The sequence below is a fragment of the Pseudomonas sp. DNDY-54 genome, from assembly GCF_019880365.1.
Lineage (GTDB): Bacteria > Pseudomonadota > Gammaproteobacteria > Pseudomonadales > Pseudomonadaceae > Stutzerimonas > Stutzerimonas stutzeri_P.
Map to the genome: position 1 here is coordinate 678,959 of NZ_CP082271.1, position 230,686 is coordinate 909,644.

General features: G+C 60.4%; 200 protein-coding genes and 10 pseudogenes (1 of these 210 only partly in view). 122 read left to right on the forward strand and 88 right to left on the reverse strand.

Annotated elements, in window-relative coordinates:
- Positions 1-163, forward strand: the 3' portion of a protein-coding gene (locus K4O48_RS03295; protein ID WP_003292677.1) for a hypothetical protein. It extends 14 nt beyond the left edge of the window; the window shows 163 of its 177 coding nt (coding positions 15-177); its start codon lies beyond the left edge, outside the window; it ends in the stop codon at positions 161-163.
- A complete protein-coding gene (tnpC, locus tag K4O48_RS03300) occupies positions 160-522 on the forward strand; it encodes a Tn3 family transposase post-transcriptional regulator TnpC (RefSeq protein WP_003292676.1) in 363 nt (120 codons plus the stop codon). Before K4O48_RS03295 ends, tnpC begins: the two co-directional genes overlap by 4 nt.
- Positions 523-547: 25 nt before the next feature.
- On the opposite strand, the gene K4O48_RS03305 is transcribed toward tnpC, so the two are convergent.
- Positions 548-1,507 carry an arsenic resistance protein gene (locus K4O48_RS03305; protein WP_003292675.1) on the reverse strand — a complete coding sequence of 320 codons (960 nt, stop codon included), beginning with the start codon at positions 1,505-1,507 and terminating at the stop codon, positions 548-550.
- Between the two features lie 209 nt (positions 1,508-1,716).
- Between K4O48_RS03305 and K4O48_RS03310 the strand changes: the two genes are divergently transcribed.
- From K4O48_RS03310 to K4O48_RS03320, 3 genes are read left to right on the forward strand one after another with little or no spacing between them, the layout of a single operon-like run.
- A complete protein-coding gene (locus tag K4O48_RS03310; RefSeq protein WP_003292674.1) occupies positions 1,717-2,151 on the forward strand; it encodes a disulfide bond formation protein B in 435 nt (144 codons plus the stop codon).
- A complete protein-coding gene (locus tag K4O48_RS03315; protein ID WP_008569955.1) occupies positions 2,148-2,828 on the forward strand; it encodes a DsbA family protein in 681 nt (226 codons plus the stop codon). The genes K4O48_RS03310 and K4O48_RS03315 overlap by 4 nt, the downstream gene beginning before the upstream one ends.
- Positions 2,829-2,832: 4 nt before the next feature.
- Positions 2,833-3,294, forward strand: coding sequence for a methyltransferase family protein (locus tag K4O48_RS03320; protein WP_003292672.1), 462 nt, complete (start codon positions 2,833-2,835; stop codon positions 3,292-3,294).
- Between the two features lie 214 nt (positions 3,295-3,508).
- Here K4O48_RS03320 and K4O48_RS03325 read toward each other — a convergent pair whose 3' ends face one another.
- The gene (locus K4O48_RS03325) at positions 3,509-4,429 is read right to left on the reverse strand and encodes a cation diffusion facilitator family transporter (protein ID WP_008569956.1); all 921 of its coding nucleotides are present in this window, start codon (positions 4,427-4,429) and stop codon (positions 3,509-3,511) included.
- 377 nt (positions 4,430-4,806) lie between these two features.
- Here K4O48_RS03325 and K4O48_RS03330 point away from each other — a divergent pair, with 377 nt between their 5' ends.
- Positions 4,807-5,136, forward strand: a complete 330-nt coding sequence (locus K4O48_RS03330; protein ID WP_023444715.1) for a hypothetical protein — start codon at positions 4,807-4,809, stop codon at positions 5,134-5,136.
- A gap of 279 nt (positions 5,137-5,415) precedes the next feature.
- Here K4O48_RS03330 and K4O48_RS03335 read toward each other — a convergent pair whose 3' ends face one another.
- The 4 genes from K4O48_RS03335 to K4O48_RS03350 all read right to left on the reverse strand — a co-directional run bounded on the left by K4O48_RS03335 (position 5,416) and on the right by K4O48_RS03350 (position 11,625).
- Positions 5,416-5,541 (reverse strand): hypothetical protein, encoded by a 126-nt coding sequence (locus tag K4O48_RS03335; protein WP_023444716.1) that lies wholly within the window; start codon positions 5,539-5,541, stop codon positions 5,416-5,418.
- A gap of 233 nt (positions 5,542-5,774) precedes the next feature.
- Entirely contained in the window at positions 5,775-8,945 is a 3,171-nt protein-coding gene (locus tag K4O48_RS03340) for a CusA/CzcA family heavy metal efflux RND transporter (RefSeq protein WP_015275576.1), read from the reverse strand.
- Positions 8,946-8,962: 17 nt separating this feature from the next.
- Positions 8,963-10,309 carry an efflux RND transporter periplasmic adaptor subunit gene (locus K4O48_RS03345; protein WP_015275575.1) on the reverse strand — a complete coding sequence of 449 codons (1,347 nt, stop codon included), beginning with the start codon at positions 10,307-10,309 and terminating at the stop codon, positions 8,963-8,965.
- Between the two features lie 8 nt (positions 10,310-10,317).
- Entirely contained in the window at positions 10,318-11,625 is a 1,308-nt protein-coding gene (locus K4O48_RS03350) for a TolC family protein (RefSeq protein ID WP_008569960.1), read from the reverse strand.
- Between the two features lie 839 nt (positions 11,626-12,464).
- On the opposite strand from K4O48_RS03350, the gene K4O48_RS03355 reads away from it, so the two are divergent.
- From K4O48_RS03355 to K4O48_RS03365, 3 genes are all read left to right on the forward strand, one after another.
- Positions 12,465-13,784, forward strand: a complete 1,320-nt coding sequence (locus tag K4O48_RS03355) for an OprD family porin (protein WP_014822255.1) — start codon at positions 12,465-12,467, stop codon at positions 13,782-13,784.
- A gap of 320 nt (positions 13,785-14,104) precedes the next feature.
- Positions 14,105-14,779, forward strand: a complete 675-nt coding sequence (locus K4O48_RS03360; RefSeq protein WP_008569962.1) for a heavy metal response regulator transcription factor — start codon at positions 14,105-14,107, stop codon at positions 14,777-14,779.
- A complete protein-coding gene (locus tag K4O48_RS03365) occupies positions 14,776-16,149 on the forward strand; it encodes a heavy metal sensor histidine kinase (protein ID WP_003292663.1) in 1,374 nt (457 codons plus the stop codon). The genes K4O48_RS03360 and K4O48_RS03365 overlap by 4 nt, the downstream gene beginning before the upstream one ends.
- 122 nt (positions 16,150-16,271) lie before the next feature.
- Here K4O48_RS03365 and cadR read toward each other — a convergent pair whose 3' ends face one another.
- Positions 16,272-16,676 carry a Cd(II)/Pb(II)-responsive transcriptional regulator gene (gene cadR, locus K4O48_RS03370; RefSeq protein WP_003292662.1) on the reverse strand — a complete coding sequence of 135 codons (405 nt, stop codon included), beginning with the start codon at positions 16,674-16,676 and terminating at the stop codon, positions 16,272-16,274.
- A gap of 92 nt (positions 16,677-16,768) precedes the next feature.
- On the opposite strand from cadR, the gene K4O48_RS03375 reads away from it, so the two are divergent.
- Positions 16,769-17,659 carry a cation transporter gene (locus K4O48_RS03375; RefSeq protein ID WP_003292661.1) on the forward strand — a complete coding sequence of 297 codons (891 nt, stop codon included), beginning with the start codon at positions 16,769-16,771 and terminating at the stop codon, positions 17,657-17,659.
- An 86-nt stretch (positions 17,660-17,745) separates the two neighbouring features.
- On the opposite strand, the gene K4O48_RS03380 is transcribed toward K4O48_RS03375, so the two are convergent.
- The gene (locus tag K4O48_RS03380; RefSeq protein ID WP_003292660.1) at positions 17,746-18,378 is read right to left on the reverse strand and encodes an HAD family hydrolase; all 633 of its coding nucleotides are present in this window, start codon (positions 18,376-18,378) and stop codon (positions 17,746-17,748) included.
- A gap of 57 nt (positions 18,379-18,435) precedes the next feature.
- Positions 18,436-19,239 (reverse strand): annotated as a pseudogene (tcmP, locus tag K4O48_RS03385) (three-Cys-motif partner protein TcmP); the annotation flags it as partial.
- On the opposite strand from tcmP, the pseudogene K4O48_RS03390 reads away from it, so the two are divergent.
- Positions 19,237-19,542, forward strand: a pseudogene (locus tag K4O48_RS03390) (tyrosine-type recombinase/integrase); the annotation flags it as partial. The pseudogenes tcmP and K4O48_RS03390 overlap by 3 nt on opposite strands.
- Before the next feature lie 826 nt (positions 19,543-20,368).
- Here the strand turns inward: K4O48_RS03390 and K4O48_RS03395 are convergent.
- The 8 genes and pseudogenes from K4O48_RS03395 to K4O48_RS03430 all read right to left on the reverse strand — a co-directional run bounded on the left by K4O48_RS03395 (position 20,369) and on the right by K4O48_RS03430 (position 27,456).
- Complete coding sequence (locus K4O48_RS03395; RefSeq protein ID WP_058078721.1) at positions 20,369-20,920, reverse strand: cytochrome b; 552 nt, start codon at positions 20,918-20,920, stop codon at positions 20,369-20,371.
- Between the two features lie 121 nt (positions 20,921-21,041).
- Entirely contained in the window at positions 21,042-22,463 is a 1,422-nt protein-coding gene (locus K4O48_RS03400) for an ATP-binding protein (protein WP_058078720.1), read from the reverse strand.
- The gene (locus K4O48_RS03405; RefSeq protein ID WP_058078785.1) at positions 22,457-23,116 is read right to left on the reverse strand and encodes a response regulator transcription factor; all 660 of its coding nucleotides are present in this window, start codon (positions 23,114-23,116) and stop codon (positions 22,457-22,459) included. Before K4O48_RS03405 ends, K4O48_RS03400 begins: the two co-directional genes overlap by 7 nt.
- A 61-nt stretch (positions 23,117-23,177) precedes the next feature.
- The gene (locus tag K4O48_RS03410) at positions 23,178-23,828 is read right to left on the reverse strand and encodes a tetratricopeptide repeat protein (RefSeq protein ID WP_058078719.1); all 651 of its coding nucleotides are present in this window, start codon (positions 23,826-23,828) and stop codon (positions 23,178-23,180) included.
- Positions 23,825-24,661 carry an SDR family oxidoreductase gene (locus K4O48_RS03415; RefSeq protein ID WP_058078718.1) on the reverse strand — a complete coding sequence of 279 codons (837 nt, stop codon included), beginning with the start codon at positions 24,659-24,661 and terminating at the stop codon, positions 23,825-23,827. The genes K4O48_RS03410 and K4O48_RS03415 overlap by 4 nt, the downstream gene beginning before the upstream one ends.
- Entirely contained in the window at positions 24,648-25,319 is a 672-nt protein-coding gene (locus K4O48_RS03420; protein ID WP_206542203.1) for an iron-containing redox enzyme family protein, read from the reverse strand. Before K4O48_RS03420 ends, K4O48_RS03415 begins: the two co-directional genes overlap by 14 nt.
- A 27-nt stretch (positions 25,320-25,346) precedes the next feature.
- Positions 25,347-26,783: pseudogene (locus K4O48_RS03425) on the reverse strand (AMP-binding protein); the annotation flags it as partial.
- Complete coding sequence (locus tag K4O48_RS03430) at positions 26,767-27,456, reverse strand: thermostable hemolysin (RefSeq protein ID WP_058078717.1); 690 nt, start codon at positions 27,454-27,456, stop codon at positions 26,767-26,769. The gene K4O48_RS03430 and the pseudogene K4O48_RS03425, both read right to left, overlap by 17 nt.
- A 191-nt stretch (positions 27,457-27,647) precedes the next feature.
- Here K4O48_RS03430 and K4O48_RS03435 point away from each other — a divergent pair, with 191 nt between their 5' ends.
- From K4O48_RS03435 to K4O48_RS03470, 8 genes and pseudogenes are all read left to right on the forward strand, one after another.
- A complete protein-coding gene (locus K4O48_RS03435) occupies positions 27,648-28,331 on the forward strand; it encodes a response regulator transcription factor (RefSeq protein ID WP_058078716.1) in 684 nt (227 codons plus the stop codon).
- The gene (locus K4O48_RS03440; RefSeq protein WP_058078715.1) at positions 28,321-29,598 is read left to right on the forward strand and encodes a sensor histidine kinase; all 1,278 of its coding nucleotides are present in this window, start codon (positions 28,321-28,323) and stop codon (positions 29,596-29,598) included. Before K4O48_RS03435 ends, K4O48_RS03440 begins: the two co-directional genes overlap by 11 nt.
- Positions 29,599-29,679: 81 nt before the next feature.
- Positions 29,680-30,357 carry a class I SAM-dependent methyltransferase gene (locus K4O48_RS03445; RefSeq protein ID WP_058078714.1) on the forward strand — a complete coding sequence of 226 codons (678 nt, stop codon included), beginning with the start codon at positions 29,680-29,682 and terminating at the stop codon, positions 30,355-30,357.
- 2 nt (positions 30,358-30,359) lie between these two features.
- Complete coding sequence (locus K4O48_RS03450; RefSeq protein ID WP_058078713.1) at positions 30,360-31,079, forward strand: lipopolysaccharide kinase InaA family protein; 720 nt, start codon at positions 30,360-30,362, stop codon at positions 31,077-31,079.
- Positions 31,080-31,092: 13 nt separating this feature from the next.
- Positions 31,093-31,367, forward strand: a pseudogene (locus tag K4O48_RS03455) (diacylglycerol kinase); the annotation flags it as partial.
- 437 nt (positions 31,368-31,804) lie between these two features.
- A complete protein-coding gene (locus K4O48_RS03460) occupies positions 31,805-32,953 on the forward strand; it encodes a sensor histidine kinase (protein WP_222910705.1) in 1,149 nt (382 codons plus the stop codon).
- 570 nt (positions 32,954-33,523) lie between these two features.
- Positions 33,524-36,655: a type ISP restriction/modification enzyme gene (locus K4O48_RS03465; RefSeq protein ID WP_222910706.1), complete on the forward strand. Its 3,132-nt coding sequence runs from the start codon at positions 33,524-33,526 to the stop codon at positions 36,653-36,655.
- A gap of 156 nt (positions 36,656-36,811) precedes the next feature.
- Positions 36,812-37,432 (forward strand): tyrosine-type recombinase/integrase, encoded by a 621-nt coding sequence (locus K4O48_RS03470; RefSeq protein WP_003152807.1) that lies wholly within the window; start codon positions 36,812-36,814, stop codon positions 37,430-37,432.
- A 409-nt stretch (positions 37,433-37,841) separates the two neighbouring features.
- Here the strand turns inward: K4O48_RS03470 and K4O48_RS03475 are convergent.
- From K4O48_RS03475 to K4O48_RS03480, 3 genes and pseudogenes are all read right to left on the reverse strand, one after another.
- Positions 37,842-38,012: pseudogene (locus K4O48_RS03475) on the reverse strand (cytochrome C oxidase Cbb3); the annotation flags it as partial.
- Positions 38,013-38,144: 132 nt separating this feature from the next.
- Positions 38,145-38,213 carry a BPSL0761 family protein gene (locus K4O48_RS20565; protein WP_312846502.1) on the reverse strand — a complete coding sequence of 23 codons (69 nt, stop codon included), beginning with the start codon at positions 38,211-38,213 and terminating at the stop codon, positions 38,145-38,147.
- 76 nt (positions 38,214-38,289) lie between these two features.
- Positions 38,290-38,709: a hypothetical protein gene (locus K4O48_RS03480; RefSeq protein WP_222910707.1), complete on the reverse strand. Its 420-nt coding sequence runs from the start codon at positions 38,707-38,709 to the stop codon at positions 38,290-38,292.
- A gap of 86 nt (positions 38,710-38,795) precedes the next feature.
- Between K4O48_RS03480 and K4O48_RS03485 the strand changes: the two genes are divergently transcribed.
- From K4O48_RS03485 to K4O48_RS03515, 7 genes and pseudogenes are all read left to right on the forward strand, one after another.
- Complete coding sequence (locus tag K4O48_RS03485; protein WP_222910708.1) at positions 38,796-39,095, forward strand: helix-turn-helix domain-containing protein; 300 nt, start codon at positions 38,796-38,798, stop codon at positions 39,093-39,095.
- Between the two features lie 802 nt (positions 39,096-39,897).
- Positions 39,898-42,714: pseudogene (locus K4O48_RS03490) on the forward strand (EAL domain-containing protein); the annotation flags it as partial.
- A gap of 127 nt (positions 42,715-42,841) precedes the next feature.
- Positions 42,842-44,095, forward strand: a complete 1,254-nt coding sequence (gene glyA, locus K4O48_RS03495) for a serine hydroxymethyltransferase (protein WP_222910709.1) — start codon at positions 42,842-42,844, stop codon at positions 44,093-44,095.
- Positions 44,096-44,258: 163 nt separating this feature from the next.
- Positions 44,259-45,611 carry a cache domain-containing protein gene (locus tag K4O48_RS03500; protein WP_222910710.1) on the forward strand — a complete coding sequence of 451 codons (1,353 nt, stop codon included), beginning with the start codon at positions 44,259-44,261 and terminating at the stop codon, positions 45,609-45,611.
- A gap of 299 nt (positions 45,612-45,910) precedes the next feature.
- Positions 45,911-46,549, forward strand: a complete 639-nt coding sequence (locus K4O48_RS03505; protein ID WP_222910711.1) for a response regulator — start codon at positions 45,911-45,913, stop codon at positions 46,547-46,549.
- Positions 46,550-46,666: 117 nt separating this feature from the next.
- Positions 46,667-47,128: a methyltransferase family protein gene (locus tag K4O48_RS03510; RefSeq protein WP_222910712.1), complete on the forward strand. Its 462-nt coding sequence runs from the start codon at positions 46,667-46,669 to the stop codon at positions 47,126-47,128.
- A 58-nt stretch (positions 47,129-47,186) separates the two neighbouring features.
- Positions 47,187-47,567, forward strand: a complete 381-nt coding sequence (locus tag K4O48_RS03515; protein WP_222910713.1) for a PilZ domain-containing protein — start codon at positions 47,187-47,189, stop codon at positions 47,565-47,567.
- A 123-nt stretch (positions 47,568-47,690) separates the two neighbouring features.
- Here the strand turns inward: K4O48_RS03515 and radA are convergent, their stop codons facing one another.
- On the reverse strand, positions 47,691-49,052 hold the full coding sequence (radA, locus tag K4O48_RS03520) for a DNA repair protein RadA (RefSeq protein WP_222910714.1): 1,362 nt from the start codon (positions 49,050-49,052) through the stop codon (positions 47,691-47,693).
- A gap of 116 nt (positions 49,053-49,168) precedes the next feature.
- On the opposite strand from radA, the gene K4O48_RS03525 reads away from it, so the two are divergent.
- Positions 49,169-49,603, forward strand: a complete 435-nt coding sequence (locus K4O48_RS03525; protein ID WP_222910715.1) for a CopD family protein — start codon at positions 49,169-49,171, stop codon at positions 49,601-49,603.
- Positions 49,604-49,781: 178 nt separating this feature from the next.
- On the opposite strand, the gene K4O48_RS03530 is transcribed toward K4O48_RS03525, so the two are convergent.
- Positions 49,782-50,051, reverse strand: a complete 270-nt coding sequence (locus tag K4O48_RS03530) for a YdcH family protein (protein WP_222910716.1) — start codon at positions 50,049-50,051, stop codon at positions 49,782-49,784.
- A gap of 209 nt (positions 50,052-50,260) precedes the next feature.
- Between K4O48_RS03530 and mscL the strand changes: the two genes are divergently transcribed.
- Positions 50,261-50,671: a large-conductance mechanosensitive channel protein MscL gene (mscL, locus tag K4O48_RS03535; protein WP_312846494.1), complete on the forward strand. Its 411-nt coding sequence runs from the start codon at positions 50,261-50,263 to the stop codon at positions 50,669-50,671.
- Positions 50,672-50,711: 40 nt separating this feature from the next.
- Here mscL and K4O48_RS03540 read toward each other — a convergent pair whose 3' ends face one another.
- From K4O48_RS03540 to K4O48_RS03565, 6 genes are all read right to left on the reverse strand, one after another.
- A complete protein-coding gene (locus tag K4O48_RS03540; RefSeq protein WP_222910717.1) occupies positions 50,712-52,745 on the reverse strand; it encodes a nitric oxide reductase activation protein NorD in 2,034 nt (677 codons plus the stop codon).
- A gap of 77 nt (positions 52,746-52,822) precedes the next feature.
- On the reverse strand, positions 52,823-53,644 hold the full coding sequence (locus tag K4O48_RS03545) for a CbbQ/NirQ/NorQ/GpvN family protein (protein WP_222911972.1): 822 nt from the start codon (positions 53,642-53,644) through the stop codon (positions 52,823-52,825).
- Position 53,645: 1 nt separating this feature from the next.
- Positions 53,646-55,016, reverse strand: coding sequence for a cbb3-type cytochrome c oxidase subunit I (locus K4O48_RS03550; protein ID WP_222910718.1), 1,371 nt, complete (start codon positions 55,014-55,016; stop codon positions 53,646-53,648).
- A 45-nt stretch (positions 55,017-55,061) separates the two neighbouring features.
- Positions 55,062-55,931, reverse strand: a complete 870-nt coding sequence (locus K4O48_RS03555; RefSeq protein WP_222910719.1) for a c-type cytochrome — start codon at positions 55,929-55,931, stop codon at positions 55,062-55,064.
- Between the two features lie 157 nt (positions 55,932-56,088).
- Complete coding sequence (locus tag K4O48_RS03560) at positions 56,089-56,454, reverse strand: hypothetical protein (RefSeq protein ID WP_222910720.1); 366 nt, start codon at positions 56,452-56,454, stop codon at positions 56,089-56,091.
- Positions 56,455-56,571: 117 nt separating this feature from the next.
- Positions 56,572-57,603 carry a cytochrome-c peroxidase gene (locus K4O48_RS03565; protein WP_222910721.1) on the reverse strand — a complete coding sequence of 344 codons (1,032 nt, stop codon included), beginning with the start codon at positions 57,601-57,603 and terminating at the stop codon, positions 56,572-56,574.
- A 338-nt stretch (positions 57,604-57,941) separates the two neighbouring features.
- Between K4O48_RS03565 and K4O48_RS03570 the strand changes: the two genes are divergently transcribed.
- The 4 genes from K4O48_RS03570 (at position 57,942) to K4O48_RS03585 (ending at position 62,305) form a co-directional block, all read left to right on the forward strand.
- Positions 57,942-60,392 (forward strand): Lon protease family protein, encoded by a 2,451-nt coding sequence (locus K4O48_RS03570; protein WP_222910722.1) that lies wholly within the window; start codon positions 57,942-57,944, stop codon positions 60,390-60,392.
- Positions 60,393-60,563: 171 nt separating this feature from the next.
- A complete protein-coding gene (locus tag K4O48_RS03575; RefSeq protein WP_222910723.1) occupies positions 60,564-60,899 on the forward strand; it encodes a hypothetical protein in 336 nt (111 codons plus the stop codon).
- A gap of 167 nt (positions 60,900-61,066) precedes the next feature.
- Entirely contained in the window at positions 61,067-61,555 is a 489-nt protein-coding gene (locus tag K4O48_RS03580) for a TIGR00645 family protein (protein ID WP_222910724.1), read from the forward strand.
- Between the two features lie 132 nt (positions 61,556-61,687).
- Positions 61,688-62,305, forward strand: coding sequence for an FKBP-type peptidyl-prolyl cis-trans isomerase (locus tag K4O48_RS03585; protein ID WP_222910725.1), 618 nt, complete (start codon positions 61,688-61,690; stop codon positions 62,303-62,305).
- An 8-nt stretch (positions 62,306-62,313) separates the two neighbouring features.
- Here K4O48_RS03585 and K4O48_RS03590 read toward each other — a convergent pair whose 3' ends face one another.
- Both K4O48_RS03590 and K4O48_RS03595 read right to left on the reverse strand, forming a co-directional pair.
- On the reverse strand, positions 62,314-62,541 hold the full coding sequence (locus K4O48_RS03590; protein ID WP_021209790.1) for a hypothetical protein: 228 nt from the start codon (positions 62,539-62,541) through the stop codon (positions 62,314-62,316).
- Between the two features lie 155 nt (positions 62,542-62,696).
- Positions 62,697-63,665: a polyprenyl synthetase family protein gene (locus tag K4O48_RS03595; RefSeq protein WP_222911974.1), complete on the reverse strand. Its 969-nt coding sequence runs from the start codon at positions 63,663-63,665 to the stop codon at positions 62,697-62,699.
- Positions 63,666-63,913: 248 nt separating this feature from the next.
- Between K4O48_RS03595 and rplU the strand changes: the two genes are divergently transcribed.
- The 5 genes from rplU (at position 63,914) to K4O48_RS03620 (ending at position 67,595) form a co-directional block, all read left to right on the forward strand.
- Positions 63,914-64,225, forward strand: coding sequence for a 50S ribosomal protein L21 (gene rplU / locus K4O48_RS03600; RefSeq protein ID WP_003302133.1), 312 nt, complete (start codon positions 63,914-63,916; stop codon positions 64,223-64,225).
- A gap of 35 nt (positions 64,226-64,260) precedes the next feature.
- A complete protein-coding gene (gene rpmA / locus K4O48_RS03605; RefSeq protein ID WP_025240448.1) occupies positions 64,261-64,518 on the forward strand; it encodes a 50S ribosomal protein L27 in 258 nt (85 codons plus the stop codon).
- Positions 64,519-64,681: 163 nt separating this feature from the next.
- Positions 64,682-65,905, forward strand: a complete 1,224-nt coding sequence (gene cgtA, locus K4O48_RS03610; protein WP_222910726.1) for an Obg family GTPase CgtA — start codon at positions 64,682-64,684, stop codon at positions 65,903-65,905.
- A gap of 104 nt (positions 65,906-66,009) precedes the next feature.
- Positions 66,010-67,128, forward strand: coding sequence for a glutamate 5-kinase (gene proB, locus K4O48_RS03615; protein ID WP_222910727.1), 1,119 nt, complete (start codon positions 66,010-66,012; stop codon positions 67,126-67,128).
- A gap of 8 nt (positions 67,129-67,136) precedes the next feature.
- Positions 67,137-67,595 (forward strand): CreA family protein, encoded by a 459-nt coding sequence (locus tag K4O48_RS03620; RefSeq protein WP_222910728.1) that lies wholly within the window; start codon positions 67,137-67,139, stop codon positions 67,593-67,595.
- A 109-nt stretch (positions 67,596-67,704) separates the two neighbouring features.
- On the opposite strand, the gene rpsT is transcribed toward K4O48_RS03620, so the two are convergent.
- On the reverse strand, positions 67,705-67,983 hold the full coding sequence (rpsT, locus tag K4O48_RS03625) for a 30S ribosomal protein S20 (protein ID WP_003281567.1): 279 nt from the start codon (positions 67,981-67,983) through the stop codon (positions 67,705-67,707).
- A 216-nt stretch (positions 67,984-68,199) separates the two neighbouring features.
- On the opposite strand from rpsT, the gene murJ reads away from it, so the two are divergent.
- The 6 genes from murJ (at position 68,200) to ispH (ending at position 75,835) form a co-directional block, all read left to right on the forward strand.
- Complete coding sequence (gene murJ / locus K4O48_RS03630; protein WP_222910729.1) at positions 68,200-69,747, forward strand: murein biosynthesis integral membrane protein MurJ; 1,548 nt, start codon at positions 68,200-68,202, stop codon at positions 69,745-69,747.
- 84 nt (positions 69,748-69,831) lie between these two features.
- Positions 69,832-70,782 (forward strand): bifunctional riboflavin kinase/FAD synthetase, encoded by a 951-nt coding sequence (gene ribF / locus K4O48_RS03635; protein WP_222910730.1) that lies wholly within the window; start codon positions 69,832-69,834, stop codon positions 70,780-70,782.
- Position 70,783: 1 nt separating this feature from the next.
- Positions 70,784-73,615: an isoleucine--tRNA ligase gene (gene ileS, locus K4O48_RS03640; RefSeq protein ID WP_222910731.1), complete on the forward strand. Its 2,832-nt coding sequence runs from the start codon at positions 70,784-70,786 to the stop codon at positions 73,613-73,615.
- Between the two features lie 177 nt (positions 73,616-73,792).
- Positions 73,793-74,296: a signal peptidase II gene (lspA, locus tag K4O48_RS03645; protein WP_222910732.1), complete on the forward strand. Its 504-nt coding sequence runs from the start codon at positions 73,793-73,795 to the stop codon at positions 74,294-74,296.
- Entirely contained in the window at positions 74,289-74,726 is a 438-nt protein-coding gene (gene fkpB, locus K4O48_RS03650) for an FKBP-type peptidyl-prolyl cis-trans isomerase (protein WP_222910733.1), read from the forward strand. The genes lspA and fkpB overlap by 8 nt, the downstream gene beginning before the upstream one ends.
- Positions 74,727-74,890: 164 nt before the next feature.
- Complete coding sequence (gene ispH / locus K4O48_RS03655; RefSeq protein WP_222910734.1) at positions 74,891-75,835, forward strand: 4-hydroxy-3-methylbut-2-enyl diphosphate reductase; 945 nt, start codon at positions 74,891-74,893, stop codon at positions 75,833-75,835.
- An 81-nt stretch (positions 75,836-75,916) separates the two neighbouring features.
- Here the strand turns inward: ispH and K4O48_RS03660 are convergent, their stop codons facing one another.
- The 7 genes from K4O48_RS03660 to K4O48_RS03690 all read right to left on the reverse strand — a co-directional run bounded on the left by K4O48_RS03660 (position 75,917) and on the right by K4O48_RS03690 (position 83,359).
- A complete protein-coding gene (locus tag K4O48_RS03660; RefSeq protein WP_222910735.1) occupies positions 75,917-76,366 on the reverse strand; it encodes a type IV pilin protein in 450 nt (149 codons plus the stop codon).
- On the reverse strand, positions 76,363-80,349 hold the full coding sequence (locus tag K4O48_RS03665; RefSeq protein WP_260523693.1) for a pilus assembly protein: 3,987 nt from the start codon (positions 80,347-80,349) through the stop codon (positions 76,363-76,365). Before K4O48_RS03665 ends, K4O48_RS03660 begins: the two co-directional genes overlap by 4 nt.
- A 31-nt stretch (positions 80,350-80,380) precedes the next feature.
- On the reverse strand, positions 80,381-80,935 hold the full coding sequence (locus tag K4O48_RS03670; protein WP_222910736.1) for a PilX N-terminal domain-containing pilus assembly protein: 555 nt from the start codon (positions 80,933-80,935) through the stop codon (positions 80,381-80,383).
- Positions 80,932-81,654, reverse strand: coding sequence for a PilW family protein (locus K4O48_RS03675; RefSeq protein ID WP_222910737.1), 723 nt, complete (start codon positions 81,652-81,654; stop codon positions 80,932-80,934). Before K4O48_RS03675 ends, K4O48_RS03670 begins: the two co-directional genes overlap by 4 nt.
- Positions 81,655-81,656: 2 nt before the next feature.
- Complete coding sequence (gene pilV / locus K4O48_RS03680) at positions 81,657-82,190, reverse strand: type IV pilus modification protein PilV (RefSeq protein ID WP_222910738.1); 534 nt, start codon at positions 82,188-82,190, stop codon at positions 81,657-81,659.
- Entirely contained in the window at positions 82,187-82,678 is a 492-nt protein-coding gene (locus K4O48_RS03685; protein ID WP_222910739.1) for a GspH/FimT family protein, read from the reverse strand. The genes pilV and K4O48_RS03685 overlap by 4 nt, the downstream gene beginning before the upstream one ends.
- A 174-nt stretch (positions 82,679-82,852) precedes the next feature.
- Entirely contained in the window at positions 82,853-83,359 is a 507-nt protein-coding gene (locus tag K4O48_RS03690) for a GspH/FimT family pseudopilin (RefSeq protein WP_222910740.1), read from the reverse strand.
- A 174-nt stretch (positions 83,360-83,533) separates the two neighbouring features.
- Here K4O48_RS03690 and thiO point away from each other — a divergent pair, with 174 nt between their 5' ends.
- The 3 genes from thiO (at position 83,534) to speA (ending at position 87,398) form a co-directional block, all read left to right on the forward strand.
- On the forward strand, positions 83,534-84,628 hold the full coding sequence (thiO, locus tag K4O48_RS03695; RefSeq protein ID WP_222910741.1) for a glycine oxidase ThiO: 1,095 nt from the start codon (positions 83,534-83,536) through the stop codon (positions 84,626-84,628).
- A 367-nt stretch (positions 84,629-84,995) separates the two neighbouring features.
- Positions 84,996-85,367 carry a translation initiation factor Sui1 gene (locus tag K4O48_RS03700; protein WP_222910742.1) on the forward strand — a complete coding sequence of 124 codons (372 nt, stop codon included), beginning with the start codon at positions 84,996-84,998 and terminating at the stop codon, positions 85,365-85,367.
- A gap of 117 nt (positions 85,368-85,484) precedes the next feature.
- The gene (speA, locus tag K4O48_RS03705; protein ID WP_222910743.1) at positions 85,485-87,398 is read left to right on the forward strand and encodes an arginine decarboxylase; all 1,914 of its coding nucleotides are present in this window, start codon (positions 85,485-85,487) and stop codon (positions 87,396-87,398) included.
- Between the two features lie 488 nt (positions 87,399-87,886).
- On the opposite strand, the gene K4O48_RS03710 is transcribed toward speA, so the two are convergent.
- Both K4O48_RS03710 and K4O48_RS03715 read right to left on the reverse strand, forming a co-directional pair.
- Positions 87,887-88,228 (reverse strand): zinc ribbon domain-containing protein YjdM, encoded by a 342-nt coding sequence (locus K4O48_RS03710; protein ID WP_222910744.1) that lies wholly within the window; start codon positions 88,226-88,228, stop codon positions 87,887-87,889.
- 150 nt (positions 88,229-88,378) lie between these two features.
- Complete coding sequence (locus K4O48_RS03715; RefSeq protein WP_222910745.1) at positions 88,379-88,861, reverse strand: acyl-CoA thioesterase; 483 nt, start codon at positions 88,859-88,861, stop codon at positions 88,379-88,381.
- 347 nt (positions 88,862-89,208) lie between these two features.
- Between K4O48_RS03715 and K4O48_RS03720 the strand changes: the two genes are divergently transcribed.
- From K4O48_RS03720 to K4O48_RS03730, 3 genes are all read left to right on the forward strand, one after another.
- Complete coding sequence (locus tag K4O48_RS03720; RefSeq protein WP_222910746.1) at positions 89,209-89,868, forward strand: c-type cytochrome; 660 nt, start codon at positions 89,209-89,211, stop codon at positions 89,866-89,868.
- A gap of 243 nt (positions 89,869-90,111) precedes the next feature.
- On the forward strand, positions 90,112-91,614 hold the full coding sequence (locus K4O48_RS03725) for a catalase (RefSeq protein WP_222911977.1): 1,503 nt from the start codon (positions 90,112-90,114) through the stop codon (positions 91,612-91,614).
- Between the two features lie 75 nt (positions 91,615-91,689).
- Complete coding sequence (locus K4O48_RS03730) at positions 91,690-92,241, forward strand: ankyrin repeat domain-containing protein (protein WP_222910747.1); 552 nt, start codon at positions 91,690-91,692, stop codon at positions 92,239-92,241.
- Here K4O48_RS03730 and cynS read toward each other — a convergent pair whose 3' ends face one another.
- Both cynS and K4O48_RS03740 read right to left on the reverse strand, forming a co-directional pair.
- A complete protein-coding gene (cynS, locus tag K4O48_RS03735) occupies positions 92,242-92,691 on the reverse strand; it encodes a cyanase (protein WP_222910748.1) in 450 nt (149 codons plus the stop codon).
- A gap of 159 nt (positions 92,692-92,850) precedes the next feature.
- Positions 92,851-93,612, reverse strand: coding sequence for a phytanoyl-CoA dioxygenase family protein (locus K4O48_RS03740; protein ID WP_222911979.1), 762 nt, complete (start codon positions 93,610-93,612; stop codon positions 92,851-92,853).
- Positions 93,613-93,915: 303 nt separating this feature from the next.
- On the opposite strand from K4O48_RS03740, the gene K4O48_RS03745 reads away from it, so the two are divergent.
- Positions 93,916-94,446, forward strand: coding sequence for a cytochrome b (locus K4O48_RS03745; RefSeq protein WP_222910749.1), 531 nt, complete (start codon positions 93,916-93,918; stop codon positions 94,444-94,446).
- Positions 94,447-94,504: 58 nt separating this feature from the next.
- Here the strand turns inward: K4O48_RS03745 and K4O48_RS03750 are convergent, their stop codons facing one another.
- The 3 genes from K4O48_RS03750 to K4O48_RS03760 form a co-directional block, all read right to left on the reverse strand.
- Entirely contained in the window at positions 94,505-98,158 is a 3,654-nt protein-coding gene (locus K4O48_RS03750) for an AAA family ATPase (protein ID WP_222910750.1), read from the reverse strand.
- Positions 98,155-99,390, reverse strand: a complete 1,236-nt coding sequence (locus K4O48_RS03755; protein WP_222910751.1) for an exonuclease SbcCD subunit D C-terminal domain-containing protein — start codon at positions 99,388-99,390, stop codon at positions 98,155-98,157. Before K4O48_RS03755 ends, K4O48_RS03750 begins: the two co-directional genes overlap by 4 nt.
- A gap of 1,258 nt (positions 99,391-100,648) precedes the next feature.
- A complete protein-coding gene (locus tag K4O48_RS03760) occupies positions 100,649-101,518 on the reverse strand; it encodes a WYL domain-containing protein (protein ID WP_222910752.1) in 870 nt (289 codons plus the stop codon).
- Positions 101,519-101,852: 334 nt separating this feature from the next.
- Between K4O48_RS03760 and K4O48_RS03765 the strand changes: the two genes are divergently transcribed.
- Positions 101,853-102,068 (forward strand): hypothetical protein, encoded by a 216-nt coding sequence (locus tag K4O48_RS03765; protein WP_222910753.1) that lies wholly within the window; start codon positions 101,853-101,855, stop codon positions 102,066-102,068.
- 10 nt (positions 102,069-102,078) lie between these two features.
- Here K4O48_RS03765 and K4O48_RS03770 read toward each other — a convergent pair whose 3' ends face one another.
- From K4O48_RS03770 to K4O48_RS03785, 4 genes are read right to left on the reverse strand one after another with little or no spacing between them, the layout of a single operon-like run.
- Positions 102,079-103,431: a sensor histidine kinase gene (locus K4O48_RS03770; protein WP_222910754.1), complete on the reverse strand. Its 1,353-nt coding sequence runs from the start codon at positions 103,429-103,431 to the stop codon at positions 102,079-102,081.
- Positions 103,428-104,093, reverse strand: a complete 666-nt coding sequence (locus K4O48_RS03775; protein WP_222910755.1) for a response regulator transcription factor — start codon at positions 104,091-104,093, stop codon at positions 103,428-103,430. Before K4O48_RS03775 ends, K4O48_RS03770 begins: the two co-directional genes overlap by 4 nt.
- Positions 104,093-104,398, reverse strand: a complete 306-nt coding sequence (locus K4O48_RS03780; protein ID WP_222910756.1) for a PepSY domain-containing protein — start codon at positions 104,396-104,398, stop codon at positions 104,093-104,095. The genes K4O48_RS03775 and K4O48_RS03780 overlap by 1 nt, the downstream gene beginning before the upstream one ends.
- Positions 104,398-104,706 (reverse strand): PepSY domain-containing protein, encoded by a 309-nt coding sequence (locus tag K4O48_RS03785; RefSeq protein WP_222910757.1) that lies wholly within the window; start codon positions 104,704-104,706, stop codon positions 104,398-104,400. Before K4O48_RS03785 ends, K4O48_RS03780 begins: the two co-directional genes overlap by 1 nt.
- Positions 104,707-104,866: 160 nt before the next feature.
- On the opposite strand from K4O48_RS03785, the gene K4O48_RS03790 reads away from it, so the two are divergent.
- Together K4O48_RS03790 and K4O48_RS03795 are read left to right on the forward strand one after the other, a co-directional pair.
- Entirely contained in the window at positions 104,867-105,226 is a 360-nt protein-coding gene (locus tag K4O48_RS03790; protein WP_073301189.1) for a copper-binding protein, read from the forward strand.
- 111 nt (positions 105,227-105,337) lie between these two features.
- On the forward strand, positions 105,338-105,604 hold the full coding sequence (locus tag K4O48_RS03795) for a PepSY domain-containing protein (RefSeq protein WP_073301190.1): 267 nt from the start codon (positions 105,338-105,340) through the stop codon (positions 105,602-105,604).
- A 97-nt stretch (positions 105,605-105,701) separates the two neighbouring features.
- Here K4O48_RS03795 and K4O48_RS03800 read toward each other — a convergent pair whose 3' ends face one another.
- Together K4O48_RS03800 and K4O48_RS03805 are read right to left on the reverse strand one after the other, a co-directional pair.
- Positions 105,702-107,507 carry a thiamine pyrophosphate-requiring protein gene (locus tag K4O48_RS03800; RefSeq protein ID WP_222910758.1) on the reverse strand — a complete coding sequence of 602 codons (1,806 nt, stop codon included), beginning with the start codon at positions 107,505-107,507 and terminating at the stop codon, positions 105,702-105,704.
- 100 nt (positions 107,508-107,607) lie between these two features.
- Positions 107,608-108,410: pseudogene (locus K4O48_RS03805) on the reverse strand (DUF899 domain-containing protein).
- Positions 108,411-108,551: 141 nt separating this feature from the next.
- On the opposite strand from K4O48_RS03805, the gene K4O48_RS03810 reads away from it, so the two are divergent.
- From K4O48_RS03810 to K4O48_RS03890, 17 genes are all read left to right on the forward strand, one after another.
- Positions 108,552-109,433 (forward strand): RluA family pseudouridine synthase, encoded by an 882-nt coding sequence (locus K4O48_RS03810; protein ID WP_222910759.1) that lies wholly within the window; start codon positions 108,552-108,554, stop codon positions 109,431-109,433.
- Positions 109,434-109,699: 266 nt separating this feature from the next.
- Complete coding sequence (locus tag K4O48_RS03815; protein ID WP_222910760.1) at positions 109,700-110,476, forward strand: DNA-formamidopyrimidine glycosylase family protein; 777 nt, start codon at positions 109,700-109,702, stop codon at positions 110,474-110,476.
- A gap of 69 nt (positions 110,477-110,545) precedes the next feature.
- A complete protein-coding gene (locus tag K4O48_RS03820) occupies positions 110,546-110,968 on the forward strand; it encodes a DUF192 domain-containing protein (protein ID WP_222910761.1) in 423 nt (140 codons plus the stop codon).
- A gap of 189 nt (positions 110,969-111,157) precedes the next feature.
- The gene (phnC, locus tag K4O48_RS03825; protein WP_222910762.1) at positions 111,158-112,003 is read left to right on the forward strand and encodes a phosphonate ABC transporter ATP-binding protein; all 846 of its coding nucleotides are present in this window, start codon (positions 111,158-111,160) and stop codon (positions 112,001-112,003) included.
- A 63-nt stretch (positions 112,004-112,066) separates the two neighbouring features.
- The gene (gene phnD, locus K4O48_RS03830; protein ID WP_222910763.1) at positions 112,067-113,074 is read left to right on the forward strand and encodes a phosphonate ABC transporter substrate-binding protein; all 1,008 of its coding nucleotides are present in this window, start codon (positions 112,067-112,069) and stop codon (positions 113,072-113,074) included.
- 52 nt (positions 113,075-113,126) lie between these two features.
- Entirely contained in the window at positions 113,127-113,921 is a 795-nt protein-coding gene (gene phnE / locus K4O48_RS03835; protein ID WP_222910764.1) for a phosphonate ABC transporter, permease protein PhnE, read from the forward strand.
- Positions 113,922-113,938: 17 nt separating this feature from the next.
- Positions 113,939-114,661: a phosphonate metabolism transcriptional regulator PhnF gene (gene phnF, locus K4O48_RS03840; protein WP_260523694.1), complete on the forward strand. Its 723-nt coding sequence runs from the start codon at positions 113,939-113,941 to the stop codon at positions 114,659-114,661.
- Positions 114,661-115,113 (forward strand): phosphonate C-P lyase system protein PhnG, encoded by a 453-nt coding sequence (gene phnG / locus K4O48_RS03845; RefSeq protein ID WP_222910765.1) that lies wholly within the window; start codon positions 114,661-114,663, stop codon positions 115,111-115,113. The genes phnF and phnG overlap by 1 nt, the downstream gene beginning before the upstream one ends.
- Positions 115,113-115,712 carry a phosphonate C-P lyase system protein PhnH gene (phnH, locus tag K4O48_RS03850; RefSeq protein ID WP_222910766.1) on the forward strand — a complete coding sequence of 200 codons (600 nt, stop codon included), beginning with the start codon at positions 115,113-115,115 and terminating at the stop codon, positions 115,710-115,712. Before phnG ends, phnH begins: the two co-directional genes overlap by 1 nt.
- Complete coding sequence (locus K4O48_RS03855; protein WP_222910767.1) at positions 115,712-116,824, forward strand: carbon-phosphorus lyase complex subunit PhnI; 1,113 nt, start codon at positions 115,712-115,714, stop codon at positions 116,822-116,824. The genes phnH and K4O48_RS03855 overlap by 1 nt, the downstream gene beginning before the upstream one ends.
- A 2-nt stretch (positions 116,825-116,826) precedes the next feature.
- On the forward strand, positions 116,827-117,702 hold the full coding sequence (locus K4O48_RS03860; protein ID WP_222911984.1) for an alpha-D-ribose 1-methylphosphonate 5-phosphate C-P-lyase PhnJ: 876 nt from the start codon (positions 116,827-116,829) through the stop codon (positions 117,700-117,702).
- Positions 117,699-118,511 (forward strand): phosphonate C-P lyase system protein PhnK, encoded by an 813-nt coding sequence (phnK, locus tag K4O48_RS03865; RefSeq protein ID WP_222910768.1) that lies wholly within the window; start codon positions 117,699-117,701, stop codon positions 118,509-118,511. Before K4O48_RS03860 ends, phnK begins: the two co-directional genes overlap by 4 nt.
- Positions 118,512-118,701: 190 nt before the next feature.
- Positions 118,702-119,403: a phosphonate C-P lyase system protein PhnL gene (gene phnL, locus K4O48_RS03870; RefSeq protein ID WP_222910769.1), complete on the forward strand. Its 702-nt coding sequence runs from the start codon at positions 118,702-118,704 to the stop codon at positions 119,401-119,403.
- Positions 119,393-120,538 (forward strand): alpha-D-ribose 1-methylphosphonate 5-triphosphate diphosphatase, encoded by a 1,146-nt coding sequence (locus tag K4O48_RS03875; protein WP_222910770.1) that lies wholly within the window; start codon positions 119,393-119,395, stop codon positions 120,536-120,538. The genes phnL and K4O48_RS03875 overlap by 11 nt, the downstream gene beginning before the upstream one ends.
- Positions 120,538-121,098, forward strand: coding sequence for a phosphonate metabolism protein/1,5-bisphosphokinase (PRPP-forming) PhnN (gene phnN, locus K4O48_RS03880; RefSeq protein WP_222910771.1), 561 nt, complete (start codon positions 120,538-120,540; stop codon positions 121,096-121,098). The genes K4O48_RS03875 and phnN overlap by 1 nt, the downstream gene beginning before the upstream one ends.
- A complete protein-coding gene (gene phnP, locus K4O48_RS03885) occupies positions 121,089-121,862 on the forward strand; it encodes a phosphonate metabolism protein PhnP (protein WP_222910772.1) in 774 nt (257 codons plus the stop codon). Before phnN ends, phnP begins: the two co-directional genes overlap by 10 nt.
- A complete protein-coding gene (locus K4O48_RS03890; RefSeq protein WP_222910773.1) occupies positions 121,859-123,112 on the forward strand; it encodes an MFS transporter in 1,254 nt (417 codons plus the stop codon). Before phnP ends, K4O48_RS03890 begins: the two co-directional genes overlap by 4 nt.
- Before the next feature lie 123 nt (positions 123,113-123,235).
- On the opposite strand, the gene K4O48_RS20630 is transcribed toward K4O48_RS03890, so the two are convergent.
- The 3 genes and pseudogenes from K4O48_RS20630 to K4O48_RS03900 all read right to left on the reverse strand — a co-directional run bounded on the left by K4O48_RS20630 (position 123,236) and on the right by K4O48_RS03900 (position 126,073).
- On the reverse strand, positions 123,236-124,024 hold the full coding sequence (locus K4O48_RS20630; protein ID WP_409518933.1) for a methyl-accepting chemotaxis protein: 789 nt from the start codon (positions 124,022-124,024) through the stop codon (positions 123,236-123,238).
- 117 nt (positions 124,025-124,141) lie between these two features.
- Positions 124,142-125,149 (reverse strand): annotated as a pseudogene (locus K4O48_RS20635) (cache domain-containing protein); the annotation flags it as partial.
- Between the two features lie 456 nt (positions 125,150-125,605).
- Positions 125,606-126,073: an Lrp/AsnC family transcriptional regulator gene (locus K4O48_RS03900; RefSeq protein ID WP_019340442.1), complete on the reverse strand. Its 468-nt coding sequence runs from the start codon at positions 126,071-126,073 to the stop codon at positions 125,606-125,608.
- Between the two features lie 239 nt (positions 126,074-126,312).
- Here K4O48_RS03900 and K4O48_RS03905 point away from each other — a divergent pair, with 239 nt between their 5' ends.
- The 8 genes and pseudogenes from K4O48_RS03905 to K4O48_RS03935 all read left to right on the forward strand — a co-directional run bounded on the left by K4O48_RS03905 (position 126,313) and on the right by K4O48_RS03935 (position 139,510).
- On the forward strand, positions 126,313-129,783 hold the full coding sequence (locus tag K4O48_RS03905) for an indolepyruvate ferredoxin oxidoreductase family protein (RefSeq protein WP_222910775.1): 3,471 nt from the start codon (positions 126,313-126,315) through the stop codon (positions 129,781-129,783).
- A gap of 253 nt (positions 129,784-130,036) precedes the next feature.
- On the forward strand, positions 130,037-131,131 hold the full coding sequence (locus K4O48_RS03910) for a Glu/Leu/Phe/Val dehydrogenase dimerization domain-containing protein (RefSeq protein ID WP_222910776.1): 1,095 nt from the start codon (positions 130,037-130,039) through the stop codon (positions 131,129-131,131).
- 175 nt (positions 131,132-131,306) lie between these two features.
- Positions 131,307-132,716, forward strand: a complete 1,410-nt coding sequence (locus tag K4O48_RS03915) for a sodium-dependent transporter (protein ID WP_222910777.1) — start codon at positions 131,307-131,309, stop codon at positions 132,714-132,716.
- A 995-nt stretch (positions 132,717-133,711) separates the two neighbouring features.
- A complete protein-coding gene (gene maiA / locus K4O48_RS03920; RefSeq protein ID WP_222911985.1) occupies positions 133,712-134,353 on the forward strand; it encodes a maleylacetoacetate isomerase in 642 nt (213 codons plus the stop codon).
- A gap of 76 nt (positions 134,354-134,429) precedes the next feature.
- A complete protein-coding gene (locus K4O48_RS03925; protein WP_222910778.1) occupies positions 134,430-135,896 on the forward strand; it encodes a sodium-dependent transporter in 1,467 nt (488 codons plus the stop codon).
- A 237-nt stretch (positions 135,897-136,133) separates the two neighbouring features.
- A pseudogene (locus tag K4O48_RS20640) lies at positions 136,134-137,165 on the forward strand (cache domain-containing protein); the annotation flags it as partial.
- A 93-nt stretch (positions 137,166-137,258) separates the two neighbouring features.
- Positions 137,259-138,023, forward strand: a complete 765-nt coding sequence (locus K4O48_RS20645) for a methyl-accepting chemotaxis protein (protein ID WP_409518935.1) — start codon at positions 137,259-137,261, stop codon at positions 138,021-138,023.
- An 803-nt stretch (positions 138,024-138,826) separates the two neighbouring features.
- Complete coding sequence (locus K4O48_RS03935) at positions 138,827-139,510, forward strand: type 1 glutamine amidotransferase domain-containing protein (protein ID WP_222910780.1); 684 nt, start codon at positions 138,827-138,829, stop codon at positions 139,508-139,510.
- A 6-nt stretch (positions 139,511-139,516) separates the two neighbouring features.
- Here K4O48_RS03935 and K4O48_RS03940 read toward each other — a convergent pair whose 3' ends face one another.
- The 4 genes from K4O48_RS03940 to phhA form a co-directional block, all read right to left on the reverse strand.
- Positions 139,517-140,329 (reverse strand): EAL domain-containing protein, encoded by an 813-nt coding sequence (locus K4O48_RS03940; RefSeq protein ID WP_222910781.1) that lies wholly within the window; start codon positions 140,327-140,329, stop codon positions 139,517-139,519.
- Positions 140,330-140,703: 374 nt separating this feature from the next.
- Positions 140,704-141,900 carry an amino acid aminotransferase gene (locus K4O48_RS03945; protein WP_222910782.1) on the reverse strand — a complete coding sequence of 399 codons (1,197 nt, stop codon included), beginning with the start codon at positions 141,898-141,900 and terminating at the stop codon, positions 140,704-140,706.
- Entirely contained in the window at positions 141,897-142,253 is a 357-nt protein-coding gene (locus tag K4O48_RS03950; protein ID WP_021207507.1) for a 4a-hydroxytetrahydrobiopterin dehydratase, read from the reverse strand. Before K4O48_RS03950 ends, K4O48_RS03945 begins: the two co-directional genes overlap by 4 nt.
- A gap of 236 nt (positions 142,254-142,489) precedes the next feature.
- Positions 142,490-143,275 carry a phenylalanine 4-monooxygenase gene (gene phhA / locus K4O48_RS03955; RefSeq protein ID WP_222910783.1) on the reverse strand — a complete coding sequence of 262 codons (786 nt, stop codon included), beginning with the start codon at positions 143,273-143,275 and terminating at the stop codon, positions 142,490-142,492.
- Between the two features lie 264 nt (positions 143,276-143,539).
- Here phhA and K4O48_RS03960 point away from each other — a divergent pair, with 264 nt between their 5' ends.
- Complete coding sequence (locus tag K4O48_RS03960; RefSeq protein WP_222910784.1) at positions 143,540-145,129, forward strand: sigma-54-dependent transcriptional regulator; 1,590 nt, start codon at positions 143,540-143,542, stop codon at positions 145,127-145,129.
- Between the two features lie 93 nt (positions 145,130-145,222).
- Here the strand turns inward: K4O48_RS03960 and K4O48_RS03965 are convergent, their stop codons facing one another.
- The 3 genes from K4O48_RS03965 to K4O48_RS03975 form a co-directional block, all read right to left on the reverse strand.
- Positions 145,223-149,395 carry a CheR family methyltransferase gene (locus tag K4O48_RS03965; protein WP_222910785.1) on the reverse strand — a complete coding sequence of 1,391 codons (4,173 nt, stop codon included), beginning with the start codon at positions 149,393-149,395 and terminating at the stop codon, positions 145,223-145,225.
- 159 nt (positions 149,396-149,554) lie between these two features.
- Positions 149,555-150,931, reverse strand: coding sequence for an L-serine ammonia-lyase (locus tag K4O48_RS03970; protein WP_222910786.1), 1,377 nt, complete (start codon positions 150,929-150,931; stop codon positions 149,555-149,557).
- Between the two features lie 83 nt (positions 150,932-151,014).
- Positions 151,015-151,953: an NAD(P)/FAD-dependent oxidoreductase gene (locus K4O48_RS03975; protein ID WP_222910787.1), complete on the reverse strand. Its 939-nt coding sequence runs from the start codon at positions 151,951-151,953 to the stop codon at positions 151,015-151,017.
- Positions 151,954-152,338: 385 nt separating this feature from the next.
- On the opposite strand from K4O48_RS03975, the gene K4O48_RS03980 reads away from it, so the two are divergent.
- The gene (locus tag K4O48_RS03980) at positions 152,339-153,337 is read left to right on the forward strand and encodes a TRAP transporter substrate-binding protein (RefSeq protein WP_312846495.1); all 999 of its coding nucleotides are present in this window, start codon (positions 152,339-152,341) and stop codon (positions 153,335-153,337) included.
- Positions 153,338-153,342: 5 nt separating this feature from the next.
- On the opposite strand, the gene K4O48_RS03985 is transcribed toward K4O48_RS03980, so the two are convergent.
- On the reverse strand, positions 153,343-153,744 hold the full coding sequence (locus K4O48_RS03985; RefSeq protein ID WP_222910788.1) for a DUF488 domain-containing protein: 402 nt from the start codon (positions 153,742-153,744) through the stop codon (positions 153,343-153,345).
- A gap of 183 nt (positions 153,745-153,927) precedes the next feature.
- Here K4O48_RS03985 and K4O48_RS03990 point away from each other — a divergent pair, with 183 nt between their 5' ends.
- The 16 genes and pseudogenes from K4O48_RS03990 to K4O48_RS04060 all read left to right on the forward strand — a co-directional run bounded on the left by K4O48_RS03990 (position 153,928) and on the right by K4O48_RS04060 (position 171,040).
- A complete protein-coding gene (locus tag K4O48_RS03990; protein ID WP_222910789.1) occupies positions 153,928-154,281 on the forward strand; it encodes a hypothetical protein in 354 nt (117 codons plus the stop codon).
- An 82-nt stretch (positions 154,282-154,363) separates the two neighbouring features.
- Positions 154,364-154,804 (forward strand): CopD family copper resistance protein, encoded by a 441-nt coding sequence (locus K4O48_RS03995; RefSeq protein ID WP_222910790.1) that lies wholly within the window; start codon positions 154,364-154,366, stop codon positions 154,802-154,804.
- A 177-nt stretch (positions 154,805-154,981) separates the two neighbouring features.
- Positions 154,982-156,235 carry an acyl-CoA dehydrogenase family protein gene (locus K4O48_RS04000; RefSeq protein WP_222910791.1) on the forward strand — a complete coding sequence of 418 codons (1,254 nt, stop codon included), beginning with the start codon at positions 154,982-154,984 and terminating at the stop codon, positions 156,233-156,235.
- 315 nt (positions 156,236-156,550) lie between these two features.
- Positions 156,551-158,728 (forward strand): transcriptional regulator NosR, encoded by a 2,178-nt coding sequence (gene nosR, locus K4O48_RS04005; RefSeq protein ID WP_222910792.1) that lies wholly within the window; start codon positions 156,551-156,553, stop codon positions 158,726-158,728.
- A gap of 71 nt (positions 158,729-158,799) precedes the next feature.
- Positions 158,800-160,701: a TAT-dependent nitrous-oxide reductase gene (nosZ, locus tag K4O48_RS04010; RefSeq protein ID WP_222910793.1), complete on the forward strand. Its 1,902-nt coding sequence runs from the start codon at positions 158,800-158,802 to the stop codon at positions 160,699-160,701.
- Positions 160,702-160,916: 215 nt separating this feature from the next.
- Positions 160,917-162,224 (forward strand): nitrous oxide reductase family maturation protein NosD, encoded by a 1,308-nt coding sequence (locus K4O48_RS04015; protein ID WP_222910794.1) that lies wholly within the window; start codon positions 160,917-160,919, stop codon positions 162,222-162,224.
- Positions 162,221-163,147 carry an ABC transporter ATP-binding protein gene (locus K4O48_RS04020; RefSeq protein ID WP_222910795.1) on the forward strand — a complete coding sequence of 309 codons (927 nt, stop codon included), beginning with the start codon at positions 162,221-162,223 and terminating at the stop codon, positions 163,145-163,147. The genes K4O48_RS04015 and K4O48_RS04020 overlap by 4 nt, the downstream gene beginning before the upstream one ends.
- Positions 163,144-163,971: an ABC transporter permease gene (locus K4O48_RS04025; RefSeq protein ID WP_222910796.1), complete on the forward strand. Its 828-nt coding sequence runs from the start codon at positions 163,144-163,146 to the stop codon at positions 163,969-163,971. The genes K4O48_RS04020 and K4O48_RS04025 overlap by 4 nt, the downstream gene beginning before the upstream one ends.
- 25 nt (positions 163,972-163,996) lie before the next feature.
- Positions 163,997-164,551, forward strand: coding sequence for a nitrous oxide reductase accessory protein NosL (locus tag K4O48_RS04030; RefSeq protein ID WP_222910797.1), 555 nt, complete (start codon positions 163,997-163,999; stop codon positions 164,549-164,551).
- Positions 164,552-164,583: 32 nt separating this feature from the next.
- The gene (gene tatA, locus K4O48_RS04035; protein ID WP_248497290.1) at positions 164,584-164,763 is read left to right on the forward strand and encodes a twin-arginine translocase TatA/TatE family subunit; all 180 of its coding nucleotides are present in this window, start codon (positions 164,584-164,586) and stop codon (positions 164,761-164,763) included.
- A gap of 405 nt (positions 164,764-165,168) precedes the next feature.
- On the forward strand, positions 165,169-166,359 hold the full coding sequence (locus K4O48_RS04040) for an NnrS family protein (RefSeq protein WP_222910799.1): 1,191 nt from the start codon (positions 165,169-165,171) through the stop codon (positions 166,357-166,359).
- A gap of 114 nt (positions 166,360-166,473) precedes the next feature.
- Positions 166,474-167,217 (forward strand): SDR family NAD(P)-dependent oxidoreductase, encoded by a 744-nt coding sequence (locus K4O48_RS04045; protein WP_222910800.1) that lies wholly within the window; start codon positions 166,474-166,476, stop codon positions 167,215-167,217.
- A 392-nt stretch (positions 167,218-167,609) separates the two neighbouring features.
- Positions 167,610-167,873: pseudogene (locus K4O48_RS20650) on the forward strand (methyl-accepting chemotaxis protein); the annotation flags it as partial.
- Positions 167,874-167,945: 72 nt separating this feature from the next.
- Positions 167,946-168,353: a CZB domain-containing protein gene (locus K4O48_RS20655; RefSeq protein WP_409518936.1), complete on the forward strand. Its 408-nt coding sequence runs from the start codon at positions 167,946-167,948 to the stop codon at positions 168,351-168,353.
- A gap of 292 nt (positions 168,354-168,645) precedes the next feature.
- Positions 168,646-169,785, forward strand: a complete 1,140-nt coding sequence (locus K4O48_RS04055; RefSeq protein WP_222910802.1) for an HPP family protein — start codon at positions 168,646-168,648, stop codon at positions 169,783-169,785.
- 121 nt (positions 169,786-169,906) lie between these two features.
- On the forward strand, positions 169,907-171,040 hold the full coding sequence (locus K4O48_RS04060) for an HPP family protein (protein WP_222910803.1): 1,134 nt from the start codon (positions 169,907-169,909) through the stop codon (positions 171,038-171,040).
- Between the two features lie 13 nt (positions 171,041-171,053).
- On the opposite strand, the gene K4O48_RS04065 is transcribed toward K4O48_RS04060, so the two are convergent.
- The 4 genes from K4O48_RS04065 to nirJ form a co-directional block, all read right to left on the reverse strand.
- Complete coding sequence (locus K4O48_RS04065; protein ID WP_222910804.1) at positions 171,054-171,914, reverse strand: LysR family transcriptional regulator; 861 nt, start codon at positions 171,912-171,914, stop codon at positions 171,054-171,056.
- Between the two features lie 187 nt (positions 171,915-172,101).
- Entirely contained in the window at positions 172,102-173,625 is a 1,524-nt protein-coding gene (locus tag K4O48_RS04070; protein WP_222910805.1) for a nitrite reductase, read from the reverse strand.
- Complete coding sequence (gene cobA, locus K4O48_RS04075) at positions 173,616-174,452, reverse strand: uroporphyrinogen-III C-methyltransferase (RefSeq protein WP_222910806.1); 837 nt, start codon at positions 174,450-174,452, stop codon at positions 173,616-173,618. The genes K4O48_RS04070 and cobA overlap by 10 nt, the downstream gene beginning before the upstream one ends.
- A 63-nt stretch (positions 174,453-174,515) precedes the next feature.
- Entirely contained in the window at positions 174,516-175,697 is a 1,182-nt protein-coding gene (gene nirJ / locus K4O48_RS04080) for a heme d1 biosynthesis radical SAM protein NirJ (RefSeq protein ID WP_222910807.1), read from the reverse strand.
- Positions 175,698-176,042: 345 nt separating this feature from the next.
- Between nirJ and K4O48_RS04085 the strand changes: the two genes are divergently transcribed.
- The 3 genes from K4O48_RS04085 (at position 176,043) to K4O48_RS04095 (ending at position 176,849) form a co-directional block, all read left to right on the forward strand.
- The gene (locus tag K4O48_RS04085) at positions 176,043-176,291 is read left to right on the forward strand and encodes a hypothetical protein (protein ID WP_222910808.1); all 249 of its coding nucleotides are present in this window, start codon (positions 176,043-176,045) and stop codon (positions 176,289-176,291) included.
- 74 nt (positions 176,292-176,365) lie between these two features.
- Positions 176,366-176,596, forward strand: a complete 231-nt coding sequence (locus K4O48_RS04090; RefSeq protein ID WP_222910809.1) for a hypothetical protein — start codon at positions 176,366-176,368, stop codon at positions 176,594-176,596.
- A gap of 25 nt (positions 176,597-176,621) precedes the next feature.
- Complete coding sequence (locus K4O48_RS04095) at positions 176,622-176,849, forward strand: hypothetical protein (protein WP_222910810.1); 228 nt, start codon at positions 176,622-176,624, stop codon at positions 176,847-176,849.
- Positions 176,850-176,936: 87 nt separating this feature from the next.
- Here the strand turns inward: K4O48_RS04095 and K4O48_RS04100 are convergent, their stop codons facing one another.
- From K4O48_RS04100 to K4O48_RS04135, 8 genes are read right to left on the reverse strand one after another with little or no spacing between them, the layout of a single operon-like run.
- Positions 176,937-177,473, reverse strand: a complete 537-nt coding sequence (locus tag K4O48_RS04100; RefSeq protein ID WP_222910811.1) for an Lrp/AsnC family transcriptional regulator — start codon at positions 177,471-177,473, stop codon at positions 176,937-176,939.
- On the reverse strand, positions 177,448-177,891 hold the full coding sequence (locus tag K4O48_RS04105; protein WP_222910812.1) for an Lrp/AsnC family transcriptional regulator: 444 nt from the start codon (positions 177,889-177,891) through the stop codon (positions 177,448-177,450). Before K4O48_RS04105 ends, K4O48_RS04100 begins: the two co-directional genes overlap by 26 nt.
- Positions 177,884-178,396: an Lrp/AsnC family transcriptional regulator gene (locus K4O48_RS04110; protein WP_222910813.1), complete on the reverse strand. Its 513-nt coding sequence runs from the start codon at positions 178,394-178,396 to the stop codon at positions 177,884-177,886. Before K4O48_RS04110 ends, K4O48_RS04105 begins: the two co-directional genes overlap by 8 nt.
- On the reverse strand, positions 178,393-178,851 hold the full coding sequence (locus tag K4O48_RS04115) for an Lrp/AsnC family transcriptional regulator (RefSeq protein ID WP_222910814.1): 459 nt from the start codon (positions 178,849-178,851) through the stop codon (positions 178,393-178,395). The genes K4O48_RS04110 and K4O48_RS04115 overlap by 4 nt, the downstream gene beginning before the upstream one ends.
- A gap of 1 nt (position 178,852) precedes the next feature.
- Positions 178,853-180,028, reverse strand: a complete 1,176-nt coding sequence (locus K4O48_RS04120) for a cytochrome D1 domain-containing protein (RefSeq protein WP_222910815.1) — start codon at positions 180,026-180,028, stop codon at positions 178,853-178,855.
- Positions 180,025-180,366: a c-type cytochrome gene (locus K4O48_RS04125; RefSeq protein WP_222910816.1), complete on the reverse strand. Its 342-nt coding sequence runs from the start codon at positions 180,364-180,366 to the stop codon at positions 180,025-180,027. Before K4O48_RS04125 ends, K4O48_RS04120 begins: the two co-directional genes overlap by 4 nt.
- 16 nt (positions 180,367-180,382) lie before the next feature.
- Complete coding sequence (locus K4O48_RS04130; RefSeq protein WP_222910817.1) at positions 180,383-180,697, reverse strand: c-type cytochrome; 315 nt, start codon at positions 180,695-180,697, stop codon at positions 180,383-180,385.
- 53 nt (positions 180,698-180,750) lie between these two features.
- Positions 180,751-182,460, reverse strand: coding sequence for a nitrite reductase (locus K4O48_RS04135; protein ID WP_222910818.1), 1,710 nt, complete (start codon positions 182,458-182,460; stop codon positions 180,751-180,753).
- Between the two features lie 386 nt (positions 182,461-182,846).
- Between K4O48_RS04135 and K4O48_RS04140 the strand changes: the two genes are divergently transcribed.
- From K4O48_RS04140 to K4O48_RS04165, 6 genes are all read left to right on the forward strand, one after another.
- Positions 182,847-183,626 carry a CbbQ/NirQ/NorQ/GpvN family protein gene (locus K4O48_RS04140; protein ID WP_222911987.1) on the forward strand — a complete coding sequence of 260 codons (780 nt, stop codon included), beginning with the start codon at positions 182,847-182,849 and terminating at the stop codon, positions 183,624-183,626.
- A complete protein-coding gene (locus tag K4O48_RS04145; RefSeq protein WP_222910819.1) occupies positions 183,610-184,197 on the forward strand; it encodes a cytochrome c oxidase subunit 3 family protein in 588 nt (195 codons plus the stop codon). Before K4O48_RS04140 ends, K4O48_RS04145 begins: the two co-directional genes overlap by 17 nt.
- A gap of 10 nt (positions 184,198-184,207) precedes the next feature.
- On the forward strand, positions 184,208-184,459 hold the full coding sequence (locus K4O48_RS04150; RefSeq protein ID WP_222910820.1) for a cytochrome C oxidase subunit IV family protein: 252 nt from the start codon (positions 184,208-184,210) through the stop codon (positions 184,457-184,459).
- Between the two features lie 587 nt (positions 184,460-185,046).
- Entirely contained in the window at positions 185,047-185,487 is a 441-nt protein-coding gene (locus K4O48_RS04155; protein ID WP_222910821.1) for a c-type cytochrome, read from the forward strand.
- 3 nt (positions 185,488-185,490) lie between these two features.
- Positions 185,491-186,918: a cbb3-type cytochrome c oxidase subunit I gene (locus tag K4O48_RS04160; protein WP_222910822.1), complete on the forward strand. Its 1,428-nt coding sequence runs from the start codon at positions 185,491-185,493 to the stop codon at positions 186,916-186,918.
- A gap of 259 nt (positions 186,919-187,177) precedes the next feature.
- Complete coding sequence (locus K4O48_RS04165; RefSeq protein ID WP_222910823.1) at positions 187,178-189,022, forward strand: nitric oxide reductase activation protein NorD; 1,845 nt, start codon at positions 187,178-187,180, stop codon at positions 189,020-189,022.
- A 579-nt stretch (positions 189,023-189,601) separates the two neighbouring features.
- On the opposite strand, the gene K4O48_RS04170 is transcribed toward K4O48_RS04165, so the two are convergent.
- The 4 genes from K4O48_RS04170 to ytfE all read right to left on the reverse strand — a co-directional run bounded on the left by K4O48_RS04170 (position 189,602) and on the right by ytfE (position 192,068).
- Positions 189,602-189,793: a DnrP protein gene (locus K4O48_RS04170; protein ID WP_222910824.1), complete on the reverse strand. Its 192-nt coding sequence runs from the start codon at positions 189,791-189,793 to the stop codon at positions 189,602-189,604.
- A 142-nt stretch (positions 189,794-189,935) separates the two neighbouring features.
- Complete coding sequence (locus K4O48_RS04175) at positions 189,936-190,619, reverse strand: Crp/Fnr family transcriptional regulator (protein ID WP_222910825.1); 684 nt, start codon at positions 190,617-190,619, stop codon at positions 189,936-189,938.
- Positions 190,620-190,825: 206 nt separating this feature from the next.
- Positions 190,826-191,338, reverse strand: coding sequence for a DnrO protein (locus tag K4O48_RS04180; protein ID WP_222910826.1), 513 nt, complete (start codon positions 191,336-191,338; stop codon positions 190,826-190,828).
- Positions 191,339-191,396: 58 nt separating this feature from the next.
- The gene (gene ytfE, locus K4O48_RS04185) at positions 191,397-192,068 is read right to left on the reverse strand and encodes an iron-sulfur cluster repair protein YtfE (protein WP_222910827.1); all 672 of its coding nucleotides are present in this window, start codon (positions 192,066-192,068) and stop codon (positions 191,397-191,399) included.
- A 148-nt stretch (positions 192,069-192,216) separates the two neighbouring features.
- Between ytfE and norR the strand changes: the two genes are divergently transcribed.
- The 5 genes from norR to K4O48_RS04210 all read left to right on the forward strand — a co-directional run bounded on the left by norR (position 192,217) and on the right by K4O48_RS04210 (position 196,908).
- Complete coding sequence (gene norR / locus K4O48_RS04190; RefSeq protein ID WP_222910828.1) at positions 192,217-193,746, forward strand: nitric oxide reductase transcriptional regulator NorR; 1,530 nt, start codon at positions 192,217-192,219, stop codon at positions 193,744-193,746.
- 101 nt (positions 193,747-193,847) lie between these two features.
- Positions 193,848-194,057 (forward strand): hypothetical protein, encoded by a 210-nt coding sequence (locus K4O48_RS04195; protein ID WP_222910829.1) that lies wholly within the window; start codon positions 193,848-193,850, stop codon positions 194,055-194,057.
- Between the two features lie 453 nt (positions 194,058-194,510).
- Entirely contained in the window at positions 194,511-195,506 is a 996-nt protein-coding gene (locus K4O48_RS04200; protein WP_222910830.1) for a peptidase U32 family protein, read from the forward strand.
- Positions 195,507-195,529: 23 nt separating this feature from the next.
- On the forward strand, positions 195,530-196,420 hold the full coding sequence (locus tag K4O48_RS04205; protein WP_222910831.1) for a U32 family peptidase: 891 nt from the start codon (positions 195,530-195,532) through the stop codon (positions 196,418-196,420).
- Complete coding sequence (locus tag K4O48_RS04210; RefSeq protein ID WP_222910832.1) at positions 196,414-196,908, forward strand: SCP2 domain-containing protein; 495 nt, start codon at positions 196,414-196,416, stop codon at positions 196,906-196,908. Before K4O48_RS04205 ends, K4O48_RS04210 begins: the two co-directional genes overlap by 7 nt.
- 68 nt (positions 196,909-196,976) lie before the next feature.
- Here the strand turns inward: K4O48_RS04210 and K4O48_RS04215 are convergent, their stop codons facing one another.
- A complete protein-coding gene (locus tag K4O48_RS04215; RefSeq protein ID WP_222910833.1) occupies positions 196,977-197,372 on the reverse strand; it encodes a putative zinc-binding protein in 396 nt (131 codons plus the stop codon).
- A 97-nt stretch (positions 197,373-197,469) separates the two neighbouring features.
- On the reverse strand, positions 197,470-198,147 hold the full coding sequence (locus K4O48_RS04220; RefSeq protein WP_222910834.1) for a Crp/Fnr family transcriptional regulator: 678 nt from the start codon (positions 198,145-198,147) through the stop codon (positions 197,470-197,472).
- A 242-nt stretch (positions 198,148-198,389) separates the two neighbouring features.
- Between K4O48_RS04220 and K4O48_RS04225 the strand changes: the two genes are divergently transcribed.
- From K4O48_RS04225 to K4O48_RS04235, 3 genes are all read left to right on the forward strand, one after another.
- A complete protein-coding gene (locus K4O48_RS04225; RefSeq protein ID WP_222911988.1) occupies positions 198,390-200,399 on the forward strand; it encodes a ribonucleoside triphosphate reductase in 2,010 nt (669 codons plus the stop codon).
- A gap of 162 nt (positions 200,400-200,561) precedes the next feature.
- Positions 200,562-200,729: an anaerobic ribonucleoside-triphosphate reductase gene (gene nrdD, locus K4O48_RS04230; RefSeq protein WP_222910835.1), complete on the forward strand. Its 168-nt coding sequence runs from the start codon at positions 200,562-200,564 to the stop codon at positions 200,727-200,729.
- Positions 200,726-201,421, forward strand: coding sequence for an anaerobic ribonucleoside-triphosphate reductase activating protein (locus tag K4O48_RS04235; protein WP_222910836.1), 696 nt, complete (start codon positions 200,726-200,728; stop codon positions 201,419-201,421). Before nrdD ends, K4O48_RS04235 begins: the two co-directional genes overlap by 4 nt.
- Positions 201,422-201,727: 306 nt before the next feature.
- On the opposite strand, the gene K4O48_RS04240 is transcribed toward K4O48_RS04235, so the two are convergent.
- Genes K4O48_RS04240 through K4O48_RS04255 form a run of 4 tightly spaced genes read right to left on the reverse strand, consistent with a single transcriptional unit; the run spans position 201,728 to position 204,859 of the window.
- The gene (locus K4O48_RS04240; protein ID WP_222910837.1) at positions 201,728-203,104 is read right to left on the reverse strand and encodes a 4Fe-4S binding protein; all 1,377 of its coding nucleotides are present in this window, start codon (positions 203,102-203,104) and stop codon (positions 201,728-201,730) included.
- Positions 203,101-203,958, reverse strand: a complete 858-nt coding sequence (locus K4O48_RS04245; protein ID WP_222910838.1) for an FTR1 family protein — start codon at positions 203,956-203,958, stop codon at positions 203,101-203,103. Before K4O48_RS04245 ends, K4O48_RS04240 begins: the two co-directional genes overlap by 4 nt.
- A 21-nt stretch (positions 203,959-203,979) precedes the next feature.
- The gene (locus tag K4O48_RS04250) at positions 203,980-204,312 is read right to left on the reverse strand and encodes a cupredoxin domain-containing protein (RefSeq protein WP_222910839.1); all 333 of its coding nucleotides are present in this window, start codon (positions 204,310-204,312) and stop codon (positions 203,980-203,982) included.
- A 13-nt stretch (positions 204,313-204,325) separates the two neighbouring features.
- Entirely contained in the window at positions 204,326-204,859 is a 534-nt protein-coding gene (locus tag K4O48_RS04255; protein WP_222910840.1) for an iron transporter, read from the reverse strand.
- Between the two features lie 327 nt (positions 204,860-205,186).
- On the opposite strand from K4O48_RS04255, the gene mdtD reads away from it, so the two are divergent.
- Positions 205,187-206,596, forward strand: coding sequence for a multidrug transporter subunit MdtD (gene mdtD / locus K4O48_RS04260; RefSeq protein WP_222910841.1), 1,410 nt, complete (start codon positions 205,187-205,189; stop codon positions 206,594-206,596).
- A gap of 11 nt (positions 206,597-206,607) precedes the next feature.
- Here the strand turns inward: mdtD and K4O48_RS04265 are convergent, their stop codons facing one another.
- The 3 genes from K4O48_RS04265 to K4O48_RS04275 form a co-directional block, all read right to left on the reverse strand.
- Positions 206,608-206,820 (reverse strand): hypothetical protein, encoded by a 213-nt coding sequence (locus K4O48_RS04265; protein ID WP_222910842.1) that lies wholly within the window; start codon positions 206,818-206,820, stop codon positions 206,608-206,610.
- 304 nt (positions 206,821-207,124) lie between these two features.
- Positions 207,125-208,138 carry an SDR family oxidoreductase gene (locus tag K4O48_RS04270; RefSeq protein ID WP_222910843.1) on the reverse strand — a complete coding sequence of 338 codons (1,014 nt, stop codon included), beginning with the start codon at positions 208,136-208,138 and terminating at the stop codon, positions 207,125-207,127.
- Positions 208,139-208,356: 218 nt separating this feature from the next.
- Positions 208,357-209,832: an FAD-dependent oxidoreductase gene (locus K4O48_RS04275; RefSeq protein ID WP_222910844.1), complete on the reverse strand. Its 1,476-nt coding sequence runs from the start codon at positions 209,830-209,832 to the stop codon at positions 208,357-208,359.
- Positions 209,833-210,130: 298 nt separating this feature from the next.
- Between K4O48_RS04275 and grxB the strand changes: the two genes are divergently transcribed.
- Together grxB and K4O48_RS04285 are read left to right on the forward strand one after the other, a co-directional pair.
- Positions 210,131-210,775 (forward strand): glutaredoxin 2, encoded by a 645-nt coding sequence (gene grxB / locus K4O48_RS04280; RefSeq protein ID WP_222910845.1) that lies wholly within the window; start codon positions 210,131-210,133, stop codon positions 210,773-210,775.
- Between the two features lie 348 nt (positions 210,776-211,123).
- A complete protein-coding gene (locus K4O48_RS04285; protein WP_222910846.1) occupies positions 211,124-213,349 on the forward strand; it encodes an FAD-dependent oxidoreductase in 2,226 nt (741 codons plus the stop codon).
- Between the two features lie 589 nt (positions 213,350-213,938).
- On the opposite strand, the gene K4O48_RS04290 is transcribed toward K4O48_RS04285, so the two are convergent.
- On the reverse strand, positions 213,939-214,220 hold the full coding sequence (locus K4O48_RS04290; protein WP_222910847.1) for a hypothetical protein: 282 nt from the start codon (positions 214,218-214,220) through the stop codon (positions 213,939-213,941).
- A 668-nt stretch (positions 214,221-214,888) separates the two neighbouring features.
- Here K4O48_RS04290 and K4O48_RS04295 point away from each other — a divergent pair.
- From K4O48_RS04295 to K4O48_RS04320, 6 genes are all read left to right on the forward strand, one after another.
- Positions 214,889-216,805, forward strand: a complete 1,917-nt coding sequence (locus K4O48_RS04295) for a type I restriction-modification system subunit M (RefSeq protein ID WP_222910848.1) — start codon at positions 214,889-214,891, stop codon at positions 216,803-216,805.
- Positions 216,795-218,108 carry a restriction endonuclease subunit S gene (locus K4O48_RS04300; protein WP_222910849.1) on the forward strand — a complete coding sequence of 438 codons (1,314 nt, stop codon included), beginning with the start codon at positions 216,795-216,797 and terminating at the stop codon, positions 218,106-218,108. Before K4O48_RS04295 ends, K4O48_RS04300 begins: the two co-directional genes overlap by 11 nt.
- 1,040 nt (positions 218,109-219,148) lie before the next feature.
- Positions 219,149-221,005, forward strand: a complete 1,857-nt coding sequence (locus K4O48_RS04305) for an AAA family ATPase (RefSeq protein ID WP_409518937.1) — start codon at positions 219,149-219,151, stop codon at positions 221,003-221,005.
- 6 nt (positions 221,006-221,011) lie between these two features.
- A complete protein-coding gene (locus K4O48_RS04310) occupies positions 221,012-222,313 on the forward strand; it encodes an McrC family protein (RefSeq protein WP_222910850.1) in 1,302 nt (433 codons plus the stop codon).
- A 28-nt stretch (positions 222,314-222,341) separates the two neighbouring features.
- Positions 222,342-227,114, forward strand: coding sequence for a DUF3320 domain-containing protein (locus K4O48_RS04315; RefSeq protein ID WP_222910851.1), 4,773 nt, complete (start codon positions 222,342-222,344; stop codon positions 227,112-227,114).
- 101 nt (positions 227,115-227,215) lie between these two features.
- Positions 227,216-230,335, forward strand: a complete 3,120-nt coding sequence (locus tag K4O48_RS04320) for a type I restriction endonuclease subunit R (protein WP_222910852.1) — start codon at positions 227,216-227,218, stop codon at positions 230,333-230,335.
- The last annotated feature ends 351 nt before the right edge of the window (positions 230,336-230,686 follow it).

The window sequence follows — 230,686 nt, forward strand, 5'->3', positions numbered from 1 at the left end:
CCAACCACTCTACCTGACCAGCAACCTCAAGCGCTTCGGCGAATTCAACCTCAAGCTAAACCGGCCACCGGAGCCCTGGATCAAGGACTCGGTGTTCCAACAAGCTGCCGGCTCGCTGCGGGTGATCAGACCTAGCCAGCTAGATACCGAGAAAACGCCATGATCAACATTCCTCCCGCATCCTTCCGCCTTACACCGTACGGCGAAGTGGACGCCGTGGCGTTGGAAAACCTGCGCGACAGCTTCGACACCTCTCAACTGCTCCGGCTGGTTGATCGCTTGGACGTCTGCTTGGTGGAACTGGGTGGAATCACCTCCATTCGCGACGAGCTACTGAGATTGCATGCGATGGCTCTGACGATAGTTGAGGGCATCGCTCTTACGGTGCCTGCCGAGAGTGCTTGTATCTGGACAGAAGCCCAATCTCTACAGATGGATCTTGAGGCACTGGTTTCTTGGGCGCGCTCCGCTCAGCTCATCATTGCGCCGCTGATCAATCTTGCTCCACAGCACGAGGCATGAGCGCTCTCGCCGATTTCGACGAGGCTCAACTGTTTCTGACCATGGCTGGAATCGCCCGTAAGTAGATCAATTCACCAATCAGTTCTACGAGTGTCTGAGTAATCACAGCCGCCGCGGCCAGCGCGCGAATGGACTCCGGGAGCGCTAGGGCCAGGGGAAGCACTACAAGCGAGTTGCGAGTGCCTGAGCTAAAGGCCACTGCCCGTGCGGCAGAAGCCTCCAAGCCAAATAGCCGGGAGCTGAGTACGCCGAGGGCCGGAGCGAGTAGTAGAAACGCTCCGTATACCGGAAGCAACGGCGCCAGGATGTCGAGTTGGTACACGACAGCCGCGATCTGCGAACCCACCACCACGATTAGAACCAGGGCCATTGCAGGCACTGGCAGCCAGGCCCAACCTGCGCTCCATGCGCGAAGCAGCAGAGATCGGCGTCCGCCAAATTCGGTGAGCACAGCCGCTACCAAGGGTAGGACGATCAGTAACAGGAAGGCTTCTGCGAAGGGCCACAGCTCGATCACTGTGCCGGCTTCGGGGCCAAGGATTAGCCGCAAGTAGAGGGGCAGCAGCAGAAGCTGGAGCAACAGCAGCAATGGCGTCGCCGCGAGCACCAGACGAGAGTCCCCTTTGCCCAGGTGGGTGAAGACCACCACGTAATCGATACAAGGCGTCAGCAGGACAAGCAGCGCGCCGACCAACAAGGCCTTGTTCGATGAGAGCGGCCACGTCACCAGCCACACCATCAATGGCACCAATAGGAAGTTGGCCAGCAACAAGGCACCGACGAAGCGGCGGTTGGCAAAAGCTTCTCGCAGCTCCAAAAAAGGAATCTGCAGAAACATGGCATACATCAGCACGGCAATCGCCGGTGTGATGGCCATGGCCGTCAGTCCGGTGAATTGCGCAGAGCTCAGGCCTGCAATGGCAGCGGCCACCACCGCCGCGAAATAAAATGCTATCTGGTGTTCTTCCAGCCAGTCCCGCGACATCTGATATCTTCCCTTGTTGCGCAAGGGCGACATTCTCCCACTGGCATCGGATTTAACCCAGCGTTGAGGCTGGTTGCTTTTCGCTTTGCCGTTGGGCGAAGTCCGCAACGGTCCTAACAAGTCCTGCCGATAAGAGGATGCATGATGTTTCGAAATAACTGGATGGCGGGTCTGAGGCAAGTGCTCGCCATCGCCAGGAGTTAACCGCAATGAATCCTCAACCTTCAGGCATGCCCTGGAACCTGCTGCTGCTAACCTGGCTGGTCGCACTGGTATCGACCCTGTCCGCGCTGTTCATTGGTGAGGTGATGGGCCAGGCACCCTGCGTGTTGTGCTGGTTCCAGCGTGCCTTCATGTTTCCGCTGGCGGTGATCCTGGCCATCGCCTGCTACCGCTCGGATTTCACCGTCTGGCACTATGCCCTGCCGCTGACCGCTATCGGTGCGGCACTGGCATTTGTTCACACGCTGCTCTATGCAGGGCTGATTCCACAGCCGATCCAGCCCTGCACGGCCACTGGTCCATCCTGCTCAGGCGCCGGAATGACCCTCTTCGGCGTGGTGCCCCTGCCGGCACTCGCCTTGTTCGCTTTTATCCTTATCGCCATCCTGCTCATAATCATCCGTCGGAGAACCACCCCATGAATCGCCGTTCCGTGGTCCTGATCGTCAGTGTCGTGATCCTGGCCGTCTTTGCTGCCGCCGCATTCTTCTATTCCCCCTCGCAATCGCCTCAACAGGCCCAGGCTCCCGGTTCGACAGCCCAAGAGACCGCGACACAACCCAAACAGAACGGCGGCCAGTTGGTTCGCTTCCACTCTCCAGTGTTCGGCCCGGCGCAAGCGCCAGTGACCATCGTCGAATTCTTTGACCCCTCCTGCGAGGCATGCCGCGCCTTCCACCCCTATGTGAAGCAGATCCTCGCCGAGAACCCGGAAGACGTGCGTTTGGTGCTGCGCTATGTACTGTTCCATCAAGGCTCCGAAGAGGTGGCGCGAATGCTGGAGGCGGCGCGTAAGCAAAATCTCCATGAACAAGTGTTGGGGGCTGTGCTGGAAGCCCAACCCGGTTGGCACGACGACCCCAAGGTAACGCAGGCATGGGCTGCTGCAGAGCGCGTCGGTTTGAACTTGGAACAGGCCCGCCAGGACATGCATACGCCTGGCGTCAACGCCGTGCTGGAAACGGACATGCAGGACGTTAAAGCCGTTGGGGTTCGTGGCACGCCGACTTTTTTTGTCAATGGTCGTGCGCTCAGCGAGTTTGGCCCGGAGCCGCTGCGCCAGTTGGTGAACAGCGAAGTGGCCAAGGCACGAGAATGACACTATGAGCGCGCTGGAAAACCGCGTGCCACCGCTGCTCGTGGCCGGCCTGATCGCTGTGCTGATGGGTTTGTCGGGAACCAAATTGCCGGGTTTCGAACTGGCATGGACCGCGCGCCTGACCTTCGCTTTGCCAATACTGCTCCTGGGGCTCGGCGTGTGCCTCGCCGGCGTCCTGTCGTTTCGCCGCGCGCGTACTACGGTTAATCCATTGCAGCCGCAGCAGGCTTCTGCATTAGTGGAGGCTGGCATCTACCGGTACAGCCGCAACCCCATGTACTTAGGCTTTGCCATTATCCTGGCGGCTTGGGCGCTGGTCTTGGCCTCGCCTCTAACCCTGCTTGGCGTAGTTGCTTTCGTGCTGTACATGAACCGTTTCCAGATCCCAGCCGAAGAGTGGGCGCTGGAAACATTGTTCGGCGAATCATTTGCCCGCTACCGTGCACGAGTCCGCCGCTGGCTCTGAGCGTCCGCGGCGGTAGCGACTGGCGGGGCTTGCTCGTCGCGGCAGCCTGCCGAAGGTGCCACGACCTAGCCTGATCTCCTCGTGACGAGCTGCTTTGGCCACATGCCGCTAGCATGTCTCTGGTCGAAGACATAGCGCCAACGAGTGATGTCGCAAGTTCACTCCGTTGATATCGAGATAACTGTCTAGCAACAGCGGTGAGCGCAAAGCAGGCTTATGCTTCGCTGCGATGACTGTCGGCCTGCCTGGTGTCGATACAAACACTGCCGTCTAGCTCCATTTCAAGTGTCGAGTGGCTGACTTTGAATCGCTCATGAAGTACACGTTTTAAATCAGTCTTCACTCGTTCAATTTCGGGCAGGCTAGCCTTCTTGATGACAACGTGAGCTTCCAATGCAGTTGAATGTTCGGCAATTTCCCAGACATGTACGTGGTGAACACTCACAACGTCGTCCACTTGCTCCATGACATTGATTATATCAGTGATGGAAACTCCTTCTGGTGCGCCCTCCATTAACAAGTGAATGGTTTTAGGTAGCATGCTAAAGCCCTGCCATAGCACGTAACCAGCAATCATCAGCGTCAGTACAGTATCTGTCCAATACCAGTCATACAGAAGGATTAATGTTCCGGCAATAATAACACCGACGGAGGCCAGCGCATCCGACACATTGTGCAAGAATGCCGCCTTTATATTCATGCTATTCTTAGACATTGTGTAGGTGAGCAAGGCCGTGACGACATCTACAATCAAGGCTATTCCCGCCACCACGACCACTGTCCATCCTTCAATGGGCTGTGGGGCAAAAAACCGACCTATAGCTTCGTAGATGAGGTAGAGACCAACGATAATCAGCGTGACCAAGTTAATCAAAGCCGCTATGGTTTCACTGCGTCGGTAGCCGAAGGTTTTAAAAGCATCTGGCGGTTTGCGACCGATTTTACGTGCGATGAGCGCAATAACCAGTGATGCGGCATCGCTCAAGTTATGTAGCGCGTCAGCTATGAGCGATAAACTGCCAGAAAGTATTCCTCCAACAACTTGTGCCAGAGTTAGCACAGTATTAACGCCAATGGCAGCGATTAAACGCTTATCGCCTATGGCTTCGGTGTTATGGTTATGTTCGTGAGCCATTGGTTTTTAACCGTCCTTAAATAACATAAGACAAGGATAGGGAGCCCAAAAAAGTAATAGATAATACTAGCACCAATACCATCTGGCCTTCCAAACCACACTGACAGAAATGCGACCACTCTCAAGCGAGTTCGTGCATTATCGTCTGAAACTTGCCGATAACTGGCCGATCCCTCTCAAACGTTAAACGACGTTGCTCGCTAATGATAGATGATGCGGCGTCAATCCGAAGATGACAAAATTGTAATCTTCCAATCATTCTTTTCGTAGGATAGGCCCTTGCAGATTGGTGCGCCTCGGTGCTGACATGACGAAGCAAGGCGCTCATGTCACCGCGCAATGGAAGCATTACATTTCAATAATGTAATGCTTGGCTCATGCTGCTGTTAACTTCAATCACGCAAAATTCATTCGAACCTGCAGGGCTCAGCGAGAAAGCTCAGCAAGCCACCTTTGAATTTAGCGAGGACTGCCCTATGAATCTGTTGAAAGCTATTGTTGTTGGTTTGGTAATCTGCGGCTCCGCATTGTCTTATGCAGAAGATGGTTACGACCGCTCAATTAAATTTAATGAAAAATTCCGAGCAGATCAAAAACGAATTCACGGAACCGAATCCGCCAAACGAAAAATAGACGAATTACAGATTAAGGATACCCGCCAAGATCAGAACAATACGGAAAGCAAGAAAGAAACCAAAGCTGACTAACCGCTTCATATCTGAACGATATTCGCCTCCGGCAGCTTCCAATCTCCTTTGGAAGCAGTTGCACTCTAAGCGCCCTTCGGGGCGCTTTTTTGTTTCCATAACTTGCCCGCAACATCGCTACCAGCGAATCGCCCGGAATTTATATAAGCCGTTTCGTTTAAGTCAGGCCGCCATTGCCTGATCTGTTGTTATTAGCCTTCGCAAGGATCATGTCCGAGTGAGCTGAACAGACGCTGTGGCGTACAGCGCACCCATGTCTGGGTCGCTATCTCAAAGGCCTCACGGTTCGCCCATGATTGACGGTGTCAGCTCGGCCTTGCACAGCCCGCTGATCGTTCCAGCCAGGGCTTTGTCGTAGCTATCGCCCTTTGCTGCCGACCGGGGCAGGTCAGTCGCTGTTTGCATAATCCTTCGTCAGCTCACCGTGGGTGAAAGCCATCAGGTCAAGGACGCGTATGTAGCGAAAGTCATACGCACTAAGCGCTGAGCAATTTTTTATTTACCGCTTAGATGCATCAGACTGCGCCACAAAGGCTGTGCTGTCCGCTGCGCCGCTAATGAAACTGCGCTCCGATAATTAACGCGCCCCGTTCTCGCTAGCTAGCAAGAACGGGGCGTTGTGTGCCGCCATCCAATCTCTAGCTTGTTCTGTCAGCGGCCAACGCGATTTCTTGCTCCTCCAATTCGTCTTCGCGTCGATGAGCCATCTGGTAGAGCAACGGCAAAACTAATAGCGTTAGCACCGTTGAGGAGAGAATCCCCCCGATCACCACCGTCGCAAGGGGACGTTGTACCTCTGCACCGGTACCCACATTCAAGGCCATTGGAACGAACCCGAGTGAAGCCACTAAGGCTGTCATCAATACCGGTCGTAGCCGGGTAAGGGCACCTTCGCGGATCGCAGTGTCCAGAGGTAAACCTTGCTCCCGTAGGCTACGGATGAAGGAGATCATTACCAGGCCATTTAGAACGGCGACGCCTGACAGAGCAATAAAGCCAACACCTGCTGAAATGGACAATGGGATATCTCTGAGCCACAGCGCAACAATGCCTCCGGTGAGCGCAAATGGAATCCCTGTAAAGACCAACAAACCGTCTTTGACATTGTTGAACATCATGAAAAGCAGAATGAAGACCAGGAGCAGCGCCACGGGGACGACAATCTGCAGCCGCTTCGTTGCCGATTCAAGCTGCTCAAAGGTACCGCCCCAGTCGATCCAATAACCTGCCGGGATATCTACCTGGGCCTGGATTTTCTGTTCTGCCTCAGATACGAATGATCCAATGTCACGACCACGGACGTTTGCACTGACGACAATTCGCCGTTTCCCTTCTTCTCTACTGATCTGATTCGGACCGGGGGCCAAATCCAGGGTGGCCACCTCGCCGAGGGGGATATAACTTATGGTGCTGTTTAATTCCCTTGGAAGGGCAATTGGAAGCCGCTCAATTGCGGCGAGATCGCTGCGTATCTCGTCCGGTAAACGAACCACGATATCGAAACGCCGATCTCCTTGAAACAAGGTGCCTGCCTCTCGGCCACCGATAGCTACTGCAACCGCTTGCTGGACGGTATCTAGACTCAGGCCGTATCGTGCGATCTGATCGCGATCGATATCAATCGTGAGCATGGGAAGGCCAGTCGTCTGCTCGACCGTAACCTCTGAAGCGCCTGGTACTTGTCCTAGCACCTCGGATACTTCCGCCGCCGTGCTGTTAAGAACGTCCATGTCATCACCATAGATTTTCACGGCTACCGCGGCACGAACTCCGGAAATCAGCTCGTTGAAACGCAGCTGAATCGGCTGGGAAAACTCGTAGTTATTGCCCGGCAACTCAGCGGCGGATGCTTGCACCTCGCTTAAGAGCTGATTACGCGACTTGCCTGGATCCGGCCACTGTTCTTGTGGCTTCAGCATGACGTACCCGTCAGAGATATTTGGAGGCATAGCATCCGATGCCACTTCCGCAGTGCCAGTTCGCGCAAATATGCGTTCAATCTCCGGAAACTCATCCATAAGCTTTCGCTCCAGCTGCTGCTGCATCTCTACAGACTGACTAAGACTGGTAGCTGGTACACGAAGGGCTTGGATAGCGAAGTCTCCCTCGTTGAGGCTAGGCACGAATTCACTGCCCATACGTGACCCTACGAGGCCAGAAAGTATGACTACAACTACCGCAAAGGTGAGCACTGCTGGCTTGTTGGCCATTACCGCATCGAGCGCAGGTGCGTAGGCCCGTTTAGCATTGCGGATTAGAAAGTTTTCCTTTTCCGTAACCCGCTTACCGATAAAGAGCGCAACGGCCGCCGGGACGAACGTCACCGAAAGGATTATCGCCCCGAATAGCGCTGTCACTACGGTAAACGCCATGGGCGTGAACATCTTACCTTCTACCCCTGTAAGGGCGAATATCGGCAGATACACGATCATAATGATCAGCTGCCCATACAATAGAGGCCGACGCACTTCCTTTGCCGCAGCGAATACTTCATGAAGCCGTTCGGACAGTGTTAATGCCCGTCCGTGATGGGACTGAGCGTGTGCAAGTCGACGCACGCAGTTCTCAACAATCACCACGGCTCCATCGATAATGATGCCGAAATCCAATGCGCCTAGGCTCATCAGGTTGGCGCTGACCTGATTGGCTACCATGCCGGTGAACGTGAAGAGCATAGAAAGCGGTATCACAAGCGCGGTTAGGATCGCCGCCCGGATATTGCCTAAGAAGAGAAAAAGTATAACCACAACAAGAATGGCACCCTCAGTGAGGTTCTTCTTAACGGTGGATATAGCTTTGTCTACGAGTACAGTTCGATCGTAGACAGTAATTGCCTTTACGCCTTCCGGAAGCGAAAGGTTTATCTCTTTCATCTTGTCGTCGACAGCCCTTGAAACTACTCGGCTATTTTCACCGATAAGCATGAAGGCCGTACCTAGTACCACTTCGCGGCCATTCTCGGTGGCTGCGCCAGTGCGGAGCTCCTTTCCAACCTCGACCGTCGCAACGTCGCGGATACGCACTGGGGTACCGTCAACGTTGCTAATAAGGGTATCGCGGATGTCCTCCACAGACTGCATTTGTCCTGGAGCGCGAACAAGATACTGCTCGCCGCGCTTTTCAATATATCCGGCACCTAGATTGTTATTGTTTTGCTCAACTGCCTCGATCAAATCTTGTAGTGTTAGTCCAAACGACCGCAAAGTGTCTGGGTTGGGGGCGATCTGATATTCCTTTGCATATCCTCCGATCGTATTGATCTCAGTAACACCAGGTACATTTCGGACTTGCGGTTTGATGATCCAATCTTGAATCTCACGCAAGTCAGCAGGGGTATACGGCGTACCGTCCGATTTGGTGGCACCTTCCTCAGCTTCAACCGTCCAAAAATAGATTTCGCCAAGCCCAGTGGAAATAGGGCCAAGTGTTGGAGTGACGCCATCTGGGAGCTGATCTTTGGCCCCTCCCAGGCGCTCGTTCACAAGTTGGCGGGCAAAATAGATGTCAGTGCCTTCCTCAAAAATAACTGTGATCTGAGAAAGTCCATATCGAGACAAGGATCGTGTCTGCTCGAGCTTGGGCAGCCCAGCCATTACCGTCTCGAGCGGGTAGGTAATACGCTGCTCCACTTCCAGCGGGGAATAACCTGGCGCCGCAGTGTTGATTTGCACCTGTACGTTGGTGATATCCGGGACAGCATCGATAGGCAGCTTTTGGTAGCTGTAAGCTCCTAACGCTGCCATGCCAAGCACGGCTAGCATAACCAACCAGCGATGCTCGATAGAAAAACGAATGATACGTTCGAACACGATTCTATAACTCCGTATCAGTGAGCATGCGAGGCGCTGGCTTTGCCAAGCTCGGACTTGATGATGAAGCTGTTATCCAAGGCATAGCGCGCTCCGGGCTGGAGGCCTTCCTTGATTTCGACCGCGTCACTATCGCTGCGGCCACTCACGATTGGCTGAGCAGCAAAGCCATGGTCGGTCCGTACAAACACCACCGGCTTTTCTTCCAATGTGTGGATCGCATCAGGACTTACTGCGACTGGCACGGATGCTTCGCCAGCGCCTACCTGCACTTTGACGAACAGGCCGGGGCGCCAAACCCCTTCAGGGTTGGGAAGTGTGACCCGGGCGGTAGCGGCGCGGCTTTGCTGACCAACAAGTGAGCCGACATAAGAAACGGTTCCATTGGCACTGGACTCGAATGCTGTGGCCTCGATAACGGCATTGCTGCCTACTCGTACCGCGCTGAGTGCATTGGCAGGAACGCTGATATCTGCCCACACGGTGGAGAGATCGGAAATGATGAATATCTGGTCATCGGTATTGACTGACTCACCGAGCGTGATGTCCTTCTCAACGATCATCCCATCGAACGGCGCCCTGAGTTCGTAGCGGCTCAATGCGTCTGGCTTGCCAGCATCACTGCCAAGCGCTTGTAGCTGTGCGTTTGCATTCGCAACAGTCAGCTCTGCTTCCCGTAAAGCCTGTTGTGCCTGTAAATAATCCTGTTCCGCAGAAATACGCTCTTCCCATAGCTCCTTTTCGCGTCGATAGGTTTTTTGAGCCAATGCAAGACGTTTTTGCGCCGCGTAGAACTCGCTTCTACGTTCCGACAGGTCTGTACTCGCGATCACAGCAAGTACTTGCCCCTGTTTCACCTGTTCGCCCAAATCGACTTTGACCGCTTCAACGACACCTGAGAGACGAGGCACAACTTGCGCTGTGCGGTCTTGGTTGAATGTAATTTCGCCAGGCAGCTCAATTGCGCTTTTTATCTTTGCGGGCTGAGCAGTTGCCAGTGAGATGCCGGCGGCTAGGATTTGTGTCTCTGAGAGTTCTACCTCTGCTGTTTCAGTATGCTCCGCTCCCTCGGGCTCATCTTCATGCTCATCTTTCTCTGCCGCACCGACCTCGTGATCGCTATCGGCGCCTCCTTCATCATGGCCATGATCTCCTTCGGCTTCTGCATCCTCATCCGAATGCCCTTCATCCTCATGCTCCGATTCGTCACCATGCTCGCTATGTGCGTCGCCCGCATCGGGCACAGCTGGACTACTGCGAAGAAGCAATCCGCCAAGCATAAGTGCCACGCTTAATATGACGACGATCCAAAAAATCTGCTTCTTGTGACCAGCCAAGGAAGATGTATTCGATTTACTTTTCATATGGATTCCTATGGCTGAGTGGCCGAGGTGATAACGGCCGACCCATCTCCGACAATTCGCGAGATTTCTGCCGCCGCCTGGTTAGCTTGTGATAGCGCAGACAGGTACTGAGATCGGGCTTGGAAAAGCGTGCGTTGAGCATCCAGTACGTCAAGGAACGTGAATTTTCCAAGTTCGAACCCCTTGCTGGCAGCTTCATAAGCGCTTTGGGCACTGGGGAGCATATCGTTGCGCAACAGTTCAAACTGCTGGCGAGCAGTGCGCAGCCGCATGTGCGCTTGGGAAAGTTCGCTTTTCAGGCGTATATGGACGGCGTTGAGCTCGTCCTGCGCCTGGTAGGCCCGTTCCTGCGCTGCTCCGATGTTGCCTTGGTTTCGATCAAACAACGGCAGGGGCATCGAGATACTCACCAATCCCAGCGTGCCGTTATATTCATCTGAGCGTTGGGCACCTACGCTAACCGTCACGTTAGAAAAGCGATTCGTCCTTTCCAGCTTTAACGCAGCCCGACGTCTTTCAGCCTCCCGACGCGCGCGGGTTAGTTGGGCGGAATCGTTCAAACGGCTATAAAGCTCAGCTAGCTCGGGAAGAGGAGGCACTGCCTCTGCCGGCTCTTTTACTCGCTCAAAGCGTGGCTGTGGATTTCCCCAGTTGGCCGCCAGCCGAGTGCGCGCAGCTTCGAGTTCAGCTGTGGCCTGGGCAAGCTCTACTTGCACTCCAGTAGCCGCAACCCGCGCCCGGGTTTCCTCTACGGGAGAAACCATGCCGGCCCTCACACGTCGATTGGCCACGTTCACTGCTTGCTTCGCAAGCTTTGAAGCAGCCTGAGCGAGGTCCAGCCGTTCTTGAGCAGTAAGCACATCGTAGTACGCGCCCATCACTGCCCCCCTCAGTCGAGCTTGGGCGTCCTGTAGGTCAGCAGCTGCTACGTCCAAGGCTCGTTGCGCCGCCTCAATACGAGCCGAACGTTTACCACCCAGCTCTATTTCTTGGCTCAGTTCAAGCGTGGTCTCCGGGGCATCGCCCCGGATTCCCTCCTGGCTAGCGGACAATATTGGATTCGGACGTGCTCCGGCTTGGCTAATTAATGCGCGAGAAGCAGCCAGCTCACGTCTTGCAACAGCCAGTTCAGGGCTTGCAGAGCTAGCGAGTTCCAAGGCGCGTAGAAAGCTTATGGATTCGACAGACTCAACGGGGAATGTATTTGACACACCGACAGGTAAGGTCTGTGTGAAGGTCGGCAACTCTAAGGGTTGCGCAAAGGCGAGATTGCACGACAACGTCGTCAACCCCAGCGAGAAAAGAGCTTTTCGCACCGAAATCTCCTAAAAAAAGGGAAGGTTCGGTGAGACGTCAGATACAGATAAATGGCGCTTACTGGTTACTTTGGCGTCCCACCGGTTTTGCACCGATGCGCCAATTAGGTTTCTCAGGACGCCCCGCTTCAGCCGATGCGTAGCTAGCAGAAGGAAACGGTTTCAAGCTCATTGATAATACCGAACCAGGACAGATCCCTTTCGTTATAAGCGGCTTGATATGGTCGCCATGAAAGACACAGTCTCCATCCAGACTGATTTTTTTTGCGGCTTTTGACGATCCTTCCTCGTCAGTACCCAGAGACTCGTGCGGATGTTCGTGATGTCCAAGATGATTTGCTGCCGAACCATCCTCATGACTGCAGCTCGTGCTAACAACTGCCCATGATGATTGCAATGGGAACAAGGCTAGCAACATCAGCAAAACTATTTTTCTCATCCAAGGCAAAACGATGACTTCCTGGTTTAGATGTCGAATCCAATCATAAGAACTACCCCCGCCAAGACGCGAAACACATGCGCCTCTACTGCGATAGTGATTCGCCCTGAATTTAGTAGACAAATACACGAAAGCGTTTTTATCAGCCTTGCCAAGCCGGCGAGATAGCTGATGGCTATGGGGTGGTGACTTTAAATAAGTGTGGATAACGACCTGGTGACCGCAACATTACAAATCTGTAATCGAAGGAGTGCGCGATTGGGCTTCCTCAGATTACAAAATAGTCATTTGCCGCTAATCCTGCCGTCATCTCTAGGGGAAGAACATGGCCAAGCGCTAAAAACAAAAAGGCGAAAGGCGTCATTCGAGCACTGACCTGCCGTACATAAGGAGCATCATCATGAGCAAAAAGGCCGTTTTTTCGCTGACAGCCCTTTCACTGGCATTGGGCAGCGCCCCGGTCTTTGCCCAATCGGAAACAGCCGAGGGCTTCATCGAAGGCAGCACGCTATCGCTGATAAATCGCAACTTCTATTTCAATCGGGATTTTCGCGACGGTGAGAGTGCCGCCGGCAATGGCTACTCCGAGGAATGGGCCCACGGATTGATGGCCTTCTTCGAGTCCGGATATACCCAAGGCTCGGTAGGGATTGGCTTCGACGCTTTCGCCATGCTCGGCCTCAAGCTCGACTCCGGTTCGGGGCGCTCCGGTGTGGGCGGCAGCATCGACCTGCTTCCCCACGACAGCGCTGGCGATCCTGAGGATGACTTCACACGGGTGGGGGGCGCGGTGAAAGCACGCTTGCTGGACACCGAGATCAAGGCCGGCGATGTATTTCCCACTACACCTGTCGTGCACTTCGGCGACTCTCGGCTGCTGCCGGAGTCTTTCAAGGGTGTCACCGTTGTGAACAACTCGCTGGACGACCTCACCCTTCAGGGAGGCCGCTTGCACGCGATGAGCCAGCCCAACACCAGTAACATGAACGAAGACTTCGTCACCTTCTACGGCGGGGGCGTAGACGCGCCTTGGCTCGGCTACGCAGGCGGTGACTACAGCGTGAATGAAAATATCAGTCTTAGCCTGTACACCAGCCGCCTCAAAGATGCCTGGAACCAGCATTACTTCGGTGCGTCGGCCACCTATCCGCTCTCCGATATCGTCGCGCTGCTGGCCAGCTTCAACTATTACAAGGCAACCGACGAAGGCCGTGAGTTGCTGGGCGAGTTCAACAACAACATCTGGAGCTCCAGCCTGGGTGTCGCCTTCGGCGCGCACACCGTCACGGCGTCGTATCAGCGAAACAACGGTAACAACGACTTTGACTACTTGCGCCAGGCGGACTCGATCTACCTGAACAACTCCATTCAGTACAGTGATTTCAACTCACCTAAAGAGCAGTCCTGGATGCTGCGCTACGACCTGAACATGGCGGAGTACGGCATACCCGGGCTTACTTTCATGACCCGCTACGCCCGCGGTTGGGGCGCCGATTACAGCAACGCGAACGAGGTGTACATGCGCCAAGACGATAACGGTGCGCCGCTGACGGGACAGAACCGCTGGGAACGCGACGTCGAAGCCCGCTACGTTGTACAGACTGGCTCTCTCAAGGATTTGTCTCTGCGGGTGCGCCAGGCTACCACGCGGGCGACTGCTTTCGAGTCCGACCTCGATGAGGTCCGATTCATCGCCGAGTACCCTCTCTCGATCTTGTGAAACACCATGAGCAACACCACATCTTCTTTAGTTTTGCTCCCTTGGTTTGAAGATGTGTTTCAGGCGCCCATCAGGGCGCCTTTTTTCGTTTGGTGCACCCGCTCGCGCTGCGGGTCAACCAAATGACCGGTAGATTACAAATTCGCAAGATAGCCCTCACAGGGCTTTTACCGCGTTAAAGTGCTTCCCGCTTCCCTGGGCAGATCTTTTCGCCTCTGCCTTTCACGCTAGAGCCAAGCCGCTTTCGTCTTGACCTAGTTACTACATGGATTTTTTTGGTTCCGCTTACCGCGCACCTCCTTGCCGAGTTACCTCAAAACATGCGCATCCTGGTTGTCGAAGACGAGATCAAAGCTGCGGAATACTTGCAGCAGGGTCTTATCGAATGTGGTTACTTGGTCGATTGCGTAAGTGATGGCCTCGATGGGTTTCACCTGGCACTGCAGAACGACTATGACATCGTGCTGCTAGATGTGAATCTGCCAACCATGGATGGGTGGGAGGTTCTCGAACTCATCAGGCGGCGTAAGCAGACACGCGTCATCATGCTGACTGCCAATGGCCGCTTAGAGCAAAAAGTCCGCGGCTTGGAATCGGGCGCCGACGACTATCTGGTCAAGCCGTTCCAGTTCCCCGAGCTGCTTGCCCGTATCCGGACACTGTTGCGGCGAGGCGAGGCAGTCACACTTCCGAGCAACCTGCGTGTAGCCGACCTCGAACTGGACCCGGCCCGGCATAGGGCTTACCGGAGCGGTCAGCGTATCGACCTCACCAGCAAAGAATTTGCGTTATTGCATCTGCTCATGCGCCGGACTGGCGAAGTCCTCACGCGTACGGAAATAACTGCCATGGTGTGGGACATCAATTTCGACTGCGATACCAATGTGGTGGATGTTGCGATTCGTCGCCTGCGGATGAAAGTGGACGAACCCTTCGGCGATCGCCTGATACACACCATCCGGGGTGTGGGCTACGTGCTGGAGGCGCGGCCTTGAAGCCACTCAGCCTCGCATCGCGTCTCGCGCTTCAAATCACACTGACCGGCGCCGCTTTGGTCGCGCTGCTGATTGCACTGAGCTACTGGGTACTGGTGCGCCAACTGGAACTGCGCGCCCAGGAGGAAGTGACGGCCAAGCTCTCTCAGATCGATCATGGACTCCTCGAAGACACCAAAGCCCGTATGGGCCGCTCCTGGCAACACGCATTGAGCGATACCGTACTCGGCCATGACAACCTTTCGATTACGGTCATCGGCGATACAGCGAAATCACCCATTTTCAGTATCGGCCGATTCGCCAATGCGCCGCAGCAGCTGGATCTCGTGAGCAGGGACGGCGACTATCTTGGCTGGACAACGAAAGATGGCGTGCAGATGCTAACCGGGCGCAAGCAAATCCAAGTCCCGGGACTGGCTCCAATGACGCTTTTACTTTCGCAAGATCGCAGTGCCGATCAACGGCTGGTGGCTGCATTCCTGCGCTCGGCCTTAGTGACCGTGCCGATGCTACTGATATTGATCGGATTGGCTGGATGGCTAATCGCCCAAAATGGCTTGCGGCCGCTTCGCAAGTTCCGGGCCTTGGCGACTAAGGTATCTACACAGGATCTATCACCTCGAATCCGCACCGATCGGCTTCCGCAAGAGCTCCAGGCATTGGCGCACAGCCTCAACGTAATGCTTCATCGACTCGATGACGGCGTTCAGCAACTGTCACAATTCTCGGACGATGTGGCTCATGAGTTAAAAACTCCGCTGAACAACCTGATAGGCAAGGCGCAGGTGACTTTGGTGCGTGAGCGAAGCAAGGAGCATTATCGGGAGGTGATCGAGTCGTCGGTTGAAGAACTCGAACGCATGGATCGAATCGTGTCAGACATGCTGTTTCTCGCCCAGGCCAGCCACGCCAGCCCAGCACTGAAGCTCGAACAATTATCTTTAGGAAGCGAGGCGAGGCGCGTATGTGAATACTTCGAAGTCCTTGCCGAAGAAGCGGGAGTCGCTACGACAGTAACGGGCGATGCCATGATTTTGGGAAATCGACTTATGGTCCAGCGGGCCATTTCCAACCTGCTATCCAACGCGCTGCGGCATTCAAATACTGGCAGTACGGTCGAACTTAAGATCCTTGAGGAGGACGTAGACATCGTCTCGCTGGCTGTCACCAATCATGGCGCGACTATCGAATCGGATCATCTCCCACATCTGTTCGACCGCTTTTACCGCGTTAACGGCATACAACCTCGCGGGGCAGGATTGGGGCTAGCGATTGTCCGCTCAGTGATGAACCTCCACAAAGGCCACGTGGCCGTCGCCAGCAAAGACGGTCGGACCACGTTTGAACTCACGTTTCCTCGGCAGGCCTGACTCAAAGTGATACCGCACGGAGACAGCCATCACTACGAAGGGGCAAAAACCACAGGGACAAACAACCATTTCGAGGGCATGCGCGTTGGCCGGGTAACCAGGCCCGCAAGCCCCAACGCCGTTCATTTAATGCATGCGTCCTCGCTAATTCCGGCGAGAATGCCGCAAGCCTCAACTTCCCGCCCATCGTTGCAATTAGCCCGCAGTGAAACGAGTTGTCGTTCGAGTGATTGCAGAGCGGTTATCTGGGATCTGACTTGAGAAATGTGATCATCGAGTAAGGCATTGACGGCCGTACAAGGCTGGCGAGGGTCATCCTGGTAGCTTTGGAGTGCGTGAATCTCTGGAAGTGACAGATTCAAGATTCGGCAGCGCCGGATGAAAGCTAGCCGCTCGCCATGCTTCTCGGTGTAGACACGATAGCCGTTCGCCTGGCGATCAGGCGGTGGCAACAAGCCCTGCTGCTCATAGAAGCGGATCGTCTGTGTATCAATCCCTATTAGCCTTGCTAACTGACCAATGCGCATCGTGTGAATCCTCATCGGCTCTGCGTTATTGACCTTATAGTAGCTATAAGGCTTTTAATGATCCCATCTTCGATTTCAAGTGGAGCCGTATCATGAGCAAGTCCGATGGTCCCTGCGGCTGCGATGCGACACCAGCCGCTGATGCCGATATGCAAAACCCTTCCGATACGACGGGGCAATGGGTCAGTGTTTACGCCGTGCCCAAGATGGATTGTCCATCAGAAGAGCGAATGATCCGCTTGGCGCTGAATGGTTTGGACGGAGTTCGGAAGCTGACTTTTGATCTGTCGGACCGTCGGTTAGATGTCATGCATGACAGTGCCGTTGAGCCCATAACCAAAAAGCTGGCGACGTTAGGGCTAGGCGCCACTCTTCAGAAAACTGTCGCGGCAGACCCTGAGATGATCAAAGCCGCCGAGAATCCGGCGAACTCTACACAGGAATCCCGCTCCCTACGTTTACTGTTAGGCATCAACGCCTTCATGTTCGTGGTAGAGATGACTGCTGGCCTGATTGCCAGGTCCGCGGGTCTGATTGCCGATTCGCTCGACATGTTCGCTGACGCGGCAGTGTACGGCCTGGCCCTTTATGCGGTTGGGCGCAGCGTCAATCTGCAGGTGCGTGCTGCACACCTTGCTGGTGTGCTCCAGCTGATTTTGGCCCTCGGCGTGCTCGTAGAGGTGATCAGACGCTTTATATTCGGCAGCGAGCCCGAGTCGCTGATAATGATGGCCGTCGCGTTCCTGGCATTGCTCGCCAACACGGGTTGTTTGCTGCTGATTTCCAAACACCGGGAAGGTGGTGCTCACATGAAAGCGAGCTGGATATTCTCCGCCAATGATGTGGTCATCAACATGGGCGTCATAGTCGCCGGAGCGCTCGTCGCTTGGACTGGGTCCAACTACCCAGACCTGATTATCGGTACCGTCGTGGGATTCATCGTTCTCAACGGCGCTCGGCGTATTCTGGCGCTCAAGGGTTGAAGGAGCTCCCGTTACAGAAAAAGGGTGTCTTCATGCCTGTAAGCCATCCGGGTCTAGCGGCGTCAGCTAAAACTGGCGACGCCGCTTTAGCCGTTGGCGGATGGTGGGTATTGCAGAACGTGGGCTGCAAAGTCCATCAGCGAGACGAAGCCGCACTGATCGGCTTTTCCTTCACGCTGTAGGTGGTAGCCCCGCATGCCTTGCCCAATTGGACCAAGCATATCGGCTTGCAACGTGTCACCGATCATTGCGATAGCGGAGGCTTCGCAGCCAAGCTGTTCGATCATCTGACGATAGATTGCGGGCTCAGGCTTTATTGTCCCAACCTCAAAGCTCCATCCGTAAACATCGAACGACGGCAGTAACAGTTTGGCCGGAATCGCATATGGGGCTGCGAGATTGGAGCACAACGCGAGATTCAGGCCGGCGTCCTTTAGCTGATTTAGCGACTCCAACGCATCATCGAAAAGGCGAACGCTGGCCAGCTCGGTGAAAAGGTCGCTTTCAAGGCTAGCTAACTCAGAGTTGCTCAACTGCGCACCGAAATAATCGGCAGCTCCAGCCAAGCCCAGATTTCGAGTCATCAGAGTCCGTGCGTCATCCGGCCTTGGTGTTTTGCCCTGAAGCCGCAGGTTCTGCATCAGTTGGCGGAAAGGATGGCGGCGCTCACCTATCTGGAGAAGCGTGCCAAACACATCGAAAACTACTGCTTGTATCATGCCGGTACCTCTACCGTTGGAGGCGAACCGCCCACCCGAAGAGCGATGCCGCCCCTCTCAGTTTTCTGAACTGGATTTCTTCAGAGGTGGCACGAAGAAGATGGGTCTTTGCGGGGGCGCTATCAGGATATCTGTCGACTTGATGCTTGTGCCTTTTCGACGCCTTGTTTTGCCGTTCTTGTCGACCGCCAGCAGATCACCGGTCGCGACAGCAATGTCGAGTGCCTGCTTTACGCGAAGCTCGTCAGCCATGGTGTAGTTGGTCAATCCGCTCATCAGGCCCAAAAAAGGTTGCCGTTCTACCTCGTAGACCTGTTTGGGCAAGAGCTCCGAAAGTTCTCCTCGGATGCGGTCATTGGTAGCATCGTCGAAATAATGCTCATCCAACAGCAAATCGTGCTGACCTGTCACGGCGATATCCCGATTGGCGTCGTAGCTGAAAAAGCTGGAAGGCGACAGCATATGGGAAAAGTTGTTGCCGTATTTCCAGTGGATCTTCTTCATCACATCGTTAGCGCGGTAGTTGTTCGCCAGATGGATAAACCAATAGGCCATCGGGTTGCTGCCGGCCGGACGAATGAAGAAGACGGTCATGTACTGGGCACCGCTTTCCTGCTTGATCCCCTCGGACAGATAGCGCTGGATCAGGTATTGCCAGCTCCGTGGCTGATGCGCCTTCAGCTGTTTAAGCATGTCCCATGGCACATGCTGATCCAAGCCGATATTTGCAATGGCTTTCCGGTTCGCTTGGCGGTCGGCTAGATACGTAACCAAAAAATCGACATTGAAGGTCAGCAGGACCTCGGCTTTGTTGAGATTCTGGAAAATCCATTTGATCTTAGGGAACGGCACATCGCCATACATCATGCCCAGCCCCGCAGCGAGGATTGCCTTTTTCCGAGCCGGCTGCATATCTCAGACCATCTATCCACTCGTCAATACGCTCGTATCGTCAAAGGTTGGGTGAAAGCCATTGGCCCTGATCCAGCCCTGTATGGCATTCACACAATAAGACGTACGAAGGCATCGCTGATCTATCGCAGGACGAAGAACCTGCGGGCAGTTCAACTGTTGCTCGGCCATACGAAGCTGGAGAGCACCGTTCGATATCTGGGGATTGAGGTCGATGATGCCCTAGAGATGGCGGAACAGACCGAGGTTTGACCATGCATAGCGACGGTCGAAGCCAGGCCGTCGCTAACCGGCCAAATGCTGCCCCACCGTACCAAGCGGATCTGTGCCTACTGCGTTCAGGGCGAATCTATGACTACTACATCTGAAAGCTGGCGAGTTGTATGCCAAGACCCAGGGGATGGCAGCGGAGACGTCATCGTTGAGCTTCCATCAGAGCTACTTAAGCACTCAGACGGAGTTTGGGTGATGAGCTGTCAGTTGAGGCGGGAGAGGAAAACATTTGCTTGAAACTCCAGCAACGAGCTGATGGCGCCTCGTCATAGCAATCCAAACAATGTCTGATTGTGGTTGACTGCTTTCGCTCCAAAACGGCGGCTAGCGGCCAGAAGCTGCCGATCCGCGCCATTACAGAGAGGTGGCTTTTCCCTCGATTGCTTTGCCTGCTCAGCTATTGTCATGGGCCTAAAGGGAAAAGGATGGGGATAGATGACGATTATGGCTTCCGACCACTCTGCGGGGCGGATTCGTTCAATTGAGTGTTGCAGGCCGAGGCGTTCATCAATGAAACATGCGGTTGGGTAAAGGCCGCACATTGTCGGACCAAGACACCTAGAGCGTATCGCCCGTTATGAACAGCAACGACGCAGGACCCGCGTCTGATGGACTGCTCGGCCGAGAAAATCCGCAATAAGCACCACGCAATGACGGCGCGAACCTTGCAATGGCATCTAACAAGCGCAACCGCACGCATGGCAAGGCGAGACGGTAGAGTATCTGCCGTTCAGCGAACTGCTCGGCTGACCCATGAAAACGCCCGGTCGATGGTGAGTCGACCGGGCGTTGTCGTGTTTGCGCGTCAGGCCTGGTGGCGCTGCGGCAGCATGCGCAACAGGGTGCCGTCGCGGCGCACGTATTGGTGGAACAAGGCCGCCGCCGCGTGCAGGCCGATCAGCCAGTAGCCGGCCACCGCCAGCGTTTCATGCAGCTCCTTGAACTCGCCGGCCAGCTCCTTGTTGGCGCCGATCAGCGCCGGCAGCTCAAGGCCGAAGAAGGGAATCGGCTTGTCCGCCGCGCTCAGGGTCAGCCAGCCGAGCAGCGGCAGGCCAATCATCAGTCCGTACAGCGCCAGATGCATCAGCTTGGCCAGCGCGCGTTCCCAGCCGGCCCCGGCGACCGCCTCGGGCGCGGGATGCAGCCAGCGGGCAATCAGACGCAGCCAGACCAGCGCGAACACCGTCAGCCCGAGCATGAAATGCCAGTGCTTGAGCAGTTCGCGCGGTTCACTGCCCTTGGCGAAATTGCCCTTGAGTTCGATGGTCGCGTAGACCGCTGCGATCAACAGCAGCATCAGCCAGTGCAGGGCAATGCTCAGGCGACCGTAGCGTGCCAGAGGGTTCGATGCAGTCATTTCACACACTCCGAGTAGGGGAATGTCGGCAGTCTAGGGCGCCAGCCTTAAGCGAACCTTAGCGAATGCCCGTTGCGCCTGCGGCGGGCGGTCGCGGCAGCTCGCCGCTGGTCGGTCTGGGCTAGTGGTGTGGCTGGCGGGGCAGGTGCACGGCGACCTGCAGCCCGCCGAGCGGTGAGTCCGCCAGTTCGATGGTCGCGCCGTGCAGTTCGGCGATGCGCGCGACGATGGCCAGGCCGAGCCCCGCGCCCTGGCCGTCGCCCTGACGATAGAAGCGCTCGAACAGTTTGTCGCGCTGCGCTGCCGGCACGCCCGGACCGCTGTCATCTACGCGCAGGCTGACGCCGTTTTCCATGGTCTGGAGGCTGACCTGAATCTGCCCTCCGTCGGGCGTGTACTGCAGGGCATTGCCGACCAGATTCTGCAGCAACGTGGCGAGCGCGGCGGCATCGCCGGGGAGGCTGTGATCGGCCACGTCGTCAGCCTCCAGCGTCAATTCCTGATCGCGCGCCAGCGCCAGCGGCGTCAGCTCGGCGAGGCATTCGCGGCACAGCGGCAGCAGGTCCAGCTGCTGTGGATGCAGCGGCTGCGCATTGGGTTCCAGGCGGGCAAGGGTGAGCAGTTGGGTGACCACACGCGTGGTGCGATCGACGCCGGTCAGCAGCTGTTGCAAGGCAGCCTCACGGTCTTCCGGCTGCTCGGCCTGTAATGCGTTCTGCGCATGGATGCGCAGTACGGCCAGCGGGGTGCGCAGCTCGTGGGCGCCGTCGGCGATGAAGCGTTTTTCCCGGTCGACCAGTTGGTTGACCTGTTGCAGCAAACGATTGAGCGAGGCGGCCACCGGCTCCAACTCCTGCGGCAGCGGTGCCAGCAGCAGCGGCGCTAGATTGTCCGGATCGCGACTCTTCAGCAGTTGCGCCATGTGTGCCAGCGGGCGCAGACCCCAGCCCACCGCCAGCCAGATCAGCAGCGCCAGTAGCGGCAGGCCGATAAGGTCGGGCAGCAGGCTGCGCCGGGCGATCTTGCCGACCAGTTCGCCGCGTACGTCGTCGCGCTCGCTGAGCAGAATCCACAGATCGTCCTCGCGGTCATGTAGCAGGAACAGGCGCCAGGCATGGCCGTCGAGTTGCACGTCGTGATAGCCGACGCTCACGCGGCTGAAGTGTGAGGTGGAGTCTGCGCCGGCCAATTGCTTCAGCGCGCCGTTCGGCGCGCCTGCGGACTGCAACAGGTTGCTGCCATCCGCGGTGTAGACCTGGAAACCGAGCTTGGTTTCGTAATCGTGCCCCGGCACGCCTTGGTCGCGCCGCGCATTCACCGCAGCGTTCAGCGCCTGCTGTAGCGCATCGTGGGCCTGAGGATTCATTTCGCGCATCACCAGCCCCTGCACCAGTCGCGCACTCTGCGCCAGCTGAGCATCGAACAGCTCTTCGATCTCGTGGCGGGCATCGCGATAACTGCGCCAGGAGATCAGGCTCAGCGACAGCAGCAGAATGCCAAGCACCAGCACCAGGGTGCGGTTGCGGATAGAGCGCCTCAGCATTTGTCCACCAGATAGCCGACCCCGCGCACGGTGCGGATCAGCTCGGGAAAAAACTTCTTGCGCAGGTGATGGATATGCACTTCCAGCGCGTTGCTCTCGACTTCTTCGTCCCAGCCGTAGAGCACCTGCTGCAAGCGATCGCGAGTCAGCACGCGGCCGGGCTGGGCGATCAGCTCGTGCAACAGGACGAACTCCTTGCGCGGCAGGTTGATCGGCGTGCCCTGATAACTGACCTGCTGGTTGACCGGATCGAGCAGGATGTCGCGGTACTCCAGTACCGGCTCAGGGCGATTGAAGCTGCGCCGGAGCAGAGCGCGCAGGCGGGCCTTGAGTTCGGCGACGTCGAACGGCTTGACCAGGTAGTCGTCGGCGCCGGCATCCAGCCCGGCGATGCGATCGCTGGTGGCATCGCGCGCGGTCAGTACCAGCACCGGGATCGGGTTGGCGCAGGCGCGCAGGCGCTTGAGTACTTCCAGACCGTCCATACGCGGCAGACCGAGGTCGAGGATGGCCAGCTCGAAGCTCTCGTGGCTCAGCGCATGCAGCGCGCTGGCGCCGTCCTGCAGCCAGTCGACCGTGTAGCCCTCGGGTTTGAGTGCGGTGCGGATGCCCTCGCCGAGGGCGCGATCGTCTTCCACCAGCAGAATGCGCATGTCGTTCCTGTCGTCTTTGGTGCTCGCGGCGTTGTTGTGCATTCAACGCCGCCGCAACCGGTTATTCCAGCTTTTCCTTGACCTGCGCGAGCAGCGCCTGGGCTTCCTCGCGGCGGCCGGTGTCGGCGAGTTCGCGGCCGGGGCGTGCCGGCGCGGCGAGCGCTTTTTCCAGCGCCGTGCGCGCTTCGCCATAGCGCTTCTGGCGCAGCAGAAAGTCACCGTGGAAATAGTTCGGGTCGATGCCGTTCGGATTCAGCGCCAGTGCCTGCTGGAACAGCGCCTCGGCCTTGTCCTCGTCACCGAAGCCGATCGGCCAGCCGGGCACCTGGTAGTAGAGGCTGGCCAGACTGGTATAGGCCGAGCCGTCGAGTGCCTGCGCGTCGAGCTCGATGGCTTTTTCCAGTTCCGTTTTGGCCTGCTTGACCAGGCCCAGCGCGCCGAGCCCGCCCTTGGCACCAGCCCAGGTGCTGAGCACGATGCCGTGCCAGATGTGTAACTCGGCGGCCTGCGGTTCGCCGACGACCGCGCTTTCGGCCTCCGAGGCAAGACGGGCGAAGGCCGCCTGGCGCTGTGCCGCCGGCAGCTGGTAGTTGATCTCCGCCCAGCGCGTCTGGATCTGGCGCAGCGACGATTCGCCGGCCGGGCTGAGAGCGAAGGAGGGTTGGCTGGCCAGCGCCAGCAGGACGCTGCAAAGAGTAAGCAGACGCTTCATGGGTGTTCTCCGGTTGAGTTGGGCTGGGGTGCGGGCGGCCGCGGCTGGTCGGCACGGGCGAAGCGCTTGATCACCGGCAACTGCTTGCGCAGCGCCTGGTCGACCAGGCGCGGCAAGAGGCCGTTAAGGCGCACGAAGAGCTTTTCCGGCCAGCCGAGGTAGAGCTCCTCTCGCTCGGTGGCGATGGCATGGACGATCTGCCGTGCGACTTCTTGCGGATCGTCCATCTCTACCTTCAGCTCGTTGTTCATCGCCACCACGTCGGCGCTGTTCATCGCCGTGCGGGTGGCGCGCGGCGCGATGTAGAGCACCTTAATCTGGCTGTCGGCCAATTCGCGCCGCAGCGCTTCGGAGAAGCCGCGCAGGGCGAACTTGCTCGCGCAGTAGGCGGTGAAGCCCGGGTAACCGATGGAGCCGAAGGTCGATCCGAGGTTGACCAGCAGCGCCCGCGGTTGCTGGCGCAGCAGCGGTAGCAGCAGATGGGTCAGCTGCAGCGTGGCGGTGACGTTGACGCTGATCAGTCGGGCGATGGCGTCCTCGTCCTGCTGTTCGAGCAGGCTGAACTGGTTGATCCCGGCGGCATTGATCACGCAGTTGAGGCCGCCGAAACGCCGCGCGGCATCGAGCACCGTATGCCGGCTACTGCGCTGGGTGAGGTCGGCGCAGACCAGGCTGACCTGCCCCGGATAGCGGCGCGTCAGCGCTTCCAGAGCAAGACTGTCGCGTCCCACCAGTAACAGCCGTGCGCCGTTCGCGCAGAGCCGCTCGACCAGCACCTGGCCGATGCCGCCGCTGGCACCGGTCAGCAGGATTCGCGCGTCACGCAGTTGCATGGTCGTGCTCCGGTGCGCTCAGGCTGCGGAAGATGTCGCCGTAGAGGCGGTAGACGACGCGCGCGGTGTGCACCACGGCGGCCTTGTCGTCCTCGTCGTTGAGGCGGTTCATCAGCTTCTTGAAGAACTCGATGTGCTCCAGGTCCAGGCTGCCATGGGATGTCAGGTAGCTGAACGCCTTGGCCGGCAGCTGAAGTTTGTCCTGCAGCACGCCGGCGGCCTGGGTCGCCAGCGCGATGCTGGTGCCTTCCAGCACGTTGACCATGCCGAAGAAACTCGCCGGGTTGTGCCGCGCGATGCGGTCGTAGACGTAGGCGACCATCAGCTCAGTGGGCAGTGCCGGCAGGCCATGGCGCACCGCCTCGGCATCGCCGCCACAGGCGCGGATGTCGTTGAGGATCCATTCCTGATGGCCGATTTCTTCCTCGATGTATTCGGCGATCGCCTCGCGCAGCCATTCCAGGCGCTCCGGCAGGCGTGCGCCGCAGGCCATCAACAGCGGCACGGTGTGCTTGACGTGGTGGTAGGCCTGACTCAGGAAGGCGATGTACTGCGCGCGGGTCGAAGTGCCGGCGAGCGCGGCGTGGATGATCGGTGTGCGGAGCAGGTATTCGCGTGCATCGCTGGTCTGGTGTTGCAGTTGGTCGAAAAAGTCCATGCCGCGTACCTCGAAGTCAGGGAAAAGAAGGGCGTGAATGGTCGGTTGGTAGTGACTGAACAGGGCGTTGCGGCGCAGGCGGCCGTTGGCAGTGGCCAGGCCGTTGTCGGGGCAAAAGGCTTCGGCGGCGCGCAGCCAGTGGTGTACACGGGCGTAGTCCGGCAGGCCGGCATTGACCCGCTCGACCGCCGCCTGCAGCTCGGCATCGCTCAGCTCGGGGCGGCGAGGTACGAGCACGGCGACGTTCTGCGCCAGCGCCTCCCCATGCAGCCAGGCCTGGGCGATGGACGCCTGCTGTACCAGCTCGGCCTCCACCCACTCGGGATTGACGTTGCGTCCGTACGCGGTAACGAACTGATGCTTCTTGCGCCCGTGCAGGATCAGGAAGCCATCCTCGAAATGGCCTAGGTCGCCGGTGGCCAGCCACTCGCCGGTCAGTGGCGGTTCGCCGAGGTAACCGAGCATGTGCGGGCCGCGCACCAGTACCTCGCCATCGTCGGCCAAGCGCAGCTCGACGTGTGGCAGCGGCCGGCCGACCGTGCCGATGCGCCGCGCCTCGGGTGTGTTCAGGCAGACCACCGAGGCGCATTCGGACAAGCCGTAGCCCTCGAACAGCGGCAGCCCGAGGCGCTCGGCGCGCTCCAGCAGCTGCGGTGCCACGCGACCGCCACCCACAGCGATAAAGCGCAGCGATGCGGGTAATGGCACGCCTTGCTCAGCGGCGCTGACCAGCGCCAGCAATAGCTGCGGCAGAAGGATCAGGCTGTGCGGCTGGCTGGCCTGCAGCGTGGCCCGCAAACGTTGCAGCTCGAAGCCCGCCGCACCGCTGAAGCCGATCTCGGCCAGCGGCCGCAGTTCGACCCGCGCACCCGCCAGCAGCGGCGCATAGAGCCCGGCGATGTTCTCCAGCAGCGTCGCCAGCGGCAGCACGCACAGGTGCTGTCGCACGTCGCACGGCAGGCTGGCCTGCCGCAGGCTCTCGGCCACCGCCAGCTGCGCTTCGGCATCCATGCAGACGCCCTTGGGCTGGCCAGTGGTGCCGGAGGTATAGGTGATCTTCAGGGTGCCGTCGGGCACCGGCGTGACGGTATCCGGTTGGCGCTGTAACAGGTCGCCGGCGGTCGGACGAAAGCCGCAGCGCTCGCTGAAAGAGCTGACTGCGCCGATCAGGCAGTCGATGCCGGCATGGTTCAGCACATGCTCCTGCTGCGCCGGGGAAAAGAATCCCGGCAGCGGCACGCAGACCAGACCGGCGCGCAGCAGGGCCAGATCCCACAGCGCCCACTCCAGACCATTGTCCAGCGCCAAGGCGACGCGCTGCACGCCGAGCCGTTGCAGCTGGGCGGCGCGCGCCGCGACCTCGTGGCGCAATTCGGCATAGCTCAGCTGACGTGGCCCTTCGCTCAGCGCGATGCCGGCGTGCTGGTCGAGCGTCGCCCAGAAGCGTTCAGCTGCAGGCTGCATGGGGCACCTCCGTGGCATCGAACAGCGGCTGGTAGCCGAGTCGGGCGTAGATGCCGAGTTGCAGCAGGCGCTGGTGGCCGGGCAGGATCTCGCCGGCCATCAGCTGCGGGCGGCTGGCGTAGTAGCTGCCCCAGTCGGCCAGCTCATCGCCCATGCGCGCCGGATCGGCCAGACCCAGTGGCAGCGGATCGAGCGCGAGGCGCTGAAAGCTGTTGAGCAAGGCCGGCGTGCCGGTGAACACCACCCATCGAAAACCCTGGGCGACCAGCAGGTCGGTCAGCGCGACGATCAGCAGGCGCGCCGAGGCGTTGCCGAACGCAGCCAGGTTGCCGACCTCGACGATCTCCTCGCGCGGCACCGTATGCCCATGGCGCTGGCTCACGGCCTGCTCGATGGGTTCGTCAAGATAACGCTCGAGAAACAGCGGCCGACGCTGGGCGCTGCGCAGACCGACCGCCCCCTGCACCTCGCCGTTCTGGTCATGCAGGCCCAGCAGGCAGGGCATGAAGTGCCGAACCCGTGCCTGATAGTGCTCGGCGAACCGTTGGTGGATGAAGCGTTCCAGTGCTGCGCGCCGCTCGCCTGCATCGGCCTGCGCCAGTTGCAGGGTAAGCGCCGGCTCACGGCCGATACACGCCAGTACGTCAGTTTGATCAACCCAGGGCAGTTCCATCGGGGAACCTCGGTTAGAAGCCTGGGGCGATTGTTGGGCGGCAAACTTAAGGCAGCCTTAAGCCGCACGGCGCTAAATGCGGGGCTGGCGAGGCGACGTTTTTTTCACATCGTCTCGGCTATGTTCTGCGCCGCGCGCAGGCGTAATAAGCAGCGTCTGCCGTTCCGAAACTTCTAGCGAGTACCCCAGCGATGCGCATCCTGGTCATCGAAGACAACCGTGACATTCTCGCCAACGTGCTGGATTACCTCGAGCTCAAGGGTTACGTGGTCGACTGCGCGCAGGATGGCCTCAGCGGCCTGCACCTTGCCGCCACGCAGGACTACGACCTGATCGTGCTGGACCTGATGCTGCCGGGCATCGACGGCCTGCAGGTGTGCAAGCGTTTGCGCGACGATGCCGGGCGCGACACGCCGATCATCATGCTCACCGCCCGCGATGCCCTGCCTGACCGCATCAAGGGGCTGCAGACCGGTGCCGACGACTATCTGATCAAGCCCTTCGCGCTGTCCGAGCTAGTTGCCCGCATCGAGGCGATCCTGCGTCGCTGCCAGGGATCGCGTCGCCGTCAGCTGCAGGTGGCCGATCTCTGCTACGACCTGGATACCCTGGAAGCCACCCGTGGCGGCCAGCCGATTCGGCTCAACCCTATCGGCCACAAGCTGCTGGCGATCCTTATGCAGCGCAGCCCGGCGGTGGTGCGGCGCGAAGCGCTGGAGGAAGCCGTCTGGGGTGACCACCTGCCGGACAGTGACGCTCTGCGCAGCCATATCCACCAGCTGCGCCAGGTGCTCGACAAGCCCTTTGCCAAGCCGCTGCTGCATACCGTGCACGGCCTCGGCTTTCGCCTGGCGGAGGACTGCAATGCTCGCTAAGCAGCCGCTGGCGCGGCGGATCGTCATCGCCTTCACGCTGATGACGCTGATGGTGAGTGGTACGTTCGCCCTCGGCATCGTCGGCGTGGTGCACTTCATCGAAGAGCAGCTGGTCACCGAGGAGCTGAGTCGCGACCTGGACATCGTGCTCAACGAGGACCTGCCAAACGGCCGGACTCCGCAGCTGGATACCAGCACCCGTTTCTTCGCCTCGCATCTGCCCGAGCACCCGATGCCAAAGGCATTTGCCGGGCTCGGCGAGGGGTTCACCGAGCTGGTTCGCGGTGATGACGCCTACTACGTCTATGTGCGCAACGTCGGCGCTGACCGCTACGTGCTGGTGCAGGAACAGCACGAGTTCGAGGCCCGCGAGGATGCGCTGTTCAACGTCGTGCTGGCCGGCTTTCTGCTCAGCGTGCTCGGTGCCTGGGCACTGGGGCGGCTGATGGCCAACCGGGTGTTGGCGCCGGTCAGTCGCTTGGCCAATCAGGTGCGCCACCGCGACCAGCTGCACCCGCTGGCGCCGCCGCTGGCCTTGCAATATCCCGACGACGAGGTCGGCCACCTGGCCGCGGCGTTCGACAGCACGCTCGGCCAGCTGCGCCAGACCCTGGAGCGCGAGCGGCTGTTCACCGCCGATGTCAGCCACGAACTGCGCACCCCTCTGATGGTGGTACTCGGCGCCTGCGAGCTGCTCGAACAGCAGGCCGCACTGGCGCCAGCCGCGCAGCGACCGCTGGCGCGCATCCAGCGCGCCGCGCGGGAAATGCACGAGCTGGTAGAAACCTTCCTGATGCTGGCGCGGGCACGTCCGCAACAGACGTCCTTGGCCGGCAACGCCAGCTTGCGGAGCGTCGCGACCGAACAGAGCGAGCGCTGGGCACCACTGCTGGCGGAAAAAGGCCTGGCCTTCGAGCTGCGGGAGCAGGGCGAGGACCCGGGCGTCTACAACCACACCCTGCTCGGCACGGTGATTTCCAACCTGCTTCGCAACGCACTGCATTACACCGACCGGGGCACGGTGCGGCTGGTCCTCGACGAAGGTGGCTTTCGCGTCGAGGACAGCGGCGTGGGCATCCCCTTGGCGGAGCAGGAGCGCATGTTCCAGCCATTCGTGCGCGGCGCCGAGGGGCGCGGCGAAGGGCTGGGGCTGGGACTGTCGCTGGTCAAGCGGATCTGCGCCCATCAGGGCTGGCAGGTAGGCGTGGTGCCGCGGCAACCGCAGGGCAGCTGCTTTCAGGTGCGCTTTCATGACGGCGTGGTTTGACGTTTTTTTCACATCCCGTTGACGGGCCCTTGATGTCTGTCTGGTTAGTTTGGCGTTCCGTTTCCAACCGGAATGCCCGCCATGACCACATCGAGCCCCATCGAACTGGAGTTCTCGCGCAAGTACGACCGCCAGCACGCCTACGAATACCTGCACAAGCATCAGGATGGCCTGGCCCGACGGCTGTCGCACTGGCGTGACGAGCAGATGGCGCGCCGCGCACTGAAGCTCGCCGGCGAGCCCGATCTGGTGCTCGATCTGCCGTGCGGCGCCGGGCGTTTCTGGCCGTTGCTGGCCGAGCATCCGAGCCGGATGATCTTCGCCGCCGACAACTCCGCCGACATGCTGGCGATCGCCGAATCGGCGCATTCGTTGGAAGTGCTCAAGCGGGTGGAGACCTTTCAGACCTCAGCCTTCGCCATCGACATGGGCGACAACGCAGTGGACAGCATCTTCTGCATGCGCCTGCTGCACCACATCGCCGACCCGGCGCATCGGCTGGCGATGCTGCGTGAGTTCCACCGCGTCACCCGCGATACGCTGATCGTCTCGCTGTGGGTCGATGGCAACTACAAGGCCTGGAAGCGCAAGCGCCTGGAGCGTCGCCGGCCGGCGAAGGAAAACCAGAACCGCTTCGTTGTCGCGCGCTCGGTGATCGAGGCGGAATTCGCCGAGGCCGGTTTCGACATCCTCGACCGCAATGACTTCCTCCCGGGCTACGCCATGTGGCGGGTCTACGTGCTGCGCAAGCGGGGTTGAACATGAGCCGACCACTCGTATTGCCTGCCCGTGAAGCGCGTACCAGCACCTTCCAGCGTTGGTGGAGCACGCAGGGCGAATGGGTTGAGGAACCCAACCAGCGCCGCGCCGGCGAAAGCGGTGTGCAACGGATACGCCTGCGCGATCCGCAGCAGCCGCTGCTGTACTGCAAACGGCAGATTGGCCACCTGTATCGGTCGCCGCTGCATCCTTTCGGCCGGCCCACGGTGCTGCGCGAACTGCAGGCGCTGCAAGCATTCGGCCGGCTCGGCGTGCAGGTGCCGGAACTGGTCTACTGCGGGACCCGGCAGCAAGCCGGTCAGTGGCAGGCGCTGCTGGTGACGGCGGAACTGGAGGGTTTCATCAGCCTGGAGGACTGGTATCAACAGGACTTGGGGGAGCGCTTCGGTCCGGCGGTACAGGAGCGCATGCTCGCGGCGGTCGGGATCACCCTGGCGCGCATTCATCAGGCACGCTGGCAGCATGGCTGCTGCTATCCCAAGCACATCTTCATCAGGGCTCAGGGTGAAGATGACGCGACCCGTGTCGAGGTCGCGCTGCTTGATCTGGAAAAGAGCCGTCGCCGGCTACGTCGCAGTGCCGCTGCACGGCATGACCTGCGCCAGCTCAAACGTCATCGCCAGGCCATGCCGGAACAGGACTGGCGACGATTGCTGACTGCCCACGGCACGTTCAGCCAGATGCGCTGCGATGTCATCTAAGCCGGCCCGCGTGATGAGCGATGGCGCGGCAAGCGTTGACGTGCCGGTTGGTGGTGCGGTTATGAAAGGGCGCAGCGGGGGGCTGGCGCGCATCTGGTATGCCGCCGGCTACTCCGCCGCCGGCCTCAAGGCCGCCTATCGGGGCGAGGCGGCGTTCCGCCAGCGGGTGCTGCTGAACCTGCGTTGATTCCAGCCGCCTTGCTGTTCGACGTCAGCGGCCTCGAGCGTGCCGTGCTGATCGCCGTGGCGATTCTCGGCCTGATCGTCGAATTGCTCAATTCGGAGGTAAGCCGCAGAAAAAGTGTAGGAGCAGTAACGGTCCGCTTTTGGCCGAAAGCTGCCGTAAGCGGCGGGCTGCTTTCGGCCAGAAGCTGCCTTTCAAGCAACTTCTCTTCTGTGCCATCAGCTCAGAAGTGACCGTCTCTCTACTAGAAAGTCGATCAGCGCCCGCACCTTGGGCGACATCTGCGTCCGTGTCGGATCGCCCAGCGGCAAAAACTAACGGGCTACTTAGCAGGCCAAAACCCTATGAACGCTTGGTCATCTTCGTGAACGCCCAAGCAGCAGGCCGGCCGGCGGAGCAGCAAATGCATGAATGAATGAACCGTGGTGTGCGCAGCCGTGTCGTAGCAACAAGCGCCTGATTCGCTAAGGCTGTTGCAACCACTGTGAGACAGCGAAAGCGCGGTTTGATGTCTCGGTCTCTAATTTGCTGCGGAGTTCCGATGCGCCTTTCTGCTTTCATCATTGATAACCTTGAGTCAATTCTTCAATCCTGGGAAGACTTTGCTAGGACGATCCCGGGGGAAGCCAGCTCCATGGGAGTCGAGGCGCTGCGTGACCATGCCGAGGAGGTGCTCCGCGTCGTTGCGGCTGATCTGCGAACCAAGCAGTCCGCTGCCCAACAAATCGACAAATCAATGGGAAAGGCGGAGAAGGACGACGGCGAGACACCAGCCGAAACGCACGCAATATTGAGGCACGATGCTGGCTTCACTATCGATGCAATGGTTTCGGAATATCGCGCTTTGCGTGCAAGCGTATTGAGGAAGTGGCTGCAGGAAATCAAACATGGTACGGACTTCGAAGTCGAAGATATGACTCGGTTTAACGAGGCAATCGACCAGGCGCTCGCAGAGTCCGTCGCTAGTTACTCTCGGACGGTAAAAGCTACGCAGAACGTCTTCCTAGGTATTCTCGGTCATGACTTACGCACCCCGTTGGGTGCAATACAGCTCGGCTCGGAAGTGCTGCTGCTCGACAATGATCTGGGTGCGAAGCCGACTATCATTGCTTCGCGGATCTTCACCAGCGTCAAGCGCGCAAGCAAGATCGTTAACGACCTGCTTGATTTCACTCGCTCGCAGGGCGGCGGAGGCATTCCGTTGCAACGGGTTGAAACTAACTTGGCCATGGTATGCGAAAACATGGTTGAGGAAGTGCGGGCATATAACCCAGAGCGCGACATTGTCTGCGAAATCAAGGAGAAAGTAGCCGGTTGGTTCGATCCAGCACGGATCGAACAGGTGTTTTCCAATCTGATCAGTAACGCCGTGCAGCACGGTGCCCGCAGTTCGCCAGTCACGGTAAGCCTGCATGTCGAGCAAGAGCTTGCAGTTTTCAATGTGCATAACCAGGGCCAACCGATTCCGGAAGAGGCAATCAGTGACATATTCAAACCTATGAGCCGACATTCCCAGTATGCGGCCGGCGATTACGGATCCCATTCAGGACTGGGACTGGGTCTGTATATCGCCAGCGAGATTGTCGCTGCTCACCAAGGACGAATCACCGTTGCCTCCGATCTCGCCGATGGCACAACGTTTACCGTGAGTTTGCCGTTAGCAATGTGTGATCGAAGAGTTCAGCGCTAGCCAGCCGCGAGCAGACAATACGCAAAAAGCCCCGCCGAAGCGGGGCTGTATTGTGCGTTCTATTCCGTGTATTCCAAGCGCCGCGCTCCACGCGGTTGTCCCTCAGCTGTCCAAGCTCTGTGCGCGTCCCTGCGTCATTGCGTGTGCAATATGTGCCTAAGCCTGCGGATTAGATACGGCCTAATTACGTCGGCGCACGTAGGTTAATGCTTACAGCCGAAACACCTACAAAAAGCCCCGCACTAGGCCGGCGTCGCTCGCCATGCCGATCGACCTCCCGCTCTGCCGCGGACGCGATGAAGGCTTGGCCAGAGACAGCAACAAAAGAATGATGGCGACCGGCCGCTTCTGGCCGGATTGCGGCCAGAAGCGGCAGGCAGAAATCGGCCTGTGATCTGACAGAAATCGACACCAAAATCGTCCCAAACTACAACCATCGTTCCGCTCGGTTCTCTGCGCATCGCTACGCTGAGAACGCGACGACTATTTTGGATGCGTAGCTTGGTTTGCTTGTGGATAGGGCAGGTATCCGGTAAGAACGAGGCCGCCCATGAGAAACGGACCCACACGATGTCACCTATTACAGAATTTATGGAACAGCTAGCTTTCATATTCAGCACCGGCCAAGCGACGGAACACTCATATAGATCAGCGTTCGAAAAGCTATTTTCAGGGCTAGGGTCAGGTATTCACGCTTTAAACGAGCCCAAAAGAGTGGAATGTGGAGCTCCCGACTTCATAATCAGTAGAAATGGACTGACCATCGGCCACGTCGAAGCAAAGGATATAGACATCAGTCTGAGAAATTTGAAAGGCACCAACAAAGAGCAGCTAAGTCGCTATCGTAAAGCACTTCCTAATCTCATCTATACGAATGGCTTGGACTGGGACTTTTATCGGGACGGGCTTCTGGTAGAGTCAGTCAGTATCGGGGAGCTTGATGAGAAAATTCTAAAACGCACGAATGAGTATGAAAGACTGCTAGGAGTTCTCGATTCTTTCCTAACACATAAGGGCCAGAAAATCAGCTCTCCTAAAATTTTAGCAGAGATAATGGCAGGTAAAGCTACGCTGATAAAGGATGTTCTTACCAAAGCGATTTTGAATGAGAAATTAGAAGATGGCGGGGATCTGTCAGGGCAATATTCAGCATTCAAACAACATCTTATACATGATGTAACGCCTAGCGATTTTTCTGATATTTATGCAGAGACTATAGCCTACGGAATGTTCGCCGCCCGCTTGCACGATCATACTCCGGAGACCTTCAGTCGGGCCGAAGCCCTTGAGTTATTACCTAAATCAAATCCTTTTCTTAGGAGCTTATTCGGTTATATAGCCGGGCCGGAGCTGGATGACAGACTTAAATGGATCATTGATGATTTAGCCGACGTATTTGCGTCAGCTGATATGAATAAGTTGATGAGAGGGTTTGGGAGTCTGACAGGACGGCAAGATCCATTCTTACATTTCTACGAAACATTTCTAGCTGCTTATAACCCAGGCAAACGTAAAGCGCGTGGAGTATGGTATACACCTGAGCCAGTAGTAAACTTTATTGTAAGAGCAGTCGATTCTGTACTCCAGACGGAATTTGATTTGGAGGACGGCCTAGCTGATCTGTCGAAAATTATTGTCGAATGGGACTCTGGGCAAAACGATAAAAAAGGAAAACCACTAAAGTTTAAGAAAGAAGTTCATAGAGTACAGGTGCTGGACCCAGCCACGGGGACTGGAACCTTTTTGGCAGAAACTATTAAGCAAATAGCACCAAAGGTTAAAGCAGCCGGAGCCGGCGTCTGGTCAAAATATATTGAACAAGATCTTATTCCACGGCTACATGGCTTTGAATTGTTAATGGCCTCATATGCCATGTGTCACACTAAGCTTGACATGGTGCTGACCGAGCTTGGTTATAAGCCATCCACTAATCCGCCGCGGTTGAGCGTATTCCTTACAAACAGTCTTGAGGAAGGAGAACGGGATGTACGTGACCTATTTATGGCTCAATGGCTAACCAGAGAGGCGCGTGAAGCTAATAATATAAAGCGTCAGGCACCGATAATGTGTGTAATAGGAAATCCACCTTATTCTGGTGAGAGCGCAAATAAAGGAGAGTGGATTTCGGAGCTATTGAGCGCCTATAAAGTGGAGCCCGGAGGAAAGCAAAAACTTCAAGAGCGGAACTCAAAATGGCTGAATGATGACTATGTCAAATTCATTAGGCTTGCTGAGCAAGCAATAGCCAAAAATGGCGATGGCGTACTGGGCTATATTACTAATAACGGTTATTTGGATAATCCCACATTTCGGGGTATGAGATGGCATCTATTAACAACGTTCGACAAGATATTTGTTCTGGATCTACACGGCAGCTCCAAGAAAAAAGAGATATCGCCGGATGGCTCACCAGATAAAAACGTATTTGATATTCAGCAAGGCGTTTCAGTAATTGTAGCGGTGCGGCAAAAAATTACAAAAGGAAAGAAAGAACTGGCAAGTTTGTTTCACAGAGATTTATGGGGTAGCAGAAGCTCTAAATATGAAGCGCTATGGGAGATTGGGCTAGAAGACGAAGCGTGGACTGAAATTGTACCGACGCTCCCTAATTTTTTGTTCGTGCCACAAAATCAGGACCTCAAACAGAGGTACGACGAAGGCTTTTCCATCGTAGATTTCATGCCCCTACGTTCAGTCGGCATAGTGACTGCTCGAGATGCACTAACTATAGATATGGACAAAGATAAGCTGTGGGCGCGAGTAAAGAATTTTCGCGAGATAGGACCTGAAGAGGCACGGGCCAAGTACAAGCTGGGTCCCGATGCACAAGACTGGAAAGTTGAATCAGCACAGAAAGATATCAACGAGAATTTTTCTGAAGACTTTATAGTAAAGATAGCATATCGTCCATATGATTCCAGGTGGACTTACTATACCGGCACCTCTCGTGGCTTCCATTGCCGCCCGCGAGCGGAAGTCATGAAGCATATGGCGGGCAAAGACAATTTGGCGCTTTGTATTCCTGGCCAAAGCAAAGATGGTGTAGGAGGCTTTGTCGTCGCAAGTGTCGCAGGGCACAAGGCATTCAGTGCATATGACATCAATAGTTTGTTTCCACTGTATGTATACTCAGAAGATGGTCTAGATCGAGTATTTAATTTCGAGCCTAAGCTTTTGCAAAAGATGCAGAAGATTGCAGGCGAAAAAGGGTGTCCGTTGCCCTCTGAGGTAGATGTCTTTGACTACATATATTCTGTACTAAATTGGCCGTCATATAAAGCCATTTACACTGAGTTTCTTAAGTCGGACTTTCCACGGATTCCATGGCCGAAATCACCTGAATTCTTTAACTCTATGGTTAATCATGGCAAACAGTTGCGCGAGATGCATTTGTTAGTCCCGAGTGCCCTGGGCTCAGCACTTTATCCGTTTATTGGGGAAGGCGAAGCAACTGTGGAGATCGTAAAATTCGATGATGGAAAAATTTGGATAAATTCTGGACAATATTTTGATAATGTTGATTTTGATATCTGGTCTTGCGCGGTAGGTGGATATAGGCCTCTAGAAAAATGGCTGAAGGATCGAAAGGGCTGCTCTTTGAATTACACTGAAATAAAGTACTATCAGTCAATTATCAAATCTATAGTAGGCACTATGAAAGTACGAAATGAGATGCCGGAGTACGATATCCTTCTTCAATAGAGGGTGGATACTTGAAGACCGCTTTCGGACGATTTCAGCCTTTCATGAAGACTGCCTTGGGTCGAAAGCAGCCGATTGCGATTGACCGCTTCTGGCCGGTTAGCGACCACTTCTCTGGCTAGCCATGCTTGTCCTCCCACATGTGGAGGACTTGCCATGAACATCACTGCTACCTGCACCCGCCGGCCCTGGAACAAAGGAAAGTTGGTCGGACAGAAAACCCCGCTCCGGCTGAGAGATATCTGGGCCATCCGAGTAAGGCTTCAGCTTGCAGAACGAACCCGGGATCTGGCTTTGTTCGATCTGGCCATCGACAGCAAGCTTCGAGCCTGCGACTTAACCAAGCTCCGTGTATGCGACGTTGCTCATGGCGAGCATGTGTCATCACGAGCAATGGTTATGCAGCAGAAAACGAAGCGACCAGTGCAGTTCGAAATTACCGAGCAAACACGGTCTGCTCTCGCGGCCTGGATACACCAAGCCCAGCTCCGTAGCCAGGACTGCCTTTTCCCGAGCAGGCTGCACACCTCAGACCATCTATCCACTCGTCAATACGCTCGTATCGTCAAAGGCTGGGTGCAAGCCATTGGCCTTGATCCGGCCATGTATGGCACTCACACAATGAGACGTACAAAGGCATCACTGATCTATCGCAGGACAAAGAACTTGCGGGCCGTTCAACTTCTGCTTGGCCATACGAAGCTGGAGAGCACCGTTCGATATCTTGGGATTGAGGTCGACGACGCCTTGGAAATGGCAGAGCAGACCGAGGTTTGACCATCTATAGCGACGGTCGAAGTCAGGCCGTCGCTAACGGCTGTGGACTCAACCGGTCGACGCAACAGCGTGGTTAAAGCACTCGGCAGGAGTCGAGTATCCCAGAGTCTTTCTGGGGCGCTCGTTCAACCGACCATGCCGAAATACAACTTGGTCGATACCTATCACATGTCTAATTGCTGTCGGTAGCGACACGCGCCCCGGCAAGGTCCAGGGCATCCACATCCCGCATGACTTCTGCCGGTTTCCTCCTCCATTTCTTTCGCGGCCTTGGGATCGTCAGCGAACGGAAGCATCGCTGCTTGCTCTAGATCAGCTGGGTCTCTCCTATGGAGGTTGTAGTGCACTCCGATGAAAAAATATCGCCATCAGAGCCAGCACCCAGTAGTCACCACTCATAGCCAGCCTCTCAAGCCAGACGCGGTTCAGCACTATCGCTCAGGGCGACGGTCGCTCTGCTGCGTACGGTTCTAAACGTGTTGTAAGCCATCAACAGCATTCCGCTAAGGAAAAACACGCCGCCGATCCATCGGACAATAAAGCCCGGATGACTTGCTTCCAGTGCCTCAACGAAGGAAAACCGGGCCGAACGAGGTTGAGAAATGGTCAGAATTTTCTTCAATTGACCCAGCTATTCTCCTGTCAGCCTCGCTTGGATAGTGCCGTAGAAGTGCTTTGCGCCTTTCCATACCTGTTCAGGCAGGGCCTTGTTCTAGGACAGCTCGACTAAAAAATCTCTGGTCTGCAGCACGGCGCGGGTGCGTTCGTGGGGCATCGTCATTGCCGCCCTCCATATTAAGATGTACGTGATGGAGCGCACACAAGCCACCCGATACTACGGGCTGTCTGCGATCGGCCTAAGACGCCGAAAAAATTGTTCTCACCGTGATGTCCAATGGCTGGGCAGTGAACGTGGGGTCAAAGTAAACCCCGCCATTATCAAATGTGTATTGATAGGCCATTTCACCGTGCTTGGCGGTAACCTCACAGACCTTCGCTAAGCGCTGCATCGCCCACTGCGCTGAGTTATTCATGTAACCAGGGCTTACGAGATGCGAGTTCCGGACAATGAATTCATCGCCTAGCTCAGACAGGAACTGTTCGAAATCTGGCACAGATGGCAGGAAGAACGTTCGGCTACCCCAGTCTCCCTTAGCAATTTCAACGAAAATCCAGGGACTTTGGGACGGATACTCGACAGCGCGCCAGTACTGGGAGTTCTCTCGCCCGAAAAGATTGCCAAACGGCACTTCAGCTGACTGGTGTGTAATAAACATGTTCGCCCCCCTCAAAATGAACACTATAGATTGTAGCCCTATAGGATTCAAAAAGGCCTCATCTTTCATTTTGCCAGGCACGCAAAATGGAACTGAAGGAAGCATTTGGAAAAGCCCTGAGGCGACTGAGAATTTCTTGCAAGCTATCGCAAGAAAGCTTCTCGACGGTTAGTAGCAGAACCTACTTGAGCACGTTGGAGCGAGGCTTGAAAAGTCCGACCCTCGAAAAGGTTGAGGACCTCGCAGTGGTTATGGACATCCATCCGCTAACACTCATAACCAGTGCGTATCTCGAAAAAAATGAGCTTACTGCCCGCGAGATTTTATTCAGGGTGAGGAAGGAGCTAAGACAGCACCGACCAGATAAGGAAAGGACAGGTGGATGAGATTGCCCACAAAATAGCATTCGTTGCGCACCAGAATTTGAGACTGATGCCGGGATGAATTGGAGTGATCTGTCGGTCAACCCTACACAACTACCTGTTCATCAACGACATCTGCGTCGGCCTGGAGGTGTAGCGGGTAACCGAGATGAAATGGGGCTCTTAAATAAGAAGAACTATTTTACTGCCTCACGATAGAAAATCTGCGGGCGATACTAGGCAAAAAGCGATCACAGGAACACTCCAAAAAAGTTAGGTTTTGGAGGTTGAGTGTGACCCAAAATCAACAAAAGCTAACTAAAAGCTCTGCCCTTACGCAGGATTGAGAGGAAAAACATGCTGGAGCAGCTGGGAAGCCAGTGAACATTAGGGTTCGACTGCATATCGTAAAACGTGACTAAAAGTTAATAGGGTAGATACGCATATTGAGCCATGGAGACGAATGCCCGTGACAAAGAAAAGGAGAGGGACGCGAAACCCGTCGTGGTAGACGGGTCAAATCAATTGGGCAAAGCTACCGGAATGAAACAGGCAGGGCAAACCAGGGGAATGGCTTCGCCGTAATGGCATTTTGCCAAACAGCGAGGCATTCTTGCTTTACATGCGTCGGCTACACGCTGCCGCTCAGCATTAAAAGGTCCGATCCGTTTTGGCCGATATTGATCCTCACCCATTGCGCACGCCTCGTCCCGAGGGGCTCGCCAGGCTTGGACATTACCTCGCCGGAGCGGTGGGCCGGTTTCTGCTGCCTCGACGCTTCGAACCGCACTGGCAGGCGTGGCGTTATTCGGTTACGGCGCTGGACGCCGTCGAAGAGCGGATCCTCATTACGGACTTTTCCGGTCGGCTCCAGTACATCAACAGTTCAGCGGCCGCAATGTTCGGTTTGGGCCACCGCGATCTGTCTCGTTATTCCTTGCAGGGATTGTTGCCAGCGCTGACGCCGGAAGCGTTCGACGTCCGCAATGCCGAGGCCGAGATTACTCTTGATCCAGTGAGTCTGCTGCAACATGGCGAGCGGCACCTCTATGCGGTAACCCGTCGAGCGTTGCGTCTGAGAAACGAAATGCGCCCCTCGGGCTTTGTCTGGGTCATGCGTGACATCACGCGCGAGCATCTGGCGCAGACTGCACTCGAGGAGCGCGAACGCTTCTGGTCTGAAGTGCTGAGAGCGGTGCCCGATACCCTGTACGTTCAGGACATCCAAAGCGGCAACCTGGTGTTCAGCAATAGCAATCTCGCCTTCCGGCTGGGTTACAGCGAAGAGGAGCGCGGTGAGGACGGTAACGCGTTCTGGGCGCGCATCAGCCACCCCGACGATCAGGAATATATCTGGCGTCTGTTGTCGCTGCGCAAGTCGATGCGTGAAGGGGTGGGCCAAGAGTCGCTACTGCGCTGGCGCCACCGGGATGGCAGCTGGCGCTGGTTCAGCATTCGCGAGCAGGTGCTGTCACGTGATGACCGCGGCCAGGTCTGGCGTCTGATCGGCGTGGCCCGTGACGTGACCGCGAACATCGAACACAGCCACTCGCTGCGTGACAGCGAGCGCCGCTACCGGATGCTGGCCGGCAGTCTGCAAGATGTCATCTTCACCACGGACAGCTCGGTTCATATCGACTATGTCAGCCCGTCTGTACAGACGGTGTTCGGCTACAGTCCGGAATGGACGATGCGTCACGGGCTCGATCGGGTCGTGACGAAACCGCGGCAGGCCGCGCGCTTCTACGATCTGATGCGCAGGGTACGCAAAGCCTCGTTCAATCTGGCAGCGCTCACGGAGCTCGGACAAAGTCTGCAAGGCGAGACGCTGTACTTCGACTGCGTCGCTGCGGACGGTCGGCCAGTGGCAATCGAGTTGCGCATCACGCTGATCTGGAACGAGAACAACCGTTTCGGAGGGGCCTTGTGCATCGGTCGCGATATCAGCAATCAGCGCCAGGCGGAGAAAGAACTGCGTCGTGCCGCGACGGTATTCGAGCATTCCACGGCCGCCATTGTGGTCACCGATCCGGAAGGCAACATCGTCCAGGTCAACGAGGCGTTTGAACGTATCACTGGGTACGCGAGCGACGAGATCGTGGGCAAGCTGCCGATCACGCTCAGTGCAGATCGCCAGCAGGCCAACCAGATGACCTTCGTCCGAGACCAGATCCTCGAAGTTGGGAAGTGGGAGGGCGAACTCTGGCTCAAGCGCAAAAGTGGCGACACCTTCCCGTGCTGGATCGGCATCACCGCGGTGCGCGACGCTGACGACGACTTGGTCAGCTACGTCTGCTTCTTCAGCGACATGAGTGAGCGCAAGGCGAGCGAAAAGCGCATTCATCGCCTGGCCTATTACGACAGCCTGACCCAGCTGCCGAACCGTACGTTGTTCCAGGACCGTCTTCACAGCAGCCTGCAGCTGGCCGCACGACGGGGCAGCTGGGTGGCGCTGATGTTTCTCGATCTGGATCGCTTCAAACCGATCAACGACTCGCTCGGACACGCCGCCGGTGACCACATGCTCAAGGACGTCGCCATGCGCCTGGCCTCTTGCGTCGACGAGGACGATACGGTGGCGCGCATGGGCGGTGACGAGTTCACCTTTCTCTTGCATCCAAGCGCCGACCGCGACGAGGCGCTCACTCGAGCGATTCATGTGGCGGACCGAATTTTGGCCAGCCTGACGGAGCCTTTCGTCCTGTCCGAGCGGGAATTCTTCGTCACCGCCAGTATTGGCATTGCGCTCAGCCCGCAGGACGGCGACGACATCAGCCAGCTGATGAAAAACGCCGACACGGCGATGTATCACGCCAAGGAGCGGGGCAAGAATAATTTCCAGTTCTATCAGGCTGAGATGAACGCGCGTGCGCTGGAGCGTCTCGAGCTGGAGAGCGACCTGCGGCATGCGCTGGAGCAGCAACAATTCGTGCTGCACTACCAGCCACAGTTTCTTTCCGACGGCAAAACGCTGACGGGCGTCGAGGCTTTGCTGCGCTGGCAGCATCCGGATCGGGGGCTGGTTCCTCCGGGCGATTTCATCCCGGCATTGGAAGAGCTGGGGCTGGTGGTCGAAGTCGGTGACTGGGTGCTGGGCGAGGCCTGTCGGCAAATGGCCCGCTGGCAGGCGCAAGGGCTGGCCGTGCAGAAGGTGTCGGTGAATCTCTCCGCGCGGCAATTTGCATCGGGGCGGCTCGGCCAGCGCATCGCGGCCATCCTGCAGGCCAGCGGAATCGCACCCGGCTGTCTTGAGTTGGAGCTGACCGAGAGCATCCTGATGCAGGATGTCGGCGAGGCGATGCGCATTCTTGAGTCACTGAAGCGGCTGGGGCCTTCAATCGCCATCGACGATTTCGGCACCGGCTATTCCTCACTCAACTACCTCAAGCAGTTTCCGATCGATGTGTTGAAGATCGACCGCAGCTTTGTCGATGGCTTGCCTGCTGGCGAACAGGACGCTCAAATTGCCCGGGCAATCATCGCCATGGCGCATAGCCTGAAGTTGTCGGTGATTGCCGAGGGCGTGGAAACCCAGGCTCAGCTGGATTTCCTGCGCGAGCATGGCTGCGATGAGGTGCAGGGCTTCTATTTGGCCAGACCAATGCCGGCCGAGCGGTTGCTGGAGATGCTTGGCTCGGCTTGAACAGCCCGCTTGCGGCGGTCCGATTCATGTTGCAGATGACCATGCTTCATACCCGCGTTCCGGCGGATGAGGTAGAATCCGCGCCTCTCTTTATTACCGCCAGCTGATTCTCAGGGGACTGCCAACCATGTTCAGCCGTGATTTGACCCTCGCCCGTTTCGACGCCGATCTTTTCGCTGCCATGGAGCAGGAAGCCAAGCGTCAGGAAGACCACATCGAGCTGATCGCCTCGGAGAACTACACCAGCCCGGCGGTGATGGAAGCCCAGGGGTCGGTCCTGACCAACAAGTACGCCGAAGGCTATCCGGGCAAGCGCTACTACGGCGGTTGTGAGTATGTCGACGTGGTCGAGCAGTTGGCCATCGACCGCGCCAAGGAACTGTTTGGCGCCGACTACGCCAACGTCCAGCCGCATGCTGGCTCTCAAGCCAACAGCGCCGTCTACCTCGCCCTGTTGCAGGCCGGTGACACCATCCTCGGCATGAGCCTGGCCCACGGCGGCCACCTGACCCACGGCGCCAGCGTCTCGTCCTCGGGCAAGCTGTACAACGCCGTGCAGTACGGCATCAATGACCAGGGCCTGATCGACTACGACGAAGTCGAGCGTCTGGCCGTCGAGCACAAGCCGAAGATGATTGTCGCCGGCTTCTCTGCCTATTCGCAGATTCTGGACTTCGCCCGTTTTCGCGAAATCGCCGACAAGGTCGGTGCCTATCTGTTCGTCGACATGGCCCACGTGGCCGGTCTGGTTGCCGCTGGCGTCTACCCGAACCCGGTTCCGTTCGCTGACGTCGTCACTACCACCACCCACAAGACCCTGCGCGGCCCACGCGGCGGCCTGATCCTGGCGCGTGCCAACGCCGAGATCGAGAAGAAGCTGAACTCTGCCGTCTTCCCCGGTGCTCAGGGTGGCCCGCTGGAGCACGTTATCGCGGCCAAGGCCGTGTGCTTCAAGGAAGCACTGCAGCCTGAGTTCAAGGCCTACCAGCAGCAGGTCGTGAAGAATGCCCAGGCCATGGCTGAAGTGTTCATCCAGCGGGGCTTCGACGTGGTTTCCGGCGGTACGCAGAACCACCTGTTCCTGCTCAGCCTGATCAAGCAGGACATCACCGGTAAAGATGCGGATGCGGCCCTGGGCAACGCGCACATCACCGTGAACAAGAACAGCGTACCAAACGACCCGCGCTCCCCATTCGTCACCTCTGGTCTGCGCATCGGTACGCCCGCCGTCACTACCCGTGGTTTCGGCGAAACCGAGTGCCGTGATCTGGCTGGCTGGATCTGCGACATCCTCGACAAGATGGGTGACGAGTCGGTGATCGAAGCGGTCCGCGCCAAGGTCGAAGCGGTCTGCGCCAAGTTCCCCGTCTACGGTAAGTAATACCGCCTTGCAGCAGCGAAAGCCCGGCCAATGCCGGGCTTTTTTGTTTTCGCTCCGTAGACAGCAGGGCCGCTGAGCTGCGCGTAAAAAAGGGGCTGGGCGTACCCGGGGGGCTGGGTTAATTTTCAGCACCGCTCTGCCCGTTCTTCGCTGGAGACGTTCAATGCAGCTCAAACACAAGATTGCCGCGCTCAGCATCCTGCCGTTGCTGCTGGCCGTTGCGGTCGTCTGCGTACTGGTCATCGTGCAGAACCAGCGCCTGGGCGAGCAGCAGGCCAAGCTGATCGAGGCCAGCATTCTGGCGAGCAAACAGGCTGAGCTGAAGAACTACGTGGAGATGGCGACCAGCATCATCGCGCCGCTCTATGACAGCGGGCTGGATGACGACGAGACAAAGCAGAAAGTCCTCGCGGCATTGAGCAGGTTCAGTTTTGGCAGTGATGGCTACTTCTTCGTCTACGACCGGAGTGGACGCAATCTGATGCACCCACGCCAGCCCGAGCTGGTAGGGGAGGACCTGTGGAACATGACCGATCCGAACGGCCTGCCGGTGATTCAGGCGCTGATGCACAGTGCACAGAGCGGCAAGGGCTTTCAGCGCTACGCCTGGCAGAAGCCTTCGACCGGGCAGTTCGCGGCAAAGCTTGCCTATGTGGTGATGCTCGAACGCTGGGGCTGGATGCTTGGGACCGGGCTTTACTTGGAGGATGTTGACCAGGCAATTCTGAACGTACGCGAGGAGGTCTCCGGTGGTATTCACACCACCATGCTCGCGATTGCCGGTGTCGCGCTCGTCGCAGTGCTGTTGGTGTTCGTCAGCGGCCTCACGCTCAATGTCAGCGAACGTCGCTTGGCTGATCGAAAATTGCAGGTGTTGACCCAGCGTATCGTTAGCCTGCAGGAGGAAGAGCGCTCGCGTGTCTCTCGCGAGCTGCATGACGGCATCAGCCAGCTGCTGGTATCCATCAAGTTTCAGTTCGAGCTGGCCAGCCATCAGCTCGCTAGCGGAAATCCCAAGGCGCTGGAAACCCTGGATCTCGGGACCGAGCGGCTTGCCGGCGCAATTGGCGAGGTGCGAAGGATCTCCCATGATCTGCATCCATCGCTGCTCGACACGCTCGGCTTGCCGGCGGCAATTGGCCAGCTTGTGGCCGAGTTCGAACAGCGAAGCGGCCTCAAGATGCTATACAGCAATGACCTTGGCGACGGTGACCCGGATGATTCAGTGGCCGTCGCGCTGTTCAGGGTTCTGCAAGAAGCGCTGACGAACATCGAACGCCACGCGGTGGCACGGTCTGTCCTTATCAGCTTGGATGGTGACGACCGATCGGTGCGTCTGCGAGTTCGCGATGACGGCGTCGGCTTTAATCCACGACAGCTCGACAGCATCAAAGGCGGCGGCATCGGCTTGCGCAACATTCGTGAGCGGGTGGAGCACTTCGGCGGGCGTTTCAGTCTGCTTTCGACAGCCGGCGGAACCGAGCTGGACGTGACCTTGCCGGCACGGGCCGGATGACTAGGGTCTGTTGCCGTTTCGCTGCGAGCCGCGTTGCTGCGGCAAATGACGCCAGGCAAGGCGCGGGACGCAGGTAATGGTCGTTCCCTTGCCAAGTCCCGCAACGCCGCATGGCGTCATTTGCCGCGCAACCCGGAGGGACGGGCCGGTTTTCGCGCGATACTGCGTTTCTCGTCGCTTATTTGGAGTGACCAAACTGCGCGACTCGTGCCTTGTCTCGCGCGAAAACCGGCTCCGTCGCGGCCGCGGCGAAACGGCAACAGACCCTATGGATTTCCCAATAATAAGAGGCTCGCTCAATGAACCCGCAGACTAGCATCAAGGTGGTACTGATCGACGACCATGCCTTGGTTCGGGACGGCATCCGCGCGCTGCTGATGGCCGTACCCGAACTGGATGTGGTCGGCGAGGCGGGTGGAGGCGCTGAGGCGCTGGAGCTGCTCGGGCAGGTGCAGGCGGATGTCGTGCTGATGGACATCGGCCTGAAAGATATCAATGGGCTCGAACTGACCCAGTCACTGCGCAACCAGTATCCGGACATCCGCGTGCTGATCTTGAGCATGTACGACAACCAGGAATACGTGAACACCTCGGTGAAGGTCGGGGCACGGGGCTACGTACTCAAGGATGCACCCTCCAAGGAAATCATTATCGCCATCGAGGCGATTGCCGCTGGCGGCACCTACTACAGCGAAGGGATTGCCGAGAAGCTGGCCAGCGGTGGCGCTGAAGAGCGCGAACTGACCCCACGCGAGCGGGAGGTCTTGTTGATGCTCGCGCAAGGCCACAACAACAAGACCATGGCGCGCGAGCTGCAGATCAGCGTGCGAACAGTGGAAACCCATCGGCTGAGTATCCGCCGCAAGCTCGACATCGATCGCCCGGCAGATCTGATGAAACATGCCATGGTGCATGGCTGGCTACCCGGCCAGCATTAGCGGAGCACATATCCCTACGCGATGAAACCGTTCAGCCTTTGATTTGGGTTGAGCAGGCGCATCGGTGTTCGCTTCTGTAGGATGGCCCAATCGAATTCCCTGTGGATGCCACGCCCCATGTCTGCCGGACCTTCACGCGTGATCTTGCCACCGCCGCTGATCTACCTGGCTTTTGTCGCGAGCGCATGGGCGCTCGCACAGTGGGTGCCGCTCGATCTACCGGAGCATGAATTCATGCGTTATACCGGCTGGGTTTCGATCGCGGCGGGTATCGTGCTGATGTTTTGGGCAGCGCTGGTGATGTATCGCCATCGCACCACCATCAACCCCTACGGAAAGCCCAGCAGTCTTCTGCAAACCGGTCCATTTGGTTTCTCCCGCAATCCCATCTACCTTGCCGATACGCTGATTTATTGCGGCATCGGGCTATTGCTCGGCAGCCTCTGGCCCTGGTTGCTGCTGCCCTTGCTCATCGCCTGCATGCAGCGCACCGTGATCATCCATGAAGAGCATCTGCTGACACGCTTGTTCGGCGATGACTACCGCACTTACCGACGACGCGTGCGGCGCTGGTTGTGAGCGTCCACGGTGGCGCAGCGCGCGACCTATAGTTAACGAACCTTCGGGAGTGGAACTGATGAACGATACAAGCAGCGACCGCCGACGCTTCCAGCGCTTTGCGTTCGACGCGGAAACAGAGCTGGTGCAGGACCAACGCCGCTGGCCAGTCACGCTGCACGACCTCTCGCTGAAGGGTTTGCTGGTCGACCGTCCCGAGCATTGGGACGCCGATCCTACCCAGCCGTTCGAGGCGAAGATTCGGCTGGCCGACGACGCGGAGGTGCGCATGGAAGTCGAAATGTCCCACAGCGAAGGCGAGCTGATCGGCCTGGTTTGCCGGCACATCGACGTCGATTCCATTAGTCATCTGCGGCGGCTGGTGGAGCTCAACCTCGGCGACGAATCGTTGCTCGAGCGCGAGTTGGCGGCGCTGGGACAGGGCGGGGACGCAGGCTGATAACCCTAGCGGCGAAGCATGGCGCCGAGTGGTGAAGGAGTAGCTGCTCCGATAGCTGAAGCTCGCCGGCATCGCACCCTGCCGAGGTAATAGGGCAGGGCGCTCTCGCGTCAAACAGTCCGCTTATTCGAACAATGCATCCAGCGCTTGCTCAAGTCGCGTTACCGCGATGATCTGCAGCCCGGCGGGCGCCTCTTTCGGGGCGTTACCCTTGGGCACGATGGCGCGTTTGAAGCCATGTTTGGCTGCTTCTTTCAACCGTTCCTGACCACTCGGAACCGGACGTATCTCACCGGACAGACCGACTTCGCCAAACACCAGCAAATCGGTATCCAGCGGGCGATTGCGTAAGCTGGAAATCACGGCCGCCATCAATGCCAGATCGGACGCGGTTTCCAACACTTTCACGCCGCCCACCACGTTGATAAACACATCCTGGTCATAGGTCGGAATGCCGCCGTGGCGATGCAGGACGGCCAGCAGCATGGCCAGACGATTCTGATCCAGGCCGAGGGTAACGCGCCGGGGATTGGCCATGTGGCTGGTATCGACCAGCGCTTGCACTTCCACCAGCATCGGCCGGGTGCCTTCCCACGTGGCCATGACCACGCTACCAGGCACCGCTTCCTGCGCGCGGGTAAGGAAGATCGCAGAAGGGTTGGTAACTTCCTTCAGCCCCTTATCCGTCATGCCGAACACGCCCAGCTCGTTGACCGCACCGAAGCGGTTCTTCACGGCGCGTAGCAGCCGCAAGCGACCGTCCGACTCGCCTTCGAAGTACAGCACTGTGTCGACCATATGTTCCAGCACGCGCGGACCGGCGAGTGCGCCCTCCTTGGTGACGTGACCGACGAGGAAGATCGCTGTGCCACTCTGCTTGGCATAGCGCACCAGCAGCGCCGCGCTTTCCCGTACCTGGGCGACGCCACCCGGTGCCGACTGCAGCTGCTCGGTGAAAATGGTCTGGATCGAATCGATGACCATCACCTTCGGCTTTTCCAGCCGCGCAGTAGCAATGATTGATTCGATGCAGGTTTCGGTCATGACCTTGAGTTGGTCCTGCGGCAGGTCCAGGCGACGAGCACGCATGGCCACCTGCTGCTGGGATTCTTCACCGGTGACATAGAGCGCGGGAAACTGTCGGGCAATGTTGCACAACGTCTGGAGCAGGATGGTTGACTTGCCGATTCCGGGATCACCACCGATCAGCACCACAGAGCCGTCGACCAGGCCACCACCGAGTACGCGATCCAGCTCGCCGGAAGCGGTCGAAAAACGTGGCACTTCTTCAACGCTGACCTCGGCGAGGGTCTTGATGTTGGCTTTCTCGCCGGCCCAGCCCGCGCGGCCGCTCGGCGGAGCTGCGCCGTCGATGATGGTTTCCACCAGGGTATTCCAGGCACCACAATCGCCGCATTGGCCAGCCCACTTGGGGAAGGTCGAGCCACATTCGGTGCAGCCATACATGCGCTTGGCCTTGGCCATGGGACACTCCGGGTCGGATAAGAGGAAGCGCATCATAACGACTGGCTTGATCGACATCAGCCACAAGCACCATGCAAGTCGCCAGACTGTAAACAAATCGAACAGGAGTGAGTCCCATGCGCCATTTGTTGTTCCTGCACCTGCTGGGTGCCAGCGTCTGGGTCGGCGGCCATTTAGTCCTGCTGTTCAGTGTGCTGCCAGGCGCGCTGAAACGGCGCGATGTACAGCCGGTGCGGGCGTTCGAGCAACTCTACGAACGAGTCGGCATTCCGGCCTTGCTGATCCAGATCGTCACAGGCGTCTGGTTGGCAAGTAAATGGTTGCCGCATTCGCAGTGGTTCAGCGACTCGCCTATCGCCCATCTGGTACAGGCCAAACTAGTATTACTGGCGCTCACGGCAGTGCTGGGCGTGCATGCGCGGTTGGCGATTATTCCGAAGCTGGATGCGCAGCGCCTGCCGCAACTGGGCGTGCATATCGTGCTCATCACGCTAACTGCCGTGGCGTTTGCCTGGGTGGGTTCGGGTTTCAGATTTGGCGGGTTGTTCTAAATGAATGATCGTTGAGGTGCGGCTGGCGCGGAGGGGGCGTTAACGACTGAGGGGAGAGCAGCTTAGATAAGGCGCGGAATCGAGACGGTTTGCCGCCTTCATTTCATTTCATCATTCGTCCCGCGACCCATTGCCGATATGGCGTCTAGGTGCGGGACGTGTTGAGCGTTGAGGCCGATCAGCCGCCGCAGCCACCGCAGCAGCTACCGCTCGCGTGCTTGAGTTCGCGGCTGATGTCGTTCTTCAGCGTTACCTGTTCTTGTTTGAGTGCGCTGAGAGCCTCGTCATCCAGCGTTACCGCACCCGCTTCGGCGCTCCGGATCTTCTGATCCAGCGCTTCATAGGCGTCGGTCTTGCTCGCGAACGAGGGATTCTGCTGACGCAGCTTCAACAGCTGTGCTTGCTTCTCGGGAAAGTCTTTGGCGAGCGCTTGATGTTCAACCTGCATGGTGTTGCTCCGGGCTGTTTCTGAAGGTTTGTACCTTAGCGGTGCGCCTCGCCATTTCTTATTGATCGCGATCAAGATCAGGCTATGCTAGCCTCCCGCCCGTCCTCGGGCTGTCTAGCGCGGCGGTTGACTCCGCCTTTGCCTATAATCATCGAGCCATACGGCCGGCGCTCCAGCCGCACCTTTCAAATTGAACGGGATATCTTCAGATGGGCATGATCAACGAATTCAAAGCGTTTGCTGTCAGGGGCAATGTGATCGACATGGCGGTCGGCATCATTGTTGGCGCCGCGTTCACCAAGATCGTCTCGTCATTTGTCGCTGATGTGGTAACGCCGCCATTGGGGCTGTTGATTGGCGGCGTTGATTTTTCGGATCTCTCCGTCGTGCTCAAGCAGGCGGTCGGCGATACGCCGGCAGTGACCTTGAGCTACGGCAGCTTCCTGCAAACGGTGTTTGACTTCATCATAGTGGCCTTCGCCATCTTCCTCGCCGTAAAGGGCATCAACAGCCTGAAGCGCAAAGAGGCAGAGGCGCCGTCGGCGCCACCGGCACCCAGCAAGGAAGAAGTGCTGCTCACCGAGATTCGTGACGCATTGCGGGCGCAAAACCGGCCCTGATCCTGGCGGTATCCACCCGGCGTCTACGGCTCCGCCTTGATCAGGCCGCAATCAATCGTTTGAGCCATTCCAGCAGTACGCTTGGCAGTAGCTCCGGCCGGGGCAACAAGGCGTATTGCTGGGCGCCGAAGACCGTCGGCAAGTAGTTGGCGGCCTGACGGTCAATGGTCAGGCAGAACGTCGAGATTCCCTGCAGATTGGCCTCAGTCACGGCCTGCCGCATGTCCTCCACGCCGTAGCGCCCCTCGTACTCATCTTTGTCGTTCGGCTTGCCGTCGGAGAGCAGCAGCAGCAGTCGATGCGTGGCGGCCTGCTGCAGTAGCTCGCTGCTCGCATGACGAATGGCTGCGCCGGCGCGGGTGTAATGTTCCGGCTCGAGCGCGCTGATGTGCAGGGCCACGTCCTGGCTGAAGGGTTCGTCGAAGCGTTTCAGCTGCCGCACAATCACGGCGTCCGGGCCTTCGCCCGAAAACGCCTGCACCGCATATGGTTCACCGAGACTTTCCAGTGCGATGCAGACGACGAGCAGCGCTTCACGCTCCACATCGATGATCCGGCGCCCGGCTGATACCCAGCCGTCTGTCGAGCCGCTGACGTCGATCAGCAGGGTAATCGCCAGATCCCGTTCCGCCGTGCGCCGGTTCTGATACAACGCATCGGACAGCGAGCCGCCGGCTCTGAAATCGGCGTAGCTGTCGATATAGGCCTGCAAGTCGATCTCATCACCATCCTGCAGTCGGCGACGCGTCACGCGGCGGGCCCTCAGCATCTCGAAGCGCCGGCGGATCTGGTTCAACATCGAACGGTGTTCATCCAGCGTGGCTTCCACCCATTGCGGTGAGCCCGGCAGATTAGGCAGCACCCGAACGGTGGCGCCGGGTTGGCGATAATGCCCGGCACGGTAATCCCACTCCGGATAGGGCAGGCCCTGGCCGTCGGCGATGGCACGCTTGAGCTGCAGGGCGGTGTTGCTGTCTGGCGGATCGTCCGAGATGAGCACTTCTTTCGGACGTCCGGGTGTCGACACCAGGCGCGCCTCGGGCAGTTCGGAGAGCATGTCTCCGTACTCATCTGCGCTGGTGTCTTCATCATGGTCAACGGGTCGACTGAGGCCCAGCGGGTCCTCCGCATGCTGGTGCGGCTCATCGGCTTGCACCATAAACACGCCATCGTCGTGTTTGTCCTCGTCCTCGGTGGCATTGCGGATATCCGGGCGCCTGGGCAAGTGAGCGCTGCGCGGCGGTGCTGTGTCGGTGGAGGTTTCGTCGGCGGGCAGCGCCTTCGCTGGGCCTTCTGCTGCGCTGCCGGGTTGACGCAGGTTGCCGGTCCACTCGTCCCGGAGCAGCGGTGCATGGCCCAGTGAGCGGTCCTGCGCCGACAGCCCGAGCGTGGTCAACACGGGGTCGATCAGCCGTTGTGAATGCGCAGGCGATTCGCTGAGCGGGAAATCTTTCGGCGTTTGGCCGCATGGGCTCGCGAGCAACTGACGCAGCAGTTCTTCGAGGGGTTGGCGCGCCGAAGAAAACGCGGCGAGGGCCGGGCGTTGGCGCAAGGCTTGTTGCCGTAACTGCTCAATGGCCGAACGCATGCCTGGCAGCATTTCAACCAGCGCTTCGTCGACCGCCCAGGCTTCAAGCAACAGATAAACATCGGCCTGTAGCGGTGAAAGAGTTCCGTCGATGAGACCGGTACTGCCGCGCTGAGCGCGTATCGCCTGTTGCAGTGCCATGATTCGATAGTGTTCGTGACCGCGCTCGATGTCTTCGATACCGGAATCGGCGGGCAGCCACAGGCACTGGCCGTCTGTGGCCGGAACGGCCTGGCATTGCCAAGGATGCTGAACACGGCGAAAAAAACGAGCCAGCAGGGTAGGCCGCGCGGGTGGCTGCGCAATTCTGATCGGGTAGCTGGTCCCGGTGACCGCGGTAATCAGCAGGTCGAGGCGAGGCGCCGCGTCAGCAAGCACTACGGTTGGTGGGCCTTTCGGCAGCGGACGATAACGGCGCCATAGCCTCTGCGCGAAGATCGTGGCATGGCGCGCGGCATCACTGACCAGCTCCTCGGCTTCAGCCATGGCGGCGGCAAGCGTAGAGGCGACGTTTCTCGGCGTGTTTAGCTGCCGCGCAAACGTAGCGCGGGACGGTGCAGTGCCTAGACAAAGGTGCCGTTAACCAGATCGCGCAAGGTGCTGACCATCGAGGGCTCGTCGGACAGCGGTGAAACTACAGCGGCATAGCAAGCCTCCCGTACCGGAATGCCGCAAAGGGTCAGCGTGCCGGCGGCGATCAGCAGTCGGGTGCTGGGGACTTCCGCCAAGCCGCGATCACGCAACTGGCGAATACGCAGGGCAAGACTGACAAGACCCTTGGCGAGAGCCGGCTCGACCCCGCTTTCGTGCTGTACGATCAGCGCCTCGTGCTCGGGCGTCGGGAAGTCCAGATCCATCGCAACGAAGCGCTGGCGGGTGCTGGGCTTGAGGTCTTTGAGCATGCGCTGGTAGCCGGGGTTATACGACACGACCAGCTGGAAGCCGGGTGCTGCCTGAACGTTCTCACCGGTCTTGTCGATTGGCAGCGTTCGCCGGTAGTCGGTCAATGCATGCAGTACCACCACGGTGTCCTGCCGCGCCTCGACGACCTCATCGAGATAGCAGATCGCACCTTCGCGAACGGCTCGGGTTAACGGTCCATCCTGCCAGACAGTACCGTCATGGCGGATCAGGTAACGGCCGATCAGGTCACTGGCGGCGAGGTCGTCGTGGCAGGGAATGGTGATCAGCGGCCGACCCAGGCGCCAGGCCATGTGCTCAACGAAGCGCGTTTTACCGCAGCCGGTCGGGCCCTTGAGCATGACCGCCAAACCCCGCTTGTGGCATTGCTCGAACAGCGTGACCTCGTTGCCCGCTGGCCGGTACCAGGGCTCGTCCCGCGGTTGGCGAATGGCGAAGTCATGAACAGACTGATCCACACCCATCTCAGACGGCCCGGTCTGCATGCATGCCGGTTTCTGTCAGCTCCTGCTCATCCACCTCGAAACGCGGTCGGTAGCTGAAGAAGTCATAGATAAACAGGCCAACACCAAGGGCGAAGATGCTGGCCGTGGAGATCAGCATCACGAAGTGGATCTGGATCTTCAACTGAGCGTCCAGATAGCCCATGCCCATGATCCGCTCCAGATAGACCTGGCCAATCCCTGCGGTGGCGAAGGAGAGCGTCATACCGAACATGCCGGCCAGCTGTAGCCAGAAGGCCCAGTAGCCGATCGTGGTGCCTTGCTCCGGCCGCTTGTTGGTGAGCGAGGGCAGTGCGTAGGTGATCATCGCCAGCACGATCATGGCGTAGGCGCCATAGAAGGCGGCATGACCATGCATGGCGGTGATCAGCGTGCCGTGGGTCCATTTGTTGATGCTCGGCCAGGTGTGCGCCAGCCCCAGCAAGCCTGCGCCGAACAGCGTGAAGATGGTGCTGCCGAGGGTCCAGTGCAGCGCAAGGGAGTTGGGGTGTGCCATGCCGGAACGACGCATCGCACTGTAGGCGTACATGGCCATACCGACGATGGCCAGCGGCTCAAGCGCACTGAAGAAACCGCCAATCGGCAGCCAGTAATGCGGCACGCCGACCCAGTAGTAGTGGTGCGCGGTGCCGATAATGCCAGCGATGAATACCAGGCCGACGATCACGTACAGCCACTTCTCCAGTACTTCACGGTCCGCCCCGGAGAGGCGAATCAGCAGATACGCGAGAAAGGCGCCCATGATCATCATCCACACACCTTCCACCCACAGGTGAATGGTCCACCAGCGGTAGAAGATGGAAACCGTGTAGTTCTCGTAGTGCAGCAGGGCGGGGAAGAACAGCACGGCTGAGCTGACCAATCCGAGCAGCAGCACACCCTCGGTGGTCGTGAATCGGCCGGATTTCTTGATCGTCATGCCGATGTTGTAGAGGAAGATCAGCATGCAGATGACGATGACGATCTTATGCGGCAGCGGCTGCTCCAACAGCTTGTTGCCTGTGCCGTAACCGAACAGGTAGCCGATGATCGCGGTAACCCCCATGGCGGTCCACAACCCCAGTTGGATGTAGGCGAGTTTGGTGCTGTGTAGTTCGGTGCGTGACTCATCGGGCACCATCCAGTAGGTCGCGCCCATGAAGCCGGTCAGCACCCAGACGATCAGAAGGTTCGTGTGGATGACCTTGGTGACATCGAATGGGAGGATATTCAGCAGCGGATCCGGACCCAGGTATTTGGTGGCGGACAGCAGGCCGAACACCAATTGCAATCCGAACAGCACCATTGCGACGGCGAAGTACCAGTAGGCGACAGATTGTGATTTATAGCGCATGGCTGAACCCCTGCATGTTCGTCCGGCGGGCTGTGCGCACCGCACTCATTTGAATGACGCCAGGTACTGAACCAGCTGATCGATCTGCTCGTCGGTCAGCGATTCGCCGTAACTGGTGGGCATGAAGGACACCCCCTCCGCCGAGTACATCTCCCCAGGATGCAAATAGGCGCTTGGCGAGACGATGGATTCGCGGATGAACGCCTCGACGCTGTCGGCTTCGCCCTGGTAATCCGGCGAGTCGAGAGTCTGTTGTGCCCGTGTGGCCAGGCCGGCCAGCGTCGGTCCGGCGAGATTCACGCCAGGCGCGACAGAGTGGCAGGCGTTGCATGCCGGTGCAGCGGTTCGGAACAGCGCTTCGCCCAGTGCGATGGGGTCCTCATCGCCGGCAACAGGCCGAGCGCCAGGCGGCATCTGTTCTTCAGTCTTGCCAGGGCCGGACGCATCCTGCTGGGCGATGGTCAGGCTGGTGCCGGGGATCGAGGAGCCGGTTACGAGGATTGGGCGCGGTGGCCACCCCTGGTTGTCGACATTGGCGACCCAGTCGAGAAACGCGATGAGGTCGTCGATCTCCGTGTCTTCGAGATTGGGATTAGGCATCAATCGGCGATGCTGTTCCTCGTTATAAAACCGTTCTGGCTCCCTCAGGAAAGCCTTGAGATAGGGCGCGCCGCGTAGTTGGGTAATCTTGGTCAGATCGGGCGCGTAGTACGCCCCTTCACCGAACAGCGTGTGGCAATTGATGCAGTTGTTGGCGTGCCATACGTCGTTACCTCGGGTGACCGCCGGGGTGATGCTGTCGGCATTGGTCAGCTCTGGAAACTGCCGGTGGCTGTCAATCGTCATTCCGAGGAATGCCAATGCGGCAACCAGAGTCGAGCCGATGGCGAACAGGCGGGTTTGTCGTTTGTTCATTGTAGGCTCCCGCTAAACGCCGATTCCGGCCCAGTGGACGATACCCATGACGCCGGCATAAATGGCTGCCGCGGCCATTAGCGCCAGCACCACAAAACTGAGGACTCTGAAGAACTTAACCAAAGCTGTGCTCCTTTCGTTCGCTGCGGGGCTGCGGTTAGTCAGGGCTGGTTTGGCTGGCTTCCGCCGTTTTCTCGCCAGTCCGGCGCTGGATATTCACCAGCACCACGGCGTCGGTCAGCGCGCGCAGCGCGTGCTCAACGTTTCCGGCCAGGTAGAGATGGTCGTTTACCTGCATGGGGTGCCAACCATCGTGCGCCTGCACTTCGATACTGCCCTGCAGACATTGCAGGGTGATGGCACCCGCGACCGCGTGGGGTGGAACCTGCTTGCCAGCGGGCAGGCACAGGCGCATCACCTCAAGCTCTGGCGTGCTGACAATTGCTTGGGACTGCAGGGTAGTTGTTTGAGGGTGGGCGAGGAGGTTGACCACTTCACCCGATTGAGCATGGTGCAAGGCCATTGAGTCATCACCAAACGAAACGTGTACCCGGAGTCTAGTTCAGGGATCGTGATACGTCGAATGGGATTCGGGGTTGAAACCTGCAAGCCAGAGCGACCTGCAGGTATTGATGCCGCGTTACTCGGGTTTAGGCGTGTTCGCAGTGCTGGCCGGCAGCGTTGGATAAGCCACTTGTGGCTGGTCGCCGGTAAGGCTGTGCAGGAAGGCTGTGATCGCCTTGACCTCGTCACCTTTGAGCTGGCGGCCCAGCTGACTATCGCCCATGATGGCCACCGCCTGCTCTAGGTCCCAGACCTCGCCACTGTGGAAGTAAGGGGGTGTCAGAGCCACGTTGCGCAGCGGTGCGGCACGGAACACGTACTCGTCGTCGGCCGTTTGGGTCACTGCGAAACGGCCCTTGTCGCCCTCCGGCAGGATCTCCGCGCCTGGCTTTTTGATCACGCCAAACGGGAAGTAACCTTGGCCACCGACGTTGACACCGTTGTGACAGGCAATGCACCCGGCGTCCATGAACAGCGCCAGGCCTTCTTTCTGTTGGGCATCGAGCGCCTTGTCGTCACCCTTCAGAAAGCGGTCGAACGGCGAGTTCGGCGTGGTCAGGCTGACTTCGAAGGCTTCCAGGGCATACGCCATGTTGTCGAAACTGACCGGCTCCTTGTCTCCAGGAAAGGCCTTCTTGAACTCGGACACGTACGCCGGAATGCTCTTGAGGGTCGCTTCGACCCGTTCGGGCGTACTGTTCATCTCGACACTGGCCTGGACAGGCCCCTTGGCTTGCTCCTGTAGATCCTTGGCGCGGCCATCCCAGAACTGAGCGGCATTGAACACGGCGTTGAGGACGGTCGGCGAATTGCGTGGGCCTTTTTGCCAGCCGTGGCCGATGGAGGTGGGCACGTTGTCGCTGCCGCCGATGCTCAGGTTGTGGCAGCTGTTACAGCTGATCACATGGCTGCTGGACAGACGCGGATCGAACCACAGCTTGTGGCCCAGAATGACCTGATCCTTGTTGACCGCCTGACCACGGACTTCGGTGACCTGATCGGGCACCGGCTGAAATATGGCATTGGCACGATCGCGCAGCTCATCGGCATGGGCAATGTGCGTGATCAGCATTAGCCCACTGACCAGGGCGGGAAAATAACGAGGCATCACGGAATCCCTTTTCTCATGTTGGCGATTTCATGAGGCGCTATCTCCGTTCTGGTCGAGTTGATATGCGTCAAGGCACCGGCCGTTCGTGGTGGGCCTGGTTGTCGCACGCTGTGGATGAGCCGGGCGAGGGCGGCCGTATCGTCTGACTCCGCGCGCTACAGCCCGTCGAGTGTGCCCGGTCCCGATAGGCGTTCTGCTCACCGCCACACGATGAAGGTAGGCGCTGATCGGCAATCCGCCGTACGAGGCCTTGCCGAGCCTTGCAGGCGCGCGGAGGCATCGCCAGAATGGCGGCATCAATCGTGGTCACCAGGCCACCCCAGCAAGGATTTCCAATGCCCGAAACTGTCGCTGCCGGCTTGCGCTTGGCGCCCGAAGCGTTGACCCGTCCCTTCGAACCCAGTCAGTTCGACTTCAAAACCACGGATGAGCTGGAGCCCTTCCTTGGCGTGCTCGGCCAGGAACGAGCCGTTGAGGCACTGCAGTTCGGCGTGGCAATGCCGCGTCCCGGTTATAACGTCTACGTAATGGGTGAGCCGGGTACCGGGCGGTTTTCGTTCGTGCGGCGGTATCTGAAAGCCGAAGGCAAACGGCTGGATACGCCGTCCGACTGGCTTTACGTGAATAATTTCGACGAGCCGCGCGAGCCGCGTGTGGTGGAGTTGCCACAGGGCGGCGCCGCTGAATTCATCGCCGACATTGGTCAGTTGATTGACAACCTGATGGCAACCTTTCCGGCGGTGTTCGAGCACCCGAGCTTTCAGCAGAAGAAGAGCGCTATCGACCGCGCCTTCAATCAGCGTTACGACAAAGCCCTGGATGTGATCGAAAAGCTCGCCTTGGAAAAGGAGATTGCGCTCTACCGCGACAGTACGAACATCGCCTTTACGCCCATGAAGGATGGCAAGTCGATGGACGAGGCGGAATTCGCCCAGTTGCCGGAGGCGGACCGTGAGCGCTACCACGAAGACATCTCGGCGCTGGAAGTCCATCTGAACGAAGGGCTTGCCAGCCTGCCCCAGTGGAAGCGCGAATCAAGCAACCAGCTGCGCCAGCTTAATGACGAGACCATCAGCCAGGCGTTACAGCCCCTGTTGGCGCCGTTGTCGGAGAAATATGGTGAAAACGCCGGCATCGAGTCCTACTTGCAGGCCGTGCAGGTCAACCTGCTGAAGACAGTGGTCGAGCAGCTGGTCGACGAAAACCGTCCCGACGCGCAGACCCGCCAGCTGCTCGAAGAGCAGTACAGCCCGAGCCTGGTGGTCGGGCATCCGCTCGACGGCGGTGCGCCGGTGGTGTTCGAGCCGCATCCGACCTACGACAACTTGTTCGGCCGAATCGAGTACAGCACCGATCAGGGCGCGCTTTACACCAGCTATCGTCAGTTGCGGCCGGGCGCGCTGCACCGTGCCAATGGCGGCTTCCTGATGCTCGAAGCGGAAAAAATGCTCAGCGAGCCCTTCGTCTGGGAAGCGCTCAAACGCGCGTTGCAGTCGCGTAAGTTGAAGATGGAATCACCTTTGGCCGAGCTTGGGCGACTGGCGACGGTGACCTTGAATCCGGCGGTCATACCGTTGAACGTCAAGGTGGTGATCATCGGCTCGCGGCAGCTGTATTACACGCTGCAGGATCTCGATCCCGACTTCCAGGAGATGTTCCGGGTGCTGGTGGATTTCGACGAGGAAATCCCGCTGGCCGAAGACAGCCTCGAACAGTTCGCCCAGTTGATGAAAACGCGGACTTCGGAAGAGGGCATGGCGCCTTTGACGGCGGCTGCGGTGGCACGACTGGCAACCTACAGCGCTCGCCTCGCCGAGCATCAAGGGCGGCTGTCGGCGCGTATCGGCGATTTGTTCCAGTTGGTCAGCGAGGCTGATTTCATCCGCCAGCTGGCCAAAGATGAGGTGACCGATGTCGGTCACATCGAGCGCGCTCTGAAAGCCAAGGCAACCCGCACGGGCCGCGTTTCGGCGCGCATTCTTGAAGACATTCTCGCGGGAGTGATCCTGATCGACAGCGAAGGCGCGGCGATCGGCAAGTGCAACGGTTTGACGGTGCTGGAAGTGGGTGATTCGGCATTCGGCATGCCGGCGCGCATTTCCGCGACTGTCTATCCGGGCGGGTCGGGCATCGTTGACATCGAACGTGAGGTCAATCTCGGTCAGCCGATTCACTCCAAAGGCGTGATGATCCTGACCGGTTTCCTCGGCAGCCGCTACGCCCAGGAGTTCCCGCTGGAAATTTCGGCCAGCATCGCGCTGGAACAGTCTTATGGCTATGTCGATGGGGACAGCGCTTCCCTTGGCGAATGCTGCGCATTGATCTCCGCCATCTCGCGCACGCCGTTGAAACAGTGCTTCGCCATTACCGGTTCGATCAACCAGTTCGGTGAGGTCCAGGCGGTCGGCGGTGTGAATGAAAAGATCGAAGGGTTCTTCCGCCTCTGTGAAGCTCGCGGGCTGACCGGCGAGCAGGGCGCGATTATTCCGTTCGCTAACGTCACGACCCTGATGTTGGACGAGCGCGTGCTAGAGGCGGTGCGTCAGGAGCGGTTCCACATCTATGCGGTACGTCATGTAGACGAAGCGCTGTCGCTGCTGGTCGGCGAAACAGTTGGGGCGGCGGACGAGGACGGTCGTTTTCCGAAGGGCAGCGTTAATGCGCGGGTGGTGGAGCGTTTGCGCGACATTGCCGAGATTGAGCTCGAAGAGGATCACCGCAGCGATGCGGCCTCGCCTGAAGAAGTGTTGGCGGCGGCGCAGGCAAAAACAGCCGGTCAAAGCTAGGTCAGCGTTGACCAATAACTGGACGGAACGATACGGGCGGCGGCGGGTCTGCAATGGAGGAGAGCTTCCACTCTCTATCCACATGGTTATCCACAACTTCTGGGGATAAACAGGTTGGCCCGCTGATGCCGTCAGGGCGATCGGGCGCGACCTAGCGCGAGGATCGCCGTCATGTCTCATACACTCTGTCTGAACCGCCAGTGCCTGGGCCTGGTAACCCGTATCGAATGCATCATCCGGCCCTTGGCGGGCGGCAACGGCCTGTGGACGCTGCTCTGCGCAGCCGGTATCGATGCAGGCCAACCGACGGCGATTAAAGTGCAAGGCCCATTTCACGGCCCCCGCGAGGCTGAGTCGGTGCTCAAGGCGATTGCCGATAACCTCTACGGGCAGGGCTATAGCGAATCCGACAGTCCTTCGATCTGGCAGCTGCACATGCAGGCGGAGCTGCGCAAGGTCAATGCCAATCAGGCGCGCTATCTCGGCGGCTGGGAATCCAGGACCTAGCGCTAGCGCGACTCGCGCTTGAGTCGCGCTCGTGTCCTCGGGTGCTCGGCGGACGCTCGTGAGCTTTTCTTATCCACAGGAAAAACATGCTGTCACAGCCCCTTCTTGAACGCGGCTTTACGCTGCGTATACTCGCCTGCCGGTATTCCCGCCTTTAGTGAGAACAGATGGAACGCTTGATCGAAAACACCATGTACGCCGCGCGCTGGCTGCTGGCGCCTATCTATTTCGGCCTGGCGTTCGCCCTGCTGGCGCTGGCCATCAAATTCTTTCAAGAGATCTGGCACATCCTTCCGGTCGTGCTTTCGTTGAGCGAGGGCGATCTGATCCTGAAGCTGCTGTCGCTGATTGACATGGCGCTGGTGGGCGGCCTGTTGGTCATGGTGATGCTCTCCGGTTATGAGAATTTCGTGTCGCAGCTGAATGTTGATGAAGGCAAGGAAAAGCTCGATTGGCTGGGCAAGATGGACTCCGGCTCGCTGAAGATGAAGGTTGCAGCTTCGATCGTGGCGATCTCGTCGATCCATTTGCTGCGCATGTTCATGGATGCCCAGCAGCTCGAAAGCGAACAACTGATGTGGTACGTGATCATTCACCTGACCTTTGTTTTTTCCGCGTTCGCCATGGGATATCTGGACAAGCTCACCAAGCATTGACGCTGCTCCAAGCGGCGGTGCGGAGCGCAGTCGCTCCGTGCGGCCGATCAGGTGCTTCGCCGCGTGTCGCATTCGGTGAATAAACCCGAGGCTGTGCTAGGCTGTCGGCCCTTTTTTCAGCGGAGCCCAGGCATGTCTGACCTCAATCTATCGACCGACGAAACGCGTGTGAGCTATGGCATCGGCCGTCAGCTGGGCGATCAGCTGCGCGAGAACCCGCCGCCGGGCATCAGCCTGGATGCAGTGATTGCCGGTATTCGTGATGCATTCAGCGGTGCGGCCAGCCAGGTGGGCCCGGAAGACCTGAACGCCAGCTTTGCCGTGGTTCGCGAGCGTATGCAGGCCGAAGCACAGCGTAAGGCGGAAGCCGCTGCGGGCGAGGGTCAGGCTTTTCTCACCGAAAACGCGAAGCGCGAGGGCGTTATCACCCTGTCGTCAGGTCTGCAGTACGAAGTGCTGACGGCGGGCGAGGGCGCGAGGCCCAGTGCGGAAGATCAGGTGCGTACCCACTATCACGGCACGTTGATCGATGGGACCGTGTTCGACAGCTCCTACCAGCGCGGTCAGCCGGCCGAATTCCCCGTAGGTGGCGTCATTGCCGGCTGGACTGAAGCATTGCAACTGATGGGTGTCGGCAGCAAATGGCGCCTTTACGTGCCGAGTGAACTGGCCTACGGCGCCCAAGGTGTTGGCAGCATTCCCCCGCACAGCGTGCTGGTGTTCGATGTCGAGTTGCTGGCGGTACTGTAAGCACACCGCTACGGGCGCAACGCCCGGGCATACGAGAACAGGAACAGGTTGCGTACCTGCTCCTTGAGCACGCAGGGTTCGCTGGTGCTCAGCTCCTGCAAGTCCAGATCGCCCTGGTCGCGAAGCTCGTCCAGGGCATCTCCCTCCAATGAAACGCAGACCGCGCCGGTATTGCGGTCAAGTATCCGCAAATAAGGTTGCGGGCGATCCAGCCAGGCGTCGATCAGATAAGTCATGCGAACCTCCAGTTGATTTCCTTAATGATAATAATTATTATTTGCAAAGATGCAAGCGCAAAGATTCTCGCAAGCGATCAACGGAGATCGAGCTGCGTTAGTGTCTGAGTAAGTACAGGAAAGAGGGCGCGTGGCGCGCCCGTCGGTGACGTGTGTTAGTGCGTGCGGGCTACAGCGAAACGGCTGAGTTCCACCAGCGCGTCACGGTAGGGATTTGCCGGGATGAGTTCGAGGCAGGCAATCGCGCGATCGGCATAGTCGCGAGCCATGCGCGCGGTGTAATCCAATGCGCCGGACGCCTCGACTGCCATGCGGATTTTCTCGAGATCCTCAATGCCACCTTTCTGGATCGCCTGGCGTACCAGTGAGGCTTGCTCGGCCGTGCCCTCACGCATGGTGTAGATCAATGGCAGCGTTGGCTTGCCTTCAGCCAGGTCGTCTCCCACATTCTTGCCCAAGGTTTCGGCATCGCCCTGGTAATCGAGCAGATCATCAACGAGCTGGAACGCGATGCCGAGGTAGTCACCGAAGTTACGCAGTGCTTCGCGTTGCTCGTCATTGGCGCCTGCCAAAGTAGCAGCGCTATGCGTCGACGCCTCGAACAGCATGGCCGTCTTCCCACGAATGACTTCCATGTAAATTTCTTCTGTGGTGCTGGCATCGCGAACCTTGGACAGCTGCAGCACTTCACCCTCAGCGATGACTCGGGTCGCCTGAGAAATGATGCGCATGACCGGCATAGAGCCAAGGTCGACCATCATTTCGAAAGAGCGTGCATATAGAAAGTCACCGACCAACACGCTAGGAGCATTGCCCCAGAGAGCATTAGCCGTGGAGCGGCCGCGTCGCATGCCGGACATGTCGACGACGTCATCGTGTAGCAGCGTCGACGTGTGAAGAAATTCGATAATGGCAGCCAGCAGGCGCAGCTGTTCACCTTTCAGTCCCAGCGCATTCCCGCTGAGCAGAACCAGAAGGGGACGAAGGCGTTTGCCGCCGGCCGAGGTAATGTAATCCCCGATCTTTTCCACCAGCGGTACGCGAGACGTCAGCTGGTTGCGGATAATGCCGTCAACGGCGGCAAAATCTTCAGCCACTACTTGGTAAAAGGCCTGGGGTTGCATCGGGGACCAGTACTCCTCGGAGATTGCGCGGCATGCTATGGGGCGGGTCATGCAGTGTCAAGGCAAGGCCCGGCGGCTATTGCGTAGGGTCAGGTGGATGCGTACAATCGCGGACCCTGAACTTTCCCCCTGGGCATTTCCCTGCCTTACGCAATTGCAAGGGCGTCCTTTCCGGCCCCGAGCAGCCATGCCAGCCTCCAACTATTTCACTTAAGCGCTGGGTGAGCAGGATCAACGGAGATACACAGATGTACGCAGTTATCGTTACCGGCGGCAAGCAATACAAGGTCGCCGAAGGCGAATACCTCAAGATTGAAAAACTCGAAGTTGCCACTGGCGAAGCCGTCACTTTTGACCGCGTTCTGCTGATCGGCAACGGCGACGACGTAAAGATCGGCGCTCCGGTGGTCGATGGTGCCAAGGTCACTGCTGAAGTGATCGCTCAGGGCCGTCACGACAAGGTCACCATCATCAAATTCCGCCGTCGTAAGCACCACATGAAGCGTCAGGGCCACCGTCAGTGGTTCACTGAGGTCAAAATCACCGGCATTCAGGGCTAATCGGGCCTGAATCCCCTTATAGGAGTATTGAACTCATGGCACACAAAAAAGCTGGCGGTTCTACCCGCAACGGTCGCGACTCAGAAGCCAAACGTCTTGGCGTGAAGATGTACGGCGGCCAGGTCATCAAGGCTGGCAACATTATCGTGCGTCAGCGCGGTACCCAGTTCCATGCCGGTTACGGCGTTGGTATGGGCAAGGATCACACCCTGTTCGCGAAAGTGGAAGGCGTGATCAAGTTTGAAGTGAAAGGCGCTTTTGGCCGTCGCTACGTGAGCGTCGTCGCAGCCTAATCGCGACGTTGCTGGAAAAGCCCTGTCATGCGACGGGGCTTTTTTGTTTCTGTATCCTCTGTAGGGCTCTTGCAAAACACTGCTGTGCTCTCACTATCGCTGGGTTTTGCAAGACCCTTATGTTCCTGTTTTCTAGCCCGTCCTTGCGGCGGGAGGCGTTCCCATGAAATTCGTCGATGAAGTATCGATTTTTGTAAAGGCCGGCGACGGCGGTAACGGCATGATGAGCTTCCGCCGTGAGAAGTTCATCGAGAAAGGCGGTCCCAACGGGGGCGATGGCGGCGATGGCGGGTCCGTGTATCTGGAGGCTGACGAGAATCTCAACACGCTCGTCGACTACCGTTACACCCGCCGCTTCAATGCGCCCAATGGTCAGAAGGGCGGCAGTACTGAATGTACGGGTGCCAAGGGCGACGATCTGATCCTGCCGGTGCCGGTCGGCACCACGGTGATCGATGCCGCTACTCAGGATGTGATAGGTGACCTGACCAAGGCGGGTCAGCGTCTGCTGGTGGCGCAGGGCGGCTGGCATGGTCTGGGCAATACCCGCTTCAAGTCCAGTACAAACCGCGCGCCGCGCCAGACCACGCCGGGCAAGCCTGGCGATGCTCGCGATCTGAAGCTGGAGCTGAAGGTTCTGGCTGACGTCGGTCTTCTCGGTTTGCCTAATGCCGGTAAAAGCACCTTTATCCGCTCCGTATCGGCTGCCAAGCCGAAAGTCGCTGACTACCCATTCACCACGTTAGTGCCGAACCTTGGCGTGGTCAGTGTTGGTCGCTACAAGAGCTTTGTGGTTGCTGACATTCCTGGCCTTATCGAAGGTGCGTCCGAGGGCGCAGGGCTTGGCATCCGTTTCCTGAAGCACCTGGCTCGTACGCGCCTGCTGCTGCACCTCGTAGACATGGCGCCGCTGGATGAAAGCGATCCCGCCGATGCGGCTGAAGTGATCGTGAGCGAACTGGAAAAATTCAGCCCGGCATTGGCGCAGCGCGATCGCTGGCTGGTGTTGAACAAGGCTGATCAGCTGCTTGAGGAGGACCGCGAAGAGCGGGTTCGCCAGGTGGTCGATCGTCTCGAGTGGACGGGTCCGGTTTTCGTGATCTCCGCGCTGGAGCGCGAAGGTACCGAGGAGTTGACTCAAGCCATCATGCGTTACCTGGATGAGCGCACGTTGCGTATCAGCGAGGAGCCCGCCTTTGCCGAAGCGCTTGCCGAGCTCGATCAACAGATCGAAGACGAGGCGCGTGCACGCTTGCAGGAGCTCGATGATCAGCGCGCGCTGCGCCGTGCTGGCGTCAAGGCGGCCGCTGAGGCTGATGACGATGACTTCGATGATGATGACGATGACGATGATGAAGGCGGCGCAGAGATCTTCTACGTCCGCTGAGGTTCGTTCGTGTTGCTGCACATCTGTACATGATTGATTGTCGAGCCACGCTGCGTGGCTCGTCGCGAGTGGTTTGGCCGGATATCGAATAGAAGGCGGGATCGATGCGGGACAAGGTGAGCGGCGCTCGGCGCTGGGTGGTAAAGATCGGCAGCGCGCTGCTGACCGCCGATGGGCGTGGGTTGGATCAGGCGGCCATGGCGGTCTGGGTCGATCAGATGGTCTCTCTGCGCGATGCAGGTGTAGAACTGGTGCTGGTGTCGTCCGGTGCGGTTGCGGCCGGCATGAGTCGTCTCGGTTGGACCGCTCGACCCAAGGCTGTCCATGAGCTTCAGGCCGCGGCCGCAGTCGGGCAAATGGGGCTGATTCGCGCCTGGGAAACCAGCTTCGCGCGTTGCGATCAGCAAACCGCGCAGATCCTGGTCACCCACGATGACCTCTCGGATCGCAAGCGTTATCTCAACGCCCGCAGCACTCTGCGCACATTGATCGATCTGGGTGTGGTGCCGGTCATCAATGAAAACGATACGGTGGTAACTGACGAAATTCGCTTTGGTGACAACGATACCCTTGCCGCGCTGGTAGCAAATCTGGTCGAGGCTGACCTTTTGGTCATTCTCACTGACCGAGATGGCATGTTCGATGCGGATCCGCGCCACAACCCCGACGCCAAGTTGATCAGCGAGGCGCGGGCCGATGACCCTTCGCTTGATCTGGTGGCAGGTGCTACGGGTGGGGTGTTGGGACGAGGTGGTATGCAGACCAAGCTGCGCGCGGCTCGATTGGCGGCTCGATCAGGTGCGCACACGGTTATCGTGGGCGGGCGCATCGAGCAGGTGTTGGCGCGCCTCAAGGCTGGCGACAGGCTGGGAACGTTATTGGCGCCTGAGTGCAGTCGTCACGCTGCTCGCAAGCAATGGCTTGCCGGGCACCTGCAGACCCGTGGTGTCGTTACTCTCGATGCTGGAGCGGTTCATGCACTGAGGCAGGGTAATCGCAGCCTGCTACCAGTTGGTGTCAAGGCGGCGCAGGGTGGCTTCCGCCGTGGCGAAATGGTGGTATGCGCCGGCCCGGATGGGGAGGAAGTGGCTCGGGGCCTGGTCAACTACAGTGTCGCTGAAACCCAGCGGATTCTCGGGCACTCCTCGGACGAAATCGAGAAGCTGCTCGGGTATGTTGATGAGCCTGAGCTCATTCATCGCGACAACATGATCCTGGTATGAGGTGCTCAATGCGATTGGCAAAGGCTTTGATGGTATTGCTCGCTTTGCCGACGGTGAGCATGGCGCGTGAAGTGGGTGAGGTCGATACGGTCTTCAAGTGGCTCGGCCCCAATCACAAGATCGCCGTCGAGGCATTCGATGATCCCAAGGTGGATGGGGTCACCTGCTACCTATCGAGGGCGAAAACCGGCGGTATCAAGGGTGGGCTTGGCTTGGCGGAGGACCGTGCCGAGGCATCCATTGCCTGCCGTCAGGTTGGCCCGATCCGCATGGAGAAGAATCTCAAAGACGGCGAGGTCGTTTTCAAGGAGCGGACTTCGCTGGTGTTCAAGACGATGCAGGTAGTGCGTTTCTTTGATGAGGCTCGAAACACGCTCGTTTATCTGGTTTACAGCGATCGAGTGATCGAGGGTAGCCCGCAGAATGCGGTAACCGCGATTCCAATATTGCCGTGGGTCCAGCCGTAACGTCTTCGAGATTGTGGGTCGCGAGCTGCTTCGCTGAAGTAGCCAGCTGCATCTAAATGCAGACACAAAAAAACCGGCCGAGGCCGGTTTTTTTCAAGAGCGTGCAGTTTTAGGCTGCAGCAGCTTCGCCGAGGGCCTTGATGTGGCCGTTCAGGCGGCTTTTATGCCGGGCTGCTTTGTTCTTGTGGATGATGCCTTTGTCGGCCATACGGTCGATTACTGGCACGGCTGCGGTGTAAGCAGTACGAGCTTTATCCAGATCTTTTGCATCAATGGCTTTGACCACATTCTTGATGTAGGTACGAACCATGGAGCGCAAGCTGGCGTTGTGGCTGCGACGCTTCTCAGCCTGAATTGCGCGTTTTTTGGCGGAAGGGCTGTTGGCCACCGTCGAACTCCTCGAAAACGTGGGATTACAAAGCAAACAAGGCCGCGAATCATGCCGATGCGGCGATGGCTTGTCAAGCCTGCTTAGAGATTGATCATGCTGGCCGGACAGAAGGGCTGCCGCTAAACTCGCGGCCTCTTTATCTGTCGTAATTGCCCGTCGATTCCAATGGCCTGCGCCATTGCGGAACCTCTGCAGCAACTTCTGGGAAAACAAATGTCCGAGACATCCGGTAAAGGCGGATTATTGCGTTCCAGCGCGGTAGTCAGCGTCATGACGCTGCTGTCCCGAGTGCTGGGCATGGTACGCGATATGGTGGTGGCGAGCTACTTCGGCTCTGGCGCGGCGGCGGACGCATTCTTCATCGCGTTCAAGATTCCAAACTTTCTGCGCCGCCTGTTTGCCGAAGGGGCATTTGCCCAAGCTTTTGTCCCTGTTTTGTCCGAGTATCGCACCAAGCGCACGCTGCTCGAGGTCAAGCTGCTAGTCGACCGCACGGCGGGCATGCTCGGCCTGATACTGACGGGCATCACGGCGATAGGGGTGCTAGCTTCACCGTACGTGGTAATGCTTTTCGCGCCAGGTTTTCATGACGACCCGGCCAAGATGCAGCTTGCCGGCGAGCTGTTGCGTATCACCTTCCCTTACCTGCTGTTGATTTCGCTTACCGCCTTTACCTCGGGCGTGCTCAATACCTATGGGCACTTCGCGGTTCCCGGCTTCACGCCGGTATTGCTCAACGTGTGCATGATCACGTCCGCGGTGTTCCTGACGCCTTATTTTGATCAGCCAATCATGGCGCTGGCCTGGGGCGTGTTCATAGCCGGCTTCGCCCAGTTGGCCTTCCAGCTGCCGTACGTTGCCAAGCTGGGCCTGCTGCCAAGGCCGCGCGTCAAGTTCGGTGACGAGGGGGTGCGGCGGATCATGATGCTAATGGTCCCAGCGCTTTTCGGGGTGTCGGTCAGCCAGATCAATCTTCTGCTCGATACCGTTCTCGCTTCGTTTCTTCAAACCGGCAGTGTGTCCTGGCTGTATTACGCTGACCGACTGTCGGAGCTGCCGCTGGGTGCGTTTGGTATCGCCATAGGCACCGTCATTCTGCCGAGTCTTTCCCGCCAGCATGCCGGGGAAGACCCCAAGGCCTTTTCCAATACGCTTAACTGGGCACTACGAATGGTGCTGCTGGTGGGCATTCCTGCGGCGCTCGCCCTGGGTATTCTGGCCGAGCCGCTGATTGCCAGCCTGTTTTTTTATGGTGCTATGAGTGAAGAAGCGGTCGTGCAGTCGGCCAATGCTCTTGAGGCTTACTCGCTCGGTGTTCTGGCCTTCATGCTGATCAAGGTATTGGCGCCGGGCTTCTTCGCTCGTCAGGATTTGAAGACGCCGGTACGGGTGGCGATCATTTGCATGATCGCCAATATGGTGATGAACCTGATCCTGATCTGGCCACTCAAGCACGTCGGTTTAGCGCTGGCGACCTCCCTCTCGTCCATGCTCAATGCCGGGCTGCTGTTCTGGGGGCTGTACCGTGTCGGTGTCTTTCAGTTCGCGCCGGGCTGGGCTGTCTTCCTGTTGCGTCTGGCTGGCGGCTGTACGGCGATGGTGGCTGTGGTTTGGTGGCTGAATGCGCCGTCGGTCGAATGGTTCGCGTGGAACTGGCAGCAGCGAGCGCTGCAGTTGGCACTGCTGGTTTTTGCGGGGCTGGGCGCATTCGCGGTTGCGCTGGTTTTGCTTGGTTTGCGGCCGCGCCATCTGCGCCACTGATCGAAGGCTTAAGCGGATGGCAAACCTGTCCGCGACTGCTGGCTCATGCGTATAATCGGCGACTTTTCAAGCAAGAAGTGCGGTATGCAGCTGGTTCGAGGTCTTCACAACCTGCGGCCCCGACATCGGGGCTGTGTCGCCACTATCGGCAATTTCGACGGCGTTCACCGGGGGCACCAGGCCATCCTGGCGCGGCTGCGTGAGCGTGCGGCTGAGCTGGGTCTGCCGAGTTGCGTGGTGATATTCGAGCCACAGCCTCGTGAGTATTTCGCGCCAGACAAGGCGCCCGCACGTCTGACCCGGCTGCGCGAGAAGCTGCAACTGCTGCATGATCAGGGTGTCGATCTTGTGCTGTGCCTGGCCTTCAATCGTCGCTTGCGCGAACTCAGCGCCGCCGAGTTTGTTCATGCGACGCTTGTCGAGGGGCTTGGGGTCAAACACCTTGAGGTCGGCGATGATTTCCGCTTTGGTTGTGATCGAGCCGGCGACTTCAATTTTCTGATGAGGGCGGGCGTCACCGAAGGCTTTACTGTCGAAGCGGCGACCACTATCGAAGTCGATGGCGAGCGGGTGAGCAGTACGCGGCTGCGACAGGTGCTTGCCGAGGGCAACTTGGCGCTGGCCGAAAAGCTACTCGGTCGGCCATTCAGCATCACCGGGCGGGTCATGCACGGTCAGGCGCTTGGGCGCCGGCTAGGCGCGCCGACTGCCAATATCCAGCTCAAGCGCAAGAATACGCCGTTGAGCGGTGTGTTCATGGTAAGTACCAGCGTGGATGGGCAGACGCAGCCTGCGGTTGCCAATATCGGCATGCGGCCCTCGGTCGAAAGCGATGGCAATCCGCACCTGGAAGTGCATCTTTTGAATTATCAGGGCGACCTCTATGGTCGCCTGTTGTGTGTGACCTTTCACCATAAGCTGCGTGATGAGCAGCGCTTTGCCTCGCTGGAGGCACTCAAGTCGGCGATCGAAGCGGATATCGCCGCGGCTCGCGAATACTGGCGGGCTTCACCCTTTACCACGAGTCAGGACTGAAATGACCGATTACAAAGCGACCCTCAATCTGCCATCCACGGCATTTCCGATGAAGGCCGGTCTGCCACAGCGCGAGCCGGAGATCCTGCAGCGCTGGAACAGCATTGACCTCTACGGGAAGCTGCGGCAGATCGGTGAAGGTCGCCCGAAGTTCGTCCTGCATGACGGCCCGCCGTATGCCAACGGCAGCATTCATATCGGTCACGCGGTAAACAAGGTCATCAAAGACTTCATTGTCCGCTCTAAGACCCTGGCCGGATTCGATGCGCCATACGTACCTGGCTGGGATTGCCATGGTCTGCCGATCGAACACAAAGTCGAGATCACCTTTGGCAAGAACCAGCCGGCAGACCTGACCCGCGAACGTTGCCGCGCCTACGCCGCGGAGCAGATCGAAGGGCAGAAGGCTGATTTCATCCGTCTCGGCGTGCTCGGCGAATGGGACAACCCCTACCGCACCATGGATTTCGCAAACGAAGCCGGTGAAATCCGTGCGCTGTCCAAGATGGTCGAAGGTGGGTTTGTCTTCAAAGGTTTGAAGCCAGTGAACTGGTGTTTCGATTGCGGCTCGGCGCTGGCCGAGGCTGAGGTCGAATACCAGGACAAGAAGTCCGATGCCATCGACGTTGCCTTCCACGTAGAAGATGCGGATAAGCTGGCGGCGGCCTTTGGCGTCGATGCTTTGGCCAAGCCGGCAAGCATCGTCATCTGGACAACCACGCCCTGGACCATTCCGGCCAACCAGGCGCTCAACGTTCACCCGGATTTCGTATACGCACTGGTCGACACTGGCGACAAGTTGCTGGTGCTAGCCGAGGAGCTTGTCGAATCCAGTCTGGCCCGGTACGAGCTGCAGGGCGAGATCATCGCCCGCTGCGAAGGGAAGGCGCTGGAGCTGATCCGCTTCCGCCATCCTTTCTACGAGCGCTTCGCGCCGGTGTATCTGGCTGATTACGTTGAAACGGGTGCTGGTACTGGCATCGTTCATTCGGCACCGGCTTATGGTGAAGACGACTTCCGCTCCTGCAAGCATTACGGCATGGAGAATGATGACATCCTCAGCCCAGTGCAAAGCCATGGTGTCTACGTATCAGACTTGCCGTTCTTTGGCGGGCAGTTCATCTGGAAGGCCAATCCGGCGATTGTCGAGAAGCTGCGTGAGGTGGGCGCGCTGCTCAAGCACGAGTCGATCCAACACAGCTACATGCATTGCTGGCGCCACAAAACGCCCCTGATCTACCGCGCCACGGCGCAGTGGTTCGTCGGCATGGACAAGGTGGCGCATGACGGCAGTTCGCTGCGGCGTCGGGCGCTGGATGCTATCGAGCAGACCCAGTTCGTTCCCGCCTGGGGTCAGGCGCGGCTGCATGGCATGATTGCCGGGCGACCCGACTGGTGCATCTCACGTCAGCGCACCTGGGGCGTACCCATCCCGTTCTTCCTGCATAAGGAGAGTGGCGAGCTGCACCCGCGTACAGTCGAACTCATGGAGTCGGTTGCGCAGCGGGTGGAGCAGGGCGGCATCGAGGCCTGGTCGAAGCTGGACGCAGCCGATCTGCTGGGAGACGAAGCGGCGCAGTACGAAAAGATCAGCGATACGTTGGACGTCTGGTTCGACTCCGGCACCACACATTGGCACGTGATGCGCGGCTCGCACCCGATGGGCCATGAAAGCGGCCCGCGTGCGGACCTCTATCTCGAAGGATCAGATCAGCATCGCGGCTGGTTCCACTCATCGCTGCTGACCGGTTCGGCGATCGACGGCCACGCGCCCTATAAAGGGCTACTGACCCATGGCTTCGTGGTCGACGAGAACGGTCGCAAGATGTCCAAGTCGCTGGGCAACGTGGTTGCACCACAGGAAGTCACTGATAGCTTGGGCGCCGATATCCTGCGCTTGTGGGTCGCCTCGACCGACTATTCCGGTGAGATGGCGGTTTCCAAAGTCATTCTGCAGCGCAGCGCTGACTCCTATCGACGCATTCGCAACACCGCCCGCTTCCTGCTCTCAAACCTTGACGGTTTCGATCCGGCGCAGCATCTGGTGCCGGCCGATCAGCTGATCGCACTGGACCGCTGGGCCATCGACCGAGCCCTGCTGTTGCAACGGGAGATTGAAGAAGCCTACGGCACTTATAAGTTCTGGAATGTCTACCAGAAAGTGCACAATTTCTGCGTACAGGAACTGGGCGGCTTCTACCTAGACATCATTAAAGATCGTCAGTACACCACCGGCGCCGACAGTCTGCCTCGCCGCTCTTGCCAGACCGCTCTGTATCACATCGCCGAAGCGCTCGTGCGCTGGATTGCGCCAATCCTGTCGTTCACTGCCGACGAAATCTGGCAATACCTGCCGGGCTTGCGTAACGAGTCGGTGATGCTCAACACCTGGTACGACCGCCTCAGCGAACTGCCGTCCGACGTTGAGCTGGGTCGCGAGTTCTGGGACCGTGTCATGGCGGTGAAAGCCGCAGTCAACAAGGAACTGGAAACCCAGCGCGCAGCCAAGACCATTGGCGGAAACCTGCAAGCTGAAGTCGTGCTGTATGCCGAAGACTCACTGGTGAGCGATCTCACCAAGCTGGGTAACGAATTGCGCTTCGTGCTGATCACTTCTGCCGTGACGGTGGCGCCACTTGCCACTGCACCGGCTGAAGCGGTACAGAGCGAACTGGCCGGCCTCAAGCTCAAGATCAGCAAGACGGATCACGCCAAGTGCGGTCGGTGCTGGCACCACCTGCCTGACGTCGGTACCCATGCCGCGCATCCGGAGATCTGTGGCCGCTGTGTTGAAAACATCGAAGGCGCTGGTGAGGTCCGCCACTATGCGTGACGAGCTTATGCCCATCCGCGGCGAACGCTCGGTGCCCATTGTAGGGTGGGCTTCAGCCCACCACTGGCAGCGCCAACGATTTGTCTCTGAGCAAACGCGGACCGTTTCTCGCACCACTTGCTACATTGGCACTTCTACGGGGCGCGTGGCCCGCCACGCTCTTCCGGGGGCGGCAGAATGACCTCGCGTTTCGGCAAGCTCACCTGGCTCTGGCTGAGTGTGCTGGTGATCGCGCTGGATCAAGCAACTAAGCATTACTTCGAGGCTAACTTCAGCCTGTACCAGAAGGTTGACGTCATTCCGGACTATTTCGCCTGGACATTGGCTTACAACACGGGCGCGGCGTTCAGCTTCCTCGCGGATCATTCGGGCTGGCAGCGCTGGCTGTTCGCTGCCATCGCGCTGGGCGTCAGTGCGGTTCTGGTCGTCTGGATGAAGCGTCTGAAGCCAGCGGAAACCTGGCTCGCGGTTGCGCTGGCGTTGGTATTGGGCGGGGCGCTGGGCAATCTTTATGACCGTGTCGTGCTTGGTCATGTCGTCGATTTCATCTTGGTGCATTGGCAGAACCGCTGGTATTTCCCGGCGTTCAATATTGCCGACAGCGCCATCACCATCGGCGCCTTGATGCTGGCGCTGGACATGTTCCGTAGCAGTAGAACGGGAGAAACGGTTAATGACTGAACAACGCATCGGGCCGGACATGCAGGTCACCCTGCACTTCGCGCTCAGCCTGGATAACGGCGAGCAGGTCGACACCACCTTCGACAAGCAGCCGGCGACATTCAAGGTCGGCGATGGAAATTTATTGCCAGGATTCGAACAGCAGTTGTTTGGACTGAAGGCGGGTGACAAGCGCACCTTTCAGATTGCACCTGAGCAGGGCTTCGGTCAGCACAACCCGCAGAACGTGCAGACCATGCCGCGCAGCCAGTTCGAGGGCATGGAGCTGTCCGAAGGCCTGCTGGTGATCTTCAACGACGCGGCCAAGACGGAGCTGCCGGGTGTGGTTAAAAGTTTCGATGATCGACAGGTTACCGTTGACTTCAATCATCCGCTGGCCGGAAAGTCGCTGACGTTCGACGTGGAAATATTTGAGGTCAAGCCGGTCTGAGTATCGGCTCACGTAAGTAAGCTGCTTGTTGTAGGAGCCATCGTAGGGTGGATCACGCCCACCGACCCACCGTAGGCCGCAATGGTGGATGTAAAAGCGCCAACCACCCTACGGGTCTTAAATCTCCATCCATCCCGCGTGCCGCGCGCATCGAGATACCCGCCATGCAAATTAAACTCGCCAATCCTCGTGGCTTTTGTGCCGGTGTCGACCGTGCCATCGAAATCGTCAACCGTGCGCTCGAAGTGTTCGGCCCCCCGATCTACGTACGGCACGAAGTTGTGCACAACAAGTTCGTCGTAGAAGATCTGCGCGAGCGCGGGGCTATTTTCGTCGATGAACTCGATCAGGTTCCGGACGGCTTCATCGTCATATTCAGTGCCCATGGCGTATCCCAGACCGTGCGGATGGAAGGGGAAAGGCGCGGCCTTAAGGTATTTGACGCCACCTGCCCGCTGGTGACCAAGGTGCATCTGGAAGTGACCAAGTACAGCAGAGAAGGGCGCGAGTGCATTCTCATCGGCCACGAAGGCCATCCCGAAGTTGAAGGCACCATGGGCCAGTACGATTCCAGCAACGGCGGCGCCATCTACCTGGTGGAAGACGAAGAAGATGTTGCAAAGCTGCAGGTACGCAACCCCGATGCGCTGGCCTTCGTTACCCAGACCACGCTGTCCATGGATGACACCAGTCGAGTAATCGACGCACTGCGCACACGCTTCCCGAGCATCGGCGGCCCTCGCAAGGATGACATCTGCTACGCCACCCAGAATCGCCAGGATGCGGTTAAACAGCTGGCTGCCGAGTGCGACGTCGTGCTGGTCGTCGGTAGTCCCAACAGCTCTAACTCCAATCGCCTCCGCGAGCTGGCCGAACGCATGGGGACACCCGCCTACCTGATCGATGGGGCCGAAGACCTCAAGCGTGAATGGTTCGAGAACATCGACCGAATTGGCATCACCGCCGGCGCCTCAGCCCCCGAAGTGCTGGTGCGCGGCGTGATTGATCAGCTCCGAGAGTGGGGCGCGACCGGGACGGATGAGCTGGATGGTCGGCCGGAGAATGTTACGTTTTCCATGCCGAAGGAGTTGCGGTTGAGGCAGGTGTAAGCAGTGGTTGGCGGTTACGGCCTCGGTTTAAGGTGGCCGTATCGCAACTGGTAAGAGCTGAAAGTACGCTCCGTATGCAGATCAACGCCAGCACTCTGCTACCTTCTTCTTGGCGGCTGCGTTTTTTGTCTCTAGTTCATTGACAGCACCACGAATGCCTATCGCGTTGAGTACTAGATCGCCACATTTGCCATCGCCGAACTGCTGCGTCGCCGTGAGAGTATAGCCACCACCACCTCCAGCCACGGTAAGGGTGTATTTCCCCGTATCAGAGGTCACGGTGGTACCAATAGTATTGCGGAGCCCGAGCTTGGCTATATCTGCTGCAGCGGTCACGTAACCATTGGTTTGCGCATAGAAACGCTCCTGCCGAGCAGCGGCCTCCTGCAGCAACGCCATGCCCTCTGCTCGCTTGCTGCGATTCAGATATTCCGTGTAGTTCGGGTAGGCGATGGAGGCGAGGATGCCCAGGATTACCACCACGATCATCAGCTCTATCAGGGTAAAGCCTTGCTGTTGAGCCCTGCTCATTGAAACTCCTCCGGGACAATATGCCAGCTTTGGCGGCCGCTGCTATTGGGGTCATCACCGACAGTCGCTGGATCGGCCGCCCCGTCGCTGCCGAATACTAGGTTGCCAGGTGCCAGAGTGAAGCCGCCAAGTGCGGGGAAGCGCATACCAGATACGACGGTCTTGTCGAACTCATCGAGTTTATCCACGATACGGTCTGCGTTGAGGTCGAGCACGTTAAAGCGCGTGCGCCCGCCACTGTAGGCATCAACAGCGTATAGCCAGGTGTCAGCGCCAGCCTGGCAGGGGTCCTGATTGGGTGTCAGGCTGCTTAGGAACAAGATAGAGCCGCTGGCGGTCATGTTGTTGATGATCATCTCTCCTTCAAGCTTGTCATCAACTGCCATATCCAGAGCCCAGCCCCAATGGACAACATTTTTGTCGTTGTGTAGAGGGTTCGGAATATTCGGATCGTCGTCCTGGTCTTCAAGATCCTTGTACCACGTCGGTGTTTTGTTACTGAGCAAGCGGATATCTCGCGTAACGTTTGTTCCGTTTTCATCGATCGTTGCGTTGTTCTGCTGTGCAGTAAAGCTTTGGTCTTCCAGATTTGCGCGGGAACCGGCGGTCTTTGTGCCACTACTGGTCGTCTGTCTTTTTGTGTGGCGATCCCAGATCCCATAGAGCGTCATAGCGCGGCTGGTATCGACGTTTGCATCACTATGCTCGAAGTACTTACCCGTACCCACCAGCACTAGGTAGCCGTGGCTGGAGGGGTGGCGTACAAGGGATGGCTGAACGGTGATCGGCTGACGCCTGCCGTCTTGGCTATCAGTTGCAATGAATAGCGGTTTTTCGCCGTAGGCCAGCTTGAAATCAGCGACTGTAGTCGTCTTTACGTCGGAGAGATAGCGATTGAAAGGATCGCTGATCGTCGTTTGTTGGCCATTCGTAGTTATTACAAATTCGGTCGAGTCGGTTGACTTGACCAGGTCGAAGCGCCACAGGTTACCCTGCAGGTCACCCGCATAGGCATAGTCCGCGAGGCCGTCGCCATTGTTGTCTGCGCCGCGTACGCTGGAAAGTCCGTTGGGAAAAGTGACATTATCAACAACTACTTCAGGTACGGTGATCTTCTTGATCAACTCGCCCGTCTTGATGTCAATGATCAGAAGCGCCGCTCTGTCGTTGCTGCTGTCATAGCCGTTGCCTTGCAGGACTGCCCACTGGCCGGTGTGCAGGCGCACGATTTCTGGCTGGGCAAAGGTGTAGCCAAGGTCTTCATCGGTGGTCGAGTCGAACTCCCACAGCAGCGTTATGTTTTCCGGATCGGTAACGTCTAATGCGAACAGAGCCTTGCCACCAGCGCGCAGGCTGCCGACGAGTACGGTGCGCCAGCCTTCTTCATCGCTCAGATAGACGTCGCGCACGATAGGCGTACCGTCGACGAAGTACTGGTGCTCACCGCCGCTGTAGTTCTTGCCTGTCAGGCGGTAGAGGTTCTTGATCACCTCGGTGGGAATAAAGGCAAACTCTTCGACGCCGGTAGCGGCATTGAAGCCATGTAGCATGCCGTCGTTTCCGCCGACATAGATCATCTCCTTTCTGCCTGATACGGCACCTGTATCAGGGTCGGTGATCGCCTTCCGATTCGCCTCACGAAATGCGGCGTAGCTTCTGTAATCGCTTCTGTCTGGTTCCTCGATGGAATCCGCCAAATAAGCCAAGTAGGCAGGCGTGCCAACCACCACGGGACTGGAATTGATGATGTCGCCAATTACGGTGCTGCTGTTGCGTCGACGGAAACTCGTCTCGCTATCACCTTCGAGACTACGGCTGCCACGGATATAATCCACCCGGGCCGCGCCGCGGTTATCCTTCGCGCCCACCAGACTCTCGGGATTGATATTGAGGGATTCTTGTAAATCGCCAAGATTTTCCCAGTTAAAAGCTTGTAACTTGCCGCTTGTTGTCGCTGAGCCAGCGATCATCATCTTACGGTTATTGGGGCTGTTGGTTGTGCTGGTCCACAGGGTATCTGTCTGGCCGGCAGACAATCTGGTCTTGCTCAGTACGCCGCTCCAGTCCTCGCTGGAAAATTGGGTTGCGTAGACATTGCTTTGCAGCGAGCCGCCCCCATTTTCGGTCACGAAAGAAGCCGATACGGCCGGGCGGGCTGCGGTCGTGGTGCGGTCGGCGATGCGGTTGAGGATGTCCTTGAAGGCCTTAACCATATCGTCTGGGCTATCAACGCTGAAAAACTCGCCTCGGGAGTTGATTGCGGCGTGCCATAGGTCGTAAACGTTCTTGGCGTCGCTTTCCGATGCAGCAGGCCATTTGGCGTCGCCTTCTGCCAGGCGGTTATATCCCGGGCCGCTAAAGGTATCGCTCGTCCAGGGAATACCAGCCGCATTCAAAGAGTTGCTCAAGCCCAGGCCCATGGTGTAGTTGACCATGTGCTGCCAGGTGGCAGGGTTGTTGCGCGGGTCCCAGAACTGTTTCTCCGCGTCAGTATTTTTGGTGTGGACATAAGGTTTCAGCTCATTGGCCAGCGAGCTACGCAGATCGGTAGCCCAGTAGTGCATCGCTATGTCGGCCAGCGTTCCGGTCGTGGTTCTCGCATCGTTGCCGAACGGTGGCCTCTTTCCGTCGTAACCGTATGCCATATCCCCGGTGGCGCCTGGGGTGAAAGAGGCGCCGTCATGTCTGCCTATGCCGCTGGGGAATGTCTTGTCGTTCCACATGCCATCAGTCATTAGTACATGGAAGCTTGGGCGGCAGGCATGTACCGGGTTAGTAACAGTAGACCCTCGGCCTCCGTTACTGGTGATGGGGTTGGGTGTATGAGCCCAAGAAGTAGCCGTTGTGTAAAACTCCCCGGCCCGCTTGGTTGCAGCCAGTAACGGCGTGCTGCTGTTGAACTTTACGCCTGCAAGCCAGTTGAGAAAGTTGGCTTTGTGACGCGGGCTGAACTCCCGGAAGTAGTTTGTACCGCAGCCGCTGGAGTTCAAGTCGTCGCATACATCCAATGTTTGCCAGGTGAGCCGTGCTGAGGAGGCTAGGTCATTAAAAGCCAAGTTAGCAGCGCTGACGGTCGCTAAGGCGCGAGTTCGATAGAATGAATACCAAATGGCAAAGTTTTCTCGTTCGTCGGCGCCGTCGGTGCCGGAGTTCTCGGAAACAAAAACCAAGCTATGGCATGCCTCATTGCTTTTGTCTTTATCACATCCGGGAGCTAATTGGTCATAAATGTAATAGTAAGCGGGAACAGATGTACGGCTTCTGTTCAGAGTTATTCTGAATTCGTTACCCCAGTTTCCGATGCGTAAGCAGGTGATTCCGGATGTGTTGGGAGATACAGTGCAACTGTTTCCGCGTCGGGTGAAAGTGTGTGTTGTGCCTAGCATCTCTCGCGTGACTAGCGATCCGGCTGTTAGCGTTATATCTGCAGAGCTACCAAAGTCTAATTCTGGGTTCTCTGAGAGGTTGTAAATGTACCCTGTTGGGTTTCCATAGTTCGCGTAGTCACTATAACTGTAGCTTATGGATTGGTCCGTATTGAAGTTCCAAGAGACGCGGTAGTTGTTGCTTAGGTTTGTTGTTCCATAAGAAGGTTGAAAGCCATTGTGGTAGGCGCTGGTAAAGCTGGTGCTGTAGCCGGGCGCGGCTGTAGAGCCGTCGCTGTTAAGTTTTACCGGGAGGCGATATATGACGTCAGGGTTGTAATACATTGGGTTGGTGCTGGCGGACATCCCTCGGCGTTTATTACGCAGGTTGCCACCGCTGCCTTCTCGGCCTGCATCATCAGGCGCGAAAGCCCAGCGCATACTGCCGGAATCATCCAATGTGAAAACCAGGTTGGGCGCCACTGTCTCGCTCAATATCAGTGGCTTCTGACTGACACTCAGTGCTGCTGCGCTTGCACTCAGGGTTCCGGATAAATAGAGCATAAAGCCCAGCGTGCTCAACAGGCTTTTTGTCAGGAAAAAGGGGTGTGTGTTCATGGTTTTCCCTATGAATGATTGACGGGGCAAGTTATTCCCGCTCAATTCTTCCTTTGGAGTTAAGAGCAACGGTTGAGCGCACTGCGCTATTCAAATCGTTGTTATTGGCGATGCCGTTAATCTCGTAGCGGAATACGCCTATACCAAGCAGCATATTTCCGTATTCCGGGTTCTCCGTTTGGCCTAGCAATTCGCCGCCAGGAGCTGTTTGCGCATACCAGGTAGCGTTGCCGGGAAATTCGGTGTCATCGTCGGGCGAATAGACTTGAGTGTTATCCGAACTTATTGTGTACATGGCTTCCCCTTGAAGCAGGCAGAGCTTTCCGGAGTCAATCCCCTGGCAGTCGCTTGTCGGTTCATGGGGGCCGTGTAGGAGGGTGCGACGTTCTCCGTCCCTGACACTGGCATCAGCCACGTTAAGCAGTTGTTTCTGCTCGATCATGTTGCCGGTGATGCGTGATTCCAGGCTGACTTCGCGCATGTTGGCAATCGCCAGAACCGTGATGATCAACAGAAAAACCAATGCGATCATTAGGCTGACGCCACGTTGCTGGTGTCGGTTGAATTGGTAGTGTTGGCGGCTCATGGCATCAGGTTCCTCATGCTGGTGCTGCTGGAAAGCATGGTGTAGAGGCGTTTGTCTTCAGGGTCGTCGCCGAACCAGAATGTATAGGCTGAACTGCCAGGGGTTTTTGCAACTTCGGTTGCGCTTGCTGTAAGGATGGAGAAACGTACGGCGCGAATATTGTCATCAGTGTCCGGTTCGGCGTCGTACTTGCTGATGCGCTTTTCTTCGGTTGCGTTCACGCCATACATGAAACTCACTTCTGCGATGTCGCTCGCAATGGCCTGGCCGTTGCATGTAAGGCTTCCGTCATTGAGGTTGAAGATCTCCGTTACAGGCGCCGTTGCTATGTATGGCGACGCTGGAATGTTGGGAATGTTGTCGCCAGCACAATCACGAGCATCTGGGAATGCTGGTTGATAGCGGATGCAGAACGACGTGGCGCTCAACCGCTTTACTACCTGACCAGCGCCCATCTGTCCGCATGCGCCGATACTGTCACTGGGAAATGCTGTCGCCATGATTTCATCAGGCGCGCGCCGATATCCCGCCTTCGCCAGCGTCTGCTCCAACAGCAGAATGGAGAAGCGGGCATTATCGATATTTTGTCCCTGGCTTTGCTGAAACAGTGTGTTCTCACGGTTGTCGAGGTAGACCTGCGTAATGCCGATAATCAGAAAGCTGCTTATCAGCAGAGCGACCATCATTTCAATGATCGAAAGGCCACGTTGCTTGTGCATGGTCAGAGCTCTCCGCGCAGGCGCAAGGTGCAAATAAATGGGTCGGCGTCGCCCTCGCCTTCTTCCTCTCGGCAGCGTTCGCCATTGGAGCGCCAGGCAATCTGAACCTCGATGGCCGAGCCGTCGTTGGTTATGCATTCTTGGAGTTCCACCGAGCGGCATATGTAGAAATTGTTGCGTACGGCAATTGCCTCAGCTCCATCGCCATTGGCGCCAGGCATAAGTGCGCGCGCCTTCTCGCTCCAACATGCCATCTGTTCGGTAACGTCGGACACTTCCACGGCTTCTCCTGAGCACTCTCCGTCGGCTTGGAGTTTTTCTATCAGGTACTCATCACGTGCGCCGGGATTGGCGCGCATCGTTTCTAGGACTTCAGTTGCAAGCATGATTCCATTGTTGCGTGCTACCGAATCCGAGGTGAATTGAATGCCCCGACCCTGCATGGCCACCAGTGCAAGCATGCCTATGGTCAGAAGCACCAGAGTAACCAGCACTTCGATGAGGCTGAAGCCTCGGTTATGGAAGCGTTTTTTCATGGCTTGCAGTCCTGCAGATCAGTGCCGTCTGCATCCTTGCCCCGAGGCATCAGGCGTGTATTGCCGCTGGGTTGAACGGTAATCAGGTAGGCGAAAGCCGGGTTGTCGTCGCGGCATACGATGAAGCGTGCGGATTGGGCTGAGCCGTTCGCAGTAAAGGCAACTTCGATGGGGGGAGTCAGATCCGTGGAAATACTCGCGTGGTCCGGGTTGAAAGCCTCCTGGCGTAGCACGGTGTCGTCCTCGGCAGTGGCCACGAACCAGTCATTGGCAGTATTGCTCAGGCTGATGGAGGTGCGTCGCACCACGGCTTGTGAGCGGGCGAACTGCAGCAGGCTGTTGAGCGTCTGCGCTTGAGCTTCAATCTGATTGTTTGCGACCAGGCGGGCGAAGTTGGGCATTGCGATACCGGCTGCGATGGCCAGTAGGGCAAGTACGATCATCAGCTCGATCAGGGTGAATCCATGCATGTCGCTGCGGCGTGACATGGTGCGCTCCGTTTGAATTCTTGAGCGGATAATGATTCGGCTTGGGTGTTTTGTCCGTTATGCCGGGATAGCCGGTGCGTTTGTCGCGATGACCGGCTGTCGGCGCGATTATCAGGCTTGTGCGCGAGCTTCGGCGTGATCGGGGCCATGCTTTGATGTCTTGCCACTGTTTTATCAGGGTGTGCACAGCGAGGCTTTGCTTGCGTTGTCTGCCGCAGTGCCTTGCCGCAGCCGGCCCTGGCGGCTGAGGATGAGTTGCCAGGCGACTCGCTGTTTGTAGCACTGGTAGAAACGGCCATTGCTCCAAGGGCTGGTACCGTTTTCGTAGAACCGTATCCGCTGATCGCCGAAGCCACTCCAGCGTAACTCGTCGGCAGTGGATAACTGAGTTACATCGAGTACCTGTCCGGTCGTTTCCGTTTGGGTCAGCCAGCCGTTGCGCCAGTCGCTGATGCAGTTGGTTGTATCGCTGGTACCACAGATGAGAATTGTCTGGCGATGAAGTACCGCTTTCGCGCGGGCCTTTTGAATGGTGTTCTGGATATGGGTGAGCAGGGCCTGCTGGCGGCTACGAGCGATGAGGTCGGCCATCGCCGGGACAGCCATGGAGATGACGACGGTGAGGATCGATAGGGTAATCAGCAGCTCAATTAGCGTGAAGCCTTGATCTCGATTCGGCATGGTGCAAGTCCTTTTGCAAGTATGATTTTGCGCCGTCCTGGCGCAGCTATGGTTTTGTTCGTTTTCCGGCTCGTGTGATGCCCGCAGGCATTCCGGCAGGACCAGTTGTAAGTGCGGTTGCCTGCAAGTCAAGTAGCAGTGGTCGAAATTGTGAGTCAGGCTCGGGAGATAGCTGTGAACCAAGAAACTATCGTTATCGGCGGCGGAATCATAGGGCTGCTATCGGCTTTTTTCCTCGCAAGGTCGGAGCAGGAAGTCGTCCTGCTAGAGTCAGGCGAAACGGGCACCGAAGCCTCCTGGGCCGGGGGCGGAATCGTTTCTCCTCTCTATCCTTGGCGTTACAGCCCGGCGATTACAGCACTGGCACATTGGTCGCAGGATTTTTATCCGCAGTTGGGCGAGCGCTTGCGAGAGCAAACCAGTGTCGATCCGGAGGTTTACGAAACGGGATTGTACTGGCTGGATCTTGAGGACGAAGAGCAGGCCCTAGCGTGGGCGGAACGAGAAGAGCGGCCGATTCGTCGGGTCAACATCGAGGCGGTGCATACCGCAGTGCCGTCACTGGGCGACAGTTTCTCTCGTGCGATCTATCTACCGGGCGTGGCTAACGTACGAAACCCGCGCTTGTTGCAGGCGCTTCGTGCCGCGCTGGCCAAGATGCCGAACGTTAGGATCTTGGAGCATTGCGCTGTGACAGGCTTCGTTCGTGATGGGCAGCGGGTTGTCGGCGTGCAAACGTCGCAGGGCGAGATGCGCGCGGATCAAGTCGTACTGGCCGCGGGCGCCTGGAGTGGCAAGTTGCTAGCGACCCTCGGACTCGAGCTGCCCGTAAAGCCCATGAAGGGCCAGATGATTCTGTTTAAATGTGCAGAGGATTTCCTGCCGAGTATGGTGCTGGCCAAGCGGCGCTATGCGATCCCACGGCGCGATGGCCATATTCTTGTGGGTAGTACCCTTGAGGACGTTGGTTTCGACAAGACCCCAACCAACGATGCGCTGGAAAGCCTGAGATCGACCGCCGCCGAGTTGCTGCCCGCCCTAGCCAATGCCGAGGTGGTCAAGCACTGGGCGGGGCTGCGGCCCGCCTCGCCGGAAGGCATCCCCTACATTGGCCCGGTGCCTGGTCATGACGGGCTCTGGTTGAATTGTGGCCATTTCCGTAACGGCCTGGTGCTGGCCCCCGCGTCGTGTCAGTTGTTGACCGATCTGATGACAGGCCAAGCGCCGATCATTGAACCCGCCCCATACGCGCCGGCCAGACGACTCTGACGTTGGCTATGAGGGTTGGGGTGACGCGGCCTTGGCTTCAACAACAGCTTTCGCGACGTCAGAGCTACGTTTAGGATTCGCCGAGACGGCGGGTTGGCTGCGATCGCTTTGCGCCGCCGTTAGCGTTTTTGTCGGAATGGTCTCGCAGCGTTCCGCTTCTCGGAGCTAGACGTGCGCGTGCCCGGCGTGCGGCCCTCCGGCAACAAATCAGTGTTCCGCGCGCCAGGGTTCGGAGCGGAGGCATCAGCCGGGTGTTAGTCAGAAGGGCGGCTATCGGGGTCTACGTATGATCCGTTTTTGCTGTTAAATTGCCCGGCTTTGTGGCGCTCGGCCTAGCCGCGCCGATTTCTTCGCTCTAGAGGTTCGTGTGGCCAAGAAAACCACTTCCTTTTCAGGCCTTGGTGGGCTGGTGTTTTCCACCGAAAGTGGACGGCACTGCCCCGACTGTAGCCAGCCGTTGGACGCCTGCATCTGTAAGCAGTCCGCCATTCCGGAAGGCGACGGCATTGCACGCGTGCGGCGTGAGAGTAAGGGCCGCGGCGGCAAGACGGTGACGACCGTTACTGGCGTCCCTTTGGCTGAAGCCGAGCTTAAAGAGCTTGCCAGTGCGCTTAAGCGTCGCTGCGGTACCGGCGGCGCGCTCAAGGAGGGCGTGATCGAGATCCAGGGTGAGCATGTTCAGCTGCTGATCGATGAGCTGACCAAGCGTGGTTTCAAAGCCAAGAAATCCGGCGGTTGAGTCCCTACTTTTTATTAGCCGTTCGCGCTTATTTCCTAGCACACGGGCTGTCCAAGACGGATAGCTCTGCTGTCGCGCTACGCTTGACAGCAGTCACCCCATTTTCAGGAGGCTTAGATGCCCGTACGACGCACACGCAAAGATGACGGCAGCCAGTGGACCGCAGCAGACAGCCGTAGCGTCTATGGTATCCGGCACTGGGGCGCAGGCTACTTTTCGATCAGCGATGAAGGACATGTCGAAGTGCGCCCGCAAGGTCCCAGCGGCGAGGCTATCGAATTTACGGGGCTGATCGAGCAGTTGCGCGATGCCGGTTTGACCCTCCCGTTGTTGGTGCGCTTTCCCGATATTCTGCAGGACCGCGTGCGTCGTTTGACCGGCGCGTTCGATGCCAATATCGAGCGCCTCGAATACCAGAGCAAGTACACCGCGCTGTACCCGATCAAGGTCAATCAGCAAGAGGCGGTGATCGAGAACATCATCGCTACGCAGAACGTCTCCATCGGTCTGGAGGCGGGCTCCAAGCCCGAACTGATGGCCGTGCTGGCGCTGGCGCCAAAGGGCGGCACCATCGTCTGCAATGGCTACAAGGATCGGGAGTTCATCCGCCTGGCGCTGATGGGGCAGAAGCTCGGCCATAACGTGTTCATCGTCATCGAAAAGATGTCGGAAGTCGGCCTAGTGATCGAGGAGGCTGCCGAGCTGAAGATCCTCCCGCAGGTTGGTTTGCGTGTGCGGCTGTCTTCGCTGGCGTCGAGCAAATGGGCGGATACCGGTGGTGAGAAGTCCAAGTTCGGCCTGTCCGCCGCTCAGCTGTTAACGGTTATCGACCGCTTCCGCGCGGCGGGCGTCGATCAGGGTGTTCGCTTGCTGCACTTCCACATGGGCTCGCAGATCGCCAACCTGGCTGACTACCGCGATGGCTTCCGCGAAGCCATCCGTTATTACGCCGAGCTACGTGCGCTGGGGCTGCCGGTCGACCATATCGACGTTGGCGGCGGCTTGGGGGTCGACTACGACGGCACCCATTCGCGCAATGCCAGTTCGATCAACTATGACATCGACGAGTACGCTGGCACGGTGGTGGGCATGCTCAAGGAGTTCTGCGACCGGCAGGAGTTGCCGCACCCACACATCTTCTCCGAGAGTGGCCGCGCCATGACTGCGCATCATGCGGTGCTGGTTATGCAGGTGACCGATTTCGAGCGCCACAACGACGAAGCGCCGACCATCGAGAATTACGATGAGCTGCCCGATATCGTCCAAGCGCTCGCCGATCTGCTCGGCCCGACCGATCCAGAAATGGTCACCGAGACTTATTGGCGCGCGACGCACTACATGAGCGAGGCTGCGGCACAGTATGCGTCGGGCAAGCTGAGCCTGGCGCAGAAAGCGCTGGCGGAGCAGAGCTACTTTGCCATCTGCCGCCGTCTCTACAATCAGCTCAAGGCCCGCCAGCGTTCGCATCGTGCTGTGCTCGACGAGTTGAACGACAAGCTCGCCGATAAGTACATCTGCAATTTCTCTGTATTCCAGAGCCTGCCGGACACCTGGGCGATCGACCAGATTCTGCCGATCGTGCCGTTGCATCGTTTGACTGAAGAGCCGGTGCGCCGCGCCGTGCTGCAGGATCTGACCTGCGATTCCGATGGCAAGATCAAGCATTACGTCGACGAGCAAAGCATCGAGAACAGCATGCCGGTACACGATATTCAGGCGGGTGAGGAGTACTTCCTCGGCGTGTTCCTGGTTGGCGCCTATCAGGAAATCCTCGGCGATATGCACAACCTGTTCGGCGACACCGATTCGGTAAACGTCTATCAGCGCGAGGACGGCAGTTTCTACCACGCCGGCATCGAGACCCACGACACCATCGAGGACATGTTGCGCTACGTGCACTTGTCGCCCGAGGAGCTGATGACCTACTACCGCGACAAGGTGTCGAGCGCGCGGCTCAGCGCGAAGGAGCGCACGCAGTACATCGATGCGTTGCGGTTGGGGTTGACTCGATCATCCTACCTGACGCCTTGATCTGGGTATTTTCGCAAACGATCGGGGTAATCGAGAGCTGATTGCCAGCAGATCAGCCTCTGTCGGACCGTAGGGACTTTTGATCTCGCAGGACCGTAGGGTGGATGTCGCTTTTTACATCCACCGTGAGTTCGCAGGGTGGATCGATGATGCGCGATCCACCCTGCGGCTGTATGGCGAGCGTTACGCAGATCGTTCTGGTGAAATCCGATTTCTGCTTTAAGTTGCCGACCCATCGGTCTCGCAGAGTCGTAGGGTGGATGTCGCTTTTTACATCCACCGTGACTCCGCTTGGCGGATCGATGAAGCACGATCCACCCTACGGCTGTATGGCGGGCGTTGGTTCAGACGTTCTGGCGAATCGATTTCCGCTTTTTATCGCTGACCATTGATCGCGCAGAGTCGTAGGGCGAATGTTGCTTTTTACATCCACGTGAGTTCGCTCGGTGGATCGGTGAAGCGCGATCCACCCTACGGGCACCGCCGAATCAGACCTTCCTGACAAACTCCGACTTCAGCTTCATCGCACCGATGCCGTCGATTTTGCAGTCGATGTCATGGTCGCCGTCGCACAGGCGGATGTTCTTGACCTTGGTGCCGACCTTAACGACCAGCGATGAACCCTTGACCTTCAGGTCCTTGATTACGGTGACGGTATCGCCGTCCTGCAGCTGGTTGCCGACCGAATCCTTGATCACCTTGGCGTCATCGCCGGATTGCTCGGCGGCGTTGGCCTGCCACTCGTGGCCACACTCCGGGCAGACCAGCATCTGGCCATCTTCGTAGGTGTATTCGGAGTTGCATTTAGGGCAGGGTGGCAGAGCGCTCACGGCAAAATCCTCGGTTGGGGAATGCGAAAAGCCGCGAATTGTATAGGGTTTTTACGGGAGAGGCGCGAGGCCATGCCGAATAGTCACGGCTCTGCGCGCAGAGGGTGGATCGTGGCCCGCCTCGGCAACCGTGAGCGTCAGGTGCGGCTATCAGTAGTCGTCTTTCAGCGCGCGGTAACGTTCTTCCAGTTCACGACGAATTTGCCGGCGCTGCTGCGCCTGGACGAAGCGGCGTTTCTGGTCGGGCGTGGACGGTTTGAGCGGGGGCACCGCGGCGGGCCGGCCGTCTTCACCAACGGCGACCATGGTAAAAAAGCAGCTGTTGGTGTGGCGCACGGTTTTCTGCCGGATGTCTTCGGTGATGACCTTGATGCCGATTTCCATGGACGTGGTGCCGACATAGTTGACGGCGGCGAGAAAGGTCACCAGCTCCCCAACGTGCACCGGCTGGCGGAAGTTGACCTGATCGACGGACAGCGTGACAACGTACTGTCCGGCATATCGGCTGGCGCAGGCGTAAGCCACTTCGTCGAGGTATTTCAGCAGGGTGCCGCCATGTACGTTGCCCGAAAAGTTGGCCTTGTCCGGTGTCATCAGGACGGTCATGGTCAGTTCGGCATGTGCATCTAACATGTTGCGCGGCTCGTGCTGGCGAAAAGGGCCGCTACTTTAGTCGAATACGAAGCGGCTGTGTGCGCTAGTCATGTATTGCCTGCATTTTTGTTTTCGGCGAGTCAATGCGGCAATAACGCGCAGCGTTAATCGGCAGCATAGACGCTGCGCATTGCCGATAGCGGAGCCGTTCCATTCGCAGCGAATCTTGTGGCGCGGCGTTCGCTGGAGAAATTGCTGACAAATTCGCGCCTTGCGCTCGCCTTCCGTGCAGTCTGACGGTTTATTGATTTGCGCCAGTATCACCGTTGTCGTTGTCCTTATAGTCCGGCCTGCCACGTGCCAATCAACCTGTGCCGGACCCCACCATGCGCCTACTCATTCCCCTGATCTTCACTTGCCTTGTTCCATTTGCGAATGCGAAGGAGGAGGCGATCGAGCGCTTCAGCTATCTGATGGGTGATGCTGCCCGGCAAGCACAGGCTTACGCAGCGGGTCAGGAGCGTGCAGTGTTTTGCGGGTACTGCCATGGCGAGAACGGCAACAGCAAACGCCCTCATATTCCCAATCTGGCGTCGCAAAACCCCGTCTACCTCTTCCAGTCGTTTGAGAAGTTTGCCAGTGGCGAGCGCATAGACTTCGTCATGTCGAAACTGGCGAAGAGCCTGACGCTAGAAGATCGCGTCAATATCGCCGTCTACTTCAGCCAACAGAAGGTTGCGACCGCAGGGCGCCCCGCAGACCCGGCGCTGGTGCAGCGTGGCGCGTCGGTATTCCAGGGCACTTGCATAGCCTGTCACGGCGACCGCGCACAAGGGATGGAGACGATGCCGCGCCTGGCCGGCCAGCCCGACGAGTACATCCGCAAAGCCCTTACGCGCTTTCGCAGCAATGATCCGAGCCGTGCCGGCTCGGTGATGATCGGCATTGCGGGCAAGCTGACCGATGCAGACATCGAGTCGCTGGCAGCCTATCTCACGCAGCTGTCATCGGCTGACATGCTGGCGAATCAGCCCGGTACCCCGTAATTCAGGTCCGATGTTCGCCATGCGCGGCACCGCGCCTGGCCCATCGCAGCTCGGGCAGGTGCCGGTACGGGTGGACTGTCGCAGAACCCGAAACAACCAGTATTTGCCTATCGCGCCGCTTCGCTTATTCAATTTCGGCTGACCGCCGCCTGCCCATAGTCTTCTTTCGCGCTTGATGCGCAATCAAAACGAGAAGAGGACGACTAAATGAATCGTTACCTGCCAGGCGCCTTGCCTGCCCGCATGCTGTTTGGCGTGCTGTCCGCCAGTTTGTTGACCCTGTCGGCCCAAGCTGAACCCCTTACCCGCGACAACGGTGCGCCGGTTGGCAACAACCAGAACTCGCAAACCGCCGGCCCCAACGGCGCGACCCTCTTGCAAGATGTCCAGCTGCTGCAAAAACTTCAGCGCTTCGGTCGCGAGCGTGTGCCCGAGCGCGTCGTGCATGCGCGCGGCACCGGTGCCCACGGCGAGTTCACCGCGACCGCCGACATCTCTGACTTGTCGCTGGCCAAGGTGTTCGAAAAGGGTGAGACCACCCCGGTGTTCGTCCGCTTCTCGACCGTCGTTCACGGCCTGCATTCACCGGAAACCCTGCGTGACCCCCGCGGGTTCGCCACCAAGTTCTACACCGCCGACGGTAACTGGGATCTGGTCGGCAACAACTTCCCGACCTTCTTTATCCGCGACGCGATCAAGTTTCCGGACATGGTCCACGCGTTCAAGCCGGATCCGCGTACCAATCTGGACGACGACACTCGCCGCTTCGACTTCCTCTCGCATCACCCGGAAGCTACGCGCACCCTGACCCTGCTGTATTCCAACCAGGGCACGCCGGCGAGCTACCGCATGATGGACGGCAACGGCGTTCACGCTTACAAGCTGGTGAATGACGAGGGGCAGGTGCACTACGTCAAGTTCCACTGGAAAAGCCAGCAAGGCCTGAAGAACCTCGACCCAAAAGAGAACGAGGCGATGCAGGGCAAGGACTACAGCCATCTGTCGCGCGACCTGATCACCGCCATCGACAAGGGCGACTACCCGAAGTGGGACCTCTACATCCAGGTGCTCAAGCCGCAGGATCTGGCGAAGTTCGATTTCGATCCGCTGGACGCCACCAAGATCTGGCCTGACGTGCCGGAGCGCAAGATCGGCCAGATGGTGCTGAACAAGAACCCGGACAACATTTTCCAGGAAACCGAGCAGGTCGCCATGGCGCCAGCCAACCTGGTGCCGGGTATCGAGCCGTCCGAGGATCGCTTGCTGCAAGGGCGCCTGTTCTCCTACGCCGACACCCAGATGTACCGCGTCGGCGCCAACGGCATGAGCCTGCCGATCAACCGTCCCAAAGTCGACGTCAACAACGGCAACCAGGACGGCCAGTTGAACGGCGGCCACACCACCACCAGCGTCAATTACCAACCTAGCCGTCGCGAGAACCGCGAAGAAACGCCCCGCGGGCTGTACAGCAAGACGGCGCTGACCGGCACTACCCAGCAGGCGCCGATCTACCGTGAGCAGAACTTCAAGCAGACCGGTGAGCTGTATCGCTCGTTCAGCAAGAAAGAGCAGACGGATCTGATCAACACCCTGGGCGGCGAGCTGGCCAAGGCTGACCAGGACGCGCGCTACCACCTGCTCTCGTACTTCTACAAAGCCGATGCCGAATACGGTGAAGGGCTGACCCGGGTTGCCAGCGCCGACCTTGAACGTGTCAAGACGCTGGCCGCCAAGCTGAAGGATTGACGCTGTAAACCGCCGCCGTCAGCTCGGCGGCCACTGACCCGGGCGCCGCTCGGGTCCTCCCTTCAGGAGCGACACATGAAACGCTTCATCCTAGTCGCGGCCTTGCTGCTCGGTAGCGGGCATGCCTTCGCAGCGTCAGCGCAGGGCGCAACGCCGGCGGAGTTCGAGCAGGTCCATGGCCAGCTACGCGACTATCTGTTCAACGCCGCCCGCTTCGGCGATAACGAAGTCCTCGATGAATTCATTCAGGCCGGCTACGACCTGAACACCGCGGACGACAAGGGCTACACCGCTCTGATTCTGGCGGCCTACAACGGCCATCCGGAAACCGTTGAGCGATTGATTGCGGCCGGTGCGAATGCCTGCGCCAAGGACAAACGCGGCAATACCGCGCTGATGGGGGCGATTTTCAAAGGCGAGCTGCGCATCGCCAAGCGCCTGCTTGCGACGGAGTGCGATCCCGACCAGCGCAATAACGCCGGTCAGACGCCGGCCATGTATGCCGCCCTGTTCCAGCGCGACGCCTTACTCGAGGCGTTGCGCGAGCGCGGGGCCGATCTCGAGGCAACCGACGCGCTGGGCAACCGGGTCGAGAGCTTGGCGAGAGGGGAAATTCGCACCCGCTGATCAATAACTCTTGTAGGGCAGGAACTTGCCAGACAGGACAACGTTGACGCGATCGCCCTTGGGATCTGGCTGGCGCTCAATGCCCATGGAAAAGTCGATGGCACTCATGATGCCGTCACCGAACTCCTCGTGGATCAGCTCCTTGATGGTAGTCCCGTAGACATTGACCAACTCATACCACCGGTAAATCAGTGGATCGCTGGGCACGGACGTAGCGAGTGAACCTTTATAGGGCACGATCTGCAACCAAGCGATGGCCTCGTCCGACAGCTCAAACAGCGTGCCGAGGGTTTCTGCCTGGGCTTTGTCGAACGCCATCTGGCCGAGGCAGCCGGCGGTAGTCCATTCCTTCGACATGCCGATGGATTCGGCCACCTGGCGCCATTTCAGGCCTTTGCGCACCTTGGTGGATATGATCATCTGGGTCACTTGGCTGCGGCAGGAAATCATCGTGGTTCCTCTCGACATCGGCTGGGCCAGCCGCAGGCTGCGGCCGGATACCGATGTGAATGCAGAGGGTGTGCCAGGTGCTGGCTGAGCGTGGTCACCAAGCAAAAGCGTGTCAGGGGTTCGGCCGGCCTGGTTCGACGCGTGACCTCAATCCCATACTCAGTCGTACTCCGACGCCTCATGCTCGCCAAGCAGGCGGCGCTGCCTCGGCGTGGCGGCGGCTATCACCGCGGGATTGAAGCGCCACTGCAGGTAGGGTGAGAACTTCTGCGCCACCATGCGCCGACCATAGTGCACCTGCAGCAGGTAGCGGCTGCGGTCCGCTGTGCGGTTGCGACTGCCCGCGTGCCAGAGATCGCTGCGAAACATCAGCACATCACCGGCTTCACAGAGGATCGGTTCGGCCTCGCGCCCCTGCCAGCGGGTTTCGCCGGCTCGCGGCTTGCGCCCGGCCCGGTGGCTGCCGGGTATCACCCGCGTGGGGCACAGGTCCGCATCGATCCGGTCAAGGTAGATGTGCGCGGTACAGACCTGCATCGGCAGTTCGAAACCCGGCTCGGCCAGCCAGCGTTCCGGTAATTCCATGGCCAGGTAATCGGCATGCAGGTCACCGCCGACGAAGCCGGGATGACTGCGCCAGGCGGTCTGCCCAATCACATGGCAATCGCCACCGAGGCAGGCTTCGGCCAGCTCAATGACGCCCGGCAGGTCGAGATACGGCAGCCAGAACGGATCGCGATTGAACACACACTTGTAGTGGTCGTCGACCAAGCCTTGGTAATCCCAATGAATGGGCTGCAGGCGGTCAATCGCTGCACGAACGGCGTCGATCTGTTGCGATTGCACTACCTTCGGCAAGAGAACGAAGCCCTGCTCATGCATGGCGCGCCGTTGATCAGTAGCGTTGCGGTTTAGAGGCATGGTGTCAGGTGCAGTGAGGTTCTGAGCTTCGACAGTTTGCTGAAAGCTTGGGTCCGTATGCTGCGGCCCGCTTGCGACGATCTGTCGTCGCAGCAGGCTCACGGCCACAAGCGGCGAGCCCGTTTCACCTTCCTTCTTTGCAGAACCTGGCGCGCCGTCACAAGCGGCGTTAGCCGGTTCTGCGTTCCACCGTCGAGCGCCGTTTACATCGAGAAACCGCTCTGCCTTGGGTATCGACGCCATATGAGCGAGAATCGCCGGCGATTTTCCGCGCTGCGAGGCGCTTGATACCACGAGGTCTGGATGACAACCGCACGTTTCACCCCGCTACAGATTGCATTTCACTGGCTCAGCGCCCTGTTGGTGCTGACGATCGTTACGTTGCCATATGGGGCCGAGCTCTTCGCGCCATTGCTTGGCGGCAAAGGTGGCGTGTTCACACTGCACAAGTCGCTGGGTGTTTTGGTGCTGGCGCTCACCTTGTTGCGCCTGTGTTATCGGGGGCGAAAGGTTTCGCCGCCAATAGCTGCTCATCAGCAGTCTCGTTCGCAGCAGCTCGCTGCGACGGCCGGGCATGGTCTGCTCTATTTAATGTTGTTGATGATGCCCATCTCCGGGCTGCTGTTCGGCAGCAAGCCGATCAATCTGTTCTGGCTCGTGGAGATCGGGCCGCTGCCGTTCTCCTCCAACGTGCGTGGTGTGGCGAAGGACGTTCATATGGTTGGCCAGTACGTGCTGTTCGCGCTGGTACTGGGCCATGCAGCCGCCGCGCTCTGGCACCACTACGTGCGTCGCGACGGCGTGCTCAAGGGCATGCTGCCGTTGGTGCGTTGAGCTCCCACGTCACGCCCTTAAATTGTCGTTGGAGCGGCCTGCGGACGAAGCGGGCCGCTCAACCGCCTCCGCTTGTGATTCTCAACACACTCTGACCGTTGCCCTGCCGTTGCACCTGGATCTGCACCGGGATGCGCTCGTGCATTTCCGCCACGTGTGAAATCACCGCGACCTTGCGGCCCTGGGCCTGGAGCGAATCCAGCGCGTCCATGGCGATCTGCAGGGATTCCGGATCGAGGCTGCCAAAGCCTTCATCAATGAACAGCGACTCGATCTTCAGCTTGCTCGACGCCATCGAGGCCAGCCCCAGTGCCAGCGCGAGCGAGACGAGAAAGGTCTCGCCCCCCGACAGCGAATGCACCGAGCGCAGCTCGTCGCCCATCTCCGTATCCATCACCAACAGCCCCAGCGGGCTGCCGCCGCGCTTGAGCCGATAACGCCGGGCCAGCTGGCGCAGTTGCACGTTGGCGTGCTGCACCAATAGGTCGAGGTTGTAGGCCTGGGCGATCTTGCGGAAGGCACCGCCGTCACTTGAGCCGATGAGCGCGGCAATGCGGCCCCAGCGCTGGCTTTCCGCAGTGGCGTCGGCGATCTGCGTGAGCAAAGCCTGGCTTTGATTACGGCGCCTGTCGTCGTCGAGCAGCGCCGCGCGGGTTTCGGCGCTGCGCTGCTCGGCTGCGTTGCAGCTGATTTCCTGTTCCGCGTACTGGCGCTTCAGCGTTTCGCCATCCGGCGCGTCGGGCTGCCCGGCCTGATGCGCGGCCAGCCGTTGCGTGCAGCCGTCTAGCCGTTCACGGCTACGGGCGAGCAGTTCGGTGTTGGCACGCAGGCGTTCGCGGGCTTCGGTGAGCAAGGCGTCGTCCAGTTGCAGCAACTGCGTCAGGGTCGCATCGTCCAGATCGGGGTGCGCGGAACGCCAGGCGGCAAGTTCTTCGCCAAGGGACTTGCGTTCGGCCAAGAGCTCGTCGCGGCGCCCGACGCAGTTCTGCTGCTCGCTGGCAAGCCGGGCGAGCTCGACGCGCGCTTCGTTGAGTTGCCGATCGATATCAGCTTGTTGCTTGCGAGCGGTCTGGATGGCGTTCTCCAGTTGCAGCTGCCAGGCCGCAGCGCTGGCTTGCTCACCCAGGCTTTCACGCAGGCTTTGGCGGCAGGCCAGTTCGCGGGCTTCGAGCTCGGCGAGGCGGGCGGCGCACGCCTTGTGCTGGTCGAGCCGATGCTGTTGCTGCAGCTGCTCACGTTCCAGTGCGCTCTGGCGCTGTTGCTGCTCCTCCGCGACCGCTGTTTGTTGGTCGATCTTCTGGCGCCGGGCCTCGACCTGGCTATCGAGCTGCATAAAGGTTTCGGCTGGCGCCTCGCGCCAGCGTGTGAGCAGGGCGGCGGGCAGCAGACTGCCGAACTCGGCCAGCTCTTCGTTCAGTCGTTCGTCATCGCGGGCAATGGCGTCGCGCTGGCCAGTGAGGGCCTGGCTCGCCTGAACGCAGGCGTCGCGTGCACTTTGCCAAGCGTGCTGCAGGGTTTCGCTACGCTGCTGCAACGCCAGCAGTTCGCGCTGGCGGGCGTTGGCCGTGGTGATGTCGGTTTGGAGCGTGGCGAGTTTCGTGTCCAGCCAGGAGTGGCGCTCTGTTTCCGGCTCGTTCAGCAGCTCGGCATAGAGGGGCAGGGCGGTTAGTTGCGGCTCCAGCTTCGCCAGCTCATCGGCGATTTCCGCGTGTCGCTGCGCGTTCTGTTTGATGCCCGTGGTCAGCGCGATGTGCTGGTCGCGGAGCGTCTGGAGTTTTTCGTCGTGGCGCTTGAGTTGCAGCTGGGCCTGCTCGGCTTCGCGCTCGTCGCCCTGGTCGAGGGCGGCGAGCAGCGCCTTGCCGTTATGCCAGGGATGCTCGAGGCTGCCGCAGACGCTGCAAGGCTCGCCGGGGGCAAGCGCCGCGCGCAATGCCTCGACATTGGCACTGCGGGCCAGACGCTGGCGATCCAGCAGGGCTTGCACCACCTTGAGCGCCTTTTCCGCGTCGTCCCGCTCGCTGCGAGCGAGTTTGCCGGCTTGGGTCAGCGCGTTGAGTTCCTGCTGCTGGCGGTTCTGCTCGTGGCGTAACGTCTGTTGCTGATCTGTTAGCTGCTGATGGCGGGACCAGATCCTGAGTAGGGTTTCTCCTTCGCGCTGGGCGTTGCGCCAGGCGTCGAGCTGCGTGTTGAGCTGCGCGAGCTGCTCGGCCAGGCCCGTTGCGCCGCCAATCCCAGTTTGCAGTTCGTCGAGCGCCTGGCGTGCCTGCGCCTGTGCAGCCTCGGCGGCCTTGGCCGCGGTTTCCAGGGCGGGGAGTTCCTGACGGCCCTGTTGCAGGCGCGCCTCGATTTGCACGGCCTGCTGCAGGCGCGGCCGGTAGCCATTCCAGGCGGCGCACAATGGCTGCAATTCGGTGCTGCGGGCAAGCCCTTCGGTCAGCGCTGCCAGTTGGGTGGCGGCCTGTTCTTGTTGCTGTCGCAGTCGAGCGAGGGTCTGTTCGCCGGCTTTGCTCGCGGCTTCGGCGTGTTCGGTTTGCTGGCGCGCGTCACTCAGGTCATTGCCCAGGTGGCTCAAGCGTTCCTCTTCGCGGCGCGCCTGCGCCAGTCGGGGTTCGGCAGCCTTGACTGCCTGTTCGGCGGTTTTCAACGCCTCGGTCGAGGTCTTGCAGAGCTGCTCCAGCTCGTCGAGCCGCTGCTGCACCGCGCTGTGCTCGCGGGCGTGTCGAGCCAGGTTTTCCTCGACCTTCGCCAGCAGCGGCGCCAGTTCTAGTTCGCGGAGGAAGCGATGCCGCTGCGGTGCCAAGAGTTCGAACAGCCCGAGGATGCGGCGGGCGTCGGCCAGTTTCTGCTGTTCGGTCTCGGCATCGCTCAGCTGCTGTCTGGCATTGTCGCGTTCGCTTTGTAAGCGGGCCAGGTCCTGCAGCCACTGGCTTTGCTGTTTCAGGATATCGAGTCGCTGCTGCAGCGCCTTGAGTTCGGCCAGCTGCGTTTGGTGTTGGGCTTCCAGCGCCTGGCGCCCTTCCGGCTCCAGCGGCTGCACGCCTCCGGCTTGCTGTTGCAGGGCGGCGAGGGTCTCGCGGGCACGCTTGGCAGCCTCGAAGGCGGCCTGGCCGAGCCGGCTGTAGAGGCCGGTGTCGGTGAGCTTTTCCAGCAGGGTACCGCGGTCATTGTCGTCGGCCTTGAGAAACGCGGAAAACTCGCTTTGCGCCAGCAGCACGGCGCGGGTGAATTGCGGCAGGGTCAAGCCGAGCTTGGCTTCGAGCAGCTCCTTGAACTCGCGCTTCTTGCCGCTGGCGAGCAGCTGGCCGTTGTCCAGATCCTGAAGGCTTTGGCTGCTTGCCTGCAGGCGCCCATCGATCTTCTCGCGGGCGCGCTTGACCTCCCAGCGGGCGCGGTAGCGGTGGCTGTCGACGCCGACGAAATCCACTTCGGCATAGCCGCTGGCGCAGCCGCGGCGCAGCAGGTTGCGTTCGTCACCGCTGCCGATCTCGTCGCTACCGTCGGGCACTTTGCTCAGCAGCGAGGCGCCATCGAGCCGTGGCGTGCTGCCGAACAAGGCCAGACACAGGGCGTCGAGAATGGTGCTTTTGCCGGCACCGGTTGGCCCGGTGATGGCGAACAAGCCCGCGCTGGCCAGCGGCTCGGCGGTGAAATCGATGACCTGCTCGCCGGCCAGCGAGGCGAGGTTCTTCAGGCGGATGGCGAGGATCTTCATCGGGCGTCTCCTTCACCGGCGAATTCGACGCCTTGCAGCAGGCTGGCGAAATCGTCCAGTGCCTGGTCATCCGGTGGATTGCCGAACTGGGTTTCCCATGCGCGGGCGAAGAGTTCCTGCGGGGTGATCTGGTCAAGGCCAAGCAGCACTTCGGATTCGGCCTCGCCCCGCACGCCACGGTATTCGCTGGCGATTCGCACCAGGCGGCAGGCCTTGCCTGTGATCGCCGTTTCGATGCGCTGGCGCAGGTCGGGCATGGGCTCATCGAGCTGCACGCGCACTTCCAGCCAGGGTAGGTTCTCGGCGAACAGGCCGACCGGGGGAAGCGCTTCGAGCTGGCTGATGACCTCGGCCAGCGGCGCGCGGCCGATGCGGATCATCTCCACTGCGCGGGGTACGGGCAGAGTCTCGATAGTGTCCAGCCTGTCGCCGTCGAAGCTGACCAGCAGGAGCTGGTGCGGGTAATTGATCTCGCCAAACGACAGCGGCAAAGGCGAGCCGCTGTAGCGGATGCGCTCCTGTCCTGCGACCTTCTGCGGCTTGTGCAGATGGCCGAGCGCGACGTAGGCGATGGGCTCGGGAAACAGGCTGGCCGGCAACGCCTCGGCATTGCCGATGACGATGTTGCGCTCCGAGTCCTCTGATACTGCGCCACCGGCCATGTGTGCGTGGCTCATGGCGATCAGTGCCTGGCCGGGCTGGCGCTGCGCTTCGGCGGCGGCGATCAGGTGCTGGTGCACGTGGTGGATGCCGAGCATGTAGTCATCTCCCGCTTCGCCGCCGGTGACTTCGGCCGGGCGCAGGAAAGGCAGGGCGAGACACCATCCGGCCACCTGACCCTTCGCGTTGTGCAGCGGCACCAGCAGACGGTTGTGGTCGAGCTGGTTCTCGGCGATCCAGCTGATGCGGCCGATCGCGTGGGCATTGAGGCGCCTCATCAACGGCCCGGGCAGCTCGATGCGCCCGCCGGAATCGTGGTTGCCGGCGATCATCACGATATCTAGCTGCGGCTGCTGTTCGTGGGCGCGGACGATGAAGTCGTAGAGGCGTTCTTGAGCTTTTAGTGGCGGGTTGACGGTGTCGAAAATGTCGCCGGCGATCAGCAGGGCGTCCGGCTGGTGGACGGTTAGCTGGTCGAGTAGCCAGGCGAGGAATTGCGCATGTTCGTAGTCGCGGTCCTGGCCGTGCAGGGTCTGGCCGAGGTGCCAGTCGGAGGTGTGGATCAGGCGCATAAGAGGGGGCTTTTTTCGTTGGAGTCGCAGCGGGGCGCGACTGGATGCGAACGTCTGGGCATGGAACTCAGGGTAGGATTATTGGGGCGAGTGGCGCCCCGAGTCATTGCTCGCGAAGCTATTTGGCTTTCGCTTCGTTGGGGGCGCCCGATTGCCGATGTTGGCTGAGGCATTGGTTTCGCCCTGCTGGGCGACTCACTTTTTCCAGACGCGGAAAAAGTAAGCAAAAACGCTTGCCCCTGCATCCGGCCCCGGCTGCGCCGGGGTTCCCTCGCTCCAGTGACGTTCCAGGGGCCCGCGGCGACGGGCCATCCATGGCCCAACGCCGCTCTCGCGGCATCCATGCCGCTCAACCCCTTCCACGCCACCTGCGCTCGGCCTCCTGAAAGGGGCGATCCGGTGGTATCTGATGGGGCGTGCAACGAAACGGTTGTAAGGGCTATATGTAGGGTGGGTAACGCGAAGCTTACCCACCGCTTTTGATGGGCAAGGTCCGGTATCAATCGTGGTATCGAGCGCAGTGGAAAATGCTTGGCAGTTTTCCACCCTACGAAGCTGCTCCGGGGGTCGTCGCGACGGGACATCCATGTCCCATCACTCCTCGCTCGGCATCCATGCCTCGCGTCCCCCTGCGCAGCGCCTACGCTCGGCCTCCTGAAGGGGGGTTGGGTCCGAGTTGCCTGTAAGTATTTGAATAGCCGAACAAGCCCGCTTTGCTTCTTTCCTGGCGAACGAACCACCAGACGACGCCAAACGCCCTTTTCAGGAGGCCGAATGGAATCCGCGCGGAGGGACGCGAGCGGCATGGATGCCGCGAGAGGCGTAAAGGGCCAGGGATGGCCCTTGTACGCCGGCCCCCGGAGTGTGGATGGAATGAGGGGAGTTGAGCGAAGCGAGACCCGGATGCAGGGGCAAGACCTTTTGGTTCCTTTTGGGGCAACTGCCAAAAGGGACTCGCCCAGCAGGGCGAAACCAATGCTTCCGCCAACCCGCACAATCGAGCGCCCCCGCGAAACGAAAGCCAGCCAGCCGCCGTGCAAGGCGCAACCTGTAGTCCCGGCCGAGGAGAGCGCGGCGTCGTATGCAAATGCACCCGCCAGTACAGCTTCGCGAGCAAGAACCCGGCGTCCCCCTCCGATCCTACGAAAAGCGACGGGCCAGTGCGTTGCCCGGCTTGTAGGCGCTCCGCCCGCCACGGGCCTGGCGGATGATGACGGGCGAATAAATTCGCCCCTACGGAGACTACGTGGCGGCCTCATCAATACAACCACCCCTTCAACCCCTGCAGATTTCTCACCTGAATCTGCTGCGCCGCCGCATTCGCCTGCACCGTATTCGGATCAATCTGATAGCGCTGCAACACGTACTGCACCAGCGCGCCACGGGTGGCGATACGCAGCTCGCCATCCTGCATGCCGTAGTCGGCTTCGATGATCGCCTTCTGCTCCTGTGTCAGCCGCACATCAGGCTCGATGATCACCTCGACCGGCGTGTTCCAGGCCTCGTCCTGCTCGACGCGGTTCGCGCTCTCATCCATCAGATCCGGCTCGCCGCGGAAGCGGCTCAGGACGAAGTCGCGGAAGCCGCGGTTCTTCTCGCAGTAAGCGCGCACGTGCCAACGGGTGCCGGTGAATATCAGCGTGTGCGGCGCCATGACGCGAATTTCCACGTCCGGATTGGCGAGCGATACGTACTCGGTTTCCAGCCTGAGCCCCTCGCGACAGGCGCGCAGTATCGGACGTAGCACTTCCGGCCGGATGCTGCGGTCGGGCATATGCAGCACTTCGGTGTGCGCGTAGGCCAGCGCCAGGCCTTCGATATGCGGCGCGCGGTCGCGGTTCTGGTCCAGCAGGTGCAGATACGCGCTGGCGCTGCCGTCGATGAACAGTGGCGCGAAGTGATTGCTCGGCTTGTAGCCCTTTAGGTGCCGGTCATATGTAAGGTTTTTGGGCGCATGGTCGTTCAGGTACGTGTTGATGTCCTTTGAGGCTTGCTGGCGACTGATGCCGAAACTCTGCATCAGATGGCCCGTAGTGAGGCGGCCTTCCCACCAGGCAATCGTCTCGATCAGGCGATACCGCAAGGCCAGATCCCAGCGGATCTGACTGATCGATTGCTTCCTTTTCATACCCGCCTCATGTGCTGGAAAACATTACACGCCACTATCGGCTAGCTCGACGTGTCGCGTGAAGCTACATATATTCAAGGCATACATCAAGCGATCAGAAACGAGGAATGACGATGATGAGCCTGGTACTGAATGCAATGATTTTCTCGGCGACGGCCATGGCTGGAATGGGTTTTCTGGCCTGGCTGGCCTACGGTGGCCACGAGCGAAAGTGAGGCGGGGCGGGGCCTGCAAGGTTACAGTTTGTTGTCGATGGACGGTCATCTGACGAGTGGTCTGGAATCTCCTAGTGCCTCGCAGGGTCTTTGGTTCAGACATAACCCACGAGGCCCCCATGAAAACCCTGTCCCGACACCTGGCCGACAATTTTCCCGCTGACTATCAGACCCGCGTGGAGCCGCAAGACGATGGTTACCTGGTCGTACGCGTCGGCTATCCCATCAACGGTACCGAGGCCATTCGGATGGTCTCTGGCCGTCAGGTACAGAACGGCTTGTTGGTCGAAACCATGCTCGAGGACATGCGCAACGAACTGGCCCGCACCCAGTAACCCACTCGCGTCATTCGCTGTTTCCCGACTCTTGATATCCCTGCCGGTGTTTCTGCTTCGGTAGGTAAACGCGTGCGCACAGGCCGCCGAGCGCGCTTTGTTCGAGCATCAGCTGGCCGTTCCACGCGGCCAGAATATCCCGCACGATGCCAAGCCCCAGTCCATGCCCTTCGGCACGCTCGTCGAGCCGTGTGCCGCGCTCCAGCACCGCGTTGCGACGTTCGGCCGGGATACCCGGTCCGTCATCTTCCACTCGAATGTGATAGCCCGCCGGCGATTGTTCGATGCTCAGCAGCACCTCTGAACGCGCGAACTTGCAGGCATTGTCGAGCAGATTGCCGAGCAGCTCGAGCATGTCTTCCCGGTCCCAGGGCAGACGGCAATGCTCATGCGTATGCCAACGCAACTGAAGGTCCCGGCGGTGAATCATCTGCAGTGTTTCGAAGAGCGGCGCGAGCTCTTGTGCGCAGTCGAAATAGGCACCAGGCAATACGTCACCCGCCAGGCGGGCTCGGCCCAGTTCGCGGGACACCCGTTGTTGGATCTGTTCTAACTGTTCGCGAAGGTTTGTCTGCAGATGCGGGTGGGCAGTCAACGCCTCGTGCTGAACGAGACTGCCGAGTACCGCCAGCGGGGTTTTCAATGCATGGCCAAGATTGCCGAGGGCATGCCGCGACCGCTTCAGCGTGTCGTCGGTGTGCGCCAGCAGATGATTGATCTGCTCCACCAGCGGTTGCAGCTCGATCGGCGCCTGGATGTCCAGCTGCTGGCGTTCGCCCTGCTGCAGCTGTGCAATCTGCTGGCGCGCGCGCTCCAGCGGGCGCATGGCGCGTTTGACCGCGTAGCGCTGCAGCAGCAGAAACACCAGCAGCGCCAAGCCGACCAACCCAAGGCCGCCGAGGCGAACCTGAGCGAAGCTCTTCAGGATCGGCGTGTAATCGCGCGCCACGTTGATCACGATGGCCTGGCCGTCACGACGGTATTCGGCGCGGTAGCTCAACAGCCGCTGATCCTGCGGACCGTCCAGCAGTTCATCGGCCAGCCCATTGTCGGTGGGCCAAGCCGGTTCGGCGTCCCACAGCGAGCGCGACCGCCAGCTGCGCGCAGGCAGGTCGATATGGAAGTAGTGACCGGAAAATGCTCGTTGATAACGTGGGCTGAGCCGGCTGGTATCCAGCTTGAACCCCTCTGGACCCTGCACCACCGCAATGAGCAGGCCTTCGGTCTCGTCCCGCAGGTCGATGGCGAGGTTGCGGCGCAGGCCGGCCTCGAATAGCCACAGGCTGCTCTGCACGAGCAACAGGCCGATCAGCAGCAGGCCGGAAATCAGGCCGAGGCTGAGGCTGCGCTGAATGGATTTCAAGAACGGCCGCCGAAGCGATAACCTTGGCCGCGACGGGTTTCGATCAGCTCGCGGCCGAGCTTGCCGCGTAAGCGATTGACGTGCACTTCGATGACGTTGGAGTCGCGCTCGGTTTCGCCGTCATACAGGTGCTCCGCAAGTTGGGTTTTCGATAACAGCTGGCCGGGGTGCAGCATGAAATAGCGCAACAGCCGAAACTCGCCGGCGGTCAGTTCGATGGCCTGGCCATCCTTGTGGCAGCGCTGGCGTGCTTCGTCCAGCGCCACGCCGCCAACCTCGAGCAACGGCTGGTTGGCGACGCCATGGGCGCGTCGCAGCAGCGCCTGAATACGCAGCAGGAGTTCTTCGGGGTGGAAGGGTTTGGTCAGGTAGTCGTCGGCACCGGCTTTCAGTCCTTCGATGCGCTCGGCCCAGGAATCGCGGGCGGTCAGAATGAGCACTGGCGTGGCCAGGCCGCGCCCTCGCCAGGCGCGCAACACCTCAAGCCCCGGCTTGCCGGGCAGGCCGAGGTCCAGAACGATCAGGTCATAGGGTTCGCTGCTGCCCTGGTAGTCGGCGTCGCGGCCATCGGTCAGCCAATCGGTGGCGTAGCCCTGGCGGCCGAGGCTGGCGGTCAGCTCATCGGCCAGCGGTACGTTGTCTTCGACCAATAACAGGCGCATCAGTCTTCTTCGTCCTTGAGCAGGCGGCCGTCGCGCGCGTCCAGTTCCAGCTCGCGGGCGACGCCGTCGGCGGTCAGCAATTCGATTTCGTAAACGTAAACGCCATCCTCTTCTTCCAGTTCTGCCTCAAGCAATCGGGCGCCTGGGTGGCGAGCCATGGCCTGCTGCAACACACTTTCCAAGGGCTGAATCAGCCCGTCACGCCGCAGCCGCAAGGCTTCGTCCTGATCGAGGTCGCGGCTCGCCACCGGTGTGGCGGCGAGCAGCAAAACCAGTGGAAGGGTGAGAAGGGTGGCGGGTCGCATTAGTCGTCCTGATGGTCCTTGAGTACTTCGCCGGTCTTGGCGTCGAGCTCTAGGTCCCATTGCACACCTTTGTCGTCGCGCAATTCAACCTGATAGATGTGGCGACCGTATTCTTCTTCCAGTTCGGTTTCCTCGACGGTGGCCCCGGGGTGTTTGGCGATGGCCGCCTCGTTGAGCTTCTCGAACGATTGGATGGTGCCTGCATCGCGCAATTTCAGTGCCTCATCCGGGCCGAGGTCACGAGCCATGGCCAGGTTGGCGCCAAGGGTAAGGGTGGCGGCAGTGATCAGCGTAGTCAGTGTTTTCATGGTTTCGTTTTCCTGTGTGGGTTTCGACGCTTCACAGGTTATGGGGCATGGCTTACGCGAAGCTGAACGCGACGATGCGCGGAAAAGCCGGCTGGCAGAGCAATAGGGGCGACCGCATTGTCCAATACGGCGTACGTCCACCTGATCCAGGAGGTCCGTCATGAAAGCGTTCTATTGCGTCACGCTCAGTCTTGTACTGCTTGCCCCGGCTGCGCTCGCTCAGGATCTACTCAAGCCTGCGGCCCCTTCAGATTCTCCGGATATCGATGCCGGCCCGGCCACCGAAATGGTCTCCGAACCCGTTATGCGCGCGACCGGCACGATTGAGGCAATCGATCGTGAGCGAGGCGTGGTGACCATCGCCCACGGCCCGGTGCCAGCGTTGAAATGGCCGGCTTCGACCATGGAATTTCAGGCCCGTCGCGAACAGCTGGAAGGGTTGGCCAAGGGCGATGCGGTGCAGATCGGTTTCCAAAGCGAAGGGGATGAGGCTGCGTTGGTCTCCATCGACAAGCGTTGATACAGACAGGCCGCCGGCACGGACGGTTGCAGTGAACCAATCACCCACCGTTGAGCTCGTATTTTCAAGGGCCACGGTGTGGCTCGTCCCGATAACACGAGGAATTCAATCATGTACCACAAGAAATTGACCGCTGCCCTTGCCGTTGCTGTGTTGGGAACTACCAGTGGCGTAGCACTGGCTGATCAGCCGGGCGCCGACTGGATCACTCTTGAGCAAGCCGTGGAAAAAGCCAAGGCTGCCGGCTACACCACGCTGCACTCCATCGATGCCGATGGTGACTCCTGGGAAGGCGAAGGCATGAAGGCTGACGGCAAGGTCTGGGAGTTCAAGATTGACGGTAAATCCGGTGAAGTGACCCGCGATAAAGAAGACTGATCGTGTGCTGATCCCGCGCGGCAAAGCCCTCTTTGCCGCCTGGGCGGGCCGGCTCATTCCTGATCCGGCCTAGCCCTCCAAGGCTTGCAGGTTCTGACTATTGCGAGTCCTTGTCTTTGTTACGATTCGGCATCACCTTGGCGAAGATCTGCTTGGCTGACTGCACCAGAATACCGGCCTGATCGGGGTCGCCTTGCAGCAGTGTCGTGGCGTACTTCTTGATCTGATCGATCTTCAGATGCGGCGGTAAAGGCGGCACGTTGGGGTCGGTCTTGAATTCGATCAAGACCGGCCGGTCCGCGGCGAAGGCCTGCTCCCAGGCGGCAACAACCTGATCCTCACGATCGACATAGATGCCAACCAGCCCGATGGATTCGGCAAAACGGTGGTAGGGCACGTTGGGAATGTTCTGCGACGCTTCGAACTTCGGATCGCCCTCCATGACCCGTTGCTCCCAGGTCACCTGATTCAGATCCTCATTGTTGAATACGCAGCAGATCCATTGCGGGTTCTCCCATTCCTGCCAGTACTTGGCCACCGTGATCAGCTCGGCCATGTTGTTCATCTGCATTGCACCGTCGCCCACCATCGCCACCACCGTGCGCTCCGGATGGCAGAACTTGGCTGCTATGGCGTAGGGCACTGCCGCCCCCATGGAGGCCAGCCCACCGGACAGCGAGCCCATCATGCCGCGACGCAGGTGAATGTCGCGCGCGTACCAGTTAGCGCAAGAGCCTGAATCGCTGGTGACGATGCTCATGTCCGGCAACCGCGGCGAGAGCTCAAGCGCCACGCGCTGCGGATTGATCGGCTCGGCCGAGACCATGGCGCGCTCGACCAGCGTGTCGTCCCAGTCGTCTCGCCAGTTCTCGATGCGATCCCGCCACTCGCGATCTGCCTTGTGCAGCAACAGTGGCAGCAGGGCGCGCAAGGTCTCCGCCGAGTCCCCTTGCAGGTTCACTTCCATCGGATAGCGGATGCTGAGCATGTCCGCCTTGAGGTCGACCTGTACGCCGCGGGCCTGGCCTTCCTCGGGGAGGAATTCGGAGTAGGGGAAGCCCGACCCCACCATCAGCAGCGTGTCGCATTCATTCATCATCTTGTAGCTCGGTTCGGTGCCGAGCAGGCCGATCGAACCGGTTACCCATGGCAGGTCATCCGGCACCGCGGCCTTGCCCAGCAGCGCCTTGGCCACGCCCGCCCCGAGTTTCTGCGCCACCGCGATGATTTCATCGGTGGCGTCCAGCGCGCCTGCGCCTACCAGAATCGCGACCTTCTTGCCGGCGTTGAGCACCTCGGCCGCACGGATCAGGTCTGTGTTGTAGGGCACCATCTTTGGACGGCTGTACCCGATGCCGGAAAATACCGCGCCGTGGCTCCGCGGAGGGTCGCTGTATTCCATTTCCTGTAAATCGTTGGGCAGGATGATCGCCGTGACCGTGCGCTGGCCCAGCGCCGTGCGTATCGCTCGGTCGACCAGATGGCGAACCTGCGCCGGGGTGCTGGCCTGTTGTACGAAAGCGCCGGCGACATCCTTGAACATAGAGGCCAGATCGACCTCCTGCTGGTAGTGCGCGCCCATGGCGGTACGGGCCTGCTGGCCAGCGATCGCCAGTACCGGCATGTGGTCCATGCGGGCGTCGTACAACCCTGTTAGCAGATGCGTTGCGCCTGGGCCGGAGGTGGCGATGCACACGCCCAGCCCGCCGTTGAACTTGGCATCGGCCGAGGCCATGAACGCAGCCATTTCCTCATGCCGCGCCTGGATGAAGCGGATCTTCTCATTGGCGCGATTGAGCGCGCCGAACACGCCGTTGATGCCATCGCCCGGATAGCCGTAAATGCGCCGAACGCCCCATTGATAGAGGCGTTCGATCAGGAAGTCACCAACTGTTATCGCCATGAGATTTCGCCTGGTCTGGACTGGAAGCAGCCCAGGCGACGATTGCCGTACGCCTGGTGTATTAGTCTGGACCGGGCGCTGCCGTCAGGGTTCGCGGGTTTCAGCCGGATGACAGCGTCTCTGCCTGATGACAGCAGCCTTGGCTGGTAGCCGAATCATTGCGATTGGCGCGGCCGGTTGCATCTACGGTGTCCGCACTGCCGTAGCGATCATGGTGACGCACCCAGTCGGTCAAGTTGTACCGCGGCCCGTTTTCGTTGCGCCCGTTAGGGGTCATGTCCAGCAGTACATAGCTGCCCGGCAACTCCTCGGCGCCACGCCCATAGGCGGAAAAGGTGTGATAGATACGCCCGTCCTCGTCGCGATAGAACACGCTAAAGCCCGATAGCTCTTCGCAGACGAAGGGCTCCCAGGCGAAGTTGTGGAAGACCTTGCCGTCGACGATGTCCTCGGGATCGAAAGACACGTGAAAGTCACGGTTGAAATCACTACCCGCCGAAGACACCCAGCGAATGCTCCAGCCATGCGCCTGCGAAAGGCATCGAGGGCTGCGAAGGGCCCGCGCGAGACCGCGACGACACTGACATCGTGATTAGCCAGATGCACCAGCGTTCCCTGCAGATGGTCCATCTCGAACGAGCAGCCGACACAGCCTTCCTGCCAGTCTGGGCCGAACATGAAGTGCTTGATGATCAGCTGGCTACGGCCCTCGAAGAGGTCGTCCAGGCTCACCGTGCCCAGTGCGTCCTGAAAACGGTAGTCCTTCTCCACCAGCGTCCAGGGCAATTCGCGACGGGCGGCGGCCAGGGCCTCGCGTTGATGGGTGACCTGTTTTTCCTTGATCAGATGTTCGGCGTGAGCGGCCAGCCATTGCTGGCGGGAAACGATCGAGTGGTTCGTCACTGCGGGCCTCCGGTAGCGCGGCGCGCATCGGGATTCCGATGCATTCAAGCAATGGTCGATTGGCTTTTGCGCAAATCGACAGCGAGGTGCGGGCCGTTCAGTCGGGTATCATCAACGGCCGTTTCCTCCAGCATCGCCGCCATGCCCGTTCCCGCCGCCCGCAGCACCCTGCATCTGCCCCAAGGTCACTGGGCCACTGTGCTTGACTGCCTATGTGCGCATTTTCAGGCAATTGACCGGGCGACCTGGCTCGATCGTTTCGCCCGCGGCCGCGTGCTGGGTGCGGACGGGCAGCCACTGGCGCTCGACCACCCTTATCAGGTGGGTTTAAAGGTTTATTACTTCCGTGAGGTGCCGGACGAGAAGCCGATCCCGTTCGAGGAAGCCGTGCTGCATCTGGACGACCACCTGCTGGTGGCGGACAAGCCCCACTTTCTGCCGGTGATGCCGGCTGGCGAATACGTCAACGAGACGCTGCTGGCGCGCCTGAGCAAGCGTGTGGGCAATCCCGATCTGGTGCCGATCCATCGCATCGACCGACTGACGGCTGGGCTGGTGCTGTTCTCGACCAATCCCGAGAGTCGCGGTCGCTACCAGGCGCTGTTCCGCGAGCGCCGTATCGACAAGCGTTATGAGGCGATCTGCCCGGCGCTGCCTGACCTTGAATTTCCTCGTGTAGAGCGGTTGCACATGATCGACGGCGAGCCGTTCTTCCTGATGAAACGCGGCGACGGCGAACCCAACAGCGAGACGCGCATCGAGGTGCTCGAACGTCGTGGCGAGCTTTGGCGTTACGCGCTCTATCCGGTTACCGGACGCAAACATCAACTGCGCTTGCAGATGGCCACGCTGGGTGCCGGTATCTGCAATGACCCCTTCTATCCCGAGCTGATCGAGCGCGGCCGGCGTGATCAGGATGACTATTCGAAGCCGCTGAAGCTGCTGGCACGTGGGCTGGAATTTACCGATCCGCTGACCGGCGAGCGGCGCCGGTTCGAGAGTCGCCTGCAGTTGAATTGGTAGACCGCTCCGTTAGCCCCCGGTAGGCGGCATGGTCCTGTTTGAAGGAGCGAGCTTGCTCGCGAATCCTATGGGATACCGTTGCAAAAGCTTCGCCAGCGAGCTGGCTCTTGCAAAATTGAGTGGTATTCCGGACAGCTGGAAGCGTCTTACCGACACCTGAGCGCAGCAGGTCTCGACGGTCCCTTGGCTTGCTCGAGCGGGTGGCTGACACCATCTCAGTCGCCCCTAGTCGATATTGTTAACGCCCCAGCCGAAGCGATATCGCCATGCCTGAAGGTCCATCTATCGTCATCCTTCGCGAAGAAGCTGCCATATTCACCGGCAAAACCATCGAGCGCGCGGAGGGCAATAGCAAGCTCGACACATCACGGTTGGTCGGCCAGACGGTGCGTTCGTTTCGCAGTTGGGGCAAACACTTCCTGATCGAGCTGGACGATGTGTCCCTGCGTATCCATCTGCTGCTGTTCGGCAGTTACCGGATCAACGAGCGCAAGGAATCCGCGCCGCGCCTGAGCCTGGGCTTTGCCAACGGCGAGCTGAATTTCTACGGCTGCTCGGTGCAGTTCATCGAAGGCCCGCTGGATGAGGCCTATGACTGGAGCGCCGATGTGATGAGCGACGCTTGGGACAGCCGTGCCGCACTGAAGAAGCTGCGCGCACGGCCCCGGCTGCTGGCCTGCGATGCACTGCTGGACCAAACGCTGTTTTCCGGCTCCGGCAACATCATCAAGAACGAAGTGCTGTTTCGCACGCGCATCCATCCACTGTCACTGGTCGGCGAGCTGCCGGCGACCAAGTTGCGGGCGCTGGTTAACGAAGCACGGACCTACAGCTTCGATTTCCTTCAGTGGAAGCGCGAGGGCACCCTCAAGGCGCACTGGTTGGCGCATACCAAAAGGACCTGCCCGCGCTGCAAGATTCCCTTCGTCAAAGCCAAGTCACTGGGCCGTAGCCAGCGCCGCAGTTTTTATTGCGAGCGTTGTCAGAAGCGCTACGGCGATAGCGATCAGGTGGCAGCTGAACAACCCGCCCCCGATGCCTAGCAAGGCAGTCGATGTATGCTTCGTCGGCTTGCAGCCGCCTGCGTTCTCCACTCCGAGGTCGACCGTTCCATGCGTACCGCTTTGCTGTCATCGCTCGTTGCCCTGGCCGGGCTCGCCACTGCTCACGCCAGTGAGCCGCTGCTCGACCTGCAGGTTGGCGCAACGCCACTCAAGGCTGAATACGCCCGCTCTCCCGACGAGCGCGCGCGCGGCCTGATGGAGCGCACCGAGCTCGCGGCGGATCGCGGCATGCTGTTTCGCTTCGGCGATTTCCGCCGTCACTGCCTGTGGATGAAAGACACGCCGCTGCCGCTCTCGGCGGCCTTCATGGACGAGCAGGGGCGCATCGTCGATATCCTCGATCTGCAGCCGCTGGACACCACGATCCGCTGTTCGCGCGAGTCCGCGCGTTACGCGTTGGAAGTGAACCAGGGCTGGTTTCGTCAACACCGACTCGAGGTTGGCGATCAGGTGACCGGCATCCCGGACTAGTCCCGATACGACGGGCCGACACCGGTCGGCGAGCGAGACGGCACGCGCCTGCTTGTCCGTTGCGCCTGTTTAGACAAGTCATCGAACGGTCACAGTCCTTTCACCGAAACGACATGGGTCGTGCCTAAGGTCATGCCTCATCAGACGGCCGCCAACGGTTGCCGTCGTTCTCGATGAGGGAGTCGGTCCATGAGTGCGGTGATCCGTGTCGACAGTCTGAACAAGACCTTCGCAGGCAAACGTGCCCTGCATGACCTGGCGCTGTCCGTTCAGCCAGGTGAGATGGTGGCGCTGATCGGCGCATCCGGTTCCGGCAAGTCCACGCTGCTGCGGCACATCGCGGGGCTGGCCTGCGGTGATCGCGCGGGTGGCCATATTCAGGTGCTGGGGCGCGAGGTGCAGTCGGCGGGACGTCTGAACGCGGACGTGCGGCGGTTGCGTGCCGACATCGGCTACATCTTCCAGCAGTTCAATCTGGTCAATCGCCTCAGCGTGCTGGACAACGTGCTGCTGGGCTTTCTCGGGCGTATGCCGCGCTGGCGCGGCTCGCTGGGCATGTTCAGCGCCGAGCAGAAGCAACAGGCAATGGCGGCCCTGGACCGCGTGGGGCTGGCGCATCGTGCCGAACAGCGTGCTTCGACGCTCTCCGGTGGCCAGCAGCAGCGCGTGGCCATCGCCCGTGCGCTGACGCAGCAGGCCGAAGTGATACTCGCCGATGAGCCGATCGCCTCGCTCGACCCCGAGTCCGCGCGCAAGGTCATGGACATCCTCGCGGACATCAATCGCCTCGACGGGAAGACCGTTGTCGTCACGCTGCATCAGGTCGACTACGCCCTGCGTTATTGCCAGCGGGCGGTGGCCTTGAAGGACGGCCGTATTCATTACGACGGTGCCTGTGCCGACCTCGATTCGCGGCTTCTCAACGATCTCTATGGCGCCGATCTCGACGCCAGCCTGCTGTTCTCCGATCAGACCCGCACACCTGCCGTTCCAGTGCCTGAACAGGTGCGGACGCTGAGCCTGGCGCGGGCCTGATTTCTCGATTTTCTGATGCCACGCATGCCAACCCCACCGTCATCCAATGACAGGAGCTTTTCCATGTTCAATCGTATTGGCCGCGTACTGGCCGCCTCTGCCTTGTTGACCGGCTCGCTGCTGGGCAGCGCGTACGCGGAAGACAAGGAACTGAATTTCGGCATCATCTCCACCGAATCCTCGCAGAACCTGCGGGCCGTCTGGGATCCCTTCCTCGCGGCCATGAGCGAGCGCACCGGGATGAAGGTCAATGCCTTCTTCGCGCCGGATTACGCCGGCATCATCCAGGGCATGCGCTTCGACAAGGTCGACCTGGCCTGGTATGGCAACAAGTCGGCGATGGAAGCCGTGGACCGCGCCGGCGGCGAAATCTTCGCCCAGACCGTCGCGTCCAACGGTGCGCAGGGTTACTACAGCCTGCTGGTGGCGCACAAGGACAGCCCCATCAACTCCGTCGAAGACATGCTCAAGGACGCCAGCAAGCTGACCTTCGCCAACGGCGATCCGAATTCGACCTCGGGCTATCTGGTGCCGGGCTACTACGTGTTCGCCAAGAACAAGGTAGACGCCAACAAGATCTTCAAGCGCTCGCTCAATGGCAGCCACGAAGTGAATGCGTTGTCGGTCGCCAACAAGCAGGTAGACGTCGGCACCTTCAACAACGAGGGCATGGAGCGTCTGGAGTTGACCGCGCCGGAGAAGGCCGCGCAACTCAAGGTGATCTGGACCTCGCCGCTGATTCCAGCTGACCCAATGGTCTGGCGCAAGAACCTGCCGGACGCGACCAAAGCCGACATTCGCGAGTTCTTCATGACCTACGGCGACAAGCCCGACGAAATGGAGGTGCTGGCTGACCTGCAGTGGGGCAAGTTCCGCGCCTCGGATGATGACCAGCTGCTGCCGATCCGTCAGTTGGAGCTGTTCAAGAAGCGTAGCGAAGTCGCCAACAACGCCAAGCTGGACGACAGCGACAAGCAGGCTCAATTGAAGGAACTGGACGCCCAGCTCGCCGCGCTCGAGCAGCGCATGGCCGAGATCGAGCAGAAAACCGCCGCCGCTACGGCTGGCTGATCCGCTGGCCGCCGCGCAAGCGGCGGCCGACTTCTGTTTGCCGGAGCATCCGATGACTTCACTAACCGCGCATACCCCAGTTGCCGCGCCGCAGAAACACTCGTGGTTCAAGCTGGTTGGCTGGGGACTGTTTCTCGCACTGCTGGGTTGGTCCTGGCAGGGCGCCGAGATGAACCCGCTTATGTTGATCCGTGACGCCGGCAACATGGCGACCTTCGCCGCCGACTTCTTTCCCCCGGATTTCAGCAACTGGGAGCTGTACCTGACGGAGATGATCGTCACCGTGCAGATCGCCCTTTGGGGCACGGTACTGGCCATCCTCTGCGCGATTCCGCTGGGCATTCTCTGTGCCGATAACATCGTGCCCTGGTGGGTCTACCAACCGGTCCGGCGCTTGATGGACGCGTGCCGCTCGATCAATGAAATGGTCTTCGCGATGCTCTTCGTCGTTGCGGTCGGCCTCGGGCCTTTCGCCGGCGTACTGGCGCTGTTCGTCGGCACCACCGGCGTGCTTGCCAAGCTCTTCGCCGAAGCGGTCGAAGCGATTGAGCCAGGCCCGGTTGAAGGCGTGCGCGCCACCGGTGCCAGCGCGCTGCAAGAGGTCATCTTCGGTGTCATTCCACAGGTGCTGCCGTTGTGGATTTCCTACGCGCTGTATCGCTTCGAATCCAACGTGCGCTCGGCGACGGTGGTGGGCATGGTCGGCGCCGGCGGCATCGGCGTAATTCTCTGGGAGGCCATTCGCGGCTTCCAGTTCGGCCAGACCTGCGCGCTGCTGATCGTCATCGTGGCGGTGGTCAGCGTGATCGACATCATCTCCCAGCGCCTGCGCAAACTCTTCATCTGACCGGAGACCGGCGCCGTGTGCGTCCTTTTTTAGCCATGCACCTGTCTAGACAACCTCAACCGCGATACCTGCAACTGGCCGCTCAGTTGCGTGAGGAGTTACGCCACTTGCAGCCCGGCGATCAGTTGCCCGGCGAGGTCCAGCTCGCGACCCGGTTTGCGGTCAATCGGCATACGCTGCGCCGCGCCATCGATGAGCTGGTCAGCGAGGGCCGCGTGCTGCGCCAACAGGGCCGCAGTACACGAGTGCTGGCGCGTCCGCTGATCTATCCGCTGGCGGCCGGCAGTGCCTACAGCGAGTCACTCTCGGCGCAGGGGCACGGTGTCCAGGCGCGGCTGCTGCAACGCCAGCTGCGTTCGGCCACATCGGAAGAGGCCGACTACCTGAAGCTGGGCGAGGGTGCGACCTTGCTGGAGCTGCATACCTTGCGGCTGCTCGACCAGCAACCGGTCAGCCTGATCCGACACCGCTTCTGTGCCAGTCACCAGACGTTGCTGGAGGACTACAACGGCGGGTCGCTGCGCCAGTACCTGGCCGAACGTCAACTGCCGCTGCACCGCGCCTTCAGCCTGATCGGCGCCCGGCTGCCCACGTCGGACGAGGCTGACCAGTTGCTGATGCCGCGCCACGCGCCACTGCTGACCGTACTCACCCTTTCACATGACCTGGCCGGGCGGCCGGTGGAGCTGTCGCTGTCGACCAGCCGCGCCGATTGCTTCCAGTACCAGGTCGCCACCTGATGGAGACGCGCATGACCCCAGAAATTGCCACTCGCCAACGCTGGATGGGCGTGCTTGCCCGTGCTGGCGATGAGCTGGCGCGCTACGAGGCCGAGCTCAAGGACATCAACTACCAGCTGGTCCGCGCCCCGGAAATCGGCATGACGTTGGTTCGCGGCCGCATGGGCGGTACGGGTGCCGCGTTCAACCTCGGAGAAATGACCGTTACCCGTTGCGTGGTACGGCTTGGCGATGGCCGGACCGGCTACAGCTACGTCGCCGGGCGCGACAAGCGCCACGCTGAACTGGCCGCGCTGGCCGATGCGCACTTGCAAGGTCGCGATCAGGCGCATTGGCAGGCGCAAGTCATCACGCCGCTCGCCTCCATCCAGGCGGCACGCCGCGCGGCGCAGGACGCCGAAACCGCCAGCAGCAAAGTGGAATTTTTCACACTGGTCAGAGGAGAAGACTGATGAGCGCAGATCTTTTGCATCCGGCGTTCGACGATCAGGTGCTCGACAGCCAGCGCGTGTTTCGCACCGCGCTCAAGGCGCTCGCCGAGCCTGGCCTGACGCAGCCGCTGATCTCCGTACAGGCGCTTGAACCTCTGGCCCCGGCGAGCTACGCGCTGTGCCTCAGCCTGCTCGATGGCGATACGCGGTTGTGGCTGGCTCCTGCGTTCGATACGCCGACGGTGCGTGCCAACCTGGCGTTTCATTGCGGCTGCCCGATCGTGGCCGATCGCGAATCGGCTGATTTCGCGCTGCTCGGTGTTCAAGAGCTGGTCGATCTGTCCGGTTTCTGCACCGGCAGTGAACGCTTTCCCGACCAGTCCTGCACGTTGCTGGTCCAGGTCAATGCCCTCGAGGGTGGCGCAGCGTTGAGTTGGAGCGGCCCAGGGATTTTCGGCCAGCGCGAGGTGGGCCTGCCGGTACCGGCTGCGTTCTGGCAGCAGCGCGCCGCTCGCAATGATTTCCCGCGCGGGCTGGACCTGTTTTTTGCCGCCGACCAGTCCCTGATCGGCTTGCCCCGCAGCACCCGCATAGCCGCATCGATAGAGGAGGTCGCCTGATGTACGTAGCCGTCAAAGGTGGCGAGCAGGCCATCGATAATGCTCACCGGCTGCTGGCGAAGAAGCGCCGCGGCGATACCGCCTTGCCCGAGTTGAGCGTCAAGCAGATCCGTCAGCAACTGCCGTTGGCGGTGGCTCGGGTGATGGCCGAAGGGTCGCTGTTCGATGAGGAGCTGGCGGCGCTGGCGATCAAGCAGGCGGCTGGCGATCTGCTCGAAGCGATCTTCCTGCTGCGCGCTTATCGCACGACGTTGCCGCGCTTCGGCGCCAGCGTCCCTCTTGAAACCGCGCAGATGCGTCCGAACCGGCGCATCTCGGCCACCTTCAAGGATTTGCCCGGCGGCCAGCTGCTCGGCCCGACCTTCGATTACAGCCATCGCCTGCTGGATTTCAGCCTGCTGGCCGAGGGCGAGCATCCCGGTCCGGAACTCGATCCTCAAGCCGAGCTTGCAGCCTGTCCACGTGTGCTCGATCTGCTCGCAAAGGAAGGCTTGATGAAGCCCGAGCGGGGCGACGATCAGGCGGTGCCGGACATCACCCGCGAACCCCTGGAGTTCCCCAGCGGTCGCGCCCAACGGCTACAAGCGCTGGCCCGTGGCGATGAAGGTTTTCTGCTGGCGCTGGGCTATTCGACCCAGCGCGGTTATGGCCGCAATCACCCCTTTGCCGGGGAAATCCGCATTGGCGATGTCGAGGTCTGGATGGAACCGCCAGAGTTGGGCTTCGCCGTACCGCTGGGCGATATCGAAGTGACCGAGTGCGAGATGGTCAACCAGTTCGTCGGCGGGCAGGGCATCGACCCGCAGTTCACCCGCGGCTACGGGCTGGCCTTCGGTTACGCCGAGCGCAAGGCCATGGGCATGGCATTGGTCGATCGTGCGCTGCGCGGCGCCGAGTATGGCGAGACGGTGCAAGGCCCGGCGCAGCAGGAAGAGTTCGTGCTGATGCACTGCGACAACGTCGAAGCCGGTGGCTTCGTCTCACACCTCAAGCTGCCGCACTACGTCGATTTCCAGTCGGAACTGGAGTTGATTCGCAAGCTGCGCCGCGCACCGGTCGAGGAGACCGCCACGACCGAGTCCGAGCCCGATGCCAAGGAGCGCCGCGCATGAATATGGCCGTTATTGACCGTCAGCCCGGCGCGACAGAGCAGGGTTACAACTTCGCCTACCTCGACGAGCAAACCAAACGCATGATCCGCCGCGGGCTGCTCAAGGCCGTGGCGATTCCCGGTTATCAGGTGCCTTTTGGCGGGCGCGAAATGCCGTTGCCCTACGGCTGGGGCACCGGCGGCATGCAGCTGACCGCCGCCATTCTGGGCGCCGAAGACGTACTCAAAGTGATTGATCAGGGCGCCGATGACACCACCAACGCGGTGTCGATCCGCCGCTTCTTCGCCCGCACCGCGGGGGTTGCCACTACCACTCGCACGCCCGAGGCGACAGTGATCCAGACCCGCCATCGGATTCCGGAAACGCCGCTGCGCAACGACCAGATCATGGTCTATCAGGTGCCGATCCCCGAGCCGCTGCGCTTCATCGAACCGTCGGAAAGCGAGACCCGGACCATGCACGCGCTGGCCGATTATGGGGTCATGCACGTCAAGCTCTACGAAGACATCGCCACCTTCGGCCATATCGCCACCAGCTACGCCTACCCGGTAACGGTGGACGGCCGCTACGTGATGGATCCGTCACCGATCCCGAAATTCGACAATCCGAAACTGAACATGAGCCCGGCGCTGATGCTGTTCGGCGCCGGCCGCGAAAAGCGCCTCTATGCGTTGCCGCCCTACACGGACGTGCGCAGCCTGGATTTTGAGGATCACCCCTTCGCCATCCAAGCGTGGGGCCAATGCTGCGCCTTCTGCGGCAGTGACAGTTCCTACCTCGACGAACTCATTGTCGACGACGCCGGAACCAAGCGCTTCGTCTGCTCGGATACCGATTACTGCACGCAACGCCGCGACGCCCAGGAGGCCGCCGAATGAACGCCGCGCTCGAACTGCAACAACCCGCCAGCCGCCTTGATCAGCCCTTGCTGTCCGTCCGCGGGCTGACGCGCCTGTACGGGCCGGACACCGGCTGCCAGGGCGTCGACTTTGATCTTTATCCTGGTGAAGTGCTGGGCATCGTCGGTGAGTCCGGCTCCGGCAAATCCACGCTGCTCAGCCTGCTCTCCGGACGCTGCCCGCCCGACCGGGGATCGGTCAGCTATCGCGGCCGCGACGGTGCCTGGCTCGATCTCTACGCCGCCAGCGAGGCGGAGCGCCGTAGCCTGCTGCGCACCGAGTGGGGCTTTGTCGAACAGAACCCGCGCGACGGGCTGCGCATGGGCGTTTCGGCCGGCGCCAACATCGGCGAGCGGCTGATGGCCCAGGGGCAACGGCATTACGGCCAGCTGCGTCAGGCTGGGCTGGACTGGCTGAGCCAGGTAGAGATCGACCCGGCGCGCATTGACGATCTGCCGCGTACCTTCTCCGGCGGCATGCAGCAACGTTTGCAGATCGCTCGCAACCTGGTGTCCGGTCCGCGCCTGGTGTTCATGGACGAGCCCACCGGCGGCCTTGATGTATCCGTTCAGGCGCGCCTGCTCGACCTGTTGCGTGGGTTGGTGCACGAGCTGGATCTGGCCGTGGTGATCGTCACCCACGACCTGGCAGTGGCAAGGCTGCTGGCGGATCGGCTGATGGTCATGCGCCGCTCCCGCGTCGTGGAAACCGGCCTCACCGATCAGATTCTCGATGACCCGCAGCACCCTTACTCGCAGCTGTTGGTCTCGTCGGTGCTGCAGCCATGAGGGGGCTTACAACCAAGCCGCGTATGGCGGTCGGTTCGTCGCGAAAAGCTTCGCCAGCAAGCTGGCTCCTACAGGAGGGCGATGTCGGCCGCGAGTGCTGGGAGGTTTCCGCTTTCGTAGGAGCGAGCTTGCTCGCGAACCAGGTACGCAGGCCCGACTTCAGGCCGTTTTCTATGTTGCGAGGTTACCCATGAGCAGCCCAATCGAGGTCCGCGACCTCCGCAAATCCTTCACCCTTCATCAGCAGCACGGCGTGACCCTCGATGTGCTGCGAGCGGTCAGCTTTGCTGTCGCGCCAGGCGAATGCCTGGTACTGCACGGTCGCTCCGGCGCGGGCAAGTCGACGCTGCTGCGTTGCCTGTACGGCAACTACCTGGCCACGGGCAGCATCCGCCTGCAGCATCGCGGCGAGCCGTTGGAGCTGGTCGGCGCCGAGCCGCGACAGCTGCTGGCAGTGCGCCGCGAAAGCCTCGGCTATGTCAGCCAGTTTCTGCGGGTGATTCCACGCGTGCCGTGTCTGGAGGTGGTCATGGCGCCGGCGCTGGCGCGTGGCTGGGATCGTGAGCAGGCGCGTTTGCGTGCCGAAAGCCTGTTGACCCGGCTGAACATTCCCGAGCGCCTCTGGCAGTTGGCACCCGGGACCTTTTCCGGCGGCGAGCAGCAGCGTGTGAACCTGGCGCGCGGCTTCATGGTGCAGTGGCCCGTGCTGCTATTGGACGAGCCAACCGCCTCGCTGGATGAGGCCAACTGTCGGGTGGTGCTGGAGCTGATCAGTGAGGCCAAGGCCGCAGGGGCCGCGCTGATCGGCATCTTCCATGACCGCGCGATCCGCGAAGCAGTCGCCGACCGCTACCTGGACATGACTGCCGAGGAGCATCGCCATGCCTGCTGAACTGATTCTGACCAACGCCCGCGTCGTTACCGCTGGGCGGGTGATCGACGGCACGCTGGTGATCCGTGACGGGCTGATTGCCGAACTCAACGAAGGCAACAGCCAGCTGCCCCAGGCACAGGATCTGGGTGGCGACTACCTGATGCCCGGTCTGGTCGAGTTGCACACCGACAATCTGGAAAAACACATGACGCCGCGCCCCGGCGTCGACTGGCCCTCGGCCTCGGCGGTGCTGACCCACGATGCGCAGATTGTCGCTGCGGGCATCACCACGGTGTTCGACGCCTTGTCCATCGGCGACATCAACCCGCGCGGCAAGCGCATGCAGCAGTTGCCGGCCATGCTTGACGCCATCGCGCATGCCGAAGCGGCGGGTGACACCCGTGCCGAGCACCGGCTGCACCTGCGCTGCGAGGTGTGCCATCCGGACGCGCTGAGCCTGTTCCGCGACCTGGTGGAGCAGCCGCTGGTGCAACTGGTATCGGTGATGGACCATTCGCCGGGCCAGCGCCAGTTTGCCCACGCGCAGAAATACCGCGAGTACTACATGGGCAAGTACCACCTCAGCGAGGCGGAGATGGATGCGTTCAGTGACCAGCAGATCGCCAATTCCCAGCAGCATAGCGACCGCCAGCGCCGCGCCGTCGTCGACATCTGCCAGGCTCGTGGCTTGGCGCTGGCCAGTCACGATGACGCGACACTTGCGCATGTCGAGGAATCGGCCGGCTTCGGCATGGCCATCGCTGAATTTCCGACTACCTTCGAGGCGGCCGAGGCCAGCCATGCGCGCGGGCTCAAGGTGCTGATGGGCGCCCCGAACATCGTTCGCGGTGGCTCGCATTCGGGCAACATTGCTGCGGCGGATCTGGCCCGTCGCGGAGCGCTGGATATCCTTTCCAGCGATTACTACCCGGCGAGCTTGCTACAGGCTGCTTTCATGCTCTCGGCGCTGGGCAACGGCTATGACTTGCCCAAAGCCATCGCCACGGTCAGTCTGGCACCGGCTCGGGCCGCGGGGCTCGATGATCGTGGCGAGATCAGCCCCGGTCTGCGCGCCGATCTGCTGCACGCGAGCGACAGGCACGGCCTGCCAGTGGTCAGACAGGTATGGAGACAAGGCAGAAGGGTGTTTTGATGAAGGGACGATTGATCTATCTGATGGGCCCCTCCGGCGCCGGCAAGGACAGCCTGCTGCTGGCTGCCCGCGAGCCGCTGCAGGCGCGCGGGTGTCGGATCGCGCGGCGCGTCATCACCCGCTCCGCGGAAGCCGCGGGGGAGGATGCCCTGGCGGTGACCGAAGCCGAATTCGAGCAGCTGCGCCGCAACGGTGCGTTCGCGCTGAACTGGCACGCCAACGGCTTGCACTACGGCATACCCCAGCAGATCGACGAGTGGCTGGCGGCGGGTGAGGATGTGCTGGTCAACGGGTCGCGCGGCTATCTGAGCGAGGCGCGTGCGCGGTACCCGCAGCTGCAGGCGGTACTGCTTACCGTGGCGCTGCCTGTGCTGCGTCAGCGCCTGCTGGCGCGCGGGCGTGAGTCGATTGAAGAGATCGAGGCACGGCTTACCCGCAACGAACAATTTCGCTCGGCGGCGGAGCAGAGCGAGGCGCTGATACTGGATAATTCCGGGCCGCTGGATCAGACCGTGCAGCGTTTGCTTCAGTTGATCGACCAGGCCCGCGCATGCGCCTGACCATCCTCGGCAGCGGCAATGCCCGCCTGGTGCCGGTGTACAACTGCGAATGCGCGGCTTGCGAGCGCGCGCGGCTCGATCCGGTCTGGCGCCGCGGGCCATGCTGCGCCTTGATCGAATGCGGCTCGCAGCGCTGGTTGATCGACAGCGGCCTGACCGATCTCACCGAGCGTTTCACGCCCGGCAGCCTCAGCGGGATCCTGCAGACTCATTACCACGCCGACCATGCGCAAGGGCTGTTGCACCTGCGCTGGGGGCTGGGCTTGCGCATTCCGGTACATGGTCCGAGCGATCCTGAGGGCCTGGCCGATCTCTATAAGCACCCGGGCATTCTGGATTTCTCAGAGCCCTTCGAAGTGCTCGAGCATCGTGCGCTGGGCGAGCTGGGTGTCACGGCATTACCGCTCAACCACTCCAAGCCGACCCTGGGCTATCTGTTCGAAGGAGAGGGACGCCGCATCGCCTATCTCACGGACACGCTGGGGGTGCCGGATGCCAGCCTGAGCGTACTGCATCAGCGGCCGCTGGACCTGCTGGTGCTGGACTGCTCGAGCCCGCCCCAAGCCGCACCGCAGAATCACAACGACCTGACCCTGGCGCTGGCGGTGATTGCCGAGCTGCAACCGAAACAGGCGCTGCTGACCCATATCGGCCACAATTTGGATACTTGGTTGCTGGACAACCCTGACGCGTTGCCGGCTGGCGTCAGCATGGCCTGCGACGGCCAGTCCCTGAGTTTCGCCGCGATGGTGGATGCCAAATGAGCCCTAACGAGGCTTCACCGCCTGATTCCAACGCAAGCCCCGCTGCTCGCCGCCTCACCTTGGTCATGTGCCTCGCCGAAACGCTGGGTATGGCCGGCTTTGCACTCTTTGCTGCTTTGCTGCCTGAGTTTCAGGTGCTCTGGCAGCTGGATAACACCGAAGCAGGCTGGATCGGTGGCGGATTCTTTCTGGGTTACATGCTCGCGGTGCCGGTGCTGACCGGGCTGACCGATCGCCACGATGCGCGGCTGATCTACCTCTGGGCAATGCTGTTGACCGCCTTCGCCAGCGCTGGCTTCGTGTTGGCTGATGACTTCTGGTCGGCGCTGCTCTGGCGCGTGCTGGCCGGCGTTGGCCTGGCCGGTACCTACATGCCCGGGCTCAAGGCCCTGTCCGAACGGATCGAGGGCCCGGCGCAGTCGCGTGCGATCGCGTTCTACACCGCGAGCTTCGGGCTGGGCACGGCGCTGTCCTTTCTGCTTGCCGGCGAACTGGCGAAGCTTGGCGGCTGGGAACTCCCCGCGCTGCTCAGCGGGGGCTGTGCGCTTCTTGCGTGGGTGATGGTGTGGCGCGGGTTGCCGCCCAAGCCGGTCGCCCTGCATGAGCCGCGGCACTGGCTGGATTTGGCCCCGCTGATGGAACGGCCCGTCATCGCCTATTGCCTGGCCTATGCCATGCACAACCTTGAGCTGTTCGCCTTTCGCGCCTGGCTGGTCGCCTTCATCGTGTTCGCCGGTGACTGGCAGGGCCAGCCGACCTGGCTGAGCGGAGCCTGGGTGGCGATGCTGGCAACACTCATCGGGATGCCGGCCAGCATTCTTGGCAACGAGATGGCGATTCGCTTCGGCCGGCAGCGCTGGCTGATGACCGTAATGCTGCTGTCCGCCGTGCTGGCTGGCCTTGTCGGCCTCGGCGCGGCGTTGCCATTCTGGGCGCTGTTGATTTTGATCCTCTGCTATAGCGTCACGGTGACCGCGGACTCGGCGGCGCTGACCTCCGGGCTGGTGGCGGTGGCGCCGGCCAGCCACCGGGGCGCGGCCATGGCGCTGTATTCCTGTACCGGCTTTACCGGTGCGTTCCTCGGGCCATTGTTATTCGGCATGGTGCTCGACGCGCTGGGCGACGATCAGCTGTCGGGTTGGTGGGCCGCCTTCGCCCTGATGGGGCTGCTGCTGTTGCTCGGGCCGCTGGCCCTGCGTTGGGCCAGCCGACCCCATGGCGATGTTTGTCCGCAGCCGCGCCAGATCTGAGCGGGGCGGCTAGTCCAACGGCAAGTCGGGAATCCGCTTGTTGAATCCGTGTGCGCTGGCTGCATGAGAACAGCTAGCCCTGAAGCTGGAAGCCACGATCCACGCAGCTTCCAGCTCGAGCCATCAGTGCTTGAACTGCCCCACCAACGTTTGCAGGTCCGCCGCGAGATGGGCGAGCTGGTTGCTGGCCTGCGCGGTCTGACCGGCTGATTCGGTCACCCGGTCGGCCACTTGGTTAATGTTCACCACGTTCTGGCTGATTTCATCGGACACCGCGCTCTGCTGCTCGGCAGCGCTAGCGATCTGGATGTTCATGTCGCTGATGCGGGTCACCGCGCCGGTGATGCTGACCAGCGACGCACCAGCCTGCTGGGCCTGGAGCACGCTGGAATCCACCTGGGCCCTGCCTTGATGCATTACCTCGGCAGCGTTCTGCGCGCCGGTTTGCAGCTGTTCGATCACCTTTTGAATCTCGAGGGTCGATTGCTGGGTACGCGATGCGAGCGTGCGAACCTCGTCTGCCACCACGGCAAAACCGCGGCCTTGCTCGCCGGCCCTCGCAGCTTCGATGGCCGCGTTCAAGGCCAGCAGGTTGGTCTGCTCGGCGACCCCGCGGATGACCTCCAGCACGGCGCTGATGCTCTGACTGTCGGCCTCCAGCCGCTGGATGGCAGAGGCGGTGCGTTCTACCTCGGCCGAGACGCTCTCGATCGAGCTGACCGTCTGGTGCACCAGCTGCTGCCCTTGCTGGGCTTCACGGTCGGCCAGTTGTGCCGATTCGGCGGCTTGGGCGGCATTGCGTGCGACGTCCTGTACGGTGGCGGTCATCTCGTTCATGGCTGTGGCCACTTGCTCGATTTCGTGGCGCTGTTGCGCGACGTCACGGTTGAATTCGTCAGTGATCGCGGACATTTCCTCGGCGGCGGCGGCCACTTGAGTGGTGGAACCGGCCACCTCACTGACCAGTCGACGCACTTTTTCGGCGAACTGGTTGAAGGCCCCGGCCAGCTCGGCTACCTCGTTGCGCCCGTGCTCCTCCAGGCGGCGGGTGAGATCCCCTTCACCGGCCGCGATGTCGCGCATGGCATCGACCGCGACGCGGATCGGTCTCACGATGCTGCGTGCCACAAGGGAAGCGATCAGTAGGCCGAGGGCAATGGCAATGCCAGCCACTATCAACGCGGTATCACGCATATCCGTGAGGGCATCGGCGTAGTGGGTGCGATCCATGGCAACTTCCAATACACCCAGGGGTTTGCCGGAAAAGTCATGCACCGCTGAGACAAGTACTGCTACTGGCCGATCACTGGCTTGTGTCCGGAAGAGAACATCCTGCCCAGCAAAGGCTTGTGCACGTTGGCTGTCGCTGACCAGCGCACTACTCTGGAATGTGGTGGCGAAAGGCATGAAGCTGCCTTTCTCGTCGCGCAGTGTCAGGCCCACATCGACGTTGTACCGTGCCTTGAACGCGTCGAAGAATGCCTGGCCGAAGGACAATCCGAACTCTACCGAGCCCACATGGCGGCCCTGATGGCTGATCGGCACCAGCCCGCGAATACCCAGCCCGGCCACCCCGGACTCCACCCCGCGTACGGGCGCCTGCTTGGCGTTGGTTTCGATAATGGTCTGACGGATCGCGGAGAGGTCATCACCAAACTGAGCTGGCTTGTGCACCCGCAAGAATGACGTCGCAGGCGCTTTGTGGAATTGAAACTGGCTCAGACCATAGTCACCTGCCAACTTCTTGTAGCCGGGCACGAACAGGTCAGAGAGGCGTTCACGGTCGTTATCGGCCATGGCCTGCTGGACCTCGGGAATGCTAGCCACTAACGCTGAGAGACGCTCGGCGGTGAGGCTTTCCGAAGCAATCGCAGTGCTGATGTTATCGAAGATGCTGCGAAGTTCGCGGCGCTCGGTATCGGCCAGAACACTCTCGAAGCGGATGAAAAACAAGGAAGCGAGGGTGGCAACGGTCACTATCAGCAACAGCACAAAGCTGATCGCGATACGTTGACCGATCCTGATATTGGCAAACATGCATGAGCTCCCGGCAGTGACGGGTCTGCCGATAGGATTGGGGTGGGAGATGTGTTGGATGAGGGTGCCTGGGTACAGGCGATGCTGAGTTATCGACAGTCGGAGAGTGTGCTTTAGTTTTTTTGGCGCTCTGCCGCCGGGTTCTCAGGCATGAACCTGGGGGCTGTTGACGTTTCAGCGCGTCCGCGCCCGGCTCTTCGGGTTGCGCGGCAAATGTCACCATGCGGCGTTGCGGGACTTGGCAAGGGAGCGACCATTCCCTGCGTCCCGCGCCTTGCCTGGCGACATTTTGCGCAGCAACGCGGAGTGCGCTGAAACGTCAACAGACCCTAGCGCCGACGTTGGAAAAGCCTTCGAAGCGGGGCGAGTCGTCATGAGCGAATCCAGCCTTGAAACGGCGCGCGCTGCACGGAGGCGCCCAGGGGGCGAAGCGGTTGCTCGCTTGCCGTCACGTCACTAATCCAGCGGCAGCTCCGTAGTCCGCTTCACTTCACTCATAGCGATATGGCTGTGCGCTTCCTGCACGTGCGGCCGCTGCAACAGCTGATCGCGCAAAAAACGCTCGTAGCTGTCGATGTCCTTGGCCACCACCTTGAGCAGGTAGTCCGACTCACCGGCCATGGTGTGGCATTCCAGCACCTCGGGATAACCCACGACGGCGCGCTCGAACTCGTCGAGGTTGCTGCGCCCGTGGGCGGACAGCTTGATGTTGACGAACACCGTCATGTTCAACCCGAGCTTCTTCGGGTTGAGCAGGGCGACCTTGCGTTCGATCAGCCCTTCTTCCTGCATGCGGTTGATGCGGCGCCAGCACGGCGATTGCGACAGCTCGACCTTTTCGGCGATCTCGGCAGCGGACAGGTCGGCGTTGTGTTGCAGCAGCAGCAAAATCTTGCGGTCGATGCTGCTCAGCGGGGTCTGCATGTTCGTTCTCTTTTTGTTGTTGTTAGTGGATGGATCATGCACGCGAGTGCGCTTACACAGCAAAAGTAGAAAGAAAATCGCTCGGCGTCACGGCCAAACTCTTATCCAACGCGCAACGGTGAGGTGATCCCTTGCTGTGTGCTGGCGTGGGAAAGCTTTCCGTGCAGCTCCCACAGCCTTGTTAGGCGGATGGCTTAAGAAGCCGTCCAGACTCCGATAAAAACAAACAGGAGCGCCACATGTCATTGGCCGAGATCCGCCTGGATGACAAGTACCGGCTCGCTACCGGGCATCTGTACCTCACCGGCACCCAGGCGCTGACCCGCCTGCCCATGCTGCAGCATCAACGCGACCAGGCCCAAAACCTGAACACCGGTTGCTTCATCTCCGGCTACCGCGGCTCGCCGCTGGGCATGCTGGACAAAAGCCTCTGGGAAGCGCGCGATTACCTGAAGCAGCACGCCATCCATTTCCAGCCGGGCCTCAACGAGGAACTGGCGGCGACGGCGGTCTGGGGCAGTCAGCAGACCAACCTGTTTCCCGGTGCCAAGTACGACGGCGTGTTCGCCATGTGGTACGGCAAGGGGCCGGGTGTCGACCGCTCCGGTGACGTCTTCAAGCACGGCAACGCGGCTGGCGTCTCGCCCCATGGTGGCGTACTGCTGCTGGCCGGTGACGACCACGGCTGCAAATCCTCGACATTGCCGCACCAGAGCGAGCACGCGTTCATTGCCGCCTCGATCCCGGTGCTCAACCCGTCCAACGTCCAAGAAATCCTCGACTACGGCATCATCGGCTGGGAGCTCTCGCGCTATTCCGGTTGCTGGGTGGCGCTTAAGACCATCGCCGAAAATGTCGATTCGTCCGCGGTGGTCGAAGTCGATCCGCTCCGCGTGAAAACCCGCATTCCCGATGACTTCGAGCTGCCCGAAGACGGCGTGCATATCCGCTGGCCGGACCCGCCGCTGGCGCAGGAAAAGCGCCTCAATCTGTACAAGATTTACGCCGCGCGCGCCTTTGCCCGGGCCAACAACCTCAACCAGGTGATGCTCGATTCGCCGAACCCGCGACTGGGCATCATCACCACCGGAAAGTCCTATCTCGATGTTCGCCAGGCACTGGACGACCTCGGGCTGGACGAAGCGCTGTGCGCCTCCGTCGGCCTGCGCGTATTGAAGGTCGGCATGAGCTGGCCGCTGGAGCCGGTCTCGGTGCATGAATTTGCCCAGGGTCTCGACGAGATTCTGGTGGTCGAGGAAAAGCGCAGCATCCTCGAAGACCAGCTCACCGGGCAGCTCTACAACTGGCCGCTGGACAAGCGCCCACGGGTGGTCGGCGAGTTCGATGAGCACGGCACTTCGTTGCTGCCGAACCTCTCCGAACTGACCCCGGCGATGATCGCCCGGGTGATCGCCAAGCGTCTCGCGCCGATCTACACCAGCGACAGCATCCAGGCGCGGCTCGCGTTTCTGTCAGCGAAGGAAAAGGCGCTGGCCGCTCGTAGCTATGACACTGTGCGCACGCCGCATTACTGCTCCGGCTGCCCGCACAACACCTCGACCAAGGTGCCGGAGGGCAGCCGCGCCTCGGCCGGCATTGGCTGTCACTACATGGTGCAGTGGATGGACCGCCGCACCGAGACCTTCACCCAGATGGGCGGGGAGGGCGTCAACTGGATCGGCCAGGCGCCGTTCACTGACACGCCGCACATGTTCCAGAACCTCGGCGACGGCACCTACTTCCACTCCGGCAGTCTGGCGGTACGCGCCGCAGTGGCCGCCGGGGTGAACATCACCTTTAAGATTCTCTATAACGATGCGGTGGCGATGACCGGTGGCCAACCCATCGACGGTGAACTGCGGGTCGATCAGCTCAGTCGGCAGATCGCTGATGAAGGCGTGAAACGCATCGCGCTGGTCAGTGACGAGCCGGACAAATACCCGACCCGCGAGACCTTTGCGCAGATCACCAGCTTCCATCACCGTCGCGATCTAGACGCCGTGCAGCGCGAGCTGCGTGAGTTCAAAGGCGTTTCGGTGATCATCTATGACCAGACCTGCGCCACCGAGAAGCGTCGTCGGCGCAAGCGCGGCAAGCTGGAAGACCCGGCCAAGCGCGCCTTCATCAACCCGGCCGTGTGCGAGGGCTGTGGCGACTGCGGCGAGAAGTCCAACTGCCTGGCGGTGATGCCGCTGGAAACCGAACTGGGCCGCAAGCGCGAGATCGATCAGAACGCCTGCAACAAGGACTTTTCCTGCGTTGAAGGCTTCTGCCCGAGCTTTGTCACCGTGCACGGTGGCGGGCTGCGCAAGCCCGAGGCCATGGCGGGCGGTATCGAGGCAGCGACATTGCCCGAGCCGCAGCACCCGACGCTGGATCGCCCCTGGAACGTGCTGATACCAGGCGTTGGCGGCAGCGGTGTGACCACCCTCGGGGCGCTGCTGGGCATGGCCGCGCATCTGGAAGGCAAGGGCTGCACGGTGCTCGATCAGGCCGGTTTGGCGCAGAAGTTCGGCCCGGTGGTCACTCACGTGCGTATCGCCGCCAAGCAGGACGATATCTACGCCGTGCGCATCGCCGCAGGCGAAACCGATCTGCTGCTGGGCTGCGATCTGGTGGTGGCTGCCGGCGAGGATTCCCTGACCCGCCTCAACGATCAGATCAGTAACGCGGTGATCAATAGTCACGAGTCGGCAACCGCCGAGTTCACCCGCAACCCTGACGCACAAGTGCCGGGCAAGGCCATGCGCGAAGCGCTGGTCGATGCGGTGGGCGCAGAGAAAACCCACTTCATCGATGCGACCTTCCTGGCCACTCGGCTGCTGGGCGATAGCATCGCCACCAACCTGTTCCTGCTGGGCTTTGCCTATCAGCAGGGGTTGTTGCCGCTGTCTGCCGAGGCCATCGAAAAGGCTATCAGCATCAACGGCGTCGCCGCACAGCTGAACCAGCAAGCGTTCCGCTGGGGCCGTCGTGCGGCACTGGAGCGCGAGGCGGTCGAAAAGCTGGCGCGTCCGGTGGAAATGGCCGAACCGCTCTGCCAGACCCTGGAAGAGATCGTCGACTGGCGCATGAACTTCCTTACCAAGTACCAGAACTCGGCCTATGCCAAGCGCTATCGCTCGATGGTCGAGCGCGTGCGTGCGGTGGATACCGCGGATGACCTGGCGCTCTCGAAAGCCGTGGCGCGTTACTACTTCAAGCTGCTCGCCTACAAGGACGAGTACGAAGTGGCGCGGCTGTACAGCGAGCCGGAGTTTCGCCAGCAGCTCGAGGCGCAGTTCGAAGGCGACTACAAGCTGCAGTTCCACCTGGCACCGGCCTGGCTGGCCAAACGCGACAGCACCACTGGCGAGCCGCGCAAGCGTGAACTCGGGCCTTGGGTGCTGAATGCGTTCAACGTGCTGGCCAAGCTGAAGTTCCTGCGTGGCACGCCGTTGGACGTGTTCGGCTACGGCCATGACCGCCGTGTGGAGCGCGAGTTGATCAGCGAGTACGAGCGCAACCTCGACAGACTGCTGGCGCAACTCAAGCCGAGCAACTACCGCACCGCCGTAGCCATCGCTGCGCTGCCCGAACTGATCCGTGGCTACGGCCCGGTGAAGGAGCGCTCCATCGCCAAGGCCCGCCAGCAGGAGAAGCTACTCAAGGAGCAGCTGAACCGCGGCGACGAGGTGCAGACCGTACGGTTGTTCGAGCCCGCGGCGTGACGCGTAGCGCTACGGAGTCGGGCGGGCAGGGCGGCGTCCGCTTTAGCCCGCCGGGGTTTCGTGTATTGGTGGGCTAAAGCCCACCCTACAGCAGCAGTCCGAGTGGCGCGGCCGTAGGGTGGGCTTCAGCCCACCGGTTTCTGGACGTACGGCCGTCGCCCGGCCTGCAAACGCAAGCGCGTATGCAGACAGAACATATGAAGGAGCCTGGTAACAGAGCTCCCGAACAGAATAACAACAGAGGAATTCGCAAATGTCCGTTTTCACCCATCCCGATTTCGATGGCCACGAACAAGTGGTGTTCTGCCATGACAAGGCATCGGGTCTGCGCGCCATCATCGCCATCCATGACACCACGCTCGGTCCGGCGTTGGGTGGCTGCCGCATGTTTCCCTACGCCAGCGACGACGATGCCGTGCGCGACGTGCTGCGTCTGTCTCGCGGCATGACACTGAAATCGTCCTTGGCCGGTCTCAAACTCGGTGGCGGCAAGGCGGTGATCATCGGTGACCCGCATACCGGCAAGAGCCAGGCCCTGCTGCATGCCATGGGCGATTTCGTCGACAGCCTCGGTGGTCGCTACATCACGGCGGCCGATTCGGGCACTGGCGAGCCGGAGATGCAGGCCTTCGCCCAGCGCACCCGCCATGTCATCGGCGCTACACCACGCACCACACTAGACGGCAGCATCGCCAGCGGCGACCCGTCGCCGTCCACCGCGCTCGGTGTATTCGTCGGCCTGCGTGAAGCCGTGCGCCAGCGCTTCGGTCGGGGTGATCTGCAGGGGTTGAAAGTTGCGATCCAGGGTGTCGGCCATGTCGGGCTCGGTCTGGCCCGCCACCTCAAACAAGCCGGCGCCGAGCTGTGGGTCTGCGACATCTTCGATGCCAACGTGCGGCAGGCCGTCGAAGAGCTGGGTGCCAACGCCGTGCGCCCGCACGACATCTACGGCCTGGATGTGGACGTGTTCGCGCCCTGCGCCATGGGCGGCATTCTCAACGCCGAGACCCTTCAGCACCTGCGTGCGCCGGTCATCGCCGGTGCCGCGAACAACCAGCTGGCGAGCCCGGAGATCGGCGTCGAGCTGCAGCGTCGCAATCATTTGTACGCGCCGGATTATGCGATCAACGCCGGCGGCATCATCGATGTGTATTACCAGCGGGTGGGTGGCAACGCGGCGCAGATCGATGCGCACGTCAAAGGCATCGCCGACACGCTGCGTGAGATCTTCAACCGTGCCGCGGCCAGTGGCGAGCCGACCTCGATCATTGCGGACCGGCTAGCCCTGGAGCGGCTTCAGGACGGTGAGCGTGTCGGGCAGCCTAGCGAGCAACGGCTGCACGCATAAGCGTCGGGCGGCCTGTGCCGCCCGTTCTATTTGGCGCGAAGCCGTACTGCCAAGCCCTTAGCGGAAACAGCGAACGGACCGCACAGCCAATCCAGGCTCAGACGGCCCTTTAGCTCGTTTTCGCGGTACACCCCACCAACATCAGCCTGACAAAAACAACAAGCAGGAATCCGCAATGACTGACAAAAGCAGCCTCGCCGCCGGTACGCTCGGTGGCGCCTCCGTCCGAACTCAGCAAAGCGCGGCGCGCGGCCTCTGGTCCTCGCGCTGGGTGTTCTTCCTGGCCGCCACCGGGTCGGCGGTCGGCCTGGGCAATATCTGGAAATTCCCCTACATCACCGGCGAAAACGGCGGTGGCGCCTTTGTGCTGGTCTATCTCGGCTGCATTCTGTTGATCGGTATTCCGTTGCTGATGGCTGAAGTGATGATTGGCCGCCGCGGTCGGCAGAATCCCGACGGCGCCGTCGCGCGCCTGGCTCGGGAAGCAGGCGCCAGTACGAAATGGCGCGTGGCAGGTTGGCTTGGCGGGCTGACCGGCTTTCTTATTCTCAGCTTTTATCTGGTGGTGGCCGGCTGGGCCCTGGCTTACGTGCCGACCACCCTCAGCGGCGGCTTCAACGGTGTAACCGGAGAGGCGAGCGGCGAGCTGTTCGGCGCCTTGCTCGCCAACCCGTTACGGCTGATCCTCTGCGGCAGCCTGGTGCTGGCGGCGACCATGTTGATCGTCGGGCTTGGGGTGCGCGGCGGGCTGGAGCGTTCGCTGCGTTTCCTGATGCCGGGCCTGTTCGTCCTCTTGCTGGCCCTGGTCGGCTATGCGGCGCTCAACGGTGAGTTCGCCCGCGGTGTGGAATTCCTGTTCGTGCCGGACTTCTCCAAGCTGACCTCCACCAGCGTTCTGATTGCACTGGGGCATGCCTTCTTCACCCTCAGCCTCGGCTGCGGCGCGATGATGGTGTATGGCTCCTATCTGCCGGAAGGCACTTCGATCGCCAAGACCTCGATACTGGTTGCCCTCGCTGATACGGCCGTCGCCCTGCTGGCCGGTCTGGCGATCTTTCCGCTGGTATTCGGCAATGGTCTGGAACCGGGTGCTGGGCCTGGGCTGATCTTCGTCACGCTGCCGATCGCCTTTGGGCAGATGCCGCTGGGCCAGCTCGTGGGTGGGTTGTTCTTCATCATGCTGGTGATCGCCGCGCTGACGTCGGCCATATCGCTGAGCGAGCCGAGCATCGCCTGGATGACCGAGCGCTTCGGCATGAGCCGCATGAAGGCGGTGCTGACCAGCGGCGCGTTGTTGTGGCTGCTGAGCTTGGGCAGCGTGTTCTCGTTCAACTATTGGTCCGAGTACATGCTGTTCGGGAAAACCTTCTTTGACAGTCTCGATTACCTGACCACCAATTGGCTGATGCCGCTGGGCGGGCTGTGTACGGTGCTGTTCACCGGCTGGGTGCTGAAGGAGCAAACGGTGCGCGAGGCCATCGGCATTGGTCAGGGCGGGTTGTTCCGCGCGTGGTGGTTGCTGCTGCGCTTCGGCACACCACTGGCGATCGTGCTGGTGTTTCTCAATCTGAGTGGTTTGATTTAACCGGCAGGCGATCTCTGTCGTATGACAGGGCAGCGGCTCGCACAGGCCTCGGTGGGCTAAAGCCCACCCTACACAGCTGGGAAGCTGGCGGCCCATCGGTCGAGGAAAAGTAGGGTGGGCTTCAGCCCACCAGCCCACTGGTGTTTCTCAATCTGAGCGGTTTGATTTAACCGGCAGGCGATCTCTGTCGTATGACAGAGGCGCGGCTTGCACAGGCCTCGGTGGGCTAAAGCCCACCCTACACAGCTGGGGACCTGGCGGCCCATCGTTCGAGGAAAAGTAAGGTGGGCTTCAGCCCACCAGCCCACTGGTGTTTCTCAATCTGAGCGGTTTGATTTAACCGGCATTGGCGATCTCAGCCGTATGACAGGGCGGCGGCTTGCACAGGCCTCGGTGGGCTAAAGCCCACCCTACACAGCCGGGATCCGGCGGCCCATCGGTCGAGGAAAGTAGGGTGGGCTTCAGCCCACCAGCCCACCAGCCCACCAGCCCACTGATGTTTCTCAATCTGAGCGGGTTGATTTAACCGGCAGGCGATCTCTGTCGTATGACAGAGGCAGCGGCTTGCACAGGCCTCGGTGGGCTAAAGCCCACCCTACACAGCTGGGGAGCTGGCGGCCCATCGGTCGAGAAAAAGTAGGGTGGGCTTCAGCCCACCAGCCCACGGGAGCGAACCAGAGAATGCGGTGGCTGGCAGCGCGGTTGTCAGCTTTTCGTTACGTAGGACGGCTTACAAGCTCCTCCACTGGGCCTTCCGTCGGGTTGTAAAGAAAAGCTTCCAGCGCATCCCTCTCAACGCTGCGCATGGCGCTGAATGTGGGCTTGTGGAGCTCCTCCGACTGGTTTGTGATGGGCGCGGCCAAGTCGACTCCGCATGCTTAGCGGGCTTATCCACAAACATGGCCACGGGGTGGTCATAGGGTTTGCCTTATTGAGAAACCTGCACTGGGAGCGTTATGAGCACTGACACAACCACAACGGCCGGTTCGGCAGCCATGCTGAAGCTCTACGGCTACTGGCGTTCCAGCGCGGCCTACCGGGTACGCATTGCGTTGAACCTGAAAGGCCTCGCCTACGAGAACCTGCCCGTGCATCTGGTCAAGGACGGCGGCCAGCAGCGTTCGGCGGAGTACAAGGCACTCAATCCGCAGGAGCTGGTGCCGCTGCTGGTCGACGGTGACGAGCGCATCAGTCAGTCGCTGGCGATTCTTGAATACCTGGAGGAGATCTTTCCGCTGCCGGCGTTGCTGCCGGATGACCCCGCCGATCGTGCTCGGGTGCGCTCGCTGGCGCTGCACATTGCCTGCGACCTGCACCCGCTGAACAATCTGCGCGTGCTGCAGTACCTCAGTGGCCCGCTGGGCCTCCAGGATGAGGCGAAGCAGCAGTGGATCCAGCACTGGATCACCACAGGGCTTGCTGGGGTCGAGGAGGGGTTGGCTGCCTTCGACGGCAAACTGTCACTCGGCAGACGGCCGGGTTATCTGGAGGCATGCCTGATTCCTCAGGTATACAATGCGCGCCGTTTTGCCTGTGACCTCAGTGCGTACCCGCGCATTTTGCAGATGACCGAGCAGTGCGTAGCCCTCGAAGCCTTTGCCAACGCAGCTCCGGAGGTGCAGCCCGACGCTCAATAATTTGCCTTGCCACTCCGTCGCGCCACGCGCGCGGCGGGTTCGATTTTCGTCACAGATAAAAATAAACAGGTGACGCATGACCCGTGAAAAACCCAAGAACCTCTGGCTCTCCCGCTGGGGCTTCATTCTCGCCGCGACCGGCTCGGCCGTCGGCCTCGGCAATATCTGGAAATTTCCTTACATCACCGGCGAATACGGCGGTGGCGCCTTCGTGCTGATGTACCTGGCGTGCATCCTGGCCATCGGCATCCCGGTGATGATGACCGAAATCGCCATCGGCCGCCGCGGCCGAGGCAGCCCAATCGATGCCATCGGCCGGGCCGTCCGTGAGAACGGTAGCAGCCCGGTGTGGAAGGGTGTCGGCGGCATGGCCATGGCGGCCGGCTTTCTGATTCTCTGCTTCTACGTGGTGGTGGCTGGCTGGGCGTTTGCTTACACCGTCAAAATGCTCGACGGCTCGCTTGCGGCCAGTTCCGTCGATAGCCTGGCACAGGTGTTCGAGGCGCATAACGCCAACGCGTGGCAGCTGGGTGGCTGGAGTGTGCTGGTAGCCCTCCTGACGTTGTGGATCGTCGCCAAAGGCGTTCAGCAGGGCATCGAAAGCGCGGTGCGCTGGATGATGCCGGGCCTGGCGATCATGCTGCTGATCCTGGTCGGCTATGCCTTTACCAGTGGTGGCTTCGATCAGGGCTTCGCCTTCCTGTTCAGTTTCGACACATCCAAGCTCACCGGTGAGGCGCTGTTGGCGGCCCTCGGGCACGCCTTCTTCACGCTGAGCCTGGCGTCCGGCGCCATTCTTACGTATGGCTCCTATATCCCCGACGGTCAGTCCATTGCGCGGACCACCTTCATGGTGGCCATCGCCGACACCTGCGTGGCGCTGCTGGCCGGTTTGGCCATCTTCCCGATCATTTTCGCCAACGGCATGGACCCTACCGCCGGCCCTGGTCTGATCTTCATGAGCCTGCCACTGGCCTTCCAGCAGATGCCGTTCGGCACGCTGTTCGGCACCCTGTTCTTCGCTATGGTCTCCATTGCCGCGCTGACGTCTGCCATCTCGATGATCGAGGCGACCGTCGCCTACCTCAACGAGAAGCACGGCATCAGCCGACTGAAGGCCGCCATGGGTGCCGGCGCGGTGCTGCTGGTCATCAGCCTGCTCGCAATGCTCTCTTTCAACCTCATGGCTGGCTGGACGCCGTTCGGCAAGAACTTCTTTGACTGGCTGGATTACCTGACATCGCGCTGGATGATGCCGCTGGGCGGCATCTTCATCGTGGTCTTTGCCGGCTACGCACTACGCAGCGAGATCATGCGCGACGAACTGGATTTACCGCCGCTGGGGTATGCGCTGTGGCTGTTCATGGTCCGCTACGTCTGCCCGGTGCTGATCATGATGGTGTTCCTGCACGCGCTGGGTTGGCTGGGCTTCGACCCGCTGGCCCGCTGGTACTGGATCGTCGGCGCGATCGGCGCGCTGACCATCCTGGGTGAAGGGCTGCGCCCGCGGGTTCTGCCGGCATTGGTTGGGCGCAACGTCTGATCTTCAGCGAAAACCAATCCCGCTGATCGAACGGCACTTCCGGAAACGGGAGTGCCGTTTTTTTTATGGGCGCTTGCCTGTGTAGGGATCTGCTAAACGCGATAGCTGAGCAGCTTTCCAGCTGACCGGCGGTGTGCTCAAGGTATTCCGGCGCGCGCCGATAAGCCGACTAGCACAAGGATGCTCAGCCTGGAAAGGGACCTCCGATTTTATACAGATCAACTCCGGATATGCGCTATGCCCAGCCGTCTCAAGTTCAGCCACAAGATTCTCCTTGCCGCGTCACTCGTCGTGATCACGACGTTTGCCCTGTTCACGCTCTACAACGACTACCTGCAGCGCAACGCGATCCGCGACAACCTCGAAAGCTACCTGGATGAGATGGGTGAAATCACCGCGCATAACATCCAGAACTGGTTGTCGGGTCGAATCCTGCTGATCGAAAGCGCCGCACAGTCGATCGGGGCCGACAGCTCCGCTGAGCGCGTTGGGGGTATGTTGGAGCAGAAAGCACTGGCCTCGACATTCATGTACACCTACCTCGGTGGAACGGATGGCAGCTATATCCTGCGGCCATTCGAGGAGATGCCAGCCGATTACGACGCTCGAACGCGCCCTTGGTACAAGGATGCGATGGCTGCCAACGGCACGACGCTCACTGAGCCCTATCTGGATGCTTCGCTGGACGAGCTGGTCGTTACTGTCGCAACTCCGGCAAAGCGCGGTGCGCAATCGCTCGGTGTGGTGGGTGGCGACCTCAGCCTGAAAGCCCTGGTAAGCATCATCAACGCGCTGGACTTCGATGGCATGGGCTATGCCTTCCTGGTCAGCGATGACGGCAAGGTCCTCGTCCATCCCGACAAAGCCAAGGTGATGAAGACGCTAGGCGAACTCTATCCGCAGGACACCCCGCTCCTGACCAGCCACTACAGCGAGGCGGTGATGGACGGGCAGGCGCGCATTCTCAGTTTCAGCCCCGTGCCGGGCCTGCCGTCGGTTCGTTGGTACGTGGGTGTTTCCATTGAAAAGGACAAAGCCTTCGCCGCCCTGGCCAGCTTCCGCACCACGGCCATGCTGGCGACCGTTATCGCCGTGGCCTTCATCCTGGTGCTGCTAGGCATGCTGATCCGTGTGCTGATGCGTCCGTTGACCGACATGGGGCATGCCATGGAAAACATTGCGGCGGGCGAGGGCGACCTTACTCGCCGGCTGAAGGTCGAGTCGAACGATGAATTCGGCATTCTGGCCACGGCGTTCAATCGGTTCGTCGAGCGTATCCACGGCTCTATCCGGGATGTTTCGTCGGCGACCGAGCAGGTTAACGAGGTCGCGAAACGCGTGTTGGCCGCTTCCAATTCATCAATGGTCAACTCCGATGAACAGGCCAGCCGCACCAACAGTGTCGCGGCGGCGATCAACCAGCTTGGCGCCGCGGCTCAGGAAATTGCACGGAACGCCGCCGATGCCTCGCAGCAGGCCAGCGGTGCCAGCCATCAGGCTGAAGATGGACGCAAGGTCGTCGAGCAGAACATCGAAGCGATGAAGCAGTTGTCGAACAACATCAGCGCGTCTTGTGCGCAGATCGAGGCGCTGAATACGCAGACCGTTGGCATCGGACAGATCCTCGACGTGATCAAGGGCATCTCCGAGCAGACCAACCTGCTGGCGCTCAACGCAGCCATCGAAGCGGCGCGCGCCGGTGAAGCCGGACGGGGCTTCGCCGTGGTGGCCGACGAGGTTCGTAGCCTGGCCCATCGCACCCAGACCTCCGCGCAGGAAATTCACGGGATGATCGAGAAGCTGCAGGTCGGCGCGCGCGACTCGGTGAGCACCATGACCGAAAGCCAGCGCCAGAGCGAATCGAGCGTCGGCATCGCCAACCAGGCCGGCGAACGGCTCGGCAGCGTGACCCGCAGCATCGGTGAGATCGATGCGATGAACCAGTCGGTGGCCACCGCCACGGAAGAGCAGACCTCGGTGATCGAGTCGCTGAACATGGATATCACCGAGATCAACACCTTGAACCAGGAGGGTGTGGAGAATTTGCACTCGACCTTGCGGGCGTGTGGGGATCTGGAGCAGCAGGCTGCGAGGTTGAAGCAGTTGGTGGGGAGTTTCAGGATCTGATCTGGTGTTGGGTGAAAGGGCGCTTCGGCGCCCTTTTTTGTGGGCAATAGGGTAGGAGCGTTGTTTATGAAGCTCTTGAGGTTGGGCTTCTCGCGGTGTTGGCCGAGGCATTGGTTTCGCCCTGCAGGGCGAGTCACTTTTTCCAAACGCCGAAAAAGTAACCAAAAAGTCTTGCCCCTGCATCCGGGTCTCGCTGCGCTCGACTTCTCTCATTACATCCACGCTCCGGGGCCGGCGTAAAGGGCCATCCATGGCCCTTTACGCCTCTCGCGGCATCCATGCCGCTCGCTCCCCTCCGCGCGGATTCCATTCGACCTCCTGAAAGGGGCGTTCGGTGTTGTCTGATGCTCTGTTCGTCAGCAAATGATGAAGGCGCTTTTGTTGCTCTCTGTTCCAAAACTTCCAGACGACTCAGGCTTCGTAGGGTGGAAAACTGCGAAGCATTTTCCACCGCATCAACGCTGCAGGCGTATCGAACGTTGCCGACAAAAATCGGTGGGTAAGCTTCGCGTTACCCACCCTACAGAGGGCCTCTACAAACGCGTCGTTGCAAGGCCCAACAGGCGTCACCGAATCGCCCCTTGCGCAGCGACCCTCGGAGCAGCGAGAAGCGAGAAGCGAGAAGCGAGAAGCGAAAAGCGAAAAGCGAAAAGCGAAAAGCGAAAAGCGAAAAGCGAAAAGCGAAAAGCGGCAAGGCATCGGCGTCACGGCTATGGATGCGGTCAATGCAATTGACCCATTCCCCACCCCCATGGTCGAGATGAACCATGGCCCGCATTCGGGCCCCGTCCAAAGGAGACCCCATGAAAGTTCTCATCGTGCTCACGTCCCACGACAAGCTTGGCGACACCGGCAAACCCACCGGCTTCTGGCTCGAAGAGTTCGCCGCGCCTTATTACGTTTTCAAGGACGCCGGCGCCGAGATCGTCTTGGCCTCGCCGAAAGGCGGACAGCCCCCGCTGGACCCGAAAAGTGATGCGCCGGACGCCCAGACGGAGCTGACCCAGCGATTCAAGAATGATGCTGAGGCGAAGGCCCTCCTCGCCAACACGCACAAGCTGGACGATATCTCGGCGGAAGACTTCGACACGGTGTTCTATCCCGGTGGCCATGGCCCGCTGTGGGACCTGACCGGCAACGCGACCTCCATCGCGCTGATCGAGTCCTTCATCAAGGCAAGAAAGCCGGTGGGCGCGGTCTGCCACGCACCGGCGGCGTTGGTTCAGGTGCGCGGGGTGGATGGCGAGTATCTGGTCAAGGGCAAGCGCGTGACCGGCTTTACCAACACCGAAGAGGAAGGCGTCGAACTCACCGAGGTCGTCCCCTTCCTGCTCGAAGACAAGCTCAAGGAAATCGGCGGCGACTACAGCAAGGGGCCGGACTGGTCCTCCTACGTGCTGGTCGATGGCCTGCTGGTGACAGGCCAGAACCCCGCATCATCGGAAGAAGCCGCGCGTGAATTGCTCAAGCTGCTGAAGACCCGCTGAAGTCCCTCAGCCCGGCCAGATCAGGGACTCGGTCTGGCTGCATGTTTCGAACAGCGGTTTGCTGAACAGATAGCCCTGCAGCAGGCTGATGCCCAAATCCTGCAGGGCGCTGCACTCGTCGGCGGTTTCCACGCCTTCGGCGATCACCTTGATCCCCAGTTCAGCGCAGATGCCTACGGTGCCCCGGACGATGGCCTGGCGGGCGCGACTCTGGTCGATCCCGCGGATCAGGCCCATGTCCAGCTTGATGATGTCTGGCTGGAAATCAGCCAGCAGGTTAAGCCCGGCATAGCCCGCACCGAAATCGTCTATCGCGGTGAGGAAGCCGATGCGCTGGTACTCGCGGAAGACTTCGGTCAGCCACTTGGCATCGCTGATGCGCTCGCCTTCGACGGTTTCGAAGATGATCCGCTCGACGGGGAAATTGTGGGCGCGAGCTGCTTCGAGCGTCGAGCGGATGCACAGCTCGGGACGGTAAATGGCATTGGGCAGGAAATTGATCGACAGCTTGGTCCGCATGTCCAGCTTGGCGGCTGTCTTGATCGCCTTGACCCGGCAGGCCTGATCGAAACGGAAGCGATTGTCCTCCGTTACCTGCGACAGCACGCTGGGTGCCGGTTCGCCATTGACGCCGCGGATCAGGGCTTCGTGGGCGAAGATCTCGCGCTTGGCAATGTCGACGATCGGTTGGTAGGCATAACTGAAGCGAAAGCCCAGGCGCTCGCCGCTGGCGCAGCTTGGGCAGGCGCCATGTTCGCTGGCGGCGTGGCAGGCGTATTCACTTGGGGCAGGGTTACCGGCTGTATTGCTTTGGATCATGGCGGCGCTCGTATCAAAACCTGTGCTGGAAGGTAGCGGCCGCTCTGGCCGACCCTATAGCTCCGCTCGTCACCGGACCGGTTGGTCATGTTTAGCTGAGCGCGCTATCCCAATAGTAGGTCAGAAGCACCACGATGATGGCAAATAGCTATGGTTCATTGCGCTGATGCGGGTTTCGGAAGCTTTGAGACTGTTCAATCGTAAAACGATTACGCTGGGAAACGCTCAGGACGTTCGTCTAGCGCGCGCTTCTGCGGGGCACGCCATTCAGCTCAGGGACTCGGCGCTGCTTGGCTTTCTGACCGGGGCAGCCCCAGCGGCTGCCCAGTCGTTCAGACCCGTCGGATCATCCCCGCGTCTGTTTTGCCTGCTATTCAATCCACGACGCGAGCAATAGCCGCCGCCAGTTGATCGAGCCGCTCGGCATCCAGCCCGGCAATGTTGGCGCGTCCGCTTTCTACTACATAGACCGCATCCTCGCGGCGCAGGCGCAGCACCTGTTCAGCGGTCAGGCCGGTGTAGGAGAACATGCCGCGCTGCCTGGCGATGTGGGCGAAACGCTCGGCTAACCCGTGCGGTGCGAGCGCGTCTACCAAGCCTTTGCGCAAGCCGGCGATGCGTTCGCGCTTGGCGGCGACTTCCTGCTGCCAGAGCTGGCGCAGTTCATCGTTGGCGAGAATCGTCGCCACCACGGCGGCGCCGTGGGACGGCGGTGTCGACCAGAGGTTGCGTGCCACAGAGGCAAACTGGCTGCGCACGTTGATCAGCGATTCGCCGTCTGCCGTGACGGCGATCAACGCACCGGTGCGCTCGCGGTAGAGGCCGAAGTTCTTCGAGCAGGAGCTGGTGATCAGCACCTCCGGCAGCGCTTCGACGAACAGCCGCACCGCCCAGGCGTCTTCATCCAGCCCATCGCCAAAGCCTTGATAGGCAAAGTCGAACAGCGGCAGCAGCTCGCGGCGACGCACGATTTCCAGCACCTGACGCCAGTCGTCCCGGGACAGGTCATAGCCCGTGGGGTTGTGACAGCAGGCGTGCAGCAGCACCACGTCACCGCTGGGGATCTGCTCCAGCGCGGCGAGCATGGCCGGTACGTCCAGTCGGTTGTGTGCATTCACGTAGGGGTAGTGCTCGACCTTCAACCGCGCCGCGGCGAACAGCGTCTCGTGGATCGGCCAGGTCGGGTCGCTGAGCCAAAGGCTGCGGCCCGGCAGGCACTTGGCAATGAAGTCACCCACTAGACGCAGCGCGCCGGTGCCACCGGGTGTCTGGGTACAGCCGGCGCGGTTCTCGACCAGTGCCGGCGAGCCTTCACCCAGGACAAGCTTGAGCAACTGCTCGCCGAACAGCGGATCACCGTGGCCCCCGATGTAGCTTTTGGTTTTCTCGCTTTCGATCAGCCGCTGTTCGGCCAGCTTCACGGCCTTGGGGATTGGCGTCAGGCCCAGCGCATCCTTGTAGACGCCGACGCCCAGATCGAGCTTGGCCGGATTCGGGTCGGCGCGATAGGCATCGAGCAGACCGAGAATCGGGTCACCGGGGACCCGTGCCACGTCGCTGAAATGCTTCACTTGCGGCCCTCAGCGGTTTTCGCGACCTCGTCGGTGCGGGCGGCCATGATGAAGTCGTTGCGGTGCAGGCCCTTGATCGAGTGGCTCCACCAGGTGACGGTGACTTTGCCCCATTCGGTCAGCAGGCCCGGGTGATGGCCTTCGGCTTCGGCGATCTCGCCTACGGCGTTGGTGAAGGCCAGGGCGTGCTTGAAGTTCTTGAACAGGAAAACCTTCTCGAGCTCCATGTGGCCGTCACGGGTCTCGATGTTCCAATCCGGAATCTGCTTGATCAGCTCGGCCAGTTCGTCATCGGAAACCTTCGGTGCATCGGCGCGGCAGGCTTCACAGTGGGCTTGGGTCAGGGCAGTCATGGTGGGGTCCTTGTGATGAGGTTGATAAGAGTTAAGCAACGTAGGGTGGACAACGCCGGAGGCTTGTCCACGCATCGGGTTCGGTCCGGCACATTGCCTGGGCAACGTAGGGTGGGCTTCAGCCCACCGTCCAGCCCGCTAAGGAATGCCTAGGCAACATCGGTGGGCTGAAGCCCACCCTACGGGATTGGTGGCGGCCGCACCGACGCGTGGGAAATGCTTCGCAGTTTTCCACCCTACGCCGCTTTTGGCGGAAATTTCGGCTGGTGCAGGCCCAGCTGCATGGCGGTGCGTACGTGGGCCATGATGTCTTCATGCGCCACCTCGAACAGCCGCTTGAGCTCGGGGAGCACGAAATACACCGGCTGCAGGATGTCGATGCGATAGGGCGTGCGCATGGCTTCGACCACGTCGAAGATCTGATGCTCGGGCTCGTCGGACAGGCTGTAGAGCGTTTCCTTTGGCGAGGAGAGGATGCCGCCGCCATAGATGCGCCGACCGGCTGAAGTTTCCACCAGACCGAACTCGATGGTCATCCAGTACAGCCGCGCCAGGTAGACGCGCTCTTCCTTGCTGGCCTTGAGGCCGAGCTGGCCATAGGTGTGGGTGAATTCGGCGAACCAGGGATTGGTCAGCAGCGGGCAGTGGCCGAAGATCTCGTGGAAGATGTCCGGCTCTTGCAGATAGTCCAGTTCTTCCGGCGTGCGGATGAAGGTGGCAACGGGGAAGCGCTTGCTGGCCAGCAGTTCGAAAAAGGTCTGGAAGGGAATCAGCGCTGGGACCCGCGCCACCTGCCAGCCCGTGGTTGCGTCCAGCACGCGGTTGATTTCGCCCAGCTGGGGAATACGGTCGTGCGGGAGCGCGAGCTGTTCGATTCCGTCCAGGTATTCCTGGCACGCGCGGCCGTCGAGCAGCTTCAGCTGGCGTTCAATCAGCGTTTGCCAGACGGCATGCTCGGCGTCCGGGTAGTGAATGTGGCCGTTCGCGTCGGGTTCGCGGGCGACGTATTTCGTAGCTTTCATCTGACCTCCTGAGCGGGATGGCCGCGTAAGTCTTGTTGTTATGGATGCCTCATCTGATCGCGTTCAGCCCATTCTGGCGACCCGGGCGCGGCGGCCCCGCGGCAATCCGTCTCGGCTATCCGTAACGAAATGATTACGTTGCGACCTGATTGCATGAAAATCGCCTTGCCCGGCGCCATGACTGTCAAATAATCTTGACGAAAATCAACGGCGATCCGCAAAAAGTTCGGCGCCGGTCATAACAACAAGCCCAAGGCACCCGGCATGCGTATCAAGATTCTGTGCCAGAACCGTATTGGCATCCTCCGTGACATGCTCGAACTGCTGGTCGACTACGGCATCAATGTCGCGCGCGGCGAAGTGGGAGGCGAGCATGGCAACGCGGTGTACCTGCATTGCCCGAACCTGATGAACCTGCAGCTGCAGGCCCTGCGGCCGAAGATCGAGGCGTTGCAAGGCGTGTTCGAGGTGCGCAAGGTCGGGCTGATGCCCAGCGAGCGTCACTCGCTGGAACTCAATGCACTGCTCGGCGCGCTGGAATTTCCCGTGCTGTCGATTGATATGGCGGGTGCAATCGTCGCGGCCAACCGGGCGGCGGCGCAGTTGCTCGGCGTGCGGGTGGATGAAGTACCGGGCATGAGCCTGTCCCGCTACGCCGAAGATTTCGACCTGCCGGAGCTGGTGCGGGCGAACAAGGCGCGCATCAACGGCCTGCGCGTGACCATCAAGGGCGACATCTTTCTCGCCGACATCGCGCCGTTGCAGTCGGAGCACGATGACAGCGAAGCCCTGGCCGGTGCGGTGCTGACGCTGCATCGCGCCGACCGGGTGGGTGAGCGCATCTACAACGTGCGCAAGCAGGAGCTGCGCGGTTTCGACAGCATCTTCCAGAGTTCGAAAGTGATGGCCGCCGTGGTCCGCGAGGCACGGCGGATGGCCCCGCTGGACGCGCCGCTGTTGATCGAGGGCGAGACCGGCACGGGCAAGGAGTTGCTGGCGCGTGCCTGTCACCTGTCTAGTCCGCGCGGGCAATCGCCGTTCATGGCGCTCAATTGCGCCGGCCTGCCGGAGTCCATGGCCGAGACCGAGCTGTTCGGCTACGGCCCCGGCGCTTTCGAAGGCGCTCGACCGGAGGGCAAGCTCGGCCTGCTCGAGCTGACCGCGGGCGGCACGCTATTTCTCGATGGTGTGGGCGAGATGAGCACACGGCTGCAGGCCAAGCTCGTGCGCTTCCTGCAGGACGGCTGCTTTCGTCGGGTCGGCAGTGACGACGAGGTTTACCTGGATGTGCGGGTGATCTGCGCGACGCAGCTGGACCTGTCCGAACTCTGCGCCAAGGGCGAGTTTCGCCAGGATCTCTATCACCGGCTCAATGTGCTGTCGCTGCACATACCGCCGCTGCGCGAGTGCCTGGATGGGCTGGAGCCGCTAGCGCTGCACTTTCTTGACCAGGCCAGCCGGCAGATCGGCTGCTCGCTGCCGGCCCTGTCACCGCAAGCGTTGCAACGCCTGGCGGACTATCACTGGCCGGGCAACGTACGGCAGCTGGAAAACACGTTGTTTCAGGCGGTTTCGTTGTGCGAGAGCGGGGTTATCAAGCCCAAGGACATTCGCCTGCCGGATTACGGTACGCCCAAACCGCTGGGCGACTTCTCATTGGACGGCGACCTGGGCGGCATCGTCGGGCGTTTCGAGAAGGCAGTGCTGGAGGAGTTGTATCAACGGCATCCCAGCAGCCGCTTGCTGGGTAAGCGTTTGGGCGTCTCGCACACGACGATCGCCAACAAGCTGCGGGAATACGGGATCGGCAAAGAAGGTGACGCGACGCAGGCCGAGCGGAATCGCCAGGCCTGATTCTCGCTGTCCCGTTTTACTCCGCTGGTTGCGGAGCCGCCCGGCGGGCTATCACGCCGAGGCGTGAGGAACCCGCACCAGGGCCACAGCGCGTCAGCGCGTGGCCTGCATCACCGCGTCGATCAGTGCCTGCAAGTCGATTGGCTTGCGCAAGTGCAGCGTGAAGCCCGCCGCCTTGGCTTTTTCCACGTCACGCAGCGTCCCGTAGCCCGTCAGAGCAATGCTCGGGGTCTCGGCATTGGTGGTGCCGCGGCGTATTTCACCCATCATTCTGTGACCATCGATCACCGGCATGCCGATGTCGGACACGATCACGTCGAAACGGGTCGTCTCGGCCTGCTCAATGCCTTGGGCGCCACCGTCGGCGGTGGTTACCGTCGCGCCTTCGCTTTCCAGCAACTCGCACATGGTGTCGAGAATGTCCGGCGAATCATCCACCAGCAGGATGCTGATACCGGCCAATCCACCCGCATCGTTGGCATGGGCGTTATCGCTGAGTTCCAACTCGGTCTGCAGGTGCATAGGCAACCAGACGCTGAATCGCGCGCCACGGCCGAGCCCTTCGGAAAAGGCTTCGATACGCCCACCGTGGGCTTCGACCAGTTGCTTGACCAGCGCCAGCCCGATACCCAGTCCGTGTTTCGAGCGCTGGGCATGCTGCATCTCAGCCTGCCCGAACATGTCGAAGACCTTCGGCAGGAAATCTGCCGAGATGCCTTCGCCCGTGTCGATAACATCCAATCGCGCCTGGTCGCCGTCGCGCTCCAGTTGCATGCAGATGCGCTCGCCGCCCTTGGTGAACTTCCAGGCGTTGTTCAACAGATTCCAGATGATCTGTTCCAGCCGCGTCGGGTCGGCGTGAACAAAGACCGCCTGATCCGGCTTGAAGGTTTCGAAACTGACCCCTTCGCCCTGAGCCAGCGGGCCGAATACCGCCTCGATGCCCTTGAGCAACTCCTGGTAGTGCAGCGTGACGAAGTTGAGCTTGAGCTTGCCGGTGCGGATGCGTGACACATCCATCAGGTCATCGATGATGCGCGATTGGCTGCGCACCGCGTTCTGGATCGCCAAGGTGGCCTTGCGCAGGTTCGGCGCGTTCTTCGCCGCCTGGGAGCGCCCTATCAGGTCGGTGTTGAGCTGGATGAGGTTGAGTGGGTGCTTGAGCTCGTGCGAGAGCACCGCGAAGAATTGATCCTTCTGCTCGTTCGCGGCTTGAATGGAGGCCAGCTCATTCTGCTGATCACTGCTGCGCAGCCGGTCTTCGGTCATGTCGCGGGCAATCTTGGCAAACCCTGTGACCTGGCCGTTGCCATCCACCAACGGGTTGACCAGCCCGCTGAAAAAGCACCGCGTGCCGTCCTTGCGAACGTGCCAGCGTTCGTCAGCGGCCTGGCCTTGCTCAAGGGCGCGCTGGCGTTCGGCATCGGGCACGCCAGCTTTTTGGTCTTCGGGGGTGTAGAGCATGTCGACCGATTGGCCGATCGCTTCCTGTTCCGTGTACCCGAAGATGAGCTGCGCGCCGTAATTCCAGGTGGTGATCATCCCGTCACAGCCGAGCGTGATGATGGCGTAACCCTTGGTGCTCTGCGCGAGCAGCCTCAGGTGCGCTTCGCCGGCACGCAAGCGTTCTTCAGCCCGGCGCCGGTCCGTGATGTCAATGAACGTCAGCACGGCGCCCTGGATGCGGTCATCGATCGTGCGGTAGGGCAGAAAGCGCGCCAGGTACCAGTGGTTGCTCGCTTGGTCTTTGACCTCACGCTCGACCAGGCGCAGCGCTTCGAACGCCTCGGCCGCGTCCTGGTGGAGTCGTGGGTAATCGAGGCGATGAGTAATGTCGAGCAGAGAACGCCCGGCATCGTTGCCGATCACGTTGAAGATGTCCTTTGCGCGAGGGGTGAACCATTTGATGCGCATCTTGCGGTCGACAAAGACCGTAGCGATGTCGGTCGATGAAATCAGGTTTTGCAGGTCGTCGTTGATCTTGCTGGTTTCGTCGACCTTGGCTTTCAGTTCGAAGTTGACCGTCGTCAGCTCTTCATTGATCGACTGCAGCTCTTCCTTGCTGGTCTCCAGCTCCTCGGTGGCCGAGCGCAGTTCTTCGTTGATCGCCTGCAGTTCCTCGTTCGACGCACGCAGCTCCTCGGTGGAGGTTTCCGAGTGCTCCATGGTGATCTGCAGCTGCTCTTTGGTCTGGTGTAGCTCCGCTTCAAGCTGGGTCAGTACGCTGTCTTTCGTGTCGTCGTCTTCGAGCGTCCGGTTGTCCATGCAGGCTTCGACTTCATCGAAGATCACCAGCATGTAGTCGCTGCCGGCCTCGTTATCGCGGAACGGCCGCACCACCATGTTCACGAAGAAGCTGCGCCCATCACGCTCCAGTTGCACGCGTCGAGCCTCGACGCTCTTAACGGTATGCGCGGCCTGGTACAGCGCGGTGCGTAACTCCAGCCGCAACTGGGGATGAACCAGTGCGGTGAGGTTCAGTGAAGGCTCGCCACCCACGTAACGCAGGAAATTTCCCGCACGGTCAGACATGTGCACGATGTCGGCGTCGTGATTGACGATGACGCTGGGCGGTGCGTACTGCTCCAGGGCGCGTTGATGCACGTCGGCGTAGGAGAATTTTTTGTTGCGTCTGGACGGCTCGTGAAAGGGCGGGCGGCTGGCGGGAGCGAGCGTAAACCCCTGATAAGGCCCGGCAGGCGCGCGACGCAGGGAAGACGACACCTCCTTGGCGCGGTAAATGCGGTTTTTCTTGTCCACCGGGGTGAACAGCTGGCTGCAGGCGTCGGCCGTTTCAGAACTGCCAAGGAACAGATAGCCGCCGGGATTGAGCGCGAAGTGAAACATGCGCAGCACTTCAATCTGAATGTCCCGGTCCAGGTAGATCATCAGGTTGCGGCAGGAAATCAGGTCGAGCCGGGAGAATGGCGGATCACGCAGGATGTTATGCCGCGCAAACAGGATTCGCTCGCGCAGCTCCTTCTGCATGCGGTAGTGGTTTTGTTCCTTGACGAAGTGCTGCCGAAGCCGGGACGGCGGAACGTCCGTCACGATGGCTTGCGGATAGACGCCAGCGCGAGCGGTTTCGAGCGCGCGGTCATCGATATCAGTGGCGAACAATTGCAGCTGTATTTCGCCTTTCGCATTGCTGACGTCGGCCTGGTCGGAGAGCAGCATGCCCAGCGAATAGGCTTCTTCACCGGTTGAGCAGGCCGCCGCCCAGACGCGCAAGGTTTTGTCGTCTGTGTTGAGCTTCTGCTCGAACAGCGAGGGGATGATGTCCCGCTCCAGTGCTTCGAACGCTTCGCGATCTCGGAAGAAGTTGGTCACACCGATCAGCATGTCGGCCAGCAGCGCCGGGGTTTCCTCGGGCTGGCTTTGCAAGAATTTCGCATAGCTGGGCATATCACGCAGCGCATTGACCTGCATGCGCCGCTCGATGCGGCGTAGCACTGTGGCTTGCTTGTAATGACGGAAGTCATGACCGGTGCGCGTACGCAGCGCGGCGAGAATTTCGCGTAAGGCAAGCTCGTTGGGTTTGGACTGGGTGTGAGCCTGGGCTTGTTCGATCGCGCCCTGGGCATCGCCGGCTTGTTCGGTATCACCGGCCGGCGCGATCGGGTCCTTGCGCTTCAGCAGCACTTGCAGGTTGTTAGACAGCTCCATCAGCTTCTGTGGCATCTCGACCGCGGGGAGCACAATGTCGACCATGCCGGTCTCGATGGCGCTGCGCGGCATCGAATCGTATTCGGCATCTTCCGGCGTCTGCGCCAGGGTGACACCACCCTGTTCCTTGATGCGGGACAGCCCGACCGAGCCGTCCGAGCCGCTGCCCGAGAGCACGATGCCGACCGCGTGACTGTGATGCACATCGGCCAAGGCGCGGAAGAACAGGTCAATGGCCACTTGCGCGCCGCGCTGCCGCTCGGGCTTCAGTAGGCGGAGGTAGCCGTCGTTCATTGACAGGTCCAGCGCCGGTGGGATCACGTAAATGTGATTCGCCTCGATGAGGACCGGCTCGGTTACCTGGCGAACCGGCATCCGAGTGACGTTCTGCAGAATCTTGTCGGCGGCGCTTTCATGCTTGGGCGAGAGGTGCATGATCACCACGAACGCCATGCCGCAATCGTTGGGCATGTGTTCAAACAATGTCAGTAGCGCTTTCAGCCCGCCCGCCGAGGCGCCAATCCCGACCACAGGAAACTGCAGCGTGCTGCGCGCGACAGGGAGGTTCTTGGGCATGGACGGCTCAGGGCTGGTACTCATAGATCCTCGGCGTAGATTGGGCGCTTTCCGGTAGCAAGGAGGAAGACAGCAAGACGGAGGCGGGAATTCACTGGTTCGCTGACGTGCTGCCGAATGGATGATAAGGGTTTGCAACGGTGATTGCTGCCTGCCCGACAGCGCGAGCCCGGTGTGGAGCGCTTAGCATTCGATGATGTTGACCGCCAGCCCGCCCCGGGCGGTTTCCTTGTATTTGCTTTTCATGTCGGCACCCGTCTGGCGCATGGTGCGGATGACCTTGTCCAGCGAGATGAAGTGACTGCCGTCTCCGCGGAGCGCCATTCGCGCGGCATTGATGGCCTTTACCGAGCCCATGGCGTTGCGCTCGATACACGGGACCTGCACCAGCCCGCCGACCGGGTCGCAGGTTAGCCCGAGGTTATGTTCCATGCCGATCTCCGCGGCGTTTTCAACCTGGCGCGGGGTGCCGCCTAACACCTCGCAGAGCGCGCCAGCCCCCATCGAGCAGGCGACACCGACCTCACCCTGACAGCCCACTTCGGCACCGGAGATAGAGGCGTTTTCCTTGTACAGAATTCCGATGGCGGCGGCGGTGAGCAGGAAGCGCACGATACCGTCCTCGTTCGCGCCTCGGATGAAGCGCACGTAGTAATGCAGGAGCGCGGGGATGATGCCCGCGGCGCCATTGGTTGGCGCCGTCACCACCCGCCCGCCGGCAGCGTTTTCCTCGTTGACGGCCAAGGCGTAGAGGTTGACCCAGTCCAGTACATTCAGCGCGTCGCTCAGGTTGGCTTCGGGGTGCTCGCTGAGTTGCCGGTACAGGCCGGCGGCGCGGCGCTGGACCTTCAGGCCGCCGGGCATCGTGCCTTCGGTTCGGCAGCCGGCTTTGACGCAGTCCTGCATCACTTGCCAGATTCGCAGCAAGCCGGCGCGGGTCTCGGCCTCCGGCCGCCAGGCCGCTTCGTTGGCCAGCATCAGCTGGCTGATGGACAAGCTGTGCTCACTGCACAGCGCCAGCAACTCAGCCGCGCTATGGAAGGGATAGGGCAGCGGCGTGCGGTCCTCGACGATGCGATCGCTGCCCGCCGTCTGCTCATCGACCACGAACCCGCCACCGACCGAGTAATACTCGCGACTGCGCAGCTGCAGTCCCGCGGCGTCGAAGGCACGAAAGACCATACCATTGGGGTGGAAGGCGAGCGGCTTGCGGATGAATTGCAGGTCATTGCTGAGATCGAACCGAATGGTCTTCTCGCCCAGCAGACGCAACTCGTGGGATTCGCGCATCGCTGCGAGCCGCTGAGAAATGCCCGCCGTATCCACGGTTTCGGGCAGATCACCTTCAAGCCCGAGCAGCACGGCCTTGTCGCTACCGTGGCCTTTTCCTGTGGCGCCGAGCGAGCCATACAGCTCGACCCTGACCCGCTCGCAGGCGGTCAGCTGGCCGTCACGTCTGAGGCCTTCGGCAAAGCGCAACGCCGCGCGCATCGGCCCGACGGTGTGCGAACTGGACGGTCCGATACCGATCTTGAACAGGTCGAAGACGCTGAGGGACATGCGGTGCTCCAGACTGACTTAGGGCCCTGTTAATCCTAGACCGCCTCGCGCATGCCGCGGTGTAAATGTCCGTGCGGCAGCGGTTAGCGGGTCGCCGCCGAACCACCCCAGGGATTGGACTCCAGGCTGTTGTGCACGGCGGTGGCGGCCTGTGCGGCCTGGCCGATCGCAACGCTAATCTGCTTCAGGCCCAGGGTGACATCGCCAATTGCATAGATTCCACGCACTGAAGTCTGCAGGCGATCATCGACTTCTATGCCGCCGCACTCATCGCAGCCCGCCCCGAGTTGAAGCGCCAATTCGGAGCGAAAGCGGGCACCAAGGCTGGGATAGATGATGTCGAACAGATGCGTGTCACCGCTACAGGTCACCAGTTCGATGCCGGACGCGCAGGGTTGCAGCGCTTCGACACGGTCGCTGATCAGTCGAATATCGTAGTGCTCGGCCAGCGCAATGGCCTGATCGCAGGCATCCTGCTCGCCATGGACCACCACGGTGACGCGGTCGCTGAAGGTGCGCAGAAACACGGCATGGCTGATGGCGTTTTCCGCTTCGCCATAGACGGCGACGTTGTCGCCGTCGACCTCGTAACCGTCGCAGATGGCGCACAGCCGCACCTTGCCCTCGGCGATGGCCTGCTCTACCTCGGGCATGTCGGGCAAGGTGTCTTCGATGCCGGTCGCGAGGATGATCCGTCGGGTGACACAGAGCTGATCGCCATAGCGCACGCTGAAGCCGTCGGCATGCGGTTCGATGTGCTCAACCCGGCCCTGTTCGAGCCTGGCGCCATAACCGCTGGCCTGGTCGCGCAGGCGGGCGAGAAGCTCGTTGCCGTTGATCCCCGGCGGGAAGCCCGGGTAGTTATGCGAGCGGGGTATCCATGAGGCGCGGCTGGAGCCGGCGTCTACCACCAGGCAGCTGCGGCGGAAGCGGGCGAGATAAAGTGCTGCCGTCAGCCCGCCGGGACCGCCGCCGACAATCAGGCAGTCAATCAGGGTGGGTGGCGGCGGGCTTGGACTCATGGCGTGCCATCGTGTGTGGGTGTTGTGTGTGGGTGTTGTGTGTGGGTACTGCCAGTAGAAACGGCTCGCGTTGATAAAGTTCTATCGGCCTGACCAATGCAATGTGCAGTTTTGAGAGGTGGTTGGACCTTCTCGCGCTTGTGTCAGGTGCCACTATGACGAAGACTTCTCACCCTCATGCAGGGCCGCTCTAGCATCGGTGTTGCACGACTTCTCATACCTATAAAAGCCAGCCGTCGGCGCTCAGTCGCCGTGAGAGTGGGCTATCCAACTTCGACAAGGGATCCGTCGTGCAGCCGCGCGAGCCGAGCCCTATCGCAATCAATAAACCACTCGAACGGTGCTCACGAGGCGCCGGAGTCGAGCTTTTCCCGTTGGGGGTCAGATGTTCAAGTCTTGTGTTGCTGCGCTGGTCGCAGCCCTGTGTTGGTTGAGTGCCCCGGCCATGGCGGCAGAAGGGGAACCCTTCGTCATCAAGTTCGCCCACGTGGTAGCGGATGACACGCCCAAGGGCAAAGGCGCACTGCTGTTCCAGAAGCTGGTGCACGAGCGCCTCGCGGGGAAGGTCAAGGTCGAGGTCTACCCGAACTCGACACTGGTCGGCGATGCCGACGAGATGCAGGCGCTGCTGAACAATGAGGTGCAGATCCTGGCCCCGTCGCTGTCCAAGTTCGGCAAGTACACCAAGAAGTTGCAGGTGTTCGACCTGCCATTCCTGTTTGATGACCAGGCGGCGGTCCAGCGCTTTCAGAAGCGTGAGACGAGCCGTGACTTGCTGCGATCCATGGCCGATTCCGGCATCTATGGCCTGGCTTACTGGAATAACGGTCTGAAGCAGCTTTCCGCCACACAGGCGTTGCGCTTGCCAGAAGATGCCGGCGGGCTGGCGTTCCGTATTCAGCCCTCCGCCGTGCTCGAGGCGCAGTTCAATGCGGTGGGTGCGAAGCCGGTCGTGCTGCCTTTCGCCGATGTGTACAAGTCGCTGAAGGCGGGCGTCGTCCAAGGTGCAGAAAACCCCTGGTCAAACATCATCAGCCAACAGATGCACACCGTTCAGCCGTTCATCACGGAGAGCAACCACGGTGTCCTTAACTACATGCTGGTGACCAACTCGAAGTTTTGGATGAGCATGCCATTCGCAGTGCGCTCTGAGCTCGAAGGTATCGTTCTTGAGGTGACCAATGCGGTCAACCGTGAGGCGGCTGCGCTGAACCAGCGTGATCGCGACCGGATCCTCGCGAGCGGTAGCAGCAAGCTGATCGCGCTCACGCCTGAGCAGCGTCAAGCCTGGCGCGAAAAGATGATGCCGGTGTGGCAGTCCTACGAGGCTGAGATCGGTGCCGATGTGATTCGCGCAGCGTTGACGGTCAACCGCAAGCATTAAACCCTTCACGACATCCGCTCGCCGGCGTAGCACGTCGGCGAGCTTGGCGCGCCACGCCGCTCCAGTTCTTCTTCCAGCCATTCGGCCAAGACCCGCGCATTGTTCTGTTGCTCGTCGCGAGCGCTGTAAACCAGCGTAAGTGGGCCGTTGGCGGCGATGTCCAGCAGCCGCCACCAGTGCTCAGGATGGCCGGCCAGCTCCTTGCGATACGCCTCGCGAAACCTGTCGAACGACAACTCGCCACCTTTGAAAGCCCGGCGCAAAGGGCTCGATGGCGCCAAATCCTGCATCCAGCTATCCAGGCGCAAAACATCCTTGGACAGATTTCGTGGCCAGAGGCGGTCCACCAGGACGCGATAGCCATCTCCGGCTGTGCTGGGTTCGTAGGCACGTTTGCAAACGATCATTCAACAGCTCCTGAAACCTACAGCGGAAGGGTATAAATAACTTGCGTGAAGGTAATATTTACCTATTCGGGCAGGGTTGAATATACCTTTAATGGATTAACCTACTGAAATATATGAGCTTTAAAAGCGGCACGCTTCATGACTGTATTCAGGGCATACACAACATGCCTGAAGGAGCATCACATGAAGAATCTAGTCGCTTTGGTAACTGGCGCAATCCTACTCACCAGCACCCTGGCGAACGCCGACGAGGTCGTTAAGGCGCGCGAGGATCGCGTCGTGGGTGGTGGGTTCGGCGGGCTCAGCGGCTTTATGTTGGGCGCCGCTGCAGGCGGCCCTATCGGCGCGTTGGTCGGTGGCGGGCTCGGTTATTTCGCCGGGCAAGGCGTTCAGAAGGCGGCAGGCCTCGAGCAGACGCTGTACGTGATCGAGGCCGAGGACGGCAGCCAATCCCGGGTGCGGACGTCGGATAACGGTTTCGTGGCCGGGCAAGAGATCGAGCGTGACGGCAGCAACCTGACCGCACTCAACCGGTGAAGAGCTGGCCGCGGCGTTGGCTATTCAGCGCTAACCAGCGGCTCTGCTAGGCTGGCCGCCGTCCACAACCGAAGGAGCCGTGATGAGTTATTCCCTGTTGCATGTCACCCACTTGCTGGCGGCGATCTTCTTTATCGGTACGCTGTTCGTCGAGGTACTGGTGCTCAGTCGCGTGCGTGAGCAGATCGAGCCGGCGCAGATGCAGAAGGTCGACAAGGCGGTCGGCGCTCGCCTGCGAGTGGTGCTCCATTGGGTGGTGGTGTTTGTCTACGGGGCTGGTATCGGCCTGGCCTGGTATCACCGCCAGGCATTGGCGGACCCTTTCTCCAGTAGCTTCGCGACCCTGCTATCGCTGAAGATCCTGCTGGCGGTCGGGGTGTTCTTTACCTTCGGTATGGTCGCGATGCTGTTACGCAGTGGCCGCATGACACCGACTCGTTATCGGCGCATCCATTGGGCGATCTTCATCCAGATGATCGGCATCGTGGTGCTGGCGAAGGGCATGTTCTACCTGCACTGGTAACACGGATCAGCGACGCGCTAGTGCATTGGCGGGTGGCGGACGATGATATCGGTCAAGTTCGGTGCGCTATAAACGGGGGTGATTGGCAGCAGATCAGCTGCGTTAGGCTCGTTTGTTTTCTGCCAATCGAGGCCTATGGTGAGGGCATCCAGACCTGCCAGATCACCGAGGTGTCCGATGCATTTCGCCTATAGCCCACGTGTCGAGGCGTTGCGCCAGCAACTGCTTGCCTTTATGGATCAGTACATCGTGCCGCGCATCGGCGCGTGGCATGCCGAAGTGGCCGCGGGCGCGTATCCGGTTTCGTTCATGGACGATCTGAAAGCGCTGGCGCGCTCCGAAGGGCTGTGGAATCTGTTCCTGCCGTCCCTTGGTGACGACGAGCCGGGCATGGGCCTGAGCAATCTGGAATACGCGCCGCTGGCCGAAATCATGGGGCGTGTGCATTGGGCCTCCGAGGTGTTCAACTGCAATGCGCCGGACACGGGCAACATGGAGCTGCTGCACCTGTTCGCGACCCCGGAGCAGCGCCAGCGCTGGCTGATGCCACTGCTTGAGGGTGAAATCCGTTCGGCCTTTGCGATGACCGAGCCGGACGTGCCTTCCTCGGACGCGACCAATATCCAGACCTTGATTCGTCGCGACGGCGACGATTACGTGATTAACGGTCGGAAATGGTTCATCACCAATGCCTCGCACCCCAATTGCAAGCTGCTGATCGTCATGGGCAAGACCGACCCGGATGCCGAAACGCACCATCAGCAGAGCATGATTTTGGTTCCGTTCGACACGCCGGGCGTGGAGCAGGTGCGCAATATCCCGGTGATGAATCACCTGGCCCCGGAAGGCCATAGCGAGCTGTTGCTGCGCAACGTCCGAGTGCCGGCGAGCAGTTTGCTGGGTAAGGAGGGCGACGGTTTCATGATGGCCCAGGCGCGGCTCGGGCCGGGCCGTATCCACCACTGCATGCGGTCCATTGGCATGGCCGAGCTGGCGCTGGAACTGATGGTCGAGCGCTGCCAGGAGCGCAAGGCGTTCGGCAAGTATCTTCAGCAGTACTCGAATATCGGCGACTGGATAGCCGAGTCGCGTATCGAAATCGAGCAGGCGAGGCTGCTGGTGCTGAAAACCGCCTGGATGATCGACGAAGTGGGTGCCAAGGCAGCACGCAAGGAGATCTCGATGATCAAGGCGCTCGTGCCGCGCATGCAGACAACCGTGGTGGATCGGGCTATGCAGGTCTACGGTGCCATGGGCCTGACGCCCGATACGCCACTGGCTGATATGTGGACCGGTGGCCGGGCGTTGCGCTTCGCCGACGGTCCCGACCAGGTGCATTTGCGCAGCATCGCCCGTATGGAAATCAAGGCCAGCGAAGCGAATCGCGGCGCGACAGCGGCCTATCTCACCCCACCGGGTCGGCGTCTGTAAGCTAGCCTGGCGCGCCGCGCGGGTGGGGTGCGTGGCGCCTGCCGGCAAACGAGCATGACGCGCGCTAGCCTGCCAGCTACGCTCCGGTTGTTCGACGGACGGCTTGGCCTGTCCAGGCTCCTCGGCCTATCCTTACCGGCAAAACCCGCATTAATCCGTCAGGAGTTCGTTTCTTATCAGCACCCCACGCACCGCAGCATTGACATGGCTCAATGCGATCATCGTTACCCGGTCAAGCTTGATGTACGTCAAGGAGAGCACCGGGCCCGCTCCCTACCATCACCTCACGTTTCATACACCCGAAGTAGGTAGGCCATGACTTCCCTTTTCTCTTTCGCAGCTCGCGCCAAAGGCGCATGGAGGTTGGGCTTCGCCCTGCTGCTGTTGATGTTCAGCACCTTCACGTTGCAAGCAAAGGAATACGAGGCCGAGCAACAGCGCATCGACCAGTTCTTCCCGAAAGTCACGCAGATCTCCGAGCCGGAAGGCGAGTACAAGGTCCGTACGCTCATGGATGGCGTGGGCACGGTCTACGGTTATGCCTATCAGAGCATGGACGTCGTGGACGTCCCGGCGTATTCAGGCAAGCCGATCAACATGCAGGTACTCCTGGGGCCTGACGGCACCATCATCGATGCCTATGTGCTGGAGCATCACGAGCCCATCCTGCTGATCGGTATACCGGAGCAGAAGCTGCACGACTTCACCGCCAAATACGCCGGCATCAAGGCTGATCAGCGGGTCGTTGTCGGTCGTTCCAAAGACCCGAAGGCCGTGACCGTGGATGCGGTGACAGGCGCTACCGTGACCGTCATGGTGGTCAATGAGATTGTCATGCGTTCTGCTCATGAGGTGGCGTCCTCTCTCGGGCTGGTCAAGAGCAACCTCGACGCCCGGCAGAAGCCCGCCGTCGTGCTGGAAGACGCTTATCAGCCTGCCAGCTGGTCCGAGCTGACGGGTAATGGCGCAATCCGCCGGCTGCATCTGACCAACGGCGACATCAACGAAGGCTTCAAGGGCACCGAGGCCGAGGGGATTGACGAAGCGCCTGCGGACGAAGTCGACGAGACCTTCATTGACTTGTATGCGGCCCATCTGAACCCGCCCACCATCGGTCGCAATCTGCTGGGCGACAACCAGTTCCGTTTCTTGATGGACGAACTCAAGCCGGGCGAGCACGCCATCGCCGTCATGGGCAGTGGCGAGTATTCGTTCAAGGGCTCGGGCTATGTGCGGGGCGGCATCTTCGATCGGGTGCAGTTGCGACAGTTCGGCAATGTCATCAGCTTTCGCGACATGGATTTCCAGCGGCTGGACGATGTGTACGCCGAGGGTATGCCTGACTTCAACGAGATGGCGGTGTTCATCGTCCGCGAGCACGTGGAGTTCGACCCCGGTTCACCCTGGACGCTGGAACTGCTGGTGCGCCGCCAGACCGGTCCGGTCAGCGGCATGTTCATCAGCTTCGAATTACCCTATCAGGTGCCCGAGGAGTACATCGAGCGGCCTCAGCCTACCGAGGAAGAGCTGGCAGCCATCGAGGAAGCCAACCGGCCGATGTGGGTCAACATCTGGTACCAGCAGAGCTTCCAGATCGGCGTGATCATTGCCGCCCTGGTCTTGCTGACGGTAATTCTCTTCCTGCAGGACAAGTTCACTCAGCATCCGACCTTCCTGAAGAGACTGCGGCACGGCTACCTGATCTTCACCGTTGTGTTCATCGGCTGGTACGCCCTGGGGCAGCTGTCGGTGGTCAACGTGCTGACCTTTGTCCATGCCCTGGTTCAGGACTTCCGCTGGGAACTGTTCCTGACCGATCCGGTGATCTTCATCCTCTGGACCTTTACCGCCGCCAGCATCCTGCTCTGGGGTCGCGGTGTGTTCTGCGGCTGGCTGTGTCCCTTCGGCGCGCTGCAGGAACTGATCAACGAGGCTGCACGCAAGCTGAAGATTCCTCAATACGACGTGCCCTTCGCCGTCCACGAGCGGCTCTGGGCCATCAAGTACATCGTCCTGCTGGTGCTGTTCGGCATCTCGCTGGAATCTATGTCAGTCGCTGAGCAGGCTGCCGAAATCGAGCCGTTCAAGACAGCAATTACCCTCAAGTTCGATCGTCAGTGGTGGTTCGTGGTGTACGCGGTGGCGTTGCTCGTGATCAACATCTTTACCCGCAAGGTCTACTGCCGCTACGTCTGCCCCCTGGGCGCGGGACTGGCGATCACAGGCCGCTTCCGTCTGTTCGACTGGCTCAAGCGGCGCAAGGAGTGCGGCAATCCCTGCCAGGTCTGCGCCAACGAATGTGAAGTGCAGGCCATCCACCCGGATGGGCATATCAACCACAACGAATGCCATTACTGCCTCGATTGCCAGATGACGTACCACAACGACAACAAGTGCCCGCCACTGATCGTGAAGAACAAGCGCGCCAAACGCGGCAAAAAAGCCCCGGCCGGCCCAGCGCTGATCCCTGTAGTTCAAGTAGTAGAACCCTGAGCGTCTCGTCGGTACGAGCCGCTTGATATTGATCGTCTGACCTGTCTGTATGCGATAAGGAGCTAAGCCCCATGAGTGACAAGACCAAGAACACCCCCGAGACCCTGGAAAAGACCGGCCTTAGTCGCCGCGGCTTCCTGGGAGCCAGTGCCCTGACCGGCGCCGCTGTGGCCGCTACTGCGTTAGGCGGTGCGGTGATGAGTCGCGAAACCTGGGCCGCCGCGGTCAAAGATGCGCAGCAGAAGATCCACGTAGCGCCGGGCGAACTGGACGACTACTACGGTTTCTGGAGCGGCGGCCACCAAGGCGAAGTCCGCGTGGTCGGCGTACCTTCGATGCGCGAGCTGATGCGCATCCCGGTATTCAACATTGATTCCGCGACAGGCTGGGGCCTGACCAACGAAAGCAAGCACATCATGGGGGAGAGCGCCAAGTTCCTGAACGGCGACTGTCACCACCCGCACATCTCGATGACTGACGGCAAATACGACGGCAAGTACCTGTTCATCAACGACAAGGCCAACAGCCGCGTTGCGCGTATCCGCCTCGACATCATGAAGTGCGACAAGATGATCACCGTGCCGAACGTTCAGGCGATTCACGGCCTGCGTCTGCAGAAGGTGCCGCACACCAAGTACGTGTTCGCCAACGCCGAGTTCGTGATCCCGCACCCGAACGACGGCAGCTCGTTCGATCTGCAGGCCGAGAACAGCTACACCATGTTCAACGTCATCGATGCCGAGAAGATGGAAATGGCCTTCCAGGTCATCGTCGACGGCAACCTCGACAACACCGATGCCGACTACACCGGAAAATACGCCGCCTCCACCTGCTACAACTCGGAGAAGGCCTACGACCTGGGCGGCATGATGCGCAACGAGCGCGACTGGGTGGTGGTCTACAACATCCCGCGTATCGAAGCCGCGATCAAGGCAGGCAAGTTCACCACGCTGGGCGACTCCAAGGTGCCCGTGGTCGATGGCCGTGCCGGCTCAGAACTGACTCGCTACATCCCCGTGCCGAAGAACCCGCACGGCTGCAACACCTCGTCTGACGGCAAGTACTTCATCGCCGCCGGCAAGCTGTCACCCACCGTCACCATGATCGAAATCGCCAAGCTCGATGATCTGTTCGACGACAAGCTGAGCGATCCACGCGACGTGGTTGCCGCTGAACCTGAGCTGGGTCTTGGCCCGCTGCACACCACCTTCGACGGTCGTGGCAACGCCTACACCACGCTGTTCATCGACAGCCAGGTGGTGAAGTGGAACATGGCCGATGCGGTGCGCGCCTACAACGGTGAGAAGGTCAACTACATCAAGCAGAAGCTCGATGTGCAGTACCAGCCAGGCCACATCCATGCCTCGCTGACCGAAACCAGCGAAGCTGACGGGCAGTGGCTGGTGGCGCTGTGCAAATTCTCCAAGGACCGCTTCCTGCCGACCGGCCCGCTGCACCCGGAGAATGACCAGCTGATCGATATTTCCGGCGAAGAAATGAAGCTGGTGCATGACGGCCCGACGTACGCCGAACCGCACGACTGCATCCTGGCCCGTCGCGACCAGATCAAGACGAAGAAGATCTGGGACCGTAACGATCCATTCTTCGCGCCGACCGTTGAGATGGCGAAGAAGGACGGCGTCAACCTCGACACCGATAACAAGGTTATCCGCGACGGCAAGAAGGTGCGGGTGTACATGACGTCCATGGCGCCGACCTATGGCATGACCGAGTTCACGGTCAAGCAGGGCGACGAAGTCACCGTGGTGATCACCAACATCGACCAGATCGAGGACGTTTCGCACGGTTTCGTCATGACCAACCACGGCGCGAGCATGGAAATCAGCCCGCAGCAGACCTCTTCCATCACGTTTACAGCCGATAAGCCCGGTCTGCATTGGTACTACTGCAGCTGGTTCTGCCACGCGCTGCACATGGAAATGGTCGGCCGTATGCTGGTCGAGCCGGCATAACGCGAGCCCGGTGGGCGGGGCGCCTGGCGTCCCGTCCACTGCTCACGATGCCGAGCGTATAGCGGCACGTTCAGCCTATAACAGGACGCGCGGCGTCCTGTTTGCTGAAAGCGACCTGTACGGGATGAAGGAGCGACACGATCAACGCGAACCAAGGGGGGGCCGCAAGGGCTCGCCGTCAGCAACTTGCCTGGACGCTGAAGAGGAACAACGCTGTGCTCAGATCTCAGGCGATACCAACGCTTCAACCGCTGGCAGCGCTGCTGCTGGCATTATTCTGCGGCGTGGCACAGGCGGCACCGCAACCCATCAGCTCGTTGCCGCTCGAGGCGCAAGGGCAAAACCGCTGGCGCCTGCCAGCGGGTGAGTACACCGGCCGGTTCATCATCGATCAGCCCATGGAACTGCATTGCGAGCCCGGGGCTGTACTGCAGGCAGGAGGCGAGGGCAACGGCCTGCTGATCGAGGCATCCGATGTCACAGTGGACGGCTGCACGCTGCTTGATTGGGGTCGCGACCTCACCGATATGAATGCCGCGATCTTTATCCAGCCGAAGGCGCAGCGTGTCGTCATTCGCAACAATCAGCTGCGCGGGCCGGGCTTCGGTATCTGGGTCGATGGCTCTAAAGATGTCAGCCTGCTGGGCAACGTCATCGAAGGCGACGCGAACCTACGCTCACAGGATCGCGGCAACGGCATCCATCTGTATGCCGTGAGCGGTGCGAGGATCGTCGACAACCAGGTGCGCAACACCCGCGACGGGATCTATATCGATACGTCCAACGGCAATCACCTCGAAGGCAACGTGCTGGAGGATCTGCGCTACGGCGTGCACTACATGTTCGCCAACGACAACAGCGTGATCGGTAATGTCACGCGGCGCACCCGTACCGGTTATGCGCTGATGCAAAGCCGCAAGCTGGAGGTCATCGGGAACCGCTCCGAGCAGGATGAAAACTACGGCATCCTGATGAACTACATCACCTACTCGACCATTCGGGACAACGTCGTCAGCGACGTGCGCAGCGGGTCGACCGGGGACAGCATGATCTCAGGCGCAGAGGGCAAGGCGCTATTTATCTACAACTCCCTGTTCAACACCATCGAGAACAACCGTTTCGAGAAAAGCGCGCTGGGCATCCACCTCACCGCCGGCTCGGAAAACAACCGCATCGCGGGTAACGCCTTCATTGGCAATCAGCAGCAGGTCAAGTACGTTGCCAGCCGCACCCAGGAGTGGTCGCAAGAAGGGCGCGGCAACTACTGGAGCGACTACCTGGGGTGGGACCGCAATGACGATGGCCTGGGCGATGTGGCCTACGAGCCGAACGATAACGTCGACCGCCTGCTGTGGCTGTATCCCCAGGTGCGGCTGCTGATGAATAGCCCCAGCATCGAAGTGCTTCGCTGGGTGCAGCGTGCCTTTCCAGTGGTCAAGTTCCCCGGCGTACAGGACAGCTACCCACTGATGAAGCCGCCATCCGAACTATTGATGAGCAAGACGCAGGAGCCAACGCCATGAGCGCAGTAGACATCCAGGGCGTGAACCAGCGTTACGGCAGCATGACGGTGCTGCACGATTTGAACCTCACCCTTGGTGAAGGTGAAGTGCTGGGCCTGTTCGGCCATAACGGTGCCGGCAAGACCACCAGCATGAAGTTGATTCTCGGCCTGCTCGCACCCAGCGATGGTTCGGTACGAGTGCTCGGCCGGGCGCCAAACGATCCCGAGGTACGCCGGCAGCTGGGTTACCTGCCGGAGAACGTGACCTTCTACCCGCAGCTGACCGGCCGCGAAACGCTTCGGCATTTTGCCCGCCTGAAAAGCGCGCCGATGGCCCAAGTCGATGAGCTGTTGGGCCAGGTTGGTCTGGAGCACGCGGCCGATCGGCGGGTCAAAACCTACTCCAAAGGCATGCGCCAGCGTCTTGGGCTGGCCCAGGCGCTGCTCGGTGAGCCGCGGTTGTTGCTGCTCGACGAGCCCACCGTGGGCCTCGATCCGATTGCCACCGGTGACCTCTATCAGCTGATCGATCGGCTGCGCCAGCGCGGCACCAGTGTGATCCTCTGCTCGCACGTGCTGCCGGGCGTCGAGGCGCATATCAACCGCGCGGCGATTCTTGCAAAAGGGCGGCTGCAGGCAATTGGCAGCCTGGCGCAACTGCGCGTCGAAGCAGAGCTGCCGGTGCGCATCCGTGCCAGCGGCATCGGCGACAGCGCCGGCTGGCTTCAACGTTGGGGGGCGGCCGGTCACTCGGCCCGCGCATTGGGCGAACACAGCGTCGAGGTGTCGGCCATCAATGGCCACAAGCTGCCGCTGCTGCGCGAACTGCTCGGGGAGAGCGAACCCGAGGACATCGAGATCCATCAGCCTTCGCTGGAAGACCTGTATCGCTACTACATGGAACGCGCGGGTGACGTCCGTGCAGCGGAGGGCACGCTATGAACCAAATCTGGAACATTGCCCGCAAGGAACTCAGCGACGGCTTGCGTAACCGCTGGTTGCTCGCCATCAGCCTGCTGTTTGCGGTCCTCGCAGTGGGCATCGCCTGGTTGGGCGCGGCAGCGTCCGGCCAACTCGGGTTCACCTCCATCCCGGCGACCATCGCCAGCCTGGCGAGTCTCGCGACCTTCCTCATGCCGCTGATTGCCTTGCTGCTCGCCTACGACGCGATCGTCGGTGAGGACGAGAGCGGCACGCTGATGCTCTTGCTGACCTATCCGTTGGGACGCGGGCAAATCCTGTTAGGCAAGTTCGTCGGCCACGGGCTGATCCTGGCGCTGGCAGTGCTGATCGGCTTCGGCTGCGCCATGCTGGCTATCGCTGTGCTGGTCGAGGATATCGAACTGGGGCTGCTGATCTGGGCGTTTGGCCGCTTCATGATTTCGTCGACCTTGCTGGGTTGGGTGTTCCTGGCGCTGGCCTACGTGCTGAGCAGCAAGGTCAATGAGAAGTCCAGCGCCGCCGGACTGGCGCTGGGTGTCTGGTTTCTCTTCGTGCTGGTGTTCGACCTGGTCCTGCTGGCGTTGCTGGTGCTCAGTGAAGGCAAGTTCAGCCCCGAGTTGTTGCCTTGGCTGTTGCTGCTCAACCCTGCCGACATCTATCGCCTGATCAATCTGTCCGGCTTCGAAGGCGGCAACGCCATGGGCGTTCTGTCGTTGGGTAGCGAGTTGCCCGTCCATGCCGCGGTGCTCTGGCTGTGCCTGGTGCTCTGGGTCGGCGCGTCGCTGTTGTTGGCCTATGGCGTGTTCCGCCGGCGCCTGGCATGACCTCCACAACAAGGAAACTGTAACGATGAATGCGCTATACACCAGAGCCTCACACGTCCTGATCGGTGCCGTGCTGCTGCTTGGTCTGGCCGGCTGCAACGAGGCCGAACAGAGTGAACAACGACTCGATCCCGTTGCGTTCCATGCCGAGGATGAATGCCACGTCTGCGGCATGGTGATCAGCGATTTCCCAGGGCCAAAAGGCCAGGCGGTGGAAAAGGGCGGGGTCAGGAAATTCTGTTCTACCGCCGAAATGCTGGGCTGGTGGCTGCAGCCGGAGAATCGCATGATGGATGCCAAGCTCTACGTTCACGACATGGGCCGCAGCACCTGGGAGCAACCCAATGATGAATACCTGATCGATGCCACAAGCGCCTACTACGTCGCGGGCACCTCGCTCAAAGGTGCGATGGGCGCGGTGCTGGCGACCTTCGCTGACGAAGCCGCCGCCAACGCGCTGGCCGAGGAGCACGGCGGACGCGTGCTGCGCTTCGATGACATCGATCAGTCAGTGCTTCAACAATCGTCCGGCGTGCATCACGGTACGTCTGACCCTCAACACGCCCACGCCGGTCACTAGACCGCAAACCACTCCATGAGGTAACTGAAATGATGGGTATCAGTATCTGGCAACTCCTGATCGTTCTGCTGATCGTGGTCATGCTCTTCGGCACCAAGCGCCTACGTGGCCTGGGTTCCGACCTGGGTGGCGCAATCAGCGGTTTCCGCAAGTCGATGAGCGACGGTGAAACGGCGACGTCCGGCGACGCGGTCAAGCAAGACCTTAAATAGCGCCGCGCCGTTAACCGCAAATCTGACACTGGATGCTTGTCATCCTGCAGCGCCTTGGGCCGGGGCAATCACAGTGTTGCGACGGCCGCTCTCCCACGTGCGGGGGGTTCTGAGTAATCGCTCCGGCGCGCAACGCGCGGAGCGCCCTCAGCCGGCAGGAGCATCCATAACGGCTGTGGGTCCGACGCGCTGCCACCCCTGATCCGCTGTGTCTGAGACACGGCGGCATCACCCAGCCAATCGTCGACACCGCAGCCTCTCGAAAAAAAGATGATTGCAATCAAGTCTGTTCAAGCCTCCTAACCTGTAGAAAGTAACCCTGGCTCCGTGATTCGGAGCGAACACTGTTCTGGCCGGCCAGGCCTTCATCCGGTCGTCAGACACGAAGACATTCAGGAGGCACCTGTGCAAGTCATCGATCGGCGAAAAGCCCTGAGTATCCCACCCGTTTGGAGGCTCGCCTTTCGCCCGTTTTTTCTCGCTGGCAGCCTCTTCGCGATGCTTGCGATTCCGCTGTGGATTGCCGCGTGGACGGGCTTGTGGCCGGGCTTCCAACCCACCGGTGGGTGGTTGGCCTGGCACCGGCACGAAATGTTGTTCGGCTTCGCCATGGCCATCGTCGCCGGCTTTCTGCTGACCGCCGGGCAGACCTGGACGGGCCAACCTGGTGTGTCCGGCAACCGCCTGATGGTGCTCGCAGGCGTCTGGCTGCTGGCGCGGCTGGGCTGGCTGTTCGGTATGCCGGTGGCCGTGCTGATCCCGCTGGACCTGCTGTTCCTGCTCGGCGTGACCGGGCTGATGGCGCGCATGCTCTGGGTCGTCAAGCAGAAGCGCAACTACCCGATCATCGCCGTCCTCAGTTTGATGATCGGTGCCGATGTGCTGGTGCTGTGCGGTGTCGCACTAGGCGACGATGGCTTGCAGCGTCAAGGCGTGCTCGCCGGGCTGTGGCTGGTGGCGGCGTTGATGGCGATCATCGGCGGCCGGGTGATCCCGTTCTTCACGCAGCGCGGCCTCGGTCGCACCGAGGCGGTGAAGCCCTGGGTCTGGCTGGACGTCGGTTTGCTGGTCGGCACCGGCTTGATTGCTGTGCTCTACGCCGCAGGCGTTGCGCTGCAGCAGAACCTGATGATCGGCGTGTTGTTTCTCGCAATCGCGGCGGGTCATCTGCTCCGGCTGGTGCGCTGGTATGACAAGGGCATCTGGCAGGTACCGCTGCTCTGGTCGCTGCATCTCGCAATGCTCTGGCTGGTCGTGGCGGCAGCGGGTCTGGCGCTGTGGAATTTCGGTCTGCTGAACAGCTCGAGCCCGGCATTGCATGCGCTTTCGGTGGGCTCCATGAGCGGTTTGATACTGGCGATGATTGCCCGCGTCACCCTGGGTCACACTGGTCGGCCTCTTGAACTGCCCTCAGGCATCGTCGGCGCCTTCGTGCTGTTCAACCTCGGGGCGGCGTCGCGGGTGTTCATGTCGGATCAGTGGCCGGTGATGGGCCTATGGTTGGCCGCGATCTGCTGGGCATTGGCCTTCGCACTGTACGCCTGGCGCTACGCCCCGATGCTGGTGGCCGCGCGGGTCGACGGTCACCCTGGTTAGCGGTCGCACCGCTACGTTTCAAGCATTCCTGTTTCACCCTACTGAAAAAAAGCTGCCTGCCCATTCCGGGACGGGCAGCGTGCGGCTCGGCGGACGCCGGCATCGGAGATGATGATGAAGAGTGAATTCAAGGACCGCCTCGCAGCTGTCACTGGAGCCAGTTCCGGAATTGGGCTCGCGCTGTGCGCGGCGTTGTTGCAGCGTGGCGCGCGGGTCCTGGCCATGTCTCGCAGCGTCGGCGGGCTGGGGCAGCTGATGGAAACCTATCCTGAGCAATTGCACTGGCTCGCGGGCGACGTGACCTCATCGGATGATTTGCAGGCACTGGCGCGTCGTGCGGCGCAACTGGGTCCGGTGGACTATCTGGTGCCAAACGCAGGTATTGCCGAACTGGGTGACAGCCTCGATATGACCTGTTTCGATCGCCAGTGGGCCGTCAACGGGGCCGGGGCGTTGAATACGCTGGCAGCGCTACGCGGTGAGCTCGCGAAGCAGGCGTCAGTGGTCTTTGTCGGCACATTCCTGGCACGCGGCACCTTTCCAGGCCTGGCCGCCTACATCGCCACCAAGGCTGCGCTGATTGCCCAGGCGCGAACCCTGGCGGTGGAGTTCGCGCCGCTGGACGTGCGCATCAACGTCGTCTCGCCAGGCCCGACCGCTACTGCAATCTGGGGCACCCTGGGGCTGCCGGACGAACAGTTCGAGCACGTCGCCGAAGGGGTCACAAAGCGTCTGCTCCCGGGCCATTTCCTCGAAGCGGCGGCGGTTGCCAATGTCATTCTGTTCCAGTTGTCCCAGGGCGCACGCGGCGTCTATGGCCAGGACTGGGTTGTCGACAATGGCTACACCATCAATTGATACCGAGGCCGACGATGCTGTTCAAATGGAAGCGAACCGCCCTTGACCTTCAGCAGCAGCGCGATTGCTTGCAGCAGCGCTGCGATGAGCAAGCGGCGCAGATCACGGCGCTGGAAGAGCAGCTGGCAACGGCCAGGGCCGTGAGCGCCAATAGCCACCGCCAACTGGACTACTATCGCGGCGTTGCAGGCAATCTGGTTCGCTTCAGTGCCTCGGTCGCGCATCTTGGCGATTCGTTCGAATACCTCACCGGCCAGCTAGGCGAAAACCGTGTGCGTGCAGAGCAGGTTGCCGATGCGGCGCTGGGTAATCAGCAGCACTTCGGCGAGTTGCAAAGCAAGGCGATCGAGATGGAAAGCGGGCTGAATCAGGCGTCGCACAAGGTCGACACCCTGGCAGCGCATTCGCAGGAAATTAACGGCATCGTCGATCTGATCAGCGGGATTGCCAGCCAGACCAATCTACTCGCGCTGAACGCTGCCATCGAGGCGGCGCGCGCCGGTGAGGCCGGCCGCGGGTTCGCCGTGGTGGCGGGAGAAATCCGCACGCTCGCGGAAAAGACTGCCCTGGCGACCGCTGACATCGTGCGCAAAATCGGAGAAGTCCAGGCCGAGATCACCAATGTGCACGATTACATCCAGCTGCAGGGTGGCCTGGCGCAGGGGTTCAGCAACACTACCGAGCTGGCGGTCGCCGCCATGCAGCACCTCCATCAGTTGGCCGGCACAATGCGCCAAGGCATCGAGCGTTCGTCATTCCGCGCCGGCATCGAACTGGCCAACCTGGATGAGCTGTCGTTGAAGTTCGTCGTGTATAACCAGGTACTCAGCGACAACGACCAGGGCGCGTCGGCGTTGCCCAGCGAGCGCGACTGCCGTTTTGGTCGTTGGTACTACGCGGAGAGTACGCGTGGCATGCGGCACCTGGATCAATTCCAGCGGATCGAGCGCCCGCACACCGCTGTGCATCAGCAAGGGCAACAGGCCCTCGATGCGTTCCGCCGGCGTGCGTTGGAAGAGACGTTGGCGCACTTAGGCAAAATGGAAGAAGCCAACCTCGATGTGATGCGCATCGTGGCAGCGTTGATTCGAGAGCACGAAGACGCCGGCCACGCCAGGAAGGCCCAAGCCTCCTGATACCCCTCAAGAGCAGGCGCTGCTCAGATCGGTGTTAACGCTACAGCCAAACCGATTACCGCCTAATGGCCATCCGGCTCCCACGGCGCAACTCGGTGCCAACAAAAATACTGCCGTTAAGATTCATTACTATTCATTGGCGACGCGGGTGTGACGCACCGACAATGTGCGGCGCAACCTAGCCGGTGCGCTAATCAGCGCCCTGGCGCCTCTCACATAGGCTGACGTGACGCCCCTGGCTGGACGGGCGCGCGGCACGCTATCGAACCCGCTCCGACACAAGCAAGGAACCATGCAAGAACGCCTTTTCGACTGGTGCCGATCCTTTGTGCCTGCGCCGTTGACGGCGCGCCCCGCGGAATGGCTGCGCGCCGCGATAGGTATTGGGCTGGCGCTTATCCTGGTCATCCCCTTGAGCGCCTGGGTCTTCGGCGTCTCGATTACCTTGCCCCTGGCCGCGCCTGCGGCCGCGTCGGCTGTGCTGTTATTCGTCGCATCGTCGAGCCCCTTCGCCCAGCCCTGGTCGGTGATCGCGGGTAATTTGCTGGCGACTGCAATCGGTGTCGCACTGGGTGCCAGTGGTCTACCCGTTGCTACCGCGGCTGGCCTGGCTGGCGCGCTGGCAATCGTTTGCCTGTTTGCTTCGCGTTGCCTGCATCCGCCGGGGGCGGCGTTGGCGCTGGTGGCGGTGGTTGGCAGCCCGGAGCTGCATGCGTACGGCTTTCAGCTGCTGTACCCGGTGGCATTCAACTCGCTGCTCCTGGTGGCCATTGCACTGATCTACAACAACCTTAGCGGCCATGCCTACCCAAAGCCTCGCCCGCAGAAGGGCAACCTCCACCACACGCAGGACCCATTGCCCAGCGAGCGAATGAGTTTTAGCGAGGACGATGTCGAGCGTGCCCTGGCGGACTTCGGCGAGTATGTGGACGTGACGCGCGATGATCTTGCGCAGTTGATCAAACAGACTGAGAAGCACGCGCTGCGCCGAAGCATGGGCGAGGTGACAGCGGGAGACATCATGTCCCGCGACCTCTACTGGGGCACGCCAGATTGCACGATTCAACGCGCCTGGCAGAGCCTGCGCGAGCATCGCCTGCATTCCCTGCCGGTGTTGCAGCCCGAGAGCCATCAACTGGTGGGGATCGTGACCCTGGTCGACCTGCTCAAGCATTTCCGCCCGGCTTCGGCACGTATCAACTTCGGGCAGCTCAAGTTTCTGCGTGGGGTCCATTTGCGCGCCATCATGAGTACCCCAGTGGTGTCCGTGACCGAAGACACCCACATGGTTGACCTGGTGTTCATGCTCTCCGACCGTGGGTTGCACTGCTTGCCGGTCGTCGACGAGGAGCAGCGCCTGGTGGGCATGATCACGCAGACCGATTTGATCGCCGCGCTCTATCGGAACTGGCTTAAGCACTTGCCGGATTGAGCACGACGCGGGGAAACGGTGAATGTGTGAGCGGGACGGCACCCGCCTCGTGAAGCGCGAGAGGAACCTGCATACGGGAGTCAGTGCCTGACGCTTAGACCCCTCGACACAAGCAGAGCCCATGCGCGAGCGCCTGACCGGCTGGTTGCGGTCCTTTTATCCGACAGCCATGACTGTTTCCCACAAGCAGTGGCTGCGCGCGGTAGTGGGGGCAGGCCTGGTGGTGCTGCCGATGGTGTCTGCCGGTCTTTGGCTGTTCGGCGGCCCGGTTACGCTGCACATCGTCGCCCCGGCCGGTGCGTCGGCGGTGATCCTGTTCAGCGCATCATCCAGCCCATTCGCCCAACCCTGGGCAGTGGTCGGCGGCAACGTCATCGCGGTGTTGATCGGGGTGACGCTCGGCCTGAGCGAGCTGCCAACGGTCGCCGCCGCAGTGTCTGCTGTGTGCTTGGCGATTGCCTGCCTGTTCCTGTTGCGCTGCATGCATCCACCCAGCTGCGCGCTGGCAATGGTCGCGGCCATTGGCGGGCCGGGCATTACGGAGCTGGGATATGGGCTTGTGCTTCCCGTGGCCTTTAATTCCGGGCTGCTCGTGGCGTTCGCGCTGCTGTTCAACAACCTCACCGGGCACCCTTACCCGAAACCCCGTGGGGCGGTCCCGCAGGCCGAAAGCGTGCCCTTGGGCGAGGAGCACCTGCGCTTCACCAACGAGGACGTCGACAGCGCGCTGGAAGACTTCGGCGAATATGTGGATGTGACGCGTGAAGATCTGGTCGAGCTGATTCAGCGCACCGAGCGGCATGCCATCCGGCGCAGCATGGGCGCTGTCACGGCTGGCGACATCATGTGTCGTGAACTGCACAGCTGTGACCCTCGCGCGCCCATCCGCCAAGCGTGGGAGACCGTACGCAAGCATCGCCTGCATTCGTTGGCAATCGTCGAGACGGCCACCGGCAAGCTGACCGGGATTGTCAGCCAGACCGACCTATTGCAGCACTTCGAACCTCGGCCCTCACGCATGAATCTGCGCCGATTGTCCTTTCACCGAGCGCTTCGCGTCCGCGACATCATGAGCACGCCGGTCGTTTCGGTGCGAGCGGATGCGCATCTGGCGGACCTGGTTCATTTGCTGGCGGATCGTGGAATGTCCTGTCTGCCTGTCGTCGACGAGGATCAGCGGTTGGTGGGAATGGTGACCCAGAGCGATCTGGTGGCCGGGTTGTATCAGAACTGGATGAAGCGGCTGAGCGGCTGAGCGCCGCGACGAATCAGATCTCGTAGTTCCAGCGCGACCAATCGTAGTCGTCCTCGGCGACCTCGCGTAGCAGCTCGATCGCTTTGAACAGAGCGGGCGATTGCGCTGCGCGTGAATGGACCAGGTAAACCGGATAGCTGAACTCGGGGGCGTGCTCGACGCGCTTGAGGATGCCTTCGTCCAGATAGCGCTGCACCACTCGCGTGCGGAAATAGCCGCGGCCGCCGCACTGCACCAGATACTGCAACGCCAGCGGGCCCAGGCTGAATGACAACGCCGCACGGATATGGCCAGGCAGGGCGAGGTCGTGCTGCTGACGAAAAGCCGGGCCCCAATCCACGTAGATGTAAGGCTCCGGGTTGGCAGCGTGCACCACCTGGATCAGCTTCTCTTCCAGCAGTTGTTCGACTTGCAGGCCCGGCCAGTATTCAGGCTGGTGCACCAGCGCCACATCCAGTGCTCCGAGGTCGAGCTGCTTCAGCAACTGATCGCCGCTGGCCACTTCGTTTCGAAAGGCGTGCTCCGGCATCTGCTGCGTCAAACGCTGCGCCCAGGCGAGCATCAGCGGATTACAGAGGCTCACTTCGGCACCCAGCGACAACAGCTTGTCGTGACCGCGCGGCAACGGCAGGTCGCGCCGCGCGGTTTCCCAGGTATGCACCAGCTGCGTGGCATAGGTAACGAAGCGCTCGCCGTCGTCTGTCAGGCGCGCGCCGGCGCGATTGCGCACGAACAGCCGGCAGCCGAGCTGAGTTTCAAGGCTGCGAACCCGTGCGGTAACCGCCGTCTGGGTGATATGCAGGCGTTCGGCCGTGGCGACGAAGCTGCCAGTCCGGATGATCTCGAGAAAGGTGCGGGCGAGATCGATGTCCATGTGCGGGCCTTGGTTCGACGGAGGGGTAGCGATTGTAGCGAACAGGTCAGAGGTGTGCTGATCGCAACGTCGAAAACGGGCGCTGTCGGCAGTCGAGCAAAAGTCAGGGGAGTGAGCGCGTTGGCGAGCGGGCGACGAATGGGTTGTGCGTCGGGCGCGCCCCGGTTAGAGGACGCGCGTGAGGCGGTCAGTGCGAGGTGCCTTCGGCGAATTCGATCTTGTTGCCGACGTTGTACTTGCCGGACGGCTTGTTCATCGGGATGCGCTTGATCTCCTCCAGCGTCTTGGCGTCGTAAACGATCAGCGCACCGTCGGTGTCCCAGACGCTGAGCAAGGCATAGCGACCATCGTTGGTGAACTCGACATGCGCCGCATTCTTACCCGGCATGGGCCGTAGCGTATGCGCGACCTCCAGGGTCTGCTTGTCGATGAGGTGAACGGCATCGTTATTCGGACCAAAGAACACGTCGGTCCAGGCATAAGGCGAATTTTGCTGGCTGCGCATGAAGAAGCCAGGCCCTTCGGTAGGGATCTCCTTGATCAGCTTCCAGCTCTGCAGGTCCAGCACCGAGATCAGCCCTTTACTCACGTTCGGCGTGGCGAAGACCCATTTGCCGTTGCGTTTCCAGTAGATGCCCGAACCCAGGTGCGGCATGCCCGGCAGTGGGATGTCGGTAACCGCCTTGCCGGTATCAAGGTCAATCACCTGGCCGCCATGGGCTGCGCGTGATGTGGCCAGCAGGTGCCGATAGTCAGGCGTAAAGGAAAAATCGTCGAGAAAGTCCGCCGCCTCGATGCGCCGTGGCTCGAAGTCCGGTTCGCCGGCATAGGACAGCTCCCAGGCTTCCTTCACATCCTTGAGCGCCACCACGAAACTGTCGCGTGGCGGTGCGGTGTAGACGGCGCTGACCCGCGAGGGCGTGCCGTCTGCGCCAACGGCCGGAATGTGTTTGACCAGGGACAGGTCCCGTGCGTCCAGCAGGACCAGATTGCCCGGCAGGTAATTGCCCACCAGCACCCAGCGACCATCGTTGCTGACGGCTAGGTTGCGGGTGTTCAGCCCGGCACGGACCTCGGCGATCATGCGCAGGTTGTGCAGGTCGTAAACGCTGATCCAGCCGTCACGTGAGGCGAAGTAGACGAAACGGCCGTCTGGCGAAAACTTCGGCCCGCCGTGCAAGGCGAAGTGCGACTGGAAGTTGGCCAGCTCCGCGAAGTTGTCACCGTCCAGTATTCGAACATGGTGATTACCGGCTTCGACCACGACGAACAGGTTGAGCGGGTCGGCGCCATGCTGCGGCGTGCTCGGCAATGTGTTCACCGCTTCGATGATGCGATGGCTGGCGCGGATGTCGGCGTCGCTCCAGGTCGGCGGTACGGCCGAGGGCTGGTAGAGGTAGTCGACCAGCCCTGCGATCTGTGACTCGTCCAATACGCTTGAGTACGCGGCCATCTGGCTGGCCGGACGGCCGTTGCGGATCACCGCGTGCGCCTCGGCCGGCTTGATGCGGCTGAGGCTTTCCGGTAACAGGGCTGGGCCAGCACCGCCGAGCCGATTGACGCCATGGCAGGCCTGGCAGTGTTGTTCGTACAGCGCCTGGCTGTTGGCGGGCGGGGTGGCCGCGGCCGCTTGGGGGATAGCCAGATCAAGGGCAACGAAGGTGGCAGCTGGCAGCGCGGCGGCCAGCAGCAAAGCAGGCATCAATTGCATAGGGCCTCCACTGCGGGAATCGGGTCCCCCTGCAGGCGCGCTGGGTGCTCGACCTGGCGATCCGCGAAAAGCCCGACCACTCGGCCGATGACCGTCAGTGTCGGCGGGGTGAGCTGTTGTTCATCGGCCATGCTCGGCAGTTGCCGAAGCGTGCATCGGACCACCTGCTGGTTCGGGCGGGTGCCGTTGCCGATCAGCGCGGCGGGTGTATCGACCGGCAGGCCGGCGGCAATCAGGTTGCGTGAAATCTCACCAAGGCTCGCCAGGCCCATGTAGAACACCAGCGTCTGGCCGCCCTTGGCCAAGGCATCCCACGGCAGGTGCAGATCACCATCGGCCTGCAGGTGACCGGTAATGAACTGGCAGGAGTGTGCCAGATCCCGATGGGTCAGGGGTATGCCGGCGTAGGCGCTGCAGCCTGCCGCGGCGGTGATCCCCGGCACGACCTGACAGTCGACGCCCCGCTGCAGGAGAAACTCCAGCTCCTCGGCGCCACGGCCAAAAATGAAGGGATCACCGCCTTTGAGACGAACCACGCGCAGGTTCTGCGCCGCGAGATCCGCCAGCAGCTGGTTGATCTGCGGTTGCGGCAGACTGTGATAGCCGCTGGTCTTGCCCACGTAGTGACGTGCGCAGCTGGCTGGGACCAGCTCCATCAGGCTGTCACTGACAAGGCGGTCATAGACCACCGCGTCGGCCTGTTGCAGCAGGCTCCAGGCACGGAGGGTGAGCAGTCCGGGGTCGCCGGGCCCGGCGCCGACCAGGGCAACCTCGCCAGCGGCCAGTGTTGCGCCGAGCGAAGCGGGAAGGGTATGTGGCTGATCCATGCGAACTCCTGAACTCTCATCGTGCTGCGGTATGTCGTGACGGCCTCTGGGCCGCTCTCGATGTCAAATGGCGACGCTGGGGATGCACTGCGGTTGGGGCAGGCCGATCTCCTGATCGCTGAGGTAACAGCCCGGGTCTTCTCCCCAGAGGTTGCCCTCGGCCCAGGCGCGGGTGCGGGTGTTGCCGTTGCAGATCGACAGCCAGCGGCATTCGGCGCATCGCCCGGTCACGGCGCGTGGGTGCTGGCGCAGCTCGGTGAGCAACGGCTCGGGCTTGTCCAGCCAGAGCTCGCGAAACGACTGCCGGCGCACATTGCCGACGGTGTGCTGCCACCAATAGGTATCCGGGTGCACGTCGCCGATGTTGTCGATGTTGGCGATGCCGCCACCTGACGCATTGCCGCCCCAGGCGCGCAGCATCCGCTCCAGACGATCGCGGTGCTCGGGCATCCTGTTCTCGGCCCACTGCAGCAGCAGGACCGCGTCGGCATCATTGTTACCGCTGACGAAGTCGGTCTCGCGCCCATTCTGTACGTCGTCCCAGGCCTGTTCGAACAGCTGGTGCATGGCGTCGCGGGTCATCTGGTGATGCGCGTCGGCCTTACGGCTGCGCTTGCCGCGGCCGCTGTAATTGAGGTGCGAGAGGTAAAACTTCTGGACGTCGTGTTCGCGCATCAGCGCCAGCAGCGCGGGGAGTTGCGGGTAGTTGTTCTGGGTCAACGTAGTGCGAAGGCCGACCCGGATATCACGTTGGCGGCACAGGTCGATGGCATGCATCGAGGCCGCGAAGCTGCCCTTGAGCTGGCGCCAGTCGTCATGCACGGCTTCGAGACCGTCGATGCTGATGCCGACGTAATCGTATTTGGCGGCAGCGATCTGGTCGATATTGTGCTCGTCGATCAGCGTTCCATTGGTCGACAGCGCGACGAAGAAGCCTCTTTCGCGTGCGTAGTCGGAGAGCTCGAAAATGTCGTCGCGCAACAGCGGCTCGCCGCCCGACAGGATCAGTACACGGACGCCGGCTTCGTGTAGGTCATCGATGACTTTCAGGGCTTCAGGGGTGTCCAGTTCGTCGCGAAAGACGCTGTCCGCCGATGTGGCATAGCAGTGCTTACAGGTCAGGTTACAGCGGCGCAGCAGGTTCCAGATCACGACAGGGGGTCGACTGCCTCCGGCGCTTCGTGCACCCAGCACCGGCATCGCCGGACGGGCGAGGGCGCGCAGGTAATGGCTGATTCTCAACATGAGCGTGTCTCCTCGGGAGGTAGCTCGCCTTACGCTGGGTAGCGTGGTTCGTTGAGCGCAGCATCCCCGAGCGGACCGGGTCGATCCTTGACCGGAAACAATAAAAGCCGTGGTACGAGTAAGGGCATCCGGGTGTGGTGGCTGTGCTCCGACTGGCGGTGTCTCGCTGAGACCCGAGCCGCACACCTGACCTGACCCTTGTCACAAACAAACGGGCCGGACGTGCAAGGCGATAGACGCGGATAGAGCTGTCTCGATAGTGTCGCGAGCGGGCGATATACGACGGTAGTTCGCGAGTCGGCATGCACGCCTTCCATATCCCATAACGTTCAAAAGGACTTGAGCATGGACGGTTCCGAAGCGGTAAAAGTCGACCTCGACTATTCGCAGATTCCCTTCTATCGGCGACGCTGGTTCGTCGGCTTGTCGGTGCTGTGTTTCATGCCAGCGGCACTGGTCATCGCCCTGACCGGTGACGTCTATTTGAAGAGCAAAGGCCGTGTCTACAGACTGCCAAACTCGCCCTTTAACCATCTGGTCCTGTTTGCGTGCGTGATGATCATCATCGGCACGGTCCATGCGGCAATTGGCTGACGCTGGCCAGCAACGGTCAATAAATGTCGAAGCGATAGGGAACGTGATCCGCATGACTCAGGGAGCCGAGGCGAATGGGCACAGGTGAATTCATCGGCGTCTATCTACTTAGCAGCCTGTTCTGGAAATGGATCATCAGTTGGGGCGGCGCCCAGTGGATCGAAGGCTGGAAAAGCATGGTCTTTCTTGACTGGTTTGCCTGGCCTTGGAATGCCGAGCAGATCCGGCTTTACGCCGTGGTGATGTGGTGTTTCACGACGCTGTTTTTTCTGGTCGGCTTGTTCAAGCCTGAATGGCGTTTCTGATGGATCACCTCACCGGCACAGCTTGATGGACTTCATCATTGGCCTCGTTGCGGAGTTCGTCGGGTATGTCTTGACCGAGCTGATCCTCAGCCGCTTCTTCTTTTGCTGTGGTTGGCCCGTGGTCAAGCTCGTCACCCTGGGACGCTATCCCACACGTTATCGGCCTGAGGGTTCCCGGCAAGCCGTCTATGTCTGCTGCGTTGGGCTGGCAACGTTCTGTCTGGTGCTTCTGGCGTTACTGGGGCAGTTGTAGAGTGGGCTTCGGCCCACGTGACGGTGCAGTGTCCTGATGGGATGCAACGGAGCGCCGCGGGTCCTCCCTGGACGGTGACGCCTGAGGCTAGCGTCGCCCCACTCGCAACCCCGTCTTTTTCAGAATGCGGCTGCTGACCAGCATGTCGTCGCTGCGACAGGCACTGCCGAGCAGGCGCCGGATGTCAGCGCGGTAGGCGTCGATTTCTTCCGCGCTGCGGCCGTGGACCATGGCAAACAGGTTGTAGTCCCAGCCTGGCTGACGTGGCCGGCGGTAGCAGTGGCTGACGAACGCTTGCGAGCCGATTAGCGGGCCCAGGCGAGCGAGTTCGGCGTCATCCACATCCCAGACAGTCATGCCGTTGTGGCGGTAGCCCAGGCGGTAATGATTCGGTACCGCGGCGATACGTCGAATTGCGCCATCGGCCTGCATGCACTGCAGCAATCCGAGCGTGGCATCGACGCTTATATCCAGGCGCTCGGCCAACCACGCCCATGGATCGTCTACCAGAGGCAGGCCGGCCTCGGTAAGCTCGACGAGACGTTTCGCCTGTTCATCGGTCGACGATGCGCGGGCGTGCTGAGGCGGGACCGCCGCGTCAGACGGAGAAGTGTAGGCCGACATGGTAGGTCTCCTCCTTGGGCAGGTTGAGGACCGGCAAGCCGGTTTGTGCCTCGATTTGGGCGATGGTATCGGCGATGCCTTGCGGCGTTGCGCAGCCGAGCACGAACCACATATTCCAGGCGTGCTCGCGGCGGTAGTTATGCGCGACTTCGGGCATCACCTCCAGCTGTGCGGCGACCGCGTCGAAACGCTCTTCCGGGACGGACAGGGCGGCAAGCGTGAACGCGCCGCCAAGGCGTTCGATGTCGAACATGGGGCCGAAACGGGTGAGGGTGCCGTCGTCGAGCAGCGCCTGAACGCGGGTGCGCAGCTCGTCTGGTTCGGTGACTAGCTCCTCGGCCAGTGCCTGCCAGGGGTGACGGACCAGCGGCAGGCCGTGTTGCAGCCGGTTGATCAGGCGGCGATCCAACTCATCCATGAGCGCGCTCCGGCGCGGCGGGCGGAGCAAAACGCCCGCCGCACTGTTTGAAGGCACGCGTGCTGAACAGCAACTGATGCGGTATATCGCTCAGCCCGTGCTCGGCCAGCAACGCCTCGATCAGCTCGCAAACCTGCTGCCGTTCACGCCCGTGGACCATGCAGAACAGGTTATAGGGCCAATCCGGCAGCCGGCGCGGGCGCTGATAGCACAGGTTTACGCCGACGGCCTGGCCAAGCGCTCGGCCGACCTCGTCGACCCGGTCGTCAGGAATGTCCATCACCAACATGGCGTTGGCCCGAAAGCCCAACGCTCGATGCTTGAGCACCAGCCCCACCCGGCGAAACAAGCCGTCTTCGCTCCAGTGGCGAACCTGCTCCAGCACCGCGTCCTCACTTGCGCCTATCCGTTCTGCCAACACTCGATAAGGGCGCGCGGCGAGAGGCAGACCGGCTTCGAGCAGGCGCCGTAACTGCATGGCCTGCAAGTCGTTGAGGGTGGTCATGGGGCGTCTCCGATGGGAAAGCCGAGATCGATGCGGTAGGCCGCCTGCATTGGCAGATCAAGCGGAGTCAGCCCGGTATCGGCTTCGATCTGCGCCAGGACGGCATTGATGCGCGCACGGTTTGGCCCGGTGAGCACGAACCACAGGTTGTAGTGATGCTCGCGCAGGTAGTTGTGATTGACCTCGGGGAGGCTGTTGATCTGTTCGGCGACCTGCTCCAGTCGCGCGTCGGGCACGGCGAGGGCAACCAGGGTGCTGGCGCCGGCGCGGCTGTGCTCGAATACCGGACCGATGCGCGACAAGCCGCCGCTCTGCTCCAGGCGCTCGAGGCAATCGAGGATCTCACCTTCGCTGCACTCAAGGGCGTCGGCCATTTCGCGGTAGGGTTCGGCGCAGAGCGGCATGCCATGCTGGTAACGGTCGATCAGGCGACGGCTGAGGATGTCGATTTGCATGTCACAACCCCGTCTCGTGGGCGCGGCTGCTGAAGAAAATCCCGCTTGGACTGTCCGCCGGCAGGCGCTTGAGCAGCTTCAGCTGGTACGGATCCCAGACCTGAATTTCATTGCCGTCTCGCACCGAAAGCCACAGCTGGTCGCCGCGCGCGGTGAATTCCATATGCAGCACCGCCGGGCCGGGTTCGAGGGTGGCGATGATTTCGTGGGTCTCGCTGTCGATCACCTGCACCTGATGGTTGTCGGGGTGGGCGAAGTTGACCCAGATCTGACGAGCATCCGGCCGCGCCATGACGAAGATCGGCTGGCCGGCCACGTCGATGGCCGCCGTCTGCTTCCAGCTCTGCGAGTCCATTACCAACACGCGGTGCTGGCCCACGGCCGGAACGAAGGTCTGATCACCCGCCACCGTCCAGCCTTCCAGATGCGGCATCTTGTACACCGGCAGCTTCTGCTCGCCGCGTCCGTAGTCGTCGAGAATGCGCTCCACACCGCGGCGGGTATGCCAGAGGTCAATCTTGGCCATGCCGTCTTCGCCGAACAGACCGGCCACGTAGTACCGGCCATCAGGGGTCAGCAGGGCGTCGTAGGGTTGCTTGCCGATGTTTTCGAAGCGGGTGATCGTGGGCGTGTTGCCCTGGCTGAAATCCAGCAGCCAGGTCTCGTTGGTATCGAACAGGCTGTAGATGAAGCGCCGACCCGGCGCATCGAGAACGCCAACCACGCGGGAGTTGCGGCTGCCATCGGCTAACGGCGTGGCGGGAATATCGGCCACCAGCTCCAGCGTCTGGGCGTCGAATACCTTGACGCCACCGGGCTCGTAGTTACCGACGGCAATCAAGGTGCCGTCCTGGCTGATGGCGCCACCGATACTGTTGCCGCCCTGAATCACCCGGCGGTCGATGCGCTGTTCCAGCAGGTCGACCTTGGTCAGGCCGCCATCGCGGCCGAAGACGTAGGCGTAACGCTGATCACGGGAAAACACCACGGACGCGTGCGACAGGTCGCCCAGGCCTTCGACTCTCGCCAGCCGGGACTGGCCGCTGGTCTCGACGATCTGCACGCTGCCTGTCGCGCGCTCCACCACGACTCCAAGATCACCGGTACCTCGCAAGGGTTGTTGTGCGCAGCCAACCAGCAGACTGGCCGCAGCCAGCAGCAATACGGGACGAATCATGGCTTTGGGTATCCTTCGAGGAGTAGATCAACCAGCCAGGCGATGTCCTGTTCGTTGAGCAGGGCATTCCAGCCGGGCATGGCGGTACCGGGCCGCCCGTGGGTCACGGTGGCGATCAGGCTTTCACGGGGTTTGCCGGCAATGGCGTCCAGCGTCAGCGCTGGACCGAGGCCGCCGGTCATGCGCAGACCGTGGCAGGAGCCGCAATCCTGAACCAGGAGGTGTTCGAGCTGGGCCTGGCGTTCAGCCGTAGGGGACTCGGCCAGGGCAGCGGAAAGAGGGAGGAGGGACACCAGGGTGAGCCCCAAGCTGAAAACTGCGTGTCGGGACCGGATCATGGTGTCCTCCAGGGTGTTACTTGAGGCTAAGAACCCACTCGGCGAGGGTCTTGGCTTCTTCTTCAGTGACAGGGTTTGGCGGCATCGGGATCGGACCCCAGTTGCCCTGTGCGCCGTTCTTGATGCTTGCAGCGAGCTTGTCAGCTGCGCCTTCCTGGCCGGCGTACTTGGCAGCAACTTCTTTCAGAGCCGGGCCAACCATCTTGGCGTCGACGCTATGACAGGCCGCGCAAGGCTTGCTCTTGAACAGCGCCTCGCCGTCCTGAGCCACGGCAGGCTGCAGAACCATCGCGCCGCCTAGCGCCAGCAGTGGGATTAGAATTTTCTTCATGAGTTACTTCCTCAAGGCTAAATGGGGGGATCTAGCGCCCCCCCGGTTTTTACTCAGTACACATCGTGCTGAGTGTTATGTACGTTAAATTTACCGGTTGGGGTAATCAACCTTTTGTCCTTGATCACCTTTTTCAGCTTTAGCGTCTTGTCATCGACCACAACGATGGCGGATTGCTCCTCCTGGCCGCTCCACACGGAGAACCAGACTTCGTCGCCCGCCTCGTTGTACTCCGGCTGAACCACGCGCTTGGCGCCGTCGGTCACACCGGCCCATTCGGCGATTGGCAACACAGTGAAGCCTGCGCCGAGATCATCAATCTTGAAGACTGCAGCTGACTGGCTGATCTTGGCGTCCGGGTTGAAGGTGGTGTCCAGGTAGATGTGGTTGGATTTCGGGTGCGTCTTGATGAACAGCGAACCACCGCCCTGGCCCTTGAGTGTCTCGACCACTTTCCAGGCCTGATCAGGATGCTTCTCCGGATCGGTGCCAATCAGCGAAATGGTCTCGTCGCCCAGGTGGCTGGTCGCCCAGACCGGACCAAGCTTGGGATGCACGAAGTTGGCGCCACGGCCCGGGTGCGGAATCTTGCCGACATCGACCAGCGCAGCCATCTTGCGCTCTTTCGAGTCGATCACCGCAACTTTGTTCGAGTTGTTCGCCGCCGTCATGAAATAACGATGGCTGACGTCCCAACCGCCGTCATGCAGGAACGGCGCGGTACCGATCATGGTGGTGGTGAGGTTATCGATGTCCTCGTAGTTGACCAGCAAGACCTTGCCGGTTTCCTTGACGTTGACGATGAACTCGGGGTGCTCGTGGGAGGCGATGATCGCCGCTACGCGTGGTTCCGGGTGATATTCCTGGGTGCCGACCGTCATGCCACGGGTGGACACGATCTGCAGCGGTTCCAGGGTTTCGCCATCCATGATGGTGAACTGTGGCGGCCAGTAGTCGCCGGCGATGACGTACTTGTCTTCGTAGCCCTTGAACTTGGACGTTTCCACCGAGCGAGCTTCGATACCGACCTTGATTTCAGCGACCTTGAGTGGCTCTTTGGCCCACAAGTCGATCATGTCGATCTTGGCGTCACGACCGATCACCAGCAGGTAACGGCCGGAAGCTGACATGCGCGAGATGTGCACGGCGTAGCCCGTGTCGATGGTCTTGATGATTTCTTTGGTCTTGCCATCGATCAGGGCGATCTTGCCGTCGTCACGCAGCGTGACGGAGAACAGGTTGGGCAAGTCCAGCTTGTTCATCTGCTTCTTCGGCCGGTCTTCCGGCTTGACCAGGACTTTCCAGGAGTCCTTCATCTCGGCCATGCCCCACTCGGGCGGGGTCGGCGGGGTGTGCTGGATGTACTTCGCCATCAGCGTGATTTCGTCAGCGGTCAGGCCACCGGAGGTGCCCCAGTTCGGCATGCCGGCAGGCGAACCGTAAGTGATCAATGCTTCGAGGAACTGCTGGCCGCGCGCCTGGGTGACGTCAGGGGTCAGGGGTTTACCGGTGGCGCCTTTGCGCAGCACACCGTGGCAACCTGCGCAGCGCTGGAAGTAGATTTCCTTGGCGTGCTCGAATTCAGCTGCAGACAGGTCAGGAGCGCCGGGTGAATGCACCACCTGCGCGCTGCTTGGATCGACTGCAGAGGCGCGGCCCTTGTAGGCGGCGTCCGCGCTTTCCGGATTTACTGCAGCCTGGGCGACTGCCAGACCTAGCAGTGAAAAGCCGGCGATGATTCCCGCCAGTAATGGTTTGCTCATATGTGTCTCCTCTGACCGCGTTGTGCGGTTCCTGCTAATAACGGCGATGTGGCAGTTCCCGGGTCTTGCTGTGTGCGGTTTGCATCCTAGAGAGGGCGTGCATGAAAGCGCTTGATGGCAATCAAGAGTCCCTCCGTGATGCCCGGGGCGTGACGCCTTGTCGCGGGGCAGGGAGGCGTATGCGGAAGGGCCTGGTGAAACGCCCGGTTTAGAGCGGTTCAGCTGGATCGGCCTGCGGCCATTTGCACCTGAGCTTGACCGTAATCAAGCTTCGCCAGCAGATGGCTTGAGGAGGAGGGGGGCGGCAGTTAGTTTGGCGGCAGATGAAATTATCCAACTGCTGCAGTGAGGTATTGCCAATGAACGCGCCCGAGAACCTTGCCGGCATGAGCGGTGTTCCGTTCTATCAGTCGCTGGGCAATGAAGAGGTGCTTTTCGAGCAGGCCTGGAAGCACGGCATGCCGGTGTTGATCAAAGGCCCGACCGGCTGTGGCAAGACCCGTTTCGTGCAGCACATGGCGCACCGGTTGAGCCTGCCGCTTTACACCGTGGCCTGCCACGACGACCTGAGTGCCGCCGACCTTGTCGGCCGCCACCTGATTGGCGCCCAAGGCACCTGGTGGCAGGACGGCCCGCTGACCCGTGCCGTGCGTGAAGGCGGCATCTGTTACCTGGACGAGGTAGTGGAGGCGCGGCAGGACACCGCTGTGGTGTTGCACCCGCTGGCGGATGATCGCCGCGAGCTGTTCATCGAGCGCACTGGCGAAGCCCTGAAGGCGCCGCCTGGCTTCATGCTGGTGGTCAGCTACAACCCGGGCTATCAGAACCTCTTGAAGGGCATGAAGCCCAGCACCCGTCAACGCTTTGTCGCGATGCGTTTCGACTATCCGCCAGCCGCCGAGGAGCAACGCATTGTGGCCAATGAGGCGCAGGTCGATGCCGCACTCGCCGCTCAGGTGGTCAAGCTCGGACAGGCCCTGCGCCGCCTCGAGCAGCATGATCTGGAAGAAGTGGCCTCGACCCGCCTGCTGATCTTCACCGCGCGGATGATCCGTTCTGGCATGAGCCCGCGTGAAGCCTGCATGGCTTGTCTCGCCGAGCCGCTGTCAGACGATCCACAAACTGTTGCCGCCTTGATGGATGTAGTCGATGTCCACTTCGCCTGACTCTGTTGCCATGACGAGCCGTCGGCTGCCCGGCGATCTGGCGATGTGGTTTTTCATCCTCGCCGAGCTGACGGTCTTCGCCATCCTGATCCTGGCGTTCGCCGTGACGCAGGTGCTGAACCCCGAACTGTTTCGGGAAAGCCGCGCGGCGCTCGACAGCTCCATCGGCCTGGCGCTCACGTTGAGCCTGCTCACATCCGGCCTGTTTGCCGCGCTGGCGGTGGAGCAGGTGCGCTTGGCCAGGCCGCAGCGCGGCGCCGCGTTACTGTTGGCGGCGCTGGTGACCTCATGCGTTTACGTGGTGCTCAAACTCAACGAGTACAGTCATCTGTCCGGGTTGGGTCTGGGGCTCGAGCACAACACCTTCTTCACCCTCTACTGGATCCTCACGGGCTTCCATTTTCTCCATGTTCTGCTGGGCATGGTCATTCTTGGTTGGATGGCCGAGCGTTGTCGTCGCCGCGCCTATACGGCGGGGGACTGCGCCGGGCTGGAATCCGGCGTGCTGTATTGGCACATGGTGGATATGGTTTGGGTGCTGCTGTTCCCGCTGGTTTACGTCATCAACTGACGAGGTGCAGATGTCTGCTTCGAACGTGCTGATTCTTTGCTGGCTCGGTTTGGCCGCGCTGACCACCCTCACCGTGGTGCTGGGTAGCGCCGGCTCGACCCTGCTGCTGGCTGCCGGGGTGCTGGCCGTGGCGCTGGTCAAGGCCTGGATGATCTCCGATGGGTTCATGGAATTGCGCCACGCGCCGCCCCTGTGGCGTCTGCTGCTGCTCGGCTGGCCGCTCGCGATGGCCGGCGGCATTCTGCTGGCGATGAGCCTGTAAGGGTGCGTAGGCGAGCGGTTACAGGCGCGGTGAAACGCTATTAACGGGTGATGCGGCTGGTGTGCGCCGGCTCGGCGTGGTGGGCTGAAGCCCACCCTACAACGCTGGAGTCCTGCCTCCCATGTCTACCAACGCGTGATCCCGCGCCGCTGCCCGAGACCCTGCAGTAGGGTGGGCTTTGACCCACCACAAAAGGCAACGGCAATCGCCGCTCCCGCCACGCTTCTATCTGGCTCTAGCTCCACACTCACCAGCCGCTTTGCCTCGCTGTCGACAAGGGCCCGCCTGGCCGTCCGTAATGCGGTATCCAATGGCTAAAGCCCCGTTGGGTGGGCTTCAGCCCACCGCCGCGGCGGCGACCCGCACTCCGCCCTTCGACCAGGCGCTGCCAACCACGGCCCGCCGTTTCGCCCGAATATCGGCGAGGCCCGCGATAGACCGCCCGGCGAGCACGCCCCTCTCCAATGCCGACGACCGTGGCTCGCAAAAGACCAAGCGCAGCGTTCAGGTTTTTCTTGATTGGCATCAAGCAGGTTTCGATAGCTCCCTTCTTAAACTGGCCCCGCCAACGCCATGAGGAGGCGACCATGTCCGAGACCTTTACCAAGGGAATGGCCAGAAATATCTACTTCGGGGGAAGCGTTTTCTTCTTCCTGGTGTTTCTGGGCCTGACCTATCACACAGAGCAGACCTTTCCAGAACGAACCAATGAATCGGAACTGACCGAAGCGGTGGTGCGAGGCAAAGAGGTTTGGGAAAACAACAACTGCATCGGCTGCCACAGTCTGCTTGGTGAAGGCGCTTACTTTGCGCCGGAGCTGGGGAACGTTTTCGTTCGTCGCGGTGAGGATGCGGCCTTCAAGCCCTTCCTGCAGGCGTGGATGAAGGCCCAGCCCCTGGGTGTGCCAGGTCGCAGAGCGATGCCGCAGTTCAATCTGACCGAGCAGGAAGTCGACGATATGGCCGAGTTCCTCAAGTGGACCTCGAAGATTGATACCAATAACTGGCCGCCAAACAAGGAGGGCTGAGAGATGAGCATTATGAATCCGCATCTCAAATTCCAATCGCAGGCCGTCGCCAAACCCTACTTCGTGTTTGCGCTGATGCTGTTTGTCGGCCAGATCCTGTTCGGTCTGATCATGGGTTTGCAGTATGTAGTCGGTGACTTCCTGTTCCCGCTACTGCCATTCAACGTAGCCCGGATGGTTCACACCAACCTGCTGATCGTCTGGCTGCTGTTCGGCTTCATGGGCGCGGCCTACTACCTCATACCCGAGGAAGCAGACCGTGAACTGCACAGCCCGAAACTGGCCATCATCCTGTTCTGGGTGTTCGCTGCCGCGGGCGTGCTGACCATTCTTGGCTATCTGTTCGTGCCCTATGCGGGCCTGGCGGAAATGACAGGTAACCATCTGCTGCCAACCATGGGGCGGGAGTTCCTGGAACAGCCAACGATTACCAAGATCGGCATCGTTCTGGTCGCACTGGGCTTCCTTTATAACGTCGGCATGACCCTGCTCAAGGGCCGCAAGACCGCCATCAGCATGGTCATGATGACCGGCCTTATCGGGCTCGCCGTGTTCTTCCTGTTCTCCTTCTACAACCCGGAAAACCTGGCGCGCGACAAGTACTACTGGTGGTTTGTGGTGCACCTGTGGGTGGAAGGCGTGTGGGAACTGATCATGGGTTCGATGCTGGCCTTCGTCCTGATCAAGATCACCGGCGTCGACCGTGAAGTCATCGAGAAGTGGCTGTACGTGATCATTGCCATGGCGCTGATCACCGGCATCATCGGTACCGGTCACCACTTCTTCTGGATTGGTGCACCTGAGGTCTGGTTGTGGCTCGGCTCGATCTTCTCTGCGCTGGAACCGCTGCCGTTCTTCGCCATGGTGCTGTTCTCGCTGAACATGGTGAACCGTCGTCGTCGCCAGCATCCGAACAAGGCCGCGTCGCTCTGGGCCATCGGCACTACCGTGACAGCCTTCCTCGGCGCCGGCGTATGGGGCTTCCTCCATACCCTGGCTCCGGTGAACTACTACACCCACGGTTCGCAGCTGACTGCCGCGCACGGCCACCTGGCCTTCTACGGTGCCTACGCCATGATCGTGATGACCATGATCAGCTACGCCATGCCGCGTCTGCGTGGCCTGGGTGAAGCACCGGATGCACGGGCTCAGCGCATCGAGATCTGGGGCTTCTGGCTGATGACCCTGTCGATGGTCGCAATCACCCTGTTCCTCACCGCGGCTGGCGTAGTGCAGGTCTGGTTGCAGCGGATTCCGGCTGATGGGGCAGCGATGTCCTTCATGAACACCACTGATCAACTGGCTGTGTTCTTCTGGTTGCGACTGATCGCTGGGGTGTTCTTCCTCATCGGCCTGGTCTTCTACCTCTACAGCTTCAGACAGCGTGGCCGGGTAACCGCTGACGCGCCTGTAGCCGTCGCAGCAGCCTGAGTCTTATCGCAACAGGAGCAACGGCCCGGCTGACTAGAGCGGGCCGTTGCTGTTTTCAAACCGCGCTAGGGACTGTTGATTTCTCTCGCGGCCGCGCCGGAGTCTGTTTTTGCGCGAGGCAAGGCACGAGGAGTGAAGTTTGGTTGTTCCAAATGAGCGACGAGAAACGCCGCATCGCGCACAAAACAGGCCCGGCCCGAAGGGTGCGCAGCAACGCGGCTAGTGACGAAACATCAACAGACCCTATGGAGTGATTGCAATGGCCTTTACCATCGAAGTCGAAGAGTGGGTCGGCAGCGTCTGGCACCGTTTCATCACCCGTCGCGCCAGCCCGGACTTCCCGGAAGCCAGCGTTGCGCTGGAAAGCATGCACCGACCGCTGTCGGTCCTGTTCCGCGCCATGGGCGGCGCCAGTGGAATAGGCGTCGAGGCAGCCAACGCACGCGATCTGATGCTGCGCCGCAACCTGTTGCAACAAGTCGCCGGCACCTGCAAGCAACTGCCGGTCGCCTGGTGCGATGCAAGCAACCTGCGCCTGCCGCAGAGCCTTGCGGTCTACCCTGAAGTTTCCCTCAACCAGGATCTCTATCGCTGGCTGGCGCTGCTCGCGGCGCAAGCGGGCGAGATGCGCCATTGGGCGCGTGATAACCAACGCTGGACACAACTCATTCTCGAGCGGTTCCCGGCCATGCGGCCGCGCTACGAGCGGTTGGTCGAAGCGCATCTGCAACTACGGCCGGACCCGGAGACGCTGCCCCGAGCTGAGGGTGCGCTCGAGCGTGCCATTTGCCAGGCCCTGCGTGAACCGGGCAGCGTGGCGCAGTTTCCCCGTAGCGAGGTGGCCCCCTGGCCGCTGCCTATGTGGCTGTACCCCGCGGAAAATCTCGGCGTGCCACAGGCCACCGAACTCGCCGAAGAAGATGAAGACAACAACCTGCAGGCTCCGCCGACTGAGCAGAAGGGCATGCGCAAGCGCGCCAAGCGCGTCGAGGACAGCACCAGCAAAGGCGGCCTGATGTTGTTCCGCCTGGAGAATTTGTTCAGCTGGTCCGAGCACGTCGAGTTGGATCGCCAGGGCGACGACAGCGAAAACGAGGACGCCTCGCGCGTGGCTGAAGACCTCGACGAAATCGCCATGTCGCGTCAGCGGATGCGTAAGGGGGGCGGCCTCAAGCTTCACCTCGACCTGCCGCCCACCGACGTGGATGACATTCCCCTGGGCGAAGGCATCAAATTGCCGGAATGGGATTACCGCAAGCAGCGCATGCAGGCCGATTTCGTCAGCCTGCAAATGATGTTGCCGCGCGGCTCCGAACCCATGGGGCTGCCGCTGCGGTTGAGCCCGTTGGCGCGCAAGCTGCGCCGGCAATTTGAGCACCTGCGCAACGACAGACAATGGCTGCGCGGGCAACCGCAGGGTTCCGAGCTGGACATGCAGGCTTGGCTGGACTTTCATGTCGAGCGCCAGCAGGGCCAGTGCGCCGAGCGCGGGCTGTTCATGGAGCAGCGGCAGAATCGCCGCGACCTGGCGTGCCTGCTGCTGGCCGACCTGTCGATGTCCACCGACGCGCACCTGGACGATGAGCACAAGGTGATCGACGTGATCACTGACAGCCTGCTGCTTTTTGGCGAGGCACTGTCGGCGGTCGGCGATGACTTCGCACTGTACGGTTTCTCCTCGCTGCGTCGGCAGCAGGTGCGGATGCAGGAGCTCAAAAGCTTCAAGCAGCGCTACGGCGACGACACCCGTGGTCGGATCCAGGCATTGAAGCCGGGTTACTACACCCGCATGGGCGCGGCGATTCGCCAAGCCACCGAACTGCTGGGCAACTGCAAGCAGCGGCGCAAATTGCTGTTGCTGGTAACCGATGGCAAGCCCAATGATCTGGATCTGTATGAGGGCCGTTACGGCGTCGAGGATACCCGCCAGGCGGTGATGGAAGCGCGGCGTCAGGGGTTGTTACCGTTCTGCATCACCATCGACCAAGAGGCCGGCGACTACCTGCCCTACATGTTCGGCGCGAATGGCTACACGCTGATCAAGGAGCCGCAGCAACTGCCCTTCCGCCTGCCGCAGTTGTACAAGCAACTGACCCAGCCGTAGGGTGGATGTCGCTTTTTACATCCACCGTTACCCGTTTCGGTGGATCGCTACCCGGTGGATGGCCACCCCGTGGATCGGTGAAGCGCGATCCACCCTACGGACGGCATCCCATGGTGGGCTGAAGCCCACCCTAAGAACCCAGGTCGCCGCCGCTTCACCCGCTGCCGTAGGGTGGATGTCGCTTTTTACATCCACCGTTATCAGGTTCGGTGGATCGCCACCCGGTGGATGGCCACCCCGTGGATCGGTGAAGCGTGATTCACCTTACGGACTGCATTCCCTTTGGTGGGCTGAAGCCCACCCTACAAAACCCAGCTCGCGGGAGCTTCACCCGTAGGGTGGGCTTTAGCCCACCGTGTTCTGGCGATTCCGTGTCACCTCTGGGCAAACGCTATCCATGATGGCGCCCAGCCCTGTCAGCTCGATGGCGTAGATGCGGCGTTTTTGATTTCGCTCGGTGAATCGCCACCCGGTGGATCGGTGAAGCGTGATCCACCCTACGGATTGCATTCCCTTTGGTGGGCTGAAGCCCACCCTACAATCTGAAGCCCACCCCAAGGTTCGCTTCGATGCCTTCAGCTAGAAAAGATGGCGTGGGAGCCAGACGATCATCGCGGCGCAGAAGATGGTCAGGCCGATACAGAACCACATAAAGCGGCGCTGGCGACGTTCGCCGGCGGTGTCGGCGTGGGCGGGGAGCGGCATGCCGCAGTTGGTGCATTCGGCTTCTTGCGGAGGGTTGGGTTGTTGGCAGTACAAGCACTGGGGCATGGCGGCGTCCTCTCTACGTCAGTTGCAGATTGCCATGCCCGGCTGTTGATTGAAGTTGACCGCAATCAACAGCGGGAAAAAGCCGCCCGAGTCACATAGCGCGCCGATCTGGCGGCTCGAAAACCGCCCGCACGTGCCGCCGTTACTCGAACTGTTCCAGACGCTGGCGATCGAGAATGGTGATCTGCCGGCCATCCTGGGTGATGATTTCTTCATCGATCAAACGGCGCATGATCCTGGAAAAGGTTTCCGGCTGAATCGACAGGTGCCCAGCGATAAGCTGCTTGGCCATCGGCAATTCGAAGCTGTTGCCCTCGTCTTTCAGGCGGGCGAGCTGCGTCATCAGGTAGCGAACCACACGGTGGGTGGCGTTCTTCAGTGAGAGCGTTTCGATCTCGTTGATTCGCTGGTGTAGGCGTACGCTCAGCTTGCCGAGCAGGGCGAACGACAGTTTCTGATTCGCCTCCAGCAGGCGCATGTAGGCTGTGTTGGAAAACCGGTAGACCTGCGACGGACAGACCGACTGGGCCGAGGCGACATAGTTGGGCGTGTCCATGAGCATCATGGCTTCAGCAAAGGTCTGCCGATTGCCGATCACTTCGAAGACTTTTTCCTGCCCGTCCGGCGTGAGCCGGTAAATCTTGATAGCGCCAGAAATCACAAAGTAGAACGCGTGAGCCGGTTCGCCCTGATGAAAGAGGTTGTCGCCCTTGTCCAGATTGAGCAGCTGACTGGCGCTCATCAGCTCGTCCATCTGTTCATCGTTTAGCGGTTCGAACAAGTGGTGGCTACGAAGGATCTGGTTGTGTACGCGATGAAGCACCATGCAAGGCATCCTGTTTCTAATAATTGGCCGTCCACAACGGAATCAGCGGAGCGGAAAGAACGTCGCGCGCGGACTGGCTGCCGTACCTGACGAGGCAGCCAGAGCACAGCATAAAGGCAGTGTTGAGACTAGCCCACCTGTATGGCGCGAGTATTGACGCAGGCCATTGCTGTGACGCAACGGCCAGGCGCCGCCATCACCGGGGTTTAATGATGGTCGCTCGCCGCATCGTTCCACAGGGGTGCGGCGAATATCTCAGGATAACGCTGCAGCGCCGCAAGAATGTGCCGCGCACCTTGTTGTCGCTCGGCGGGTTCGGCTAACGCCTTGGCCCCGTTCAGTAGCTCGGCGAGCAGCCCGTGCAAGGCCGCATCGGCTTGCTCCGGCAAGTCGCAGTTGGCGATCAGGAATGAAACATGCGCTTCGACCGCTGCCTGTAGCTGCATTGCCTGACGTTCGCTGATCGGTTGCGCGGGGTCGCTTGGCAGCGCCGATGCGGCCGCGTCGCGTAGACGCGTCATGCCGTCGCGCAATGCAGCGTCGGTTGCCCACTGCTGACCCTCGACAACAGGTGCCGATGTGGCATGCCCGTGATGTTCATGTTGGATGACAGCCGCCTGCGTGGTGCCGACGACCAAATCGAGTGCGACGCCGCTGGCCAGTGCCAGCATCGACGCCATGGCTATGCCCCAGGCCAAAGGTTGAATGACTGCTTTCATATTCGCCTCCGCTACTACAGGGTGCGGGCCTTACGGCCCGCGTGGGGTCGTGGTCGCTTCAGTGCGCCGAGGCGTTAGCGAACAGGATGTTGTTCTCAAGGTGGATGTGCTGCATCAGGTCGCCTCGTAGCTCCTCCAGGCCGCGGTACAGCGCGCGCCAGGTGTTGCAGGCGTTTTCCGGCGGTGTGATGTCGTTGGTCAGTTCGGCCAGGCGCTCCAGGGCGTTGCCGTGTTGGTCATGCTCGTAGCGCATGACGGCGATAGGTCCCTGGGTCTGGGGCAACTGCATGTCGCGACGCAGCATCGGGAAGAGGATCTGCTCCTCCTTCAGCATGTGGCTCTCCAACTCCTGCTGCATGCACCACAGATGCTCGGCGAGCCCGACCGGGCAATCCGCCTTGTTGCCATGTACCTGCTCGACACGGTTGGCCAAGCGGATCAGCTCGGGGAACTGCTCACGGTGACGTTCATGGAAGCGCTCGAGCAGGTAGTCGATCAGGGAAGCGGCCGGCGCGGTGCGCCAGTCGGGCTCGGTGGAGGTGCCGCTACCCATTGCGGCCAGCTCGTCCGCAATGGCCTGGGCGTCAAGGTTGCGCTGCAGGGCCGCTTCGCGCAGCGGCGTGTTGCCGCCACAGCAGAAATCCAGCTTGTGTTGGCGAAATACGCGGGTGGCGCCAGGGATGCGGCAGGCCAGGCTGCCCAGGGTTTGCTCGGTAAGCGCGGTCGACATGGGGCGTTTTCCGTAGGGTTGAGTTGCACCGACTTACGCAAGCGCTGTGCCATCAGTAAACCATTGAAAAACTGAGGAATATTTATCGAGCTGGTGAAAATTACCTGAGCGGGTTAGGGTTAAAAAAACCTTTAGGGTAACTACCACCATGATGGAAGAAGCACTGCTGGCGGATCTGGTCACCGAACTCCCGAATGCGGTTCGCCTGCAACGACTGGTGCATACGCTGCACCAGCGTTTTCGTTGCGGCGCGGTGGTGTTGCTGCGTCTCGATGACGACACGCTGCGCCCGCTTGCGGCGGTGGGATTGGTGCAGGAGGCGCTGGGTCGGCGCTTTCTCGTCGCTCAGCACCCGCGGCTTGCGGCCATCCTGTCGCAACGCGAGCCCACCTGGTTCGAGCCCGACAGCCGTTTGCCGGATCCCTATGATGGGTTGCTTGATGCACATGTCGGCGAGCCCTTGCCAGTGCACGATTGTATGGGCATCAGCCTGTTCGTGGAGGGCAAATTGTGGGGCGCGCTGACCCTCGATGCGCTGCATGCCGGCACCTTTGATGACGAGGCTCGGCGCGATCTGCAGCGCTACACGCTCGTCATCGAAGCGGCGATCCGGATCACTCGGCTTGAGCACGAAAATCGTGGCCTGCGCCTGGCCCGCAGCGATGTGCTGGAGACCACGCCGGTGACAGGTGATGGCGAGATTCTCGGTCAGAGCCAGGTGATCCGAGAGCTGTTGCGCGAGCTTGAGGTGGTTGCCGACTCCGAGCTGCCTGTGCTGCTGCTCGGCGAAACCGGCGTCGGCAAGGAGCTGTTCGCGCGCTGGCTGCACCGACACTCGCGTCGCCGCAACAAGCCGCTGGTGCTGGTTAATTGCGCCGCGTTGCCGGAGTCGCTCGCGGAAAGCGAGCTGTTCGGTCATGTCAAAGGTGCGTTTTCCGGTGCGACCACCGACCGGCCTGGCCGTTTTGATGCGGCCAACGGCGGCACGCTGCTGCTGGACGAGGTGGGTGAGTTGCCGCTGGTGGTCCAGGCCAAGTTGTTGCGTACCTTGCAGAACGGCGAGATTCAGCGCCTCGGTGCCGACAAGCCGCGGCAGGTGGACGTGCGCATCATCGCGGCCACCAATCGCAACCTTCGCGAAAGCGTGCGCGACGGCCATTTCCGTGCCGATCTCTACCACCGACTGTCCGTCTATCCGGCGCCGATCCCGCCGCTGCGTGAGCGCGGCAACGATGTGCTGATTCTGGCCGGCTACTTTCTTGAGCTGAACCGCGCGCGTCTCGGGTTGCGCAGCATGCGGCTTTCACCGGCCGCTGAGCGCGCATTGCTCGGCTATGCATGGCCGGGCAATGTCCGCGAGCTGGAGCACGTGATCAGCCGGGCGGCGCTGCGATTGCTCAGCCGGGGAGCCTCGCGCAGCGAGATTCTCACCCTGGAGCCCGATCTGCTCGATCTGGACAGTACACAGTCCGCCTCGCTCGCACCGGTTGCAGAGGTTCAGCCGGTGCCGACGGAAGCGGAGATCATCTCGCTGCGCCAAGCGGTCGACGACGCACAACGCCATGCGATCGTTCGCGCGTTAGAGGCCAGCGGCGAAAACTGGGCACAGGCGGCGCGATTGCTGGATGTCGACTCCAGCAACCTGCATAAGCTGGCCAGGCGGCTGAAACTAAAATGAGCCCGCCGTTACAGCAACAGCCGAGCAGTCCGCCGGCCGGTGCGAGTCTTCCCAAGTGCGCGGTGGTCTAAGTGCTAACCATTACGAGCGAGGAGAGTCCCATGGCGTTGGATCGTGACCAGTTTCAGACACTGCTGACCGAAGCTCAGGCCCATGCAGACCGGGCCGCCAGCGAGAATAACCCCCAACACTATCAGCAGGCATTCGAGGCCAGCCTTAAGGCCATGCGTATGCTGGCCGAAGAGTCCGGTGACTGGCGACAGGCGGTCGCCCGTGCGACGGAGGAGTTCGAGGGCAACGAGGGTGTCTGAAGAGCGTTAAGGGGACATCCGCTTGCTCGTACCGTGAGCAAATGGCTCCTACGACTCGCGGACGCGGACGCCGCTCAGGCACAGCTGTCCTCGCGGATTAGCTGGCCGACGCGTGACGTGCACCGGCGTGGTCTAGTTGGCAGGGGTTAAAACGCTCACACGGGTCGGGGTTCACCACCTCGTCCGCCGATAAGGAACGGCCGCATCGACGATGCAGCGGGTTTGCTCGCGAACGAGGGTGCCCCGATGCGCGGGGCAGGGATGGCCGCCTGCGCGCGCTCAACGATCAGTGTTCTGTTTTGTCAGGTGTCGGCCCCCGCCTGCGGTTTTCCCCTTGACCGTTATCAATGCCTCCTGCCGGAGGCCTACCTAGACTGCCGGCTTTCCGTCCGGCCCGGACGGGCGCCCTTGTTGCTACAAGGTGCGCATGAGTCCGCATGTCTAGGAGTCGCCATGCACTTGGTATGTCCGGCAGGTAGCCTGCCCGCGCTTAAGGCCGCCGTCCAACAGGGCGCCGACGCGGTCTATGTCGGTTTTCGAGACGACACCAACGCACGTCATTTCGCCGGCCTCAACATGGATGCGAAGCAGCTCGACAAGGGGCTGCAGCTGATTCGCGAAAAACGCCGCCAGTTGTACATCGCCGTGAATACCTATGCCCAGCCGCAAGGCTGGGCGCGCTGGCAACGCGCCGTGGATCAGGCAGCCGACATGGGCGTTGACGCGTTGATCGCCGCAGACCCCGGCGTGCTGAGCTATGCCGCCGAGCGCCATCCCCAGCTCAATCTCCATTTGTCCGTGCAAGGATCGGCGACCAATGCCGCCGCGCTTGCCTTCTACCAGCAGCGCTACAACATCAAGCGTGCCGTGCTGCCGCGTGTGCTCTCGCTCAAACAAGTCAAACAGGTCGCGGCAGGCAGTCCCGTCCCCATCGAAGTCTTCGCCTTCGGCAGCCTGTGCATCATGGCCGAGGGCCGCTGCCACCTGTCTTCCTACCTCACCGGTGAGTCGCCGAATCTTTGTGGCGTGTGCTCTCCCGCCAAGGCGGTGCGCTGGAGCGAAGAGCCGGAAGGCCTTACCTCGCGGTTGAATAACGTGCTCATCGACCGCTATGCCGAAGGCGAGTCCGCCGGTTACCCAACCCTGTGCAAGGGGCGCTTTATGGTCAATGGCCAGCGCTTTCATGCACTGGAAGAGCCCACCAGCCTCAATACCCTGGATCTGATTCCGGAATTGGCCAGCATTGGCGTCACCGCGATGAAGATTGAAGGTCGCCAACGCAGCCCGGCTTATGTCGAGCAGGTCACCCGGGTCTGGCGCGCGGCGCTGGATTCGTATCTGCAGGCACCCCAGCGGTATGCCGTGCAACCGGCGTGGCGCGACGTGCTTGACGGCCTGTCCGAGGGCTCACAAACGACACTCGGCGCCTACCACCGCGCGTGGCAGTGAACCTCTTCTGCAAGGAACCAACCATGAAACTCAGCCTCGGCCCCGTGCTGTTCTACTGGGATCGCCAGCAAACGCTGGATTTCTATGCCGACATGGCCAGCATGCCGCTGGACGTGATCTATCTGGGGGAGACCGTCTGCTCCAAGCGCCGCGACATGGGCCTGGACGATTGGATGGGACTGGCGCGAGACCTCGCGGAGCAATCGTCGGCACAACTGGTACTGTCAGGCCTGACCCTGGTCGAGGCCGCGTCGGAGCTGTCCAGCCTGCGGCGGCTCTGCGATAACGGCGAGCTGCTGGTGGAAGCGAACGACATGGGCGCCGTCCAGTATCTGTCCGAAAAGGGCGTGCCCTTTGTGGGCGGGCCGGCGCTGAATTTATACAACGGTTACGCCCTGGCTGAGCTGGTCAAAAGCGGCATGCAGCGCTGGGTACCGCCGGTGGAAATATCCGGTGCGATGATTCGCGACGCGCGCGCCCAGCTGTCGCGTCTGGACGTGGCCATGCCGGAGATCGAAGTCTTCGCCTACGGCCATCTGCCGCTGGCGTATTCGGCACGTTGCTTTACCGCGCGCGCGGAGAACCGTCCGAAGGATGATTGTCAGTTCTGCTGTCAGAACTACCCGGAAGGGATTCCCTTGCTCAGTCAGGAAGGCGAGGCGCTGTTTACCATCAATGGCATCCAGACCATGTCTGCCTCGGTCAGCAACCTGCTGGCTGATTACCCGGCGCTGGTCGAAAGCGGCGCCGATCTGCTGCGCCTGAGTCCACGAGCGTCGGGAATGATTCAAGTCGTCGAAGCATTCGATGCGGTGCGCAAGGGCGGGCTGCCACCGCTGGCCGTCGAAGGTTGCAATGGCTACTGGCACGGTCAGCCCGGCATGCTGCGCGCTGAGGAGGCCGGTCTATGCTGATGCCTCGCGCCCACCTGTTGAAATGGGGCGAACGGTTGCTGCCGCTGGCCGCTCGCACGCCATTCTTGCTGCAACGCATTGCCCTTGAACGCAGCTTGAACCAGATATTCGCCGAGCCGTTAGCCGACGGCGCCTTCGAAGCCCTGGAAGGCCGCTGGATGCGGCTGGAAGTCGTTGACCTCAAGCTGGCCTGGTGCCTGACCTGCGACCGACAGCTGCTGCGGATCGCCGAGCAGGCAGAGGTGCAAGTGACCATTCGGGGCAATTGGCGGGAGTTTCTGTTGCTGGCCAGCCGTCAGGAGGATCCCGACACGCTGTTCTTTCGGCGCCGGCTGGTAATCGAGGGGGATACCGAGCTTGGCCTGGCGATCAAAAACCTGATCGACAGCCTCGACCCGGACATGCTGCCGCCCTGGTTGTGGACCCTGCTGCAAGGGGCGGGCGAGGAAGTTGCTCGCACAGGTCGTGCACAACCTGCGAGTGCCTGATCTCCCTCATCGTGATCACGCCGCGGTCGGCAACAGCGGCTGCGATCCGAGCGGTTGCCAGACCTGCGCTACACCGACCTCAGCTGTGGCCGCGGCTTCATGCGGTCACTGGCGATGATGTTGCGCATGTCCTCGAACAGCGCATCCGCCTCGGCTTCGGAACAATCCTCGCGGTAGCGTTTGCGCAACCCGTAGCTGCTGAGCGTGATGTGAACATCGGCGATTACATCGTGTTGCGCCAGGCAGGCGCGTGCGCAGTGCAGCGGACAGCCATCTATCGCGAGAATCGGGCGGCCGGAGTTGGCCTTGTTGACCAGAGAACTGACCCGACCGCCCACGCCGGCGATGCAGGACATTTCTGCGAGCCCGGCACGGTCGAGCCGCAGGGCGAGGGTGTTGGCCAGCTGCGCCACGTTGGAACAGCCGGAGCAGGAATACACCAACGGCAGGCGGGGCGATGTCATGTAGTTCTCCTGATTCTTAGATGACCGGGGCAGTATCCCGAGCAATCGGATGCAGTCCCATGATGATCATCAAGAACCTGGGGCAATCTGCCGCAGCTCAGTCCTGGTAGGCCGCCAGGCCACGGCTGTCGAGTATCTCGATACGCCGCCGCTGGACGCTGATCATCCCGGATTCGATCAGCCGGTGCAGAATCCGCGAGAAGGTTTCTGGCTGGATGCCGAGTTTGGACGCGATAAGACGCTTGGGCACATCAAGCGTGACCACGCCGCTGTCGTCTTCCTGCGATTGGTAAAGGAAGCGCACCACGCGGTGGCTGGCGTTCGCCAGCGTCAGGGTGTCGATCTCGTTCAAGCGCTGATGCAGGCGGATGCTCAGGGTGCCGAGGATGTCCAGACAGATGCTTGGGTGCTGTTCGAGCATGCGCCGGTAATGCGCGCCATGCAGGCTGGCAACGAGACTGGCCTTCAGCGCGGTGGCGCTGACGGGATAGTTCGGCGCGCCGGTAAACAGCAAGGCTTCGGCAAAGGATTCGCCGCCTCGAATGACCTCCACCAGTTTTTCCTGTCCGTCGCAGACCACGCGATGCAGCTTCACCTGGCCGCTGAACAAGAAATAGAAACGTTCGGCCTTGTCGCCTTGGTGAAACAGCGACGCGCCGGAGGGCAAGCGCTTGAGATTGGCCGATGCGCAAACCTCCTGCAGGGCTGCTTCAGGCAGGCGGCTGAACAGGTGGTGGCGGCGAAGCTCCGCAACAAGCGATGTTTCGGTGAGCATGGTTCCTCCACCGGCACGCGTCCGGGATTGTTCGAGGTTGCATCCTAGAAGCCGGGGCGATCGACCTTCCTTGATCACGGACAAGATCGTCTCCCATAGGCGAGCCGGCCCCTCCTGTAAAAATCACCCGGAGCGAATTGACGATGGTCAATTCGTTTAGGCCGGCGATTCTCTACATTCCACATCATGTTGTGTATTTGTGATTTTCTTTAACTACATATGGTGAATGGAACGTGAAGCAAGTGCCTGGAGAGACCGTCCGACCCGTCTCGTTGCGTAAACGCGACGGGCGTCTGGTGGCGTTTGAGCTGAACAAGATCGACGCTGCAATCGAGGCCGCCGGGTTGGCGACCGGTGAGTTCGATCAGGTGACGGCCAAGGCGCTTGCGGCTCAAGTGCTGGTGCGGTTGCCACAGCGAGTAGTCGAGGTCGAACAGGCGCAAGATGCCGTTGAGCGCGTGCTCATGGAGGCCGGGCACTACGGGACCGCGCGTGCCTACATCGTCTATCGCGAGCAACACGGCCGGCTGCGCCGCGACCGCAAGGCGATTGTCGATGTTGCCGCGTCGATGAATGAATACCTGTCCCGCGAAGACTGGCGCGTGCGCGCCAACGCCAATCAGGGCTACTCGCTGGGCGGGCTGATTCTCAACGTCTCCGGCAAGGTCACGGCCAACTACTGGCTGGATGAGGTCTACAGCCCCGAAATCGGCACGGCGCACCGCGAAGGCGACCTGCACATCCATGACCTGGACATGCTCGCCGGCTACTGTGCTGGCTGGTCGTTGCGCACCTTGCTCAACGAAGGCTTCAACGGCATTGCTGGGCGGGTGGAAGCGGGGCCGCCCAAGCATCTGTCGAGTGCGCTCGGGCAGATGGTCAACTTCCTCGGCACCCTGCAGAACGAGTGGGCCGGCGCGCAGGCCTTCAGCTCCTTCGATACCTACCTCGCGCCGTTTGTGCGCAAGGACAACCTGGGGTTTGCCGACATCCGGCAGGCCATTCAGGAGTTCATCTACAACCTCAATGTGCCGTCGCGCTGGGGCACGCAGACACCTTTTACGAACCTGACGTTCGATTGGGTCTGCCCAGAAGATCTGCGCGACCAGATCCCTTATATCGGTGGCGTGGAGATGCCCTTCGCCTATGGCGAGCTGCAGCACGAGATGGAGCTGATCAACCGCGCCTATATAGAAGTGATGCAGGCCGGAGATGGGCTGGGCCGAGTGTTCACCTTTCCGATCCCGACCTACAACATCACCCACGATTTCCCCTGGGACAGCGAAAACGCCGATCGGCTGTTCGAGATGACGGCCCGTTACGGGCTGCCGTACTTCCAGAACTTCCTCAATTCCGACATGCAGCCCAACCAGGTGCGCTCGATGTGCTGCCGACTGCAGCTGGACGTTCGCGAGTTGCTCAAACGTGGCGGCGGGCTGTTCGGTTCCGCTGAGCAGACGGGCTCGCTCGGTGTGGTGACCATCAACTGCGCGCGCCTCGGCTACCTGCACCAAGGTGATCGCACGGGCCTGTACGAACACCTGGACGCCTTGCTGGAAATGGGTATGCAGAGCCTGGAGGTCAAGCGCAAGGTGATTCAGCATCACATGGATGCCGGCCTCTACCCTTATACCAAGCGCTACCTCGGCACCCTGCGCAATCACTTCTCCACCATCGGCGTGAACGGCCTGCACGAGATGGTGCGCAACTTCACCGAAGACGCCGAAGGCGTTCATACGCCGGCAGGTCGCGCCATGGCCATTGATTTGCTGGATCACGTACGGGCGGTGCTGGTGCGTTTCCAGGAAGAGACCGGTCACCTGTACAACCTTGAAGCGACGCCGGCCGAGGGCACCACGTACCGATTCGCCAAGGAAGACCGTAAGCGCTTCCCTGACATTCTCCAGGCCGGTTCGGCGGAGGCGCCGTACTACACCAACTCCTCGCAACTACCGGTGGGGTTTACCGACGATCCATTTGAGGCACTGGCTCTGCAGGACGAGCTGCAGACCAAGTACACCGGCGGCACCGTCCTGCACCTCTATATGGCCGAGCAGATTTCATCGGCGCAGGCCTGCAAGAACCTGGTGCGCAAGGCGCTGGGCCGTTTCCGCCTGCCTTACCTGACCATTACCCCGACGTTCTCCATCTGCCCCGTGCACGGTTACCTGAGCGGCGAACGCGAGTTCTGTCCGAAGTGCGACGAGGTGTTATTGGCCAAGCAGCAAGATGAAAAAAAGCACCCGGCCTGATCTTGTAGGAGCGGGCTTGCTCGCGAACCGGCAATGCACTGATTTCAAGCTGGTTCCTACGCTCATGCGTGGGAACCTGCAGCGTCGTGATCAGCGTTCCCACGCAGAGCGTGAGGATCGCTCAACAACAGGTTTCACCATCCGTCAGAAAAGGAGCGACACATGAACCAAGCCACTCAACTGCCAGAAGCCCAACGTCAGCGCTGCGAAGTCTGGACCCGTGTCATGGGTTATCACCGGCCTGTCGCCGCGTTCAATCCTGGCAAGCAATCCGAGCACCGTGAGCGCACGCACTTCACTGAACAGGCGGCTCAGGTAGCCGTTGCGTGAACGCGAGGCTACGGGTCGGGGGGCTGGTCCCCCTGACCACCCTGGATTTTCCTGATCACCTGGCGTGCGTGCTGTTCTGTCAGGGGTGCGGCTGGCGCTGCCGTTACTGCCATAACCCGCAGCTGATTCCAACATGCGGTGTGGAGGAGCGTGCGTGGCAGGACATCCTGGATTTCCTGGATCAGCGAGTTGGGCTGCTTGAGGCGGTCGTCTTCAGCGGCGGTGAGCCGACGCTACAACTGGCATTGCCAGACGCGATCGCTCAGGTTCGAGCGAAGGGCTTCAAGATCGGTTTGCACAGTGCCGGCATCAAGCCAAAGCTGTTCCGTCAGGTGCTGCCGCTGGTGGATTGGGTGGGCTTCGACGTCAAGGCACTGCCCGAGCACAGCAGGCTGATCACCGGAGTCGAGGGAAGCGGTGAAGCCAACTGGAAAAGTCTGGAAGCGCTGCTCGAGAGTGGTGTCGACCATGAATGCCGAACAACCGTGCATTGGGATCTGTTCGATGCCGACCGCCTTTGGGACATGGCACAGCGGTTGCGCAGGCTGGGCGTAGGCCGGTTCGCCGTGCAATGCGTGCGCACCGCTCGGATGCTGGACGAAACCCTCGCCGACAGCCGTCCGCCGTATGACCATCAAAAGCTGTGGGACCGATTGGGGAAGCTGTTTCCGTCCTTCGTGCTGCGCGGCTAAGGCGATCGTTGCGGCATTACGACATTCGGCATTCGGGGTTGCGGTGGGCTGAAGCCCACCCTACAGGACACGCTTAGCAGTAGGGTGGGCTTCAGCCCACCATTGCGTAGCGAAGGATCAGCTCCGACCCCAAAACTGCAGATACCAACCATTGGGCACGCTCGCAGTGCCCAGGACTGCGCGGCTAAGGCGATCGTTGCGGCATTACGACATTCGGCGTTGCGGCGTTGCGGTGGGCTGAAGCCCACCCTACAGGGCGCGGGCAGGAGTAGGGTGGGCTTCAGCCCACCATTGCGGAGCGAAGGTTCAGCTCCAACCCCAAAACTGCAAATACCAACCATAGGCCACGCTCGCAGTGCCCAGGACAACACAGCTGAACGCGGTGAGCCGGCGCAGCCCGTTGGCGCCGTAGCGGCTGATCACCTTCCACGCAAGATAAAGGCTCCAGCCGATGGCACCGGCCAGCAGCAGTGCGCGGGCCGGTTGCGCCCAGGCCAGGATGAAACCTTCATAGCGCAGCAGCTTGATGGTCGTTGCGGACAAACCGAGGAATAGGCCTGCGCCGCCCAAGGGTGTCAACGTCAGCGCGAGGTGCTGAAATACGCTGTCGCCGCGGTTCATCAGCCGCACGGCGCCGCGTAGCAACAGCCAGAGCGCGCCGCCGATGACCAGCGAGCAGCCGCCGATGTAGGTGAGAATCGCCGCGCCGTCGAGCCAGGTAAACGCATCATTGGCTTGCGGGTAATGCGTCAGCAGCCACCAGGGTGCGTTCGCCTCGAGCGGCCACAAGATGTCGCGGTCGACCAGCCACTCGGCCGCGGCTTGTTTGAGCGTGATGAACCAAGGACTGACCGTCCACTGGAACGCCCCCATGGCGAGGCCGATCATGCCGAACAGCAGCAAGGTGCTGTCCCAATGTCCCTGTTGCGGCTGATTGCCAACGATGAGGATTTCCTGGTTCGGTGAGCGTGCCGCCAGGGCGACGGCGCCGCGCTGCCCGCTGCAGCGGCCGCACGCGTGGCAGTCGCTGTTGCCCTGCATGCGGCGAATGTCGATCAGAGGGGCGCAATTGGGGGTCGGCAGTTTCGGGCCCTGATTGGCCAGCCAGCGTTCTTCGTCGACCTTGTAGTGCATCGGTGCCAAACGCGCGAGCAGGCCAAACACTCCGCTGACCGGGCACAGGTGCCGACACCAGATCCGCTTCCCACGACCATAGAGAAACCCGACGAGCATCGCGGCAACCGTCGAGCCGCCGAGAATCAGCGCGGCGGCACGGCCATAGTCATAGACGCTGATCAGCTGGCCATAGACGGTGGTCAGGATGAACGCGATGGTGGGCCAACCGCTCCAGCGGATCCATTGCGGCGTGCGCTTGTTCAATCCGCGCCAACTGATCCATTCGCTCAGCGAGCCTTCCGGGCACAGCACGCCGCACCAGAGCCGGCCGAACAGCACCATCGACAGCAGCACGAATGGCCACCAAAGCCCCCAGAACACGAACTGCGCGAACACCGTGACACTGTCGAGCATGCGCGCCTGGGACGGCGGCAGCGAGAGGATGGCAGGAACCAGCAGCAGTGCGAGGTAGAACCCCACCACCAGCCACTGAACCAGGCGGATTGTCTTGGCATGCTGGCGCAGCAGATCACCGATGCGCGCGAGCCAGGGGGCCGTGGTGATCATGCGGTTTGGGCCTCCAGACGAGCCTCCGGCCGCGGGCGGAGCCAGAGCCAGACCGTCAGCCAGTAGAGACCAAGCAGCACGACGGCAGCCAATGAAGGCATGGCGCGGTAGCCGGTCAACCCGGCGATGGTGCTGCCCAAGGTGGTGCCGTCATCCAGCAACGCCGAGGTGTCCCACAGCGGATCGCCGAACAGGGTGTAAAGCACGTCGGGTAGATCCATGCCCATTAGCTGGCCGCTGAAACGGTCGAGCCCGGCCATCAGCAAAGCGGCTCCAAGCAACAGGAGCAGGGCTTCGCTGACAGCGAAAAAGCGCTTCCACGAGAACAGGTGACTGCCGGCCTGAAGGGCCGCATAGCTGAGCAACGCCAGGGCGAAACCGAGCACCCCTCCGATGATGAAGCCGGTCAGGTCGGCACCTTGCTGCTGATGACCGATACCGTAGAGAAACACCACCGTTTCGCTGCCTTCGCGGGCTACTGCAAGCATCGCCAGCACCAGCAGGCCGACGCCGCTGCCTTGGCTGAGGCTGGTCGCAGCGCTGTCGACCAGATTACGTTTGAGGTCGCGACCGTGATGATGCATCCAGCCGACCATCTGCAGAATCAACAGGGCGGCAACCACCAGCATGGCGCACTGGAACCATTCGCCGGCCGGGCCTGCCAGCCAGTCGCCGGCGCTGAGAATGCCCCAGCCGAGCAGCGAGGCCAGGCCCAGCCCGGCCACCACGCCACCCCAGAGCATATGCAGTGCATGGCGGTTGTTCGGCTGCTGGCTCAGCCACGCATGCAGGATGCCGATAACCAACAGCGCCTCGACGCTTTCGCGCCAGACGATGAACATTGATTGGCCCATGTCGCTTCTCCTCGGAAGGAACTACTTGGCGATGATTTCCCCTTCCGGGAGGTCCATGTGGAACTCGTCGAAAAAGGGGTAGCGGCCCGGTTTGAGGGGGTGGATCACGACGAACGAGGTGACACCGGGCGAGAGCACCTTTTCGACCCGCAGGGGCGTGCTCTCGAATTCGGTGGGGCCGTTGCCCGCATTGATCACGACGATCTTGAAGCGCTGGCGAGCCGGCACCTCGATGGTCGCCGGCTCGAAATGGCCGTCCCGGATGGTCAACTCAAAGGTTGGCAGTGCGGCCTGCGCGGTACCGGCAAAGCCGGCAACGAGCAGGGCGAAGGCGGGAAACAGGACGCGACGCATGCTGACCTCCGGCTCAGTAACCGCCTTTCTTGCCGATACCGGCATAGGTGAACTCGTAGTTCAGGGTGCATTGTTCGAACCAGGGCGCGACGCCGGTTTCCTTGTCAACGTGGCGCCCGAACATTGTGTGCTGACCACCGGGTGGTGACACGGTGAAGGTCAGCGAGTATTTGCCCGGCCCCATCAGCTTGACGTTATCGCCGTAGTGCGGGCCATCGTTGGCCACCATCGCGTGGAAGTCGCCCTCGATCTTTTCGTCCGAACCTTTCTTGCTCAGCGAGTAACGAATGTTCAGGTAGGAGACAAAGCTGCCTTCTTGCCAGCCGTTGCGGTTGTCCTCGGTGGCGGCGATGTCCGCTTCCAGATGCACGTCGGACTGAGCGGCGTCGAGCATCATGCCGGCAGGCTCCATTTCGACCGGCTGCAGGTAGACCGCGCCGACCTCCATGCCACCGCACTGTTGCGGTTCACCGATGGGGTATTCCTTGGCTTGGGACAGGGGAGTGAGCAACAACGAAGCAATGGCGAGGGTAGCGGGAATGCGCATGAAGCCTCCGGAAGGGATCAGATAAGTACGGAGCAAGGTTCGCACCTGCGATGCTTAACGATAATGATTCGCGTCAAGTTTGAACGAAATACTTTGTAACGCGCAGCGCTCAGACGGTGACTTTGACGCCGCACTTCGCCCCAGAAGTCCCGCCTGCCGTGGCTTCGGTGATACGTATGCGTTGTGGTGTCGCATCTGCTGTAAAGAGCTTGCGGGCTCTGCCCGGTCGCCGCATCGGGACGATCACCCGGCGCCGTCAAGCGCGATAAAAGCTGTGAGCGATATCGTTAGCGGCCTACCATATGGTTTTCGAGTCGGGGGACACTCATGCAAACCGCTGTGCTGGACGCTCGAACCGCCCGTGTATTGCCCTGGCTGGTCGCCATCGCGTTCTTCATGCAGACGCTTGACGGGACCATTCTCAATACCGCCTTGCCGGCGATGGCGCGGGATCTGGCAGAAGACCCGCTGCGCATGCAAGGTGTCGTGATCGCCTACATGCTCACGGTCGCGTTGCTGATCCCCGCGTCGGGTTGGATAGCGGATCGCTTCGGCACCCGGCGAATCTTTTTCTCGGCCATTCTGCTGTTCACGCTTGGCTCGCTCCTGTGCGCGATAAGTGCAAGCTTCAACCAGCTGGTGATGTCCCGTGTGGTGCAGGCCGTGGGCGGTGCCTTGATGTTGCCGGTTGGGCGCCTGGTGGTACTGCGGGCATACCCGCGCAGCGAGTTCGTGCGGGTAATGACGTTCATCGCACTGCCTGGGATGGTGGGGCCGTTGCTCGGCCCGACCCTTGGCGGCTGGCTCGTTGAGTACGCCTCCTGGCACTGGATCTTTCTGATCAATCTGCCGGTCGGCCTGATCGGCTGTATTGCTGCGTTTCGGTTCATGCCGGATCTGAAAAGCGCGGAGCGGATACGCTTCGATACCGTCGGCTTTCTGCTGTTCGGCGGCGCCATGGTGCTGATCACCGTGGCGCTCGAAGGGCTCGGCGAAATGCACATGCCGCACGCCCGCGTACTGCTGTTGATGGTGATCGGCGCCGCCTGCCTGGCGGGGTACTGGCTGCGCGCAGGGCACGTGGATAAGCCGCTGTTCAGCCCGGCACTGTTCCACACCCGCAGCTTTGCCGTCGGTATCTTCGGTAATCTTTTTGCCCGCCTGGGAAGCGGGGCGCTGCCGTTCCTGCTGCCCTTGTTGCTGCAGGTGGCACTGGGTTATTCGCCGGCTCAGGCAGGCATGACGATGATTCCGCTGGCGCTCGGCGCGATGTTGATCAAGCCGCTGGCCAAGCCACTGATTGACCGCCTTGGCTATCGACGCATCCTGATTGGCAATACGTTGCTACTCGGCAGTCTGATCGCCAGTCTGGCGACCATCGACGGACAGACGCCGACGGTCCTGTTGCTGGCGCACCTGAGCCTGATCGGGATGGTGAATTCGATGCAGTTCACCGCGATGAACACCGTGACGCTGGTCGGGCTCAGCAACCAGGACACCAGCAGCGGTAACAGCCTGCTGTCGGTGGTGGTGCAGTTGTCGATGAGCTTGGGTGTGGCCTCGGCGGGTGCGCTGCTGGGCGGCTTCACCGTACCGGGTGCGGACGGCGAGGCCGTCCTGAACGCCTTTCACCTGACGTTCCTGTGCATCGGAGCCATGTCGATGCTGGCCGCGTCATTGTTCTTTCAGCTGGACAGCAAACAGAAAATGGCGGCACGGCTGATCGACGAGGAGTGACGGTGTGGAGATCAGCCGATGCAAAGATCGACTTCTTCTTCCTCGGGAACGTCGTCCGTCACGATGATGCGCGCGTGGTGGCTGGTTTCCTCCTCCATGCGCAGGCCGTAGTAGCGGGTGTCATACGCATCCCAGAATGCCTCGACCTGCTCCATCGTGGCGGCCTCGAGGAGTACCTCCAGGCTGTGCTCCAGGACAATGGTGTAGAGTTTTTCGGAAGACATGGTTAGCAGGCTCGTGCTCGATTCAGAAGAGTGGCTGCGCCTCTGCAGCCGTGATGTCATTCTGACAGCTGACGCCCTGTTTTCAGCGGCCGCTCATCGCCTTGTCGCCATGTTCCGCTGAACGGTTCATTGCCAATGCGGTCGCGCATGGCCTCGCAGTCACCCGCTCGGCCCGCTGCTGTCCATCCGGCCCCAAGCGCGCAAACCTCGTCTGCTTGGGGTTGCCTGGCGCGCGATGTAACACCAGGCAGCCAACGTAACCTGCATCCTTGCACCGCTGGCCAGCCATGGGCCACCCCTCGGGTCAGGGTTGGCCGTTGCCGCCGGAGGCGCCGTAAACCTGTCCGGTGACATAGCTGGATTCGGTCGAGGCCAGTAGGACATAAAGCGGCGAGATCTCCACCGGTTGTCCCGGTCGGCTGAGCGGTGTCTCGCTGCCAAACGTTTTGAGGTTTTCCATGGTCTGGCCACCGCTGACCTGAAGTGGCGTCCAGAACGGTCCGGGCGCGACGGCGTTGACGCGGATGCCTTTCGAGATCAATTGCTTCGCCAGCCCTTTGCTGAAGTTGACGATGCCGGCCTTGGTCATCGAATAGTCGAGCAGATTGATCGGCGGGTCATAGGTGGTGACCGATGAGGTGTTGATGATCGATGACCCGGCCGGCATGTGCGGCACGGCGGCCTTGGTGATCCAGAACATCGCGTAGAGATTGGTCTTGAGCGTCCAGTCGAACTGCTCGGTGGTGATGTCGAGAATCGATGGTTCACTGTTCTGCCGCGCCGCGTTATTGACCAGAATATCGAGCCCGCCCAACTCCTCGACGGCCCGTCGCACCAGCTCGTGGCAAAAGGCTTCTTCGCGAATGTCGCCAGGCAGCGCAACCGCTTTGCGCCCGGCGTCGCGGATCAGCTTTATTACTGCTTGAGCGTCCGGTTCTTCATCCGGGAGATAGCCGATGGCGACGTCGGCGCCTTCTCGCGCGAAGGCAATGGCCGCGGCACGTCCGATGCCCGAATCGCCGCCCGTGATCAAGGCCTTTCGCCCAGCAAGGCGGTTTGAGCCCTGATAGCTGGTCTCGCCATGATCAGGTTGCGGCGTCATATCACGCGCGAGCCCTGGCCATGGCTGCGACTGTTTATCGAACGGTGGCTGAGGGTAAAGGGTCTTGGGATCGCTCAGTGGCTCCGGCGCCTGTCGTGATGTGGCACTCGAGCCGTTGGACTGAGCAAAGGCCGGTAACACCATGCCGGCCGCCAGCGTGGCGGCGGCGCCCTGAATCAGCTTGCGACGCGAATGGTCATGATCGTCTGACTGCATGATGGCTCCTGTCAACGTGGCGCTGCGGCATCGGCTGCTCCCTTACCGGATGGCAGCTAAGAACGAATGTCGAGCCATGCCGTTGGCTCTCGGATGCTTCAAAGACACGCGTGCATGTCGTCGCCTCTTACCCGGCTGGCTACGCGGCCGTGGCTTACCAGCCTCCGGCAGCGCCCAATCCCAGCCGCGCGAGACGGATGGCCCGCCTGTTCGCCAACTCAGATATCTCTGCGCGCAAGCGGTTGGTAAGCCGGGCCGTGAATTACCCCGCCGTTGGCCTCGAAAATCGAGCCGTGGCAAGGGCAATCCCAGGTGCGATCGGCGTTGTTCCACGTCACCGTGCAGCCCATGTGCGTACAGGCAGCGGAAACACCGTGCAAGGCGCCGTCGTCATCGCGCCACACGGCGATTTTTTCATCGCCCCGCGTAATCACGCCGCCTTCGCCGCGGCCAATCGCGTCCAGATCGTCGACCAGGGAGTGGCTGTCGCTGCTCTGGTTGAAGTCGTCTGGCGAAGGGCGGTTCGGGTCGTAGAGGCTTTTCCATGGCCGGCGACCGGTGACGATCTGGCGGGCGATGCCCAGTCCGGCAGCGGTGCCGTTGCTGATGCCCCAGCCATTGAAACCGGTCGCGACAAACAACCCGGGTGATTGCTCGCTGTCCGGCTCGCCGACATAGGCCACGCGGTCGGCGGTGTCGTAGTCTTCGTTGCACCAGCGCCAGACAGGTTCGTTTACCGGCAGGTTGCTCTGGGCCCAGTTTTCAAGATCGACGAAACGTTGCGCGACATCGCCGTCCTGCCCGGTTTTGAAGCGCGGACCAAGCACGATGAGCAGCGGGCCCTTGTCATCGCGAGCCATGCGGATCGAGTGGGTGGGCTCGTCGACACCAATGAACATTCCTTCTATATGCGCACCTTCCTGGGGCCGGAAGGCCATCGCCACATGGCAGCGAGGCTGGGTTGGGCTAACTAGATCGACGGGCGTCTGGACAGGCATGTGGGTGGCCAAGATCACCTGATCGGCCTCGACGCTTCCGCCATCGAAGCCGACCTGCCACCGATCCTTGCGTTCGAAACTCTGCGCCCGGGTTTGCTGGTGGATACGTCCGCCGCGTGTTTGCACGGCGCCGGCCAGGCCCACCAGATAGTTGGCAGGATTGAATTGGGCCTGGTCCGTAAATTCCAGCGCACAAGCCGTCTCGAAGGGCAGGGGCGCATGATCCATGACCCGCGCGGCGAAGCCGAGGCAACGTGCGGCCTCGGCTTCTTGCTCAATGGCTGAACGCCATTCGGGTGAGCAGGCATAAGCGAAGGCGGACTGGCGCTGGTAATCGCATTCAATCTGGTGGGTTTCGACCCAATCGCGGATCCGCTCGACGGCTTCACGATTGGCATCGGCGTAACACTGGGCCAATTCCTGGCCGAAGGTGTCGATCAGGTGCCGGTAGATCAGTGCATGCTGGGTGGTGACCTTGGCTGTTGAGCGTCCCGTCACTTGTTGACCGACCTCGCGCGCCTCCAGCACGACGACGGATTTTCCCGCTTCGCATAGCACCATGGCGGCGCTCAGCCCAACGATGCCGGCGCCTACAACCACTGCATCGCATTCGGTGTGCCCGGTCAGCTTGGGAAAGTCGCCGCGTTGGGCGCTGGCTGTCCAGCAGCAATCGGGAGTGGCGGAGAGTGCAGGCATGAGCAGGTCCTCGGCGGCGAAATCGGTATGTCGGTAGAGCGCCCCCGTCCTATCGGGTTCCGACCATCCGGCAGACGGGCCAGCGCGCGCGTCATGGTGTCCCACGTGGAGGCGGCCAAAGGGGCGTCTGATCGTCAGTGCCGATTGCCTGGGGCCGTGTCTTGCCGACGAATGGGCCGGTGCGCCAGGGAGCGGTTCTGTTCCCCTGGAGTGTTCCCTCCGTCGGTTCGTGGTCGGAAGGCAAAACCGCGGACGCTTGTTCCGGTCATCTTCGTAAGACCCTAGGCGGAGACGACCGATGAAGCTCTATTACTACGACCATTGCCCCTTTAGTGCCCGCGTGCGAATGGTGATGAACCTGAAAGGGATCGAAGCCGAGCGGGTCGTGTTGCCTGCGGATGATGAGCAGACCATCACTGACCTGATCGGCAAGCACCAGATCCCGGTGCTGGTGCGCGATGACGGCACGCCGCTCGCCGACAGCGTGGCTATCGTCAAATACCTCGATGGGCTTGATGGTCACCCCATGATCCAAGAGCCAGATACCTCCGCTTTGAAAGACTGGCTCGAAGCCTTTGTGCCGAACTTGCAGTACCTCGGTTACCCGCGCTGGACAAAAATCGGTCTGGAGGAGTTCGCGAGCCCGTCGGCCTACGCGCACTTCCGTCGCAAAAAAACCGAAACTGTCGGCGATTTCGATGAGGCGCTAGCCAATACCGATGCCAAGGCTCGCGAGGTCGAGGATCAGCTGAGACGCTTGCCGGATGTCATCGACCTGACGCCCCGTCATGAGCAGACGCGTTGGGACGACGTCACGCTGTTTCCCATGCTGCGCAGCCTGAGTGTCGTGAAGGCGGTCGACTGGCCGGAAGATGTACGTGCCTACACGGTGACCCAGGCGCAGCGGTGCGGGCTCGACACCTTCTTCCATCGGGCGCTTTGACCGTCTCAGATCGCGGCACCGCGTAGCGGTCAACGACCATCGCGCGGCGCGACGTGGGTGAGATCGAACATAAGCGAGCGGTGCATGCCGGCTATGCGGGCTCATGCTTGCAGGGCGTTCAAAGCCCTTTGAATCTGACCTCCGCGCTGGCCCGGAGAGGCGCCCCGCGGCCGGCCCACCCGCCGCTGGCTCCATTGCCAGCCGGCCGGTCGGAACGTCGACGCGTGTCGAAGCTCCAAAAAGGGAGCCGTATACGAGTATTCCCGTGATGTTTTGTCCCCGCGTTATTACCCACCTTTCTGACACCTTGCCATGGCTCCCCTTCGAGCCGAGCGGGGTCTTGTACGGATGAAAGCCAGCCGATGGGCCATCCTGGCTGTGCTGATCACGGCTACCGCCTGTTTCTTTTATTTCGACCTCAGCCAATACCTGACGCTGGAATCGATCAAGGCACACAGTGGCGCATTGCACGGAAAAGTTCAGGCCAACCCGTGGTGGGCGGCGGCCGTGTTCTGCGCCGTCTATGCCGCGCTGACCGCCTTGTCATTTCCCGGCACGGTGGTCTTGACACTGCTGGCTGGCGCGCTGTTTGGACTGTTGGAAGGGACGCTGCTGGTCTCCGTTGCGTCCAACGTCGGTGCGCTGGTGGCGATGCTCATCAGCCGCTTCATGCTGCGCGATTGGGTGCAGAGACGATTCGGCAAGCAGATCGCCGGGATCAACAAGGGGCTGGCTCGTGAGGGCACCTTCTACCTGGTGTCGTTGCGGCTGATCCCGCTGGTGCCCTTCGTGCTGCTGAATCCCGCGCTGGGCCTTACCCGGATCAATATCTGGACGTTCTGGTGGACGACTCAGCTGGGCATGTTGCCGGGCCATGCCATCTATGTGAACGCAGGGGAAAAGCTGGTCGGGCTCCGCTCGCTGTCCGGCATTCTCTCACCGAGCATTATCGGTACGCTGGTTCTGCTGGCCGTGTTTCCGATTCTCGCGACGCGGCTGCTGACCTTTTATAAGTCGCGCAAGGTTTATCGCGGCTGGCGCAAGCCGAAACGCTTCGATTGCAACCTGGTGGTGATCGGCGGCGGCACCGGCGGCTTGGCAACGGCGCGTGTCGCGGCCTCACTGAAGGCGCGGGTAAGTCTGGTTGAGCGTGAACGTCTCGGCGGGCTGGCCATGCATGACGGCGGTGTCCCGAGCAAAGCGCTGTGTCATGTGGCAAATCGCAGCCAAGGGCAGCACTCGGATGAGGCCTTCACCGAAGCAATGGCGCAAATGCGACATCTGGCTGAGGCGGCTCGGCGGGACATTTCCGTCGACCAGTACAGGCGTCTCGGCGTTGACGTGATCCAGGGCGAGGCGCGGATCAGCTCACCGTGGACGGTAGACGTAGGCGGACGCACGCTCACCACCCGCGCCATCGTCATCGCCACCGGCAGCCGTCCGCAGATACCGTCCATATCCGGCCTCGCCGCCGTAGAGCCGATGACCAGCGATACCCTTTGGGCGCTGAGTGAGCGGCCCGAACGGTTGCTGATACTCGGCAGCGGCGCCGATGCCTGTGAGTTCGCCCAAGCCTTTCAGCGGCTGGGTTGCCGGGTGACCTTGGCCAGTGAAGACGAGCGCCTGCTCAGCCAGGAGGACGCCGAAGTCTCTGAGATGATGGCCACAGTGCTCACAGCCGGTGGCATTGAGCTCTGGCTCGGCTTGAGGGCGCAGCGGGTTGAGACGACAGAAGGCGAGCGCCGACTGATTTGCGACGACGAAGGAAATGAGCGCTCGCTACCCTTCGATCGGGTGTTGCTGATGCTTGGACAGCGCGCCGACGTCGAGGGGTTGGGCCTGAGCAAACTTCGCCTCGAATGCGGTGACGACGGCACCTTGGACGCGGACGAGTACCTCGCTACGCGCTACCCGAACATTTATGCAGTCGGCAGCGTTGCGGGCCCGTATGGCGCGCCCCACGTCGCTGAGCATCAGGGTTGGTACGCGGCGGTGAACGCCCTGTTTGGCGGACTGAAGCGATTTGTAGTGAGCGATCGGGTGACACCACGCGCTATCTTCACCACACCCGAAATAGCCACAGTCGGGTTGAATGAGGCCGAGGCCCACGCACTAAAGCTTGAATTCGAAACGACCCGGCTCGACCTGTCGACACACGCCGGTGCGGTCATTGCGGGAGCCGGGCAGGGGTACGTCAAGGTCATCACTGAGCACGATACGGATCGCATTCTCGGCGTCACCATCGTGGGCGACCACGCGAGCGAAACAATCGCCGGATTTGTCGTGGCGATGAAGCACAAGCTCGGGATGAACAAGCTGGGCAAAACGGTGCTGGTGAGCCCGACTCAGGGCGAGGCGCTGCGACAGGTCGCGGAGATCTGGCAGCGACAACATCAATCCGCGCGCATGCGTGCGTGGGCCGAGCGGTTCAATCGCTGGATGCTACGCGGTGGCAAGCACAGCGCGCCCGCTGACGGGGCGCGCGTGCGCAGCGGCGAACCGCCGCGCGAGGCGAGCAAGGCTGTGTTGAAGCAGCCACTTCCAGAAAGCGAAGGAGAGCCAAGCGGCCGCTGACGGGGCTTGGCACTGTGCTCATCACCGCACCGCCTGGCACGGCGACATTTACATCCACGCATCGATTCGTGCCAGCCCTGCTAACCAGACAGCAACGGAACGCAGGGCGCGATGCGTGATAACCACTGGTCTCGCAGTGGAAATGTCGTCACCAGTTGGTAGTCACTGCTTTAAGCCCGGCCGGCCACGAGCCTTGACCTGAGCGTGGTCATGTCCGTCGCAAGGGCTGATGCACGAAGAATCGCCCACACCTGGGTGAGCGGAGCCTGCGCTTGGAGTGCTCTTTGTGTGGCGTGATGTGCTCTGTTGGGAGTGCGAATAGAGAAGCTCAGCATGGGCGGCCTTTCAAAACCTTGCGAACCCTGTAATCGCGACGAGCCTTGCGACAGTCCACAGCAACTCGCTATCCACAGAAAGCAAACGCCTGAAATTCACTGAGGCCGGGGTCACCTTAACTCGACACTTAAGAGCTTGATAACTATGAGATTTCCATCGTTATAAATCTTGAGGGATACATGTGGGGATACATTTTCACGGCCGCTGTGGTTGTTTTTCGACTTTCCGGCCGGCTGTGGAAGCCATCGCCCAGTCACGATTCGCGAGAATCATCACCCGGTGCTGATACGTCGGATGCCTGTTTCGGCGGGTCCATGAAGAAGCCGGGGCGACAGGTTCCATCAGTCAGCATGATGCAGTAAAAATTCTCAGCATACGTCCGATCCTCCGCAGTGACTGCTTCGTCCCTACTTGGCGGCTCTTGATTTATCGCGGCGGCGCGGCGCTTTTTGGTGCGCCGCTGGAAATACAGCAGCAGACCGAGTGAAATTAAGCCGAGAGTCAGGATGATGCTTGCGAGCATGAGAGTGTCCATGATGTTCTCCGACGATTCCATGCGATGGGTAAGGAGCGCAACTGTGTGCCCCAAGCCATATTAGCTCTGTTGGCCTAGAGACCTCTTCCAAGCCGTTGGGTATGACTACTATCGAGGCATCTGAACCGGCGTCGGATGTTTACGTGGTAAAAGTGCATGCCTTCGTACCTCCAGTAGGGCAATACCGTGTTAACCCGCTTGTTAACCGGCGCTTGTTAACCAGCGTTTCATACACTCAGGCTATAGCGCCGCTGGGAGGATGAACAAGGCGTTGCGGAAGGGCCTGTTCGGCATTCCAAGCTAAGCCCTGAAAGTTTACCTGTTCATATACACAGCGTAGAAACGCGCTTTGCGCAGCCCATACAGTCGCTAGCCTAGATCGGGACCTGAAGCGCTGGCCGTGGGTTTTCTGGTCCCTGCGCAGCTTGCGTGGCAGGTAAGCTCGGCAAAGATGGATTGCACCTTTACCCATGCAAAGCCAATGGATAAGGTGGCGGCATCAAAGCACGGCAGGCCTGTAGATCCAGGGATGGCCCTCCGCTCGTACTCGTTCAGCCAGTACAGACTTACACGCCATCCCTTCGCTTACTGCGCATTGTCCGCTCAAAGCCGCGTCACAGTTTATTTACCGGCGCTTCCACTGGATGGAAGCGCACGAGGAGTTACGCATGACAGATTTGGCCACGTTGTCTCAGGCATTGCTTGCGGCCGTTCCCGCCGATGGCAGCAGTATAGGTAACCAAACGCTGCTTTCGCGTCTGCAGGGCCAGTTCGCCGGATTGAGTGAGGAACAGTTCCGCGCCGCTCGTGATGAGCTGATCGAAAAGGGTGTGTTACTCAAAGGTCGCGGGCGCGGCGGTTCCGTATCCCGCGCTTCGGTCACTGGCATCAGCCTGGCGGACCAGGCTCTAAACAACGCGCGTGAACGCCGCGAGCCGGGCGTCGCGGAGGTGTCGGCCAGCTATCTGGTGCAAGCGGCAACCAACGCCAAGCCGGCCAAACTGCAGCCCGCCACCAGCCTGGCGATGATGGAAAAGACCCTCTGGGCCACCGCCGACAAGCTGCGCGCCAACATGGACGCCGCCGAGTACAAGCACATTGTGCTCGGGCTGATCTTCCTCAAATACATCTCCGACAGCTTCGCCGGCCGCCGCGCCGAGCTGGAGCGCAAGCTGCTGGATGAAAGCGACGACTACTACCTGGGCGATGACGACCCCGAGCTGCTCAACGCCGAGCTGGAAGACCGCGACTACTACCGCGAGGTCAACGTGTTCTGGGTGCCGGAAGTGGCGCGTTGGGAATCGATCCGTGCGAGTGCCAAGCAGGTGGATATCGGCAAGCGCATCGACGACGCCCTGGCCGCCATCGAGGCGGAAAACCCCAAGCTGAAAAACATCCTCGACAAGCGCTACGCCCGCGCCCAGTTGCCGGACGGCAAGCTCGGCGAGCTGGTGGACCTGATCTCCACCATCGGTTTCGGCGATGACGTAAGCCGCGCCCGCGACCTGCTCGGTCAGGTCTACGAATACTTCCTCGGCCAGTTCGCCAGCGCCGAAGGCAAGAAGGGCGGCCAGTTCTACACCCCGGCCAGCATCGTCAAGACCCTGGTGGCGGTGCTCAACCCGCACCACGGCAAGGTCTACGACCCCTGCTGCGGCAGTGGCGGCATGTTCGTGCAGTCGGAGAAATTCATCGAAGCCCACGGCGGCAAGCTGGGCGACGTGTCCATCTACGGCCAGGAATCCAACCCCACCACCTGGCGCCTGGCGGCGATGAACCTGGCCATTCGCGGCATCGACTTCAATCTGGGCAAAGAGCCGGCGGATACCTTTATCCGCAACCAACACTCAGATCTGCGCGCCGATTTCGTCCTGGCCAACCCGCCGTTCAATATCAGCGACTGGTGGCACGGCAGCCTGGAAGGCGACCCGCGCTGGGTCTATGGCACCCCGCCACAGGGCAACGCCAACTACGCCTGGCTGCAACATATGCTCTACCACCTGAAACCCAGCGGCCGCGCCGGCATCGTCCTGGCCAACGGCTCGATGAGCTCCAGCCAGAACAGCGAAGGCGATATCCGCAAGGCCATGGTCGAGGCCGATGTGGTGGAAGTGATGGTCGCGCTGCCCGGCCAGCTGTTTTTTAACACGCAGATTCCCGCCTGCCTGTGGTTCCTCGCTAAACACAAAACCGCCCGCCCCGGGGAAGTGCTGTTTATCGATGCGCGCAAACTCGGCACCAGCGTCAGCCGCGTGCAGATCGAACTGACCGATGCCGATATCGAACGCATCGCGCAAACCGTCGCCAACTGGCGCGGCGAGCCGCTGGATGTCGGTGGTGAGATTGCCGAATACCAGGACATCGCCGGCTTCTGCCGCAGCGTAAAACTCGCGGAAATCGCCGAGCACGGCCACGTGCTCACACCGGGCCGCTATGTCGGTGCCGAAGAGGTGGAAGACGACGACGAAGCCTTTGCCGAGAAGATGCAGCGGCTGACCCGGCAGCTTGGCGAGCAGATGCAGAAGGGTGCGGAACTCGATCAGTTGATCCGGCAGAAGCTGGGGGGGCTGGGGTATGAGTTCTGAGTGGATTACAGTTCAGGAACTCCTTGACTGCGGCGATCTAGAACTTGTTCAAGATGGCAATCACGGTGGAAGCTACCCAAAGGTTGATGAGTTTATTTTAGCGGGGGTGCCGCTTATTACAGGGGCCTGCTTGCAGAATGGCTCAATTGACTATTCATATGCAGGCTATGTTAGCGAGGAAAGAGCATCGAAGTTGCGTGTTGGCTTTGCCAGGGCAGGTGATGTTTTGCTTACGCATAAGGGTACTATGGGCAAAACCGCATTGGTGCCGAGGTCCTGTTATCCAGTCACGATTCTTAATCCTCAGATAACTCTTTATAGGGTTGCTAAAGATGGGCGTCTCAACGCTAGATTTCTGAAGTTCTTTTTTGACTCGCAGATTTTTCAGAATTACTTGGTGCAAATATCAGCTACTTCAACTATCAATACTTTGCCTATAAAAGAGCAAAAAAAGCTTGAAATACCCTTGCCCTCTCGGAAGTCGCAACAGCTGATAGTAAATGTGCTCGGCGCTCTCGACGACCGCATCACCCTGCTACGCGAAACCAACGCCACCCTGGAAGCCATCGCCCAGGCGCTGTTCAAATCCTGGTTCGTCGATTTCGACCCCGTGCGCGCCAAGGCCGAAGGCCGCCAGCCGGAAGGCATGGACGCCTCCACCGCCGCCCTGTTCCCCGATAGCTTCAAAGAGTCCGAGTTGGGGTTGCTACCAAGGGGATGGCAATGGAGCGGCTTGGATAATATCGCCGATGTAACCATGGGTTTATCTCCGAAAGGAGATAGTTACAACTCGGATGGAGTTGGTACTCCGTTGATTAACGGACCAGTTGAGTTCGGTGATTATTTTCCGGTTCAGACTAAGTGGACCAACATGGCAAGCAGGGTTTCGGCTTTTGGCGATTTGATTTTCTGCGTGCGCGGATCAACCACTGGGCGTCGAGTTGTTGCTGATGGTGAGTACTGCATTGGTCGCGGCGTTTGTGCCATCCGCTCTCGCTACGAAGCTCCAGGATTCATCTATCAAACGATCAATTTCGGGTTGGATAGGCTTCTGGCCAAAACCACCGGGTCTGTTTTTCCAAGCTTGAGTGGCCCGGATATAAAGAATTTTAGGGTTCTAAATCCGTCACCAGAACTCATGGGTGCATATGAGAGAATAACAAAGTCACTATTGGGTAGAATCCAAAGCAACCAAGCCCAAGCTCAAACCCTGACTCAACTCCGCGACACCCTCTTACCCCGCCTGATCTCCGGCCAGCTGCGCCTGCCGGATGCCGAACAGCTGACCGAGGAAGCCTGCTGATGTCAGATATGAACATGGAAGCTCAACAACAATGGGCAGACTTCCTAAAAGAGTGGCCGCTAGAGCGACTTAAGACGATGTCGCTCGAGGAGTACTACGGGACAGACGATAGCTTTTACAGTTGGATCGTCAGGCGTACTGACAAAGTTGGGGAGTATCTGGAAGGGCCATTTTCGTCGGGCATCCGTCTGCGTGCCGCCAATGGCACCATTAGCAACATGACTGGGGTGTTGAGCGATGAGCGCTACGTCTGGTACCGCATTCTTGGCGTGACCCGGGATGAGGCGTTCACTACGCTCCGTCAGGAGTTGGTTGTGGCAGCAGAAGCTGCACGCAGCGGCGATCTCTCACCCATCGACAACCTGAAGAATTGCCCTGGTGCGCTGTGCTGGAAGGTTGCCTTTCTTTATCAGGATCCAACGGCTCCCTGCGTACTACCCGTTTTTCCAAGGAAGTACATACGCGCAGCCGGTGCTCACTTGCGCCTGACCAAGCCGGCCGCTATTCACAAGGAACTGCTTGCAGAGCGTGGCGAACGCGAGCTGTTCACTTATGCCGCCGAACTGCTGGCTTCCGCAAAGTTGCGGCGGAACGGGAGAGCCAAGGTGCAGGAAACCCTAGCTCGTTTCGAGCGCGATCCCAGGCTCGCCAAGGCATTACGCACTCACGAAGACCGCGAGCTGTTTGCTCGTTTCGCCGAGGCAATCCACGACCATGGCCTGGACTGGTGGACGGTTCGTCTCACGCAATCCGGTTCGATTCGCTGCGGACGCAATAACAGCCCTGAGAACGGCACCGCCTCTGTGGCGGCCGAGCTGGATCCGCAACAGAGCGGGTTGCGAGTTCGATGGAACAAGCGCATCGCAGAAGGCAATGAGTGGCAACCGCTGGAGGAAGCTCTTGTCGAGCAGGTTGAGGAGGAGGAGTTCGCTGCTGAGTTTCGTGCCGCGGAGCAAGTAGATCGCTCCGGGCGGTGGCCTACAGACTACGTGTTAGATCAGGCAGAAGAGACCGGGCGAGCCGTAGCTCCGCTGATCGAAATCGATGCGTCACCGTTAAACCAAATCCTCTTTGGCCCGCCGGGCACCGGTAAAACGCACGCCACGGTCGACCATGCATTAGCCATTCTCGATCCTCAGTTGCTGAGCGCTTGTAAGGACGATGCTGAAACTGGTCGTAAACGACTAAAGAGCCGCTTTGACGAGCTAGTGCTGCAAGAGCGCATCCGTTTCGTTACGTTCCATCAAAGCTTCAGCTATGAGGATTTCGTCGAGGGGCTGCGGGCCGAGAGCGACGGTGATAGCGGGCAGTTGCGTTACGAAGTGGTCGATGGTGTTTTCAAAAGCCTTTGCGAAGCAGCGGCCGCCAAGGTCACTAAGCAGGCGGAAGCGCCGTTAGATCTCGGTAAGCGCAGAATTTGGAAGATGTCTTTGGGTAATACCCTTGGCAGCGACGCCGGGGTATACGAAGAGTGCGTTCAGGGTGGCTATGTGCTGCTGGGCTACGGTGGCGGCATCGACTTCAGCGGCTGTAGCAGCCGTGGCGATGTGCAGCAACGCTTCGTGGATGCTGGCGTAACCCTGGATGGCCCTAGCGATTACAGCGTCACCAGCGTTACAGCCTTTGTTACCAAGATGAAGCCGGGCGATCTGGTGGTGGTAAGCGATGGCAACTTTAAGTTCCGCGCTATTGGCGAAGTCGCTGGCGACTATGCCTTCAAAGTCCATCCCGAGTACGACCCGCATTATTCGCAAATGCGGCCGGTGAAATGGCTGCGCCAATACAGTCCGTCCTTGCCCCATAGTGAGTTGCTGAACGGTCAGTTCAGCCAGATGACGCTATATGAGTTGCGCAGCCCGACGCTGAACCGCGAGAAATTACAGGGGCTGTTGAGCACGCCTGCTTTGGCTAGTGTGTTCGTTCCCGGCCAGACTTTCGGCCGTGACTATCAGGTGACCCGCGCAACTTCAGAACTTTTGGAGTTGAAAAAGCCCAATGGCAACGTTTTGGGCTTTGCCATGAGCCTGATTAACGAGCTGGCTGAGGCTGTGCGTTCGGAAAAGATTGCGCTGCAGGATATTCGCGACAAAACAGCCATCGAGAAGCTACCTGGCTCGACGTTGGAGCCATATCTGGTCAATGGATACAACAGCATCTTGGCGGTATTGGTTGGCCATCTTACAAGTACGGAAACGCACAAGCCTGCCACCGCGGCTGAAGCAAATGCACGTGTGTTGATCATCGACGAAATCAACCGCGGCAATATCTCGCGCATTTTTGGCGAGCTCATCACGCTAATCGAGCCATCCAAGCGAGCTGGTGCTGACGAGGCTTTGTCGGTAGTGCTGCCTTATTCCAAGCAATCGTTCAGCGTGCCGCAGAACGTTTACCTGATCGGCACCATGAACACCGCCGACCGTTCCCTTGCGGGATTGGACATCGCCCTACGTAGGCGCTTCGTCTTCCGAGAAATGCCGGCCAGGCCCGAATTGTTGACTGACGTGCAAGTCGACAACGTAAACATTGGCGAGCTGCTACGGGCTATGAACCAACGCATCGAGGTGCTGCTCGATCGCGACCATTGCCTTGGCCACGCTTACTTTATGCCGCTTAGAAGCGATAAATCGGTTGGGCGGCTGGCTGCTATCTTTCGCAATCAGATACTGCCATTGCTGCAGGAGTACTTTTTCGAGGATTGGGAACGCATCCGCTGGGTATTGAACGATCAACGCGCACATATCGCCAATACCGAGCCTTTTGTGCAACGGCCGCAAAGCGAGCTGAATCTACAGAAACTGTTCGGCGATGATGTGGTGGGCAAGGTCAATGACCAGCGTTGGGAATTGAACGATGCTGCGTTCGGCTCCATCGACAGCTATCGCAATATCCTGGGCTGAAACGACGTGAGCCACGAGCTGATCACAGTTCGCGAATACGCTCAGCTGACCACCAGGTCGGTCGAGCCGTCGCTGGATATAGCGCAGGTTTCTGCCAGTGCTTTTGACTGGCTCTGCGAATTAAGCGCCAGCTTCAACCGCAGCGGCGCTGCGCTGCTGCAGGTGGAAGGGCGGCAGTCGTTGAAGTGGGACAGTTACGTCGGTGTGCTGGAAACGCCTTGCGGCACGCGCCTGGAAATCTTGCCTAAGCACGTTGAACAAGACGATTGCGTCAAGCAGAGCCGTGCTTTGCTGCGCAAGATGATCCAGGCAGCGCTGTCATTGAAGCCTCGGCAGGTTTCGGTGACGGGGCTGGAGTTGTTTGACGCACCGCTCACCGAGTGGGTGATGGAGCAGTTCCTGGGCGAGCTGGATCTGCTGGCCAAACGCGGCGTGCGTTTCGACTACCAGCGCGTCGAAGAAGAGCAGCGGTTTCTGCGCGGCCAACTCAATGTGGTCGCGCAGATGCGACAACCGCCAGGCCGCCAGCATCACTTCCAGATCCGCCATGACGTGTTTCTGCCCAATCGTGCGGAGAACCGCTTGCTAAAGCTGGCGCTGGAGCATGTGGCAAAGACGACTCAGGACGCGGCCAACTGGCGTTTAGCCAATGAGCTGCGCTCGCTACTGGCCGAGGTGCCCAGCAGCCGCCATGTGGAGGCAGACCTGCGTGCATGGAGCCGCGATCGTTTGATGGCCCACTACCAGGCCGTGAAGCCATGGTGCGAGCTGATCCTCAACCAGCAGATGCCAATCGCCGTCGCAGGACAAGCCCAGGGTATGAGCATGTTGTTTCCCATGGAGCGGTTGTTCGAACGCTATGTGGAGAATTGGCTGCGACAGAAGCTTCTGCCTGGTGCCTCCCTCACGGCTCAAGCTGCTAGAGAGTATTTATGCAGTCATGGAAAAGGGCACATGTTTAGGCTGGAGCCGGACATGTTGGTTGAGCAAGGCGCTATGGCTTGGGTGCTTGATACAAAGTGGAAGCGCTTGAATACTGCAGCGCGAGAAAAGAATTACAACATCAGCCAAAGCGATTTTTATCAGCTTTTCGCCTACGGTAAGAAGTACTTGTCAGCAATGGTTCAAGCCGAGATGGTATTGGTCTACCCGCGGCACAGTACATTTGAGTTCCCCCTAGATTCGTTCGTGTTAGATGGCGACTTGCGTCTTTGGGTTTTGCCGTTTGATTTGAGTGCGGACTGCTTAGTGGGCGCGGATAACACCTCCCTGCCTTTGAACAGCGTTTCATTAGCTCGCGCTAGCTAAGCGCATTTTCAGGAATCGAAAAGACTTTATGAGCACAGGGATCAGCCAGAAGCTACAGAGCAGCCGTAAAGAGTTGCTGGACATCGGGCTTCGCAACAACATGCTCAACTTCCGAAAGACAGCCAAGACCCTCATGGTGGTAGATGAGCTGTCCGAGGAGGTATTCAACATCCTCTATCGCCAAGAAAAAGCCATGACGTTCGCGCCGATGGCGCGCAAGAAGCTGGCCGAGCTGGCAAAAGCAGGCAAGCCAGCTGAGGTTGAGGATGAAGTTGCCAGCGACGAGCAGTTGCTGCATGAGCTAGATAGCCTGGACTGGTCTAGTGTCGCTGGCGAGGCTGATGAAGACGAGACTGGCAAGGCCCGTCGCCATCTGGACACTCGTTTGCAAACTGCGGTCGAAGACGAGCGCCTATTTCTTCAGTTGTTGAGGATGCACACCGAGGCCAAAGGCTTTATTGAAGAGCAGGGTGTGAACACGCTGTTCCTAGCCCTAGGCTTTCTGCATTGGTACGAGGCGGACAGCTCCGAGAACCTTCGCAAGGCTCCCTTGCTGCTGCTGCCGGTCAGCTTAGAGCGCAGCGGCGCCAAGGATGCGTTCAAGCTGAAGTACTCAGGTGACGAGCTGATAGCGAATCTTTCGCTGGTTGCCAAGCTCAAGACAGATTTTGGTTTGGATATGACCTCCTGCGCTTTCGACGAGGAAGGTTTCTCGACCGATGAGAGCAGCCTCGGCCGCTTTTATGGCGATGTTGCTGATGTGATCAGCAAGCAGGGGCGCTGGAAGGTCGCGAGCAACGAGATTGCGCTGGGCTTCTTCTCTTTCGGCAAGTTTTTGATGTTCAAGGACCTTGATCCGAAGAGCTGGCCGGAAGACAAACAACCTGATGCCAATGGCGTAATGAAACGCCTGCTTGGCTCAGGATTCGGTGATATGCGGGCGGCGTATCCGGAAGATGTGAATATTGACTCGGTGATCAAACCGGGCGATGTACGATTTGTGAAGGACGCGGATAGCAGCCAGACGGAAGCCATCCTGGAGGTGCGTGACGGTTCCAACCTGGTGATTCAGGGGCCGCCGGGAACGGGTAAGTCGCAGACGATCACCAACATCATCGCGGAATTGATCGGCCAGAAGAAAACGGTGTTGTTCGTTGCCGAGAAAATGGCGGCGCTTGAAGTGGTCAAGCGCCGTCTGGATGAAAGTCATCTGGGCGATGCAGCTCTCGAACTGCATAGCCACAAGTCCACCAAGCAGTCGGTGCTGAAAGAGTTAGGGAGGACGCTGGACCAGGGGCGACCGCTGGCTAAAGACGGTGCGGAAGATCTGGCGAGTTTGAATGAGCTACAAGACGGCCTCAATCAGTACTGTGAAGCTGTTAGTTCTTCGGCAGGTGCGAGCGGTTTGCCTTTTGTTGAGGTGCTTGGTCGTTACCTAAAGCTGAAACGGTCATATACCGGATTGCCGATGATTCCTTTTGCGCCGATGGCAGCCTGGAGCCATACCGAGCAGCAAAAACGGGGTGAGTTGGTCAAAGAGTTGGTTCTGCATCTGGAGGAGATGGGCCGTCCTGACCAGAGTGTTTTCTGGGGAAGTGAGCGGACGTTCTTTTCGCCAATCGAACAGAGCAGTGCTAACGATGCGCTGCAGTTGGCTGGCTCGCATCTCAATGCGCTGCAGTCGGCGGCCGGTGCACTTTCTGAGCGGTTAATGCTGACTCAGCCGGCCACCTTGGCAGATGTGGATGTGGTGTGCCGTGCTGCACGGCGTGCGGCCGAAGCTCCGCGGCTCGAAGGGGTACAGATTTCTACAGGCGAGTGGCAGTCGAGGCGTGATGTCATTCGTGAGCTTTTGGATGCTGGCGAGCGTATGACTGCTTGTCGCTTCAAGCACGAAAAGCAGTTGATCGACGCTGCCTGGGAGCAGGATCTCCTAGAGGTTCGGCAGAGCCTCGTTGCCTACGGCGACAAGTGGTGGAAGGTGTTCTCGGGGCGCTTTCGCGCGGCTCGTGCCCGTCTGCAGGGGCTAGCCCGTGACACATTGCCTAAGACTAGTGCTGGCATGCTGGAGCTAGTTGATTCGGTACTGACCTATCAGCAAAACAAAAAGGTGTATGACCAGCACGAGGCGCTTGGTAGCGCACTTTTTGGTGCCCAGTGGCAACGCCAGAAAACGGATTGGGCGGTGCTTGAGCGCTTGAGCGCTTGGGTGATCAAGCTGCACGACGATCTAGGTAACGGACAAATCCCACAGGGCATCATTGCTTTTTTGGCCGGGCATACTGATGCCAGTGGCTTGGGTGATGCGGTAACCGGAATAGAGCAACATGTCATTGGGCTAGACAAAGCGTTACGCAGTGCCCTTGAGGTCACAGGTATGCAGGCGGAGAACGCCAAGGCTGATGTCAGGAAGCTTGGCTTGGCTGAACTGGGCGTGCGTTTGCAGCAGTGGCAGGAAAGTCTTACCGCGCTTTATCAAATGGCACGATTCAACTTGCTGGCGGAACAGCTCGGCAAGGTCAAATTAGACGACTTGCTGGAGATTGCCATCAGCTGTGATGAGCCTGAAAAGCTCACTGCAATTTTGGACTTCTCTTGGTATTCAGGCTTGGTGCAGCGGGTCTATGCAGAAAAGCCGGCGCTGCAGCAGTTCGATCGCATTAAACATGAGCACCAGATTGCACGCTTCAAATCGCTTGATTTGGCCTCGCTCAATCATGCGCAGACGCACCTTGCCAAGCAGGTCTGGGAGGGAATGCCCAATATCAATCAGCCAGGCGAAATGGCTGTACTGCGTGCCGAGCTGAACAAGAAGCGCCGGCACATTCCGATCCGGCAGCTGATTGAGAAGGCTGGTCGGGCGATCCAACAGATCAAGCCTGTCTTTATGATGAGCCCAATGTCGATCGCAAACTTCCTGCCTCCAGGAAAGGTCGAGTTCGATGTGGTGGTATTCGACGAAGCTTCTCAAGTGAAGGCCGTCGATGCGTTTGGCGCCATCATGCGCGGTAAGCAGGTAGTAGTGGTCGGTGATACGAGGCAGATGCCGCCTACTGACTTCTTCAGCCGCGACGTTGAATTGGATGACGAGGATGCAGCGACGGCTGACATTGAAAGCATCCTGAGTATGTTTAAGGCGGCTGGTAGCCAAGAGAGATACCTTCGTTGGCACTACAGGAGCCGGCATGAGTCGCTGATCGCGGTTTCCAATGTCGAGTTCTATGACAACAAACTGGTTGTGTTCCCCTCCGCGGGCCAGCATCCGCATGCAACTGGAGTGAGTTTTGACTATCTGCCAGATGCGCTGTACGACCGGGGACGCACGCGCACCAACAAAGGGGAGGCTAAGGCCGTTGCGCAAGCGGTCATGCAGCATGCTATTCGAACGCCTGAGCTATCGCTTGGGGTTGCCGCATTCAGTGTGGCGCAGCGCGATCTGATTCAGGTCGAGATCGAATTGCTGCGCAGGCAGACGCCGGAGGCCGAGGCGTTCTTTACAGGGCAGGGCAGTGAGCCTTTCTTCGTCAAAAACCTTGAAAACATTCAGGGTGATGAGCGCGACAAGATCTTTATCAGCATCGGCTATGGGTGTAATGAGTCCGGGCGAATAGCTAAAGAATTTGGCCCGCTGAACCGTGAAGGCGGGCACCGCCGACTAAACGTTCTGATTACTCGTGCCAAATTGGCAATGCGGGTGTTCTGCAACTTCAGAGCTGACGAACTAGAGATCGACGCAGGCGCCGCTCTTGGCGTTAGGGCACTAAAGAACTTTCTCAAATATGCCGAGACGGGTGAGCTTGAGGTAGCTAGAGAGACGGGTAAGGCTGCTGACTCGCCATTTGAGTTGGAGGTGATAGAAGCGCTTCGGGACAGGAACTATGAGGTGGAACCGCAGGTAGGTACCGCTGGGTATTTCATCGACATTGCCGTTAAGGATCCTGAGTATCCGGGGCGCTATGTGCTAGCCATCGAGTGTGATGGCGCTGCATACCATAGCTCTCGATCTGCGCGTGATCGCGATCGCCTACGTCAGGGGGTATTAGAGGGCTTGGGTTGGAACTTCCACCGGATCTGGAGCACGGATTGGTTCCGTAATCCGCAGCAGGAAATCACCCGCGCCGTAGAGGCTATTGAGGCGGCTAGAGCCAAGATTGCCAAGGGCCGACATGCGATCCCTGTGGTGGCGTCAGAACCGAAGCATGAGATTGCCCGAGGAGCTCCCGCTGCGGAGCCGCTGCCTAGTTTAAGCAAACCATATGTAAAGGCTCGCCTGACTCCAGTGGTGCCGCCGACCGAACTACATCAAGCGAAGCCGGAACACTTGATGCAGATGATTAGAACTGTCGTTGAGGTAGAGGCACCAGTTCATATCAGCGACGTCACTCGGAGGCTGATGGAGGCCTTCGGAGTGACTCGCGCCGGCTCCAGGATCACGACCGCGGTAGAAGAGGCCGTCCGTCTTGGTGTGCGGCACAATCTGTTTAACGGCCGGGGTGGCTTTATGTATCCATCCGATTTTCGCCCAGTACCTATCCGCAGCCGTGCTCATTGGGAGGCCGCCGAGCGCAAATTCGAGTGGGTTGCGCCTGAGGAATTGGATGAGGCTTTAGTTGAAACGGTAACTCTCGGTTTTTCAATGAGTCGTGAGGATGCCATTTCTGGGGCATTAGGCCTCCTGGGGTTTGGGCGTGCGACATCTAAGATTGCCGGAATGGTTGAAGAAAGAATTAGCGAGCTGTCCGCGCGTGGGCGGCTGCGAATGGCGGATGGCTTTGTCACCGTTGTAGCTGCATCCGCTTGATCAGGGTGGCGTTGCTGCGGCTGCGAATTGATCAATTCCCTGTCCGATTAGATCGTTAGTGCCTTTGTGAGGTCGCCAGGTAAGGTTTGTTAAGGAAGAAGATGACCGAAGATCAACTGGAACAGGAAACCCTCGGCTGGCTCGAGGAGCTGGGTTATCAGCATCTCTACGGCCCGACCATTGCGCACGATGGGGATAATCCAGAGCGAGAGAACTACCGCGATGTTGTACTGACGATGCGCCTACGTACGGCTATCGCCAGGCTCAATCCGCAAGTCCCGCTCGCCGCGCGTGAAGACGCACTGCGCCAGGTGCTGGAGCTGGGCGTTCCCGTACAGCTATCGGCTAATCGTCTCTTTCATCGTTTGCTCGTGAGCGGCGTGCCAGTTCAATACCAGCGGGACGGCGAAACACGTGGCGACTTCGTCCGGCTGATCGACTGGGCAAGCATCGGCGCTAACGACTGGCTGGCGGTAAACCAGTTCAGCATTCAGGGACCCAAGCGTACCTGCCGGCCGGGCATCATTCTGTTCATCAACGGCTTGCCCTTGGCGCTGCTGGAGCTGAAGAACCCGGCTGATGTAAACGCCGACCTGAGCAAGGCGTTCAATCAGATCCAAACCTACAAAGAGCTGATTCCGGATGTCTTTCATTACAACGAACTCTTGGTGATAACCGATGGCAGCGAGGCCCGCATGGGCTCGCTGTCGGCAGATATTGAGCGCTTCTCGCGCTGGCGCACCATCGACGGCGTCTCGGTCGATCCGCTGGGCGAGTTCAATGAGCTGGAAACCTTGATTCGCGGCGTATTACAGCCGGCCTTGTTGCTCGATTACCTGCGTTACTTCGTTCTGTTTGAGGATGATGGCCGGCTGGTCAAAAAGATTGCCGGTTACCATCAGTTCCACGCGGTACGCGCCGCTATACAGCAGGTGGTGACCGCTTCGCGACCTGGCGGCACGCACAAGGGCGGGGTGGTCTGGCATACGCAGGGCTCGGGCAAGAGCATCACCATGACCTGTTTTGCCGCACGGGTGATGCAGGAGGCGGCAATGGAGAACCCGACCATCGTAGTGATCACCGACCGCAACGATCTCGATGGCCAGTTGTTTGGGGTGTTCTCGCTGTCTCAGGACTTGTTGCGCGAACAGCCGGTGCAGGCCGATACCCGTGGCAACTTGCGCGAGAAGCTGAGCAATCGTCCCAGTGGCGGCATCGTCTTCGCCACAATCCAGAAGTTCATGCCGGGTGAGGATGAGGACAGTTTTCCGGTGCTATCCACTCGATCGAATATCGTTGTGGTCGCCGACGAGGCGCATCGGACACAGTATGGCTTCAGTGCCTCGCTCAAAGCGCCCAGCTTGAAGGTGGCGGAATCGACCGCGCGTTATCAGGTTGGCTATGCCCAGCACCTACGCGATGCATTGCCGAACGCCACGTTCGTAGCTTTTACCGGCACGCCGGTGTCCAGCGAAGACCGCGACACTCGCGCGGTGTTTGGTGACTACATCCACGTCTACGACATGCAGCAGGCCAAGGACGACGGCGCGACGGTCGCGATCTACTACGAGTCGCGCCTGGCCAAATTGTCGCTCAAGGACAGCGAGCTGGCCCATATCGATGAAGAGGTCGATGAACTGGCAGAAGACGAGGAAGAAGATCAGCAATCACGTCTGAAGTCGCGCTGGGCAGCCCTGGAGAAGGTGGTTGGCGCAGAACCCCGCATTAAAAGCGTGGCGGCGGATCTGGTCGAGCACTTCGAGGCTCGGAACCGAGGCATCGTTGGTATGGGGCAATTTCCCGGCAAGGGGATGATCGTCGCCATGAGCCGCGAGATCTGCGTGCATCTGTACAACGAAATCACCGCGCTGCGCCCTGACTGGCACGACGACGATCCGGAAAAGGGTGCGATCAAAGTGGTGATGACCGGCAGTGCCTCGGACAAAGCGCTGCTGCGGCCGCACATCTATCCCAATCAGGTTAAGAAACGACTGGAGAAGCGCTTTAAGGACCCGAAGGACCCTTTACAACTGGTGATCGTGAGGGACATGTGGTTGACCGGGTTCGATGCCCCCTGCGTCCACACGTTGTATGTCGATAAGCCAATGAAAGGCCACAACCTGATGCAGGCGATCGCTCGGGTTAATCGAGTGTTCAAGGACAAGCAGGGCGGATTGGTGGTGGATTACATCGGCATCGCCAACGAGTTGAAGGCGGCGTTGAAGGAATATACCGCTAGCAAGGGCCGTGGGCGGCCGACTGTCGATGCCCATGAAGCCTATGCGGTTCTTGAGGAAAAGCTCGATGTGCTCCGCAGTTTGTTGCATGGCTTCGATTACAGCGAATACCTGACCGGTGGCCACAGGCTGCTCGCCGGTGCGGCGAACCATGTGTTGGGGCTCGAGGATGGCAAGAAGCGCTTCGCGGATACTGCGCTGGCCATGAGCAAGGCTTTCACTCTCTGCTGCACCCTGGATGAAGCTAAGGCAGTACGCGAGGAGGTGGCTTTCATGCAGGCCATCAAGGTGATGCTGACCAAGCGTGAAATCAGCGCGAAGAAACAGACCGACGAAGAGCGCGAGCTGGCTATCCGTCAAATCATCGGAAATGCCGTGGTTTCTGGCGAAGTCGTAGATGTGTTTGAAGCCGTCGGTTTGGATAAGCCAAACATTGGTTTGCTGGATGATGAGTTCCTTGCCGAAGTACGTAACTTGCCCGAGAAGAATCTGGCAGTGGAGCTACTTGAGCGCCTGCTAGAAGGGGAAATTAAGAGCAAGTTCTCTAGTAACCTGGCGCAAGAAAAGAAGTTCTCCGAACTGCTCGATAACGTTATCAAGCGCTATCAGAACCGCTCCATCGAAACTGCTCAGGTAATTGAAGAGCTTATCTCCATGGCCAAGAAGTTTGCTGCCGCCAGCCAACGCGGCGAAAAGCTTGGACTTAATGACGATGAGCTGGCCTTTTACGATGCCCTTGCCAATAACGAAGCCTCAGTGCGTGAACTGGGCGACGAGATCCTCGCCAAGATTGCACATGAGCTAACCGCAGGCTTACGGCAGAACGTGACTGTGGATTGGAGTAACCGCGACAGCGTACGTGCGAAGCTGCGGCTAATGGTCAAGCGCATCCTACGTAAATACAAATATCCGCCGGACCAGCAGGAAGGGGCTGCACAGCTGGTGTTGGAACAGGCTGAGATGCTATGCGCGGGTTGGGCATAGGGCGGGGCAGCTACAAGCGTATAGCGGAAGCCTTCAAGTTTGCGTGCGGGCAAACCGAGCGCGGAGTAGGTAAGGGCAGATGATCCGCTTCGGCTGTCAATAGTGAGTTTCTTGGTTGGCTCTGTCATGGTTGGCGCAGGTATTGGTATCCAGACCGGACCGCCTGCGGCGCACTTCCGTGGATACCTGCTTGGATACCAGTTCGTGGATACCGGAAGCAAACCTGGCGTCGTTGTTCGCCTCGTGCTGGTCGATGCCACGACTGCAAGCCGGGACGGTGCATCTCTTCTGACGTAATGCATACAAAACACAGTGCGCAAAAGGCGTGTTTCCGTGCGTACCACGCTGCGT

Bases quoted from the DNA above. Each gene is read 5' to 3' on its own strand.
- K4O48_RS03950 (WP_021207507.1), bottom strand. From the start codon at position 142,253: ATGACTGCCCTGACCCAAGCCCACTGTGAAGCCTGCCGCGCCGATGCA.
- K4O48_RS03685 (WP_222910739.1), bottom strand. From the start codon at position 82,678: ATGTCACGCCGCAGCGACATGCATGGATTCACCCTGATCGAGCTGATG.
- glyA (WP_222910709.1), top strand. From the start codon at position 42,842: ATGTTCAGCCGTGATTTGACCCTCGCCCGTTTCGACGCCGATCTTTTC.
- K4O48_RS03440 (WP_058078715.1), top strand. From the start codon at position 28,321: ATGCTCGCTAAGCAGCCGCTGGCGCGGCGGATCGTCATCGCCTTCACG.
- phnL (WP_222910769.1), top strand. From the start codon at position 118,702: ATGAGCAGCCCAATCGAGGTCCGCGACCTCCGCAAATCCTTCACCCTT.
- K4O48_RS04000 (WP_222910791.1), top strand. From the start codon at position 154,982: ATGCATTTCGCCTATAGCCCACGTGTCGAGGCGTTGCGCCAGCAACTG.
- K4O48_RS03515 (WP_222910713.1), top strand. From the start codon at position 47,187: ATGAACGATACAAGCAGCGACCGCCGACGCTTCCAGCGCTTTGCGTTC.
- K4O48_RS03785 (WP_222910757.1), bottom strand. From the start codon at position 104,706: ATGAAAACACTGACTACGCTGATCACTGCCGCCACCCTTACCCTTGGC.
- K4O48_RS04090 (WP_222910809.1), top strand. From the start codon at position 176,366: ATGGGCACAGGTGAATTCATCGGCGTCTATCTACTTAGCAGCCTGTTC.
- phnG (WP_222910765.1), top strand. From the start codon at position 114,661: ATGGAGACGCGCATGACCCCAGAAATTGCCACTCGCCAACGCTGGATG.
- K4O48_RS03755 (WP_222910751.1), bottom strand. From the start codon at position 99,390: ATGCGCCTGATCCACACCTCCGACTGGCACCTCGGCCAGACCCTGCAC.
- K4O48_RS04130 (WP_222910817.1), bottom strand. From the start codon at position 180,697: ATGAAGAAAATTCTAATCCCACTGCTGGCGCTAGGCGGCGCGATGGTT.
- K4O48_RS03595 (WP_222911974.1), bottom strand. From the start codon at position 63,665: ATGCAACCCCAGGCCTTTTACCAAGTAGTGGCTGAAGATTTTGCCGCC.
- K4O48_RS04215 (WP_222910833.1), bottom strand. From the start codon at position 197,372: ATGACATCGCCCCGCCTGCCGTTGGTGTATTCCTGCTCCGGCTGTTCC.
- K4O48_RS03445 (WP_058078714.1), top strand. From the start codon at position 29,680: ATGACCACATCGAGCCCCATCGAACTGGAGTTCTCGCGCAAGTACGAC.
- nrdD (WP_222910835.1), top strand. From the start codon at position 200,562: ATGAACCAAGCCACTCAACTGCCAGAAGCCCAACGTCAGCGCTGCGAA.
- K4O48_RS04255 (WP_222910840.1), bottom strand. From the start codon at position 204,859: ATGCGCATTCCCGCTACCCTCGCCATTGCTTCGTTGTTGCTCACTCCC.
- radA (WP_222910714.1), bottom strand. From the start codon at position 49,052: ATGGCCAAGGCCAAGCGCATGTATGGCTGCACCGAATGTGGCTCGACC.
- K4O48_RS03415 (WP_058078718.1), bottom strand. From the start codon at position 24,661: ATGCAACTGCGTGACGCGCGAATCCTGCTGACCGGTGCCAGCGGCGGC.
- ispH (WP_222910734.1), top strand. From the start codon at position 74,891: ATGCAAATTAAACTCGCCAATCCTCGTGGCTTTTGTGCCGGTGTCGAC.
- K4O48_RS03545 (WP_222911972.1), bottom strand. From the start codon at position 53,644: ATGGGTGTGGATCAGTCTGTTCATGACTTCGCCATTCGCCAACCGCGG.
- mdtD (WP_222910841.1), top strand. From the start codon at position 205,187: ATGCAAACCGCTGTGCTGGACGCTCGAACCGCCCGTGTATTGCCCTGG.
- K4O48_RS03525 (WP_222910715.1), top strand. From the start codon at position 49,169: ATGCGCCATTTGTTGTTCCTGCACCTGCTGGGTGCCAGCGTCTGGGTC.
- cadR (WP_003292662.1), bottom strand. From the start codon at position 16,676: ATGCGCATTGGTCAGTTAGCAAGGCTAATAGGGATTGATACACAGACG.
- K4O48_RS04100 (WP_222910811.1), bottom strand. From the start codon at position 177,473: ATGTCGGCCTACACTTCTCCGTCTGACGCGGCGGTCCCGCCTCAGCAC.
- K4O48_RS03670 (WP_222910736.1), bottom strand. From the start codon at position 80,935: ATGAGCCGCCAACACTACCAATTCAACCGACACCAGCAACGTGGCGTC.
- K4O48_RS04180 (WP_222910826.1), bottom strand. From the start codon at position 191,338: ATGAAAGCAGTCATTCAACCTTTGGCCTGGGGCATAGCCATGGCGTCG.
- K4O48_RS04300 (WP_222910849.1), top strand. From the start codon at position 216,795: ATGAGTTCTGAGTGGATTACAGTTCAGGAACTCCTTGACTGCGGCGAT.
- K4O48_RS03405 (WP_058078785.1), bottom strand. From the start codon at position 23,116: ATGCGCATTCTGCTGGTGGAAGACGATCGCGCCCTCGGCGAGGGCATC.
- K4O48_RS04295 (WP_222910848.1), top strand. From the start codon at position 214,889: ATGACAGATTTGGCCACGTTGTCTCAGGCATTGCTTGCGGCCGTTCCC.
- K4O48_RS03775 (WP_222910755.1), bottom strand. From the start codon at position 104,093: ATGCGCCTGTTATTGGTCGAAGACAACGTACCGCTGGCCGATGAGCTG.
- K4O48_RS04170 (WP_222910824.1), bottom strand. From the start codon at position 189,793: ATGCCCCAGTGCTTGTACTGCCAACAACCCAACCCTCCGCAAGAAGCC.
- K4O48_RS03875 (WP_222910770.1), top strand. From the start codon at position 119,393: ATGCCTGCTGAACTGATTCTGACCAACGCCCGCGTCGTTACCGCTGGG.
- K4O48_RS20645 (WP_409518935.1), top strand. From the start codon at position 137,259: ATGGTCAACTCCGATGAACAGGCCAGCCGCACCAACAGTGTCGCGGCG.
- K4O48_RS03380 (WP_003292660.1), bottom strand. From the start codon at position 18,378: ATGATACAAGCAGTAGTTTTCGATGTGTTTGGCACGCTTCTCCAGATA.
- K4O48_RS03305 (WP_003292675.1), bottom strand. From the start codon at position 1,507: ATGTCGCGGGACTGGCTGGAAGAACACCAGATAGCATTTTATTTCGCG.
- K4O48_RS04030 (WP_222910797.1), top strand. From the start codon at position 163,997: ATGAATGCGCTATACACCAGAGCCTCACACGTCCTGATCGGTGCCGTG.
- K4O48_RS04020 (WP_222910795.1), top strand. From the start codon at position 162,221: ATGAGCGCAGTAGACATCCAGGGCGTGAACCAGCGTTACGGCAGCATG.
- K4O48_RS04125 (WP_222910816.1), bottom strand. From the start codon at position 180,366: ATGATCCGGTCCCGACACGCAGTTTTCAGCTTGGGGCTCACCCTGGTG.
- speA (WP_222910743.1), top strand. From the start codon at position 85,485: ATGCCCGTACGACGCACACGCAAAGATGACGGCAGCCAGTGGACCGCA.
- K4O48_RS03320 (WP_003292672.1), top strand. From the start codon at position 2,833: ATGAGCGCGCTGGAAAACCGCGTGCCACCGCTGCTCGTGGCCGGCCTG.
- K4O48_RS04145 (WP_222910819.1), top strand. From the start codon at position 183,610: ATGTCCACTTCGCCTGACTCTGTTGCCATGACGAGCCGTCGGCTGCCC.
- K4O48_RS04135 (WP_222910818.1), bottom strand. From the start codon at position 182,460: ATGAGCAAACCATTACTGGCGGGAATCATCGCCGGCTTTTCACTGCTA.
- ribF (WP_222910730.1), top strand. From the start codon at position 69,832: ATGCAGCTGGTTCGAGGTCTTCACAACCTGCGGCCCCGACATCGGGGC.
- phnN (WP_222910771.1), top strand. From the start codon at position 120,538: ATGAAGGGACGATTGATCTATCTGATGGGCCCCTCCGGCGCCGGCAAG.
- K4O48_RS04165 (WP_222910823.1), top strand. From the start codon at position 187,178: ATGGCCTTTACCATCGAAGTCGAAGAGTGGGTCGGCAGCGTCTGGCAC.
- K4O48_RS03510 (WP_222910712.1), top strand. From the start codon at position 46,667: ATGTCTGCCGGACCTTCACGCGTGATCTTGCCACCGCCGCTGATCTAC.
- tnpC (WP_003292676.1), top strand. From the start codon at position 160: ATGATCAACATTCCTCCCGCATCCTTCCGCCTTACACCGTACGGCGAA.
- K4O48_RS04245 (WP_222910838.1), bottom strand. From the start codon at position 203,958: ATGGGCCAATCAATGTTCATCGTCTGGCGCGAAAGCGTCGAGGCGCTG.
- maiA (WP_222911985.1), top strand. From the start codon at position 133,712: ATGCTGAAGCTCTACGGCTACTGGCGTTCCAGCGCGGCCTACCGGGTA.
- K4O48_RS03620 (WP_222910728.1), top strand. From the start codon at position 67,137: ATGCGATTGGCAAAGGCTTTGATGGTATTGCTCGCTTTGCCGACGGTG.
- nosZ (WP_222910793.1), top strand. From the start codon at position 158,800: ATGAGTGACAAGACCAAGAACACCCCCGAGACCCTGGAAAAGACCGGC.
- K4O48_RS03780 (WP_222910756.1), bottom strand. From the start codon at position 104,398: ATGCGACCCGCCACCCTTCTCACCCTTCCACTGGTTTTGCTGCTCGCC.
- ytfE (WP_222910827.1), bottom strand. From the start codon at position 192,068: ATGTCGACCGCGCTTACCGAGCAAACCCTGGGCAGCCTGGCCTGCCGC.
- K4O48_RS04060 (WP_222910803.1), top strand. From the start codon at position 169,907: ATGCGCGAGCGCCTGACCGGCTGGTTGCGGTCCTTTTATCCGACAGCC.
- cynS (WP_222910748.1), bottom strand. From the start codon at position 92,691: ATGATTTCCTGCCGCAGCCAAGTGACCCAGATGATCATATCCACCAAG.
- K4O48_RS04115 (WP_222910814.1), bottom strand. From the start codon at position 178,851: ATGCAAATCGACATCCTCAGCCGTCGCCTGATCGACCGTTACCAGCAT.
- K4O48_RS03820 (WP_222910761.1), top strand. From the start codon at position 110,546: ATGCGTACCGCTTTGCTGTCATCGCTCGTTGCCCTGGCCGGGCTCGCC.
- K4O48_RS03400 (WP_058078720.1), bottom strand. From the start codon at position 22,463: ATGCTGAGGCGCTCTATCCGCAACCGCACCCTGGTGCTGGTGCTTGGC.
- K4O48_RS20630 (WP_409518933.1), bottom strand. From the start codon at position 124,024: ATGTCCGCGATCACTGACGAATTCAACCGTGACGTCGCGCAACAGCGC.
- K4O48_RS03745 (WP_222910749.1), top strand. From the start codon at position 93,916: ATGACAACCGCACGTTTCACCCCGCTACAGATTGCATTTCACTGGCTC.
- K4O48_RS03465 (WP_222910706.1), top strand. From the start codon at position 33,524: ATGTCACCTATTACAGAATTTATGGAACAGCTAGCTTTCATATTCAGC.
- K4O48_RS03310 (WP_003292674.1), top strand. From the start codon at position 1,717: ATGAATCCTCAACCTTCAGGCATGCCCTGGAACCTGCTGCTGCTAACC.
- K4O48_RS03800 (WP_222910758.1), bottom strand. From the start codon at position 107,507: ATGGCGATAACAGTTGGTGACTTCCTGATCGAACGCCTCTATCAATGG.
- fkpB (WP_222910733.1), top strand. From the start codon at position 74,289: ATGACTGAACAACGCATCGGGCCGGACATGCAGGTCACCCTGCACTTC.
- K4O48_RS03355 (WP_014822255.1), top strand. From the start codon at position 12,465: ATGAGCAAAAAGGCCGTTTTTTCGCTGACAGCCCTTTCACTGGCATTG.
- K4O48_RS03480 (WP_222910707.1), bottom strand. From the start codon at position 38,709: ATGTTTATTACACACCAGTCAGCTGAAGTGCCGTTTGGCAATCTTTTC.
- K4O48_RS03395 (WP_058078721.1), bottom strand. From the start codon at position 20,920: ATGACTGCATCGAACCCTCTGGCACGCTACGGTCGCCTGAGCATTGCC.
- K4O48_RS04055 (WP_222910802.1), top strand. From the start codon at position 168,646: ATGCAAGAACGCCTTTTCGACTGGTGCCGATCCTTTGTGCCTGCGCCG.
- rpmA (WP_025240448.1), top strand. From the start codon at position 64,261: ATGGCACACAAAAAAGCTGGCGGTTCTACCCGCAACGGTCGCGACTCA.
- K4O48_RS03570 (WP_222910722.1), top strand. From the start codon at position 57,942: ATGCCCGAAACTGTCGCTGCCGGCTTGCGCTTGGCGCCCGAAGCGTTG.
- K4O48_RS03530 (WP_222910716.1), bottom strand. From the start codon at position 50,051: ATGCAGGTTGAACATCAAGCGCTCGCCAAAGACTTTCCCGAGAAGCAA.
- ileS (WP_222910731.1), top strand. From the start codon at position 70,784: ATGACCGATTACAAAGCGACCCTCAATCTGCCATCCACGGCATTTCCG.
- K4O48_RS03335 (WP_023444716.1), bottom strand. From the start codon at position 5,541: ATGCAAACAGCGACTGACCTGCCCCGGTCGGCAGCAAAGGGCGATAGC.
- K4O48_RS03485 (WP_222910708.1), top strand. From the start codon at position 38,796: ATGGAACTGAAGGAAGCATTTGGAAAAGCCCTGAGGCGACTGAGAATT.
- K4O48_RS04120 (WP_222910815.1), bottom strand. From the start codon at position 180,028: ATGATTCGTCCCGTATTGCTGCTGGCTGCGGCCAGTCTGCTGGTTGGC.
- K4O48_RS03720 (WP_222910746.1), top strand. From the start codon at position 89,209: ATGCGCCTACTCATTCCCCTGATCTTCACTTGCCTTGTTCCATTTGCG.
- K4O48_RS03900 (WP_019340442.1), bottom strand. From the start codon at position 126,073: ATGCAGACCCCGCTGAGCAGCATCGACCGCAAGATTTTGCTGCTGCTG.
- K4O48_RS03860 (WP_222911984.1), top strand. From the start codon at position 116,827: ATGGCCGTTATTGACCGTCAGCCCGGCGCGACAGAGCAGGGTTACAAC.
- K4O48_RS03505 (WP_222910711.1), top strand. From the start codon at position 45,911: ATGAACCCGCAGACTAGCATCAAGGTGGTACTGATCGACGACCATGCC.
- K4O48_RS04240 (WP_222910837.1), bottom strand. From the start codon at position 203,104: ATGATCACCACGGCCCCCTGGCTCGCGCGCATCGGTGATCTGCTGCGC.
- K4O48_RS03985 (WP_222910788.1), bottom strand. From the start codon at position 153,744: ATGATCGTTTGCAAACGTGCCTACGAACCCAGCACAGCCGGAGATGGC.
- K4O48_RS03660 (WP_222910735.1), bottom strand. From the start codon at position 76,366: ATGAGCAGGGCTCAACAGCAAGGCTTTACCCTGATAGAGCTGATGATC.
- K4O48_RS03550 (WP_222910718.1), bottom strand. From the start codon at position 55,016: ATGCGCTATAAATCACAATCTGTCGCCTACTGGTACTTCGCCGTCGCA.
- K4O48_RS03715 (WP_222910745.1), bottom strand. From the start codon at position 88,861: ATGTTAGATGCACATGCCGAACTGACCATGACCGTCCTGATGACACCG.
- K4O48_RS04205 (WP_222910831.1), top strand. From the start codon at position 195,530: ATGAAACTCAGCCTCGGCCCCGTGCTGTTCTACTGGGATCGCCAGCAA.
- K4O48_RS04270 (WP_222910843.1), bottom strand. From the start codon at position 208,138: ATGCAGTCAGACGATCATGACCATTCGCGTCGCAAGCTGATTCAGGGC.
- K4O48_RS03450 (WP_058078713.1), top strand. From the start codon at position 30,360: ATGAGCCGACCACTCGTATTGCCTGCCCGTGAAGCGCGTACCAGCACC.
- K4O48_RS04315 (WP_222910851.1), top strand. From the start codon at position 222,342: ATGAGCACAGGGATCAGCCAGAAGCTACAGAGCAGCCGTAAAGAGTTG.
- lspA (WP_222910732.1), top strand. From the start codon at position 73,793: ATGACCTCGCGTTTCGGCAAGCTCACCTGGCTCTGGCTGAGTGTGCTG.
- K4O48_RS03795 (WP_073301190.1), top strand. From the start codon at position 105,338: ATGTACCACAAGAAATTGACCGCTGCCCTTGCCGTTGCTGTGTTGGGA.
- K4O48_RS04195 (WP_222910829.1), top strand. From the start codon at position 193,848: ATGGCGTTGGATCGTGACCAGTTTCAGACACTGCTGACCGAAGCTCAG.
- K4O48_RS04160 (WP_222910822.1), top strand. From the start codon at position 185,491: ATGAGCATTATGAATCCGCATCTCAAATTCCAATCGCAGGCCGTCGCC.
- K4O48_RS04140 (WP_222911987.1), top strand. From the start codon at position 182,847: ATGAGCGGTGTTCCGTTCTATCAGTCGCTGGGCAATGAAGAGGTGCTT.
- K4O48_RS03585 (WP_222910725.1), top strand. From the start codon at position 61,688: ATGTCTGACCTCAATCTATCGACCGACGAAACGCGTGTGAGCTATGGC.
- K4O48_RS03565 (WP_222910721.1), bottom strand. From the start codon at position 57,603: ATGCCTCGTTATTTTCCCGCCCTGGTCAGTGGGCTAATGCTGATCACG.
- K4O48_RS03810 (WP_222910759.1), top strand. From the start codon at position 108,552: ATGCCCGTTCCCGCCGCCCGCAGCACCCTGCATCTGCCCCAAGGTCAC.
- K4O48_RS03675 (WP_222910737.1), bottom strand. From the start codon at position 81,654: ATGCACAAGCAACGTGGCCTTTCGATCATTGAAATGATGGTCGCTCTG.
- K4O48_RS03665 (WP_260523693.1), bottom strand. From the start codon at position 80,349: ATGAACACACACCCCTTTTTCCTGACAAAAAGCCTGTTGAGCACGCTG.
- K4O48_RS04025 (WP_222910796.1), top strand. From the start codon at position 163,144: ATGAACCAAATCTGGAACATTGCCCGCAAGGAACTCAGCGACGGCTTG.
- phhA (WP_222910783.1), bottom strand. From the start codon at position 143,275: ATGAAAGCTACGAAATACGTCGCCCGCGAACCCGACGCGAACGGCCAC.
- K4O48_RS04320 (WP_222910852.1), top strand. From the start codon at position 227,216: ATGACCGAAGATCAACTGGAACAGGAAACCCTCGGCTGGCTCGAGGAG.
- cobA (WP_222910806.1), bottom strand. From the start codon at position 174,452: ATGGATCAGCCACATACCCTTCCCGCTTCGCTCGGCGCAACACTGGCC.
- K4O48_RS03915 (WP_222910777.1), top strand. From the start codon at position 131,307: ATGACTGACAAAAGCAGCCTCGCCGCCGGTACGCTCGGTGGCGCCTCC.
- phnC (WP_222910762.1), top strand. From the start codon at position 111,158: ATGAGTGCGGTGATCCGTGTCGACAGTCTGAACAAGACCTTCGCAGGC.
- K4O48_RS04210 (WP_222910832.1), top strand. From the start codon at position 196,414: ATGCTGATGCCTCGCGCCCACCTGTTGAAATGGGGCGAACGGTTGCTG.
- K4O48_RS03430 (WP_058078717.1), bottom strand. From the start codon at position 27,456: ATGGAACTGCCCTGGGTTGATCAAACTGACGTACTGGCGTGTATCGGC.
- K4O48_RS03725 (WP_222911977.1), top strand. From the start codon at position 90,112: ATGCTGTTTGGCGTGCTGTCCGCCAGTTTGTTGACCCTGTCGGCCCAA.
- K4O48_RS03410 (WP_058078719.1), bottom strand. From the start codon at position 23,828: ATGAAGCGTCTGCTTACTCTTTGCAGCGTCCTGCTGGCGCTGGCCAGC.
- K4O48_RS04200 (WP_222910830.1), top strand. From the start codon at position 194,511: ATGCACTTGGTATGTCCGGCAGGTAGCCTGCCCGCGCTTAAGGCCGCC.
- K4O48_RS04085 (WP_222910808.1), top strand. From the start codon at position 176,043: ATGGACGGTTCCGAAGCGGTAAAAGTCGACCTCGACTATTCGCAGATT.
- K4O48_RS04275 (WP_222910844.1), bottom strand. From the start codon at position 209,832: ATGCCTGCACTCTCCGCCACTCCCGATTGCTGCTGGACAGCCAGCGCC.
- K4O48_RS03360 (WP_008569962.1), top strand. From the start codon at position 14,105: ATGCGCATCCTGGTTGTCGAAGACGAGATCAAAGCTGCGGAATACTTG.
- K4O48_RS03420 (WP_206542203.1), bottom strand. From the start codon at position 25,319: ATGGACTTTTTCGACCAACTGCAACACCAGACCAGCGATGCACGCGAA.
- K4O48_RS04290 (WP_222910847.1), bottom strand. From the start codon at position 214,220: ATGGACACTCTCATGCTCGCAAGCATCATCCTGACTCTCGGCTTAATT.
- phnP (WP_222910772.1), top strand. From the start codon at position 121,089: ATGCGCCTGACCATCCTCGGCAGCGGCAATGCCCGCCTGGTGCCGGTG.
- K4O48_RS03975 (WP_222910787.1), bottom strand. From the start codon at position 151,953: ATGAGTCCAAGCCCGCCGCCACCCACCCTGATTGACTGCCTGATTGTC.
- nosR (WP_222910792.1), top strand. From the start codon at position 156,551: ATGACTTCCCTTTTCTCTTTCGCAGCTCGCGCCAAAGGCGCATGGAGG.
- K4O48_RS04070 (WP_222910805.1), bottom strand. From the start codon at position 173,625: ATGCAATTGATGCCTGCTTTGCTGCTGGCCGCCGCGCTGCCAGCTGCC.
- K4O48_RS04045 (WP_222910800.1), top strand. From the start codon at position 166,474: ATGAAGAGTGAATTCAAGGACCGCCTCGCAGCTGTCACTGGAGCCAGT.
- K4O48_RS04105 (WP_222910812.1), bottom strand. From the start codon at position 177,891: ATGGATGAGTTGGATCGCCGCCTGATCAACCGGCTGCAACACGGCCTG.
- K4O48_RS03970 (WP_222910786.1), bottom strand. From the start codon at position 150,931: ATGTCCCTCAGCGTCTTCGACCTGTTCAAGATCGGTATCGGACCGTCC.
- K4O48_RS04285 (WP_222910846.1), top strand. From the start codon at position 211,124: ATGAAAGCCAGCCGATGGGCCATCCTGGCTGTGCTGATCACGGCTACC.
- phnD (WP_222910763.1), top strand. From the start codon at position 112,067: ATGTTCAATCGTATTGGCCGCGTACTGGCCGCCTCTGCCTTGTTGACC.
- K4O48_RS03940 (WP_222910781.1), bottom strand. From the start codon at position 140,329: ATGATCCAAAGCAATACAGCCGGTAACCCTGCCCCAAGTGAATACGCC.
- K4O48_RS03980 (WP_312846495.1), top strand. From the start codon at position 152,339: ATGTTCAAGTCTTGTGTTGCTGCGCTGGTCGCAGCCCTGTGTTGGTTG.
- K4O48_RS03740 (WP_222911979.1), bottom strand. From the start codon at position 93,612: ATGCCTCTAAACCGCAACGCTACTGATCAACGGCGCGCCATGCATGAG.
- K4O48_RS03345 (WP_015275575.1), bottom strand. From the start codon at position 10,309: ATGAAAAGTAAATCGAATACATCTTCCTTGGCTGGTCACAAGAAGCAG.
- K4O48_RS04150 (WP_222910820.1), top strand. From the start codon at position 184,208: ATGTCTGCTTCGAACGTGCTGATTCTTTGCTGGCTCGGTTTGGCCGCG.
- K4O48_RS03375 (WP_003292661.1), top strand. From the start codon at position 16,769: ATGAGCAAGTCCGATGGTCCCTGCGGCTGCGATGCGACACCAGCCGCT.
- phnH (WP_222910766.1), top strand. From the start codon at position 115,113: ATGAGCGCAGATCTTTTGCATCCGGCGTTCGACGATCAGGTGCTCGAC.
- K4O48_RS03435 (WP_058078716.1), top strand. From the start codon at position 27,648: ATGCGCATCCTGGTCATCGAAGACAACCGTGACATTCTCGCCAACGTG.
- K4O48_RS03575 (WP_222910723.1), top strand. From the start codon at position 60,564: ATGTCTCATACACTCTGTCTGAACCGCCAGTGCCTGGGCCTGGTAACC.
- phnK (WP_222910768.1), top strand. From the start codon at position 117,699: ATGAACGCCGCGCTCGAACTGCAACAACCCGCCAGCCGCCTTGATCAG.
- mscL (WP_312846494.1), top strand. From the start codon at position 50,261: ATGGGCATGATCAACGAATTCAAAGCGTTTGCTGTCAGGGGCAATGTG.
- K4O48_RS04095 (WP_222910810.1), top strand. From the start codon at position 176,622: ATGGACTTCATCATTGGCCTCGTTGCGGAGTTCGTCGGGTATGTCTTG.
- K4O48_RS03925 (WP_222910778.1), top strand. From the start codon at position 134,430: ATGACCCGTGAAAAACCCAAGAACCTCTGGCTCTCCCGCTGGGGCTTC.
- K4O48_RS04220 (WP_222910834.1), bottom strand. From the start codon at position 198,147: ATGCTCACCGAAACATCGCTTGTTGCGGAGCTTCGCCGCCACCACCTG.
- proB (WP_222910727.1), top strand. From the start codon at position 66,010: ATGCGGGACAAGGTGAGCGGCGCTCGGCGCTGGGTGGTAAAGATCGGC.
- K4O48_RS03315 (WP_008569955.1), top strand. From the start codon at position 2,148: ATGAATCGCCGTTCCGTGGTCCTGATCGTCAGTGTCGTGATCCTGGCC.
- K4O48_RS03470 (WP_003152807.1), top strand. From the start codon at position 36,812: ATGAACATCACTGCTACCTGCACCCGCCGGCCCTGGAACAAAGGAAAG.
- tatA (WP_248497290.1), top strand. From the start codon at position 164,584: ATGGGTATCAGTATCTGGCAACTCCTGATCGTTCTGCTGATCGTGGTC.
- K4O48_RS03855 (WP_222910767.1), top strand. From the start codon at position 115,712: ATGTACGTAGCCGTCAAAGGTGGCGAGCAGGCCATCGATAATGCTCAC.
- K4O48_RS04110 (WP_222910813.1), bottom strand. From the start codon at position 178,396: ATGACCACCCTCAACGACTTGCAGGCCATGCAGTTACGGCGCCTGCTC.
- K4O48_RS03750 (WP_222910750.1), bottom strand. From the start codon at position 98,158: ATGAAGATCCTCGCCATCCGCCTGAAGAACCTCGCCTCGCTGGCCGGC.
- K4O48_RS03935 (WP_222910780.1), top strand. From the start codon at position 138,827: ATGAAAGTTCTCATCGTGCTCACGTCCCACGACAAGCTTGGCGACACC.
- murJ (WP_222910729.1), top strand. From the start codon at position 68,200: ATGTCCGAGACATCCGGTAAAGGCGGATTATTGCGTTCCAGCGCGGTA.
- cgtA (WP_222910726.1), top strand. From the start codon at position 64,682: ATGAAATTCGTCGATGAAGTATCGATTTTTGTAAAGGCCGGCGACGGC.
- K4O48_RS04250 (WP_222910839.1), bottom strand. From the start codon at position 204,312: ATGCGTCGCGTCCTGTTTCCCGCCTTCGCCCTGCTCGTTGCCGGCTTT.
- grxB (WP_222910845.1), top strand. From the start codon at position 210,131: ATGAAGCTCTATTACTACGACCATTGCCCCTTTAGTGCCCGCGTGCGA.
- K4O48_RS03965 (WP_222910785.1), bottom strand. From the start codon at position 149,395: ATGAGTACCAGCCCTGAGCCGTCCATGCCCAAGAACCTCCCTGTCGCG.
- K4O48_RS03540 (WP_222910717.1), bottom strand. From the start codon at position 52,745: ATGGCTGAAGCCGAGGAGCTGGTCAGTGATGCCGCGCGCCATGCCACG.
- K4O48_RS04155 (WP_222910821.1), top strand. From the start codon at position 185,047: ATGTCCGAGACCTTTACCAAGGGAATGGCCAGAAATATCTACTTCGGG.
- K4O48_RS03325 (WP_008569956.1), bottom strand. From the start codon at position 4,429: ATGGCTCACGAACATAACCATAACACCGAAGCCATAGGCGATAAGCGT.
- K4O48_RS03580 (WP_222910724.1), top strand. From the start codon at position 61,067: ATGGAACGCTTGATCGAAAACACCATGTACGCCGCGCGCTGGCTGCTG.
- K4O48_RS03815 (WP_222910760.1), top strand. From the start codon at position 109,700: ATGCCTGAAGGTCCATCTATCGTCATCCTTCGCGAAGAAGCTGCCATA.
- K4O48_RS03960 (WP_222910784.1), top strand. From the start codon at position 143,540: ATGCGTATCAAGATTCTGTGCCAGAACCGTATTGGCATCCTCCGTGAC.
- norR (WP_222910828.1), top strand. From the start codon at position 192,217: ATGATGGAAGAAGCACTGCTGGCGGATCTGGTCACCGAACTCCCGAAT.
- K4O48_RS03555 (WP_222910719.1), bottom strand. From the start codon at position 55,931: ATGAACAAACGACAAACCCGCCTGTTCGCCATCGGCTCGACTCTGGTT.
- K4O48_RS03990 (WP_222910789.1), top strand. From the start codon at position 153,928: ATGAAGAATCTAGTCGCTTTGGTAACTGGCGCAATCCTACTCACCAGC.
- K4O48_RS03790 (WP_073301189.1), top strand. From the start codon at position 104,867: ATGAAAGCGTTCTATTGCGTCACGCTCAGTCTTGTACTGCTTGCCCCG.
- K4O48_RS20655 (WP_409518936.1), top strand. From the start codon at position 167,946: ATGCGCCAAGGCATCGAGCGTTCGTCATTCCGCGCCGGCATCGAACTG.
- phnE (WP_222910764.1), top strand. From the start codon at position 113,127: ATGACTTCACTAACCGCGCATACCCCAGTTGCCGCGCCGCAGAAACAC.
- K4O48_RS03690 (WP_222910740.1), bottom strand. From the start codon at position 83,359: ATGCCGAATCGAGATCAAGGCTTCACGCTAATTGAGCTGCTGATTACC.
- K4O48_RS03765 (WP_222910753.1), top strand. From the start codon at position 101,853: ATGAAAACCCTGTCCCGACACCTGGCCGACAATTTTCCCGCTGACTAT.
- rplU (WP_003302133.1), top strand. From the start codon at position 63,914: ATGTACGCAGTTATCGTTACCGGCGGCAAGCAATACAAGGTCGCCGAA.
- K4O48_RS03330 (WP_023444715.1), top strand. From the start codon at position 4,807: ATGCTGCTGTTAACTTCAATCACGCAAAATTCATTCGAACCTGCAGGG.
- K4O48_RS03460 (WP_222910705.1), top strand. From the start codon at position 31,805: ATGCGCCTTTCTGCTTTCATCATTGATAACCTTGAGTCAATTCTTCAA.
- K4O48_RS03910 (WP_222910776.1), top strand. From the start codon at position 130,037: ATGTCCGTTTTCACCCATCCCGATTTCGATGGCCACGAACAAGTGGTG.
- K4O48_RS03890 (WP_222910773.1), top strand. From the start codon at position 121,859: ATGAGCCCTAACGAGGCTTCACCGCCTGATTCCAACGCAAGCCCCGCT.
- K4O48_RS03500 (WP_222910710.1), top strand. From the start codon at position 44,259: ATGCAGCTCAAACACAAGATTGCCGCGCTCAGCATCCTGCCGTTGCTG.
- K4O48_RS03590 (WP_021209790.1), bottom strand. From the start codon at position 62,541: ATGACTTATCTGATCGACGCCTGGCTGGATCGCCCGCAACCTTATTTG.
- pilV (WP_222910738.1), bottom strand. From the start codon at position 82,190: ATGAAAAAACGCTTCCATAACCGAGGCTTCAGCCTCATCGAAGTGCTG.
- K4O48_RS03760 (WP_222910752.1), bottom strand. From the start codon at position 101,518: ATGAAAAGGAAGCAATCGATCAGTCAGATCCGCTGGGATCTGGCCTTG.
- K4O48_RS03730 (WP_222910747.1), top strand. From the start codon at position 91,690: ATGAAACGCTTCATCCTAGTCGCGGCCTTGCTGCTCGGTAGCGGGCAT.
- K4O48_RS04175 (WP_222910825.1), bottom strand. From the start codon at position 190,619: ATGGTGCTTCATCGCGTACACAACCAGATCCTTCGTAGCCACCACTTG.
- K4O48_RS04265 (WP_222910842.1), bottom strand. From the start codon at position 206,820: ATGTCTTCCGAAAAACTCTACACCATTGTCCTGGAGCACAGCCTGGAG.
- nirJ (WP_222910807.1), bottom strand. From the start codon at position 175,697: ATGTTGAGAATCAGCCATTACCTGCGCGCCCTCGCCCGTCCGGCGATG.
- K4O48_RS04065 (WP_222910804.1), bottom strand. From the start codon at position 171,914: ATGGACATCGATCTCGCCCGCACCTTTCTCGAGATCATCCGGACTGGC.
- K4O48_RS03995 (WP_222910790.1), top strand. From the start codon at position 154,364: ATGAGTTATTCCCTGTTGCATGTCACCCACTTGCTGGCGGCGATCTTC.
- K4O48_RS03560 (WP_222910720.1), bottom strand. From the start codon at position 56,454: ATGGCCTTGCACCATGCTCAATCGGGTGAAGTGGTCAACCTCCTCGCC.
- K4O48_RS03905 (WP_222910775.1), top strand. From the start codon at position 126,313: ATGTCATTGGCCGAGATCCGCCTGGATGACAAGTACCGGCTCGCTACC.